Below are 200,834 nucleotides of genomic sequence, written 5' to 3'. Positions count from 1 at the left end.
ATTTTACTCCGCGCTCCCTTAATTGGGACTGCAAAGATACAAACTTTTCTCAATTTTCAAAATAAATTATTATTTATTTTTTTAAATCTTCGTTTATAATTACCCTCTTCTGCGCTACCTACTATCTTTCGTTTTCAGTGGGGCAAAAGTATAAACTTTAATGATACCGGCCAAGCTTTTGATAAACTTTTTTAACATAATATCCATAACTTATTGACTACCGGAGACAAAACTTTTAATTGGTATTGCGAAAATTAAAATAATAAGACAATCCAGATTTCAGAATGTTTATAAAGTACTGTAAAAACAGAGACTGACTTAAAAAGCCAGTCTCTGTTTACATTATATATATTAATAATGATGAATTATGTATTCATTCTCAAATGAGCCGTCATCATAAAATTTTAATATAGCATATCCCGGTGGTGTTTCCTGATAATAGAAAGGTTTCGCGGAACGCTTGTCTCCTTCCCCCCCACCAAAATCCTGACATAGCTCCGTTACAGAAATAATATACATCATTATACCATGCTCTGTCGAGGAGATGCTGATGACCACTAAGACAGCCTTTCACTTTATCTTTATGCTTATAAAACAAGTCTTTCAATGCATTATGGTCTTTATGCTGCCCTCCTTCCCAGGATCCTGTAACCGTAAGTATAGGATAATGCGACATAATTAATGCATATTCTCCCTGCGGAATATTTTCTAATTGTTGTTTCAGCCAGTTCATTTGTTCAGGATCCAGGGTAATACCAGAGTTATTGCCATCCAACATTATAAAATGCCATTTCTCTTTTTTAGCACTGTAATAACGCTTAGGCATTTTAAGCCTTTTGGCCGCATAGGGAACTCCATGCATTTCATCTGATTTTTCACCTGCCCACCAGATGTCATGATTTCCGACGCAACTATACATATCATAGTCTGCAATTTCCTTCATACAGTTATCCCAGGCATTCCACTGGTCATATACTTCCTGACGGGTAGAGTTTTCCCGGTCCACAGCCATAATGGAGTCTCCTGTGTTAAGGAAGAAATCTACTTTCCTGTTTTTGATTTCTTTAAGACATTTTACAAACCGCTCCATTATTTTAGGATCTGCCGGTAAGTGTACGTCTGTAATGTGAGCTACCGTAAACAGCAGTTTATTTTTTTTTGCTTATATCATCCTTCGGAGCTTCGGCCAGCAAGCTGGCTGCAGGTCCTCCCAGAAGTACCCCTGAAATGGCAAGCGGAATATTTGTCAAAAATTTTCTTCTTTTCATAGTCAATGTTTCTCTGATACCAGCGTTCTATATAATTTTATCTTCAAAGACAATACAGCAACAGTTCCATATACAGAATACCAATAATATTTCGGTGGACAAATTTGACTCAATATTTACAAATAAGAATTTCTTACATATTATAAAATTGTTAAGCTCCCATTAATTTTTTACTGCAGTGTTCAATAATGCAGAAAAGCATAGCTTATATTTTTAATCAAAGGTTATGAAATATTAAACCCCGAATTTCTTCGGGGTTTAATATGATTAGTATAATATATTAATATCTAATGTCCAAAAATATCTTTTAAACTGACTTCTTTAAAACTCCCCATTTTATTGACAGCGTCCATATCAAGATTTTCTTTTTTACCAAGAATAGCTGTATTAAAACGCAAGGGTTTTATTTCTGTCCGGTAAAATTCTTTTATCCCGTTAAAATCCAACTTTTGAATTTCCTCATACATATCTTTTCTGAAATCATGATTAATTCCGATTTTCTTTAATCTTAATGTATTAAAGAAAATGTTCGTTCTGGTAATTCTCGTAGAAGCGATCTGTTTCAGAGCTGTACTTTTTGCATTTTCAAATTGGATGGGCACTTCAGGGAGTTCATTCATCAGTTCAGACATCGTGTCTACAGCAATCTGTAGCTTATCAGGCTGTGTCCCAATATATGTCGTTACATAATCCGGGTGTCCGGATTCTGAATTTGCAGCATAAGAAACGTATGCTGAATAAGCTAAGCTCTTGCTCTCCCGGATCTCCTGAAATACAATGGAAGACAATCCCCGTCCAAAATATTCGTTGAAAACGTTAATCTTACCCAAGTTAGCATTATTGATATTGTGCCCTCTACCGATTTTGCTCATTTCAACCTGTACCATATCATAATTGATGAAATTCACTTTCCCATCGGTTTCAGGCTCGGGATATTTCTTAGGCTCCGGAATTTCAAGGCTTGAAACCTCAACATAATTGTCAATATACGTTTTGAAATTCTCCAGATTTTTTCCGTAGAAGAATATCTGGTATGGAAACGCGAACATTCTTTTCATTCTGTCCGTAAATATTTCAACTTCACTGTTTTGAAGTTCCTCTTTAGAAATCACATCTGTAAACCTGGAAAATTCGCCCAACTTGGTGTAATTCGTTAGAGCTGTCATGATCCGGTTTTTATCTTTTTTCATCGCTTCACGGTTTTCAAGAACTGTTTCTACAAACTGTTTGTAGATTTCCTGATCCGGCTTTACTTTATACATCCAATGTTGAAGAAGGCGAATTCCTTTTTCAATGTTTTCCTCCAAACCGCTCAATGAAATCGTTAACTGATCATTGGTCGTTTTAAAATCATTACTCACACCAATTTTGAAGAACTCTTTCTTCAGATCTTCAGGAGCGTAATCTTCAGTTCCCAAATATTGGAGCAGCTGCGTTGATATTGCCAGATCACGATCATGATCGCTTCCAAGCGGGAAAATGAAATAGACCTGTGCTATATCGTTATATTTGTTTTTGACAAAGCTAAGTTTCTTATCCTTAACCTGTCCGGTTATGATCTCTTTATCATAATCAATAAATTCAGGTTGAATATCTTCCGTTTTTTCCGCTAAAATCTGTTTTAAAAATTCCGATTGAGCATCTCTGTTAATCTTAATTGGTGTAATTCCGGGGTTTTCAACCCTGATCAGCTTGTCATTAACTCCTTTTTCCTTATTTATCAGAACATAATTGTCCTTAAAAAAATCATTGGCAAAATGAAGAACATCCTGTTTTGTGAATGAAGCATATACATCCATTTCATTAAGCTCCTCTTCCCAGGTTCTTCCTTTTATATAGGTATCATAGAGATTGGTAGCCAAACCATCAGCGGTTTCAAGAGCCTTCATTCTCTGAAGTTTGAAATCATTGATGATGGCCGGAAGCATCCAATCCGGAAACTCTCCTCTTTTAATCAGTTCTATCTGCTCCAAAACCATATCCTTTGCATCTTTCAAAGATTGGGTTTCTTTAGGAACGGCTACAATTGAAAAATATCCATATTGCTTTAATCCTACTGAAAATGCCTGTGCCCATAACATCCGTTGGGTCTGATTAATATTAAGGTCCAGTAATCCGGCTTCTCCCCTGTTACTCATAATATTTGCAGTAATATCTGCCAACATAGCTTCCCGGGTTCCATAGCTATCCGTTCTCCAGGCCATCTGAACCCTCGGTGTGGTCGGACTTTTTACAGTTCTTTCTACAATTCCCCGGAGAGGCTGTTCTACCACCGGAGTTTTCTTTGGTAATTCTTTATAAGGAATCGTTCCGAAATATTGATCTATAAGCTGAATCGTACGTTCATAGTCAAGATCACCAACCATGACCATGGCATAGTTATTAGGAACATAATATTCATCGAAATATTTGTGAATCGCCTTCATGGAAGGATTTTTCAAATGTTCGGCTTTTCCCAGGGTTGTTTGCTGGCCATTGGCATGGGTAGGAAAAAGAGCATCCATCAGCTCATAATTTACTAACCTCGAGTCATTATCCTGCGCCCGGTTAAATTCTTCGTATACTGATTCCAGCTCGGTATGAAAAAGACGTAACACAATTTCTGAAAATCGCTCTTTTTCAACTTTCAGCCATTTCTCAAGCTCGTTACTGGGAATGTTGTTTTTATAAACCGTCTCATCAAACCACGTATGCGCATTAGTTCCGCTTGCTCCCAATGATGAGATCACTTTATCATATTCATTCGCTATAGCATATTGACTGGCCTTCTGGGATACCTCATCTATTTTTTTATAGATTTCTTTCTTCTTTTCAGGATCGGCCTCCGCCTTATGATGTTCGTACAATTCTGAAATCTGATCTAACAAAACCTTTTCTTTTTCCCAGTTTTGGGTTCCGATTCCTGAGGTTCCTTTAAACATCATATGCTCCAGATAATGGGCAAGCCCTGTATTATCAGAAGGATCATTGTTACTTCCGGTTCTTACGGGAATATAGGTCTGAATCCTTGGCGAATCAAAATTCTGGGCAAGAAATACTTTTAATCCGTTTTTAAGGGTATAGATTCTGACTCCGTTTTCATCGTGAGTAATGGTTATATATTCGTAGTTGTTTTTATCAGTATGAATTGTTTCCTTGTATCTTTTGTCCGTCATATGTAAATTCATTTTCATTCATTAAAACAGAATGCTTTACAAATGTAAGGAATACTAAAAGAAAGCATATTACTTTTATAATTATTACATCTATGATGGCAATTCAAAAAGTGGAATTGCTGAGTTGCCAATTTGCCGAATTGAAAAGGCTATTTATTACCGACAGGATCATATAGTACTTTATCCAATAATACATTTTACAATAAATAAAATCTCTCACATTCGGTTTGTATCTGTAAGTTTGATTAAGTTTGCATCAGGTTTTACCTAAAATTTATACCATGTCCGGAAATATTCTGATCATCGATGATGAGCTTAAACTTCTCAAACTTTTGGGAATGATCCTTTCTCAGGAAGATTTTAATGTTAAAGAAGCTTCTACTGCCCGTTCTGCCATGACGATGCTTGAGCAATACGAATTTGATGTCGTTTTAAGCGATGTCCGGCTTCCGGATGCATTTGGAGTTGAGCTTGTAAAATCCATTAAAACAAAATATCCGCATCAGGAAGTTATTCTTATGACTGCCTTCGGAAATATTACGGATGCTGTTCAGGCAATGAAAAACGGTGCCTACGATTACCTGGTAAAAGGTGATGATAATGATAAAATTATTCCTTTGGTGTATAAAGCACTGGATAAAGTAAAGGATAATAAATCTAAAATTGTCCAGAAGAAGGATTCACAAAAAGGATTTAATCAGATCATCGGTCATTCACCTGCCATCCTGGAGGCTAAAAAAATTGGCGGAAAGGGTTGCTCTAACGGATGCTACAGTACTTTTAACAGGGGAAACCGGAACAGGAAAGGAAGTCTTTGCCAACGCTATCCATGAAGGAAGTGAGAGAAAGAAAAATAATTTTGTTGCCATCAACTGTTCTGCATTCAGCAAAGAAATTCTTGAAAGCGAACTTTTTGGCCATAAACAAGGTTCATTTACGGGAGCGGTAAAAGATAAAAAAGGTTTGGTAGAAGAAGCTAATGGCGGGACTTTATTTTTAGATGAAATCGGAGAAATGCCTATAGAACTTCAGGCTAAATTACTCCGTGTTCTTGAAACCCATGAATTCATTAAAATGGGTGAAACCAAGGTTTCGAAGTCAGATTTCAGGTTGATCGCTGCTACAAACAGAAACCTGGAAGAAGAAATAAAACAAGGAAACTTTAGAGAAGACCTCTTTTTCAGATTGAATATCTTTGAGATTAGCCTTCCTCCTCTTCGTGAAAGGAAGGAAGACTTAAAAATTCTTGCAAAGAATTTTATTGATATGTTCTCTCATAAATTGCACCTCAGCGCTGTACAGGTGTCTCCCGAGTACTATAAAACACTGGAAAAAAATGACTGGAAAGGGAACATCCGCGAATTGCGAAATACGGTAGAAAGAAGTTTGATATTAATGAACGAGAATATTCTGAATGCTGAGAGCCTTCCGCACTACTCAGAAAAAGTGACCGGTGATAAGGATTCTTTAAGCATCCGTTCCCTAGAAAAAGAACATATACAAAAAGTTTTACATTATACTAAAGGAAACAAAGCCGAGGCTGCAAGACTTCTGGAAATCGGTATTGCCACATTATACCGCAAGCTGGAAGAATACGGATTACGATAAAAACGAGCCTATCATTTTAATAAAGAGCCTATCATTTTGATAGGCTTTTTTGTTTTCAACACCTTTTCAAAACACCAATAAAACACTGTAATACAAAACATTAAAGTAAAAAACAAAAGAATGGATTCTTTTTTGGCATTAGGGATAACATAATAAATATTTTAAAATGACTATTTCAAAAAAAAACATTCAAAACACGGCGTCATTCGAAGTTCAGCTTCCTGATCGTGTCTTATGTACTGTTTACCCTTTTAACCTTAATTATGATAAGATGATGTTGATAATTTTATTAGTCCTGAGCGCCATTTTATTTTGGCTATTGTATAAGTCCGTTGAATTTTTTGATAAAATATAAAGCTATGTGGAGTTTGTTTTTTCTTTCAATACTGGCCTTCGTGTATATCTGCTATGTTCTTATAAAACCAGAAAAATTTTAATCTATCATGAACACAGAAATTTTAGGCATCATAGCGATGTTTGTTATCACATTGGTAATAGGAATATTTTTAGGAAAATATATTGCTAATGTTTATGGCCATAAAAAAACCTTTTTGGATCCTGTTTTCCAGCCCATTGAAAAATTAATTTATAAAATATCCGGAATTAACCCTAACCGTCAAATGACATGGAAGCAAAATATGTTTGCCATGTTGAGTATCAATCTGGTTTGGTTGATTATTGGATTTTTCATTTTACTCAATCAATCCTGGCTTCCTTTAAATCCCGACGGAAACCCTAATATGTCTCCCGATCTTGCTTTTAATACGGCAATATCATTTTTAGTCAACTGTAACCTTCAGCATTATTCAGGGGAAACGGGTGTCAGTTATTTAAGCCAGCTGTATTTAATGTTTCTTCAATTTGTAACTGCTGCAACCGGAATGGCTGCTATGGCCGTACTTTTCAAAGCATTTAAAGAAAAGACAACAATAGAATTGGGAAACTTCTTTGATTTTTTTACTAAATCCATGATCAGAATCCTGATCCCAATAAGTATTGTTGTTGCTCTGATTCTTTCTGCCAACGGAAGTCCGATGACTTTTGAAGGAAAAGATCACATCACTACTCTGGAAGGACAAAAAGTTGATATCTCCAGGGGTCCCGCTGCGGCTTTTATTGCCATCAAGCATTTGGGAACGAATGGTGGAGGCTTCTTTGGAACCAATTCGGCACATCCTCTTGAAAATCCTAATTACTTAACTAATATGACAGAAATGGTCACTCAGATGATCATTCCATTCGCTTTGGTATTCGCATTGGGATTTTATTTAAAAAAGAAAAGACTTTCATGGACGATATTTTCAGTAATGACCATAGGCTTTCTGGCATTGGCCACTCCTACCATTTTAAATGAAATCCATGGAAATCCACTAATCACACAGATGGGTGCTGATCATCAGTTAGGTGCAATGGAGGGCAAAGAAATACGTTTTGGAAGTGCTGCTTCGGGATATTGGAGTATTGCTACAACTGTTATTTCTACAGGCTCAGTCAATGCAATGCATGACAGTATGATGCCTCTTTCAGGAATGAATCAGCTTCTTGCTATGATGATCAACTGTTTTTACGGAGGTTGTGGTGTCGGAATTTTAAACTATTTCATTTTTATTATTCTGGCTGTATTCATTAGTGGATTAATGGTGGGAAGAACACCCGAGTTTTTGGGTAAAAAAATCGAAGCCAAAGAAATGAAAATTGCGATGATTGTGGCTTTGTTTCACCCGTTTTTAATTCTTGTGGGAACAGCATTAACGGCTTATTTCCCTGAGTTCGGAGCCAAAACGCTGAATAACCCGGGATTCCATGGCTTCAGTGAAATGCTATATGAATTCACTTCTTCATCTGCCAACAACGGATCAGGGTTTGAAGGATTAGGCGATAATACTCCGTGGTGGAATATCTCTACAGGAATCGTACTGCTGCTTTCAAGGTTTATACCTATTATCGGTCCTATCGCTATTGCAGGATACCTGGCTCAGAAGAAATATATTCCCGAAAGTGCCGGTACTTTAAAAACAGATACTGCAACTTTCGGATTTATGACTCTCGCAGTGATACTTTTGATAGCAGCATTATCTTTCTTTCCTGCATTGACACTCGGACCTATTGCAGAGCAAATCCAGTACTTTTCTAAATAAACGTGAACACTACCAAGTAAAAATCAACAGGACCATTAAGGATCTGAAATCAAGGAAATTCAAACTAGTCTGATATCATAGAAACATTCACTTGAATAATATTATCCATACCTCACCTTATATTTTAACAACCTTAATGGTTCCTCTTGATTAACAATTATATAATTCTTTTCAACAATGAAAAATCAATCACAAACATTATTTCAAAAAGATTTGGTCAATGAGGCTATCAAACAGTCTTTCGTAAAACTGAATCCGAAAATTATGTTTAAAAATCCAGTGATGTTTCTGGTAGAAGTCGGAACCGTCGTTATGCTCATCGTAAGCTTATTCAGCTTAACGGGTGATAAAACACAGGGTAGCTTCTTATATAATTTTTTAGTATTTATCATTTTATTCTTCACCGTATTGTTTGCCAACTTTGCTGAAGCCATTGCTGAGGCAAGAGGAAAAGCCCAGGCTGATACCCTTCGAAAAACGCGTGAAGAAACTCCTGCTAAATTAATTGTTGACAACAAGCCCGGATTCCAGGTAGACACTACATTAAAAATGTCTGCTGAAATGAAGTTAGGAGATATCTTCCTTTGTGAAGCGGGTGATCAGATTCCTATGGATGGTGAAATCATCGAAGGGCTCGCAACAATTGATGAGTCAGCCATTACTGGGGAAAGTGCCCCGGTCATTCGTGAAGCAGGTGGTGATAAAAGCTCTGTAACCGGAGGTACCAAAGTACTTTCAGACCGTATCAAAGTGAAAGTAACCACAAAACCCGGTGAATCTTTTCTTGATAAAATGATTGCCCTTGTTGAGGGTGCATCCAGACAAAAAACACCTAATGAAATCGCATTAACCATACTTTTAGCCGGGTTCACCCTTACTTTTATAATCGTCACCCTTACTTTAAAACCCTTTGCAGACTATGCGCAAACCCCAATTACTATTGCGGCATTTATATCCCTTTTCGTTTGTTTGATCCCGACAACAATTGGAGGTTTGCTTTCTGCAATCGGTATCGCCGGGATGGACCGAGCTTTAAGAGCGAATGTGATTACCAAAAGTGGTAAAGCTGTAGAAACAGCTGGAGATATTGACGTTCTGCTTCTGGATAAAACAGGTACCATCACCATTGGGAACCGTAAAGCAACCCAGTTTCATCCTGCCAATAACATACAACTTGATGAGTTTATTAAAGCGGCAGCTTTAAGTTCTGTAGCGGATGAAACACCGGAAGGGAAATCAATTATTGAGCTGAGTGAACTACAGCCTCAGGACCTGATTGTCTCCAGCCCTACTTATATCGATTTTACGGCAGAGACAAGGACGTCAGGGATTGATTTCGAAGATACACGTATCCGAAAAGGAGCTTACGATACGATTAAAAAATTAACCGAAAAAGCAGGAAATATCTTTCCTCAGGAAACTCAGGATGCAACCACTAAAATTTCTGAAAACGGAGGAACTCCTTTGGTGGTTTCGGTTAACGAGAAAGTATGGGGAGTAATTGAACTACAGGATATCATTAAAACAGGAATCCAGGAACGTTTTCAGCGTTTAAGAAAAATGGGTGTAAAAACCGTAATGGTAACCGGAGATAATCCTTTAACGGCCAAGTTTATTGCAGAAAAGGCAGGTGTTGATGATTTTATCGCTGAAGCTAAACCTGAGGATAAAATGAACTACATCAAAAAAGAACAGCAGTCCGGAAAACTGGTTGCGATGATGGGAGATGGAACAAATGATGCACCGGCTTTAGCTCAGGCAGATGTAGGTGTTGCCATGAACAGTGGGACACAAGCAGCGAAAGAAGCGGGAAACATGGTAGATCTTGATAATGACCCTACGAAGCTGATTGAAATTGTAGAGATCGGAAAACAATTATTAATGACCCGTGGAACCCTTACCACTTTCAGTATTGCGAATGACGTTGCTAAATATTTTGCCATCATCCCGGCTTTGTTTATCACTTTTATTCCAGCTCTTCAGAAGTTGAATATCATGAATCTTCATAGCCCTGAATCTGCGATATTATCAGCAATCATTTTCAATGCGGTTATCATTCCTGCACTAATTCCACTGGCACTGAAAGGAGTAGCTTATAAACCCATTGGTGCGAGTGCATTGCTCAGGAGAAATCTTTTGATCTACGGTTTAGGAGGTGTAATCGTTCCATTCATCGGAATAAAACTTATTGATCTGTTTATCAGTTTATTCTTTTAAAATTTAAAACAATGAAAATTTATTTTATTTCAGCATTAAAATTAACATTCGTCATGCTGGTTTGTACGGGCTTTTATTTACTTTTTGTATTGATAGGTTCAAAATTACTTCCTACACAGGGAAATGCAGAAACCATTACTTATCGGGACCAGAAGTTCTACGCTAATATCGGACAGGAGTTCAAGTCGCCAAAATATTTCCACAGCCGTCCATCCGCAGCTAATTATAATGCCGCGGGGAGTGCCGGAAGCAATAAAGGCCCAAGTAATAAGGAGTATCTGGAAACAGTTCAAAAGAGAATCGATACTATAAAAATGCAGAATCCTGAAATGAAAGATACAGAAGTACCTGTAGAGCTTGTTACCGCCAGTGGAAGCGGGTTGGATCCTGATATTTCAGAAGCAGGAGCTCTTTACCAGGTAAAAAGAGTGGCAAAAGAAAGAAATCTTTCTGAGGCCAGAATTGAAAGTCTTGTTAAAACAAATACTGAAAAACCCCTATTGGGACTTTTTGGACCTTCAAAAGTCAACGTACTGAAGCTCAACATTGCTTTAGATAAATTACAATAGAAGCAGATCTCCTTTACATTAAAATTAGTAATCAAAAAAGAACCTCAGCTTATAATGAATTCTGTAATCTAAAATTCTAACTAAACGGATATCAAAGTTTCCCATTACGAAAAGATCTCGTTTCTATATCATAAAAATATTCCTACCGTTTACAGAATTCATTTTTTTAACCCCTTTTATAGTGGAAAGCCTTTTCCACCATTACTGCAACACATTATTATCAATATTTATAATGAAATCAAAAACTTTTCATGCAGCATGTTTCTTAGGACTTACTGCTTTGAGCCAAATCAACGGCCAGGAAATAAAAAAAGATTCCCTTCTTGGCAAACCCAAAGATTCATTAATCACAAAAACGGAATCAAGAATTCCTTTTGATGGATATGACCTGACGTGGATCAACGGTCAGAATCGTCAAACCGATTTTCCTTTAACCCTAAAAGACAAAGATGGAGAAACTATACTTACAGGTGTAACCTATGTGGACGCTTATTACAATTATGATTTTAACCGCCCAAAAGATAACACACACACTATTTCCTCAGCTATAGGACGTTCTAATGAAGTGACCATTAATATGGCTAGTATTGGTTTAGAGACCAATTATAAGAATGTAATCGGCCGTTTATGGTTACAATACGGACAAATGGGCTCTATCGTTCAGGATCTTGATGGAACTGTAAATCACGGTAAAAATACGAGCGTAGGTAATTTAAAATATATCCGTGAAGCAGCAGCAGGTTATCACTTTAATGTAATGCACGGCTTGAATGTGGAAGCCGGAATTTTCATGAGCTATATCGGTTTGGAAAGTTATGTACTGGGCGAAAACTGGAACTACCAGAGAAGTTTGGTGTGCGATTTTACCCCTTTCTATTTTCAGGGAGCAAGAATTCAGGCTTATCCTTCAAAAAAATTCAAAACTGAGATCTGGGTTCTCAATGGATGGCAAACTTACAATTCCTGGAATACGGGGCTTGGTTTAGGGGTTTCCAATTATTATCGTCCTACAGAGAATCTACAGCTGGTAGCTAATTTTTATCTTAACGGAAAAGATACAAGAAACAACCCTGGAGTTCGCCGTTTTCACCACGACCACAGTATTGTAGCCAGATACTATAAAAATAAAGAAAGCAAAGGCTTATCACAGGCAGCATTCAGTATCAATAACCATTACGGGTTTCAAAGTGGAGGCGGTATAAAGGCCAGGGACAATTATATGATTGGTACTTCTGTTGCTAACAGACTCTGGTTTCACCATAATAAAATTGCTTTAACTTTAAGAGCGGATGCGGTTTCGAATCCGGGAGCTTATTTAGCATTTTCACCTTCTCCTGTTGCTCAGAATGATTTCAACGATGCAATTGCATCAGGAGAAAAACTTAAAATGTTTCAGGGAACAGCAACAATAGACATCATGCCTAATCAGTTTGTGACCTTCAGATTAGAATATGGCTTCAGAAAAAGCAACATCCCCTATTTTGCCGGAAGAGAAGGAACAACCAGTCCGGATGGATGGATAGATACTCCCATAGAATCATGGAGACCGGATCTGAGAAAGTCTGACAGCAGATTTACACTCGCTGTAATGTTCAGATTGTAATAATATCATTTAACTATTAAAACCACATGAAAAAATATATTGTTGTTGGGATACTATTAGGAATTTTTTTTCCGAAAGCACAATCTTCAGATTCAATGAAACTGAGTCCTAAAGTAAAATTTTCTGCTTATGCAGAACTGTTTTACACTTATGATTTCAATGAACCCAGTAATCATCTTCGCCAAAATTTCTTGTATTCCTACAACAGACATAACGAAGTAAACCTTAACTTAGGTTTGGTAAAAGCTTCTTACGAAAGTGATCATGTCCGTGCCAATTTTGCCTTGATGGCAGGAACTTATGCACAAGATAATATGGCAGCAGAACAGAACGCCTTACGTTATGTAAATGAAGCAAATATTGGAATTAAAATTTCAAAAAATAAAAATTTATGGATCGATGCGGGGATAATGCCCTCTCATATCGGATGGGAAAGCGCAATAGGAAAAGACAACATCAATCTGACCAGAAGTCTAGCCGCTGAAAACTCCCCTTATTTTGAAACCGGTGCCAAAATTTCTTACACTTCAGATAGTGGAAAATGGTTTTTAAGCGGATTGATATTGAACGGATGGCAGAGGATAGCGAAGCCGGAGGGAAATCAAACCATTTCTTTCGGACATCAGCTAACCTTCAAACCTAATGATAAAATAACACTAAACAGCAGTTCATTTATAGGAAATGATAAGCCAAAAGACGATAAAAGAATGCGTTACTTCCATGACCTACATGGGATTTTCCAGGTGACAGAACAGTTTTCTACCGTAATAGGTTTTGATATCGGTGCGGAACAGAAATCAAAAGGAAGTGATCAATATAATATCTGGTATACTCCTAATGTCCTCGTGAAATATCAGCTTGACAATAAGTGGACCTTAGGTGGAAGATTAGAATATTATAATGATAAAAACGGGGTCATTATCAATACAAAAACACCAAACGGATTTCAAACCTTTGGGTATTCTGTGAATGTTGATTATGCCATTTTAAAAAACGTCGTCTTCCGTACAGAAGCCAGAGGCTTTACCTCTAAGGATGCGATCTTTGTAAAGAATAATGAAATGCAACAAGGTAATTTTTTCATTACAGCAAGCCTTGCAGCCTGGTTTTAATAATATCATTTAATCACATAAAAAGTGTTTAAAATCAAATTAAAAAGAATAAAATCAATGTCTTCAGCAAAACAATTTTTAGAACTGATTCAAAAATCCAAAAAGGGAAAATTCAAGATCTATATTGGAATGAGTGCTGGTGTGGGAAAAACCTTCCGAATGCTTCAGGAAGCTCATGCCCTGTTACGAAATGGTATTGATGTAAAGATTGGTTATATTGAGACCCACGGTCGGGAAGAAACCGTGGCATTGGTTGATGGCATTCCTGAAATAGCAAGAAGATCTGTCTTCTACAAGGGTAAAAATCTTGAAGAAATGGATCTTCAGGCTATTATTAATGAGCATCCGGAAGTGGTTCTTGTCGATGAGCTGGCTCATACAAATGTTGAAGGTTCAAAAAATAAGAAAAGATGGCAGGACGTCCTTGAAATTCTTGATAATGGGATCAATGTCATCAGCGCAATGAACATCCAGCATATTGAGAGCCTGAACGAAGAGGTAAAAAAGATTACCGGTGTGGAGGTTACTGAGCGTGTTCCGGATAAAGTTCTAGCCCTTGCTGATGAAGTTGTGAATATAGACCTAACGGCTGATGAGCTTCTCACGCGGTTGAAAGAAGGAAAGATCTATAAAAAAGATAAAATTCAGACAGCACTGAACAATTTCTTTCAAAGCGGACATATTCTTCAGCTCCGGGAACTTTCCTTAAAAGAAGTTGCTACCCATGTTGAACGAAAGGTAGAAACAGAAATTAAAACTGAAAACTTTAAGCCTATAAAATTCCTCGCCTGCATAAGCAGTAATGAGAAAATTGCCAAAAATATTATCCGGAAAACAGCACGTCTGGCAAGTTATTACAACAGTCCTTGGACAGTGTTATATGTACAGAAACCTTCGGAAAATCCGGAAAAAATAGCCCTAAATAAGCAACGATATTTAATTAATAATTTTAATTTAGCACAGGAAATGGGGGCTAAAGTAATCAGGATAAAGGAAAACAGCGTTCATAAAGGGATTTTGGATTATGTGATCCAGCATAATATTACAACGGTTTGCATTGGAAAACCACATTCTCATTTCTGGCAAAGAATTTCGGGATATAGCTGGATTTATACCTTAATGAACCGATTGAACGAACGACAGATAGACATTATCATTTTATCTTAAGAGTAATGAAACTTAAAACTAAACTCACATTAGGCGTTGGTCTTTTATTTTTACTGATCGTTTTACTGTCAGTGATCGGTTCTGTGTACATCAATAAACTAAAATCAGACACCGAGAAAATCCTTACAGCCAATTACAACAGCCTTGAGTATTCTAAAAATATGCTGATTGCCCTGGACAGAATGAGCACAGACAGCGTTGTTTCCGTCAGAGATTTTGAAAAAAATAATGCACTACAGGAACATAACCTTTCAGAAATCGGCGAAAAAGAAATCACCCAGAATCTGAAGATCCACTTCAGCAGTTATCTGAAGCAACCTGATTATAAAAAAGAAAAGCTTATCCGTGAAGATTTAGTAAAAATCATGTCTCTGAACATGAAAGGAATTGAGCGTAAAAGTGACATTGCAATTGTTACTGCTGAACGCGCCACATTCTGGATCGTAAGTTTAGGAACCGTATGTTTTCTTATTGCTTTTATCCTCTTGTTTAATTTGCCACAGACTATTGCTGAGCCTATCAACCAACTGACCTTCAGCATCAAGCAGATCGCCAATAAAAATTATAATGAAAGGGTTCATTTTAAAGGAAGCGAAGAATTCAATGATCTGGCCAACTCTTTCAATATCATGGCAGAGAAATTACAGGAATACGAAAGCAGCACCCTTTCCACACAGCTGATGGATAAAAAGCGGATCGAAACATTGGTTAATAATATGCATGACGCTGTCATCGGCCTTGATGAAAATCATTACATCTACATGATCAATGATGAAGCTTTAAAAATCACCAACCTTCGTAAGGAAGAAATTATTGGCAAAACAGCTCATGAAGTTGCTGTAAACAATGATCTGATCAGGGAGCTGCTTAAAAATATGGACCATCCTGTAAAAGATCCGATCAAAATTGTCTCTGATAATAAGGAGAACTATTTCGAACAGGAAATTGTTCCCATTAATATTGCCAAAACAGGCGAAAAGGAAAAAAGATATATCGGAAAGGTAATCCTTCTCCGGAATATCACCCCTTTCAAAGAGCTGGATTTTGCAAAAACCAATTTTATAGCAACGATTTCCCATGAATTAAAAACCCCGATTGCGGCTATCAAAATGGGGGTTCAGCTTTTAGGGAATCAGAAATTCGGAGAACTTAATGATCAACAACAGGAATTATTGAAAAGCATCAACGATGACGGGCAAAGGCTCCTGGATATTACAGGTGAGCTTTTAAATCTGTCGCAGGTGGAAACCGGAAATATCCGTCTGAATATCAAAAGCTGCTCACCGAAAGAAATTGTTACTACCGCTATTAAAAATGTTGAAAAACTAGCGGAACAAAAGAATATTTCTATCAGCACCGACTTTCTCACAAGTGAAGAAGATCTTGTTTCCGCAGATTTTGATAAAACCGTTTGGGTGATGAATAACTTCCTGAGTAACGCCATTAAACATTCTTTTCAGGATGAAAACATCCGGATACTCGTGGAGAAGTCTGAAGCAATGATCTTATTTAGCATCACAGACACAGGAAGCGGAATTGATGAAAAATACCACCGCCAGATTTTCGACCGCTACTTTCAGGTACCGGGAGAACATCAGAACGGAACCGGCCTAGGGCTGGCCATTTCGAAAAACTTTATCGAAAAACAACATGGTGAAATTGGAGTAAAAAGTGCACCCAACCAAGGAAGTACATTCTATTTTGGATTGCCGGTGGCTTAAGATAAGATTTCATAATTTTGAACCTGAAAAATTTTCAAATGAGAAACCTCTATATCTTAATTGTATTCCTATTATTGTCTCAGATATCTTATGCTCAAAATACTGATACAGATTTCTACAACAGTGATTTTAAATGGAAGATTCAAATTCCAAAAAACTTTGAAAAAGTAAATAATGATGAATGGGCAAAGTTGCAAGGAAGAGGACAGGAAGTACTTGAAAAAACAACGGGTCAGCCAGTTATCAATCAATCTAAAACTATTTTTGTTTTTAAATCTGATAATTTTAATTATCTGGAAGCTAATTATCAGCCTTTTGATCCAAAAGTTGATGGTAATTATGATGAATCAAACAAAGCAGTCAATGAAGTTTTGTACAAAGCATTCAAAGAGAATATGCCAAAAGCAAAATTTGATACCATCAGTACAAAGGAAAAAATTAATAATTTAGTTTTCAACAAGTATACAATTAAAATGATCCTTCCCAACAATATGATACTGGAGTTTCAAATGTACAGCAGATTGTTTGATAAAAATGAATTTTCAGTTAATTTAATGTTTTTGGATCCAAAAAAGGGAGAGCAAATGATTAATGCATGGAAAGCATCACAGTTCGGAAAGTAATTTCTACTTTTAGATTATTATAGTCCAATGAATGCAATTCCAGAAAACCTAGATGAATTCATTTTTTATGTATAGGCTTATTAAAAAATAAATCAGAAAATTTAAATATTCCTGAAATTGAGAAAGTATTAATTTATGGAACTGACTAATAATCTTATCTATGCTTCTCACCTGCCTGAGCCTTCTCTTAAAGACTTTGTAGAAAGTTTCTGGATGTTGGATAATCCGTCAGAAACAAAAGAAATTATTCTTTTACCTGACGGAAGGATAGATATTATATTGTCACAGTCCTCCACAATGCCTTTTCATATTGTTCTTTTAGGCATTGGAACACATCCTGAAGAAATTGTAATTGCTGAAAAATCCAGAACCTTTGCAATTAGTTTTAATTTACTGGCGACCGAATATATACTTCACGAAACTGTTTCTGATATTTTAGATTATGCTAAAAACCTGCCTGAGAATTTCTGGGGTTTCACAGTCGATGATATGAACGATTTTAATCAGTTCTGTAAAAAAGCAACAGAGAAAATAGCATCTGAACTTTCTCTGCGGAAAATTGATGAACGGAAACGGAAGCTGTTTGACCTTATCTACTCTGCCAACGGAGATATTTCTGTGAAAGAACTTTCTGAAAAGGTGATATGGAGTGAACGGCAGATCAACCGTTATTTTAATCAGCAATACGGTATTTCCTTAAAGTCTTATTGTGGAATTCTCAGATTCAGAGCCTCTTTTACACATATTAAAGAAGGAAAACTTTTTCCCGAACAAAACTTTAGTGACCAGTCTCATTTTATAAAAGAGATTAAAAGGCTTTCCGGGTTTCTCCCCAAAGAACTCAGCCAAAATAAAAACGACCGATTTATACAATTTTCTGTTCTTCCCGTGAAGTAATTTTGCGTCATAATTTAATAGATTATGATAGTACAAAATAAAAAAATAGCCATTATTGGTGGTGGTCCCGGCGGGCTTACTTTGGCAAATCTCCTGCAGATCAACAAAGCTGAAGTTCAAGTTTATGAGCGTGATGAGCATAAAGATGTCCGTGTACAGGGAGCAACTTTGGATCTGCATGAAGAATCAGGACTGGAAGCTTTAAAAAGAGCCGGGTTAATGGATGCTTTTATCGCTCACTACCGTCCAGATGCGGGAAAATTAAAAATTTTAGACAAAGACCTTACAGTTTATCTCAATGAACATGACTCAGTGAATTCACATAGTGAAGACCGTCCTGAAATCGATAGGGCTCCATTAAGAAAAATTCTGTTGGAAGCACTTACTCCGGGAACCGTGGTTTGGGATAGTCAGTTTTTATCTATGGAAAAACAAGGTGATGGCTGGAGGCTTTATTTTAAAAACGGGAAATCGTATGATGCAGACATCGTTATTGCCGCTGACGGAGCCAACTCCAGAATACGACCTTATATTACAGATATTCAGCCTGTTTATTCAGGAATAACTATGGTTGAGGGAAATATTTACCACGCAGCTATTAATGCTCCAAAGCTCTGGAAGCTTGTAGAAGGGGGTAAAATTTTTGCGTTGGATGAAGAAAAAACATTATTGTTCAGCACCAAAGGAGATGGTACGCTCACTTTTTATACAGGATGTAAAGTCGATGAAAATTGGGTCAGAGAATCCGGAATCGATTTTAGTAACCGAGAGCAGATCTTCGAATGGTTCAGAAAAGAATTTGGAACATGGAATGAGACCTGGCAGGAATTGTTTATGAGTGAGGATTCATCATTTGTTGTACGTCCTCAGTACCACTACCCGCTTGATCAAAAATGGGAAACACTTCCTAACCTGACCATGTTGGGGGATGCTGCCCACAGAATGCCACCTTATGCCGGAGAGGGAGTAAATATGGCGATGCAGGATGCATATGAGCTTGCAGAATGCCTCACTAGCAACAAGTATGACACCGTCAAGGATGCTTTATCTCATTATGAAAACCAAATGCTAAAAAGAGCTTCAGAAATTACCCGGGTTACTTTGGATAATACGGTACTGATGCATGAACCTAAAGCTATAGAAAAACTAATGAAGATGTTTAATGGGGATTAAAACAGCTCTGAGAAGGCCATAACAGAGAAATCATAGATTGTGTTTTTATACTCATATTTATTTTTTGGAATTATATCCTAAACATTTATATTTGCGAAAAAGTGAAGTAATGAAATTTTGTTCTTCACCCTTATAACACACAACAAAAATGAGAAAAACGATTTCCAATTTTTTAAATCTCCATAACGGAGAAGAAAATCCTGCTATTGTTCTTGAAAATGTGACAAGTAATGTATCCTTCAGGGGGGCCAATTTATGGATTCTGGCTTGTGCTATACTTATTGCGTCAGTAGGATTAAATGTAAACTCAACGGCTGTAATTATAGGAGCCATGTTGATTTCCCCACTTATGGGACCTATTGTAGGAGCAGGTTTTGCTTTGGCTACGTTTAATTTCAGTCTTTTAAAGAAATCCATGAAAAATCTGCTGATCGCCACGGTGGTCAGCTTAACAGTTTCAAGCTTATATTTTTATTTAAGTCCGTTCAAAGATATTCAGTCTGAACTGCTGGCTAGGACTTCGCCTAATATTTATGATGTCCTGATTGCTTTTTTCGGTGGAATTGTGGGAGCGATATCCATCACAAGAATTGAAAAAGGGAACCCCATTCCGGGAGTGGCCATCGCAACAGCGTTAATGCCTCCATTGTGTACTGCAGGATTCGGTATTGCAACTGCAAACTGGTCTTTTGTGGCAGGGGCATTTTACCTGTATACCATCAACTGTTTCTTTATTTGTATTTCTACCTTCCTGATTATAAAATCTCTCAAATATCAAGCTGTAGAAACCACCAATAAAGCCTTTGAAAAAAGAATACGTTATGGCATTTCGATCCTGATCATTATTATGATTGTTCCGAGTTGTTATTTGGCTTATAACCTTTTAAACCAAAAAAAATACAACCAGAATGTTGAGAACTTCATCAATGAAGAATTTTCAAAAAAAGGATACACTGTAATCTATAAAAAAGTGGATTATAATGCCAATCCCAAATCAATTGAGCTTGCTTTTTTATCTACAAAATTCGACAGTACGGAAATAAAGAAATTTAATACTTCATTACAGGATTTTGGGATAAAAAACACCAATCTCGTTATTAAACAAAACACCAGCGATCTTAAAAAAGAGATCTTAAGCGAAATCAATCTTCAAAAAACCAATATTACAGAAAAGGATCTTCAGGTGAATGAATTAAAGAATGAACTGAACCTCTATAAAATGGATAATCCTGAACTGGTAAAAGAAGTAAAGATCCTCTTCCCGGAGGTTCAGGAGATGGCTATCGGAAAACTCCAAAATTATTTTACTACGGATTCAACAAGTCTGGAAACTGCTTTTATCTATCAGTCGGAAACCAAGATAGATGAAGAAAAATTAAAAACATGGTTAGTTAACCGGCTTAAGACCAGTAATATTATTGTATACAACACCCGGAAAGATCCTGTAAAGAAAAAGAATTGAGACACACCGGCCTTATCCGGTAGGAATAAAAGCAGATGAAATTTCATCTGCTTTTATTTTTCTCTGTAATTTGTGTAAATTCGGATTTGAATATTAACTGATATCTGATGAAAATCCAAAGAAATAAATATCTTCTTCTCAATTATATATTTGTAGTCTGTCTGCTCATTTTGTTCCTGAATGATCATTTTTTTAAATATGAATTCGCAAACTTCCTTACAGGCAAACTCTCGGATGTTGTTGGAATTATCATCCTGCCTTTACTCCTGTCTTATATTTTTCCGAGACTTACAATTCATTCCATATGGATTGGTGCTTTACTCTTTCTATTCTGGAAATCCGGTTATTCCGAAGGGGCGATCAATTGGTATAATCAATATGCATTGATTCCTGTAACAAGAGTTGTTGATTATTCTGATCTGCTGGCTTTGCTGTTCTTGCCCATCCCATATTTCATCATTCAAAGAGCTGACAACTTACACAGGATCAAAATACCATCTCTTCATCCAACCTTTATTTTAATTCCTTCATTGTTTGTTTTGATGGCTACTTCTCCCCCGCCAAGCTTCAGCTATACCGTAAGCCGTGGTAATCTGCAATGTTCAAAATGCCATATTACAGTTAATTATTCACAGGAAGAAATTGTAGACAAACTTAAAAATAACAATATTATTTTCGACACCATCTTCCCAATGAGTGAAAGAATGTTGGAAAGATATCCGGGTTTCCGTAAAAATGACATTCGCTTTTATAAAATCAAAAAGTTAGTTATTGACCGGGATACATTACGAGATCTTGATTTTGCCATGCGAAGTATTAACAGTCATAGAACCAAATTTTATTTTAACGGGATGCAGGTCAACGAAAATATTTCTACCCCTGAACTTATGAGGAAAGCTAGAAAATATTACCGGAAAATAGTATTCAGAGAATTGAAAACATCTTTAAAAAAGTAAAAGTAACGGATGGAAATACAATTTTTTTCAACACCACAGGATTTTCGGGAATGGCTCGAAAAGAACCACGAAACAAAAACAGAACTGTTGGTAGGATTTTATAAAATAGGGACAAAGAAACCCTCTATGACCTGGTCGGAATCTGTAGACCAGGCTTTATGCTATGGCTGGATTGATGGAGTAAGAAAAAGTGTAGACGACGAAAAATATACCATCCGCTTTACTCCCAGAAAACCGACAAGCATCTGGAGTGCGATCAATATAAAAAAGGTTGAAGATCTGACTCAAGCAGGATTAATGAAAACAGCGGGTCTCAAAGCATTTGCATTGAGAAAACAGGAAAAAACAGCAATATATTCCCATGAAAATGCTCTCGCCGAATTAAGTCCTGCCTTTAAAAAACAATTCAAATCGAATAAAAAAGCCTGGGATTTTTTTAGTAATCAAGCACCATCATATAAGAAAGTCATGCTGCACTGGATCATGTCTGCCAAACAGGAGAAAACCAGGATATCCAGATTGGAGAAAACAATCCGTGAAAGTGAACAACAAAAACGAGTTTTATAATTATGGAAAAAAACTTCACATTAACAGGTGGTGCAAGGATTGGTCTTGCCAATGCCAATTATCCATTTGCTGACCTGTATGTTGATGCAGATATACTAAAGATTAATGCTTCCCTGGTAGGCAATCTCGTTTTCCAACCTCAGGATATTATCTCTATAAAGCCGTACACTTTAATTCCTCTGATCGGACAGGGAATCAAAATCTATCATCGCGTTGAGAAGTACAATTCAAATGTTATTTTCTGGACCTTTAGAGATCCTGCAGGAATAATCAATGAAATAGAAAAAACCGGATTTTTAGCAGCTAAAGCAAATACTGCACCTCCAAAGAATTATACAATTATTGAACAGCAAATGCAGGGCGGATTTCCTTTAAAACCTTTAGTCCCTATATTGCTGATTATTGCGTGGAATGCACTTTTCCTGTATGATTTTCTTCCTCATTCCGGAAATAAAAATACCTTACAAACATTTCCCGGGACGGGAGTATGCTCTGCTCTGGGACTGGTTTTTATCACAGCATTACTCTCATTAATATCAAACGGCTTCAGAAGATTGATATTAAAAAAAGGAAGGAGTTTTGAAAATATTAAGAAATTTTCCATTTTTATTTTAGGTATTACAGGTTTTATGCTGATCGTTTTTCTGGCTATAGGAACCGTGAACTAATATACAGTATCTGAGAACCTATGAAACCAACCATTTTTGATAACGAACAATACCGGATTTACATTCCTTTCCGAAAATCCATAGACTTCGAAAGCAAGCTCTGCGAAGCTAATATTGAATACTGGACTGATTCTGAAATGCAAACTGCTTCCGGTGATATCAGATTTTACTTCAATAAAAAAGATGCTGCCAGAATTGAAAAAATATTAAAGGAAAATAAGATTCAGTCAGCTGATGATTTTAAAGTTCCTTCTGATTATCCTGCATATCAAAAGCTTTATTTTAGGGCTATTGTTCTTGCTATAGCACTTTTTGTGATTGGATTTATTATTTTAAAAGTTTATCAAATTTTATTTAAAGACCGCTGATCAAATATTTAACGATGAGAAATAAACTCATCTTTGCTAACATCTTTGTATTACTTCTTTTGTTTACCACATATATTTATGGTATTTGCGTTATTAATGATTCATTCGATTTTAATTTCATTGAACTGGTCAAAATAAGCCAAATACAATATCTGCTCTTTGCAGTGGCTTTTATTGCATTGGTGTCCTGGATGATCAGTACGTTACAAATTAAAAATTTAAATGCTGCCAATAAATTCTTATTGGTTTTTGTTATCATAAATAGTCTCCTGTTTTCATACGTGGCCTTTGAATCTGTAAGAGCTTTTATGATAAACCGGAAAGCAGTTGCCCAAGCTGAGAAAGAATGTATGATCCGTGCCGAAAAAGATATTAAAAATGATCATATCACATACAGATATGCGGGCGGACTCGCAGTTCCATTATACAATGAAAAAACCATACGCAGTATAGATAGTATCCGTGAAAAATATGGAATTTCATATCAGGAGACAGGTTGTACAGTGGATCCTATATCAGTTAAAGCCGAAAAAAAAATATAAAGAAACGGTGCAGCCCTACTTGGATAAAAGAAATGGAAAAGGCTGGGAAAACAGAATGGAGAAAGAAATTGAAAATATAAAGAAAACTCCATTAAAATAAATGAGAACTAAGAAAAATACAAAACTCCGGATTATTATCCGGAGTTTTGATTTTTATCCTATCCAATTACCCAAACTGACCACCTCGGCCTGAATAGGAAATACTTTAGCAGTAAGTACCTGATGAACTTCAGGATCCCGGTCTGCACAACAGTCTTCAATCACCGTCAATTCATAATCCTTATCTGCAGCTTCCCGTAAAGTAGATAATACTACTCCCGAAGTACTGATGCCGGTCAATATCAGATGTCGGATCTCCTTTCCTCTTAATACAACTTCCAGATCACTTCCTGTAAATGCACTGAACCGTTTTTTTGTTACGATCACTTCATCTTTTTCAGGTAGGACTTCCTGATGAATCTCCTGCCATTGTGCAGCAAATTCCGGAGTCCACATTTCTTTGTTTCCAAATCTGGAAAAAGTTTTGTTATGTTCACTGATCTCAGGAGCTCCGGGTCTGAAAGCAACCACGACGTAAATAACCGGGATCCCGTTTGACCTCGCATGAGAAATGGCTTTGGAAATATTGCTGACTAATGGCTTCGGATCGTCAATATTCTGTAAAATAGAATTTTGCATATCCATTACCAGCAAAGCGCTTTTGTTTGTTTCTTGCATTTTTTTTAATATTAAATTGTTTCACGAGTGAATTCCTCTTTTTCCGGAGAGGATACTTTATTTTTTTCAGGAATCGTAAATAACCTATAGAAACATATTGCTATCAGGATTGCGAGTATTCCTTGAATCAGGAGTGTATTACTACTTCCTATGTGCTCTGAAGCATATCCTGTGACTAAACTTCCCAACGGAAGCATTCCAAAAATAGCCGTTAATAAAATACTGATCGCCCTCCCTTTCATATGAGGTGCCGCTTCGGACTGCACGATAATATTACAGCTGGTCAGTTGCATCACACTTCCAAATCCTGTAAAGACCACAAACAGCATTGCCCAGTAAAAATTTGTTGACTGCGAAAACAGAATGAGCCCCAAACCAAGGGCTATTGTACTCAAAACAAGATAGAACCTGAGCTTATCATTTCTTTTGAGTGAGGCCAGTAAAATGGTTCCTGAAACAGCTCCTAAACCTATAAATCCTGAAATATATCCAAAAGTGGATGCACTTCCTTTAAAAGTAATTTTAGCAACCTCAGGAATTAAAGTATCGTAAGGTAAAACCAGTAAACCCATCAGGGAAAGCATAAGAATTACCAAGCCGATTCTGGACTCATTTTTAAGATAAACCCACCCCTCTTTGAATTCTGAGAGTACTTTTTTATGCGTTGTTTTCTTTTCATATGCCGGCAACTTCATCATCGAAAAACAGACAATTACAATCATAAAACCAATTGCATTAAGTACAAAACAAAAACCGACATTCCAATGCTCTAATACAAAACCCGCAACTGCAGGACCTAATACCTTGCTGATACTTGATGTTGCAGAGCTGAGAGAAAGTGCACTTGGAACATCACTTTCCTCCATCACTACCTGGCTGATCATTGTTTGCCTTGCCGGAACATCAAAAGCATTGATTATTCCCAACACCACACTTAAAGCCAGAATTTGCCAGACAACAATATGATGGGTTAAAAATAAGACCGCCAGTAATGAGGTTTGCAATACTGCCGCAATCTGTGTCCATCGTATGATCGTACTCCTGTTGAACCGGTCTGCCGCAACCCCTCCGGCAAAAGAAAAAAGGAATGAAGGAAATTGCTCAGCAAACACTGTAACCCCCAACATAAAAGAAGAATGGGTAAGCGAATAAATGAGCCATACAATAGCTGTTCGCTGCATCCATGTTCCAAACTGGGATATGGAACGTCCTGCAAAATAATATTTGAAATTGTCACTTTTAAAAGCCCTGAATGTGCTTATACTGCTGATATTCATTATGTATAATATCTTATTTAAATTACTAATACAACTCTAATCTAACTATTTGACAAAAATCATCAAAACGTCAAATTTTAAATAAAAAAAATCATGCTTTTATCTTCTCAACAATCATTTGGGCAAACATTTCTGCGCCATCTTCCCATTGATCCTTATAATTCTCACTAACTGATTCACGTCGGATCCCACGAATGCTGCTCAGTAAAACAAACAAGAGAACATCTAGAGCTTTGGAATCAGGTTCATTAATTTCACCTGCTGTTACAGCATCTCGAATTACTTTTTTTAACAAAGTGGTCTCAGAACGCATCATCCTCTGATGAATTTCCCATATAATATCAGAATATTTAGAGCGTTCCTCGCTATCCATACGTGCTTCAATAGCTGTTATAAAGTTTCTGGTCTTTTTAAAACCCTTTACTTTAGCAAAACAAAAAGCCCGGATGCGCGATTCTAAAGTTTCTTCTTTATAAATCATCTTTTCCAGCTCATCCTTCACTTCATCTACTAAGGAAATCATAACTGCCTCAAAAAGCTCATCCCTGTTTTTGAAATAATAATAAAGAGCACTTCTGGTCTTTCCCACAGCTTTAGCTACATCATCCATCGTCACCTTTTTAATGCCATACCTTTGATACAGATCCTGTGCGGTCTGTAAAATCTGGCTTTTTAAAATTTCTTCCTGGGAAAGTGGTTGACTCATCTGGTTAATTTTCTGTATAGAAATATTTGACAAATTTACAAATTTTGTCGAAATGAAAAATCTTTTTGTCTATTTTTTACTCTTTTTGATTAAAAAAACCTGTAAAAAAGTTTTATGAAGTGAAAAAGCAAGATCGGAATAGTATTTAGACTTTCCTTTTAATGCATTTTTATACCTTTGTGAAAAATTATGATTCCTATCCATGATCTTTTATTTTTCGCTCTGGCAGCGCTTATTCTGGTCATAAGTCCCGGACCTAACATGATCTATTTGATTTCAAGATCCATTACACAGGGAAAAAAAGCGGGACTGATTTCTCTTGCCGGTGTGGTCTGTGGCTTTTTATTTCATATTGTCATGGTTTCTTTTGGACTTACCGCTGTATTATTTGCGGTTCCATATGCCTATATTATTTTAAAAACATTGGGAACAGTATATCTTTTATACCTTGCTTATCAGGCTATCAAGCCCAACAGTAAGAACATCTTTGAAATGGATCAGGACATGACCATAGATAGTCCCCGAAAACTCTTTACCGTTGGTTTTTTAACGAATGTTCTTAATCCAAAGGTTGCTGTTTTTTACCTTTCCTTTTTCCCACAGTTTATAAAGCCTCAATATGGCTCTATTTTTACACAAAGCATTGAACTCGGGCTGATACAGGCCTTCACAAGTTTCACCATCAATTTCATCATTGTTCTGACCGCAGCAAAAGTAGCTTCCTTTTTTGCTAAAAATCCTCTCTGGGTGCGAATACAAAAATGGTTTATGGCCAGTGTACTGGTTTTTCTCGCCGTGAAAATGGCACTTTCAAAAGCTAAATAGATTCAGTAATTCTAATAAAAAATTAACCGTATTAATAGCAGCCTTAACAATAGTTTAAGGCTTTTTCTTATTTAAAAAAATAGCGAAAAAGGGTAATTGAAACTGAATGGGGATTATTCCAACTTTGTTTAGAGATAAAACTAACCAAAACAAAGAGCCATGAAAAATTATTTATCAAAAACTTTAAGCCTATTCAGCGTCTTGCTTTTTCTAGGCAGCTGTACTCCGCTAAAAACCGCATTGAATAAAAAATTTCCGCCTGTTTCTACCATCGACCAGCAATATACCTCGGTTGAAAAAAACCTTTCTGAGCTTACTGATTTCAGCCCCCATATAGGAGTAAATATAGATAGGGATATCATTCTGCAATATTTACCTCCTGAGATCAAAAAAGCAGCGGAAGCGATAAATGATGAGAACATCCTGGTACAAAATGTAACTCCAAAACTATCCTTTGATAAACAGGGAATATTTGTAGAAGCTGATTTTTCAGTCAGGTTTCCTAAATATAGTATAGAAGCCACCGGGAATTTCAAAGGGGTTACTGCTGTTTCTAGCAAATCAGATTCTTTATACCTGAGAAGTGCTTTAACTTCTTTAAAAATTGAAAGCATTCAATTTTTGAAACATCCCAAAATATCACAAAAGGTATTGGCAAAATTACTTTCCCCCATTCTTAAAAATTATATCGACAATGTGAACGGACAAATTTTTAAAAAGCCAACAATTATTAATATTGGCTGGGGACAATCTTATCAGCTTAGCCTAAAGGAAATGTTTAAAAATCCGGATACTGAAATTATCGCTGACTCCATAAGAATATCACGGTTTGTAAAAAAATCATCGGTAAGAATACAATCCACAGGTATTTCGATAATGGCTGAATTAACAAAAGAAAAGCCTTTAATTAATGACTTAATAAGTATTTCTCAAAGCAAACCTAGAAATGAAGCTGAATTATCTAAACTGTTCAAATCATTTAGTGAAAGGTATGACAATTTATGGCTAAGCGTTTTTGAACCTATTGATGCAAAATCTTCAGTAACGGCTAATGTAAGTAAAGCAGAGATTTCATCGATTTTCAACGAAGCCTTTTCCACTCCTATTATTTTAAAACAGAATTTCATTATTCCTCAGACTTCATTCAATGAGAAGCTGGAAGTAAAAAGAGGTGATATCAACTGCCAGAAAGTAAGGACCAATTTTAAATATCCAGATTTCAACGGCCCAAGTTGTAACTGGAGCTGCTCCAGATGGGACCCGATATGTCACAGTACAAGGGCTGCGTGCAGAGTACGAAGAGAGGCGCAAAGAGTCATTTGGCAGGCCGCCCGTGAAACGGCTCGTATTGCTCATCAGGTTGAAAATGAAGCCAAAGTAGCAGCCTGTAACGTCTGGCGGGAAACCCTGGATTTCTTAGCTTTGGGAAGATTTAAAGGAGAAATATCCGGTAACGGAAAAGCGTTTGTTCATTTTCAATCCCTCCGTTTTAATCCGGATCTTTCAGAAATGAGCATGCAATACTATGGTAATGTCGATGCTACTCTGCAGTCCAATCTTGAGTTAAAGCCTATTGACCTTGGACATATTTTCTTTTGCTTTTCCGATTATGATAAAAGAGTATCAAGTGATATTGAAATTAGTATACCAGAGTCCGTATCAAAAATATCTATCACCTCAGCACGTGAAGGAGAAAACCTTCTTTTACATATCAAGCCCGATGATATATTATACAATGCATCTATACAACCAAGTCCTCTTCATAGTCTTCTGCTGGACCCTAAATTTCAGGTACAATGTCCTATCAGTGTTTTATTAACCTTAGGGCAAATAGGAATTGCTGCCGGAGAGTTTCTTAACATGGTTAAATTAGCTCCCGAACAAAAATTATTACTTTTGGGACGGACAAATGGAAAATACAGCATCGATAGCTTTAGAATTCCGTTCAAACCCATTGAGTTTAAAATCAATGGTGTACAAAAAAAAATCGTCTGTATTCTGGAATAGTAAATCGATACAGTTCACCTATTTGGAACCAATCCTTTAAGATCAATAATTATCAACGAAAAAATGCTGAATTGAATTCAGCATTTTTTTATTGTTACATGAAACAATTGTATTTTAATGGGCTTCCAGCCAGTTGTTCCCTACTCCAACCTCAACCAATAAAGGAACCTGCGTTTCGATGGCACTTTCCATTTCGGTTTTGATAAGTTTTGTAGCTACTTCAATTTCTTCGATCGGCGATTCAAATACCAATTCGTCATGTACCTGCAGCAGCATTTTGGTTTGAAGATTTTGTTCATCCAGTTGCTTGTCAATTTTGATCATTGCCATTTTTACAACATCTGCCGCGCTTCCCTGAACAGGAGCATTGACGGCATTCCGCTCTGCATGGCCACGCACAACAAAGTTATTGGAGTTGATATCTTTTAAATGACGCTTTCTTCCTAAAATAGTTTCTACATATCCTAGCTCGCGGGCTTTTTTAACCTGCTCAGCCATATACTCTTTCAGCTTCGGATAGGTCTCAAAATAAGCTTCGATCATCTGTTTGGCTTCTGATCTGGATAGCCCTGTTTGTTCTGCTAGTGCGAAAGCGCCCTGACCGTAAATGATTCCGAAGTTAACTGTTTTAGCCTGCCCTCTTTGTGTTTTGGATACTTCTTCCAAAGGAATTTTAAAGAGTTTCGCAGCTGTAGAAGCGTGGATATCTTCACCGTCCTGGAACGCTTTGATCATATTATTTTCACCTGAAATCTCAGCAATCAGACGTAATTCGATCTGAGAATAATCGGCTGAGATGATTTTCTTTCCTTCTCCGGAAACAAATGCACCACGAATCTGTTGTCCTCTCAATGTTCTGATCGGAATATTCTGCAAATTCGGATTTACACTTGCCAGACGTCCGGTTGCAGCAGTTGTCTGCGAGAAATTGGTATGTACACGCTCATCTTTATCAATCTGGGATGGTAAGGCATCTACATATGTTGATTTCAGTTTCTGATAGGTTCTGTATTCCAGGATATGCTGAATGATCTCATGCTTTGAAGAAAGTTTTTGAAGAACATCTTCTGAAGTAGCATATTGCCCTGTTTTAGTTTTTTTAGCTTTCGGATCAAGCTGCATCTTTTCAAATAATATTTCTCCTAATTGCTTAGGAGAGTTCATATTGAATTCCTCCCCTGAAAACTCGAAAATTTTAGATTCAAGCTGTTTCAGATCGTTTTCAAGGTCAATACTTTCCTGAGCCAACCATTTTTCATCAAGAGAAATCCCCGCCAGTTCCATTTTTGCCAGAACGACCATTAATGGCATTTCTATTTTAAAAAACAGGTCTTCAAGGTTTTCTTTTTTCAATTGCGGAGCAAAAAGCTCATATAATTGGAACGTTACATCTGCGTCTTCCGCAGCATAGTCCGTTTGTGTCCTTAAATCTGCGTCTCTGAAAGTTCCCTGCTTCTTACCTTTTTTACCAATAATGGTTTCTATGGAAACAGGTTTATAATTTAAATATACTTCTGAAAGGTAATCCATTCCGTGTCTTCCGTCCGGATTCAGAAGATAATGAGCAATCATGGTATCGAACATTGCACCTTTTACAGTAATGCCGTATTGCTTTAATATCTTGTAATCGAATTTCAGGTTATGGGCTACCTTAAGAAGATCTTCCTTTTCAAAAAAAGGTCTGAAAATTTCTAATGTTTGCAGCACTTCTCCTTGATCTTCTGACAAAGGTATGTAATAAGCCAATCCTTTCTTATACGAGAAACTCATTCCTACCAATTCAGCTTCCAGCTCATTTAAAGAAGTTGTTTCGGTATCAAAACATACTACCCTTTGCTGTAATAAATTGTTAACAAGGATTTTCTGTGCCTTAGGATTATCTATAAACTGGTATAAGTGTTCGTTGTGTTCTATTGTTGATTTTGTAGAAGTCGCCTGATCCAATTCCTCATAAGTAGCAAACAGATCAAGTTGTGTAACCTGACCCTTTACCTGAGTTCCGGCAGAAGTCTGTGTAACCTCAACCTCACTTACCACAACAGTTTCTGTAGGAGCAAAAGCACGGTAAAGATTTTCATATAATCTTCTGAATTCTATCTCGTCAAAAACCTGTTTTACTTTTTCAAAATCGGGAGTTTCAAGATCGTATTGTTCCTGATGGAATTCGATAGGAGCATCACAGATAATGGTGGCTAATTTTTTGGATAAAATTCCTCTTTCTGCCGACGCTTCTACTTTTTCTTTCAATTTCCCTTTTAACTGATGGGTATTGGCTAAAAGATTTTCGATACTTCCGTATTCTTTCAGGAATTTCATCGCGGTTTTTTCTCCTACTCCTTCTAATCCCGGAATATTATCTACGGCATCCCCCATCATCGCCAGGAAGTCAATCACCTGTTTCGGATCATCGATTTCATATTTAGCTTTTACTTCTTCTACACCAAGAATTTCTATATCTCCTCCCTTTAAACCTGGTTTATAGATCTTGATTTTATCGGTAACCAATTGGGCAAAGTCTTTATCCGGTGTTACCATAAAAGTAGTATATCCTTCTTTTTCTGCTTTGCAGGCAATGGTACCGATTACGTCATCCGCTTCATATCCTTCAACCCCTAAGTAAGGGATATGCATGGCTTCCAAAATCCTGTGAATGTACGGAACGGCAATCTTGATCGCCTCAGGGGTTTCACTTCTGTTTGCCTTATAATCTGCAAAATCATCTGTTCTTACACTGGCTTGTCCTACATCAAACACCACTGCCAAATGCGTAGGTCTTTCTCTTCTGATCAATTCGATCAGAGAGTTTGTAAAACCAAAAATAGCCGAAGTATCAATTCCCGTACTCGTTAACCTTGGATTTCTGATCAATGCGTAATATCCTCTGAAAATCATCGCATAAGCATCGATGAGAAATAACCTTTTATCTTGAGTTGCGTCCATATTTTCTATAATGAACAAATATAAGAAAATAGGAATATTTATGTTCTACAATTAAAGATGAGATTTTTAATTTTAAAGTTCCATCAAATAAAAAAAGACCTTTTCAGGTCTTCTTTATTTTTTACTATAATTAAGATGCGGATTATCCGGTTTAAATTCATAATTAAACAATTCTTCTTTGGAAAGGCTTAACAATTCCCGTATATAATCCGGCAAAAATTCTCCGAATTTATCCTGGTAAGAAGTTGTTTCCTGAAATGTCCCATCAATAAGTTCAATAGATTTCAGATACTCATTATTAAAAACGATGCTTGCATTTACAATATTCCCATCTTCATCATATTCTTTTGAAACACCATACATTACATTGCCTTTGTTTTCATTAGCCTGCTCCAGATTTCCGTCAGAATCATAGATGTATTCGATCCCATTTTTGTAGCCATTCTTATATTGGGCTTCAGATTCTATAGCATCTTTGAATTTTACATATATTTCTCCCGTAAAGGGTTCTTTACATTCTTTATCTAAAAAATATACAGCAAATCCGTTACTATCATTTTTAGTATACAAACGATCATCAGTATCTTCTAATCTCAACTCTGCATTTTTGTCAATCATATAAGTTTATTATTTATGTCCATGAGTGTTTATTCCATCTGTCAGGAAACCGCAATGAGGGCATCTTACCTTAGGAGGAGGTGTTCCATTATTATTTTTAATTGCATTATTCTGTAAATCCCTATTGTGAAGATCCATTTCCCGGATTGAATTTTCATCTACCGGAAGACCGGCTTCCCTTCTTGCTTTTAAAGCCTGATCGTAAGCTCTTATTTCAGAGTGAGCTGCTAATCGGTTGTCTGCAGTTTCAGGAAGTTTTATTTCACCACTTTTAATTTTGGCTTCGTACTCTGCTACTTTTTGTTTGATAAGAGGATCTGCACCACCCAATTCAGGAGGATCACTCAACCATTTTTCATAAGCATTCTTGCCTGTTACGTTATTTTTAAAGTTTTGTCCAAAAAAGGTTTTACCTGTTGCAGGATCATATACGCCTGATAAACATGGTCCCCTTTCTTTAGCACTTTGAGTTTCTACAATTTCTTTAGCCTTCGCCTCTGTATCAGCAATTAATTTATCACTAGGCTTTTGAGGTGTACTTTCATAAGCATCACCTTTTTTATTTTCTCCGGAATTGTTTTGCCCTTCATCACCTTGTCCTTTATTTCCTTTAGGTCCATCTTCCTCTGCCGCTTGATGTTTCTCGTCTTTTGGTGGTTCTTCGTCCTTTGGCTGACCTTCATCTTTTGGTTTTCCTTCTTCTTTATTAGCGGTATTTCCGTCATTATCAGAAGGAGTATTTCCATCCTTATCACCACCGCTGTTTGATTCTTTTATTGGCGGAGCAGGTTCTTTCACTTTAATATTAAGCAAATATAGGAAAAGAAGATAATCGGACGGATGGGCCTGTCCGGTAAAAATACGTTTTCCCATGCCTATTTCAGGAATTCCTCCGTTGACTAAAGCAGCTCCGGCATCACCGGCATCCTGAACATTTCCATAAGCATGCTCATTAGCCAGCGCATTTAATCCGAACAATGCACGACTGCCTCCCCAAATTCCGGTAAAACTTCCGGCAACGTTTGAGAGAACACTGGAAAAGGTTGGCGCTGCTACGGCTAGTGATCCGCCTGCCAGTCCCGAGACCAGAAATCCTCCAGCCCCTACCGCCGCACCACCAAGAGCACAGCCTGCAAGCTGAGTAACATAATTAAAGCTACCCAAAGCTAAAGCATGGGTCCAGCTTTTGATTTCAGGAGCAAATTTCACCACTCCACCTATAGAACAGGTCATTGTACGGTCTCCTGTAATACCTGGAGTTCCTGTAAGTATTAGATTGCTCTTACTTCCATCCCATGTTCTTGCTGTTGCATTTTTTTGCCCACACTTCAACGCTCCGTCTACGGCTGCAATAACTCCACCTGCAACCCCAGCAGCTGCGCCTATAGCCATCATTCCGATAAGGCCAATAGCAGCAACTCCTCCGGTACCTACAATTAAGGCAACTACTACCACTACTGCCACAGCAGTTAAAAGTGCAGCCCAAAGCATATTTTTTGTACAGCCGAAATCGATCCAGCTGCTTGTAGCCGTATCCGCTACAGTGATATAGACTTCTCCTGAGCTTTTTTTTATTGCTTTTTCTGGTTCCCTGCAATTGTGCAGGCATTGCACCACTGGAGCACATCCAGAAGTCTTTTTCTGTAATAATCTTATTTCCCATATCTGGTTTTAGGATTTATATTTTATATGGGGTTGTATATTTTAAATTAAAAAATAAGGCAGTTCCTTACATTTCCCAGAAACACTCTTTTATTAAGAAATTTCATTTTATTATCTTCTATTTTATAAACCAGGCCAAAAGAATACCCTGAACCTTCATCAACATTATATACCTGAGAAACAATAGCATCAAAACTACCGTCTTTAAGAGTAATCTTATTACTGTAGATTAAAACCACCGTCTCTTCATCAATGCTTTCTATTTCTTCTTCTGCCATTTCAATAGCTTCATCCAAAGAGTCCGCAATCATCTTTTTAATATTTTTTTCGCCAAAATAAATAAATGGAGAAAACCGCACGCCATTCTGAATATTTTCAATCGCAATCTCTTCTCCTTTTTCTACTTCAGCTTGTAAGTCTTTTTCTAAATCTTCAAATTCCATGAATCTTCATTTCTCTTGGTAAGCTTTGTTTTTTAATATACTTGTAGTAAAGATTACATACTATGGATATTAATATCTTTATTAACACTTTTTGCAGCATCAAAGGCTTTATAGAAGACATTAAAAAGATCTTCACCATCATTGGTATAAAAATAATTGGACAGATCGGTTATTCTTTCGGCAATATTATCTCCCCAAGGTGGTTGTTTCGACAGATCCTCAATATCCCACACTACCATAGATGGTGAATATTCTTCCAATTCTTTTTGGATCGTTTTTAATTCATTAATTGCTTCATCTACCTTATCTGCGGGTAAAGTTTTATAATACAATTCATTCATTAGCAATGGAAATCTACTGCCCCATTTATTATTTTCCAGATTATAAGCAATTGTAGAAAAAAAAGAATGTAAAAAATCACCCGTGCCTATCTTATAAAATATAGGTCCTACCTTTAATCCTGTCATTATTTATTTTTTATAAATATATTAATTATTGAATAAAAATTACCTCCAGATTCGGACAACTCTTTTGAATACTAGATTCTAACTGAACTAATGCCTCAGGAGACATATTTTGACCTCTAACATCAATTACTGCTGTCTGTCTTGTTCCTGGTGGAAGATTTTGTAATCTGTCTGTATATTGTCTGTTAAGCTCATTCGTTAAATTTCTTCGACCCGTATTAGATGTGACATCATAATTTTTCACCTCAACGCTATGTCCTGTATTATATAAATCAGGCCTTGTACTTCCTTCCGTTCCATACGGCACTTCTTTGCCATCAATGAAACTTTTTTGAGTATCATAACCAGGATACATTTGTTCCGCATCAATTTCACTTTTTCTCCAGCTTGGTCGATTTGTATCATTTGGGTTATTAGGATTAGGTTCGGTTGGTTCTGCAACCTGGGCATTAGGATCCTTAACGAATTTATGAGTTTGAGAATCTTTCAATCTTCCATTGCTATCTCTATAGGTACCAGGCGGATCACCAGGCTGACTACTTTCATAAGAATTTGCTTCCCCGCCTTCATTGGGTTTTGTTGTTGTTTCTCCTTGTCCTTTGCTTCCATTAGCTCCTTCTTCTTCAGGCGTTTTGTTTCCTTCTTCTTTAGAAGTATTATTTCCATCTTTATCGCCTCCACTATTCTGCTCTTTAATGGGTGGTGCAGGTTCCTTCACTTTTATATTTAATAAATATAAAAACAGAAGATAGTCAGAAGGATGAGCCTGTCCGGTAAAAATACGCTGTCCCATGCCTATTTCAGGAATTCCTCCATTGACTAAAACAGCTCCGGCGTCCCCGGCATCCTGAACATTTCCATAAGCATGCTCATTAGCCAGCGCATTCAATCCGAACAATGCACGACTGCCTCCCCAAATTCCGGTAAAACTTCCGGCAACGTTTGAGAGAACACTGGAAAAGGTTGGCGCTGCTACGGCTAGTGATCCGCCTGCCAGTCCCGAGACTAGAAATCCTCCGGCTCCTACCGCCGCACCACCAAGGGCACAGCCTGCAAGCTGAGTAACATAATTAAAGCTACCCAAAGCTAAAGCATGGGTCCAGCTTTTGATTTCAGGGGCAAATTTTACCACCCCACCTATAGAACAGGTCATGGTACGGTCTCCTGTAATACCTGGAGTCCCTGTAAGAAGAAGATTATTTTTACTGGCATCCCATGTTCTTGCCGTCGCATTTTTTTGCCCACACTTCAATGCTCCGTCTACGGCTGCAATAACTCCTCCTGCAACTCCTGCCGCTGCGCCGATGGCCATCATTCCGATAAGACCTATGGCAGCAACACCTCCGGTACCTACAATTAAGGCGACCACTACCACTACAGCCACAGCAGTTAAAAGTGCGGCCCAAAGCATATTCTTTGTACAGCCAAAATCTATCCAGCTGCTTGTAGCGGTATCCGCAACAGTAATGTAGACTTCTCCTGAGCTTTTTTTTATTGCTTTTTCTGGTTCCCTGCAATTGTGCAGGCATCGCACCACTGGAGCACATCCAAAAATCTTTTTCTGTAATAATCTTATGTCCCATATTACAGTCTTTTTAGGGTTTGTTTTCGAGTATGGGCTTTTATCCTGTTTCTATCATCGATCCGCTGATGCTCAATTCCGTAAACGGTTTTTCTGATAAATTTCTCCTGATCTTTTTCATATTCTTTAGCCATAAAGATGAAAAAGCTTTTAATACAGTTTTTCCTGTCGAATTTTAAATTAAATCCGAAGCGGTAATTTCTTATAGAAATGCTCTTTATATAAGACTTTACATCAGGAAGTCGCTGTATTGTATTCATCTGACATTTTATATTTAAGAATTTCGTCGCTATAAAATGTATATTTCAATTTTGCATAAAGATTTTCAGGATCGGCAATTTCTTCTCTCGTAAGGGAAGCTTCTATGATTCTTCCTGTAGATTTTTCCGTTCTGTAAATCCCTTTTTCGTTGAGTGAGGTTTCCAGTTTGGAAACATCGATCTGATTGGAAAACTGAATATACGCCCGGTTATAAAATCCTATGTTCAATAAAATGGATGGTTCTCCGGAAAGTTCTACAATCATTTCATCGGAAGACAGTAATGGGTTACTGCTATTCTTCAGGTCAAAACTCCAGTGTACATTGGCTGAATTAAAAAGGTTTAATGCATTTTCCTTGTAATTTCCCGGGATTTTTCGTCCATAGATTTTATTAAAATACATCAGGAAAAATTCATTATTCTGAATGCCTTCTATCAGCTTCTTTTCATCCTGGAAGATGTTATCATTTAAGATAATCGCATTTTTAATTTCAGGATTATTTTCTGCTATCTTTTCCATTTCAGCCTTGGTCTGCTGCCACTTTGAACGAATGACATTCATATTGGAAACTTCCACGACTTTGCCTTCACTATTTATGGTCAGATATAATTCATTATACAACCTGGAAAACGCATTCGTAAGTGCTGCCACCTCTTTAATTAGAGGATTATTGGCTTCAAGAAGAATGTGGTCCAGAACAATTATTTTTACTTTAATATGATCCTCTGCTACCTGTAGAACGGTGAAATCCCATCTTAACTGAGAACGGGAAATCATGTGTACATTTACCGCTTTAATATCTGAATCTATTATAAGAGTATATTGTTCAGAAAATTTATCTTTTATGTTGAATGATTCACTCATAGATCTGTTTAATTAATAAATGCGTCCCCACCATCGATCTTGGTCTGTCCGCCACCGAGATGATTGGCAGGAGATGAAAGATCAATTCCTTTGGTACCTACAACTCCGATTCCCTCTCCACTGATTCCAATGATCTTTCCGCTGAGGATAATTGTTCCGTCAGCTTTTAATGTAATTGAACTGGCACCTGTCTTGATGGTTACATTCGTGTCGCATTCTAAAGATATATTTCCGGCATTATCCATTGAAAATACAGAATTGGCACCACCGCCATCTTTACTTCCGACATTGATGACATTTTTGCTACCTGTATTTACTGTATTGTTATTACCTACTTTTACTGTCTTATTGTTATTGGCATTGGTCGTTGCATTACCGGCACCATCAAACTTCATATTCGCACCTCCCTGATCTGTTAAAAAAACAGAACCTGCTCCGTCATCCAGTTCCAGTTTATTACCACTTCTGCTGCTTAAGCTTTTAATATTATTTCCTGCGCCACCGCCACCGCCAACACCTCCGTGAAACATACCTCCCATAACAAAAGGACGGTCCGGATGTTGATGAACGAAATTAACCACAACCTGATCGCCGACTTCAGGGATGGCCATAAATCCACGATTTTTGCTTACTTTTTCACTTCCTCCACCATCGGGAGTCATCACTCTGATAAATTCCGTGGTTGCAGATCCGTTTTGCCAGTCAAACTGTACCTGTACACGACCCTGGTTTAAGGGATCGGTATTGGAGATCACTTTGGCAAACTGAGGTTCTGCTTTAGGGGTTTCAAACTCCGGCCGTGGAATAAATCCTGTATCAGATGCAATCGCATCAAATGTTCCTGTATAATATCCTCTTGCATCTACCTCGTGAGTCATATCTATGATCATGAGTTTTGTGAAATAAGAGGTTTCATTACTGTCTGTTTTCCGCATCTCAATATCGGCAGTACATCCTGGATACAGGAAAGGAACAGTAGTGGTTCCTGAAGTAATGAAAACACTGGATGCTTTACTTCCCGCAGTACCTTTTTGGGATGCGTCAATGTCCATAAATGATGAAGCCTTAATCGGAGCTACTCTCAGAGATGGCGTTGTAAATGTTTTTTCTGAAATTTCGTATGCACGCTTGGCAATATCTGAAGTATGGGTAATTTTTGAATTACCGGTGGTTAGTTTTTCATTCTTACTGCTGTTATACCCATAAAAAGTAGGATTAACATGCTGAGCCTTCATTCTTATTTTTATATCCTGAACGCTGCTGCCATAAGTAAGCTTGATTGGTTTTTCCTGAGGCGGCAATTTTCCGAAATGAAGAACTTCACCGTCATAATAGAATTGCTCACCATAGGCTTCGGCAATTCTTGCAAGATAATTATAATGGGTTTCCTCATATTGGGAGCTGTAAGAGACATTTCCATGTTGTGAATCAACCCGGAAGTCAAACTTATTTTGTCCCAATCCTTCTTTTATAACCTGATCTGCGATGCTATTTAAGCTTATTTCTTTACCTCCTCCAAAGCTCTGGATATGAGGAGCCGCATCAAGCAGAACGGTAGGACTTGATCCCGTAAGTACTACATTTCCAAGGCTGCCCTTCTCCTGGCTAAAACCTACTTCGGTAATAACCCCTACAAAACTTCTTTCAGGTCCATCTTCAACGTCTTTGTATTTAAATACGACAGTGATTCTTTTTCCAAGGAAATTTTGGGCTTCTTCAAGGTTATGGTTTTCCGGATTTCCCAGTGTATCATGAGCAAGCATTAAATCGAATTCATGATGTTTTGTAGCACTTTGTTTAAGCTTAAAGTGTTTAAAGTGTTTTACAATTTTTCCTTCAATAATAATATCAAGTTTTACCACCCTATTGATACCCATGATCTGGCTTTGAGGGAGCGCATTCGCATTATGTATTTTGGAAGTAGGTTGCTTGGACCATACTTTATCTTCTATAACAGAAGGAGCTGTAGGCTGCACAACCTGGTTCATAAAAAGACCGGAGGCATTTTGTGCCATGCCTGAATAAGCCTGAGCCTGGGATAGCTTTTGGGTTATTTTCTGAACTTTCGGATTTGCTTTTTCCTGTATTTTTTCACTACCCTTTTGTATTGCCTGTGTTTTCACTGTATCTCCCAGTTGTTCTGCAGGACCTTTTATATTTTTGGGCGCCGACATTTTCGGCGATTGACCATCCTTAAACATAATCTTACTATTTGAATTGATTAGCTGATGTTGTGAAATAAAATCATCTTATGATCAGATAATTTTCTATATTCCCTCTAAACCAAAAATCATAAACACCTAATTAATAGATATATATGATATTTTTATAGAGTTATGGATCTCAAAACGAAAAAACAGAATAGTCAACTCTGGTGAGTAAACTATTCTGTACCAATTTTATTTTTACTAGGATGGTTTAATTAATTGCTGCTTCCACCTGGCCAGATACCTTCATAGATACCGTTACCATAATGGATTTTTTCTGCACTTACGATGAAGCTGATCAGCATACTGTTGTCATCCACAGCATCAAAGTCTACTTCGTGCTGAATAACATATCCGTTCTCCCATGTTAAAGTAATTAATGTTCCTTCTTCGTGAGATTTATTGAAAGTAACTTCACCTGTTGTAGGCTTGTATTTCCCGTTAAGTAAGCTTTCTAAGATGTCAGATTTTTCTGTAGCTTCGATCGTTAATTTGATGATTGCGTTGGAAGGGTCAGAAGCTACACGTCCTGAAACGTCTGTAGATCTTGATACGCTGTAATTAAGCTTTAATAATTTCTGACCTTCGCCTCCGTTGAATTTTAAGATTCCTCTTGAATTTGCTGCCATGATTTGTAAATTTTAATCGTTAATATTTTGTGATGTGGTGTTCAATTGTATAGCAAATATAGATTGCTTATTCTTAATCTGAAACTTTTTGATCACCTATCTGAGTTTTTGTAGTAATTCTACGATAACAGAAATAAATAACACATTAAAACACTTATAATCAAATAATTATAATTAAAATTCAGTCAATATATCTAATTATTTTTAACACCCATCCGAGAGATATTAACAAAAAATTAATAAAATTTAGAAGGTGTTAACATAAGATTAGATTCAAAAAAAGCTGTGAAAATCACAGCTTAAATTTAAAATTTATATGCAATACTCCCGAGGACCTGGGTCGGATTTTGTGGAGTTAATCTTACCGACCATGTTTTTTCATTGGTCAGGTTATTCACTTTTATTCCTGCTCTGAAATTTTTATGATCATAAAAGACTGTAGCATCTAAAGTAGTATATGCCGGGATAATAACTTTAGCTGTTGTCGTATTGGTATGGAAAGAATGATTTCCCTTATTTCCTCCAAAACCCACTCCGAGTCCTTTTAATTCTCCCGCCATGATTTGATAGCTCATCCATAAATTGTAAAGATTGGATGGTCCGGATAAAGCAGGACGCAACCCATTGATTTTTTCTTCTGCTTTGGTCATTTTACTGTCATTATAGGCATATCCAGCAATAATATTGAATCCACGAAAAGGGTTTGCAGTAAATTCTACCTCTACTCCTTTACTTCTCTGCCCTCCGTCTTGTAAAGAATACAGATTATTAACAGGATCAGGTCGCACCATATTTTTTACATCAATATCATAATAGCTCACTGTTCCTACCAGCTTATGTCCAAAAAGGTCTCCCTTTATTCCTATTTCTTTCTGGTTTGCCTGTTCCGGTTTGAAAGTGTTTCCGTTGATATCTGATCCTCCTTTATTGGTAAATCCATTCATATAGTTTCCGAAAATGGATACTTTGTCTTTTACCACCTGGTAAACCAAACCGAATTTTGGGGAAAAATTAGTCTGCCAGTAATCACCTGAGTTTACATTTTTAGCAATATCGGTAACTCCAAGATTTTGATATCGGTCTGCCCTCAGACTTACCATAGCCAGAAATCTGTCGGTAATATTGAAGACATCGGATGCATAAATAGCATAGCTGTTGTCTCCATTTTTTTCGATCCTTGGGGTTCCTGAACTAGCAAGATTATCTATCGTAGATTGATTGGCTGAATAGGGCGTATTGCTGGTAAAATCAAATGGAGCACCTGTCACCGTTACCCTGTCGAAACTATTCGCATTGTTGTAATAATCCAGCCCAATGATCAATCTGTTTCTATGTCCTGAAATCTGAAAGTCCCCAATAAAATTTTGTTGAATATTGGTCGCAATGAAATTGGTATTTCCCTTCATCACCTGTAAGCTTGCTTTTGTATCAGAAGTCCCATTGATGGCAGTAATGTATCCGTCTATGGTCGATCTTGCACGTGAGAAAACGGTTTGAGATGTCCAGTAATCAGAAATCTTATAGTTCATTTGTGCAAAAATATTCATCATTTCTGTTTCATAAGCAATATCATTGCTTCCAAACAACCGGTTATAAGGAAATCCCATATCAGCAATAGATTGTACTTTATTGCTTTTCAGGTAAGGATTAAACCTCACAACAGAGGTAGCCTTCTCGTGGCCATATTCGATGTCAAATAAAAGAGAAAGCCTGTCATTGATCTGATAGGAAATAGAGGGTGCCATTGAGATCGCATTACTAAATCCAAGATCCTGAAAGCTTTTCTGGTACGTGGCCGCACCATTTAACCGGAAAAGAATGGTCTTATCCTTATTCACTGGTGTATTAATATCTGCAGTAAACCTGTTGTAGTTCCAGCTTCCTGCCGTATAGGACACTTCTCCTCCGAAACCATTATACGGCTTTTTGGTTACCCTGTTAAATAAACCTCCATATGTCGACAGATTTGAGCCAAATAAGGTTGCCGAAGGTCCTTTAATAGCTTCAATTTTTTCAAGGTTTGCCGGATCAATGGTAGTGTAGGCAAAACCTGAGATCCCGTTTCTTACCATAGGCTCCGTGGTAAATCCACGGGAAAGGAATGTAACACGTCCCTGATTGGCAAGCATGGGAATTCCGGAACCCGGAATATTTTTTGAGATACTTCCCAGATTAACTGCAATCTGTTCCTGAATCAACTCTTTTGGAACACTGAGGTAAACCTGCGGGGTTTCGATATTTTTCAAGGGAAGCTTGGAAACATAAGGACTTTCCTTTTTAGAAAACTTATTGGTGACCGTAGATAAAGTAATTTCCTGAATAACGGAAATATTTTCTTTCTCCAGCTGGTAATTGACCACTGCTGGTTCATTCTGCTTTACATGTACTCCTACAATTTTCTCATTGGAGCCAATAACCTGTATTTTAAGGTGGTAATCTCCTTCCGGCAATTCATTAAAACTGAAGTTACCATTCTGATCAGTTAGGGTATGCTTATGAGTCTCTATCAGCTCTATGGTCGCTTCGGAGAGATTATCTCCATTATACTGTTTGAGAGTCCCGGAGATAGATCCTGAATTTTGGGCAAAAGCCCAACCCAAGCCCCCGAAAAAAAAAGGCAACAATAACGGCACGTTTCATTTAGTCAATTTTTCAGCCGCAAATGTAAGTTTTATTTATACTAAGTAAAAATAAGAATAGGTAACATTGATTAAAATCATGTCCCTGTTTCAAAAAGAAAAACCTTCTTTTATTTCTCTATTGATTATTTATAAGAATCGTGAAACTCTTTTTCGGTCTTGAAAATCCTTATGCTATCAGCCGGAAAAGGCTCCCCATTCAGAGAGATCTGAAATCCGCTGTTATCAGGAGCTATTGTTAGTTCAAGATTTCCCTTGCTTCCTGTTTTCCTGAAGGCTTCATTTGCTTTTTCCCAACTAAAAAAAGCACGCCCCAGGTATTGTTGTCCTTTTCCAGTTTCCCAGGTAAAGTTCAATTCTTTAGGTATTGCCCTTTCTTTGATCTGAATGTTATTAATCCATGGACGAAGCATCACTTCCGTTTCACCATTGTAAAAATCCAGGTTCATATCAAATAGGCGAAGTCCTTTATTCTGGGAAGTAATCAAAGGTTTCCAGGAATACTTTGTTCTATAATTATCCCATGTAACGGGTGATGCATCAGGATTAAAATCCCTTTTTTTAACCTCTTCTCTGGTCATACTCCATTTAGCAAACAGCTTTTTCTCAAGCTCTTTATCATTTTTTACTGCATCGGCCTGAAACCTGCCTAATTCTATTTGAACAGCACGAAAACGAAGCCATACAACTACCATTCCCTTGGGAGCAAAACCAAAAACCAAAGTTGAAAAGCTATTGTAAGGATTTTGTGCACTTCCAAAAGTTTCATTTCGTCCCAGGTTTTTATATTCCTGAAGTTCTTCGGTGTAAAGAGGAGCTTCACTTTGTGCATAAGCCCGTTCCATATAGTCTTTAATTTTATCTTCCGGAAAGTCCGCTTTCAGATGGTAAAAAGTATCTTCATACCCTGCATAGTAAGTAATATCAGCTCCAATCGGAGTTCCATGCTGCTCGGTCCATCCTTTTCCGGATGTCCCCCATTCACCTGATGTTCCGCCATAAGGCAAGCTGGCAGGAATGCCTTCGAGGGTTATGATCTTATCATCAACGAACTCTATTCTATATGGATTGGCTGGAGCACATATTTCTACCTGAAACTGGGGTATTTCTTTTTCTTTCATTTTCTGACAGCTTATATTTTGGGCAAAAATTGCCAATAAAAACAATATCTTAATCAATCTCATATCAATTTCATTATTTTTGAGAAGCGGGTTGTACAGGAAGCGGGGGATCAGAATCATTGCTTTCTTCCCTTATCAGTCCCGGATCCTTCAAACATTTTGCGACAAGGAAGTTTTGGGGATCATCTCTGTATTTCAGTTCTTTAGCCGGCTTCTGTTTTATTTTAACATATGGATAAATGATCCTGAGATGCTGATCGTTTGTACTATTCTTTTTTTCGTATTGATTTTTATTTTTGTTAAAAGAATAAGTTCCGAGATCTATTTTATCCTGAACAATATGATAATCTTCATTCAAATATATCTTATCCTGACCGAAAATTGAATATATTTTGTCGAATTTCGCCAGTATATTTTCCGGTTTTTCTTCTTCAATATCAGTGGTGTTTCCCAACTTAAGCGGTGAGCGGCGCACGAGGTTACTATCTTTAATGTGTCCCTCCTTAATCGTAATGATGCCATTAAGTTCAGAAATATCCTGTTCTTTTTCAAGAAAGAATAACAACAGATCGTTGCTCATATTGTCCAGCGGAAATACATTTACAACATCAGCGTTATTTTTTACGGTCAGATCCTGTACTTTATTTTGAAATGGAATGAAGTAACCAGTTTGTCCGCAATCTTCGGTAAGGCGGACAGGACGTAGAATATCTGATTCTGTACTCATGTATATCTTGTTCCGGATGATCTGCTGATCGGTAATAATCAACCGGTTTTCACCAGGAGTTTTCCTACTATATAAGAGGTATTCTGATTTTTGATGGATAGGATTAAAAATCAAAGCATTATTTTGTATTGACGCTCTTCCAATAGCAACCGTGGACGCTCCTATCGCAACAAACCGGTTATCAGGAAAAATATACAGATAAATCTGCTTTTCTCCAAAATAATATTGTCCGGTTATGTCTGGCGTTTTCTGACCATAATTATAATTAAAAATGAGTACTAAAAATAAATAGATCAATCTTTTCAGCTTATCCATCCTGTATATTCCTTTTTCTGTATTTCGCTTCCAATGCGCCTCTTTCCTTAGGAGCATTATCATTAGGTCTTGTATCTAACCCAATCTGATTGGTCTTAGCAGACCAATGAAGGTACTGATTTCTAAGTATTTTCAGATCTTCTTTATCGATATGCCCTAAATAGGAAATAGCTTTAATATCCTTTATATAACGGGAAGAGGAAGAGGTATCCCCTGAATTATATGCTTCTATATATTTATTCCGGAGATCATTGCATGCATTCATATATGTGGATAACTGCGAATAGATCTTCTTCATAAAGCTATCATTTATTTTATGATTTTTTTCGATGACATCTTCCAGATACTTGATATTATTATTTCTGGAATAATGAAACATTTGGTTTAAGGGAATTTTATCATACATATTGGAAAGCTTCCTTGTTCCTACCAAACCATAATATTGTGCTCCTTTATTCCACCACCGGTCATAATTGACGTCTTTTTGGTAAAAATATTTAATTTTCAATTGGTCTTCATGATACCAGCCTTCTTCTACAACAATTTTTTTAAATGCTTCACACTCTTTATGCGTTTCTACATTCTGATAAGGATCATAAGGATCACAATACAACACGGAAATTTCCTCTCCAATGCCGTAGGACCCTCCAATATCGGAGTGAACTCCCGGAAGGGTAAATTCCAGACCATACAATCCTGTACTATTGATGTTCGTAAGGTCAAAATTATCCCTGTATTCATCATCAGAAGCCAACTGCAGGGCAAACTGTACTTTCCCTCTTCCAATGGTATCCAGCCCCAGCTGTTTGGTATCATTATCAATACCAAAGCCCCCTCTGTGATTAAGTCCATAGGACGCTACCGTATCATATAGCCCGGCAAATCTAAATCTGATCTCTTTAACCTCCAGTCCCTGCGCCAGGAGACAAGCTCCAAAATAACCATGTTGATTTATAAATGCATCTTTGGATCCATCTTTATCACTGATGGTCAGATATCCGTCTTTGATGTCTTCAGGTGGAAAAACCTGCAGGACTTTTCCAAAGTTAGAGTAAGAGACATAAGCTTTTGAGTTGGCTACATGTACAAAATGTCTTGCCGCCGCTGCTCCGCGGCTAAACCCGAACACATTTACAGTTAGAATATTGATCGGCCTAATGTTATTTTTTAATTTATCTACAATCGCCTGGGCTCCTTTTAAACATCCTTTAGCTACCTTGGCGACTACTCCTGTGCTTCCGGTACCTTGTGCAACTCCTTTCAGGATACTATCACTTTCTTTATCTTCTGTTCCGATTCCCTCAATGTACCACGACACCTGGTTATCCGCATTGGGATCTATAGCGTCATATCCTTTCGCTACGTTCGTAAATTCATTGTTGTAGCTATCATCCTTATCGCTGCTGGCTTCCTTAAAACCTCCACCCAGCATGGTATTGGTTTTATTATTCTGGGTTCCGTCAAAAAAAAAGATTCAAGCTGATATCAATCGAATTTACGGGCTTATCATTGGGGTTTACTTTTTGTGCCTGTCCATAGCTTACCCCGGAATCCTTGCCTTTCTGCTCTACCGAAACCGAACTGTTATGTTCTATGCCTTCCTTGGCGTAGGTTAAATAATTCCCTCCGGTTCTCGTAGTCGTCTTACCTTCTACAAAATACTCGATGCTCATGACTAGTGATTTTTAGATTTCTCACCACTATTGTTTTGAACTTCTTTTTCAGCGTGATGTTCTACTTTTCCTTCACTATTGACCTCAACTCCTTTTAAGCTGGTCAGCTTGTGTTCTTTTTCTCCGTATACCTCCATGTCTCCTTTCACATAATGGCTCATTTTTCCAATGACATTGGTTGTAAAATCCGCCCCGGTAGTCACATATTTCATAGACCCTACGCTTTCCGTATTATTGAGCATTATTTTATCCATTTTGTTCATCCCGACATAGGTATTCATATTTTCTCCAACATTAATATTCATATTCCGGCAGTTCAATGTCATGGTTTCAGGAGCTGTGATTGTGATGTTACTTCCGGTGGTGTCCAAATGGATCTTATTTCCCGATTTATCCGTAATAATAATGCTTTCATCTTCCGTAAAAATAATACGGTGCCCACTTCTTGTCTGAATGGATTTTACACGGTTATCTACTCCTCCTCCTAAACCTACACCACCATGAAACATTCCCCCCCATTACAAACGGGCGGTCAGGATGGCTGTGAACAAAATTGACCATCACCTGGTCTCCTACTTCCGGTACTGCTACATAGCCTCTGTTTTGAGTAATCTGATCCGTTCCCCCTGCATCAGGAGTCATTACGCGGATAAAATGGGTAATATCATTAGTCTGCCAGTCAAATCTTACCTGTACCCGCCCCTGGTTTTCAGGATCGGCATTGGAAATTACAGTGGCAATCTGTGGTTCTGCTTTCGGAATTTTAAAATCCGGTTTTGGTAAAAATCCGGTGTCCGATGCAATGCCTTCAAAGCTTCCCTGATAATGACCGATTGTATCGATCTCGTGGGTGGTTTCGGTGATCATAATCCTGGTGAAATAATCACTTTCATTGGTATCAGGCTTACGCATCTGCACATCTACAATACATCCCGGATGTAAAAAAGGCACCGTAGTTTTTCCGGAAATGGAAAAAACACCTACCGCTTCACTCCCCGCAGCACTTTTCTGGGAATATTCCACATCAAGGTGTGTTGACGCTTTTACAGGTGCTACCTGCAGAGCCGGTGTTTTGAAGATTTTATCATTATGGGCATACGCTGTTTTGGCAAGATCACTTACATGCTGAATCGGTGTTTCACCGGAAGTAAGCTTTTCATTTCTACTGCTGTTGTATCCATAAAACTGAGGCTTTGTATGAACTGCTTTCAGTTCTACTTTTACATCATTGGCATTACTCCCGTAGGTAAGTTTGATCGGTTTATTTTGTGCAGGAAGCTTTCCAAAGTGCAAGACCTCTCCATCATAGAAAAATTGCTCACCGTAAGCTTCCGCCATTCTCGCCAGATAGTTATAGTGGGTTTCATCATACTGGCTGCTATAAACAATCTGGGAATAATCATTAGTATCTATCCTGATATCAAACCGGCTTTTATCGATACCCTGCTTAATCACTTCCTCTGCAATAATCCCCATATTAACGGCCTGGTCACCTCCAAAACTCTGAATATGCGGAGCACCGTCCAAAAGGATGGTAGGGCTATATCCTGTTAAAACAATGTTCCCAAGGCTCATTTGCTCCTGGCTGAATCCTACTCCTGTAATTACTCCCACAAACGTTCTTTCGGGACTGTTTTCTATGTCTTTGTAAGAAATCACAGCTGTAAGACGCTTACCCAAAAATTTATTGGCTTCTTCCAAAGTATGTGTTTGTCTTCCTCCAAGTGCATCGTGCGCTAAAGTAAGCGTAAACTCGTGGTGACGTTGTGCACTTTGCTTCAAAGTGAAATGCTTATAGTATCTGATCACATTTCCTTCGATCACAAGAGACAATTTTACGAGACGGTTGATCCCCGTATGATGGCTCTCCGAAACGCGATCAGCATTTTGTGAAGGACGAAAAGAAGGATTTTGGGATATGTTGGGTGATTTTGTTTTCATATAAACTGCATTTGGATCGTTAAACATTATTATTAAACCTTAATCATTACTTTATTTCTTCCTGACAGAGCGGCTCAGTATTTTATTCTTTTTTAAAAGAAAATCAGGCATGAGATCTACCGGCAGATAGAATATGCTTTCGCCGCTTTGCTTGAGCTCATCCATGATTCCCGGATTCCAGGTAAGTATTTTATCTACATCTACATCCAGTTCTTCGGCTATAATACTTAAGTCAAACCCGGCATTGATATCTGTTTCAGCTAAATTAGGTGCGGTATATTGGCCTGTCCTGTTTTCAAATATCATATTCATGCGTGAATTGTTATAATCATTCAGAACGCTTTGTAATTCACCTGTGGCATAGCAGGCATTTAAATATTTTTTAACATGGTTTATTGTTTCTCCGGGAAGATATTTACTAAAAATATGATATTGCGAAGATCCCGCAGCATCCATTGCTTTTGAAATATTACCCTCGCCACAGTTATAAGCAGCTACTACAGTTACCCAGTTGTTGTATTTTTTGTATAGCTTCCCCAGGGAAATCACTGCTGTTTTGGTACTTCTGTATAAATCCGAACGGCTTTGCTCACAAAGACCGTATTGATTGGCATGTGCCGTCATAAACTGCCATACACCTACCGCACCGGCACCGGAAATTTGTTTCCGGTCAAAACCGGATTCAATCAGGGCTAAATTTCTAAGATGCCTTGGTAACCCTTTTTGAGAAAGTGAATATTCTATAAATTCTACGATCTCTTTGTTCGAACTGATGATACTTTTATATCTTCTCACACTGTTTTCGGAAGTATCAGAAGCTGAAAGAAACTGCCCATTTACAAAATGAGAAGAAATCAGCAACAACATTCCGGTTACAATATGTTTGAAATTAAATTTCATTGTACTAATAACTATTTTAAATTAAAAATAAAAACATTTTAAAATGGATTTATCTTAACACTACGCCACACTCCATGTCAGTTTATCCTCTTCAGCATTCCAGCCTACATGGATTGTCTGCCCGGATTTTACTTCTTCACGAACGATCATTTTGGAAATAGGTCTGGCCAGCTGTGCACGGATAACACCTGAGATCTGCCTTGCTCCATATTTACTGCTAAAGCCTCCAAGAGCAAGGTTTTTTACAGCCTCGTCACTTATTGTAAGCGTCATACCCAGTCTGGTTAGTGAAGTATGGAGTGATTTCAGCTGAATATTAAAGATCCTTTCTGCAATAGATTCTGTAATTGGTGCAAAAGGAATGATCTCCGTAATCCTTGCCAAAAATTCCGGTCTGAATCTTCCGGAGTTCGACATGATCTGCATTAATGAAGATGATTCAGGAACCTTACCTTCTTCAAATTGCTTTACAATTTCTTCACTTCCGATGTTGGAAGTAAATAATATAAGGGCGTTACTGAAATCTCCTTCTTTTCCGAGTTTATCATGCACTTTACCCTCATCCATAATCTGAAGGAATACATCAAAAACTGAATGGTGGGCTTTTTCAATTTCATCAAATAAAACCACTGTATACGGTTGCTGCCTTATTTTATTAACCAGCATTCCTCCTTCTTCATATCCTACATATCCCGGAGGAGCCCCATAAAGCAGGGCTGCGGAATGTTCTTCTTTAAATTCAGACATATCGAAACGCACCATCGCTTTCTCATCATTAAAAAGAAGTTCAGCCATTGATTTGGCCAGCTCCGTTTTTCCTGTTCCTGTAGGTCCCAGTAAGAAGAATGATCCTATTGGCTGCCCCGGCTTGTTCAGTCCGCTTCTGTTTTCAACGATAGCATCAGAAAGGATCTTTAAGGCATGATCCTGTCCGACTACACGGTTCATAAGAAGAGATTCCATATTAAGGAGCTTCTCTTTTTCCTGTGCCTGAATCTTACCTATCGGAATATTTGTTTTTGCAGCCATCACTGCAGCCAGTTCCAGACGGTCAACTTTTTCTCTTTTTATGGAAGCATGCTGAAGAAGCTCAGTATAGGTATCATCAATGATCTTTTTAATCTGGTCTACCGGCATTGAGTTATCGATCGCAGGTTGCTCACTCAACGATCCCCACAAAATAGGGCTGATCTTATCCCTTAACAAATTATAAGTCCATATCAGCTCATCTGCCTGATCCTTAGCATCAGGATATTCTTCTTTTAGAATTTCTTCATAACTTTCTTTCCAGCTCTCCAGCTCTTTTTCGGAAAGTTCATCAAGCATTTTGATGGCAGCCATAGTCCTGTCCAGCAAATCAATCGCCGCATCAGGAAGTTTTTTACCTTTTGCATAGCGCTTCGCTAAACGTACACATTCCGGAAGGGCTGTTTTTTCAACCTCAATGTTATGGTGTTTTTTGTAACCTTCAAGAAGAACATCGATCATTTTCACACAGGTTTTCTCATCTGGTTCATTTACCGTCAATACCTCAAAGCGTCTGTTAAACGCCTGTTCAGGTTCGATGATCTTCCGGTATTCCTCCTGAGTGGTAGCTCCGATAACCGTGATCTCGCCTCTTGCTAATTCAGGCTTCAGTAAATTGGCAACATTTCCGATGCTCCCCTTTGGATCTAAAAGTGTATGAATTTCATCGATGAATAAAATAGCCTTTTCAATTTTTTTTACATTCATTAATTACTTTCTTAAGGCGGTCTTCAATTTCGCCTTTATAGGATGTTCCTGCCAGCAGTGCTCCTGTGTCCAACTCCAATAAAGTGGCATTTTTTAGCATTTCCGGAACATTTCCCCTGATGATTTCAGTAGCAAAGCCTTCTACTAAAGCTGTTTTACCAACTCCGGGCTCACCAATGATAATCACATTAGGTTTACTTCTTCGGCAAAGGATCTCTACGAGCATCCTCAATTCTTTGTCCCGTCCGATAATATTTTCCAATGTCCCTTGTCTCGCCTGTGCTGTTCTGTCTACACAATAGTTTTTGATCGAAGGAAATGAGGCGTCCGTAAAATCCGAAGTATTGGAAAAAAGAGACGAAAATTCACCATCTTCCGCTGTGCCGTAAGGCATATCCTTCCTGTATAGGGCGAATATTTCATGCTCTCTTAAGGGAAGGGATTTCAACTGCTGTAATGTAAATGCAACCTGAGGCTTTACAATAGCAGTAAGGATACAAATAGGAGTGATCTCATCAAGTCCAAGTTTCAGCCTGATGTCATCTGCCTCTTCGGTAATTTTATCTACATATTCATCTTGTCCCACATCATCAGGAAGGTGGGTTGTTTTAGGGTAATCTTCTATGCGAACATCAGCCCATTCATAAAAGTATCCAGGGTCTTTATCAATATTTTTCAGAAATTCATTAAGTCCTATATCTTTGTGCATCAAAGCCTGTAAAAGATGTGGAGCTCCATATGTGGCATTATAATTTTCTCTTGCAATGGATTGTGCAATATGAAAAAGCTGTTTTACGGTTTCGTTGGTTACTAGTACTCCCATTGATAATGTTCTTATTAATATGTTTTGTGTTGTTGTATGCAAATAGTTTCACGTCTGCCTGTACAGTTCATCAGCAGGGATGTTCTTACATTAAATATCATGAGCCTCATCAGCAGTAATATGATCAGAAAAAGGTCTTAATGGTAAGGTACACATCTGCAGATCCCTAATGAATCTGCCGGGTTTCTGCGATAAACGGAAAGAAATTCCGTAGGTATGTTCAGGTATCGGTAGCATAATTTTGCGATTGTGGTGAGGCTTAAAGGTAAAAAAAAAATATCCAATCAGGATTTCTTTTAGGCAAAGTATTCCCTGATAAAGATTTCAGATTGTCTTTTCTGTGGGTATCTAAATTATCTCAGGCAAAAAAGACTGTCTTTTTATGGACAGTCTTTTTCTATGAATGTGGATTAAATGTGCCTTTTTAATTAGCTTGATGGCCATAGACCTTCATAAATACCCTGACCATAATGAATGGTCTCAGCGCTTACGATAAAGCTGATCAGCATACTGTTTTCATCTACTGCATCGAAATCTACTTCATGCTGAATAACATATCCGTTTTCCCACTTTAAAGTAATTAAAGTACCTTCTTCATGAGATTTGTTAAATGTAACTTCTCCGGTGGTCGGCTTATATTTTCCATTAAGTAAGCTTTCCAGAATATCAGATTTTTCCGTTGCCTCTACTGTAAGTTTTATAAGTGCATTTGAAGGATCTGATGCTACCCTTCCCGATACATCTGTAGATCTGGAAACGCTATAGTTAAGTTTTAATAGTTTTTGACCCTCGCCTCCGTTGAATTTTAAAATCCCTCTAGAATTTGCTGCCATGATTGTAAATTTTTAATCGTTAATTGTATATTGTAACTCAATGAATGTACAACAAATATAGTACCCCTGCTGCTTTTATAAAAGTTTTCAAATGGATTTTTACAAATTTGTAGTAGTTCTACGATCATCGATGTAGCAACATTTTAGAACTCCCTGGCAATGATTCTTTTGCAATAATCCGGAATTGATAATCCGGAGATATTTCTTCAGGATTTCAATATGTGTAAATACAAAAAAGGCGGAAATAATTCCGCCCTATAATTGATTTTAATGTTTTGTATACTCTGGTTCCTCTACCGGAAGCATGGTCGGCATAAAATATTCATTTAGCCAATAGAAAGTCTGTCCGTTTTGCTGGATTTTCACCGCCGGATTATTTCTGTGAGTAAGCAATCTTTCTCCCAATTCTTTGTAGTTAAGAAAATATTTTCTTACTGTTTCATTTAGAACGATCTTAGATTTTCTCCAGCCCTTAAGCTTATATTTTGACATTAGTTCTTCTTCAGACAAATCGAAACCTGTCGTCAATCCCACCGCATAAGACATAGGCTGCTCATAAAGATCACCTTTATCTAAGAATTTTGCTGTCGGATTATATTTTTTAACAAGACGAACATATTCTTTAATTGCTTTTGACTGGTTGAAGTCTGCTCTTGCCGGACCAGTTTTCTCATATACTTCCCTATAGAAAGCTTTTAGGTTGTCATATTCTGTTTCAGAGATCAGAATTCCTTTTTCAAGACCTGGTTTATAATCTTTAAGATCTTTTGGAATATACCCTTTTACCAGGAACGGACTTCCGTAATTGATCAGCTGAGCGGCAATTCCCGCCGGAACGCGATTGGTAAGTCCCGGATACAGATATTTATATTTCAGATCCACATCTGTTCTTCCCGCTCCTACTGATGAATGGAAATAAGCATTCAGGGAATTATCTATCGACATATTATCCATGGTTACCTGTGAAATTAAACTATCAACTGATTTTTTCAGATAGCCCGGTGTCGTTACATCTCCTTTTTTAGGGAATATTACAAATCCCTGAGACATACTTTGCTTTGGATAGTCTAAAGAGAAGAAGCCTTCATCTCCTTCCACAAGGTTAAAGTTATTCTTAGTTAAAACATCATTCTGGTTAATGATTTTTTGCTTTTTCAGCTCGGCAATATTTTTTGCCGTATTGGAAACAACATTTTGCCCCAGCAAAACGAAGTCATTATACGTATCAGATGATCTAGAACTTGTCTGGAACATGATCAGCCTTGCCTGTGCTTGAGTAAGAGAATTGATTACGCCATACATATTCCCGCTCTGGTTGGCAGATGTCCCCACTGTAATTACAAGGTTCGTTTCATCAGGAACCGCTGAAAGAAGATTTCCTGCCGCCGTTAAACCTTCACTTACGGGTTGATAACCACTGTTGGTAGGACAATTCATCTCATTAATCTTATCTTCTATGAAAGAGATTATTTTACTGTAATCAGCATTTAAGCTGGAAACAGCTACATTATCTCCGCAAGAATTGTTTTTATAGAGAACCACTCCATATTTTACAGAATTGAAATAAGAAGGCTTTTCAAATCTTAACTGCAGGTCTTGTAACAGGGACTTTACAATCGGAGCATAGAGTGCATTAGGTGCACTGATATCTAAAGCAAAAACAATGTTGATGTTTTTATTTCTTTCCGTGATCTCACGATAACGGTCAAAATAAATAGGTTCTCCCAATACATTTAAGACATAGTTTTTACTGTAGTCCAGGATATTGGTAAAATATTTGGTTTTAGAATCCGGAGTTGGCGCTTCTTTTAATGCAAGCTTAACAGGGTAAATATTTTCAAGTGGCGTTCTCTTATTAACATCCGTAAGAAGAATTGCAGTCCTGCTTGCGGCATCACTACCTCCCGGCGCTCCTTCATGTAACCCTAAAGCAGTTTCCGTAACACCGGTTGTATTCTTCATTTTTACTGCAGAACGTTCCCCCCATGCTGAAATCACATTGGAACTTACCCAGCCATATAATCCTGTACTGATACTATCGATGTCAATATTCGGTTTTTTACCCACTAAAAATCTTTTGTTATTCTCAGCTTGTTTGTAAACATATACAATTTGACCGTTAGGTATCTTTACATTCGCATTTTCGATCAGACTTGGAGAGTTGAACACCATGATCGAATCATTTTTGTAATATCTTTCAGCACTTCTGATAACATCACTATTGCTTGGTACCACAGCAACCCTTACCGGATAACCTGTCTTTTCATCTTTTAAGGAGCTGTTCCAAAGCAATAGCTCGGATTCAGGAATCCATCCATAGGTCTTAATAGCCTTCGAAGAAACCTTTTTCATTAAAGCATCCGGAATATACTCGGCTACTTTTACCATGCCGTCTCTATGCTTTAAGACCATTAAAGGTTCTAAGAATTTTACTTCTTTATATGATTTTTCGTCATTTTTATCAAGATAAGCCGTATTTCTGGAACGATCCGAAATGGCAATCCATGGAACGGACTTCTTTGGATAACCATTCATCACTGAGGCATTATCAATTTGCCCGTATTGCGTCGGCTCCGGAGTTCTTTTCGATGGTAATTTTACCTGACAGCTGGTCAGTAAAAATGAAACTCCGATATAATATGCTGCTAGAGGAAATTTATTTTTCATCCTATTTTCTTTTATAATTTGGTGTGCCCGATACAGGGTTGTAATTATTTACTTTGGTTAATATCCACTTTGGTTACACAATTCTGCGTATCATCAAAATTTACCTTAACGGTCTGAATAACATTATTTTTATCAAACTGAAGTCCCGCGCAATACATGTAAAAGTTATTTACTTTACTGTCATTCACCTTCACAACCGTATTCTCATTATTACAAAGGTATTTCTGAAGAAGGTAATTATAGTGTGAATTGAAATTACTCCCGTTGGCAATCTGCTGCAAATGATATTTAAAATCATTATCGATTTTTGCATAAGCGTCTTCTACGCTTACATCCTGATCATTTAATGCATCATAAGAAGGATCAATTCTAATGTGGTGTATAATCGGTTCAATGCTTTCATCCGTGTATAAAGTAACAATATAATCTCCCGGTTCTTTATAGGAGTAGATTGCTAGCTTATCTTTAGAATCCGTAGTTCCGCTTTCCCCGAATTTCCAGCTGAACTGTTTAGCATCGGAGATCGCACGAAACTGTACATTCTCGAATTGCATAGCCCGTAATGGTGCATCTATGGTTGTTTTTACCATCGCTGTATCTTTTGCTTTCTGAATTGCTCTGGCAGAAACCAGTACAGGGAAGGATTTAGAGTATTTATTATCGATAATAAGCGTTACCGGATAATATCCCGGTTTGTTATAAAAGTGGATACCACTGCTTTTCTCAGAAGTTGTCCCGTCTCCGAAGTTCCATTTTTTGCTTTTGGCAAATTGTGTTTTATCTTCAAATACCAATGTATCCCCTACACTTAATGTAGATGGATATACAACCCCTACAATATCATCTGCAGAATGAATGACCTTTTTCTGCAACCAGAGTGCAACAAGAGCCGCAATCAGCAATGTCGCTATAACACCGATAATAATGTTCTTTTTGTTCTTTTGAAAATAATTCATAGTTATAATGTGATGTGTGATTGATTGAGTATTAGTTTTTGCCGTTTACTGGGTTCTTTCTTTTAATGCATTCTGTCGCTGAAAGACACGGTCTTTGGTTTCTTTAAGTCCGATCAGGCAATCCTGATACTGTTTTTGAAAGAGTTTGATATCTTCTGTAGTTCTTGAGATGATCTTTTTGTCCTCAAAATACATTTTATAGAATTGTGCAATCTGGGGATAAGCATCTTTTCTGATGTCTATATATTCCGGACCAAAGCTGTTATTAATATCATTAATCCCTGTCTGAATAGAATTTTCCACAAAAGGTTCTGTGGTTTCATCCGTAAGTCTGCTCACCTGGATGAAAGTACTATCCTGCAAACGCTGGGTTAATTTTTGTTGCTGATCAAATTTGGCTTTTTGTTCAAGTTTCTGAATGGCAATGATATCATCTTCAGAAAATGGCGATTTGAATCTTTTCAGGAAAATAATTCCTAAAAATATGAGTGCTGCCAAAAGCATTAAAATCAAATAAAAAAATTGATATTGCTTTTCTTTTTTGGATAATGTGATGTGTCCCTGCATAACTTATCTTTTTCTTCGACTTCCTGTAAACTTTCTGGTAGGATCTATCTTCAGTACCTTTTCCATACTCCCTACTTTCCCCATGCATCCGTTGACATCTCTTATTGCGATTTTTTTCTGGTTGGAAACCTCTACAATACGATTTTTCAAAGTCAGCATCGGACTTATTTGTTTCATTAAGACAGCATAATGCTTAAAATTATCCGCACTGTCTTTTCCCATAATGTTTTTAGCATTATTCACATTGTCTATAATATCATTTCTTAGGAAAATATCATTTTCCACTCTGTTGAGCCTGCTCATTCTGCTGAAAATAGTATCCACCTGAACTCTAAGAATATCGCTGCGGCCCAGTAGTTCTCTGTAGGCTTCCGCATCACGGCTTACCCCTTCCGTTTGGGCATCATAGCTTTTAAAAAAGAAAAATACGCTGGTGAAAGAAACAGCAGCCAGGACAACAAAAGACAGAACAAACTTCCAAATGCCTATTCTGACGTCTGATTTATTTAATTTTTTCTCTCTATTTGAAGACATATTTTGTGGTTTGTTTGGGTCTGTGAAAGTATAAAAAAAAAAATTTCCTGCACAATATCTATCTTTTCCGTGATATAACGGATCATTTTTCATTTAAATTAAGATTAATTTTAACTTTAATAAGTTTTTATTAATTTAGACCCCTAAATTTAATTATCATAAGCCAAATCGATATTAAATATTAACGTGAGTAAAATATTAACTAATACTGTGCGATTCTCAATAGCAGACAGCGATTTTTATTTTAAAAAAATACTTGTCAAAACGCTTTTGGAAAACCCGTTTTACATGCTTCTCAATGATTGTAATAACGGGCATGAACTAGTGAACAGAATTTACAGAAGACAGGAAGACGTCTTTATCATTGAACTATTTATGCCTGTATTAAGCGGAATTGAAGCGATAAAATACATCCGTAAAAGCAATTCCGAAACTCCCATTATTACCTATTCAGGAACCTATCAGGAAGATATGGCTGAAATACTTTCCAAAATTCCCAATATCTATTATTGCGAAAAGAAAAGTAATATCATACGAGATATCATAAAAGGACAGGTAGCGTCAGACACCTTCAACTATGAAGCATATTCCAAAGAATGGGAACAGCAACCCCTTGCTGTTATGGAGTATATGGAACGGCAAAAAAAGAGCCAGGAAGAGCTTTCTTCCACAGAGATCCAGCTGATGAAATTTTGCTATGAAGGCTTTAGTAATAAGGAAATCGGAGAGAAACTTAATCTTAGTACGAGAACGATTGATACCTACATCAACAGGTTAACGGAAAAACTGGGACTAAAGACAAAACTTCACCTGATCCGCTTTTGCGTAGAAAACGGATATTACAATTCCAGCATGTAAAAAACATCATTACGTAATATATATAGAGAGTAAATATAAAACCATCAACCGTTTACCGAAATTTTTTTTACCACTAATTTGCTAGTATTCAATTTTTTTAACTAAATTTGCACACCTAAAATTTAAAATTAAAAAAGGAAATGACAAAGGCAGAATTGGTAAACACCATCTCAAATAAGTTGGGAACAGAAAAGAATGAAACACAGAAAGTTGTAGAAGCTTTTATGCAGGAGATCAGAACTTCTATGTATAATGGAGATAACGTTTATCTAAGAGGTTTTGGTTCTTTTATAATTAAAACAAGGGCTGCTAAAACAGGAAGAAACATTTCTAAAAACACTGCAATTGAGATCCCTGCTCACAATATTCCTGCTTTCAAACCATCAAAATCTTTTGTTGAGAAAGTAAAAACTAAAGTTGCAGTAAAATAAAAATTAACTGAATATTAACTAGTTACTAAAAAATTTAAAATTATGCCAAGCGGAAAGAAAAGAAAAAGACACAAGGTTGCAACTCACAAAAGAAAGAAAAGAAGAAGAGCGAACAGACATAAGAAAAAATAATCTCCTTTTTCGAGATTTAAAAATATATTAATATAGTTGGTGTTTTTAATTTTTTAATCTACACCGACTATATTTTTATTTATAACTATAGGATTCCCAAAAGATCGGGACAGGTTTTATTTCATTGAAATAAATAACACAACTTTCATTATGAATTCGTAAATTTATACATGCATTTATTAAAGAAAACCATGCCTGTTTCCTATAATCTTAACAATTTTATCTTATAACAAAATGAAGAAAGAACTAATAGTTTCGCATGAGGATGAACTTACAAAGATTGCATTACTGGAAGACGGAAGACTATGTGAACTTCATGAGGAAGAGGACAAAAGTGATTTTATAGTTGGAGACTTATTTATAGGAAAGGTAAAAAAGCTGGCACCTAACCTTAATGCCGCATTCGTAAATATAGGTTACGACAAAGATGCGTTTCTGCATTATCAGGACCTGGGGCCACAATATCTTACTTATAGAAAATTTTTAAAGGACACCATTTCTAAAAAGCAAAGTTCTTCAAGCTTAAAAAATTTCGAGATACAACCCGAAATAGACAAAAACGGAACTGTGGATAAGGTCATTGCAAAGGATGACATTGTCCTGCTGCAGATTACCAAAGAGCCTATCTCCACAAAAGGGCCAAGGATCTCTACCCAGGTATCTTTAACAGGACGTTTTTTGGTTTTAATTCCTTTCGACAACAAAGTTTCTATTTCCAAAAAGATTAAAAGCTTTGAGGAAAAAGAAAGACTAAGAACTCTTATCGAGAGTATCAAACCTGAAGGTTTTGGTGTGATCATAAGAACCGTTGCCGAAGGAAAAAAAGTGGCTGATCTGCATAACGATATGAATCAGCTGATTCAGAAATGGGAAAGTACTTTTAAAAATATCCAGAAAAATAAAGTTCCATCTAAGGTCTTAAGCGAAGAAGATAAGGCTTCAGCTATTTTAAGGGACAATTTTAATCAGGATTTCGTAAGTATCATTTGTGATGATGAACAAATGGTGGAAGAAATGAAAAATTATGTAGAAGTAATTGCCCCTGAAAGAAAAAATATTGTTCAGTTTTATGATTCTCACATTCCTCTTCTGGAATATTACAATGTTGAAAAACAGCTTAAACAAAGCTTTGGAAAACACGTCAACATTCCAAGTTCTAAAGGAGCTTACCTTGTTATTGAACATACGGAAGCTTTACACGTAGTCGACGTGAACTCCGGGAATAACATTACAACCGGAAATGCAGCCAATAAAGAACACGCTCTCAACGTGAATAAAATGGCCGCAACAGAAATTGCAAGACAATTGCGCCTTCGTGATATGGGTGGTATTATTGTAATCGATTTTATCGATATGCCGAACGCCGATCACAGAAGAGATTTGTATGAACATCTGAAAGAAGAAATGAAGCGCGACAAAGCTCGCCACAAAATTTTACCTCCAAGTAAATTTGGATTGATACAGATTACCAGACAGAGAAACCGTCCGGAAAAACAAATCGAAACCAAAGAAGAAAACCCTAACAAGGACGGAGAAATCGTAGCTCCGATTGTTATTGTGGAAAGAATGGAAGAAACCATTAGAAACATCATGCAAAAGGAAAAAGGAAAACTTTACCTGCATGTACACCCATTCGTGGAAGCTTATCTTACAAAAGGAATTAAGAGCATCCAGATGAAATGGTTTGTAAAATATAAAAAATGGGTAACCATCATCCCAAGGGATTCTTTTAAATATTTGGAATACAAGATCTATAACTCTAAGAAAGAAGAAGTATCAGGATATTCCAATTAATACAAAATTACAACCTCCAGTTTTCTGGAGGTTTTTTTATTTAAATTAGTACCTGTTTTAATAAACACAAAAAAACATGAACAAGGAACACCACTACTCCACTTCCATTGAATGGACCGGAAATAAAGGAACAGGTACCAGCGGCTACCGGAATTACGATAGAGGCTATACCATCTCAATAGAAAATAAAGTTACTATTGATGGGTCTTCTGATCCGGCATTTAGGGGCGATAAGACCAAACATAATCCTGAAGAGCTTTTTTTAGCATCCTTATCTTCATGCCATATGTTATGGTATCTCCATTTTTGTTCGGAAGCGGGAGTTATCCTAACTGAATACACAGATAAAGCAACCGGAATCATGGCAGAAACCGCCAATGGAAGCGGCCATTTTACAGAAGTAACCTTACATCCTGAAATAATTGTGACGGATGAATCCATGATTGAAAAAGCGGTGGAACTTCATCAAAAAGCTAATGAATTTTGTTTCATTGCCAACTCGGTTAATTTCAAAGTAAAGCACAGCCCGACAGTACAGGTTAAACAATGATGAATTCAGCAGCATCAATAGCCTATTCGCGTCCGGTATCTTTAATTTTTTCATCTTTAATTTTTCAAAACCATATGGTTAATTAATGTTAATGGCTATTCCATTCTTCAGGATATATTGCTAAATTTGAGCTATGGAAAGTTTTGGAAAAGATTTATTAAGAAAAATTAAAAGTGTGGAATTACCAGGAGAGAATGCTCACGGCGTATTTTCTCCACCTTATCGTCCTGTTTTCAACCATGATGAAATCTTAAAGAAAAATCCAAAATTCGCGGCAGTAAATATTGTTTTGTATTTAAAAGATGATGAATGGTATTTCCCTCTGATTCAAAGGACCATTAATGAGCACGACAGACACAGCGGTCAAATATCACTTCCTGGCGGAAAGCGCGAAGAAATGGACCGGGATTTTGCCGACACTGCTATTCGTGAAACTTCAGAAGAAATAGGAATAGATAAACATTACGTAAGGATCATAAGAGAGATGTCCCCTATTTATATTCCTCCAAGTAATTTTTACGTATATACCTATATTTCATATACCAAAAAGAACCCCACTTTCGTTTTACAACAAAGTGAAGCAGTAGAAACCATAGAGTTTCCTATTACTTCGTTTTTAAATCTTCCCGACCAGCCTGAAATTATGGCTCTGCCAAGTGCCGGAGGACATGAAGTTCCGGTCATTAATTTCAATGGATATATCATATGGGGAGCTACAGCAATGATATTAAGTGAATTCAGTCAGTTGCTGAAAAAAATGTAACTTTGCACAACCGTGTTTAATTGAGAGATGGCGAAGAAAAATATTTTCACCGATGCATTCGGGACACCTTACTTTTTGAAAAGGTTAGTTATTTTTATTTTAGGATTTGTTTCTTACAGAAGATTCAATGGTTTTAATAAGCTAAAAATAACCGGTACTGAACACCTTGTTGATCTGCCCGATTCCAATGTGTTATTTGTATCCAACCATCAGACTTATTTTGCAGATGTTGCAGCAATGTACCACGCGTTCTGTGCTGTAAATAATGGCTATTTAAATACCATTAAAAATCCGATCTATCTCCTCAATCCAAAGATTGATTTCTACTATGTGGCAGCAGAAGAAACCATGAACAAAGGAATTCTTCCTAAAATTTTTAAAATTGCAGGTGCTGTTACGGTAAAGAGAACATGGCGTGCGGAAGGAAAAAATGTAAACAGAATGGTAGACCTCACAGAGGTTGATAATATAATGAAGGCTCTTGATAACGGCTGGGTAGCCACCTTCCCTCAGGGTACTACTTCCGCTTTTGCACAGGGCCGTAGAGGAACAGCAAAACTGGTGAAAAACCAGCGCCCGATTGTAATTCCTATCAAGATCAATGGTTTCAGAAGAGCCTTTGATAAAAAAGGATTACGGGTAAAGGTTACCGGTGTAAAACCTACCATGGAGTTTAAGGCACCTCTGGATATTGATTATGATAAAGAAAATGCACATGAAATTTTATTAAAAATCATGACTGCCATAGAGCAAACGGAGGACTTCAATCTGCTGCACCAGTATGATGAAGAATTAAAAGCTAAAAAACTAGAGAAGAAAGATTCAGATAATTAAAAAAGGTAAATTACATATGAAAAGAATAATAGAGATCTTATTCGCAATCATAGTATTAGTTTCATGCAACAGTCAAAAAGTATATTCAAATTTCGACATTAGCTATTCCAAAAGCGGAGGCTACGCTCCTGCTTATGAAAACCTGCTTATAAAAGATAATACTGCACACTATTCTTTTGAGGGCGAAGGAAAAAAGATCAAACAGGATTTTAAGGTTTCGGATGAAGACCTGAAGAAACTCAATAACATTTTGTCTCAGAATAACTTCAGAAGGATACAGGAAGATCACAAAAAGCTGTATGATAACGTAACGACTTCTATTAATGTAAAGAAAGGTCCTAATGAAGGAAGTAAAACGGATGCCAGCCTGATTATGCCGAATTTCAGGACCAATTGGACGAATATTACCAATGCATTTCAGGAGATCATTAATAATAATGTTAAAAAATAATAAATACAATTGAAGACCCATTTCATTGCTATCGGAGGAAGTGCCATGCATAATCTTGCCATAGCACTAAAAGATAAAGGATATCAGGTGACAGGTTCTGATGATGCCATTTTTGAACCGTCAAAATCAAGACTTGAAAACAAAGGAATACTTCCTCAAGAAATGGGTTGGTTTCCCGAAAAGATCACTTCAGATCTTGATGCAGTCATTTTGGGGATGCATGCTCATCAGGATAACCCTGAATTGGCAAAAGCAAAAGAATTAGGCCTGAAAATATACTCTTATCCTGAATTTCTTTACGAACAGTCTAAAGATAAAACAAGAGTAGTTATTGCAGGATCACATGGGAAGACCACCATTACTTCCATGATTCTGCATGTCCTTAATTTTCATCAGAAAGAGGTGGACTTTATGGTAGGAGCACAATTGGAAGGCTTCGACTGTATGGTGAAATTAACTCCTGATAACGATTTTATGGTATTGGAAGGTGACGAATATCTTTCGTCCCCTATCGACCTGCGTTCTAAATTTTTATTATATCAGCCCAACATCGCTCTTTTAAGCGGAATTGCCTGGGATCACATCAATGTGTTCAAAACATTCGATGATTATATAGAGCAATTTAGAAAATTTGTAGCCAGCATCACTCCTGGTGGTGTATTAGTATACAATGAAGAAGATCCGGAAGTGGTAAAAGTAGTGGACAATGCGGAAAATTATTTCAGAAAAATACCCTATAAAACTCCGGAGTATGAGATCAGTAATGGACAGGTCCTGTTAAAAACTGAAATGGGAGATATTCCGCTTTCTGTTTTTGGAGCCCATAACCTTTTGAATCTGGAAGGAGCCAGAAACATCTGCCGTCAGCTAGGTATTATGGATGAAGATTTCTACGAGGCAATTATGAGCTTTAAAGGAGCCTCAAAACGGCTTGAAAAAGTAGAAAGAGCAGATAAAGCCATTCTTTACAAGGATTTTGCCCACGCTCCAAGTAAAGTAAAAGCTGCGGTAAAAGCTTTTAATGAACAGTTTAAAGGAGAAAAAAAATACGGATTCCTTGAACTGCATACCTATTCAAGTTTAAATCCTGCTTTCTTAGAGCAATATGATCATGCCATGGATGGCCTGGATGAGGCTATTGTATTCTATTCTGAAGATGCCTTAAAGATTAAAAGAATGGACCCGATATCTCCTGATCTGATTAAAGAAAAATTTAAAAACGACCATTTAAAAGTATTTACCAATGCGGAGGAGCTTCATGCGTATTGGGATATTCTGGATAAAAAGCAAGGTGTTTTCCTAATGATGAGTTCGGGTAACTTTGGTGGTTTAGATCTCACAAAATAGAAAATTACATTATTCATGTACCTATAAAAAAGCTTCCCTCTTTAAAAGAGGGAAGCTTTTTTATACTTAGAAATAAAATAGTAAACTCCAACGAGAAATTTTCATCAGTTTAGATATTGAAAAATTTCTAAGGTTAGATTAAAAATTATTCTAAGTGGCAATATTTTCAATTACAATAATTAAGATGCAATGAAATTATAAAAAATAATTTCAAACAAATTATATAATCAGTAATAAAAAAAACACAAAACAAAAATCATATATCAATGATTTACAGTAAATTAAAACAATATTCCTCTTGATAACTTGAATATTTTTAATTACTTTTATATCAAATAATACACAGCAATGAAAAAGAAATTACTGTTTTTTATGCTATTGCCTATGGCAATATCAGCACAAGTAGGGATTAATACAACCCAGCCCACAAAAACTCTTGATGTAAATGGAGAGCTAAGGGTTCGAACTTTAAATCAGGGGACTGAAAATGATGTTATTCTCTCGGCAGATGCAGCCGGGAATGTAAGAAAAATTTCGAGAAATGAATTGAACGGTGGTGGATCATCAGGTTTCAATTCCACGATTCTGGGATATGATCCCCAGCCTGTCTCCAAAAGACAAATTCCGCCAGGACCAGTTCCGGGAGGGGGAACAGCTACAGAACTCGGATGTAAAAAATGGGCTGTTAATAACCATACCTATTGTGCGTACCAGATTTCTCAACCTATTACCTGGTTTAATGCGTTTAACTTTGGAAAGCAAATGGGAGGCTATCTCGTAACAATGCCCAGTGATACAGAAAGAGCATGGGTAAATACAAATATTGTAGCATCCGGAACTGGATATAATCTGGCCAACAATATTTGGATAGGATTCAATAAGATCAGAAGACCGGGAAACCCCGACCAGCTACAATGGATCACCGGGGAAGAGTTCAGAATCAATTGGTCCACGAATCCGGCAACAACTGAAAACTGGTTCGCATCCGGAGAGCCTAATAACGCCGGAGGTACAGAAGGAGCCACACACATTCTGGTTGGTGGAGAAAGAAAATGGAATGATATGGCTGGAACTGTAACCAATTCAAACAGCAGCCCGATGGATCAGCTTATTATTGAGTTCAACGAATAAATAAATAACGACCTTTATTTTCAAAAAAAGCTCCTTTCGGACGAAAGGAGCTTTTTTTAATTTATTCTGGTAAAAAACCTTCTGATCACATCATTTATTCCATCGCCATCCATATCTTGGGTACGGTCTTCCATGATCATTTCGGATTGGGTAAGTTTTGTAACGAAATATGGATAATCCTGTTCCCCCTCATACCAAAATTGACCGGTTGATTTATCAAAAGTATAGTTTCTGGTAACAACATCAGTCTGAATACACGCAGTACCTTGCTGGCCATAAGTTGTTGAAGTCATATTGGTTTGCCTGAACTCATGCGTGCTTTTTTTCTGACAATCTGTAGAAAAATTGGTTTTTGTCTGATGATCTTTTGAAGTATACAATTCAGATTTTTCAATATACCACTTCCCGATTATTGTCCCTACATTAGGATCAATAGTATCCAATGTTTCACTATCACTACCACATGCAAGCATTGACAATAAAGCTAAAGGTAAAAATATTCTTTTCATATATGCTGGGCTTAAAGCCTGCAAAAATAGACAATTTTTCAGGATATTTTTTCAACATCAAGAATCAGCCTTTTTAAAATATCCATGGTGGATGCTTCACTGTACGGATGAACCGATTGCCCTAGCCATATATTCACAAACTCCACATTACCATTAAGCTTTGCCGTTTTTCTTAAAATCCCTGTCAGCTTGTTTTGATAAGGGTAAGGCAGAATATAATCAGAATTCTCAAGAGCTTCAATAAATCTATTTCTTATCCCTCTTGCATAACGTCCCGAGAAGCTTCTGGTCAAAAGAATTTCGTCTTCTTTTACTTTCTTTAATCTTTCTTTCTCAAATGACTGCAATGCGCTTTCCTGAGAAGCCAATAATATACTGCCCACCTGAAACCCTTTTGCTCCAAGTTCATTTGCCGCCGATAGAGTTCTTCCATTATAAATTCCACCTGCATAAATCAAAGGAACCTTCACATGATCGAATACCTGTGATAAAAGAGACAGACCTCCGATCTGCGGGATCCGATCTCCGTCAAATGTTCCCCTATGCCCTCCAGCCTCAATTCCCTGAACACAGATTATGTCAATACCAGATTTCTCCAGGATCAAAGCTTCTTCCACTGAAGTACACGTTCCAATAAGGGTTATTCCATTTTCTTTTAATTTTTGAATGCTATTATCGTCAAGATTTCCAAATGTAAAGCTCAGGATCTTACATCCTTCTTCAATGATGGCATCAATTTGCTCGTGATAAGTGTTCACTTTAAGATCTTCGAGATCAGGAAGGCTGACCTCCAGATTATTTTCTGCCGCAAGCTCTTCAATAAAATTTTTGGTCTTTATGTATTTCTGTCGTATGGAGTCTGTGATCGGAGGGATATTATGGGTAAAAATGTTAACGGCAAATGGCTGGTCAGCAAGTTCTTTTGTGGCCTTAATCAACTCAACGGATTGTTCCGCAGATAAATCAGCTAATGCCAGAGTTCCCAAGCAACCAACCTTTGAAGCTGACGCCGTCATCTCAGGAGTACTTACTCCGAACATAGGAGCCTGAATAACGGGATATCTTATGTTTAATTTTTCAACGAGTGTATTTGACCAGAACATACAAATTATTTTATTTTAAAGTACAAAAAATAGATACTGCTCCATCTCAGTAGATATATCTACTTAAAAAAAACAATTCCCACAGATCTCACAAGCATACAGACTATTTCTGTAAAAACCTCAGGAGCTGTGGGAACTGATAGATCTTATATTAGATATCTGCTATAGAATTCAGCATTTTCTTCTCCCATTCAGGATCTTTCGGATCAAAGAACAGTCTTTTACCCGTATCCAGCGAACGAACGATATTCATTTCATCTTCTGTTAAGCTGAAATCAAACACATTAAAATTCTCCTCAATTCTGGATGGAGTAATGGATTTCGGAATAATAACAAAACCTTCCTGTAGATGCCATCTCAAAATAACCTGCGCTACTGTTTTGGAATATTTTTCTGCAATTGATTTTAGCTCAGGGTTTTGTAGAAGCTCAGCATTTCCGTTTCCAAGCGGACTCCATGGCTCCGTTACAATATTATTTTCACGGTCATAAGCTACCATTTCTTTTTGCTGGAAAATAGGATGCAATTCAATCTGATTGATCACTGGAAGAACAGTCGAATTCGCTTTTAACTCTTCTAGTTTTTCCACTGTAAAATTACATACTCCAATCGCTTTGATCTTTCCTTCATGATATAATTCTTCCAATGCTTTCCACGCACCTAAGAAATCCCCGAAAGGCCAGTGAATAAGGTACATATCAAGGTAATCAAGTTGCAATCTGTCCAGTGTTCTTTGAAATGCCGCTTTAGCTTTTTCATACCCATGATCCTGCACCCAAAGTTTTGAGGTGATGAACAGTTCATCCCTATTCACACCACTATTTCTCACTGCGCTTCCTACAGCCTTTTCATTAAGATATATAGATGCAGTATCGATCATTCTGTAGCCCGTTTGAATAGCTTTGATCACAGCATCTTCACAAACTTTCAGATCATCAATCTGCCATACTCCGAATCCTAGTGCCGGAATATCAATTCCGTTATTTAAAGTAACAACCGGCTGCCCTGTGTACATTTTTTTCTGCATAATTCTTTATTTTAATTTTTAACATAAAGTCTAACAAATTTGCAACAAAAAATTGAAATTTTACACCTTAAATCCCTGCTTTATGAAATTTAAAAATTATTTACTTTTGCACAAAAATTAAGATAATGAACTATCAGATTATAAAGGCAGAATCAAAGGATTATCCCAGAATCATGGAAATCTGGGCTTCATCAGTGAAAGCAACCCATCATTTTCTTGCAGAAGAGGATTTTAATTATTTTCAGGAAGTGATTCCTAGAGATTATCTGCCTCATTTAGATGTTTACCTGATAACGGAAGATAATAAAGCAAAGGGATTTGCATCAGTTGCCGGGGATACTCTTGAAATGTTGTTTATCCATGATGATTTCCGAGGAAAAGGATACGGAAAAAAATTATATCAGTTTATGAAAGATCAGATCGGTTTTACAAAGCTGGATGTCAATGAGCAAAATCCCCAGGCGATTGGCTTTTATGAGAAAATGGGGTTTAAAAGAGTAGGAAGATCAGAAAAAGATGGCTCCGGAAAAAATTATCCTATTATCCATATGGCAATATAATGGATCCGTTCACACTGATTAAGATTGACGCCTCTTCAGAGATGCCCTATGAATTGCTTCTGCTGGCTGATGAAACTGTGGAAGCAATCCATAAATACATATTTGATTGTGATGTATATGTTCTTAAAGAAAAGTCCCGATCGATAGCCGTAATGGCCCTTTACCGGATTAATAATACTGAATTGGAAATTAAAAACATAGCAGTTGACAGCCCGTATCAGGGAAAAAGTATTGGTGGTCTTTTAATCGATAAAGCGAAGGAAATAGCAAACAAGAATCACTTTCATTCCCTATTAGTAGGAACTTCAGATACAGGCTTCCGGCAAATCCGCTTTTATGAGAAAAACGGTTTTGTGAAAAAAGGAATACGCAAAGACTTTTTTATTCAAAACTATCCGGATCCTATTTTTGAAAATGGAACTCAGATGCGGGATATGGTCGTTTTAGAGTTTTTAACTCATCACTTCTCTGAATAATTTCTTGATATGCCCGATCTCTGCCTGATAACTTGTTTTTTTCCGGCATCCGAAATATAAAGTATTTTCCAGCTTTTTATCTCCTTCCCAGATCAATTTTACATCTCCGCTTTCAATTTCGTTTTTACATAAAAAATCAGGAACTACAGCCAATCCTGTCCCTCCTTTCAGACAACGGATAATAGAATTAAGATTAGGAACGATATAATTGGGACGGAAATTAGGTTTATGTCCAAAATTCAGGATCCAGAATTGGAATAAATGTTCCATATCACCTGTTGTCCCATACCATTTCTCCTGTTTAAGCCATTCTTCTATCTTATCAGGATCTTTGGTTTTAAGAACCTTTTTAAAAGCATCGGTATCTACATCTTTTCCCCCCCACCAGAATAATCTGTTCGGATGAAAATGCTTCATGCTCAATATTCAGTGATGATCCCTTTTTGGGTGTTATAATAAGATCGAGAATCCCTTTATCAAGCTGATCCAGCATCTCCGGATACTCCCCGAAGCTGATGATCAAATTAAAAGGTAAAGAGGAAACATATTGCTCCAAAGTAGTTTGAAAAGTCTCAAAACACATCCCTACACTAATTGTCGGTGTATGCTTTTCTGTTGATTTCTGAAAGTTTTTCTCTACATTCTCAAGCTTTAAAAGCGGTTCAAAAACAGCATTATAAAGCACCTTCCCTCTTTCTGTGGGAATCATTTTTCTTCCGGTCCGGTCAAAGAGTTTATATCCTACATAAGCCTCAAGTGAGCTTAGATGAAGACTTACACCAGGCTGTGAAATGAACAAACTTTCCGCAGCTCCGGTTAACGTTCCCGTCTTGTAGATCTCTTTAAACGTACGGTACCACTCTAAATTAACCATATCAAAGCATTTAAATTATAATACAAAACTACAAAATAATCAGAATACTAATAGATAGAAATTGACTATGCTTTGCATCAATAATTGTAATACCTTTGTGTAAAGGCTTGATTCAGGCATGAAAAAGGACATTCAGACATTTCATCAATTTCTAAATTCTATCAGGGAAATTTCAACACAAGATTTTGACCTGATATGTCAATATATGGAAATAAAGGAAATGGGAGTGGGAACTATTCTCCTGCAGGAAGGAAAAATCGCAAAAGATCTGTTCTTTGTACTGGATGGTATTTTAAAGATCGTCTCCACTAATGAAAAAGGGAACGAAGTCATTCATTTTTTTATTAAAGAAAATAAATTTTGTACAATCCTGTACAGTTTTACAGATGAAGTTATTTCAAGGGAAGAAATCATTGCTGCAACTTCTGCGCGGGTTTTGGTATTTTCCAGGAAAAATCTGAATGAATTATTTGAGAAACTACCCCACTTTAAGAATCTGATAGAAAATATTACCCAAAAAACCCTGATGGAAAAAATTAAAGCCAGAAACCATTTAATGGGAGAAGAAGCCACAATACGTTATCACAAGTTTATTTCCGACCACCCAGACCTAATGCTTAAAGTTCCTTTAAGTGATGTGGCTTCTTACTTGGGGATAACGCAACAATCTCTTAGCCGGATCAGAAAAAATATTAACTTTAAATTTTTGACTTAAGGTCATTGGATACTAAGAAGTATCTTCATTCAATTACAATCATAGCTGCTTTTTCATCATAAAAGTTATCTTCATTCATTAAAAAAATCCCCCCGATGGAAAAAAGTACAATAAATATATACTTTTAGCCATTTTTTCGAACCCGTACCGTCTCTATCTTTGCCCTGTTAAGTTATTCTAAAGTCAGATAGCTTAGCAGGGAATCAGACAATTGCTCTGGTCCGTACCAAAAAAATTTAACCTTAAAATATATACTTATGAAAAAGACTTCAATTTCAAAACAATCAAGGTTCTTACCTTTCTTAGCTGTTTTATTTATGTTATTCGGTGGAATATCTGCTTTATCAGCTCAATCATCTAAAGTAGTGAAAAACATTGTGCTGGTGCATGGGGCATTCGTAGATGGTTCCGGTTACAGGGGTGTTTACGATATCCTTACAAAAAAGGGATATAATGTTACCGTGGTACAAAACCCGCTAACTTCGTTGGCAGATGATGTTCAGGCAACAAAGGATGCACTTGACAAGCAGGACGGTCCAACTATTCTTGTGGGACATTCCTATGGCGGAACAGTGATTACTGAATCCGGAGATCATCCCAATGTAGCAGCATTGGTTTATGTAGCGGCATTTCAGCTTGATGAGGGTGAATCAGCTGTAGACTGGGCAAAAACAGAACCTGCATCTCCTAAGAGCGGAATTTTGCCTCCGGATGAAAAAGGCTTTCTTTACTATGACAAAGCGAAATTTCACGCAGGATTTTGTGCAGATCTGCCTAAAGAACAAGCTGATTTCATGTATGCTTCGCAAGGACGTTTTTCTGCAGCAGCTCTGGGCGCTAAAGTAACAAAAGCACCATGGAAAACAAAACCATCTTATGGTATCGTTGCCACTCAGGATGAGGCGATACTTCCTTCTATTCAACGTAAAATGTACCAAAAAGGACATGCAAAAATCACAGAAATAAAAGGAAGCCATGTTGTATTTATTTCTCATCCACAGGAAGTGGCGGATGTGATCATGAGAGCATCAAAAGAAGTAAAATAATAGCAATAAACATCCTCACATTCAAAGCTGTTTCAATTTTTTGAAACAGCTTTGAATTATTTAGATTAAAAATTAACCGCCTTTTCGTTTCTCAGAAAAGATGCATAATAATTGGGAATTCCACTGGCTTCAATACTTTTAGCCACCGTTTCGAGCGGATACTCCAGTTGAATGATCTCAGGGACTACCTCTTTTTCATTCAACGTCAGAATTACGTAAGATGCTAATCTGTTTTCTTCCTTTGATCGACCCACAGAACCAGTATTAATTGCCCATTTTTCACCGATCTTCTTCTTAAAAGAAATATGAGTGTGTCCCATCAGAATTACATCTGAATCAGAATCCTTCAGCATTTCGTTAAACACCTCATCAGCTTCATATTCGTACAGATAAGTTTCATTACTTTTCAGAGACGAATGTACCAGCTGGATATTCCAATGTCTACCTCCTGTCTTATAGTTTAATTTGATGTGGAAAGGAAGCTCGGCCAAAAAGGATTTATTCTCATCCGTAATAGATTTCCGGGAGTGTTCTATAGCTTCAAACCGAGCTATTGTTTCTTCTTCGGAATGTTTGCTTAGCGGAATTACGGGCAGGTCGAAAGCAATTCTTTCATCATGATTCCCCAGTATACAAGGAATATGGTTCTTCCTGATCTTGTCAATTACTTCATTTCCCCACGGTGCAAAGTCCACCAGGTCACCCAGACAGAATTTTTGAGTAATTCCTCTTTGATCTATATCCTGTAAAACCACTTCTAAAGCCGGAAGATTACCATGTATATCACTAAAAACGGCTATCTGTATCATATACCACTCAAATTTACCTAACAAAATTACATGAGAAAATAATAAATAGCGTGCAGAAGGAATATGATATTCAACCATAATGCCTTAAATTTAATGTATCATTATTCTGATATTAAACTATAATTTATATTATTTTTATCATAGTAAAACACAACCTAACTTTGCATCATAAATTTTAAACAATCATAAAACAATGAAAAAAGTATTAATAATTAATGGTGGACAAAACTTTGGACATTCCGGAGGAAAATATAATAAAACAGTTGCTGATAATACATTGGAAGTATTAAAAAATTTTGAAAATGTAGAAGTTAAAGTAACCAACATAGCAGACGGATATGACAAAAATGAAGAAGTTCAGAAATTTGTGTGGGCCGATTATATAATTTACCACACTCCGATCTGGTGGTTTCAGCTTCCGAACGGATTTAAGAAATACATTGATGAAGTTTTCACTGCCGGACATGCTAAAGGCATTTATCTGAGCGACGGGAGAACAGCCGAAAACCCAGAGATCAATTATGGAACCGGAGGAATGCTCGGTGGCAGAAAATATATGGTAACAACCAGCTGGAATGCTCCAGAAACTGCGTTTACTCTTCCCGGAGAGTTTTTTAATGAAACGAGTGTAGATAACGGACCATTATTTGGATTCCACAGGATGAATGCTTTCGTTTCTTTACAGAAAATGGATAGCTTTCACTTCCATGATGTGGAAAAGAATGCCAATATAGAGCGTGATATGAAACGGTACCAGGATCATATTAAAAATGTTTTCGAAAAAGAATTAAAAGTACAATTAGCCTCATGAAAAAAATACTAATAACTGGAATTACAGGCTATATCGGAGGAAGTATTGCTAAAAAATTACAGGATAAAAACTATACAGTAATAGGTCTGGTCCGTAATGAGACCCATGCTAAAGAACTGGCGTCTGCGGGAATTGAAACCATCATCGGAAGCATCCATAATGAAGCTCTTCTCCGCGCTGCCATTGAAAAATCAGATGCAATCATTCACAATGCCGATTCGGCAGATGATGCTTATGCTGTGGACAGCATTATCAATGCACTGGAAGGAACCGGAAAAACATTTATTTTTACTTCAGGTTCAGCTATTTTGGGAGGAAAGGAAAACGGAGAAAAAAGTGACTTTATTTTCACTGAAGATATTCCTTTAACCCCAAGGCTGGAAATGGCTTCCAGGGTTCTGATCAATGACTGCGTTTTAAGATCTGCACAAAAGAATATCAGAAGTATTGTTATTGTCCCTACAATGGTATACGGTACAGGTCTTGGGATCAAAAAAGACAGCATTCAGATTCCTGCCCTGACTCAATTCTCAAAAGAAAAGGGATTTGGCGTTTATTTCGGGAAAGGAGAAAATATCTGGTCAAATATCCACATTGAAGATCTGGCAGACCTCTATGTACTTGCTCTGGAAAATGCAAAAGCAGGCTCCCTGTATTACGCAGAAAACGGCTCATCCAATATCAGGAATATAGCTGAAACCATCAGTACAAAATATGGGTTGCAACCTGCACAATCTTTAAGCGTACAGGAGGCAGTAGATCGGTTTAGCCCTGCGGGTGGTTATTTTGGATTTGCCTCTAATAGCCTATGTAATGCGGACAAAGCAAAAAAAGAACTGGGCTGGGCTCCACAGTATCATTCAATCGAAGACTTTATTTAAATACAATTATTATGAAAATATATTTAACAGCGATTATAAAAGCAAAAGAAGAACACCGTGCAGAAGTACTTGAAGTTCTTCAGAACATGGTAAAAGAAACGAGAAAAGAGGAAGCATGCGAACTTTACAGCCTGCATCAGGGTATAGAGAACCAAAACGAATTTGTTTTCTATGAAATATGGAAAAATGCAGCGGGGCTTGAACAACACAATCAACAGCCATATATTAAAGCTTTCGGAGCTCTGGTTGATGAAAAACTTCAGGAAGTTCCACAGATTTATAAAACCCACATTTTATAGCCATGAAAAAACTTGCAATTGTAATATTCAGCATATTCATGATAGGATTTGTCCAGTCACAAACCAAAAAATCAATTCATATGAAAAAGAAAATTTTATTTGTCGTAACAAGTCATGACAAAAAAGGAGATACCGGCGAGAGTACCGGATATTATTTAGGAGAGGTTTCTCATCCATGGGAGGTACTTCATCGCGCAGGCTATGATATAGATTTTGTAAGCCCTAAAGGAGGAACACCGCCAGTAGATGGCTTTGATCTTAAAGACCCCGTGAACAAAGAGTTTTGGGAAAACAAAGAATACAAAAATAAAATTGATCATTCTCTAAAACCTTCTGAAGTAAAGCCTTCTGATTATTCAGCTATCTTTTATGCCGGAGGTCATGGAGCGATGTGGGATCTTGCAGATAATACAGAATTAGCTTCCATTGCCTCAAAAATTTATGAAAACGGAGGAATTGTTGCCGGAGTTTGTCATGGACCCGCAGGTTTGGTCAACATTAAACTGAAAGACGGTAAATATCTTGTTGATGGTAAAAAGATCAATGCTTTTACCAATGAAGAGGAATCTGAGGTAAAACTAACGAATGTTGTTCCTTTCCTTCTGGAAGACCAGCTCAAAGCAAGAGGAGCCAAATTTGAAAAATCAGGACTTTGGCAGACGCATGTTGTTACAGATCAAAGAGTGATTACAGGACAAAATCCTCAATCAGCAAAGGCGGTTGGTGAGGCTATTTTAAAAGAATTAAACAAATAATTTCAAACAATTTTTAAATCAAAATGGAATATAGAAAACTAGGTAATACTGACCTTGAATTATCAGTAATTACTCACGGGGCTTTTGCCATCGGTGGAAATATGTGGGGTGGAAATGAAAAACAAGATTCTATAAACTCTATTCATGCTTCTTTAGATAACGGAGTAACCTCTATTGATACGGCACCTTTTTACGGTTTCGGATTAAGTGAGGAAATGATCGGGGAAGCAATCAAAGGAAAAGACCGCTCAAAGATCCAGCTATTAACTAAGTTTGGCTTAGTATGGGACGGCAGCAATCAGGGAAAAGGTGAGTTCTTTTTTAATGCAGAAAAAGATGGTAAAACACTTCCTGTATATAAATTTGCATCTAAAGAAAACATCATTAAAGAAGTAGAAGAAAGCTTACAACGTTTAGGAACCGATTATATTGATCTTTTACAATTACACTGGCCGGATAACTCGACCCCTATCAGTGAAACCATGGAAGCTTTAGAAATGTTGATACAGCAGGGAAAAATAAGAACTGCCGGTGTAAGCAATTACCTTGTGGAACAAATGGAAGAAGCTTCTAAAACGATTCAGCTGGCAAGCAACCAGGTATCATACAGCATGCTGAACAGAGCTATAGAAAAAGATTTAGTACCTTACTCCTTAGAGAACAATACCGGAATTATAGTGTATAGTCCAATGGAGAGAGGATTATTAACCGGTAAATATTTTAAACAAGCTCAATTAAAGGCTGATGATCACCGTAACGGATATTTTGCACAGTTTGATCTAGAAAAAGTAAAAGCTTTTCTGGAAACTTTGGAAACAATTGCCCAAGAAAAAAATGCTACCGTTTCACAGTTAGTCCTACGCTGGACCAGTTTACAACCCGCTATCAGTGTTGTATTGGCAGGAGCACGAAATGCCCAGCAGGCCATCGAAAACGCACAGGCAATGTCCGTTGAACTTTCTCGGGAAGAATTAGATACGATTAATTCTGCCCTTACCGGAATCTAACATAAAACAAGTTGGAAGAGAGAAGCTGCATACTCATTACATCTGATTGAATATCATTTATTCATAAAGGGTTCAATAAACTTTCCTCTTCTAACTTCCCTTCTTTCTAATCCTAAATCATAGAAAATGAAAAATAATCTGATCACTTTGTTCGGGTTGGCTGCTTTATTGTCTTTTAACACCACAACAGTAAAAGCTCAAAAACAGTATATCAATCCTGACGATCAATCCTGGTACCCCTCAACATACGGGGTAAATGATGAAATAGGAGCCGCTAATCTCCTGACAGCGCAAGTTGTAAAAGCAGCCATTTCGCTTGTAAAACAAGGTAAAACATTACCTCTGGCTGTCGCTATAGATAAAAACCTTCCTGCTTTCCGCCACAGAAGCTTTAATTTATATAACATTCAACCTGGGGAACAGGCCGGCCAAAGTTTGGGCCCTAATAAGTTTACGTTCAATGACGAACTGGTTAATGGCTGGACGGGCGTTGGAACACAACTTAACGGAATCGGACACATTGGTATCAACAATATCTACTACAATGGCAATAAAGCCGCTGATTTTGTAACTGTAGAAGGTGTGAAAAAGCTGGGTATTGAAAAAGTTCCGCCATTTGTAACCCGCGGAGTGGTATTAGATATGACCGAACATTACGGAAAATCCATCGTTCCCGGAGGAACGGAATTTACAGTATCCGATATCAAAGCAGTATTGAAAAAACAGGGCATCACACTCAGAAAAGGAGATGTTGTTCTTTTCAACACAGGATGGCTTGAGCTCATTGGTAAAGACAACAAACAGTTTTTAGAAGTTGAACCCGGTATTGGTATGGAAGCAGCACAATGGCTTGCCGAGCAGGGAATTGTTGCTTTTGGCGGCGATACGTGGGCTTCCGAAGTCTACCCCAATCCCAAGAGTAAAGAAGAATTTCCTATTAATCAGTTTATGCTGGCAAAAAAAGGAATCTACAACCTGGAACTAATTGACAGCCGTCCTTTGGTAAAAGAAAAAATATGGGAATTCATGTTCGTTCTTGGGCAACCACTTTATAAAGGATCAACACAAGTAAATATCAACCCTGTCGCTATTTATTAATACTTCAGCGGAATTTGTAGTTTGAAATAATTAAAATCAGTAAACTGATTTTAAAAAGAGCTTCTCATGATTGAGAAGCTCTTAGTGTTAAATAAAACAATTTCAAAAAATTATTTCATAATCGGTAAATGTGTGCTTATGGCAATTCTGTTCCATCCATTAATCGTTACAATCGCCATAATGATCTGGGCAATCTGATTATCATCAAAGAATGTTTTTGCTTTTTGATATGTTTCTTCCGTCAATCCTTTATGGCTGATTAAGGTAATTTCTTCTGTCATTGCCAGTAAGATCTGTTCTTCTTCTGTGAACAGTTCTAAAGCCTCTCTCCACGCATTTAAAAGATATATCCTTTGTGGAGTTTCCCCATATTTCACAGCATCTTTCGTATGCATATCCAGACAAAAGGCACAACCGTTGATTTGTGAAGCTCTGATTTTAATGAGCTCCTTTTGAATAGGATTTAAAGAAATGGTCTGAAGATATCCTTCCAATCCCATCATAGCTTTATAAGCTGCTGCATCCGTTTTTGCAATATTTACTCTTGCACTCATAATATTTATATTTTTTTGGTTAATTGATCTGCACTTAATGAAAATTGTCGTTGACTTGCCAATAAAAATGCCCCCGCACTTCCTACCCAGACTGAATAATCGAGAGGAGCTTTAGCCCCCAAAGCAATCGTCATGGATAAAGCAAAAATGAGCAATAAAAATCCGGCTCCGTAAGCCGCTATTCTGGTTTTATACCCCACAAGTAATAACAACGGAATAGCAATTTCAAAGAATGTAGCCGTATAAGCAGAAAACTGACTCAGCCCTTCAGGAAGAAAAAAAAGTTAATTTCCGGGTGTATTTCTCAAAATTCTCCCAGTTCCCCCAGGCTGAATTTTTTCCCCAAAAACCAAAACGGTCCGCCACTGCTGAAAGCATTGTCACGGCAATCGCTACTCTTAAAAATAATTGCGGGAATTGCTCTTTTATATTTGTCATTGTATTAGCTTTTAATAACATGACAAAATTCCGATTTTAAAATCTTAAAAAACTTAAACTGGTTTAAGAACGCAACTTAGCTCTAATTTCACTAAGATATTCTGGGGTAAAACCTAAAAACGAAGCAATCAAATATTGTGGAATACGCTGGATAAACCAAGGATATTGTGTACTGAAATGAATATAAAGCTCTTCCCTTGTCATTTCATATAAATAACGGATTCTTCTCTCAGAGGACGCATAAGCCCGTTGATAGATCATTCTGAAATAACGTTCCATGACGGGATGCTTTTTCAACAAGAGTTCCTGGGTTTCAAGGTCAATTACCAGAATTGTTGATCGTTCTACAGATTGAATACTAAAATCCGATTTAATCTGTCTCTCAAAAGCAAAAGTATCTGTGATCCACCAATTCTCAATCGCAAATTCAGTTGTTTGCTCGACTCCCTTTTCATTCACAAAAAATTTTCTGAGGCAGCCATTTAAAACAAAATACATGGATTTACAAACTTCACCTTCAACAAGCAGATTCTGTTTCTTTTTAACTTCCATGATCTGGAAAAAAGATAATACAGAACTATAATCTTCATCATTAATGGTAATGAATTTGTCAAGATGTGTTTTAAAAGTATCCATTTTACAATTTAGTAGTCAAACTTAACTTTATTTTTTTAGTTTTACAATTACAAAATAATTAATCATGGAAATTGTTGCAAAAATTTTGATTGCTGTAGTAGCACTGGAACATATTTATATTCTCTGGATGGAAATGTTTGCATGGGAAACAAAAGGAAAAGAAGTTTTCAAAGCCGCACTTCCTGCAGAAATGTTCAAGCCTACCAAAGGATTGGCTGCCAATCAAGGATTATACAACGGTTTTCTTGCAGCGGGACTCATCTGGACTTTTTTTATTAAAGATGCTGAATGGCAAACCAATATCGCTCTGTTTTTCCTGGGCTGTGTTGCCATTGCAGGAATTTATGGTGCTATTTCGGCTACCAAAAAAATATTTTTTGTTCAGGCATTACCTGCTATTTTAGGAATTATTGCTGTGCTTCTGAAATAACTTTTCATAAAAAGTCTGATATTGTCCAATCTTTTAATTTTTCAATTCTTTAATTAATCATTTCTGATCCCCCATCGACTGTCTGATCTTCTCGCGGTGGATAATTCCCCAATTTACTAAAGTTTCTGTAACAGGAAGTACCGATTTTCCGTAATCAGTAACCGCATAGGTTACAGTAATAGGTTTGGTATCCTGGATTGTACGCGTAATGAGTAAGTTCATTTCCAGTTCTTTCAATTCCTTGCTCAGCATTTTTGCAGAAATACCATCGATTCCTCTCTGAAGCTTTTTAAAATGGATCAACTGAGCCGTACGGTTCGTTAAATAACGCAGGATCATCAATTTCCATTTTCCACCTAAAACATCCAGACTATCCCGCATTGCGAATAATTCTTCAGTGCAGGTTGCTTCCCGCTCCACTCCGTTTTCTATAATTTTTGACATAATAGTATCCTTAAAGTTACTAATTACCAATAGTTAACTAGTAGCAAATATAAACTATTCCTGTTTTACATTTGTCTTATAAATTGATTATGATGAAAGCAGTAATACTTAATAAAGATTTCAGATTAGAAGATGGGACGGTTGAAAAGCCCCAACCCAAAAATAATGAAGTTCTGATTCAGATCAAAGCAAGCGGATTTAATCCAATCGACTATCAGATGCTCGAAAACGAACTCGAGAAAAGATTGATAAGCTCCCCCGTTTTAGGACGTGAGCTTTCCGGAATCATTGTCGAAAAAGGATCCGATGTTTCCGAATTTGAAATTGGAGACGAAATATTCTGTGGCAGTGGTTCCATGGGAAGCAATGGTTCTTATGCCGAATACATCAGCGTCCCTGCAGCAATCGTAGTTTTAAAGCCTAAAAACATTTCATTTGAACAGGCTGCTGCTATTCCATCTGTGGGGATGACGGCTTTGCAGACTTTTAACCGCTTGCAGTTGAAACCTACTGACACAGTATTGGTTACAGGCGCTACTGGAGGTGTAGGATCTTTTTTTATCAAACTCTTAATTGCTAATCACTTTAAAAATGTGGTTGCAACGGTAGGATCGGAAGAAAACAGAATGCTATTGCTGGAGATGGGTCTTCACCATGATCAGATTATAAACTATAAAGAAACTCATCTTCCTGAAAAATTACTCAAAGCGAATGGAAATCAGCCTTTCGATATTGGAGTAGATCTTGTGGGTGAGGGTATGTCTGAAGTGACGGCCAAAGTACTGAAAGTTCATGGAATGTATGTGGATGTTACTGCGCTAATTAGCAAAGAAGCCAAGGAAATCCTTTTTAATAAAGGAAATATTATTATGAACATTTCTAACTACACCTACAGTATGACAAAGAACTACGATTACTATAAAGACAGTTTAACAAAAATTTTAAATCTCATTGAAGATCACTTGATTGTTCCGCCCAAATATAAGATCGTTGGAAACTTATCTCTGGAAACCGTTCTTAAAGCCCATCAGATGCTTAAAAACAACCTCACCCGAGGGAATAAATTAATTATGACCCATTAAGTTATGAATAGAATACCAAGACGCATTGTAACAGGAATTCAAAATGGGAAGTCAACTATTATTGAAGACTATGAAGTAGAAAATACGGTAGAGCATTTACCCGGATTGATTATTTCAGATCTCTGGAATACACAAAAGACTCCTGCAAGCATGGATTTTGAAGCCCCGATCCCAAACACAGGATTCCCTCAGACACCAAAAAACGGCACCTACTTTCGCTATGTGGTTATACCTCCTGATAAAAATCTGGGTGTTGAATTTAAACCAGGAGAACCTCATCCGATGATGCACCGAACGCAGACACTAGATTACATCATTATTCTTTCAGGTGAGCTTTATCTGATCATGGAGGAGGGTGAAACGCTTCTTAAAGCAGGAGATATTGTTATCCAAAGGGGGACAAATCACGCATGGAGCAATCGTTCCGATAAATCTTGTATTCAGTTGGCAGTTTTGATTGATGGAGGAGAGTAATTGAAAGACGTAAGAATTTAATCGTTAAAGGATCAACGTCCTTTTCATCATTAAAAACTTATTTAATCGATAAAAATTCCTCGCAGATTAAGATAAATTCGGCGGGGAAATTTAATTGTACAAAGCCGAAATTTCTTCAAGTTTCTTCTTCATCTTTTCCGGTTTAAATTCGCCTTCATGGTAATACACCAAATTCTGGTTGGCATCCAATATGATCCAGAGCGGATAAACCGGCTGGCTTTTATTTTTAGACAGTGCTAAAGCCAGTTCATGAATCCCGGAATTCCCATTAGGAAGATAATGAAACTCTTTTCCTTCAAAGTGGATTTTTTCTTTCGTCTTTTCCGCTTCAAAATTGATAAAATAGAAATGATCATTAATTATAGTGACAAGCTCCTTATCTTTATTCAGATTGAAAGATTCGATTTTACAAATAGCACACCACCCGGTATACAAATGAATGATAACAGGCTTTTTCTGATTATTCCGCAATGTTTCAAGTTCAGAAAAAGTGCCCTCTCTCATCTTTTGAGAAAGACCAAAGAAGGGCACTAACATTAAAAATAAAATCAATATTTTCATTTCAAAGTATATCTTATTCCCAAAAATCCACGTATCCTCTGCATTGGTGCGTAACCATATGCCGTATCAAACTTGTAGTTATTGGGATTATTAATAGGATCATTGACATGCTGGTCAAACGGATCAAAAGGTCTCATCAAAGGATCTTTTGGAGTAAAGTTGAACAGATTCTTGATTCCGCAGTACACTTCAAATCCTGACTTAAATGCTTTTGAAACCTGGATATTAGCTAACGAATAAAAAGGTGAATATTCCGGACGGAAATCATCCGGAAGAACCGGAAGACGCATAGGTCCGTAGAACTGTCCGGTAAAATCTAATGTCAAAGCATTCGGAAATTTATACGTCAGACTATACGTTCCACTCCATTTCGGTGCATGAAGCTGCTGAACTTTAGAATTGCCATCATCCAGTTTCTGAAATACTTCCAGATAGGTCACCCCAACATTGACACTTAAGGGAAAACTGAAATTGAAATCCACATTCATAGAAGCTCCCTTAGAAATCCCATATCCATGAAGGTTGTCATAAATAATTTTATCGGGATCCGTGTCGAAATCACCCACGATCTTATTACTGAAGTAGGTATAAAAAGCTGAAGCGTCAAGGTTAATCAGGCGATTACCCACAGGAATCTTCCAGATGTAATTTAAATTTCCATTGATCGATTTTTCAGGCTTTAAATCAGATTTAATAACAACCTCACGGGAACCCGTTAATGCTGCATGATCCTCGGTAAATAAATTCACTACCCTAAAGCCGGTTCCAAAATTAAACCGTAACGTGTGGTAAGGATTAGGAGAAAATTTCCATGCAAATCTGGGAGAATGAACAGAATGATGTATTTTATCGTAATCATACCTGTAGCCCAGCAATATTGTGTTTTTAGAATCCAAATCCCACTGATCCTGGATGAAGGCACCCAAAATAGGAGACTTCATTGGCTGATTGATGAGTCCGTCTGCAGACGAAGTTCCCGGAGTATTGTCATCATAAAATGTCCTCTTGTAGGTAACTCCTAAGATCAGATCATGATTTCCGAATTTTCTGTCCCAGTAAGTCTGTACAAAAGCAACTTTCTGTTGTGCATCGTAAGGATTGGTACCATAAAACGAATCCTGGTTATGATAATTGTATGAAAACTGGGTAATGATCTGCTCTTTCAATGGCCATTGGTATACCCCTAAGGCTTCTACCCTATTTGTATAAATACTTTCACCATATATTTTGTCACCACCCCTATCAGCCTTTGTCCACTGCATCTCACCGCCGAACCGGTCTTCATAGAGATACCTCAGTGCTAAGCTTGCCAGTCTGTTCTCTTTTCTCTGGAAGTTCCATTTGTTGAAAACAGAAATTCTGTTCTGTAGTGTGGCATCCGTAAAATTATCTTTGTTCTGGTCTATTCTTTTGGTAAAGTTAAAATAGTTCAAACTCAATAAAGAGGCGGCTTTCTTACCTACGTTAAATTTGGTAGATAAATCTATATTATCTTCACTCCAGGTACTTGTCATTACATCCAGACTTAATTTAGGAGCTGTTAAAGCATTCTTTGTGATGATATTAATCACTCCACCCATAGCCTCAGATCCATAAATTGATGAAGCCGGACCTTTTACCACTTCTATCCTGTCGACCAGGCTGTTGGGTATCCCACTAAGCCCGTAAACAGTAGATAACGAGCTCACAATAGGCATCCCGTCAATAAGGATCATTGTATAAGGACCTTCAAGGCCGTTGATATGGATATCTCCGGTATTACAAACTGAGCAATTGAGCTGAGGACGGACTCCATTAACCATAGAAATCGCTTCAAAAACATTCGGAGTAGGATTTTTCTGGAAAAATTTCTGGCTATAGATTTCTACAGCTACAGGGCTTTTGGATCTGCTGATAGGTTTTATGGTTCCTGTCACCACCACATCATCGATCAGCTTTGTTTTGATATCTTTTTTAGCAACAGAAATAGAATCAGGCCTTTGATTTTGATTTAAAGTTAAACTATCTGTTTCCTGAGAAAAACAATAAGACGATAAAAGTACACCAGAAAATAATATTCGCTTCATGAAATAATAATTGTTAGACAAATCTAACAATTATTTTCGAAACAAAAAACTCTATGATAAATATCCTCTAAAATAATTCGTCAAAAATTATTAAATTTGAGAAAATATAAAGGTAAAAATGAGATATAACCAGTCCGGGAAAATCCCACAGAAAAGACATACGATTTTTAAATCTCCTGAAGATAAATTCTACTATGAACAACTTTTCGGAACGGAAGGGTTTCATGGTATTTCCTCTTTGCTTTATCATATCCACCGTCCTACACAGATCAAATCTATAGGTACACCAAAAGATGTAACTCCGAAAATTGCGGTAGAAAAAAATGTGACTCCGCGAATGTTTAAGGGGATGCAGGTGACTCCTGAAGACGATTTTCTGGACAGCAGAAAATTCCTTTTGGTCAATAACGACTTGAAAATGGGATTATCAAAGCCAAGAAAATCTACGGATTATTTCTATAAAAATGCAGAGTGTGATGAGCTTTTGTTCGTTCACGAAGGAAAAGGTGTTTTAAAAACCTTTGTTGGAAATCTCGAGTTCTCAACCGGTGATTACCTCATTATACCAAGAGGAACCATCTATCAGGTGGAAATCCAGTCAGAGAACACTGTATTTTTTGTTCTTGAAAGTCATTCTCCGATCTATACTCCGAAACGTTACCGAAATGAATTCGGACAACTCCTGGAACACTCTCCTTTCTGCGAAAGAGATATCATTGCCCCTACCTTCGTTGAACCTATAGACGAAAAAGGAGAATTTCTCATCAAAGTAAAAAAAGAAAATCAGATTACCGATTTCATTTATGCAACTCATCCATTTGACGTGGTGGGCTGGGACGGTTACTTCTACCCTTATAAATTTAATATCAAGAATTTTGAGCCGATTACAGGGAGAATACATCAACCACCACCAATCCATCAGAACTTTGAAGGGCATAATTTCGTAGTCTGCTCATTCTGTGCCAGAATGTACGACTACCATCCATTAGCCATTCCTGCACCGTATAACCATTCCAATATCGATTCCGATGAGGTCTTATTCTATACTGAAGGGGACTTTATGAGCCGTAACCATGTTGATCTGATGGACTTCAGTCTTCATCCGGGAGGAATTGTTCATGGGCCACATCCGGGAGCTATGGAAAGAAGCATCGGAAAGAAATTCACAGAAGAATACGCTGTGATGGTAGATCCTTTCCGTCCTTTAAAAATCACGGAAGAAGCAATGAAGGTGGAAGACCCTACATACAAAACTTCCTGGCTGGAATAAATCCGGATAAACACAAATAACCGCAGGCATCACGCGGTATAAATATTATTTCAAAAAAATTCAATATGTACAATTATATTAGTGCAGAGGAAGCCGTATATACAGTAAAAAGTGGTAATCGCGTATTTTTTCACGGGAGTGCCTGTACACCAAATTATCTCATTGACGAGCTTGCAAGACAATCCCACAGGCTCGAAAACGTGGAAATGGTCTCCATTACCCAACAGGGAAATGTGGAAATTGCAAAACCTCAGTACAAGGATAACTTTTTTATTAATTCCCTGTTCGTTTCAACTCCGGTGAGGGAAGCTGTTAATTCAGAGCGGGGAGATTTTGTTCCTGTATTTTTAAGTGAAATTCCGATTTTATTCAGAAACAATATCCTGCCTCTTGACGTTGCATTAATTACCGTTTCTCCTCCTGATAAACATGGTTTTTGTACGCTGGGCACATCTGTAGATGTTGCGAGAGCAGCTGTAGATACTGCGAAAATAATTGTTGCTATTGTTAATCCCCTGATGCCCAGAACACACGGGGATGGAATGATCCATATCAGCCGCATTCATAAGCTTGTATGGCATGAAGAAGAATTGCCTACTGTAGATTACGGGTCCAAGGTGGGGCCCGAAGAAATGCTGGTCGGCAAAAATGTGGCAGAACTGATCGATGACAGATCTACCTTACAAATGGGTATCGGTACAATTCCGGATGCTGTTCTTAAATGCCTGGGTAATCATAAAGATCTGGGGATCCACACCGAAATGCTGAGTGACGGAGTGATAGACCTTATCCAAAATGATGTCATCAACAATAAGTACAAAGGATACAACGATAATAAAACCATTACTAGCTTTTGTTTCGGAACAAGAAAGCTTTACGACTATGTAGATGATAACACCGTCTTTGCTTTTAAAGACGTAAGTGATGTGAATTTTCCTATCAATATTATGCGTAACAAAAAAATGGTTGCAATTAATTCAGCTATTGAAATTGATCTTACAGGGCAGGTTTGTGCAGATTCGATAGGCACTTTGCAATACAGTGGTATCGGAGGACAAATGGATTTTATGAGAGGAGCTGCGTTAAGCGAAGGAGGAAAACCTATTATTGCTATCACTTCCAGAACCAAAAAAGGAGTGTCAAGAATTGTCCCTTACCTGAAACAGGGAGCAGGAGTTGTAACTACGAGAGGACATATCCATTATGTTGTCACAGAATATGGAACAGCTTATTTGTATGGAAAAAATCTTCGTCAGCGTGCCCAGGAATTAATCAGTATCGCACACCCTGACGACAGAGAGATGCTGGAAAGAGCAGCCTTTGAAAGATTCAAACATTAAGAGAATTGATATATTTCAAACGGATTTTTAACCGAACAAAAAGGGATTGATAAAAATATCCTATAATTCTTTGGCAGTATTTTTGATAAAAACCTTCTAAAGTCAGGAAATTGAAAACCATATATAACTCAATCCGGGAGGAAATAGTAAAACATTCCAAAATAAAAAATTCAGTTTTAGGAAATGTTAAAGATTGGAAAAGAAGCCATTACATTATTCTCTCTGAAATCATTAAAGAGGAACTTTCAGAATCTGAAGAACTGAAAGGAGGAAGAAAATTTGAAATAGGGAATACCATTTCGCACGTCACTTTACAACGCTTTTTTGAAAATGATTATCAGGACAAAACCCACAATGATCTTCGTTTTTTAAAGACGCTCGATAAGATCTGTATCTTTTTAGGATTCAAAGATCTGAACGATTATATTCAGTTTGCAAGAGAAAAAAAACAGGACAATGGTACAGATGATGAAGCATTTTTCAGCAATATGGTCTATCAATACTGCTCTACAGCTTTTAACTTTTATAAAAAGTTTCCTGAACACGACACCGCACTTTTCAAGGATCTTGTTTTCGATGACTCGCCTTTTCTCGAAAGAGCAACCCAGTTCAGCAAAGAATTATGTGAAAGAAAGTTTCAGCTTGTAACCAAGAACAACCGTTCCAACTTTGAGGTTTTTGATATCCACATGGTCACAGACGAACCGGATAAAAAAAATACTGGAGACTCAGGAATTCTGGAACCTATTGTTTAAAATAGGGGAAACCGGTGAAGAGAATTTTGTTAACCAACTGAACACCCAGATCTACTTTATCAGAAAGATAGATAACGTCTGGAAAATATGGGATAATTATAATCCCGACGCTGGTAGACTCAACAATAAAAAATGAAAGCCGTAGGAATCTACGGCTTTCAAATTTTCGAAAATATCTTTCTTTCACTTGTCTTTGTATTACAAATGTAATTAACCGAATTGTAATAAATTAAACTTAAAATTACTTAAATGAACTTTTCTTTAAGATTATGTTAACTCAATTTGAGGATTTCCCATTAATACTTTTGCCATATCTAAGATTTTTGTAATTTGCATACCAATAAAAATAAAAGTAAAAAGAAAATATGTCAACACTTACATTTGCCGAAAAAATTGCTCAAGCAGAGAATTTTTTGCCAATTAATGGTACAGATTACATTGAGTTTTATGTAGGAAATGCTAAACAGGCTGCTCATTTTTATAAAACCGCTTTTGGTTTTCAGTCTGTAGCATATGCTGGTCCTGAAACAGGAGTAAGGGATCGTGCTTCTTATGTTCTTCAACAGGGAAAGATAAGATTAATCTTAACGACAGGACTTACCTCTGAATCACCAATCAACGAACATGTAAAAAAACACGGAGATGGAGTAAAAGTTTTAGCACTTTGGGTGGATGACGCTTACAAGGCTTTTGAGGAAACGACAAAAAGAGGTGGTAAGCCTTATTTGGAGCCTGTAACTTTAACAGATGAGCATGGAGAAGTAAAAATGTCCGGAATCTATACATACGGAGAGACCGTTCACATGTTTATTGAAAGAAAAAATTATACAGGACCTTTCATGCCTGGCTACGAGAAGTGGGAAAGTGACTACCAGCCGGAAGAAACAGGTTTATTATATGTAGACCACTGTGTGGGAAATGTAGACTGGAACAGAATGATTCCTACTGTAGAATGGTATGAGAAAGTAATGGGATTTGTGAACATTCTTTCTTTTGATGACAAGCAGATCAATACAGAGTATTCTGCCCTGATGTCTAAAGTAATGTCAAATGGAAACGGATATGCCAAGTTCCCGATCAATGAACCTGCAGAAGGAAAGAAAAAATCTCAGGTAGAAGAATATCTTGATTTCTATGAAGGTGAAGGTGTTCAGCATATTGCTGTTGCTACCAAAGATATTATCCATACGGTAACAGAACTTAAGAAAAGAGGAGTAGAATTCCTTTCCGCACCACCAGAAGCTTATTATGACATGGTTCCTGAGAGAGTCGGTCACATCGATGAGGATCTTAAAAAACTACAGGATTTAGGAATTTTGATCGATCATGATGAGGAAGGTTATCTATTACAGATCTTTACCAAGCCGGTAGAAGACCGTCCTACCCTATTCTTTGAAATCATTGAAAGACATGGCGCACAAAGTTTCGGGGCAGGTAATTTTAAAGCATTATTCGAAGCTTTGGAAAGAGAACAGGAAAAAAGAGGAAATCTTTAATCCCAAATAACAATACTAAGTTTTGTCAGGATGAAAAGTCCTGACAAAACTTTTTTTTAAACACTTAATATGAAAAAAATTGTATTCGGAATTTTATTTTTCAGTGCATTAGGGCTAAAAGCTCAATATGGAACACTGAATGAAATTCTTACCAGACTTGAAGAAAGAAAAGGCATCAATCAACATCTTGAAAATGTAAATATTGATGATAAAAAATTTGTCTTTATCAAAGATTTTGACGACCATACGGAAAGGGATTTCATTATCATAAAAGGAAATAATGCAACCTATGTTGAAGTTTTCGATGATAAAGCCACAGGAGAAAGCAGTTCTAATGTTTTTACCGGCGATATCATCAGGAAAAAAAAATATTGTTTCTTTAAGAGCCAATATCCTGGAGGGGAAAAAAGTTCCTATGCCGGTAACCAAAACCTTATTATTAACAAGACAGGATAATATCTTATATCTGATTGACGTTAATACTAAAGACAGGTGGATTGACGAAGCCTCTTATTCAAAAAAATAATACAAAATATCTTGAGGGCGCTCGTATTTGCGAAGAGCGTAGTGAGAAGGTAATTTATTTCATATCTCAATATTGAACCGACAGGTGATCATTGGATAACCAGTCAAGGAGTTTTAAGAATATTTAGTTGGAAAACATCGCTTTTCTGCTACGGCCGCTTGAGATATTGGAACCTAAATTTTAACAGATTTATTAATCTTAATTAAATTACAATCTTATGAAATCATTTGTAGAGTATTCCTCAAATTCAGACTTTTCTATACATAATATTCCTTTTGGAGTAGCTGTTTTCAGTAAAGAATATATCGGATGCTGCACCAGAATCGGTGATCAGGTCATTGACCTTGCCAGCCTGTATGATCTGGGCTATTTTGAAGATATTGAAGGACTTGAAGATAACGTCTTCGAAGCTTATACCCTTAACGAATTCATTGAATTGGGGAAACCCATTACCAATGCCGTGCGTACCAAAATCCAGGAATTACTACAGGAAGGCTCCACTTTATCAAAAGACCAGAAAACCATAGAAGATGCTTTCTACGAACTGGATCAGGTAAAAATGATAATGCCTCTGCATATTCCAAATTACACCGATTTTTACAGCAGCATCGAACATGCCACCAATGTAGGAAAAATGTTCCGTGATCCTGCCAATGCGTTATTACCCAACTGGAAGCATTTGCCTGTAGGATATCACGGCAGAGCATCATCCATTGTGATTTCAGGAACTGATATCAACCGTCCCAAAGGCCAGACTAAACCTGCTGATGCAGAAAAGCCGGTATTCGGCCCTTCTAAACAACTGGACTTTGAACTAGAGATGGCTTTTGTTATCAACAAAAATACGGATATGGGCGAGAGCATTTCCACAAAAGATGCTGAAGATGCAATTTTTGGGATGGTTATTTTTAATGACTGGTCTGCAAGAGATATCCAGGCATGGGAGTATGTTCCGCTTGGACCGTTTTTAGCTAAAAACTTTGGCTCTTCTATTTCTCCATGGGTTGTTACTTTAGAAGCATTAGCTCCTTTCAGAACCGCTTCACCGGTACAGGATCCGGAAGTTTTGGACTACCTGAAGTTTGAAGGTGATAAAAATTATGATATCAACCTTGAAGTATACTTACAGCCTGAAAACGGAGAAGAAAACCTAATTTCTGAAAGCAATTATAAATTCATGTACTGGAATATGACCCAGCAACTGGCACACCACACGGTAAACGGTTGTAATCTTGAAGTTGGTGACCTTTATGCCAGTGGTACTATTTCAGGAAGCGATCCAAAATCATTCGGATCTATGCTTGAACTGACATGGAGAGGCCAAAATCCTATTCAACTAAGTAACGGCCAGGAAAGAAAATTCATTGAAGATAATGATACCATTACCATGAAAGCATGGGCTGAAAAAGATGGCGTAAGAGTAGGTTTCGGGGAAGTATCTGGTAAAATAATTCCAAGTTTATAAAAAGAGTTAAAAACGTTTGAGCTACTTAAGTTAAAATATTATGGTAAAATTAAGTTCACTTTAGTTTTTCAATTAATATTGATAAAACTGAAGTGACTTATTATAAAATATGAAAACAGTTATCCCATCTGAAATAACACCGGTTCAATTACAAACGATAATGCAGACCGCTGTTTCACCGAGGCCTATTGCCTTGGCTTCGACAGTTGATAAGAATGGTACTATTAATTTATCGCCTTTCAGCTTTTTCAATATGTTCAGTACCGTTCCACCAATCCTGATTTTTTCACCTTCAAGGAGAGTCCGTGATAACACCACTAAACACACGTTGAAAAATGTTTCAGAAGTTCCAGAGGTGGTAATCGGAACAGTCAATTTTCCTATTGTACAACAAATATCTTTAGCTTCAACAGAATACGGAGACGGGGTTAATGAGTTTATCAAATCCGGCCTTACAATGAAGGACGCTGATCTTGTACAGCCCAAACTGATTGAAGAATGCCCGGTTAATTTTGAATGTAAAGTACTCGAAATAAACCCCCTGGGAGATCAGGGCGGAGCAGGAAATCTGATCATCTGCGAAGTACAGAAGATTCACATAAGGGAAGAATATCTGAATGAGGAAGGCAATCTGGATCAGAAAAAACTGGATATGGTAGCCCGTCTGGGAGTAAACTGGTACTCAAGAAGTAATGAAAACAGTCTTTTTGAAGTTCCTAAACCATTGGTAACAAAGGGAATTGGATTTGATCTTCTTCCAATTGAAATACGATACAGTAAAATTTTTACAGGAAATGACCTGGGTATGCTTGCCAACATTGAAGTTTTACCGGACGGTAGTTTTCATTCTGAAGAAAACATTCATCAGGAAGCGCAGAAACTTCTGCTTGAAAGTAAAATTAACGAGGCCTGGAGTATTTTAACCAAGCCGACACAGAATGACTAAACATGAAATCTATAAGATCTAAAATAAAAAAGGAGTGGCAATGCCACTCCTTTTTTATTTTTATTCGTGTACAATCTTATTGTTAATAAAGTCAATACATTTTTCGATAGCTTTATTCAGATCTTCCGGTAAATCCGGACTTTCCCAGGGTTCTTTGGCTCCGAATGTATGATTCGCATTGTCAATTAAAAACAATTCAGAATTCGGGTTCAAAATATGAAGATGTTCCGCTTCTTTTGGAGCAACACTTTCATCATTTGTGCCATGGATAATTAAAATATGAGCTTTTGCCATTTCCATTGCTCTTTCTACATCGAAACGATGCACATTCTCTTCAAAATCTTTATAAAACTGAAAATAATGAGGCATTTCCTGCTTTGTTCTGCCATTCATAACATAATACACACCTTCTTTTTTCCAGTTTTCAAAAGCATTTCCTGTTGGAAAACGCTCAAGGGTATCTACACTTGCAAGGGTAATTAAGCCGTTTATTCTTTCATCTTCGGAGGTTTTTATAATCGAAATGCCTCCTCCTCTGCTGTGTCCTATTAAAATGACCTTTTGATCATCTACCCTTTCATCTGTAATAAAAAAATCAATAACAGCCCCGAGATCGGAAAGTTCCTTAGAATAATTATTTTGCCCGAAAGCTTCCAGATCCCCGAAGTTATGAGGATCATTTGTTGTTGTCCCGTTATGGGAGGAATTAAACTTAACAAAGAAAAAACCGGCTTTTGCTATTTTTTCAGCCATAAGCCCCCATGCTCCCCAATCTTTATACCCTTTATATCCATGTACAAAAATTACCAGTGGTAATTTTTGTTTACTTTCAGGATAATAAGCATCTGCAAGAAAATCCTTTGTTTCAGGATTTGAAATAACAATATTCTCTTTTTTTATAACTTCCATACTCACTTCTTAAAGAATCAGCCAGAAAAGAACATCTTATCACAAGAATATTTCTTCCACTTTGATGGCTGACATAATTTCAACTAAAAATATTAAAAATAGGAACAAACACAAAGTAAAATCTTATTTTTGCGGTATGTTGGATTTAAGAACAGTAACGGTAATGCGCTACATCCTTCCATTAAGAGAGGGTGGTTCGCTTCCGGCTTTGGCAGAAGCTGATGATGACTTTAAATATGTCCTGAAGTTCCGGGGTGCCGGCCACGGAGTAAAAATGCTGATATCTGAACTTTTAGGAGGAAAAATAACAGAAGTTCTGGGATTAAAAATTCCGGAGCTTGTTTTTGTAAACCTGGATGTAGATTTTGGACGAACGGAAGCTGATGAAGAAATTCAGGATTTGCTAAAATTTTCGGAAGGGCTGAATCTGGGACTTCACTATCTTTCCGGATCGATCACATATGATCCGGGTGTAGTCATCGATCCTCTACTGGCCTCAAAAATAGTATGGCTGGATGCATTCATCACCAACATCGACCGTACTTATAAAAACACCAATCTGCTGATGTGGCATAAGGAACTCTGGGTAATTGATAACGGAGCTTCTTTTTATTTTCATCACTCATGGCAAAACTTTGATGCAGCGGCAAAGACTCCTTTCAAATATGTAAAAGACCATGTTCTTCTTCCCAAAGCTAAAATGCTGGATGAAGCCGATCAATGGGCACATGAGGTTTTAAATGAAAAAGTATTCCGGGAAATTGTAAATCTGATTCCCGAAGATTGGCTACACTGGAACGATGCGGATGAAAGTCCTGAAGAAATCCGTGAGGTGTACTTCCAATTTATGAAAACAAGGCTAGAAAATTCACAAATCTTTGTAAACGAAGCTAAAAATGCAAGAGGATAAAATATACGAATATGCCGTAATACGTCTGGTACCTAAGGTTGAAAGAGAAGAATTTTTCAATATAGGCCTCGTGATGTTTTCAAAAAAAGAAAAATTCATTCGTGTAGATTTTTATCTATGCCCAGATAAATTCAGACTTATGCACAGCAAACTTGACTATGAAGACATTATTCAGAACCTGCAAAGTTTTCAAAAGATTGCCAATGGAGATAAGGATGGTGGACCAATAGCCCTGCTTGATATTCCCGAGCGTTTTCGCTGGTTAACAGCGGTAAGAAGTTCCGTTATACAAACATCAAGGCCTCATCCCGGAAAATCCAAAGATCTTGAAAAAACTTTTGGTAAACTTTTTGAGGAGTTAGTAAAATAACCAATTTCTCAAAAATTATATGGCATCATTCAAAAGCAATATTACAATATACAGGTTTTATGTAAACCTGTTTTTTATTTTACTTCTGAGCATTTCCCCTGTCGCTTTTTCCCAGAATCAGCTTCAGCCTAAAGCTCCAAAAAGCAGTCTTTTAAAAGAAAGGACCATTTCATTAGAAGATATTTTCTATAAAACCAATAAGGAAGGTTCAATAGCTTTGGATATGTACAGCCCAAAAACAACCTCTGCGGAAAAACATCCTGTGCTTATTTATGTCCATGGAGGGGGATGGGTCGGCGGTGATAAGATCATTCACGCAGATTCCTATATAGAAAATCTTATTCTCAAGCTGGTAGAAAAGGAATATACTGTAATCAGCATCAACTATACTTTAGTGAATAAAGATATCCATTTTCCAAATCCTATCCAGGATACTAAGGATGCTATACGATGGGTCAGAAAGAACTCAGATAAATATCACTTTGACACCAACAATATAGGACTTTTCGGGGCGTCTGCCGGGGCGCATCTTTCATTGCTGGCTGCCTATACGCAAGATAATGAATTCGTCGGAGCACCTGAGCTCTCATCTTATTCTGCAAAAGTAAATTATGTAGTCAATAATTTCGGGCCTACTGATCTTAATAAACTTTTACATACCCGTGTGGGAAATGTAGGTGCCTTTTTTATCAGCCTTTTTTCAAAGAAAATTGTTGATCTAAGGGGAAAACTGATCTTAGGAATTTCAGGATACGACATCAAAAAAGACAAGAAGAAAGTCATCAAATACTTTGAAACGCTTTCACCGGTAACCTATGCTGATCATGCAATCCCAACCCTAACTCTGCAAGGAAATAAGGATAAAATTGTACCTCTCAAACAATCGAAACTACTGGAACGAAAACTTGAAGAAAATGAAGTACAAAATAAACTGACTATCGTAGAAGATGGTATTCACGGCTTCGGAACCACCGATAAAAACTACCTTAATCAGCTTGTTGATGAAATGGTAGATTTTATTGTTTCTCAGAGAAAGACTAAGCCGAGCAATCATTAATGTTGAAATGAAATATACTTCTAAACTAACAATAAATTATAGTTAAATCAAACGGATAACAATATAAAATATTAATTATCAGACTATTAAATAAGTAATTATTTTCAATTTTTGTTAATTTGCTAGATTAGTATACATATTCTTATTTTTTATTTACAAAATAATTAACTTGGCCATTGTTTAAATTATTCAAAATAAATTAAACAAAAAATTTAATTATTTATTCATAAAAAATCAATACGATATGGATTTCCTAAATAATATCAACGCCTTAACTTTAGTTTTCACATCGCTCCTTATTTTCGCCATAGCATACCGCATCTATGGAATTTTTCTCGCCAATAAGGTATTACGTCTTAATAACAAAAATACGACTCCTGCATTGGAGTTTGCGGATGGTAAAGACTATGTTGCAACCAATAAGAATGTTCTTTTCGGACATCACTTTGCTGCAATTGCAGCTGCCGGACCATTGGTTGGGCCTGTTCTTGCCGCACAATTCGGATACCTTCCCGGAGCATTGTGGATTCTGATAGGCTGTGTATTGGGAGGTGGTGTTCATGATATGGTCGTTTTGTTCGCATCCGTAAGGCATAAAGGCCAAAGTCTGGCAACCATTGCTTCTAAAGAAATTGGAAAAACAACCGGAACAGTAGCCGGATTTGCCATTTTATTCATTCTTATTCTTACGCTGGCAGGACTATCGTTGGCGTGTATCAATGCTATGCACGAAGCTTCATGGTCATTATTTACCGTAGTGATTACAATGCCTATTGCCATCATTATGGGTCTGATTATGCGCTATCGCAAAAATAGTGTCACTTTTGCCAGTATACTAGGAGGAGTCCTTCTTATTGCGGGTATTATCGGAGGGCATAACCTGATGCAGAATGAAACCATGCATAATTTGTTCTCCTGGGATATCACCACCATTTCTATAGCTATTCCTTTGTATGGTTTTTTGGCATCCGTTCTACCGGTATGGCTGCTGCTCGTCCCAAGGGATTACCTGTCGACATACCTGAAAATCGGAACTATCATCATGCTTGCTATCGGAGTAATTGTGATCCATCCCACGATACAGATGCCTGCCCTTACACAGTTTGTAAACGGTGGCGGACCCGTGATCGGAGGACCTGTCCTTCCATTCATTTTCATTGTTATCGCATGTGGTGCTATTTCGGGTTTTCACGCTGTTATAGCAACCGGAACAACGCCTAAAATGCTAAATAAAGAAAGGGAAATTCTTTTTGTAGGATATGGAGCAATGCTTGTTGAAGGATTTGTTGCCCTAATGGCATTGATCGCAGCATGTACATTAATGCCCGGAGATTATTTTGCCATAAACACTCCGAAAGACTCTTATGATGCATTTCTGGCTGCTCATCCTTCTTTACACGGAGTTGATATTGATTATTTTTCACAGAAAATCGGGATCGATCTTCATGGCAGAACCGGAGGTGCTGTATCTCTGGCTGTGGGAATGGCTCATATATTCAATAAGATTCCCTATATGGATCAGTTAATGGCTTATTGGTATAATTTTGCAATCATGTTTGAAGCTGTTTTTATTCTTACGGCTATTGACGCAGGAACAAGAGTAGGACGTTTCTTTTTGCAGGAAATGCTGGGTTCTGTAATTCCGAAATTCAATGACAAAAACTGGACCCCGGGGATTATTATCAGCAGTCTGATCTTCACTTTTGCATGGGGATATCTCGTATTTACAGGAAACGTCAGCAGTATCTGGCCATTATTCGGGATCAGCAACCAGCTGCTTGCTGCCTGCGGACTGATCGTCTGTACAACAATGCTCATACGGTTAAACAGAGGCAAATATGCCTTGTGTGCAGCTATACCGGGTGTTTTCATGGCAGGGATCACATTCTGGGCAGGTTATATCCAGGTTACCTCCATCTATATTCCCAAAGGGCAATACTTACTGGCAACACTTGCTGTGGTTGCGATGGTCTTAATGCTTATTGTATTTGTAGGAGCCTTCAGAAAGTGGTATGAGCTTATCAAAATTAATAAATCGGAAATTGATTATTACGGAGAAAGCGTAAAGGAGCTGGTAGAGAGATAAAAGGTTTGGGTTACAAATTAATGATAAGGCCATATCTGATATTTTTCTTACATTTGTTATGCTTTAGGGGTATTCTGAGAAGAATTGAGAGAGTCCCTTTGAACCTGATACGGCTTACACCGACGTAGGGAAAAGCAAAAAGACATTCTTTACAATGTACTTTTGTTTTGGATTTTTTCCTGAAGCTATTTATTTAATCAATAATAATGGATAAAAATCTTTGGGAACAAGTACAGCTCGTAAAACAGCAATCCCCCCCTTGTACACAATATTACCAATTACGTGGTGATGAATAATACAGCCAATGCCCTTTTGGCTGTGGGAGCTTCTCCTATCATGGCGCATGCAAAATCTGAAATTCATGACATGGTCAGTATTGCACATTCAGTCGTTATTAACATAGGTACGCTGGATGAATATTGGGCAGAGTCAATGATAATAGCCGCAAAGGCTGCCCATTCATTAAAAAAACCGTGGATTTTGGACCCGGTAGGTGCCGGCGCAACGGGTTTCCGTGATGAGATTTTACATCAGCTCTTACCATACCGGCCGACTGTAATCAGAGGTAACGCATCAGAAATCATTGCTTTGGCTAAAGCAAACACAATCGTTACAAAAGGAGTTGACAGCACAGCAAAAAGTGACGAAGCGATCAATGCCGCCCAATATCTCGTCAATCAACACGATACGATTGTCTGTATCTCCGGAGCTACAGATATCATTCTTGACCGACAGCAGACCTCCTTTATCCGTAACGGGCATCATTTAATGACCAAAGTTACCGGATTAGGCTGCTCGGCAACTGCCCTTATTGGTGCTTTTGCAGGAGTTACCGAAAAGTATTTTGAAGCAACTGCGGCTGCAATGGCATTAATGGGTATCGCAGGTGAACTGGCTGTTTTGGAAAGTAAAGGTCCTGGAAGCCTTCAGGTTAACCTTCTTGATAAATTATATACTATTACCGAAGAGGAGTTTCTCAGTCATCTCAAGTATGAAAGATAATGAATCGACATCCTTTTCCTTACCAGCTTTACCTTGTTATTTCTGAGGCAGATTGTCCCGGAAGAGACTTTTTAAAGGTTGCAGAGCAAGCTATTCTAGGCGGCGTTGATATCATACAACTAAGAGAGAAAAACAGCTCCCCCGATGAATTCCTCCAAAAAGCCAGACAACTGATAGCAATTACAGAAAAACATCATATTCCACTGATTATTAATGACAACGTAGAAGTGGCCACAAAAGTAAACGCGGCAGGCATCCATGTGGGTAATACCGATGCAAGCCCCGTCTATTTGAGGGAGCAGCCACTCATTCACAATAAAATGATTGGTTACTCCATTGAATATCTCAGTCAGCTTGAAAATGATCAGACTGCAGCATCAGACTATCTGGGCATCAGCCCGGTCTTCCGCACGACTACCAAATCAGATACAGTTACTGAATGGGGATTGGAAGGAATAGTAAAAATAAGGCAACTCACCTCAAAGCCCCTTGTTGCTATTGGCAGTGTCAACTTAACCAACGCCAAGGCTATTATGGACGCGGGAGCAGACTGTATTGCCGTGGTTTCTGCAATATGCGGTGCTGATGATCCTCAAAAAGCAGCTTATGAACTCAAAAATGAAATTGTAAAATGAAAAAATTTAAATATCCATCCGTATTAACGATAGCAGGATTCGACGGAAGCGGAGGGGCCGGCATCCAGGCTGATATTAAAACCGCCTCTGCCCTGGGATGCTTTTCAACATCGGTATTAACTGCTTTACCGGTCCAGAATACCCAGGGAGTAAGAAAGATATATCCAATTCCTGTAGAAGCAGTAGCTGATCAGATCGAAGCTATTTTAGATGACATTTTTCCTGATGCAATCAAAATCGGAATGGTCCATACTTCCCAGCTTGTGGAAACCATCGTTTCAACACTCGGTAAATATAAAAAGATTCCTATTGTATTCGATCCGGTAATGGTCGCGACAAGTGGACATCGCTTAATCGAAGAAGAGACTATTACCGCTATTACAGAAAAACTTTTCCCTATTGCAGATGTGATTACCCCTAATATGGATGAAGCAGCAATTTTAGCCAGCATGGAGGTGAAAACGCTTGAAGACCTTTATGCAGCAGGAAAACTGATCAAAGGTCTGGGCTGCAAAAGCATTCTTTTAAAAGGCGGACATCAGGATACCTCAACGATTACCTCATTATTCTACGATGAAAATAATCAATACCATACCTTTGAAACCATCAAATTGGCAACCCACAATACCCATGGTTCAGGCTGTACCCTTTCTTCAGCTATAGCCGCATATCTGGCTCAGGGAAAAACCTTATTTGATTCTGTTTCTCTTGGACAACAATATGTTTATAAAGCCATAGAAAATGGAAAAGATGTAGAAACCGGTTTGGGAAACGGCCCGCTTAATCACTTTTTTAACCCTCAAAAACTGATCAAAAATGAAATGGTCTGAAAAAACCTGGCAAGCCATTGAAGACAAATACATGTCTATTTTGCAAATGGATTTTATCAAAGAGCTTTCAGCCGGCAATTTGCCGCTTGAAAATTTTAAATTTTACATGGCTCAGGACTCTCTATATCTTGAACATTTTGGACGAACGCTTTCGCTAATTGCTGCTAAGATCCCTGATCTCCAGGATGTTCTTTCTTTTATGAGGTTTGCCGAAAATGCGATCGTGGTCGAAAATGCTTTACATGAATTTTATTTTAAGGATTTTGGTGTTACCGATAAAGGTGTTTTACAGCCTGCATGTCATCACTATATCCATTTTCTGAGGAGTACTGCTGCTCTGGAATGTGTTGAAGTTGCAGTTGCTGCAGTGTTGCCGTGCTTCTGGATCTATAGGGAAGTAGGAAACTTTATCTTTAAATATCAGAACAATATTAATAATCCTTATCAAAAGTGGATCGATACTTATGGTGGAGAGGAATTTTCTGCTGCTGTAGATCATGCAATTGCTATTTGTGATAAGATCGCAGAAAAAGCTACAGATGATACAAGACATAAAATGACAGAAGCTTTTATCATGTCAACCCGGATGGAGTACCATTTTTGGGAAGCGGCCTATGAATTAAAAATATGGAAATAAAACCTGCAAAAGCTGTTATTTTTGATATGGACGGTGTTCTTATCGATAGTGAAAAATTCTGGAAACAAGCGGAGTCCGAAGTATTCAGCTCATTGGGTGTAAAGATTACTGATGAATTCACACAGTTCACTCAGACGATGACTACTGCTGAGGTTACCGAATTCTGGTATAAAAAATACCCTTGGGATAACATTGCATTGGACATTGTGGAACAACAAGTCATCTCAAGGGTCATTGAACTGATCGCAACAGAAGATTGTACTATTGCGGGTATAAAAAAGTTTATAGAAGATCTTAAATCAAAGCAATACAAAATAGGCCTAGCCACCAATTCTCCTTACAGGATCATTCAAACCGTTCTTGATAAAGCGGAGATTGCCCATTTATTCGATCATATTACCTCAGCTGAGTTTGAAGAACATGGTAAGCCTCATCCTGCCGTATATTTTACTTCAGCAAAAAACCTGAAAGTTGACCCTCAACATTGTTTTGTAATAGAGGACAGTCAGTCCGGTATTCTTGCTGCCAAAAATGCAGGAATGACTGTCATTGCTTTTACCAATCAAAATTCAGAAATTTATTTTGATCTCGCAGATCACAGAATAATCAGTTTTGAAGATCCTTTGCCTGCTTTGTTCAGCTAGTTTTTATTTTTTACTTAAAAATTAAAATTAAGCCTCGTAAAAACATACCTTCCGTTCTGTCCGAATTGAGACGTAGAACGGGAGTAGATAAACTGGTCGTTATTGGTTGATGCCGGAAGGTTTTTGGTTGGATAAATATCAAAAACGTTATTCACTCCCAGCGTTAAACCTACATTTTTTGTGAACTGATACGCTACGGAAACATCAGTAATTACCTTATCTGCAATTTTCTGATGTTCATCAAATGCAATAACCCCATCTCCATTAGCATCTAAAACATCAGCACCGGTTACCTTTCCGAAATACGTATTTCTTAAATAGAAACTGGCATTTTTCCACGAAATACTGTGGGATAAACTTGCCTTTACTCTTGGAACCGCTTCTTCAAGATAGACTCTTGATTTTTCAGAGAAATATGTATTTTCAAGATTTGCAGATTCCAGCAAACCCGATGAATGAACGTTTCCTACTTTTTTGGTCTGATTCAGGTTAACTGCAAAACTATTATCCAGCTTCACTTCTGAAAATCTTAAATTGTGAGCAATTACAATATCCAGCCCTTTCGTTTCCGTATCTATTGCATTGGCAAAAAATTGTCCCGCATTTACTCCGGCAGCATCAAATGCCTCCTTTGCCGGCTGAGGAACTGCTGATCTGGTAAACTGGTCGGTAAGGATAATCCTATTTTTAATTTTAGTAAAATAACCATCTGCCGTAAATGTTACATTAACTGATGGAATTTTATACGTAAATCCTATACTAGCTGATTGGGAAGTTTCCTGTTTCAATTTTGGAATTCCCAATAGTCCTGCTATTTTAGAGTCGTTGCTGAAAGTTCCTACTTCCAAAAGCTGATTATTGGTAAATAAGGTAGAAGTTACATTATAATAGATCTGATGGATAGATGGCGCTCTAAATCCTGTAGATCCGGCAAATCTTAAATTAAAGTTCTTATCAAGTTTAATTCTTGAAGCGATCTTATAATTAAAAGTAGATCCGAAATCCGAATAGTTTTCATATCTCGCAGCAGCATCTACCAGCAACCAATCTGTAAAATTGAATTCAAAATCTGCATATCCCGCAACAGATTGTCTGTTTTTATTTACAGCATTTTCAGGTCTGAAACCACTAAATACCTGTGATCCTCCTGGAAGTGAATTTCCAAAGAAATCGGTTGGCCTGGAAGTGGTCCCGTTCCATACATTTCCATTAATATCATAAGTTGCATAAGAAGCTTCTTCTCCTGCTGTTATTTTAAAATTTTCATATCGATGCTCAGCCCCAAATGCTATGTTGATTCCCTGCCACACATCATATTTCTTTGAAAAATCAAGATTGATCGTATTTTGAGAAAATCTTAGTCCTCCGGCACTAAATTCATTGGGGGACGCAAATCTTAAAGAAGTATTACCTGTATTCTGGATAGTATAATCAAAGGAGTTTTGTCCGTAAGTATTACTGAAGTCAATATTCCAGCCATCCCAGTTTCCTTTTATACCTGCTGAAAGAGACAAGTCCTGGATACCTGTTCCGATCTGCGGCAGATAACCATCCTGGTATATTCCTGTAAAGGTTCTGCTTTGATTAGGTCTTCTGAAAAATCCTCCCGAAGTACCATGCCTGAAGCTATAACCTCCAAAAGTATAGACTTTCCAGTTATCATCAATCGGAACCTCTATATTTGCAAAAAGCTGGTGGTTATTCAGTTTTGACTGGCCTACCTGCATATTGAAATCTTTTCTTTCAAGACCTCTGTAGCCCAACTCCTGATTGGTTACATCAGCTCCTAACAATCCCTGTAGCGCACCAATTGTATTCGCTCCCTGAATTTGATTCTGAAAATCCTGGGAGAAATAATTAACATTCTGTGCATATTGATGAATATAATTTACGATCTGCTGAGCATTGGGAGTAGTACCAATATTTGTAAATAATGAAGAAAGATTCACGCCATCATTTAATGCTCTTTTCTCAATAGCATTGTAAGCATTGTAAATTGTCCCGCTTTCGGTTCCTGCTCTATAGGTTGGATTTCTAAACTGTGAAGCCCAAGTAATATTGAAAAAACCTCCCTTTTTTCCTATTTTATCACCATAATTCAGATCTACCTGAAAGTTTTGTCCGTCAAAATTTCCTGTATGATCATTGGCAGCCGGCGTAAGATTTCCTCCGTAAGTAAACTGACCTGTCAGTCTTCCGGTATCTCTTTTAAGCCCTAAATTAATAACCCCTGCAATGGCATCTGATCCGTATTGTGCCGCAGCACCATCCCGCAACACTTCAATCCGGCTGATCGCGAAAGAAGGAATAGCATTCAAATCCGTACCTACAGTTCCTCTTCCCGGAGTTCCGTTCACATTAACCAATGCCGAAGTATGCCTTCTTTTACCATTGACCAAAACCAGGACCTGATCGGGACCAAGGCCTCTGAGCTGTGCAGGATCCAAATGATCCGTACCATCAGCGTTGGTCTGAATCGTAGAGGTAAATGAGGGTGCTATAGCGTTAAGGATCTGAGAAATATTGGTTTGAGGAAGAACCAGCGAAGATTCTTTTATATTAAATACATCCACAGGAACCGGGCTGTCAACTTTAGATCTTGCTCCGCTTCGGGATCCCAGAATAACAACCTCTTCCACATTAGCGGTTTTCACTGTATCCTTCTCCTGTCCATAAACATAAGTTGCCCCCAGAAAAAATAAAACAGAAGCTGAAAAAATTGTCTTTCTATTTTTCATACATTTTATGTTAAGTTTTTTTAACTTTTTTTGAGGAGCAAATGTATGTCATATTTATAAGTCTACAAAATAAGTAGACTTATAATTTATAAAAAGTTCTGATAGCTTACGTCTATGTTTTTTAAATTTTAGTTAGTTTAGCGTATTTCAGAATAAGATTTTTCTCTCCTTCATGCATGAAAACCACTTTAGCCTTGATATTCTGAGGGTCTGTTCCATCCAGAAAAGTAACTTCCCCGACACCAAAACGATCATGTCTCACCTTATCCCCAACTTCAATATCCTGAGAAGAGGCTCCGCTTGGGTTAATGATTTTGGCCGTACTTACGGGTTTCAGTTTACGAGGTTCAGCAATTGGTTTTGAATTCTCATTCTTTTCAATGGTTTTCTTCTCTACCTTTTTAAAACTACGTATTTCTGAAGGATGTTCATCAAAAATATTAGATTTAAGCCCGCTTTGATTAATAAAACGTTTTTCCATTGCAGGATTGATGAATTCCAGATACTCCTCGTCAATTTCACTTAAGAATCTTGATGGTTCTGCATCCGTAATTTTTCCCCATTGGAATCTGGAGATGGCATAAGAGAAAAATGCCTGCTTCTCGGCTCTTGTCAAGGCTACGTAAAACAAACGTCTTTCTTCTTCCAGATCTTCCCTTGTTGCTGAACTCATAAAACTAGGGAAAAGATTTTCTTCCATTCCTACAAGATGCACAACAGGAAACTCAAGTCCTTTGGAAAGGTGAATGGTCATCAGGGAAACCATATCATCTTCTTCATCTTTTGCCTGCGTATCTGCTGAAAGGGCAATATTTTCAAGGAAATTGGATAAACTAGGATCTCCGTCCTCCAGCTGCATCTGCTCTTCTATAAAACCCTGCATAGAGTTCATGAGCTCCTGTACGTTTTCTACCCTTGAAATCCCTTCGGGAGTTCCGTCATCTTTCAGAAATTTGATCAGACCACTTCGTTTTGCAACTTCCATGGCAACACTGTAAGCTGTTTCTGTTTTCAGCAATACCTGAAAAGCCTTGATCATTGACCAGAAATCATTCAGTTTGTTGAGAATACCATTATTGAATCCTAACTGTTGAGAATACATCGGAAGATTATCCAGGACCTTTGCTACAGACACGTTATGGGCATCTGCAAAAACGACCAGTTTATTCTGCGTTGTTTCTCCGATCCCTCTCGTAGGATAATTGATGATCCTTGTCAATGCTTCCGAATCATTTTCATTGATAAGAAGACGCAGGTAAGCAATAAGGTCCTTTACCTCTTTCCTTTGATAGAAAGATAAACCTCCATATACTTTATAAGGGATATTCTTACGTCTCAGAGCATCTTCAAAAGCCCTGGTCTGAGAGTTCGTCCTGTATAAAATGGCAAAATCACTAAATTTTCGCTGGTCTCTGTTATGAAGCTCCCATATATTTCCAGCCACAAAGTTGGCTTCATCCGCATCCGAAAGCGAACGGTAAATTTTTATTTTATCCCCTTCTTCATTCTCACTGAATACATTCTTCTTGAACTGCTGAAGGTTTTTTGCAATCACCACATTAGCGGCATTCACGATATTTTGTGTTGAACGGTAGTTTTGTTCCAAAGAAACCGTCACCGCATCAGGATAATCTTTCTTAAAATTTAAAATATTATAAATATTGGCTCCCCGGAATGAATAGATCGATTGAGCATCATCTCCCACTACACATATATTTTCAAACTTTGAAGCCAGTGCCTTTACAATCAGGTACTGAGAGTGATTCGTATCCTGGTACTCATCTACCAGAATATAACGGAATCTGTCCTGATATTTGGCTAAAACCTCAGGAAACCGGGTAAGCAGTTCATTGGTTTTTAACAACAAATCATCAAAGTCCATCGCCCCGTTTTTAAAACAGGCTTCTACATATTTCTGATAAATCTGACCGATAAACTTCATATTCGCTTTTTCATCAGCCTCCATCAATTCAGGGTTGTTGAAATAGGCTTTTACCGTGATCAGGTTATTCTTATAGTTTGAAATTCTTGCCTGGACTTTTTTAGGTTTATAAAGATCCGCATCTATATTCATGTCTTTCAGCACTTTCCGGATTACATTCAACGCATCCTGCTGATCATAAATTGTAAAATTCGATGGAAATCCCAGATAATGAGCTTCACTTCTCAAAATTCTTGCAAATACCGAGTGAAAAGTTCCCATCCACAAACTTCTTGCATTACCGGGGCCTACTACCTTTGCAATACGCTCCTTCATTTCACGTGCTGCTTTATTGGTAAAGGTAAGGGCTAAAATATTGAAAGGATCGACACCGTTTGTAATCAGATGGGCGATACGCATAGTAAGTACACGCGTTTTCCCCGAACCTGCTCCTGCAAGTACCATTAAAGGTCCCTGTAAAGTAGTAACGGCTTCGTATTGTGATTCATTGAGTCCTTTCAAATAGTCCATGCTGCAAAAAATTTTGGGAATACAAAAATAATGTATTAAAAGGAGAATTCAAATTTTTGAAATGCAGGTATGATATATTTAACAAAACCAATAATTCAGTTAAAAATTTCACATAATAATTGTAACAATTAAAGTATTTTTAGGACTTATTGACAAACAATTTCTACTTTATGAAAAAACGACTTCTTTCTGTTGCTGCTGTAGCTTTCTTTGGAGTGATGCTGAATGCACAACAAATCAAATTCGAAGAGTATGATTTACCAAACGGTTTACACGTGATTCTTCATCAGGACAATACAGCACCGGTAGTTACAACAGGAGTAATGTACCACGTAGGTGCCAAGGATGAAGTAAAAGGAAGAACCGGTTTCGCTCACTTCTTTGAACATCTTTTATTTGAAGGAACACCTAATATCAAAAGAGGTGACTGGTTTAAAATAGTTTCTTCCAACGGAGGGCAAAACAATGCCAATACAACCAATGACAGAACATATTACTATGAAACTTTCCCTTCCAACAACGAACAACTGGGACTTTGGATGGAAGCTGAAAGAATGCGTCACGCTGTTATCAACCAGGTTGGAGTAGATACTCAGAGAGAGGTTGTAAAGGAGGAAAAAAGATTGAGAATGGACAACCAGCCTTACGGGAATCTTTTTACCACCATCCAAAAAAATCTTTTCACCAATCACCCGTACAACTGGCCAACCATCGGATCAATGGAGGACCTGAATTCTGCTAAACTTGAAGAATTCCAGGCATTTTATAAAAAATATTATGTACCTAACAATGCCACTTTGGTCGTAGCAGGAGATATTAAGCCTGAACAGACTAAAAAATGGATTGAAGAATATTACGGAGGAATTCCAAAAGGAACAATCTATCCTAAAGATTTCCCGAAAGATGCTCCTATCACTCAGGAGAAGGAAGTTACTGCTACAGATCCTAACATCCAGCTTCCGGCCTATGTTTTTGCCTACAGAACACCTGCCAATAAAGAGAAAGATGCCTACGTTCTGGATATGCTTTCAACCTATTTAAGCAACGGAAAATCATCTGTTTTGTATAAAAAATTAGTAGATCAGGACAAAAAAGCACTTCAGGTAGCGGCTTTCAACCAGGGACTTGAAGACTACAGTATATTTGCATTTTTCGCAATCCCAATGGGACAGACTACAAAGCAAACTTTACAGTCTGACATTGATGCTGAGATCAAAAAATTACAAACAACTCTAATCTCTCAGGAAGATTATCAGAAAATTCAGAATCAGTTTGAAAACCAGTTTGTAAATCAGAATTCAAGTATTCAGGGAATTGCTGCTTCATTAGCAACAAACCACGTATTGATGGGGAACACCAATTTAATCAACAAAGAAATTGACATTTACAGATCCATCACAAGAGAAGATCTTCAAAATGCTGCTAAAAAGTACCTGAATCCTAATCAAAGAATAATCATTAATTACGTACCTGAAAAAAAAATAATCCAGATCAGTTGGGTTAAAAAGTGATTATAACAAACAATTATTTACAAATGAAAAAGCAATTAACATATATAGCCGTAGCATTTTTATTTACCGGAATGCTTTCAGCACAAAAAATAGATCTTAATGCAATGCCAAAGCCAGGTCCTACTCCAGCGATAAACATTGCCAAGCCAAAAACTTTCCAGCTAAGCAATGGCCTTACGGTGATGGTTGTAGAAAACAACAAGTTACCACGAGTAAGCGCCAATCTATCTATGGACAGACCTCCTTACCATGAAGGAAATGTGACCGGTGTAAGCGAAATCATGGCAGAACAGTTCGAAAACGGAACAACCAATATCGGTAAAGATGAATTTAATAAAAAGGTAGATTTTCTGGGAGCTAACCTTAACTTTTCATCTTCCGGAGCTTTCGCAAGTTCTCTTTCAAAATATTTCCCTGAGGTATTAGGATTAATGGCTGATGCTATTATTAATCCAAAATTTTCTGCTGAAGAAATCCAGAATTCTAAGGAAAGAGCTATTGAAAGTTTAAAATCTGATGATAAAAACGCTTCTTCTATAGCAGCAAGGGTTTCCAATGCTTTACAGTATGGAAAAAACACATCCAGAGGAGAGTTTGAGACCGTTGAGTCCATCAATAAAATCCAGCTGGCCGATGTTCAGAATATCTACAAAAAATATTACGCTCCGGACAATGCTTATTTAGTTATCGTTGGAGATGTTAAATATGATCAGGTAAAACCTTTGATCGAAAAAGCATTCAGCGGATGGAAAAAATCCAATACTGCTTTTACCGCATTAGAACCTGCTTCAAATGTTGCAAAAACAGAGATCAATGTTGTTGATGTTCCTTCAGCTGTACAATCGGTTGTTTCCGTAGGCAACCTGAATACACTGAAAATGAAAGATCCCAACTACTTCCCTGCAACAATTGCCAATTACATCCTTGGAGGAGGTGGTGAAGCTAGACTTTTCATGAATCTTCGTGAAAAAAACGGATTTACTTACGGAGCTTATTCAAGCATGTCTGCCAGCAAATACTCTCCTAATTTTTCAGCACAGGCAAGTGTAAGAAACGAAGTTACAGACAAAGCCGTTAAAGAATTCATGAATGAATTGAATGCTATTTCTACCGTAAAACCGGAAGAGCTTGAAAATGCTAAAGCAAAGCTGAAAGGAAACTTCATTATGTCTTTGGAGAAACCTGAAACCATTGCAAGATTTGCATTAAATCAAAAAGTACAGGATCTTCCTTCAGATTTCTATACCAATTATCTGAAGTCCATTGATAAAGTAACCGCTGCAGACGTTACAAGTGCCGTTAAAGCGACAATACTTCCTAATCAAAGCAGAATTTTCATCGCAGGTAAAGCTTCTGATATTTCTGAAGGTCTGGAAAAATTAGGCTACCCGGTAAAATATTTTGATAAGGAAGCTAATCCTGTAGCAAAACCGGCTGCACAAAAAGTGGATGCCGGTGTTACGATCGGATCTGTAGCGGATAAATACATTAATGCAATCGGAGGTCTTGCTGCTGTTCAGAAGATCAATTCTATTTCCAGTGAAGCCACTACAAAAGTACAGGGCATGGAAATGAACATGAAAATGATTCAGGCCAAAGAAGGCAAAATGGCTATGAACATCAGCATGATGGGAAATACCGTACAAAAAATTGTATTCGACGGAAAAGATGGCTATATGGAAGTTCAAGGGAAAAAGGTTCCTCTAAGCGACAAGCAGAAAGCAGAAATGTCTGATGAGAAAGAACTATTCCCGGAAATTAATTTCGCAAAATCTACTGAATATAAATTAGCAGGAATTGAAAAATATAACAACGAAGATTCCTACGTAGTGAAAGGCGCAAAAGACACATACTATTATAGCGTAAAAACCGGTCTGAAAACAGGAGAAGTAAAAAGTGGAGAGCAGGGTTCTACCCCTACAAGCTATGCTGATTATAAAGATGTATCCGGCGTAAAATTACCTCATACCATTATTCAGAATATGGGCGGAATGGATATAAACCTGGCTGTAAAATCTTATCAGATCAATCAGGCCAAGGATTCTGATTTTAAATAAGAATAATCTCTTTTAAAGAAAAAACAGCAACAATTGTTGCTGTTTTTTCTTTTTACTAAAATCTTATTTTGCTGTTCGGTAAAAAAAGATTAAATTTGCCCATTCAAAAAGATATCAAATTAATGGATTCTATATTTATACTATTGATGGTTCTTGTTATGATTGCTAGTGTTTTACTGGTAATTATCGTTATGGCTCAAAATCCTAAAGGAGGAGGCCTTTCCAGTACCTTCGGAGGTGCATCATCTGCGCAATTCGGAGTACAAAGAACCAACGACTTTATGGAAAAAGCAACATGGACCTTAGGAGCGACAATCATTGTTCTTATCCTTATCAGTGTTGTGATCACAGGAAAGCCATCACAAACGGCTACGGTTCAGCAACCTGTTAAAAAAGAAGCTCCTGCAAAACAATCTGCTCCGGCTTCTCAAACAACAGCACCAGCTCAGGCTCCTGTTACTCCTGCTAAATAAGCAAATACTATTTTACATATTAAAAAAGCAACTCAATTGAGTTGCTTTTTATTTTAATTTGATCTTTTCTATTTTGTGCCGGAGCCTTAAGCCTGCTTTTAAAAATGAATACTGCAAAGGCTTCGATTCCTTGTAATATTTACTGATAAAAATCTCCATAGCCCCATAAAAGCGCTCGAGATAGAGCTCATCTTTTACCGTACTTTCTCCTTTATAGTGCAATATTGAAGCTTTACCATAATAGTAATTCGTAAAGCCATTCCTAAGTAAGGTATAACATAAATCGATATCTTCACCATACATGAAATAAGCTTCATCCAGGCCGCCTACTCTTTCATAAACCTCTCTCTTAACAAGAAAAAATGCACCGGTGATCACTTCCACCTTATCAATTGCATTTTCATCAATGTCATTCCGATAATAGGATTTTGAATTGTTATTCTTAAAATTCACAAATAACTTTTCGAAGGAGTTGAACATATCCGGAACTGAACGTTTGCTTTCCGGTAAAAATGCGCCTTTTGCATCATGCATTCTCACTCCCAGACACCCAAAGTCAGGCTGAGTATCTGCAAAATCTAAAATCTCATCCATATAACAGCCTTCAAGTTCGGTGTCAGGATTGAGGATCAGAACATAATCTCCCACTGCCCTTTTTATAGCTGTATTATTGGCTTTTGAAAAACCATCATTACTTTCGGAAGCGATAAAATGAAAACCCGGAAATTCTTCTATCAGATTTCGCCATGAGGTGTCTGTAGAAGCATTGTCAATAATGATGACTTCATAGGGAACTTCTTTTACATATTTTTTAATGGATAAAAGGCAATTCCGAAGTAACTGGGTAACGTTATAATTAACAATTATTATTGAGAGCCTGGTATTCATTTTTAATCCTTTTCGTTATAAGGAAGCCTGTTGATAATGGACCTGCCCAAAGAAATCTCATCCGCATATTCAAGTTCATCCCCTACTGAAATTCCTCTGGCAATGCTTGAAAAACTTACATTGAAATTTTTAAATTTCTTATAAATATAATACGCTGTGGTGTCACCTTCCATGGTTGCGCTCAAAGCAAAAATAAATTCTTTGACCAGCCCTGTATTCAATTTCCTTTCAATGCTTGGAATATTAAGCTGATTCGGACCGATCCCTTCCATAGGAGAAATCTTACCTCCCAGGATCAGATATTTTCCTGTGTATTTTCCTGTATTTTCAATAGCAATAACATCGCGTACATCCTCTACTATACAAATCACCTCATCACTTCTTTTGGAACTGCTGCAGATTTCGCAAACATCAAAATCCGAAAAATTATGACATTCCTTGCAGTATTTTATATCATTAACTAAACTGATAAGAGAATTGCCGAGACCAACTGCCCTGGAATTGGGCTGTTTTAATAAATGAAGCGCCAGACGCAAAGCTGTTTTCCTGCCAATTCCGGGAAGTCCTGAAATCTCATCCACAGCTTTTGCCAAAACTTTACTTGGATAATCCATAATTACTTACAAAAATAATATAAAAAGATGAGTCTATAGGGCTTTCTCAAGCATAAATCATCTTCTTCTCCAATAAAAGATATATCTTTGGAAAATATATGAAAAAAATAAACTAAATGATTCTTAACAACCTTAATTATCCTCTGGATTTCAAATTCAAAATCACAACATTAGCCAGTGATTTTAACATTACAGACAGAAACGGGAACTATGTGGCGTATGTTCGCCAAAAAATGTTTAAGCTAAAGGAAGATGTTATTGTCTTTAATGATGAAAGCAAATCTAAGGAGCTTTTCAGGATACAGGCCAATAAGTGGATCGATTTTAATGCATCCTACTCTTTAAATGATCTTGTTGATAAAAAAAAACTTCGGAAGGCTGGCAAGAAAAGGAATGCGTTCACTCTGGAAGTCAACTTATAATATCCTGGACGCAAATGATCAGCCTAAATTTACAGTAACGGAAGATAATGCATGGACAAAATTCTTCGATGGGATGGTAAGTGAAATTCCGATCATCGGTATGTTTACCGGATATTTCTTAAATCCTGCTTACACGGTAAGAGGTGTGGATGGAAAAGAATATTTTAAATTAAAAAAGATGCCTTCATTTTTTGGCAGAAGATTCCAGCTAGACAGAATGATCGATATCGATGATGAGGACGAAAGTCTGGTTATACTTTCTTTATTAATGATGGTTCTGCTTGAAAGAGCCAGAGGATAAATGCATTAAAACCACAAACAATGAAATACCTTATCGTTATCTTTTCAGCACTCTTGGTAGTAGCTTGTAAAAAAGAACAACCAAACGTTTTAACAACCACTCCCAAAGATTCACTGAATATTGTTCAGGATTCTGCAAAAGTGGAGAGTTCAGGAAAAATCCTGGTTGAAACGATAGCCTTCCCGAAGGAGATTAAAGAATGCTCATGTTACTTTGCAAAAAGCAAAGCTGATTTCGAAGCGGAAAAGTACATCTATGCTGATGATGCAGGAAAAACAGCTTACATGAAACTGGACGGAAAAAGATTAGCCATGAACCTGATCTCATCCAGCGATATGGAAGCTGATGAACTTTTAACCAAAGAAATAGAAAATGACGATTATAAAATATCCGTAAAAGGTAAAAAAATCAAAGGGGAAGAAGCTCTATTATTTGAAGGGACCATAACCATTGAAAAACCTGACGGAACTGTCATCACATTGCCTATTTATGGAGAATGTGGATGCTAATCATTCTGTAATTCCGCTTTTCAAAAATTTTCCTCTCCAAAATAAAAAAGACTGCTCCCGAATTTACGGGAGCATTTTTTATTCGTAATTTTGATAAAAATAAATTTTATGGAATTATCCAATATAGAACCGCAGATTATCTGGAAGAATTTCTCCAAATTAAATGCTGTTCCAAGACCTTCAAAAAAAGAAGAAAAAGTAATCGCATTTATTAAAGGATTTGGTGAAAGTCTGGGATTACCCACAACAGTAGATGAAGTAGGAAATGTTATTATTAAAAAACCTGCAACAGCAGGAATGGAAAACCGTAAATCGATTGTATTACAATCACATTTGGATATGGTTTGTCAGAAAAACAGTGATGTTAATTTTGATTTTGATACAGAAGGCATCAAAATGGAAGTTGACGGAGACTGGGTAAGAGCAAAAGGAACTACATTAGGAGCAGATAATGGTTTAGGTGTAGCTACGATCATGTCTATTTTAGAAAGTTCAGACATTCCGCATCCGGATTTAGAAGCACTTTTTACCATTGATGAAGAAACAGGAATGACCGGAGCTCTTGGGTTAAAGCCAGGACAGCTTACCGGACAGATCCTATTGAATCTTGACACCGAGGAAGATGATGAGATTGATATCGGCTGTGCAGGAGGAATAGATGTTACTATCACTCAAAACTATGAGCTTGAAGCAGCGAAAGGACAGATTGTAAGAATTGAAATCAAAGGACTACAGGGAGGTCACTCGGGAATGGATATCCATAAAGGTTTCGGGAATTCCAATATTATTTTGGGAAGATTGCTTTACAGCGGTTTAGCAAAAGAAAATGTACAATTGATTTCAATCGATGGTGGTGGTTTAAGGAACGCGATCCCAAGAGAAGCAGTAGCTATTATCTCTGTAAGAAACGCCAATGAGTTTATTGACGAGCTAACCAATGGTCTTAAAAAAGAAATTTTAGAAGAATTTGCGACTGTTGAGCCAGGTCTTCAGATCAATATAGAAAATTCAACAAGCTCTGATAAAGCCTTGTCTGAAGAAGATTCTAAAAAGGTCATTTTAGTCCTAAAATCTCTTCACAATGGTGTTTACAGAATGAGTCCTGATGTAAAAGATCTTGTAGAAACGTCCAACAATGTGGCGAGAGTAGAACTTAAAGGTGGAAATTTAAAAATATTAAACCTGTCGAGATCTTCAGTTGACTCAACTAAATATGCTGTGGCAGAACAGTTAAAATCAGTTTCTGAACTGGCAGGAATGCAGGTAGAATTCAGTGGCTCTTATCCCGGATGGAAACCAAAACCCGGATCTGAAATCGTTCAGCTCATGGAAAAGATCTATACCGAAAAATTCACTGAAAAGCCTCATGTAGTAGCTTGCCATGCAGGTCTGGAATGTGGGATCATCGGTGCTAACTATCCGGAAATGGAAATGGTAAGCTTTGGACCTACCATCAGAGGAGCCCACTCTCCTGATGAAAAGGCCAATATCCCTTCAACACAAAAATTCTGGAGTTTCCTGAAAGAAATTTTAGCGAATATTCCTCAGAAATAATTATTCAAAGTAATAATCAGTCATGTGGAGTCCATAGGTTCCACATGATTTCATCAGCAGGAAAATACAATTCAAAGATACAGTATACGTATGCTATCCGGGAATTCTAAATTTTCCAATACATAAAAAAAGTCCTGAAAAAAAATTTCAGGACTTTTATATTTTTAAGTTAAAAATTTTCTAAGGATAAGGAGCAATCTCTACTTCCAGCCCTTCCATGTCTTCCACGATGTGCAGCTGACATCCTAATCTGCTGTTTTCCTTCACATGGAAAGCTTCAGCTAACATAGCATCTTCTTCATCTCCCATTTCAGTTAAACCCGGATCATTGATCACATACACCTGGCAGGAAGCACACATAGCCATTCCTCCACAAACACCGATTGTTCCTTCTTCTGCTAATTCATAAGAACGGATAACTTCCATTAAATTCATAGACATATCCGTTGGTGCAATAACATCGTGCGTTACACCTTCCCTATCGGTAATTTTTATATTGATATCTGACATAATTTTGCAAAATTAGTCAATTTTTTTCACAACTGCTTTTTCTGCTTCTTTACGGCTTCCGTCAAACCCGTCTACTCCACTCACAGTAGTATATTTAAGAACATATTTTTTCCCAGGGTTCAATCTGTTATAAACACTTTGACACATTAATGTTGCTTCATGGAAACCACATAAGATCAATTTTAATTTACCCGGATATGTATTAATATCACCAATAGCGTAAACTCCGTCAATATTTGTCTGATAATCCAGCGCATTGTTTACAACGATGGCATTCTTTTCAATATTCAGCCCCCAGTTAGCAATATCTCCTAACTTTGGAGTTAAACCGAATAAAGGAATAAAATAATCCGTTTCAATATCATGAGCTTCTTCACCATCTACCTGAACGGTGATCGCTGAAACTTTTCCTTCTCCTTTTATTGCAGTAACCTCGGCAGGGGTAATTAATTTTATTTTTCCCTGGTTCTTTAAATCCTGAACTTTTTCTACGGAATCCAACGCTCCCCTGAATTCATTTCTTCTATGGATCAAAGTCACTTCACTGGCAACATTAGATAAGAAAATGCTCCAATCCAATGCTGAATCTCCACCTCCTGCAATAACCACTTTTTTATTTCTGAAGTGTTCAGGCTCTTTAACAAAATATTCAACACCTTTTTCTTCGTAATCTGCAATATTTTCGATGGTAGGCTTCCTTGGCTCAAAAGTTCCTAATCCACCGGCAATAGCAACCGCTTTCGCTCTGTGAACCGTTCCTTTATTCGTAACAACCTCAAACCATTCCTCATCTACTTTTGTAAGCGTAACCGCCGTTTCGCCTAAAGTAAACCCAGGTTGAAACTGCTTGATCTGCTCCATTAAATTATCTACCAGATCACCGGCATTTACCGAAGGATACCCCGGAATATCGAAAATAGGCTTTTTAGGATAAAGCTCGGCAAGCTGACCTCCCGGTTGTGGAAGTGCATCTATAATATGGCATTTCATTTTAAGCAAACCTGCTTCAAACACTGCGAAAAGTCCAGTTGGTCCGGCTCCTATAATCAATATGTCGGTAGTAATCATAATAAAATTTAATTTTACATATAACTGCAAATTTACTAATTTTAACGCGAAGCTGATTTAATTGAGTCTAAATAAAAACCTGAGATTTATCAAATAACGGGTAAAATAGAAAAATTTTAATTTTGGCAGCGTTTTTGTAAAAACCATATTATGAAGAAAATTCTCAATATCATTGCATTATTCGTATTCTTTCTCGGTTTTGGCCAGATTGATAATATAGCAGATGGCGAATCTATTACTTTCAGGATTCATTACGGAATACTAACTGCCGGAAATGCAACGCTTACAACTCAAAAAACAACTTACAAAGGAGCTCCCCACCTCTATGTAAAAGGAACGGGACAAACCTCCGGTGCTGTAAAAGCTTTTTTTAAAGTGGATGATCTTTATGAGAGTTTCATTGATACACAGACGGGACTTCCCAGTTTCTACGTTCGAAATGTAAAAGAAGGAAGCTATCGCCAACATTTTGAAACTGTGTTCAACCATGACAACAATACACTGATCCTGACGGATAAAAAAAACACCGGCTAACGGCTCCAAAGTAATCAAGTCTGTAAAAGGAATACAGGATATGCTTTCCTGTTTTTATTATCTCAGAAGCCAAAGCCAGACGGAGCTTAAAGTGGGTACGGTAATTAATATGAATGTTTGGATTGATGATGAAATGTTTCCTTTTCGTTTAAGGGTTGTAGGTACCGAAAATTTAAAGACAAAGTTCGGAGTCATCAATTGTTTAAAAATCGTTCCGTCAGTAATGAGCGGAAGAGTATTTAAAGATAAAGAGGGAGTAACCATGTGGGTTTCTAATGATGCTAATCACGTTCCTATGTTACTTAAAGCTGAATTAGCTGTCGGTTCTTTAAAAGCAAGTATCGACGATTTTAAAAATGTAAAATACCCTTTAAGGTTTTCTAAATAAAAAGCCACTAACAAACATAAAAAAGCCTCCTAACGGAGGCTTTTTCTATAGTGTTTTAAATTGTTCTAAAGTTCTGATATCGTTTTCAAAGAACATTCTGATATCGCTCATTTGATAAAGAAGCATTACAATCCTCTCAATACCCATTCCGAAAGCATATCCAGAATATTTTTCCGGGTCAATATTTACATTTTTTAAAACAGCCGGATCCACCATACCGCAACCCATAATTTCCAGCCAGCCTGTTCCTTTAGTAATTCTATAATCCGTTTCAGAGTTTAATCCCCAGTACACATCGATTTCAGCACTAGGTTCAGTGAAAGGGAAATAAGAAGGTCTCATTCTGATTTTGGACTTTCCAAAAAGTTCAGTAGTAAAAAACTGGATGGTTTGCTTCAAATCCGCAAAGCTTACATTTTCATCGATGTATAACCCTTCAATCTGATGGAAAATACAATGAGAACGTGAAGATACCGCTTCATTTCTGAAAACCCTTCCCGGAGATAAAATTCTTATTGGGGGTTGGTTTTCCTCCATATAACGAATCTGCACTGAAGAAGTATGTGTCCTCAAAAGAATATCAGGATTTTGCTCAATAAAGAAAGTATCCTGCATATCTCTTGCCGGATGATATTCAGGAAGGTTAAGTGCCGTAAAGTTATGCCAGTCGTCTTCAATTTCAGGTCCATCAGCTACCGCAAAACCAATAGATTTAAAGATCTCAATAATTCTGTTCTTCACCAGGTTGATAGGATGTCTCGATCCCAGCTCCAAGGGAAAAGCAGGTTTTGTAAGATCATCTTTCTCTACTACGACGGAAGATTCAGAAGCGCTTTTCAGATCTTCTAATTTTATGGCAATAGCCTGTTTTAAAGAATTCACTTTCTGTCCGAATTCTTTCTTCTGATCGTTTGGAACTTCCTTTAATGTTTCGTAAAAATCGTTTAGAACTCCTTTCTTACCATTATACTTGATTCGGAAATTTTCGATCTCCTCTTTAGATGTAGTATTGAAGTTATTTACCTCAACGAGTAGTTCTTCTATCTTTTCTATCATTATTTTACCCTTTCAAAATGTTTTGCAAAAATACGATTTTTCAGTTTAAAAACTTTCTTATTTTATCATAAAAAATCTGCCCCTTATTCAGAGGCAGACTTCAATCACTTATTTCACTTAAATAAAAAAATTATTTCTTTTCTAAAGCTTTAACGTTGATCTGAAGAGTTACCTCATCTTTAATCACTCCGTTTTCAGCAGGAGCCTGGAATTTCACACCAAACTCTTCTCTTTTAATATCTTTAGGTTCAGTAGCTACGGTTACTTCACCTTCTTTTACAGACACATTAGCTTTAAGCTGAAGCGGCTTGGTAATTCCTTTAATCGTTAAATTACCATCCAATAGAGTATTATAATCACCTTCAGCTGCCGGTGTAACTTTAGTAATTTCATAAGAAGCAGTTGGAAATTTTTCAACTTCAAAGAAATCCCCGCTTTTCAAATGCCCGTTCAGTTTTCCTAATTGCTCTGCGTCATCTTTTAAATCCACAGATGTTAATGAATTCATATCAGCAACGAACTTTCCACTTTCTAATTTTCCGTCTTTCACTGTAAGATCACCACTTTCAAACTTAATTGTTCCGAAATGGCTTGTACTTTCAGATTTGAAGACTTTATACCCCTTCCACTCTATTTTACTATTTAAAGTATCCAATGCATATTGAGCACCTTCTTTTGTTGTCGTAACATCATTACTTTCACTTGTAAGCGGTTTGTCTTTTTTACAAGAAACAACAACAGCTGTAGCAAAAACGGCAGGGATAACGAAATAAAACAGTTTTTTTTCTCATTTTTGATATTTTTTTATTACGTTCGCTAAGATAATAAAAAAAATAATTCTTTTTTAAAAATACTACATTTGTAATATGCTATTAGAGATAAACAATCTTTATTTTTCACATCGTAAAGACCAGCCTCTTTTTCAAAACCTCAATATACGATTTGAGGAAGGGAAAATCATTGCCCTGGCCGGTGAAAGCGGCTGTGGAAAATCTACATTATTAAATTTAATTTATGGACTTTTAGACTGGGAAGGCGGTGAAATTATTTTTGACGGCACTCCACTTATGGGCCCGAAAGGCAATCTTGTTCCCGGAGAACCTCAAATGAAATTTGTTGCACAGAATTTTGACCTGATGCCTTATTCCACCGTTGCAGACAATGTGGGTAAGTTTATTTCAAATATCAATCTATCAAAAAAAAAGAGAAACCGTTCATGAACTTCTTGAAGTAGTAGGCCTGCAGGAATATGCTGATGTTTTCCCAAAAAATTTAAGTGGCGGACAGCAGCAAAGAGTTGCTATTGCGCGTGCTTTGTCTATATTGCCTAAGCTCCTGATCCTGGACGAACCTTTTAGTAATATTGATTTTCCAAGAAAAATAGAACTTCGGGAAAGGCTTTTCAGGTATGTAAAGCAACATAACATTTCCTTAATCATCTCAACTCATGAACTTCAGGATATTATACCTTGGGTAGACCAGATCGTTGTTCTTCAAAGTGGAAGACTGATCCAAAACACCCATCCGGAAGAAACTTACAAAGAACCTTACAATCCTTATGTTGCTAAACTTTTTGGGGAAGTAAATATTTTCACCGATCATGAAATGAAGAATTTTGGGATCTCCAAATTTTCCTATTACCCGCATGAAATTAAAGTTTCGGAAAACGGTATGGATGCAGAAGTTCTGGAAAGCAGGTTTGCCGGTAACCATTATTGGAATAAAGTAAGAGCAAAGGAAAAGGATCTCGTTTTATATACCAACAGCAAAATTGAAGGCCCCGTAAAAATTGTCTTTGCATAAAGCCGAACTGCTAAATGGCGGAAAAAACAAAATTATTATACATATAAAGTATAAAAGGTAAATTTGGGATTCGGTGATTTTTCAAAAAAAAATTAACATATCCTTAATATGCTCATTGTTAGTTTGTGGATAAAAGTCCGGATTCCGGAAATTCATTTTTAAAACTTTTTATTACATTTGTAATTCTATAGCATAAGGAAACTTTTGGTTAATTCTCTTTCTGCCTCCTGGACGAACATTAGCAGAATCCTGCAATCTAGTCTTTGAAAGATTACACTGTCCAATCTTTTCCTTTTTTTGTTTCTTATAACTTCTTATATATCAAAAATGCGTCCCTTAAGACGCATTAATGAATATATTATCAGGTTTTATGCTTTCTTCACGAACTCTGATTTCAAAGCCATCGAACCAAAGCCATCAATTTTACAATCGATATTATGGTCACTATCAGGTCTCAGGCGGATATTTTTCACCTTTGTTCCCGCTTTTACAGGTTTTGGAGCTCCTTTTACCGGCAGGTCCTTGATAACCACTACAGAATCACCATCATGTAACTCATTTCCATTGGAATCAAGTATTTTACCTTCATTGGCTGTTTCCGCAGCTGCCTCATCAGCATTCCATTCATAAAAACACTGGGAACAAACCGTCATGTTGTCACTAGGATAAGTAAATTCGGAACCACACTTCGGACAAAGAACAATATCACTCATATTTTAATTTTTTGCAAAGGTAGAGTTTTTTAAAGGATCAAGTCAACAGAAAGGTGTAGAGACAAAATCAGGTATCGGGAGAAAAGTCACCCACCCTATTTATCTATTTATGTATTAACTATCAGCATCTATCGTACCTCCTGTTTCCCATCTCCTACATCAATCTCAAATCTCAACTATAATTTGTACTTTTGCAGATTGAAAACAGCAGAAGCAATTATGGAACTTATTCACAGAAACCTGGCAATCGGAATTCACGATGCCCTACAGGAGACATTTTTTGAAAAAAACAAATACGCTGATAAAGTTATTGAAAGACTTTTAAAGGCTCACAGAAAATGGGGAAGTCAGGACAGAGCCGTTGTTTCTGAAATTTTTTACAATATCATCCGCTGGAAAAAGCGTTTGGAATATTATATGGGAGAAGGTGTAAAACCGAATAACATATACAAACTCATTCTTGCTTATTTGCTTTGGAGCAAAACAAACTATAAAAAGTTTGAGGAGTTCGACGGGATAAAAATCGCTGATATCATTACAAAGCTAAAAAAAAGATACTGTTCCTACAAAAGCTATTGAACACTCTATTCCTGAATGGCTGGCTGAAACCCTTGAAAAAGAATTAGGCGCTGGCTGGGAAAAGGAAATGAGAGCTTTAAATGAGCAGGCTCCTACTGTTTTGAGAGCAAATTCTCTTAAAACAACGCCCAGAGAACTGATCTCCGATCTATCTGATGAAGGTATCGCCTCTTTTACCGTGAGAAATTATCAGGACGCTGTACAGCTGGAAGAAAAAAAAGAATGTTTTTTTAACAACAGCCTTTAAAGAAGGATTATTTGAAGTTCAGGATGCTTCCTCACAAAAAATAGGATATTTCCTTGATGTAAAAGAAGGACAAAGAGTAGTTGATGCATGTGCAGGAGCAGGAGGAAAAACACTCCACCTCGCAGCACTAATGCAAAATAAAGGACAGATCATCGCTTTGGATATCTTTGAATGGAAACTAGCAGAACTAAAACGTCGTGCCAAAAGAGCAGGCGCTCATAATATTGAAACCCGTATGATCGCGGACAATAAAGTGATCAAACGTCTTCACGAAAAAGCAGACAGGCTTCTTATTGATGCTCCTTGTTCAGGCTTAGGAGTTTTAAAAAGAAATCCTGACAGTAAATGGAAAATCGACCAGGATTTCATTGATAGAATCAAACTGGAACAACAACAAATCCTTCAGGATTATTCTAAAATCCTTAAAAAAGGTGGAAAAATGGTGTATGCCACATGCTCTATTTTGCCTTCTGAAAACACCGGACAGGTTAAGGAATTTCTTAAAAACAACCCGGACTTCAAACTTATTAAAGACGAAAAAGTAATGCCTAGCGAAGGATATGACGGATTCTATATGGCTCTTATAGAAAGGTTAGCCTAACCAGCCTTACATTATAAATATACTAACTACTCCATTTTCTGGAGTAGTTTTTTTACAATACATCATTAATCAAAAAAAAAATTCTCAATATTCGTAACATTTCGGTATCCTTGGAATACCTATTCATGAAATGCCATAGAATTTACAGGTAGACATTTGTAAGACATTGTATATTTGTGATAAACCACCCGCACATGTGTAAACGATTTTTATTTACTTTCTTTGCTTTTCTGTATTATGTTTCATCGGCCCAAACCTATGAAATACAGTATACCAATTCTTACAACGGAAAAATACAGACAGAACAGTCACCGACTTTTATATGGGTTAACGGCAGTGAAAACTTTATCCTTAATAACTCTATCAGGGAACAAAAGAGCGAATATCCGTTTGAAATTACAAAAATTGAAAAACCTTCAAATACAATTATATCATACGGGTTTTTAAAGCCTGATGAGATTATTTCTACTGCCGATAAAGAATCAGTAGCCAAACAGACCTTTGAATTAACCAATGAAACAAAAAAAAATTCTCGGCTACACCTGCCGGAAGGCTGTCACTAAAATCAACTCCAACACCATAGAAATCTGGTACACAGGAGATTTAAAGATAAGTGGCGGACCTTCAGCGCTAGGACAAAACCTGGGATTGGTTCTGGAAATTGAAAGAAATAAAAATTCTCTAATTACTGCCACTTCTATTAAAAAAGTAAAAAAAAACCAATATTGCGGATATCATTAAAGGATCCATTACCTCTACAGATCTTTTAGGTTACAAAGATCAGCTTTGGAAAAGCCGCTTTACTACTTTGAAAGTTTTTGAAAACGAAACGATCAACTTCTCGGACGAATCCAAATCCGACGAAAAGATAAAAAGATTTGCAAATGGAACAATTATCTTAAAAAAGGTAAAGTTTCCAAAGATATCTGAAGGAGAAAATATTTTCATTGAATTAAAACAGCAATCCAATGGTGATGCTTATGACAGAACAGGAACCGTTTTCTTTATTCCTCAGAATAAATCGCAATCCTTTTTTGATGGCCTGGAAAAAGGTGCTAAAACACTTCCGGTATACGAAAACGGAAATGGAAAGCAATATTATGGCATTATCCCTACAGATAATTATGATCCGAGCATTGAAATGATGCGCTTCTTTACCGCATTTGGGATTCAAAAATTCAACCACATCCAGCTAAAAGGAAAAGACTGGCAAACAATCAGTCCATACCGTCAGGATATTACAGAACTAAAGCCTTCTTTATCTGATAAAGAATTATGGATTGGAACCTTTATAGGAAACTATGATAAAGGCGGACATACAATAAATCTGGAAATCACGATTCATAAAAGTGATCAGACTGTTTACAAAAACAATACTGTAATTCCGTTGTTCAATACCGTCAACATCATGGAAATGGCGGGACAGGATTATTCCACGATGTTTAATGCCGAGAAAGGACTTTTTGTAGAATTCACTCTAAAAAAAAGATCTGAAAAATGCGCAGTTACGTTATATAACGACAGGACATGGCGGATGGGAAAACGGAGATGAGTTCGTTCCGAAAGTCAATTCCATATTTGTGGATGGAAAAATGATTTTCTCTTTTACACCATGGAGAACAGACTGTGGTTCATACCGTCTATATAACCCTGCATCAGGAAATTTTCCGGATGGACTCTCTTCATCAGATTTAAGCAGATCAAACTGGTGTCCCGGGACTATTACGAATCCAGAATTTATTTCATTGGGAGATTTAAAGGCCGGAAAACACAGTATCCAGATCAAAATTCCTCAAGGCCCTACAGAGGGCACAAGTTTCAGTTCATGGAATGTTTCCGGGGTTTTATTAGGAATTCAATAAAAAACAAAACCTTCTCGTGATATTAATCACAAGAAGGTAAAAACACAAATGATGAAAAAAAATTATTTCGAGCCACAAAGTAAAAGTAAAAATTCATATAATTAATTACCATATATTAATAAATATCCCATTTTAATTTCGTATAGCTACGCATAGTATTCTTCTGTAAGAAAAATATTAACCAAAATCATATTTATCATTCAATTTAATTAATTAAATTCTTTAAAACAGACTATTTAATTAAAAATATTAACTTATATTTAATTAATGTTTTCTTTTTTAAATTACAAGTCTATTTTTGCTCCTAAATAAATGATAAAAAATGTGTGGAATCGTATGTTTGTTTGACGCAAAACAAAAAACAGAAATATTAAGACCTCAGGTTTTGGAAATGTCAAAAAAAATCCGTCATAGAGGTCCGGATTGGAGTGGAGTTTTTCAGAACGAAAAAGTGGTGTTTTCTCACGAAAGATTAGCCATTGTAGATCCTACATCCGGAAAGCAGCCTTTATTTTCTAAAGATGGGAATATTGTCTTAGCCGTAAATGGAGAAATATATAACCATAGAGAATTGAAGGAAGAATTTCCCAACTATGAATTTCAAACCCAATCCGATTGCGAAGTTATTTTAGCACTTTACGAAAAGTATGGTAAAGACTTTCTGGAAAAGCTTAATGGTATTTTCGCATTTTCGTTGTATGATATCAAAAATGATATTTATCTCATCGCGCGGGATCATATGGGGATCTGCCCGCTTTATCAAGGATGGGACAGAAACGGCAACTTCTATATAGCTTCAGAATTAAAAGCACTGGAAGGAATTTGTAAAACCATTGAAACCTTTTTACCGGGACACCTTATTTACAGTAAAGATGGTATGGAGCTACAACAATGGTATACAAGAGACTGGACCGATTTTGATCATGTAAAGAATAATGAGAGCGATATACAAAAACTGAGACAAGGATTAGAAGATGCAGTTCACAGACAGCTTATGAGTGACGTTCCTTATGGAGTATTATTATCGGGAGGATTGGATTCTTCTGTAATTTCAGCGATCACTGCAAAATTTGCCCGTCAAAGAATTGAAAGCGGAGATACCCAGGAAGCATGGTATCCGAGACTGCATAGCTTCGCAGTAGGATTAGTAGGATCTCCTGATCTTGCAGCCGCACAAAAAGCAGCAGAACATATCGGCTCTGTCCATCATGAAGTTAATTTTACCGTTCAGGAAGGACTAGATGCTATACGCGATGTAATTTATCATCTGGAAACCTATGACGTAACAACCGTAAGAGCTTCTACTCCCATGTATCTTTTAGCAAGAGTAATCAAATCCATGGGGATTAAAATGGTACTATCAGGTGAAGGTTCTGATGAACTTTTCGGTGGATATCTATATTTCCATAAAGCTCCGAATGCCAAAGAGTTTCACGATGAAACAGTAAGAAAATTAGGAAAACTTCACCTTTATGATTGTTTAAGAGCCAACAAAGCATTGATGAGCTGGGGAATTGAAGGACGTGTTCCCTTTCTTGACAAAGAATTCATGGACATTGCTATGAATATTAACCCTAAAGATAAAATGATTGATACCGCTGATGGCAAAATAGAAAAATGGATTTTAAGAAAAGCTTTTGAAGATATCCTACCGGAATCTATTGTCTGGAGACAAAAGGAGCAATTCTCCGATGGCGTAGGCTATTCATGGATTGATACCTTGCGTGAAGTGGCAGAGAAAGAGGTTACGGACGAAATGATGGCGAATGCAAAATTCAGATTTCCATTGAACACTCCTCAGAATAAAGAAGAATACAGATACAGAACGATCTTTGAAGAACATTTCCCAAGTGAAACGGCGGCAGCAACAGTTCCGTCTGTACCATCTGTGGCATGTTCCACTCCTATTGCACTGGAATGGGATGAAGCTTTTAAGAAAATGAACGATCCAAGCGGAAGGGCTGTAAAAGTACACGAAACTTCTTATGAGGGATAATATGTGGGAATAATCAAAGGAGTTTTTGAACACCCTGATAAAAAAATTTTCCAACTCACCTTTCAACCCCCCGGAAACTAAAATTTATTAATCCTGTAGCAATACAGGATTTTCTTTTGAATAAACATCAATAATATTAACAGATTTTAACTAACAATCAAAAATAGTATCTAATAAATAATTATATTTGGAAAACGAAAAAATCAATATTATAAAATGAGAAGAACCGTTACTATCTTTTTTGCTTTATTATCTATAAATTTTGCTTTTGGCCAGGGTAAATTTGGTAAATATCTTAACTCAAAGAAACTTGCACTTACTTATAAGACTGTAAAGGACAACGAAAAAGAAAATTATTATCAACAATATTACTGGCTTGCGAAAGCTGAACAATTAAAAACCTATCCGCACCTTAAGGATGTAAAGCCAGTTGTTCTCTATGAATTTGTGAAAAAAGTAAACCCACAGAATCCAACCAAAAAGCTGGATGCCAGAGGAAAAGAACTACGCGAAACAGCTGAATTATCTTTAAATCAATACTTTAAGAATAAGAATTTTGAAAACAATGCCGTTTTAATGTATAATCTTGAAACGTATGTTGATCCTTCTCAGGGTGAGTACTTCACAAAGGTAGATCCTGAAAAAATCAAGGAATTGGTGCCTAAAGAACTTTTTGCCTTCAATTCCCTGAATAGAAAAACTCAGGAGGAAAAGACTTATTACCTTTGGATAGACAAGAAAAAAGATGATTTTAAAATTGTAGATATTATTCCGAGTGAAGAAGATAAAAAGTTTTATGCTTCACTAAAACAATATCTTCCCAACTATAAGTTTTCAAAATATGTTCCTTCTGTAAAAAAAGGGAACAAAACCGATAAAACAGATGTGGATTACTATTACATCATGCCGTTTGAGCAAAATACAGATAACATCGAGTATAAAACAACAGATTTTAAAACTTTCATTTTAAGCCAGTACAGAAAAGCCGGCGATGAATGGAAAGGAGTAGAAAAAACTAAAAAATAAATCAAAAAGTCCTGTGAAATCTCACAGGACTTTTTTAATTTTATACATATTTCTTTATCTAAGAAACAAGTCTTTTAAGTTTCAAAATACATTACATTAGATAATGGCCGGAAGAGAGGGAAAAAACCTGTTCAATCCATTTATTTTTATTCCAGAATGATCTCTTCAATTTGCCTTGATCGAAATAGCAAACTTATCGAAAGACTACATTATATAAAGATCCTAGCTGATATAACATGTCTGAAACCAATTCATCTCTAACGTCGATTAAAAAAATCCTTCCACTGATTCTTGCTACCGCTATTTTCATGCAGATGCTTGATTCTACAATTCTGAACACTTCTTTACCTTCTATTGCCAAAGATCTAAAAGAGTCTCCGCTCAATATGCAAAACGCCATAATCAGCTACGTTCTGACTCTGGCAGTTTTCATGCCTGCGAGCGGCTTTTTGGCAGACAGATTCGGAACAAAAAGAGTTTTCATCTTCTCCCTGGTTCTCTTCAGCCTGGGTTCCTTATTCTGTGCATTATCGCAAAACCTCACTCACCTTGTTATTTCAAGAGTTATCCAGGGAGTGGGCGGCAGTTTAATGACACCCGTTGGAAAATTAGCCCTCATTAAAACCTTTGATAAAAGTGAATTATTAAAAGCTATGAATTTCGCTATCATTCCCGCTCTTATCGGTCCTGTATTGGGGCCGTTGGTTGGTGGTTATATGGTGGATTATTTATCCTGGCACTGGATATTCCTTATTAATATCCCAATTGGCTTTTTAGGGATTATTCTGGGAATTAAGTACATGCCTAATTACAAATCGAAAGACGTTGATTTCGATCTCAAAGGTTTTATGATTTTTGCTGCAGCCTCCCTCCTGCTATCCATTTCTCTTGAACTTTTTGGAGATCTTCAGAATATAACACCGGTTCTTCTGATCTTTATCTTAGGATTTCTATTTCTATATTATTACTATAAACATGCAAAAAAGGAAGGAAATCCTATATTTCCTTTAAATCTTTTCCAGGTGCGAACTTTCCGTGTGGGAATTGTAGGAAATCTGGCTACCCGTCTAGGAATCAGTGCTGTTCCTTTGCTACTTCCCCTGATGATACAAATCGCCTATAAACAAACAGCAGTTACGTCTGGCTGGATCGTTGCTCCCATGGCTCTGACAGCTATACTCGGAAAATCATCAGTCATTAAAATCCTGGATAGATTTGGTTACCGTCAGACGTTAATGGTTAATACATTCGTCATTGGAACATTAATATGTATGCTGGCCATTCCTGATATTCATACGAATCTTCTATGGTTCATCCCGATCATAGCGGTTTTAGGCTTTTTCAATTCTATCCAATTCACCTCCATGAATACCATTTCGATTGCTGATTTAAGAAATTTCCAGACCAGCAGCGGTAATTCATTAATATCTGTAAATCAACAGCTCGCCATTGGTTTTGGAATTGCTTTTGGTCTTATTGTTCTAAAAATATTTGAAAGTACCGATCTTATTAAAGGAGAAATCCATAATGCTTTCCGCTATACTTTTCTTACAGTTGGTTTTCTCACAATATTATCCGGATTGGTATTCCGAAGACTTCATATTTCAGATGGCAAGAATATGAAATCAAAGGAGTAACCCTATTATATCTACTATAATAAGTCATGAAAATCAATCTAATCCGAACTTAACACAGATCAATGCAATTGATTCTTATCTATTCTATTTTTGTTATTATAAAAAATCAACATTATGATGACAACTAAAAAAGTAGAAATCGTAGTATCTCCAAAGCCTGCCCATTTTGTAGGTGATGGGTTCAGAGTTCATAATTTTATACCCGGTGCATCAGGATTAGATATGAAAAGAATGGATCCTTTTATTATGCTCGATTATAATTCAAAATTCCATTTTAACGGATCTGAGAAACCAAGAGGAGTTGGAGTACATCCGCACCGAGGTTTTGAAACCGTAACCATAGCGTATCAGGGAAAAGTAGAACATCACGATAGTTCGGGAGGTGGTGGTATAATTGGTCAGGGAGACGTTCAGTGGATGACCGCTGCAAGAGGTGTCTTACATAAAGAATACCACGAAAGAGAATGGTCTAAAACCGGTGGAATCTTTCAGATGGTTCAGCTTTGGGTGAATCTTCCAGCGCAGGATAAAATGAGCAAACCAAAATATCAGGCCATCAAAAACTCCGATATGAAGATCGTTGATCTGAAAGAAAACGGGTTTATTGAGGTGATCGCCGGAGAATATGCAGGAAATAAAGGACCTGCAAATACCTTCACTCCGGTACACATGATGAACGCAAAATTAAAATCCGGCGGAAAAGCTGATTTTAATTTTCCTGCTCACTTTAATACTGCTGCCCTTATCATTGAAGGGAGTATTATTGTGAATGGAAATGAAAAAGCAAAAACCGATCAATTGGTATTATTTGAAAACAAAGGAGAGGAATTTAGCATTGAAGCCAGTGAAGACGCAGTGGTACTGATCATTAGTGGAGAGCCAATCAATGAACCCATTGTTCCGCATGGCCCTTTTGTAATGAATACAAGAGAGGAAATCATGCAGGCTTTTGAAGATTTCAATACCGGAAAATTCGGATATTTAGAAGATTAACCATACAGAATTTGGCAATAATTAAATAATCTTAATCTTAAGTCGGTTATTTAATTATTGCTTTTTTATTACCTTTAACATAATACTTTTACTTTTTAAGTATACAGCCAAAAATTTAAACAATGAAACCAGAATTTGAAAATATTCCACTTGTAAAAAATGAATCAAAAAAGAGATTCGAAATTGAAGTAAATGGCCATTTTGCTTTTATTGATTACCGTGAAACCGACAGTCAGATCATTTTAATTCATACGGAGGCTGACCCAGAATTGGCAGGTACCGGAGCCGCCGTAGCAGTTGTAGAGAAAACATTGGTTTACATTAAAGAAAGTCTTAAAAAATTACTCCCGTTTTGTCCTTATGTTTTTGCTTACATTAAAAAGCATCCGGAATGGAAACGCATTGTGGACGTAACGTTTGAAAGATATGACCAGCTTTAATATCTAAAAAAAGCTAAATAATTTAATTAAATAACCACCAGCAATCGTAAAGAATCATAATTATGTCAAATATTGGACTTATCATAGAAGAAAAAGCCGCAGATATAGGAAACTTTTTGGTCGGAAGACTTTTACCTTTCCGTGAAAAAAGAGCGGTAGGCCCATTTGTTTTTATAGATCACATGGGACCGTCAGAATTAAAAGATTATCAAAACCTGGATGTACCACCTCATCCCCATATCGGATTATCCACTTTAACTTATCTTCTGGAGGGATCTATTTTTCACCGTGACAGTATCGGAAGTGCCATGGAAATAAAACCGGGAGCCGTCAACTGGATGACAGCAGGAAAGGGAGTGGTACATTCCGAAAGAACTCCGGAATATTTAAGAGAAACTGATAAAAAATTACATGGTTTTCAAATCTGGGTAGGCCTTCCAAAACATCTGGAGCAAAGTGAACCGACGTTCCATCATACGGAGGCAGATGAACTTCCGGTTTGGGAAAATGGAGACATCCACTACAAACTAATTGCCGGAGAAGCCTTTGGAAAAAAATCTCCCGTTCCCGTTCATAGTAAGCTTTTTTTCATTGAGATAAAAACAAAATCGGCACAAAAAATCAGCATCGGACAGGACTTGTACGGTGAAGCGGCCATGTATGTTCTGGATGGCACTGTAAATATCGAAGGAAACACCTATGGCTCGAAACAATTGCTTATTGCAAAGGATACCAAGCTATGTGAGTTTGAAATGAGCGAAAATGCAACCGTCTATCTTTTCGGAGGCGAACCCTTTGAAGAAGAGCGCTTTATATTCTGGAATTTCGTAAATTCGGATAGAGAAGTAATTGATCAGGCTAAAGTAAACTGGAATGACCAGAACCACGATGCTTTTCCTTTAGTTCCAGGAGATGAGGACGAATTTGTTCCGCTTCCTAAAGCAATTCTGAACAGAAAATAATTCCAAACAGAAATTTTATAACGACAAGACACCATGAAAATATTAGCATTTGCGGGAAGTAGCTCTTCCACCTCTATCAACAGAGAACTGGTTAAATTTGTTTTGAAGGATTTTCAAAATGAAGATATTAATTTAATTGACCTTAACGATTATACAATGCCTGTTTTTTCTGTAGATCTTGAAAAAAAAGGATTCCCGGATCCCGCACATCAATTCTTAAAAAGAATCGAAGACTGTGATGTTATTATTTGTTCCCTGGCCGAACATAACAGATCATACAGCGCTGCTTTTAAAAATATATTTGACTGGGCTTCAAGGATTAATGTAAAGGTTTTTCAAAACAAGCCCATGCTTCTCATGAGCACCTCACCGGGTGGTTATGGTGGTGGAAATGTAATGAATACAGCCAAAACGTTCTTCCCCCAGTTCGCAGCGGATATTAAGGAAACATTCTCCTTACCGAAATTCTATGAAAACTTTGATCTGGAAAGTGGTGTCATAAATCCGGATATGCTCAAAGAGCTGAATGAAAAAATCAAAAATTTTAAAACAGAGATTACAAACTGATGACCAAAGGAAGACTGGAAGCGTTCAGTGATGGTGTTTTAGCCATTATCATTACCATTATGGTACTGGAACTTAAAGTACCGGAAGGTGACAGCTGGGCAAGTCTCAAACCGATTATCCCAAAAGTTCTGGCTTATGTCTTTAGTTTTATCTATGTGGGAATTTATTGGAACAATCATCATCACTTGTTCCAGGCAGCCAAAAAGATCAACGGAACTATTCTTTGGGCAAATTTGCATTTGCTGTTCTGGCTCTCTTTAATGCCGATTGCTACGGAATGGATAGGTACTACACATTTCGCTAAAAACCCGGTTGCTGCCTATGGAATCGGATTGTTCATGTGCGCCATAGCCTATACAATTATGGAAAACTTAATTGTCCGCTGTGAGGGAGAGAATTCAAAACTAAAAGAAGCTATCCATTCCAGGTTTAAGGAATATATTTCAATTGTATTTTATATATCCGGAATCGCGACTTCATTTTTTTATCCTTATATTGCTCTATGTTTTTATTACATTGTTGCTCTTATATGGCTGATTCCGGACAGAAGAATCGAAAAATTACTAAAAGAAGAATAATGGAAACACACGAATATACCAACGGAGATCTTACCGTAGTCTGGATGCCTAAGAAATGTATCCACTCTGCAGTTTGTGTAAAAATGTTACCCCAGGTTTATAATCCAAAGGACAGACCATGGATCAAGGTAGAAAACGCAACAACTCAGGAACTCATCAATCAAATAGAACAATGTCCTTCCGGGGCATTGAGTTACAAAATTAATACTGAAAAATAATGGGCGTAACAGTAAAAGCAAGTTTAGGAAAAACAAAATACTATACAGAAGTAGTAGCCGGTGAAAATAAAATCATCACGGATGAACCTTTAGATAAAGGAGGGCAAAACAAAGGATTCAACCCCTTTGAGATTCTTGCCACTTCTTTGGCAAGCTGTACTGCTGCAACCTTAAGAATGTATATTGAAAGGAAGGAATGGGATGTGGAAAAAATCAACGTAGAGGTTGATCTGGAAAATTTCCCCCTTACCAAAAGAGCTGTTTTTAAAAGAGATATCAGCTTTGAAGGAACCAACCTCGATGACGAACAATTGAAAAGGCTGCATACGATTGCTGATGCGTGTCCGATACATAAGATACTAACAAACGATATAGAAATATTAACCAAATTTTCATAATATGATAGAGGTAAAACAAAACAACGACGAAAAACACGGAAGTTTTGAGGCTTTCATAGACGGAAACCGCGCAGGGCTAATGACATACACCTGGGCAGGAGAAGAAAGATTCATTATTGATCATACGGAAGTAGAGGAAGCTTACAACGGAAAAGGCGTTGGAAAAGAAATGGTTTTAGCGGCGGTAGATTTCGCAAGAAAACAAGGCAAAAAAATAATTGCACTTTGTCCTTTTGCGAAAGCTACTTTCCAGAAAAACGAAGATCTTCAGGACGTCGTAGTCTAGTTAACAGGAAAAGGCAGATGAAAAACCTTTCAGGACAGATCCCTGAAAGGTTTTTCTTTTTTATCAGAACATAAAAAAACTATATTTGTAAAATTTTAATTACAAAAATATGTCTCCAATTATATTACTGTCCATTATCGTTGTATACTTTGCGCTGCTTCTCTGGGTAGCTTATAAAACCGGTAAAGGAAGTGACAACGAGAGTTTCTTCATTGGAAACCGTAAAAGTAATTGGATGCTTGTTGCCTTTGGAATGATAGGCACTTCACTTTCCGGAGTAACTTTTGTGAGTGTTCCGGGAGCTGTGGGCAAAGACAGTTTCTCCTATCTGCAGATAACCCTGGGCTATCTTATCGGGTATATTACCGTTGCATATGTATTGCTTCCTTTGTATTACCGCCTTAAACTCACTTCCATCTACGGCTATCTTCAGCAGAGAATGGGACAGCTTTCTTACAAATCTGGAGCCTGGATATTTATTGTTTCAAGGTTGGTAGGAGCTACAGCAAGATTGTACCTGGTTGTCAATATCCTACAGGTAACCATATTGGACAGCTTAGGAGTTCCGTTCATTGTGACCACTCTCATCATTCTGGCTATGATTATTTTATATACCTATGAAGGAGGAGTAAAGACCATTGTGTGGACCGATACCCTGCAGACTTCCTGTATGCTTCTGGGACTGATTATCTGCACCATCTACATGCTGAACCACCTGGATCTTAGCGTTGGACAAAGTTTGAGTGCCATGAGCAGTAAAGGTTATACGAAAATATTTGAAATGGATTTTAATTCTCCGGGATTCTTTATCAAACAGATTCTTGCGGGAGCATTTATTACCATCACCATGACCGGAATCGATCAGGAAATGATGCAGAAAAGCCTTTCCGTAACGAAACTGAAGGATTCTCAGAAAAATATGGTAACCTTAGGATTTATTTTGTTAGGAGTAATATCATTGTTCCTGTATATGGGAGGCCTTCTTTATCTTTTTGGAGAAAGCCAGGGAGGTCACCTTACAGAGGTCATTGTAGATGGTATCCCCAAAAAGGAGTTTATACTGAACGGGAAAGATATTTTTGGAGATAAGATTTTCCCTGAAGTGGCATTAAACCATATGCCCGGGTTTATTTCAATTATCTTCATCATTGCTTTAATTTCAGCTTTATTTCCAAGTGCAGACGGAGCCATGACAGCACTTACCTCCTCTTTGTGTATTGATATCTTTGGAATGAAGGAAAAGAAAGAATGGACAGATCATAAAAAGGAGAAATTCCGTAAAAATGTTCACCTTCTGGTAGCGCTTTCTTTCCTGGTTATGGTAATTATTTTCAAGATCATCAATGATAATTCCATGATCGGATTGATCCTGAAATTAGCAGGATTTACATACGGACCTCTTTTAGGACTTTTCGCTTTTGGTATTTTTACTACATACAAGGTTAAAGACAAACTTGTTCCTTATGTTTGTATTGCAGCACCTATTATATCCTATTTTATTGATAAGTATCAGACGTCTATTTTCGGAGACTTTAAAATAGGACTGGAATTACTGATCATCAACGGACTATTAACATTCCTGGGGCTTTTAATCATCAGAAAAAAATAAAATCAATAACCAAACTCAAAATAATTAATACATACCATGAAAAAAATCTTTCAGCTTTTATTGGGTCTTTTGGCTTTCAGCTTTGTGTCAGCACAGGAAAACTTTGAAGTTTCAACCCTTAGAATAGGCCCTTATAAAGTATTTATGAAAAGTGCGGAGATAGAAAAAATTTCAGGAACAAAACTGAAAATAACCGACGGAGAATATAAAAACTCTGTAAAATACAATGGTGAAATCCTTATGATCAGCACTAGCCAGGAATATGATAATGATGGAAAAGAAACTAATGGATATAGTATATATGGCATTTCCACAACCAGCAAAAAATTCAGAACCAAAAGTGGTATTGGTGTAGGCAGTACAAAAGATGAGATTATTAATGCTTACAAAAATTATCCAAGCTATAGTGCATATCCGGGATGGGATGATAAGGGCAAGCCCATTAAAAATCAAAGTTATTTCATTCTGAACGACAGTGATGCCTCAACCATATTGTCTTTTAAATTGGTTGATAATATTGTTACCGAGATTTCAGTATCGCTTAATGAAGGCTGCTAAAAGCTTCAAATCTTTAAATAATTCAAAATCCGGGCATTCCGTCCGGATTTTGAATTTCCATAAGCCAGTAAAAAATCGTAAATTCGCGTGCAAATAAATCAGATATAATGAGTAAAAGTATCGAAGAGTTGAAATCTCTTACTACACAAATCAGAAGAGACATTTTAAGAATGGTTCACGCTGTTAATTCAGGACACCCTGGTGGAAGCTTAGGATGTACGGAATTCTTTACAGCGCTTTATGGAAAAGTATTGAACTATCATCTTCCTTTCACTATGGAAGGTAAAAATGAGGATCATTTCTATCTTTCCAATGGCCACATTTCACCTGTTTTTTATTCTACTTTGGCTAGATTTGGCTTTTTTCCGGTTGAGGAATTAAAGACTTTCAGAAAGCTTGATTCAAGATTACAGGGACATCCGACTACTCATGAGGGATTACCTGGAATCCGTATTGCTTCAGGTTCTTTGGGACAAGGACTTTCTGTAGCTTTAGGGGCTGCCTTAGGTAAAAAATTAGACGGAGATAAATCATTGGTTTACTCACTTCATGGTGATGGTGAATTACAGGAAGGACAAATCTGGGAAGCTTTAATGTTTGCTGCGGCAAAGAAAGTGGATAATATTATTTCTACGATCGATTACAATGGTCGTCAGATCGATGGTGATACTGACGATGTATTGAGTTTAGGTGATCTGCATGCTAAACTGGAAGCATTTGGATGGACTGTATTAGAAGAGAAAAACGGGAACGACCTTGAAGCGGTGATTGCTATTCTTGAAAGAGCAAAAACAGAAACAGGTAAACAAAAACCGGTAGCGATCCTTCTTCATACTGAAATGGGTTATGGAGTGGATTATATGATGGGAAGTCATGCTTGGCATGGTAAAGCTCCGAATGACGAGCAATTAGACACAGCATTTAAGCAACTTTACCTGGAAGCTCCTGCAGATTACTAATATCTTTGATTGTCACAATTATCAAGTATTCCATGAAAAAATTCATCATAATCTGCTTGCTTACAAGCTTTATTTTAGGAGTCGCTCAAGAGAAGAAAATTTCTTTCTCCAAAGTGTTTAATTATCAAATGATTGATAAGAAAGCTTCTTTACCTACCCTAAAAATGTATGCAAGTAAGAATAATGAATTTCTCACCCGTCTGAACATTAAAGAGATTCCCATGTATTATTATACCGACGCATTGGGAACAAGCACGGTTTCATTAGAAATGAACAGCCGTCTTGCAGGTTCAGGTTTGAGTGCTTTGATGTATTTGGGGTACAGTGGCTATGATTATGGAGAAAAGGAAGAGTATACTTTGGAAGCCAGAAAACTGGATACAAAAGAAACTATTCTGGGAATGCCCTGCTCTCATTACCTGGTCAACTACCGTTCAAAAGATGGAACGAAAAAGGAAAATGAAGATTTAAAATTGTGTATTGATGATCAATCGTCTATCAATAACATGTCTGTATTTAACGGACTTTTGAATCAGTATCTTCCGGGCGTAAAAATGAAGAGCTCCGGCCTGAAAGGCCTTATTTTAAAAGTGGGTCCTGAAAAAACGTATGATAAAGAATACTTTGTACTGGAATCGGTAAAAGATTCTCAAGATCAGGTATTTTTTGATCATAGAAAAGCAATGATGGACAGACAAAGAAAACAGGACTCTCTGATGATTGCCTATAAAAAGCAGGAAGAAGAATATGCAAAGGCTGATTCCGTATATGCAACAACTGATTCTACCGCTATCGTAGCTGATTCTGCTGCTACAGCCGCAGTTCCATATGCTGATGAGACTTATTATTATATTCCCGACTATGTTTCTTCATATAAGGAGAACCAGGATGAAGACGGAAGCTTGGCTATTACAAACATTCCGGCTGAAACTCTTTGGAAAGGACTGCCTAAGCATTGTAAAAATTTCGAAAAAGATCTTCCAACCTTTAAGTTTAAAGAAGTAAAAGGACATTTGAGAAATTATGTGGGTCAGATGTGTGATATGTATCTTACACAATCGGCAGGACACAATGTAGGTGTCAAACTTACTTTGGATGAAATAAGAAGAGAAGTTCTTTACCTTAATACGATTCAGGAAAAACTTGATCAATCTGATAAAAAGAAATTAAATAATTATTTAAAAACTCTAGATTAAAAAAATAAAAATGAAATATACATATACAGAAAAAAAGGACACACGTTCAGGATTCGGAGCCGGATTAGCTGAGCTTGCAGATAAAAATCCAAATGTAGTAGCACTTTGTGCAGACCTTATCGGATCTTTAAAAATGGAGAAATTCATTGAAAAGGCACCGGAAAGATTTTTCCAGGTAGGAATTGCTGAAGCCAATATGATCGGTATCGCTGCAGGTCTTAGTATTACAGGAAAAATTCCTTTTACCGGAACGTTTGCCAATTTCTCTACTTCCAGAGTATATGACCAGATCCGTCAATCTGTTGCCTATTCAGGAAAAAATGTAAAAATCTGTGCTTCACATGCTGGGCTTACATTAGGAGAAGACGGGGCTACTCACCAGGTTCTTGAAGACATTGGTATGATGAAAATGCTTCCTGGAATGACGGTAATCAATCCGTGTGATTACAACCAGACAAAAGCAGCTACTATTGCTATCGCTGATTTTGAGGGTCCTGTATACTTAAGATTTGGAAGACCTACCGTTCCTGTATTCATTCCTGAAGATATGCCTTTCGAAATCGGAAAAGGAATTATGTTGCAGGAAGGAACAGATGTAACAATCGTGGCAACCGGACATCTTGTTTGGGAGTCTCTTGTAGCTGCAGATGAGCTTGAAAAAGAAGGTATCTCTTGTGAGGTGATCAATATCCACACTATTAAGCCGCTTGACGAGGAAATCATCTTAAAATCAGTTGAAAAAACCGGCAAAATAGTAACTGCTGAAGAGCACAATTATTTAGGAGGTTTAGGAGAGTCAGTTGCGGGAATGTTGGCGAGAAAAAGACCAACAAGACAAGAATTTGTGGCAGTAAATGACACTTTCGGAGAGTCTGCTACTCCTGCTGAATTGATGAAGAAATACAAGATTGATGCTGCTGCTGTAAAAGAAGCCGTAAAAAGAATTTTAGAGAAATAATTTCTCTGACAATTTTTATATACATACATAAAAGCATCCCATCTGGGATGCTTTTATTTTTTACAGAATCGCGTTCTGCTGTTATTTAAATTTCCGTTCTTCTTCCTTAATCGCTAAATCATTGATGCTGGCATATCTCTTTTTCATAAGTCCGTTTTCATCAAACTCCCAGTTCTCATTTCCATACGCTCTGAACCACTCTCCATTTTTTGTCTGATATTCATATTCAAAACGTACGGCTATACGATTATCGGTATGTGCCCAGTATTCTTTCTTAAGCCTATAATTGAGCTCCTTTTCCCATTTATGACGGAGAAATTCAATGATCTCTTCTCTCCCGTTCACAAACTGGTCTCTGTTTCTCCATTCACTGTCTTGAGTATACGCTTTAGAAACCCTTTCAGGATCCTGACTGTTCCAGGCATCTTCTGCTAACTGGATTTTTTCTTTTGCCGTTTCAAGGGTAAAAGGTGGAAGTGGGTGTTTCTGTTCCATTTTTATGGTATTAAATTGGTGATTATCTTTTTTGATTTTTCTATCAGTTCATTGGATCTAAACAACTGGCTTTCTATAATACTGCTCTCAAAAAGCATGTAAATATGATCACTGATCTCAGCATCATCCACTATTTTCATAAAGTAATTACGGAGATCTGTTTTATGATGTTGAATTACATTAAGAATCTTGGTATTATCAGTTGGAATTTCAGATAAGATATTGAGAAAGCTGCAGCCCCTGAAATTCTCTTTTCGATTCATGTCAATCAGGAAGTCAAAAGCAGCCATTACTTTCGATTTAGCACCTCTTTTCCCCGCCGTAAAGGTTTCAAGTTCATTGAACCAGTAAGTATGCCTGGTATTCAAAAACTCAACACACAAATCTTCTTTGGACTTAAAATACTGATAAAAACTCGCTTTGGCTACACTCGCTTCTGAAATGATCTGATTGATCCCTGTAGAGTTGTATCCCTGGGTGGAAAATAATTTCATTGTCGTTGCTACGATCCTTTCTTTTGGAGATATCATAAACCAATATATTATTTAAACAAAGGTAGAAAAAAATAGTAACATACAGACAGGTCTGTCTGTTAATTTTCAAATAAAAAAAAACCTTCATTACGAAGGCTTCTTATTTTTATTTGAAAAATTTCCATTTAGGAATTATTGCAAGCATCCCAAATCCTGTGAAGAGGAAAAGATTGGTAACATCCGTGTACAGGAATGTTGAAAGATAATAGTTGTGCATAAAAAAATGCAGAACCAGCAAAGCAGGAAAAGTAAATATGCCCATCTTCCTATAAAAAAAACATCAGTATGAGACTTATCACCATAAGAATGTCTAGAGAAAAGATGACATAAAAATACCATCTGGGAATATTAAGGTATTCGTGCTGCAGGTATTCATCTACATCTATCCCCAATCCCATGATTGTAAATAACATTAAAGATGCAAATGCTAAAATAAAACCCCATCCCTTCTTTGGGTCCTCATCAAAGTAACTGTATTCTTCCATAGGTACAAAAATAAAGAACTTATGAATCATATCATAAGTTCTTCTATAATTATTCGTTTAGAATTTGATTAAATAGAAATAGCGTTGATTAGTCTATTTTTATCACTTAAGTATTCTTCCATGGAAATCATACTTTCTGTTCTCATAACATCCTGAATATCGTCTATCTGATAGATAATTCTTTTCGCGTCTTCAGTATTCTTCGCTCTTACTTTACAGAAAATATTATATTTTCCAGAGATCACACTTGCCTCGATTACGTTTGGAAGAGTTGATAACTCTTTTAAAACTTCCTGAGTACGGTTTGATTTAGTTAAAAGAATTCCGATAAAAGCAGTAAAGTGATAATCCAACTTACCATAATCGATATTAAGGGATGATCCCAAAATAATACCTGCATCTTCCATTTTTTTCACTCTTACGTGAATTGTACCCGCAGACACATCCATCTGTTTAGCAATTTCAGTAAAAGGCATTCTTGTGTTTTCTACTAAGAAATCAAGAATCTTTTTGTCTATTTCGTCCAGTTGATAGTTCATATTAGTTAAATTACAATTTTTTTAAAAAATCTATGTATTTTTTGCAAATCTATAAAAAATAATTTAACTAAAAAAATTATAACAATAATTAACAATAATTAACACGGATGATAAAAATCATTAAAATATTCAAATTATTTACCCATTGCTTTTAGGGAATCTGTTTTTATTTCTTTTCCAGTCTCTACAGGTTTTTTGTCTTTTTTCTTTCTTTTAAACAAAGAATTGAAGCTTTTACTCCACACAACACCGCCTCCATAGGCTTGATTTGCAGATCCGTTAGTGCCTGCACCTACCACACCCATTCCGATATTCGTAGGTTTAGAGTAACCTCTTAAAACTAAACTTCCGTCATTTTTCTTAGAAATATCGTATTCAATAGATCCCTCTCCGGAGAGATAATTAGCTTCCGTACTCTCTGTTTTTGTTAAAGGAATACCCAAACCTGTCTTCACTTTAATCCTTGGAGAAAGTGCAAAGCTTACACCGGCGTTCGCCCGGTCTCCTGTATTGGAGTTCTGGTCTCCTTTCACATAATTCAGGTCAATCTGAAATTCGTTACTCATTGTATTAAGAACAGATCCCAATTGCTTTAAAAGCATATTATACCCGGATGATTCCGCTACACCGGCAACATCTACACCCACACCTCCGGTATTTGAAATATTAAAACTATTCAATAGTAATATAGATCCGAACTGCAGTACTTTTTCTCCCTCCTGGCTCATTTTTGCTGCTAAGGTTTCTTTTACCTGGCTGGAAACGTCCAAAGCAGAAACATCGAGGTCAATTTTAGGATCCGTCAATGACTGTGTAATATTTGCCTGTAATAAGATACTGATTGGCTGAAGGCTACCCATATTCAAATATTGCCCTGCATTTGAAACCATCCTTACATAATTCGCCGTAATATTAAGTGCAGGCCTCATTGCATCACCATCCCAACGGATACTGCTTCCTTTTTCTATCTGGAATGTTTTATTAAGAATAGCTTTTGAAACGAAAGTACCATTTTCTACCTTATAAGTTCCTCCCATTGCAATAGCCCCTTGTCTGTTCATGAGGAATTTTAAGTTTTGAGCCTCCCCTTTTACCGTAATATTACCTACATCATCTCCTACCAGTACATTTACAGTCGTTCCCTTATCTACATCAAGAGAAAAGTCTATATTCATATTGGCTCCCGTCTTTTTCTTTTCTTCAAGAGTTACCAATCCGTCTTTTCCTTCTTTTAGGAACCTCAGCATTTTGAACTCCTCAACATTGGAAGTTGAACCTGAGTTAAAAGTAAATGTACTTCCGCTAAGAGCCTTCATATTTGGCGTGGATATACTGAGACCAGACACAGGACCATCAATATAGAGATCCCCTTGTCCATATACTCTACCCCAGAAAAGATCTAGATCTTTTTGAGTGCTGTTCAGGACTAAAAGATTATCAGCCCTCATTACAAGGTTGACTCCCATTGAAGAAAGGGTTTCAAACTGGATTGCCCCGGAAATATTACCTTTAGAATTGGATCGCCCGTCATGAACTTCAATATTATTTAAAATTGCCAATCCTTTTGATAATGGAATGACTGTATCGTCAAACGAATAGTCTACTCCTGTAAACAAAAGTTTTAATCCAAAATCTTTTAAAGCTATATCACCACTGTAGTCAAGATTCTTTAAGGTACCGTTTATTTTAAGGTCCCCAGTTGCCTTACCTCTCAGGTTTCCGAAGATAGACTGCACAAACTGCTGAGCAAATGAAATATTAAAATCCCTCATTTCCGCTACCAGATCAATCGTTGGAGAAGCAGTGTTGTTATTTACAGTTCCGGTAAGATTCAAATTATTATTTCCCAGCACTCCTGCTGATGTTACTTTTACATCAATATCGTAAACATTAAGCGAGAAGCCATTGGTTGCAGAGATGGTAAGATCTCCCATATCCGTTCCGTTCATCTTGATATCATCAACCGTTAAATCCACCAAAGGTTGTAAGGTGCTCTTATCCATCCTTATTTTCACACTTCCGTTTGCCAGCCCTTTGATGTCCATGGAATTCCCACCAGACTGCATTTCCAGGAGCTTTTCAATAGCAAAATCATTGATATCTGCATCTACATAAAAATCTTTAGCAGATTTGAAGGTAGATTCTTTAATAAACAGAACACTTTTATCCGAATATATTTTCAAATTACTGATTTCAAAGTCACTGGTCTTCTTCCTGTAAGTAATTGAGTGATTCAATTCAGGACTTGTATCTATGGCCCAGGTTACATCATTGAATTTTACTTCAGTAGGATCAAATTTAAAAACAAAATCACCTCCGGCATTGGTAGATTGATTAACGTTAATCGCATATTCTTTAAGATTATCATCCAGTTCATCTGCCGGACTGCCATGTTTAAATTTGGTCGCTAAATGTAATATGGAATTGTTTTCATTTTTACCACTAAGCGTGATATCTTTAAGGATATTATTATTGTATTGTACCTTATTTATTTTAGCGTACAATTGTTCATCCAGGTTAGCCGTATTTATTCTTACCATTACACTATCCACTAAAGCACTGTCTCTGGTAATATTTCCCCTCTCGTTTATTTTATAAGCAGGATTAGCTTCTGCCAATGCCTTATCGGCTTCTGTAATCTCCGCTTCTTTGGTCATTATATACTTTAGGGAAGCAGCATCTACATTCAACCTAAGATTGTTGGCATTTCCATCATATTCCCCTTCTACTACAGCACCTTGAGGTAGCTTAAGATCCGGCAGGAAATAGCTTACCAATCCTTGCTGAACATCAAAATTCATGGCAAAATTTTGTCCGCGATACAACTTTCTGGGTGGCGGTCCCACAAGGATTTTCCCCAAGCCGTTTTCTACCATTCCGGTAAGATCAGCCAGGTTATACTTCCCTGATATTTTTCCATTTACAGCTCCCGGAGCATCAACGGAAATAATCCTGCTACCCGATTCTATAAATGTTTTGAGTTTAGCATTGGGAATGATATATTTTTGCGTTGCTGTAGCAAAATTAATGTTATTAGCTTCTACATCCATCGCCAGGTCATTAATGGTGGCCATGGACATTTTTCCGATTACCTGTCCGCTTACCACCTGACTTCCGGGCTTATCTGTAAAATAATTCATGTTCAGGTAATTCACATCAGCATTTACATCCATAGCGATTCGCGAAGTGCTGAAGTCAATAAGACCTTTTACAGTAGCCTTAGCCTGTTCATCATTGACAGTAATGGTTCCGTTATACTTCTTGTGATCCAGTAAGCCATCCAGATAGAGGTTATTAATTTCCTTATTCATGATTTCAACCTTCGAAATCTGAGATTTTGTGGTCAACCTCATGGTATTAACATCAAAGCTTTGTCCGGTAATATCAAATTTCCCGGAAATTAAACCTACAGCCTTATTTTTTGTAATTACGGAAACATTCAGATCTGTTGCTTCTACATATCCTGCATATTTTGGCATGGCTGTACTATAGCCGGACAAAGTAAGTTTTGTAATCCTGGCCTGTCCGATTCCGGTCATCAGATTTCCGTTCGGAATAAAGATTTGATCAGGGTTTACTCTTGCCGCTCCGTTATACTTCAGCCTTCCGAAATCATCTGCAAAATTCTTCATCTTTTTTGAAATGAATGAAGGCATCATGGCCTTTAGATCCACGTAGGTAAAATCAGTAGAAAGATTGTTGGTTTCGATCTGGAAGTTTCCTTTCAGAAGGTTATTGACCTTCATCGTCTGCGTAGCTATATTGACATCAGGGTTTCTGATAAGGAAATTTTCAAGATAAAATTTATTCAGCGGGCCATTCATTTTCCCGGAGACATTGAAAGCTTTAAAGTTATCCCAGTTGGTGACAAAATAACTGATATCGTATCCGCTCAACTGGCTTCCCTGTTTAAGATTCATGTCCCATCGTACCCGGTCTGCAAAATCCGCCCAGGATCCGTCATTGAGGTTAAATTTAATATCTCCCTGCAAAAGGGTATGATCTGTATTTATCGTTAAATCTTTAAGAGAAAGATGTTTATGGGTTAAAGACAATTCCGTCGAGAAGGTGTCCACAAAATGAGATTTTCCCCATCGTGTTGTAACGAATGACATATTATTGATCAACGCAGAAACATCAGGTCCACTCACTTTAAGATTGGGAGCCTTCAGGTTGAACTTAGTCGCAGTAAGCCACTTCCCTGCCTCTCCCGGAGAGTTTTGGTTAACGATAGAAACTTTAGAGTCAATGATTTGTATGCGAGAATTCAATTCAAAAGCCGGCTTTTTTGGATCCCTTTTCTTACCGTTATCAAATAATTGGGTAAATCTAATAAAATTTGAAATGCTATCTCCTTTATAAGTAATTACTTTAACATCGGCATTAATCATCGTAAGGGAATTAAAGCTCAAAGAATTGCTTTTCCCGGAAATAGCCCCCGCTGCCAGCGATAACCAGTCCGAATTTGCCCGAAACTCACGTGCCTTAATAAACTCTAATCCTTTATAATCTTTAACTTTTAATCCTTTGATGGTAACATTTCCAAAATAATTTACTTCCACACTTTCAGTGGACATATCTGCTTTAAAATCCTTATTGACAATCTGCAACGCCTGATCTGCAGCCCATTGTTTGGTAACAGGAAGATTAATAATAATGACAATAGCAACAACAACAGAAACGACCAACCAGAATAAAACAAGTAAAAGTCTCGCCCACCATGAATAGCTGGTAACATCTTTAGCGGCCTGTTTCCCAAATTCCTGAACAGTTTCTACCGGATGATGAACAGCATCGGAAGCAAGTTCAGAGGCTTCTTTTACCGTTTCTTTTACTTTTTCCTCAACATTTTCTACAGTCTTTTGTACCTGATCACTTAAGTTTTCAGTTACAGATTTTTTATTCTCATTTTCGTTATTATTCTCTAACTTTGCCATTATTATGAGCGAGTCTATAATTTTAGGTATCGAGTCGTCTTGTGACGACACATCAGCAGCTATCATCAAAGGGAACACTATTCTTTCTAATATTGCTGCCAATCAGGCTATTCACAAAGAATATGGAGGCGTTGTTCCTGAGCTGGCCTCAAGGGCCCATCAGCAAAACATCATTCCCGTTGTTGAAAAATCTCTCACCAAAGCAAATATACAACAAAATGCGATCTCTGCTATAGGATTTACACGCGGACCAGGACTTTTAGGTTCTCTTCTTGTGGGGACGTCTTTTGCTAAATCCCTGGCTATGAGTTTAGATGTCCCATTGATCGAGGTAAACCATCTCCAGGCTCACATTTTAGCGCATTTTATTGACGATGCAAATCCTATGCCGCCAAAATTCCCATTTTTATGCCTTACGGTGAGTGGAGGACACACCATGATCGTTTTGGTAAAAGACTATTTCGATATGGAGATTATTGGTAAAACCACAGACGATGCAGCGGGAGAAGCATTTGATAAAATCGGAAAAATATTTGATCTTGATTATCCTGCAGGTCCTATTATCGACAAATTAGCGAGAGAAGGAAATCCCGACGCATTCAAATTCAACAAACCCAAACTGGAAAATTACGATTACTCCTTCAGTGGGATAAAAACTTCAGTACTCTACTTTATCCAGAAAGAGGTAAAAAAGAATCCTGACTTCATAAAGGAAAACCTCAACGATCTATGTGCTTCCGTACAGAAAGCTATTATTGAGATATTAATGAACAAGCTTGAAAAAGCCGCGAAAGAACTTAACATCACTGAAGTAGCCATTGCCGGCGGTGTATCAGCCAACTCAGAATTAAGAAAAGTAATGCAGGACAACCATCAAAAACTTGGGTGGAACATCTACATTCCAAAATTTGAATACACAACGGACAATGCAGCCATGATCGCTATGGTAGCACAACTCAAGTTCGAAAGAGGAGAATTTACAGATTTGAGAACGAGTGCAACATCGAAATATGATTTGTAATTTTTTGCTAAATTGTAAAGTTGCAAATTTGAAAATCGCAAAAGATGGATCAGTTTTACTTTGAAAAATTAGAAGTCTGGCAAAATGCCCGGCAATTGGTCAAGGAAATTTATATTGCAACTCAATCTTTTCCAGAAAGTGAGAGGTTTGGAATCACAGATCAAATCCGAAAAGCAAGTGTAAACATTACTGCTCATATAGCAAAAGGGGTGTTAAGAAAATCAAAGAAAGATAAATCCCGTTTTTTGGATACCGCTTTTGGCTCAACAATAGAAGTAATTAATTTTTTAATTCTTTCGTACGATCTCCAACTTTTAAATTATGAAGATTACCTTCATTTAAGAGGTCAGTCGGAATTCATTTCTAATCAAATTAATTCATTAAAGAAGTCCATCCATAATGAATCTTAGCCCTAATTAACAATTCAGCGATCAAAAGCTACCCACTTATGAAATTATTTCACGGAAATATAGAAAACAATACCGTAACAATCCATGATGAGGAACAACAGCATATTGTAAAAGTTCTTCGCATGAAAAACGGAGAGGAAGTCCATGTAACAGATGGAAATGGAAATCTTGCCTTTGGAAAATTGATTTTGGAAGGTAAAAAAGCTCTTTTGGAGGTGTCCGACATCAAAACCGGACTTCCGGATTTCAATCCTAAACTCCATATCGCAATTGCTCCTACCAAAAATATTGACCGGATAGAGTTTTTTGTAGAAAAGGCTGTAGAAATGGGTATTTCCGAAATCAGTTTTTTAATAACTGAAAAGACAGAACGTAAAAATATCAACATTGATAAGATAAGAAAACAAGCTATTGCAGCTTCAAAACAAAGTCTGAGATTTCACTTTCCTGTCATTCATGATCCCGTAAAGTTTTCAGATTTTATAAAAGTTATATCCCCTGAAAGTACTTTTGTTGCTCATTGCCATGAAAACCTGGAGAGAATTGAGCTTAATCAAATTCCCAAACTGGACCATTTCACTTTTCTTATTGGTCCTGAGGGTGATTTTTCTGAAAAGGAAATTCAAACTCTTGCAGATCAAAAAGTAAGAGCCGTGTCCCTTGGAAATCAGAGACTCAGAACCGAAACAGCAGGCATATTTGTCGCATCATGGAATTACCTTCATCTAAAATAGCTGCATAACATTACAAGCTTATCCTTTTTAAGCAACCGAATATTTTTTTCTAAACAGAGGTCTCAAAAGATGATAAGGGAAAAAGATGACAATCAGGAAATAATTTGCATTTTCAAATTCAGCTAAAACAAATATAGCTGTGTAAACATGAAAAATGTAAAGGAATATTAAAAAGAAGGTAAGCAGTTTCCGATTACCCCCCCCCAAGAAAACAAAGGAATTGCGTCAAAATTCCTAATACAGTTATTACAATCCAAATATGATCATAGGCATAAATACTTTTAAATACAGGAGGTATTTGCATATCTGCCATCCAATAATTATCATAGGTATTAAGCTTTGCAGCATCTTTGCTAACCCAGGTGAGCTTATCCGTATTTTTAATCAAATTCTTTACCGTACCCAGGATTTTACTCATTCCCGCAAGGGTATAGGTCATTAGTATTCCCAAATAAAAGTATTGTACAAGTTTATAATCCTTGTCTTCTAATTCCTTTGGGAGTAAAAAAATACTAAGAAAAAATCCCAGAACGATGATGTGCCCATCGTGATGGACTCCAAAGTTGGCCGCAATAGGGAGATTAATAATAGCGACTAACAGAAAAATAAAAAAATTAAGAAGATAAGATGGTTTGAAAACCGTAATAATCAAAAGAGCAGCACAGACGATCAAAAGTCCGGCAAAAACAAATGTCCCCGGAAATTCAGGAAAGATCAGCTTTTCAAGCTGAAAAACAGGTTCATAGATTGCCGCAGGTCTTTCTTTCAATCTGATAAATTCCAGATACTGCGCTACCAGCCAGTACAATCCGAAAAACCTTACCATGTAGTAGGCAACCTTATAATTGAATACAGTAAGCTGAGGATAGTTCATCACAGTTTTACAATCAGTTTTTTGTTGATATTCATCTTTGCTTCTCCTATTTCCTTCGGACGATAAGTCTCTTTATAAAGAAGATAACCTTTATATTGAGGTTCAGTATCTTTTGCGAAAATCAGTAGCTTCCTCTTATTTTCTTCCTTGTTCACATTATCTTCTATTCTTTTACCATATGTTCCCACGATAACAGCTTTGTCATTGGCATCATAGCTGCGGACGGATTTATTTACAATTCTAATGGTATCACTATCGGTGATTCCATAGAGTTTATATTGGTCTTCCGTAGCCTCTCCTCCGCTAGGCACTGTAAAAAGTTTCCAACTGAAAAACGGATATAATTCTTTATACCCTTTTTCCATGATAACTAAACTGATAAGGGACATTACAAAAGAAAAGATAAATAAATGTAGGGTATATTTTTTCATCAGATTAACAATGGGAATTATGTTTTTAAATAATGTTCGAGGATTTCATGGCCGCTTCTTATAGAATTCACAGCCCATCGTATTTTCATTTTCAGGAGTTTCTCTTCATTGAGTTTGTATTCTATTCCTGATCTGAGAAGTTTTTGTTTTAATTCATACATACAGATTCCTGCAGCAACGGAAACATTAAAACTCTTTGTGAAGCCATACATAGGAATAGCCAGTGTTTCATCTGCAAAGTCAAGAACTTCTTCTGACACACCTTCCAGCTCAGTTCCGAATACCAGGGCAATAGGCTTCGTAATGTGGTAATCAGGAACCATCACAGCACTTTTTTTCCGGTGAAACGGCTAAAATTTTGTAACCTTCATTTTTAATTTCCTGAAGTGACGAAATATCTTTAGCCATTTTCTTTACTTCAACCCATGTTTCAGCACCTTTTGTAACGGTAAGATTGGGATTAAAAACATTTTCTTCTTCCATAGCTACCACTTTATGAAACCCACAGGCTTCCACAGATCTAACAATGGCTGCTGCATTTCTGAACTGATAAATATCTTCCATTACGGGAAGTACAAAGTCAGAACTCTCTTGAGAAAAATGTTCGATCTTCCTTAATCTCTCATCCGTTAAAAATTGTTTTAAATATTCAAAAGTTTGTGCTAAATCTTTCATCTGCATTCAATTTCTTTTTAATAACAAGATGGAACGCAACTCATTATAAAATGATTTTATAAAATTTATCATGAAGCGTTTCATTCATTTTCAAATCTTTGCAAATTAACGTAATTTTGAGTTTATAAACCTGCACAAGGTTCAACTTCTTAATAAAAAGTAATACATGAAACGAAAAGTCCTGTTGATATACACTGGTGGAACTATTGGAATGGAAAAAGATTATGAAACCGGAAGCCTTAGAGCATTTGATTTCGGAAATATCTTTGAAAAAATGCCGGAAATGAAACTTATGGAATGTGAAGTTTTCGTCCATCCTTTTGCAAAACCTCTGGACTCTTCAGATATGGGACCGGAAGAATGGAAAATCATTGCCCATTATATTCATAAAAATTATGATCATTATGATGGCTTTCTGGTTCTTCACGGAACCGATACCATGTCTTATACGGCTTCTGCACTAAGTTTTATGTTGAAAGGACTGAGAAAACCGGTTATTTTTACCGGTTCACAACTTCCTATTGGAGATCTCAGGACCGATGCTAAAGAAAATCTGCTTACAAGTTTATATTATGCCAGTTTATATGAAAACAACGAACCTGTTATTCAGGAAGTTGCCATCTATTTTGAGTATAAACTATTGAGAGGAAACAGGACATTAAAATACTCCGCAGAATATTTTGATGCATACGCAAGTCCGAACTACCCTATTCTGGGGCAATCCGGGGTTCACCTTAATATCATCAAAGATAACCTTCACCGCTGTGATCAGAATGTGGAGTTTCACGTTGATGATCATATTTCCGAGGATATTTTATTCTGGAGAATTTTTCCGGGAATGCACTTAAGCCATTTCAAGGAAATTCCCAAAATGAAAGTCCTTATCCTTCAAGTTTTTGGTTCCGGAACTATTTTCAGCAGCGAAAAAACACAACAGACACTTGAGGAAATCCGAAATAACGGAACTGAAATCGTAGTGGTAAGTCAGTGTATTTCAGGAGGAATCTCGTTTGGAAAATACGAAAACAGCAATATTTTCTCGAGGATTGGTGCCATAAGCGGAAAAGATATGACCGCAGAAACTGCAATAACAAAAGCGATGCATTTAGTCGGCAATCCTAAATATCAGGGAAGCTTTGCAGAAAACTTTTCAAAGAGTTTATGTGGAGAAATTACAGACTAATTGCTTTAATTATTTGTAAATTCAAGAAAATACATTACTTTTGCAATCTCAAACAGAAAGGTGTCCGAGTGGTTGAAGGAGCTACCCTGGAAAGGTAGTATACGGGTAACTGTATCGAGGGTTCGAATCCCTTCCTTTCTGCAAAATAACGTACTGAAAATCAGTACGTTATTTTTTTTCATACAACATCATTATTTTTCTATAGTTTTGTTTTCAGAGCTTTATATATACAAAACAGCACTTAATACTTCGTTTTTACATAATTTTTACACAACAGATATTACTATCAAAATACAACTATTATTATGATCACGATCATAAAAAAGCTTGTTCACACTTAGTATATTCGAATATTAGTTTTCCAACTGATAAATTTCATCAAGTTAAATTAGCTTCCCTGCCCCGGGAAGCTTTTACGCAAAAAACACTTTTTAAAATTTTTTTAAATACTGGATTGAAGCCTTTCAATTGAAAGGCTCCTTTTTTGTAATAATTTCTAGTCTAAAATAAAATATTAATCCGGGGATGAACCAACAACTACACGCCCCTAATAAAGAGAATTAATTCAAAAGATATAGATCATAAAAAAAACGACTATCATTACTGAAGTCGTTTTTTCTTATTTTTTCCTGAAAAAATTATTTCTTTAAATCTGCTTTCACATCTTTATAACCATCTGAAACCGCATCGGCTCCCTTCGTGGCTGTTTTACCAACCCATTTTGTACCTTTTTTAACTCCTTTTTTAGTAGCTTTTGCACCTTTGGTCGCTGTTTTACCTACCCAATTAGCACCATCTTTCACACCCTCTCCAGTTGCTTTTGCTCCTTTCTCAATGGCTTTACCTACATTTTTAACTTCTTTTTTTACAGTCTCTTGGGCATTAATAGCTGTAGTGAACAACACAAATGCTAATAAGCCAAATAGTTTCTTTTTCATTTTTTTTATTTTTTTTAAACTGTAGTATATATTACATAAAACAAGCCAAATTTATTTAGCCTAAAAAGATTAGTAAAAATAGTTTACTCAAAATAAAGAGCAAAAAGTTAAAAACTCTTGTGAATGCCGAACCGAAAACTTGGTTATCTTTTTAAAATAAAAAAAAACATTGAATTTCAATGTTTTTTTATTATTCTGTGCATGCTTTTATCTTATAAACGGCTAACCGTTAATTGGTATGTTTTGGATACATTCCCATTATTGGTTATAGTGTACGAATCAGTTGTTGCTTTCATAACAGTGAAATCGAACTGCGTTCCCGTGCCTCCATCAGCACAATTGGTTACATTGGGAAATACGACACTCCATGTTCCTGAAGTATTGGCAGATGGAGCAATCGGAGCAATAGTGGGATTTCCAATTTTATCTCTTGCTACTCCTGATACATATCCGAGAGACAAGCCATTATATACAAAAGTTGTAATCATAGCTCTTGCACATCCATTTGTAGATTTTACAATGAAAAGACCAGTAGCAATATTCACCGTAGAGGGTACTGTAACTGTTGCACTGGCTCCAGCCGCCACAGTTACAGCTTCGGTATAACTATAAGACGTAGCTACAACATCGCTTGTAGCCAAATCCCTTGTAAGTATATCGAAACTTGAAGGTACTTGTCTGATTAAATTCCGGATTCTAAGGCTTTGATTTTTGGCATCTACATCCAATGACCTTTGTGGGCTTGCGTTTCCTATTCCCACATTTCCCGCTGCGGTAACAACAAAGTCATTTGCTTCCTGAGCTGCAGTCGGGGCGCCTGTGACCGCATTGTCTTTTGCTCCGTCAACATGTAAAACTGCCTGAGGGTTAGTTGTACCGATACCAACCTGTGAAAAATAAAGCATTGGTAGGCATAAACAGTAAAATAAAATAGTTTTTCTCATAACTTGATTGGTTTTAAAAGATTAGATATAAATAATTCAATTTTAAGAACCTGATAAAAAACATGATACAATCTTAATCTGTCTGCCTAATGTACTCTTATAAGAATATTCCACTATCGCTAACTCAAAGTTAAAAAAATAAATCAAATGTTTTCAAAATAAATAAGTTATAAATTATTTCAAATAAAATAACCCATCATTTTCATCGCAATTAATCTTATAAAACATTTTTCAAACATCATCCATAATGCGGATTTTGAATATTTTCTATAAATTTTAATTAAATTGTACTTCGAATATGCATAATCTATGATTTTACAAAACATAACAACAGGCTTATTTCTGACCATCACAAGCTTAGCATTTGCACAGAATAGTAAGCAAATGTCTGAGCTAATTCAGAATGAATTTCAGCTCGCAGATAAGCAATACAAGAAGCTAATGAAAAGCATACCACAGGATAAAATGCCTCAATCTTATAATGCGTCTATTGATAAAGTAACCACAAAAGATATTACATGGTGGTGTTCAGGTTTCTATCCCGGATCATTATGGATGATTTATGAACAGACAGGAGATCCTGAGATCAGAAAAGAAGCAGAAAAGAGATTGCAGCTGATCGAACCTAATAAAACATTTACACGAGATCATGATCTAGGCTTTATGATGTTCACCAGCTTCGGCAATGCATACAGAATCACTAAAAATCCTATATATAAAGATATCATTCTTACTTCAGCGGAATCATTATCCACAAGATTCCGGCCAGGAATGCAGGCTATTTTGTCCTGGGATAAGATGGCAGACTTTAAAGGTCCCGTTATTATTGACAATATGATGAACCTGGAAATGCTCAATTGGGCAGCCCAAAATGGAGGTAATAAAAAGTTAGAAGAGATTGCAATCGCCCATGCTAATACAACCATGAAAAATCACTTTCGTTCCGATTACAGCTCATATCATGTAATTGATTACAATGTCAATACAGGTGAAGTTTTCGGTAAAAAAACCTTTCAGGGCTATTCAGATTCTTCTGCCTGGGCAAGAGGTCAAGGGTGGGCTTTATATGGCTATACCATGATGTACCGCTTTACTAAAAATAAAGCATATCTTGACCAGGCCAGGCATATCGCAAAATTTATTCTGAATAATCCAAATTTACCGGAGGACAAGATTCCTTTTTGGGATTTCAATGATCCAAAAATTCCTGAAGTTCCCCGTGATGCGTCCGCCGCTGCAATTATCGCATCTGCCTTACTGGAATTAGGACAGTATGTAAAAGCGGATGAAAGAAAAAACTATGTCGACAATGCACGGCAAATGATAGTAAGCTTATCAGGAGATCATTATCAGGCAAAAGCCGGAACGAATGGTGGCTTTCTCCTCATGCATAGTACAGGTGGACTACCACTCCATTCAGAAATCGATGTCCCGTTAATATATGCTGATTATTATTTTCTGGAAGCATTGAAACGATATAAAGATTGGTATTTACAATAAACCGGAAATTCATGAAATCAACATTATGGGGCTTAGTAATGATACATTGTGTATCTTTCATGCATGCCCAACAATCCATATTATTAAAATTAGAGCTAAAAAACAGTCTTACGATTCCCCGAAATATGGAGTCCGTCGAAATTCCTTTAAAGAAAGTCAGGATTCTCGCCGGTCAAAGTTTTACCATTAATGATGCATCTTCCAAAAAGGAGCTCCCCTATCAGTGGTTGGCCAACGGCGACCTTCTTATTCAAAGCGACTTTAGGGCTGGCGAAATAAAAAAAATAGAATTTTATAAATCTTCACCACAGCATTTTGAGCCTAAAGTGTACGGAAGATTTGTACCCGAACGTCTTGGAGATTTTGCATGGGAAAACGAGAAGATCGCTTTCCGTATGTATGGAAAAGAACTGGAAAAAGTTCCTGAACAAAACGGTTGGGGAATGGACGCCTGGACAAAAAGAACCAACAAAATGATTATCAACCAATGGTATCAACTCAATAATTACCATCAGAATAATGGAGATGGGTTGGACTTTTTTCAGGTAGGCCGTACTTTGGGAGCGGGTGATGTTCTTCCTTTTATAAATAATAATTTTGCCTATCTTGGAAATTATACTTCCTACAAAATCATTGAAGAAGGTCCTCTTCGATTTACATTTGAACTCACTTATCCCCAAGTAAAAATTGACGGCTATGAAATTTCCGCACTCAAAAGAATCAGTCTGGATGCAGGTTCACAACTTAACAAATCTGTCATTAGGTATGACTTTAAAGGAAAAAAGACCCTTCCTGTTTTTACCGGTATTGTTCATTGGGATGGTAAGGGGCAAAAAATCATCGACCAGGATAATCAGCTGGCTGCTTACTGGCCTGAGAACTCAAAAAACGGAACTGTAGGTAGCGCTATTCTATACCCTAACAGCAATAACCTTATTATTGATAAGAATAAACATCTGGGCTCGGAAACTAATGTAAAAAGCAATCAGGCCGTTACCTTTTATACGGGTGCTGTCTGGGATAAAGCAGGTGAAATTACTTCCGGTAAAAACTGGCTACATTACCTTCAGGAATTTTCTCTCAGATTAAAACATCCTATACAGATAACCCAATAATAAAAAAAAAATCCTGATCATGTAATCAGGATTTGTTTGTTTGATCAGTATCAAATACCAATCAAACCATAATTGAGTTATAATGAATGTTTTGGTGTCGGTTGTATAATTAGTTACACATGGTAAGAAACTGATGGCTCATTTGTACCTTGAATCTTGCATCTGATTTCAGCTTATTATAAATAGTCATTTCTGTAGCCTGTACAGCTCTTAATTTCCGATCGATAAATTGAGCGATCTGAACAACAGAAAAAATAAAATCACGATAAACTCCAATATTTACAGTTTGCCCATGGTAAGGAAGGTAAGCCTTTAAAAAAGAAATAGTTTTCTGATGTTGATTGTAATTCACACAATATCCCGCTCCCTCTTTAAAAGTAATGATTTCAGGACTGTTAATATAATCTAGAACATTTTTATCTTTAGGAGAGATCTCGTTTTTAGCAAAATACCGGTTTATTTTATCAAGAATATGTTGCGCATATTCCATCATTGTTATTGTTCTCCATTCAAATACATGGTTCATTTGCTTTTTATGCTTCTTCTCTGTATCATTTTCACAGTTGGTACAAAAAGATAAGCCGATTTTTTCATGGTATGGGAAAAAGCAATCTTTGATTTGAATAGATGCATCAGCCTGAATCCTGTCATGAGTGAAGTTGTAATACAGATATGGACAATACATATCCACAAGACTTTTCAAAAAATCAGTTTCACTGGTATTCAGATGCTCTTCAAACCACTTTTCAAGATTATTGTAATAATTATTTTCAAACTTTTTATAGCTTAAATAAAAAGGCAATTCCATAGCTTTATATTTTGATAAGACAAAGCTATTTCAGTAAAGCGTCAAAACTTGACGTTTAATATTTTTTTAGTAAAAATTTAAATTTGAAGCGGGATCAATTACAGGCTATCAGGCTATGATAGGTATGAATCACTTATCATAATTCTTCATGATATACTCAAAATAATGAATCATTTTCATGTAATTTTCAATACTGATATACTCATTAGTACTATGAATGCTTTGTTTTTCAGCATCAGTAATTTTAATAGGCATAAACCTGTAAATATTTTTACTTACGATCTGATATTTATAAGCATCTGTTCCGGCAATGGTAAGATAAGGAGTGACTAAAGAATTAGGGTAAACCTCCTTAATCCCCTGTTCAATCACTTTATATGCCCTAACATTCGTCGGTGATATCGCAGAAGCCTCTCTGGTATTGTCAATCTCTTCCACTTCTACATCAAAACCTTTGGTCGCCTTAGCGATATGATCTCTTATATCTTTTACAGAATTACCTGAAAGTAATCTGAAATTAACCACAAACTCAACTTCGGGGGAAAGTACATTAGTTCCGTCACTCCCTTTCATCATGGTAAGAGCAGTTGTAGAGCGTATCAAAGCATTGGTGGAATTGTTTTTAGCCAACTGTGAAAGCAACACGGATTTTAAAAGCCATTGATTAGAAATAGCCAATCTATTTGCAAATGGCATTGTTCCGCCAATATTATCAAAAAACTCTTTAATAAGAGGAGTGATGGTTGGCTTCATCTGATCTTTTTCCAATCTTTGCATGATAACAGCAGCTTTACCAATGGCACTTTCCATAGGTGGCATTGAGGAATGCCCTCCCAATCCTTTCACTTTTATTTTTGCAGAAAGAAATCCTTTTTCAGCACAACCGATTACGGCAACATCAGAATCTATTCCTTTAATCCCTCCTTTTTCCAGGATTAATCCACCTTCATCATAAACCGCATCAAACGTCAATCCTTTTTTCTTAAAATCCTCGGCGATCTGTTTTGCTCCTTTTCGTCCTCCTACTTCCTCATCAAACCCAAAAGCTAAATAAATATCGCGTTGAGGAACTGTTCCGCTTTTAATCATATTGGTAAGAGATTCCATCAGGGAAAACAGCATTCCTTTCATATCGATCGCTCCTCTTCCATAAATTCTTCCATTCGCAACCGCCCCGGAAAAAGGAGAAAAATCCCAATCTTCTGCTACTTTGGTTACAGCGGGTAAAGCTTTATCATCGGGTCTGAAAACATTTTGTTCATTATTTTTGATATCAGCATCGCCCGGAGGCACTACATCTATGTGTGATAAAAAAAGGATAGGCTCCAGATTAGGTTTGCTTCCTTTTAATTTAAAAACTAATCCACAGGTATTAACTTCATAGTTTTCTGTGTTTTGATAGACTAAAGGATATGATTTTTTCAAATATTCTTTGAATTGTCCAAATGGAGCATAATCAAAAACATCCAGATCACCCGCTGACACTGTAGGTATTTTAATTCCACCTGAGAACCTTTGGATGGCAGAATCATTTTTAACCCATTTTGTTTCCGGAACAGAACTTAGATTGTTTTTTTTTAAACGGATACGTAAATGTCTTGATCAGCAATACCGCAACGATCACCACGACAATGACTGCAATTGCTAAAAGGAATTTTTTCATGATCTTTTGTTTTGTGATAGCTTTTCAATAAATATAATAAAGATATTCATAAAAAAAAAACTCAAAACAGAATATGGATATGAAGTAAATGTTTTTTTACGCAGGATTAAATGCCGAGAAACTATTTTTACTATCTAGTTCCTGTTTTCTTTTGCGGATAAAATCCGTTGGTCGGATCCCGTTAATTTCATAAAATAAATCTGAAAAATTCTGTCTGGATGCGATACCACACTCCTTTGCTAAAGTTTCTATGCGGTACTTAAGATATTCTTTATTCTCAAATAGAAGTGCTGTTATGTAATTGATCCGGAGCTCACTTAGATATTTATTGAAATTAACTCCTTTACAATCATTGATCACCTGAGAAAGATAATTTGAATTGGTTCCCAACTGCCCGGCCAGTTTGTGAATGGTAAGACCTTTTTGAGTATATTCTTTTTTTTGCTTCAAATATTTTCAGCTTGGTGAGAAGCTCTTCTACCTTATTTTCATCTAATCCGGTTTTCTTTTCCTCAGCATCTATATTCAACAATGATTTTTCAGGTACTGAATTTTGATGTAAACTGAATTTTTCCTCCAAAAGGATATATTTCTGCTGAATGTCCTTTTCTCTTCTATATCTTATGACAAGAAGGATGGTAAGTATAATCGCCAGAACAATTAAACTTACTATAATAATATTGCCCCAGGAATTGGCTTTCTCCAGTTTACTTTTTTCTTCAAGCAAAGTCCTGGTATCAAATTCTTTATGAATTTTACTCGACAAATAAATAAAATCCTTCGAAATAATACTGTCTGCTTTTAAAAGCTGACCGGTAAAATATAATTGCTCGCCTTGATTCCCTTCTTCCTTATAATGCTTGATCAGGATTTCATAATTTTCTCTAAGATCAGGAAGAATAAATTGATGTTTTTGAAATATAGAATCAACTTTCCTAAAATACACAATAGACTCTGTATCCTTTTTTAATCCGGCTAAACTTTTCCCTATATAAAAATATCCTACGGATAGTCGTGCAAAATCACCGCTTTTCTTCATAGGAAAAACCGACTGTTTCAAATCATCGACAGCCGTTATATAATCTTTTCTGTCAAATTCCGATATTCCTTTTGCAAGCTGAAAATAGCCTTTCTCCTGCGAGTATTCACCATTGGCACCTACCTGCTGTAATCCAGTGTGGATAGCCTTATCTGCCTGATCCGGCTTATGTAAATTACGGTAGCAGATAATCAATTGATGTAAGCTGTTGAGATAACCCTTTTTATTGTTATACACTTCATTAGGATGCAATCCGGATTTTGATTTCGGTCCGTAATAGGCGATACATTGTTCAAATAATTTTGAGGCCTCCTCATAATATCCTAAATAACTTTTTACAACACCTATATGATACAGATTCTGATATTTCAGGAAATCATTTTTCGTATCCTTCGAATATTCGTAAGCGAGCAGATATTCATTCAATGCTGCCTGGAACCTTTTGTAATGATAGTAATAAACAACCCCTTTTTCTAGATAAGCAGTACTTATGAGATCTTTATCTCCGGATTGCTGAGCAGCCCATACCGTGCTGTCTGCATAAATAAGCTTCTGTTCGTTGGAAGAGGAATAGAATACTCCATCCTTATATCCCTGAACAAGCTTTTCAAAATTCTTTTCCTTTTTAGCTTTATTAATATAAGGTTGAATATATGGAAACGCCTGAGTGTTATTTTCTTCGAAGTTTTCGTATTTCAACCGGAGTTTATAATAGTCACTGTATCCTTCCTGAGAAAAGGATAATTTAAAAATTACTAAGACGAGTATAAAAAGCAGTTTTTTTATCACTTCGAATATTTAACAAACCATATTTATAAACCAAAAATACATAAAATCATTTAATTCCTATTAAACAATTATGATTTAATCCCCTTGGTTTTCGACACATTAAAACTTTAAATAAACAATTGAAAATCAAATATTTAACATTGTCCTTATTTATGAATTAGGACGTCTTAATTGCCGAATAGAGACAACAAGTACTTTTTTTTATCATTTTATGCCTATAATTTCGGACTCAGAATTCTGAATGATAAACCTGGCCGGGATAACCTTTTAACTCTGAAATTTTATGAAAAAGATTATCTCATTAAAAACCTTTCCATTAATAATTGCTATGGCAGTTTGTATGACTTTAGGAGCTTGCAGACAGGATGATGAAAACGACTTTCAAATGGCAAAGAATAATGCCACTGGGCTTAAAATTGCTAGTGACAAGCAATCAAAGACGGTAGAAGGAAAACTGGTTGCAAAAACAGATCCTCCTGTAAAAAACGGAACACACTGGAAAACACAACCATAACAGGAAGAAAGCACTCCTGAATGTTGATTATAACGAACTAACAACCATGTTTATATATAATTTAGTTGCAAATTGCAGGTAAATTCCAAAGGGCCCGGCATATTACAGGGCCCTTTTTTAATGGAAATTTAATTGATATTTTAAACAAAAAAGAGGCTGTCTGATGACAGCCCCCTTCTATTAAAAAAACATTAAAGATTTATAATCACTTCCAGCCTCCGCCTAAGCTCTTATAAATATCAACAACTGTACTCAGCTGTTTTTCTTTTGCTTCTACCAATTCCATTTTGGCATCTAAAGCATCTCTTTGATTTAATAATACTTCAAGATAGTCTGCTCTTGAATTTCTGAACAATTGATTGGCAATATCAATAGATTGATCTAATGCGTGGGTTTCCTCAGACTTCAGCTTATAATACTGATCAATATTCTTAACTTTCGACATCAGATTAGCAACATCCAGATATGCATTGAGAATTGTTTTATCATATTCATACAATGCTTGTATCTGTTTTGCATCAGCAGTCTGGAAATTAGCCTTAATCGCCGTTTTATTAATCAGAGGTCCTGCTACTTCTCCTACCAGATTATAAGCGATAGACTCGGGCATTTTTACCAGATAAGAAGGTTTGAAAGCTTCCAGTCCAAGCGCTGCAGAGATCTCAAGGGAAGGATAAAATTCTTTTCGCGCAGCTTCCACATCCAGTTTTGCAGATTTTAATTCCAATTCAGCCTGTTTGATATCTGGGCGATTGGCTAATAATTGCGATGGGATACCGGTGTAAACGGTCTGAGGAATTGTAGACATAAAGCTTTCCTTAGTTCTTACAATCGGCTGTGGAAATCTTCCTAAAAGAGCATTTATCTCATTTTCCTTTTCAGTGATCTGTTGTCGGATTGTATATTCCGTTGCCTTGGACTTAGCCAATTCTGCTTCAAATTTCTTTACAGCCAGTTCTGTTGCCGCAGCAGCCTCCTTCTGGATTTTAGAAATCTCCAACGCCTTATCCTGCAGCTTGATGTACTGCTGAATAATATCCAACTGGTTGTCAAGTGAAAGCAATTCATAATAATTGTCCGCCACTTCTTCAATAAGGCTGGAAAGAACAAAATTCTTTCCTTCTACTGTAGACAGATAATGGGCTACAGCAGATTCTTTTTCTGTTCGTAGTTTTTTCCAGATATCAATCTCCCAGTTTGCCATTAATCCTCCTTCAAAATTACCCAGTGGATCAGGCATTTCTCTTCCGGGTTCAATCTCCGTAGTTGCATCTCCTGCTCCTTCACTGGTATAACGTCCGGATTTTTTCAACCCCGCTCCCAGTTTTGCCTCTACTGTAGGACTCAATTTACCTTTCTTGTAAAGAACTCCGCTTTTTGCGATTTCAATTTCCTGTAAGGTAATCATCAGCTCCTGATTATTTTTCAGGGCGGTTTCAATCAGCACTACAAGATTTGGGTCAGTAAAAAACTGCCTCCATGGAGTTGTCCCACTGTTGGTATTAGCATCCTGCTGATCATTTTCTCCAAAGTTCTGAGGTACATTTTCTTTTACCTCGTCTTTTATAACAGTCGCCATAGGTGCTTTACAACTTGATAAAACAAGGGATAATGCTATGGCTGTAAGTATTGATTTAGTCTTCAAATTTTCCATCATGTTCGTAAGGTTCAGTTTGTTCTGTTAAAGGATTTTCTTCCTCATATCTTGCCAGCCTGGACTTTTCAGCAATCGTTCCGAAAATATAGTATAATCCAGGAATAATCATTAATCCAAAAATGGTCCCTATCAGCATTCCTCCTGCTGCTGCAGTTCCGATTGTTCTGTTTCCGACTGCTCCCGGTCCCGTTGCCATTACCAACGGAATCAATCCGGCAATAAACGCAAATGAGGTCATCAGGATAGGACGGAAACGGATTGTTGCTCCCTCGATAGCAGCTTTCACTACAGAGATTCCTTCTTCTGCCTTTTTCTGTACGGCAAATTCCACAATCAATACGGCATTTTTCCCTAAGAGACCAATAAGCATTACCATTGCCACCTGAGCATAGATGTTATTTTCCAACCCTAATAGTTTCAGGCATAAAAATGCTCCAAATATCCCTGTAGGAAGAGAAAGAATTACCGGCAAAGGAAGAATGAAACTTTCATATTGTGCAGAAAGAATAAGATATACAAATCCAAGACATACAAGAAAAATAAATATGGCTTCATTTCCACGGCTTACTTCATCTTTGGAGATACCTGCCCAGTCGATTCCAAATCCTCTCGGTAGAGTTTTATCTGCAACCTCCTGAATGGCTTTGATCGCCTGACCACTACTGTATCCCGGTGCTGGGGTTCCACTTACCTCTGAGGAATTATACATATTATGTCTTGTAATCTCAGATAATCCATATACTTTTTCAAGCCTCATGAAATCTGAATATGGAACCATTTGCTCCTTATCGTTTTTAACATATAGCTTCAATAAATCAGTTGGTAATGCACGATATTGCGGCCCTGCCTGAACGATTACCTTATAAGGTCTGTCAAAACGAATAAAACTGGTTTCATAGTTCGAACCAATCAATGTTGATAAATTATCCATTGCATTGGCAATAGTCACTCCTTTTTGCTCCGCCAGGTCATTATCAACTCTCAACATATATTGCGGGAAACTTGCTGAATAAAAGGTAAACGCTGATCCAAGTTCAGGACGTTTTTTTTAGCTCTTTAACGAAGTCATTACTTACTTGCTCCATTTTATGGTAATCCCCGCTACCCGCTTTATCTAAGAGACGAAGCTCAAAACCTCCGGCAGCACCATATCCCGGAATAGAAGGCGGTTGAAAAAACTCAATATTGGCACCCGGAATATTTTTGGCTTTTTCTTCTAGTTTCTCAATGATTTCTGCCGCAGATTCTTTACGATCTTCCCAGCTTTTGAGGTTGATAAGACAGGTTCCGGAGTTAGATCCCGTTCCTTCTGTTAGAATTTCATAACCAGCAAGGGAAGAAACAGACTGTACTCCATCAATATCTTCCGATTCTCTTAAAAGTTCTTTTGCTATCTGATTTGTTCTTTCCAAAGTAGATCCCGGAGGAGTCTGAATAATAGCATAGATCATCCCCTGGTCTTCACTAGGAATAAACCCTGATGGAAGTGAATTGCTTAAAAAGAATGTACATAAACAAAAAGCTAACAACAAAGGAAGCGTAAACATCTTTTTCGTTACGGTCTTATTCAGTAACTTTTCATATTTCCCGGCTCCTTTAGTAAATAACCCATTAAATTTATCCAGGAATATCGTAATCGGAGTTCTTCTTTTTGCCTTTCCGTGATTATTCTTTAAAATTAAAGCACATAAAGCCGGAGTCAGTGTCAATGCCACAACCCCTGAAAGTATAATTGCAGAAGCCATCGTAATAGAGAACTGACGATAGAAAACACCTACAGGTCCTGACATAAATGCAATAGGAATAAATACAGACGCCATTACCAAAGTGATTGCTATAATCGCTCCACTGATCTCATGCATCGCCTCTTCCGTTGCTTTTAATGGTGAAAGATTTTTTTCTTCCATTTTGGCGTGGACGGCTTCAATAACCACAATGGCATCATCCACAACTACACCGATCGCCATTACAAGTGCAAAAAGTGAAATCATATTCAATGTGATCCCAAATGCAGACATTACGGCAAATGTTCCTACCAATGACACCGGAACTGCTAAGGCCGGAATCAATGTTGAACGCCAATCACCAAGGAAAAGAAACACCACAATCGCCACAAGGATAAAAGCTTCAAATAAGGTATGAACCACTTTTTCAATCGAAGCATCCAGGAACCTGGATACGTCATAACTGATGTCATAATGCATTCCTTTAGGAAAAGAAGTTTTCTGAAGATCAGCCATCAGGTTTTTTACATTCTTAATAACATCACTTGCGTTGGATCCATAAGACTGCTTCACTGTGATTGCCGCGGAAGGTTTACCATTCAATGTTGAATAAATATCATACATTGAACTTCCGAATTCAATATCGGCTACATCTTTCAGTCTTACAAACTCCCCGGCTGACTTTGCCTTAAGGATAATGTTTCCATAGTCTTTTTCACTATTAAAACGACCAGGATATTTTAGAATATATTCAAATGATTGAGAACGTTTTCCCGAACTTTCTCCGGTTTTCCCCGGTGAAGCCTCTAAACTCTGCTCATTCAAAGCTTCCATTACTTCGTCTGCTGAAATATTATATGCCGTTAATCTGTCCGGTTTTAGCCAGACACGCATTGCATATTCACGGGTTCCAAGGATATCGGCAAAACCAACTCCACTTACCCTTCTCAATTCAGACATTACATTGATGTCCGCATAGTTAAACAGAAACTTCTGGTCAGCTTTGGGATCATCACTATACAGGTTGATATACATCAACATGTTAGGCTCTTCACGGGTGATCTTCACCCCCTCTCGGACAACCAATGGAGGAAGTTTGTTAACCACTGAAGATACCCGGTTCTGAACGTTTACTGCTGCAACGTTCGGATCAGTTCCCAAATCAAATACAACCTGGATGGAGGCTTCTCCGTCGTTTCCAGCGTCAGAAGTCATATACTTCATCCCCGGAACACCATTGAGTCCTCTTTCCAGTGGAATAACTACAGATTTAATTAACAGTTCATTGTTTGCTCCCGGATATTCCGCAGTAATATTTACTTTAGGCGGAGAAATGGACGGGAACTGTGTTATGGGCAGCTTAAGAAGTGATAAAACTCCCATAAACACAATAATCAATGAGATTACGATAGACAGAACAGGTCTGCGAATGAATTTCTTAAACATACAGCTTCATTTTACGAGTACACTACTCTGCTTTTAATTTCAATGATTGAATTACTTTCCGCGGATCCTGGAATTTCACTTTTACTTTTTGGTCGTCCTTCACTTTCTGAACGCCCTCTAAGAGAAATTGCTCTCCTGCTGCCAGGCCTGAAGCCACAACATATAGATCAGGTAATTCATAAGCCACTTTTATGTTCCGGGATTTTAATACGCCATTTTTGCCAACGACAAACACATATTTCTGATCCTGAATTTCATAAGTAGCCTTTTGTGGAATAATTAAAGCATTTCTGAGCGGTAGGGTCATTCTTACCTTTCCGGTTTCTCCATTTCTCAAAAGTTTATCAGGATTGGGAAACTTTGCCCGGAAGGCTATATTCCCCGTTTCATTATCAAATTCCCCTTCTATTGTCTGGATCTCTCCTTTTTGAGGAAGTGCATCTCCATTAGCCATAATAAGAGTTACTTCTTTGCTTCCTCTATCTGCGGCATGAGTCTGATAATTCAGATATTCGGGTTCTGATACATTAAAATAAGTGTAAACATTGGTATTATCAGACAAACTGGTCAATAAATCTCCTTCATCGACAAGACTTCCGAGTTTCAATGGAATCCTGTTAATAATACCTGAGAACGGAGCTTTTATATCGGTGAATGATAAATGAATCTGGGCAAGTCTCATCTCTGCATTAGCAGCATCAAGCTTAGCTTTTGCCATTGCTCGTTCGTTCTTTGAAACAATATTATTACTGGCTAATGTACTTGCATTTTTTAATTCAATATTGGCCTGTTCCACTTCAGCTTTGGATTTCATTAATTCAGCCTGATACAATTGAGGCATAATACGGAATAAAGTCTGTCCCGCGTGAACAAACTGACCTTCGTCCACGTAGATCTTTTCAAGAAATCCTTTCTCCTGTGCACGGACTTCGATATTTTTTACAGATTGGATCTGCGTAACATATTCTTTGTTGATTACAGTATCCATTTTTACCGGAGACGTAACCGGAAAGGTTGTTACTTCTTCTTTTTCTTCTTTTTTGTTGTGACAGCCAACAAATAACAAGAGGGTGCTTAGCACAATGCCCGAGGCAGCTCTTTTCATAATTTTGAAATTATATAAATCGTTAATGTTTTAATAGAATAGAAATGGTAATTGAGAGAGAACGCTATGCCCACTACCAACAAGCACAACGCATACTGCTCCACTCTGTAATCAGAGCAGAATAATACATTGAAAAATGAATTTTAAATTCTGATAGATCGGATCAGAATAAACTTTTTTACAGAGGAATAATTGGAAACATATCCTAGAATACGGGCTTTTAATTTCTTATAATTAAATAGTCCGAAGAAATACACCAAACCGAAAACGCCCACAAAAAGAATAGCATCCTGAACACTATCCGACCATTGAAAATCTTCTTCTGTAAGCTCTAAAGAAGAATTATCAACACCATCCGGCATTTGCTGGATTGATAATTTATCGTAGGTCTGATTTAAACGATTGGCTTTTTTAGGTAAATGATGAGAAACAGGTAGATGGTTATGTAATGTTTTGACATTGATTTTGCTTTCCACTATGAAAAGCAGAAATAGACTCGTCAAAAAATACACAATATAGTTTCTCATTTTGAAGTGGCAAAGGTAAGCTTAGATTTGAATATTTTTATACAGATTAACAAAATTTAACTCACTCACAAATATCAATCATCGGAATTGATTTATTTTCTTTCGATTCCCGGCATCAAGATACCTGAGATTACAACAGGTTTTTCATCATTTCTAATGGGAAATACAGTGTAGATTGCCAATACAAATAATTCCGTAAAACAGAAACAATCGTTAAAAAAAAATAAAAATAACCATTTCCGAAACAAAGATGCATTCCATACTATTGATATGAATATTTAATTAATTTATTAAAAATTAACAAATACACCGTAAATATTTTGTAATTTTACAGTTCACAAACAAGTAACCAATGAAACACCTAATCACAAATACTTATGAAAAAAATAGTTCACATTATTATCCTTGTTCTCGCTGTAGTTTCCGTAGCAGCATGTAAAAGCTCAGCCAAAGAAGAACCCGAAGTTATCGCCTCTCAACCCGTAGAAACAGATGATATTACCAAAGAAGTTTTTACAGATAATTATGGAGATAAAATAGAAGTCGCAATCAATAATACAGATAATACGGCTGTTATTCACCTTGATGGTAAATCTTACGAACTTAAAAAGAACAAAGATCTGCCAGATTATACTGCATCCAATCCAGAGTATCAGTATTCTAATATCAGAGGAAATATAACTTTTCTAAAAAGAAATGTTGACATGGTCTTGTTCCACCACAAACAGGAAAAGAAAGGGGCCACTGCCAGCAAAATGGCATCATATTAGTTTTGTCAAACTAAAAATTAGATGCTTTAATTAAAAACAACACCCATGAAAAAACTACACAACTATGTCTTAATACTTTCTGTACTTATCCTGGCGATATGCTGTACTGCAAAAACAGCCGATAAGAACAGTAATGATATTACCGGAAAAACTTGGAAACTGATTGAAATTAACGGTCAGCCTATACAGCTAAAAAACCCGAAAAATAATCCTTATTTCAAATTGAATATGACTGACATGCGGTACGAAGGAAACGCTGGATGTAATGGTCTGGGAGGTACTTTTGAAATCAAACAGGACATTATGCGTATCAAGTTCAATCAGGGGATTTCTACCATGATGGCTTGTGATGATCTGGAAATAGAGCAACGTTTTACCAAGGCTTTATTGGCAGCAGATAATTATTCTGTAAGTGGCAAAATCCTGAGTCTTAATAAAGCTAAAATGGCACCCTTGGCAAAATTTTCCCTACAAGAATAAATAAAAATGTATACAGATAAGAAGGCACTTTCTCACGAAAGTGCCTTTTATTTTTTTTTTATAAATCATATAACAGATTAAAAGTACCACATTCAGCACGACAGCAAATGCATTGGATAATATAATGGGAAGTTCATCCTTCAGTAATCCATACCACACCCATAAAGACAAACCGGAAATAAGAACCAGAAGCATGATCCATGAAATATCTTCAACATTCTTTTCTTTAAGAACTTTTATCAGCTGAGGAACCATCGATACAGAAGTGAGCACACCTGCCACAATACCAAGTATATTTTCATTCATTTTTATAGAATTCACATATCCTGAATATACTAATTTTTTAATTAGGTAACGAAAAACATACACGTATTATGTAAACCTTTTAAGGGCAACTTCATCAGGTAAAGGAATTCCTTTCTCTATAAGCTGATACAAACTTCCGGAAAAATAACATCCGTTTAATATTCCCCTCGCCCCCAATCCGTTGAAAACATACATATTGGAATATTCACTATGACTCCCAATAATAGGTCTCCTATCCTTCACAGTTGGCCTGAAACCAAAATTAACTTCCTGTATCTTAAAATCGTAAGGATATACTTCAGATAACCCTCTTAACAGCTGGTCTACCGCAGAATCATCAATTTCGTGATGCAATTGCTCACGATCGTATGTGCCACCATAAAAATAAAGTCCATTATCAATGGGAAATAAAAAATGTTTCTTCTTTATGGTATCGACGGTTGAAATTTTTTCTGATAATTTGATTCTGATATGATGTCCTTTGTTTGGAATTACAGCAATGTCTGAAAAGTACGGGTTTTTCATTACCCCCATTCCTTCACAAAAAACAATATTCTTAAAACGAATTCCTTTATATTCGGATCCAGACACATCTAAACTATCATAATTAAACTTCTCGTTGATAAGATTTCCTTTGTCCTCGAAATAATTGAAAAAATCGTTAAAAAAGTTACTGACATCCAATCTCGCAGATTGATTAACGATTCCCGTACTAAAAGGATTATTAATTCCTTCCAAACTTTGAAACTCCCTATTCAAAAAGTTTTGTAATTCTAAATGATCAGACTTCTTAGCCCAAAGCTTTTGTTCATTTTCATCATGGAAAACCCTATGAATAGGCTTATCAATCAAATAGTTTCTCCCTGTATATGATTCAATTTCTAAAAGGGTTCTTTTCAGAGTATTTATTTGTTCCTGTGCTAACCAGAACGTTGTAAATTTCTTTAATACCACAGGATTAATGATTCCTGCAGAGACCTGTGAAGCACTTTTCTTTTTCTCGGAAAAAATAATAAATGATTTATTATTCTGTATTAACTGATGGGCAAAAAAAAAGCCCGGCATATCCATCCCCTACAATAATATAGTCTACATTTTTCATAATAAAAAAACCTGAGTAAAAATACTCAGGTTTTGTATAAATATCAAGTGAAATATTAATAATTCCACATATCATTTTCCATATCAAGAATCTGTGCTTTAATTCTGTCGCTTTCTTCTATCTGCTCATCAGCATTTCTAGGAATATAATCTTTGATTACACCATCTCCTAAACCACTTGAAGATTTATAGATAATTGAAGAGAATCTTCTTGCATTGATGATATCATCGAAAGAAAGATCAGCAGAAGAGTTTTTTCTATTATACACGAAGTTATTCGCTAATATCTCTCTCGCACTTGGGTAATAAATCCAAAACAGGTCAATAAGCTCATTAGCTCCGGCCAAAGGCTGTCCGTCTGGCCCTGTTCTACCTTGTACAGCAGGATCTGGTCCCATTGCTGCAATACCTAGTGGTCTGTATTTCATCTGACCATCTCTTCTATCGATAAACCACATACCCATAATTTTTAATACTTTAACTTTATCAGTCGTCGTTTTAAAAATATCGGTATACTCTTTTTTCTCCTGTTCTGTAAGCTGTCTTCCAGAGTTTAGGATATCAATAGCAGCGTCAGAAACTCTTACACTTTCCAATCTTTTCTGAATTCCTTCAGGAGTTAATTTAGTTACAAAATTCTCATCATCATAAACTTCCTGGATTTTACCTGTTATTGCAGCATCCAGCAATAATTGATATAAAGATCTTGTTTGAGTAGCAAGAAGACCATCAGGATTATCATAGTATAATGGCTGATTAATCTTATCATTCATGTCAATAATCTCCCAAACAAACATACTTTTTAAGATATCTTTGTCCTCAACAAAACCATATTCCAAAGGTTTTACCGTTTTATCAACAATAGTATCTCCAACTTTCTGCTTGTTTTCAGCTCTCATTTGTCTGAACTCTTCAGGAGAAGAAGCATTCAGAATAGTCTGGGAAAAAGCAACTCCCGAAACTACTACTAAAAAAGCGCTTATATATTTTTTCATAATATTATTTTAACTTATTAAAATTACTGAACATTGATTACAACAGGAGAGATATTCTTCAATGTTTGATTTCCTAATCCTGTAGCAGTCGCTTTAATATCAAAAACATACACTACATCACCCGCTCTTACATTTTTAACCAATCCGGCAGCCTCTTCAAGACTATTACCTTTGATCAGCAATGCTGCTCTACCAGGTACTTTCACCATAAACTGATTAACAGTGAATGAAACAGGGAAATCGAAATCTGGTATTGCTGCCTGTACCATCTGATTTGGAATCGAAGTAGCAGGAATATTCAATACTGTCTGACCTCTCATCTGACCTTGAGGAGCCGGAACATTCTTAATTCTGTATTCAAATACCTGAGATACCGTTTTACCATAAGGATCAGTTCCAGATAATGTTAATTTCACAGTATTACCCGTAGAAGGAATAATATTCCATTTTCCAGGACCATTACCTTTTACTACAGCACCAGGAGCAGATAATGATAATTTAGAATTGTCAGCACCCAGGATAGAACCAGATACCGGGTTTTCTAATCCTCTGTACAATACATTCATCTTATCCGGAGAAAGTAATAATCCTTTTTCAAGTTTTACTTCTCTTGGCCCTGCAATTACATTATATGTATGCGTCCAAGGGAAACTTTGAGGTTTACCGGAAGCATCTGTTAAGGTAATAGTACCGTTTAGTTTATGCTCTCCAATACCATTTCCTGAAATAGAAATTGTTCCTTTTCCATTTTCTACTTTATTTACTCCCGTAATGCTAATCTTATTGCTATTAGAATAAGTACCTAACATTACTTTTACTTCAGCCTGTTTTCCAGCCTGAATATCAACAGGTCCTGCAACAATTGGCTCATAGCTGCTGAATTTAATACTAGCATCTACTTTCTCTTGAAGTAATAAGGCCAATGCATCAGACTGTACGTTTCTCGCATCATTCTGGATAATTTCCAGGTTAGAAATTGCTGCAATTAAAGGCTGATGATAAAACTTATTCTGAAACCATGTTTTCTCGTTTGGAGATTTTCCTTTAGGGTATTCAGCAATTAAAGATTTATTGGCTCTTTCAATCAAATCATTTAACTGATTGTTTTTTCCGAAAGTTGCTACAATATAATTTCTTACTTCATCAATTTTGGACTTCAATTCCAATGCTCCTTTAGAAGGGCTATTTTCATCTCCGTCAGCAAAAAAATAATGCGTAGTTGCTTCGTTATTATTAAGAGCTGCAAAATTCTCACTTACATCTACTTTATCAGAGAATTCTGATTCAGTTTTTAATTTAGTTTTAATTTTTTCAGCACTTTCTACTAAGGCATTAATTTTAGCTTTTAAAACCTTATACTGTTCCCATGGAGTAGCATAAGTATCCGGCACTTGTTGTGCCTTTAATTCTAGAGTTTTTTCAAAAATTTTCTCATTCTTTCTTTCTGTTAAAGTTCTTGTTTCATTAAGAGCTTTAGTCGAATCATAATAAGATCTGATGATTTCCGCATCAATATTTAGGGCCATCATAGCGATGAACACCAAATACATTAGGTTGATCATCTTCTGACGTGGAGTCTGTTTTCCTTGTGCCATTCTTTTTCTTTGTTTGGATTAAAAATTAAATTTAGAAATGGTTTGGAAATTAAGACTTCATAGCAGTTAACATACCACCATAAACTCTGTTTAAATTATTTAAGTTTGATGTTAAACCTTGTAACTCCTGGTTGAATTTTTCTGAATGCTCAGCAGACTTCTGCATATCTGCCACATATTTATTGGCAAATTCAGATTGTCTTTTACCATTCTCCAACTGCATCGCGTATAAAGCGTTCATGCTTTCCATGTGCTGAGCGGCAATGTTTAACTGATCATTATATTTGTGAGTAGAAGCAGAAACATCTACCGTCTGATTGATCTGATCCACTGAATTTGAAAATTTATCAATTCCTGTTCTTAATCTTTCAAACAATTGAACATCTAATTTAGCATCCTGTAACATTTTATCCAATTTTGTAGAAAGAGAGTTCTCTAATTCTGCAAATTGAGCAGCTGCATTATTTCTTGAAGAAACATTAGAATGTAAAGGGTTCGGGTTAGCATGTTTATCTAACAATTCAGGATAAACATTTTCCCAGGCATAAGACTCTTCTGATTTTGGAGGGTCGAAAGCGAAAATAATGAAGATGATTGCTTCAGTAATAAGTCCTACTGTAAGAGCAACGTTACCACTGATTGGTCCCAAGTTAATGTGAGTAATCTTAAGCCAAGCTCCAAGGATTACAATTGCAGCACCGAATGAATAAAAGAAATTCATCCAAGCATCTTTAGTCTTAAACATATAAGTTAGTTTTTTTTAATGATTAAAAATAAATTGTATTGAAAAATAATTATGTATCTGATTATCTGTTAACCCTTCTTGGCTTAACAGCAGCTTCAGGAATATCCTGTACAGTTCTGAATCCAATATAACTTCTTGCAGAATCTTTTCTTTCCCAATCTCTTGCACCAGTCATAAGCATTGCGCCTATATCTTTCCAAGAACCTCCTCTTACAGATTTCTTAGAATCTGATTTATCTTTAGTAGAAGGGTTTAGAGTTGAAGAAAATCCGTATGAAGAATTGTTGTAAGAAGATTCTGTCCATTCAGAAACGTTTCCAGCCATATCAAATAACCCAAATCCATTTTTCTTAAATTTCTTTACTGGAGCTGTATATGTATAAGTACCTTTTTTATCGTCTTCCATGTAATTACCACGCTTAGGCTTAAAGTTAGCCAGGTAGCATCCTCTGTCATCCATCAAATATGGACCTCCCCAAGGATAAGTAGCATTCTGCATACCTCCTCTTGCAGCATATTCCCATTCGATCTCTGTAGGTAAACGGAATTGTAATGGTCTCTGTTTTTTTCTTTTTAAGCTTTCATTGTAATCCGTTTTCAATTTAGATCTGAAATTACAATATGCTCTTGCCTGATCCCAGGTTACCCCAACAACAGGATAATCTTTATAAGCTTTATGCCAAAAATATTGTTCAAATAATGGCTCGTTATAGGCGAAGTGGAAATCTTTTACCCAAACAGTTGTGTCCGGATAGATTGCTATACTTTTGCTTTTAAGGTAGTTTACCCCTCTTTCATTGTCAGCAAGAGCAGCATCCATATCTCCCCACTGGTAATTATATTTTAATTTACTAACATCAAGGATTCTTTCATTACCAATTCTGGCAGAAGCTGGTAAATATAAAGACTCAAGAACTTCCGCATATTCTACATCAGGATATTTTGAAGTATTCCAATGCAATGGGATTTTCCAATCTAGTCTTTTACTTGCATCATATCCTCCATCTTCTCTTCCTCCTTGTCCTTCTAAATATTCCTGATACGGAGTAAGGTTTTCTTCTTTCTTAGCAAGGTATGCATAATCTCCGATGCTAGCACCTCTTCCTCCACCTTCACCACCTTCTCCGGCAGCTTCAGCAAGTAGAGTTCTGGCAATAGAGTCTCTTACGTAGTTAATGAATACTCTGTATTCTGCATTAGTAGTTTCTGCTTCATCCATAAAGAATGAGGACACAGTTACTGTTTTCAGTGCTGATTTCTCAGGAGTATGAGTGATATCCTGATCAGCTAAACCTGCGATAAAAGATCCTGCAGGAATTGCAACCATACCGTATGGTCTTTCAGCAACAAATGATTTAGTTTTTTCTCTTGGTATCAACTCTCCTTTTGTTCCTGGCTTCCCTACAGAAGAGCTACCACCACCTGAACAAGATACCGACGCTACCGACGCAGACAATAATAAAAGAAATATCCTTTTCATGTTAATTTTTATAATTAAGCCGTAAATATATAATTTTTTTTAAGAAACTTTTAAGATTTTTTTTGAAATAACGCGAGAAATCTAAATTTATTTTATTTCCTAGTATTTTTATTCTACAGTTACCGACTTAGCAAGGTTTCTGGGCTGATCTACATTGGCTCCTCTATATACTGCAATATAGTAAGCAAGCAGCTGTAAAGGCACAGATGCAACTATTGGAGAGAAGCATTCTGAAGTTTCAGGAATTTCGATAACGTAGTCTGCCATTTCGCTTACCTGCTGATCCCCTTTATTAACAACAGCAATCACCTTTCCTTTTCTTGCTTTAATTTCCTGAACATTACTTACGATCTTATCATAGTGTCCTTTTTTAGGCGCAATAATAACGATTGGCATATTCTCATCGATCAAAGCAATAGGTCCGTGCTTCATCTCCGCTGCAGGATACCCTTCTGCATGGATATAAGAGATTTCTTTCAATTTAAGAGCTCCCTCTAAAGCTGCTGGATAATTATAACCTCTACCTAAATACAAGAAGTTATGAACCCCTACGAAATCTTTAGCAATACTCTGAGTCAACTCATGTGTTGAACTCAAAACTTCTTCAATTTTCTTAGGAATTGCATCAAGCTCTGAAATGAGACTCATGAATTCAGCATTTCCAAGGTTACCATTATGCTTTCCTAGCTTGAATGCAATAAGTGTAAGGATCGTAAGCTGGGCAGTAAACGCCTTTGTAGAAGCTACTCCGATCTCTGGTCCGGCATGTGTATAAGAACCGGCATCCGTAATTCTTGCAATAGATGAATCCACTACATTACATATACCATATATAAATGCTCCTTTTTCTTTTGCCAGTTTTAAAGCCGCCATTGTATCGGCAGTTTCTCCCGATTGGGAAATCGCAATTACAACATCTTTATCTGTAATAATCGGGTTTCTATATCTGAATTCTGATGCATATTCCACTTCAACAGGGATTCTTGCATATTCTTCTATAAGATATTCACCAATCAAACCTGCATGCCATGAAGTACCACAAGCTATGATGATAATTCTGTTGGCATTTTTAAATTTCTCAACATGATCCCAGATTCCTGCCATCTTGATGATTCCTTCATCCACAAGTAATCTACCTCTCATTGTATCGTGGATCGATTTTGGTTGCTCAAAAATCTCTTTAAGCATGAAGTGCTCATATCCACCTTTTTCGATCTGCTCAAGGCTTAATTTTAATTGCTGGATTTCCGGCTCTATTCTTGAGTTTTCATTGATTGTTCTGATATCCACTCCTCCTTCCAAAGAAATTGTAGCCATATGTCCTTCTTCAAGATAGATTGCTTCTTTTGTAAACTCTACAAAAGGCGAGGCATCAGATGCAATAAAATATTCTTTATCTCCAATACCAATTGCTAAAGGAGAACCTAATCTTCCTACTACCAAAACACCCGGGTAATCCTCGTGCATTACAGTAATAGCATAAGCTCCGTAAACCTCGTTAAGTGCATATCTTACCGCAGTTGGAAAATCTGTTGCTACATTTATATCCATAAAATACTGGATAAGATTCACTAAAACTTCAGTATCTGTTTCAGACTTGAAAGTAAATCCTTTATCAGCAAGCATTTTTTTAATGGTATCATAGTTTTCAATGATTCCATTATGAATGATTGCAATTTTATTATTATTAGATAAATGCGGGTGAGAGTTTCTGTCACTTGGAACCCCATGAGTTGCCCAACGTGTGTGTCCCATCCCAATTTTCGCAGTACCTTTTAATTGAGCTGAAATATTAACAAGATCATCTACCTTTCCTTTTGTTTTTTCAACTTCAAATGAATTGTTTGCATTTTCCAAAACAATTCCCGCACTGTCGTATCCCCTGTATTCTAGTCTTCTAAGACCATTAATAACTACATCATAGGCATCCTGAAAGCCTGTATATCCAACTATTCCGCACATAATTTATTTTATTTGGTGTATGTTTTAATTTATTTTGTTCCGTAAGTAACGATTAACTGAACTCTTTTATCATTAGTAGAATCAGCAGAACCGACAAAAACAGCTCTATCTCTTGTGTATGATCTTGAAGTATATTTAGCCCCAGCAAGACCCGTGTTATCTGAATTAGATAAGAAACCTCCAATATCGATTCTATAATACTTATTAGTATTATTTGATGCATAATCGCCTGGTTTTCCTTCTACTAAATCTTTTACTGATTTTGTAACAATAAAGTCGTAATGAGCAGGAGTAGGATTTTTATCTAAATCAAAGACCTTATATATTGAGTAATTTGGAGATCCCGCAAGAGTCAATACATCACTAGTAAATGCAGTAGTAGTTATATAAGGTGGTGTTATAGAGCTTTCTTTTCTATCCTTTTGCAAGAAAGTGAACAGACTTGGTTTTACATAACTATTATTCCATGTAGAAGCATCTGTATATATTCTGATTTTAGCACTAATAATGGCAGCCTTATTATTCTGATATAGAGTTTTTAATTTCTGGATTTCTGAATCCGGAATTTTCACCCCGATAGAAGGTCCTCCCATTCCTTGCGCATACAGCTTTTTATCACCATCTACACGATTTCCTACCATATTTAAATTAATGGCAGTCGCCAATGCAGAATTCGATCTATCATATTGATATTTTCCAACATGTGTATTCCCTGCTCCTAAAGCAAATGAATAAGTTGCCTGAGGTCTGGTAACTGTTCCATTATCCGTTTTATCATATTTATAATACATGATCAATTCCATGTCGTTAGGAGAAAACTGGAATAAATATCCGTCATTTTCCTGAACGGAAATCCTAAGCCCTTTAAAATGTCTGATAAAGTTAGAAGCATCAGCGAGTTCCGGCTTACCTTTCTTATCAATAATTTTTTCCTGGAATAAAGTTTTACCGTTATCCAATGGAATCCTGATCGCCGGCGTAGTTGTTGAAAACAACGTACTGTTGTCAGAATCTTTAGTAATGGTCACAGTGTTAATTGTCCCTTTAAACTCTTTTGTTCCCAGTACAGTTGCATTATAGGCAAAATCAGCATTTGATTTTACACTATCCGTTGCTGCTCCTAAGAAATCCGTAACTTCATTGACATCAATATGGAATGTCTTTTTCGTTTTTCCGTATTTGTTAATAGGATATGTTTTAACTTCTTTTTTTGCAGCCACATTTCCATCCGGATACACATAATTTTCATCCGTTGTTGTTGTAAGTGAATCTGATGCATAGGTAGGTTTGATTACAAGAACCACTGAATCTACTTTTGCATTGGCCCCGAAATCAGGATTATAAGTAGATAATCTCAGCTGTGTAATGTAAGACGCCTTTTGCATTCCAAACTGGTCTTCATTAAAAGCACCTAAAACTGCTGATCCTAATTGAGTAGCGTCACTTTTAATGGAATCATTATTAAGGATGTTAAAAGCAATAACGTTGTAGGAAGTTTCATCTCCCTGAGCGGCTCCATCTAAAAATAATTGTTCTCCCAAAGAATCCGGATCCGGCTCACAATTATAAAGTAACACACTGCCGAAAATTGCCAGAGAAAGTATGGCAAAAGTTCTTTTAATAGTACGAGTCATTAAATGTCTTTTTAATAAAGTTTGTTTATGGAATCTACATCTAGATACTCTGATTTGGTTGTAGATGTTTCATTGAATGCCTTATCCAGGTCTCCATCCAGGAATTCATCTCCTTTTACAACCCCGTCTACATAATTCATGCTTTCAATGACAAAACTTTGAAAGCTTGGTTTATCTAACGCTTTTAGTCCCGAAATATTATCGAATTCTAGTTTTTCTCCGATTTTATCGTTAAGAGGGGCGTCTTTTTCATTATATAATGAAAGAACAATCTTAGCGTCTTTAAAATACGTATCGGATTTGTAGTAAGTTTTAAGATAAATAGGAACAAAAGAGGCCATCCAACCATTCAAATGAATGATATCCGGAACCCAGTTCAGCTTTTTAATAGTCTCAATTACTCCTCTTGCAAAAAATATCGCTCTTTCGTCGTTATCTTCAAAAGGGCTACCATCATCTTCATAGTAATATTGTTTTCTTTTGAAGTATTCTTCATTATCTATAAAATAGACCTGAAGTCTTTCCCCCGGAAGAGATGCCACTTTAATGATTAGAGGTTGGTCCAGGTCATTAATGATAATGTTCATTCCTGAGAGACGGATAACTTCATGGAGTTGGAATTTCCTTTCACTTATTTGTCCAAATCTTGGCATAAAAACTCTTACATCATTGCCTTCATTGTGCATTTTAAGCGCCATTTTGTTTACCACAGTAGCCATGTTTGTATCTTCCTGATATGGATACATTTCTGTAGTAATGTACAGTATTTTTTGATTCGGCATAAATTTCTATCTAATTTTTTGTAAAAATGCTTTAATGTGCAAAATTACAAAAAAACATCCAACATTATTTTAATTAACATTTTTTTACGAAAATTACCTTTTTCAAATTATCAAAAACGCAGTTTATTATCTGATATTTTAGTATTTTTGAATTGCTATTAAAATTAATTATGGAAGTTTTAAAAAATAAAAAAACACTTCAGGATTTCATTGAAAGACAGAAAGAAATGGGAAAAAGAATAGGATTTGCACCTACAATGGGAGCTCTTCACAATGGACATCTTTCTCTTTATGAAGTAGCAAGGAATGAAAATGATCTTGTGATTTCTTCAATTTTTGTTAATCCTACCCAATTCAATAACCCTGATGATCTTGCAAAATATCCACGGGATGTGAACCGGGATATACTTATTTTAGAAAATTCCGGATTAGTTGACGCCGTTTATATTCCTGAAATTACAGATATCTACCCTGAAAAAGCTGAAAGTCATCATTATGATTTTGACGGCCTGGAAAATGAAATGGAAGGAAAATCCAGACCTGGCCATTTTGATGGTGTAGGAACGGTAGTAGAAGAGCTTTTCAGGCAAATACAACCTGACAATGCTTATTTTGGAGAAAAAGATTTCCAGCAACTTGCTATTATTAAAAAATTGGTTGAGAAAAAGCATCTTCCTATAAAAATTACAGGAGTTCCTATTTACAGGGCAGATAACGGTCTCGCTTTAAGTTCAAGAAACCAAAGACTGCATGAAGATCGTAGGGAAGCTTCAAAAATTATTTATGAAACATTAAAAAAGGTCAATGATTGGTTCAGAGTAATCACCGTTCCTGAAATTAAAGAAAGAGTTGTTGATATTTTCGATCATCAGCATGGTATGAAGCTTGAGTACTTTATGATCGCAGATGAAAACTCATTAAAAGAAACAGACTTCTTTTATAGAGATAAATCCTACAGAGCTTTTATAGTTGTTGTGGTAGACGGTGTAAGACTAATTGATAATATGCATTTGGATTAACACAATCTCCTGATAATTTCGCAATACAAAAATGTAAACTTTGATTCCTTAATCGAAGTTTTTTTTGTTCACCTGCTCATATACAAAAAATCAAAGGCCTCCTGAAGGAAGCCTTTGAACACCAAATCACAAAATATTAATATGAAAAAAATTTACTTTTCAGTAAACTTGTGACCCGGCTGGGATTCGAACCCAGGACCCATACATTAAAAGTGTATTGCTCTACCAGCTGAGCTACCGAGTCGGTCGTAATTCTAATTTACAAATTTTAAATCAATATGCAACTTAAAATTTACTTTTCTTTGCAGTGCCTGCGACTGGACTCGAACCAGCACATCCTTAGGAAACCACCCCCTCAAGATGGCGTGTCTACCAATTTCACCACGCAGGCAAAAAAATTACAAAATTTAGTAATATTTTTGCTAGTGACCCGGCTGGGATTCGAACCCAGGACCCATACATTAAAAGTGTATTGCTCTACCAGCTGAGCTACCGAGTCGGCCACTTATTTTAAACAACTTTCATTTAAGTAATGTCCCTTGTTTTAAGTGGTGCAAAGATATAACTTTTTTTAATTTCTCAAAACTTTTTCGCAAATTTGTTTAAAAATATTTCATGATAATTTCACTAGTCGGATACATGGGTTGTGGCAAATCACACATTTCCAAAATTTTAAGCGAAAAAATAAATTTTAAATTAATTGACCTCGATAAAGAGATTTCCAGACGAAATAAATTAACTATTCCGGAAATTTTCGAAAAAAAGGGTGAAATCTACTTTAGAAAGCTGGAAAGAGAAACTTTGGAAGAAATACTCGCTACCGAAGAAAATCTCATTTTAAGCCTCGGCGGTGGAACTCCTGTTTATTACAATAATATGGAGATCATTAATAATAATTCTAAGAGCATTTTTCTGAGAGCTTCCGTTGGTACTTTAGCAGAAAGGCTTTCAAAACAGAAAGAAAAAAGACCATTAATCGCTAATATTTCTGATGAAAACCTTCCTGAGTTTATTGCTAAGCATTTATTTGAAAGAAATGAATTCTATAGCAAGGCTATGATTAGTGTGACTACAGACTCCAGAGAACCTGAAGCTATCGTTGATGAGATTATCGAGAAGCTCTATTTATGATTTCTCTTCAACCTCATTTTCCATTCCGTCGTCTTCACTTTCACCGAAAAAGTCGTCCCAATCCGTAAAATCTGATGCAATATCATTTTCTACATATCCATCCATGTCCCGTCTATCCTTTTTAGTTGGCCTTCCTTCTCCTCTGCTTCTGTAATAGTCCTGGGTCATTTTACGCATTTTAAGCAATTCGTATTGCTCTTTGTCTGTTACATCTTTGATATGAAGAGATACCAGTTTAGCTCCTATCCTGCTTTTCGGGATCTGGATTACTTTAATCTTATAATCAATCTGATTTTTACGGATTTTTATTACATCTCCTTCTTTTACCTCTTTTGAAGACTTTACAACAGTATCTCCAATGGAAACTCTGTTCTTCTTAATCTCCTCAGTTGCAACAGTTCTCGTTTTATAAAAACGAATGCTCCATAAAAATTTATCTATTCTCATAATTTTTTATACTTTTGCCGTTATATTATTTGTAAAGTAATTAAAGTTTTTGAAATGAAAAAAATATTTTTATATATCCTTGCAGGATCTCTTTGTTTTTCTGCTTGTAAAAAAGATGATGAGGCACAAACATTTGTTGAGCCCGATGATGTAGCAGTAAGAAATACCTATGATGATCAGGCTATCCAAAAGTTCCTGAACGACAACTATCTTGATACCCAAGGAAATATAAAAGCTTTCAGTGCTACTGATACCATTGATGACCATGAGAAGAAGCTAGCAGAATTAAATCCTGTAAAACTCCCTTCAGGAGTTGTGTACATCGTAAGAGCAGGTGCACAGCCTTCTCCGTCAAAAACAATAGGCGCTACCGATGTTCTTAGGATGATGGTAAGAGCAAATTATTATCTGGCGACCAATACAGACGGAACAGTAGCACTTGTAGCATCTTCAGTTTCCCCAAGCCTTGTCAATACAGTAAACGGAACCGGATCTCCCCTTTCGGATCCTATGTGGTATTATGTAAAGCAAGCAGTTATAAATGATAAAAACCTTCCTGCAGTAGCAAGAGAGAGAAAATACTACGAAATTGAAGGATTTCAGGAAGGGTTGAAGTTTTTCAAAGCAGCATCACCTGCTTTAACGGATGGGGCTCCTTATAATCTGCAGGGAGTAATTATTGTTCCTTCCAGAGCTGCTTTTGGAAGAGAGGCCCATTATAACTACACTGGATATTCTCTTCAAAACAGAACATTTGTATTTAATTTCCAGGTGTATGGAACATCAGATAGACCTGCAAATGAATAAGTAAAAGTTAAACATTAAATAAAAAAGCGCTTCAGTTATTCTGAAGCGCTTTTTATTTATCTACATTCTTGTTTTCTGTCTTACATTTCCTAAAATATCCGGAAAATAAAGATCCGCAAGATGATCGAATTCATCTCCCCTCATAAACATGGATGCATCTACTTCTTCATAAGAACTACGTCCTGCTGCAGCAATCAATTCATTACACGTATGAAGGGTATTTTTATGAAAATGATATACTCTTTCACTTTTATCTGTAACATCCAGTCCCTTGATCAGCATCTTATCCTGCGTAGCAACACCTGTAGGGCAATTGTTTGTATTACATCTGAGCGCCTGTATACATCCCAGTGAGAACATAAATCCTCTGGCATTATTGCACATGTCAGCTCCCATGGCTACCGCTCTTAAAATATCAAGGCTTGTCAGTACTTTACCACTGGCAATGACCCTTAGCTTTTTTCTAACATTATAATTGTTAAGTGTTTTATTTACAAAAATCAACGCCGGTTCCAAAGGCATTCCTACGCCATCTGAAAATTCCGGTGGTGCTGCACCCGTACCTCCTTCGGCTCCATCTATGGTAATAAAGTCCGGATATATTTTTAACACATTCATCTGAACACAGATGTCTTCAAATTCCTTTGTATCTCCTATACAAAGCTTAAACCCTACAGGCTTTCCTCCGGAAAGTTCTCTTAGTTGCTGTACAAATCTCAATAAACCTGCTGCATTGGAAAAAGCAGAGTGCGATGGTGGCGAAATCACGGTTACTCCTGGTGTTACGTGACGAATCTTTGCAATTTCAGGTGTATTTTTTACTCCCGGCAAAACTCCCCCATGTCCCGGCTTTGCCCCCTGAGATAATTTAATCTCAATCATTTTCACATTAGGCAATGTAGAATACTTTATAAAGAGATCCGGATTAAACTTTCCTTCTTCATCCCTGCATCCAAAATATCCTGTCCCTATTTGCCAGCATAAATCACCTCCTTCCAGGTGATGTGGGGAAATACCTCCTTCCCCTGTATTATGATAAAAATTACCTTTTTTCGCACCCCTGTTCAGTGAAATCTGTGCCCTGTCACTTAATGCTCCAAAACTCATCGCTGAAATATTAAATAACGACGCATGGTAAGGTTGCGTACACTGTTCCCCTCCTACCCATACTCTTGGTAATTCTTCGGATGGCGATTTAGCATATATAGAATGCTTAATCCCTTCATATTTTCTGTGATTAACCTCCAGTTGTGTTCCGAATGCCACGGTGTCGCTAAGGTTTTTTGCACGGCGGTAAACAGCTGAACGCTGATTTCTGGGAAAAGGCTTCCCATCTGTTTCCCTCTCAATAAAATATTGTTGCATCTCAGGAGAAATGCTTTCAAAAAAGTATCTGAAATATCCTAAAACAGGAAAGTTTCTTAAAATTGCATGCTTTGATTGTGTAACATTATAAACTCCAACAGCATAAATAATAGTAAGTAAAATAGGAATCCACCAATCCGCTTTTATCAAGAAAGCGATAGCCCAGGCTACAACTAAAATTATAGCACCCCAAAGCAAAAATTTATCTCTCATATCGTTTTTGAATTTTATCAAAGTTAAAAAAATACAGAATACTTTCCCGCATTCAGCTCCATTAAAAACGGTTCAAATTATTGTATTTTTTGTTTTTTTCAGTTTTCAATAGGAGCATGAAATTTATATCTTAAGACAAATCAGCAAAATCGTGCCGTCCAATGCACTTTCGAAATCTATAAGATACGAAATCCTCTTTGAATTTTGGTAATGACAATTTGCTTTCTATCCTCATCAATAATGATGAGAAGTCTGTAATAATATGAATAAGAAAGGAGATAAAAAGGCTATACCTTTTCTAAAAAGCTCTCAAAAGAATTAAGTACTGAAACCGTACCGTCAGCTTCTATTTTTTCAAGTTTTAAAAATTCAATCTGGTTAATCGATGCCTGGTCAAAATCTTTTTGGACTCTTACGTAGTTTTCAGTGAAACCATACATCTTGCCATCTTTATTTTCATGCTCCCAAAGGACCGGAAGTGTTTTTCCTAGCTGAGTTTGATAAAATGACATTTTTTTCTTTTCCGAAAGGATCCGCAACATTTTGTTGCGTTTTTTTTCTTTCAGGGATGGGAACAACCCCTTCCATATCTGCTGCTTCGGTATTTTCTCTTTCAGAATAAGTGAAAACATGAAGATAACTGATGGGAAGATCATTAAGGAAGTTATAGGTTTCCATGAACTTTTCTTCAGTTTCTCCAGGGAATCCAACAATCACATCAACACCAATAGCCGCATGAGGCATAACTTCACGAATTTTATTCACTCTATCCCGGTAAAGCTTTGTTAAATAACGTCGCTTCATTTTTTTCAACAGATCATCGCATCCGGATTGTAAAGGAATATGAAAATGAGGAACAAAGCTTCTGCTTCTGGAAACCAGTTCAATGCTCTCATCTTTCAGAAGATTAGGTTCAATAGACGAAATACGTATTCTCTCGATCCCATCTACCTGATCAAGCTCAGAAATCAGATCCAGAAAAGTATGCTCATGTCTTTTATTCCCGAATTCACCTTTTCCATAATCCCCAATATTCACTCCGGTAAGGACAATTTCTTTGATATCTCTTGCTGCAATTTCTTTAGCATTATTAAGAACACTTTCGATCGTATCTGATCTAGAAATCCCTCTTGCTAAAGGAATGGTACAATAGGTACATTTATAATCGCAACCGTCCTGAACTTTCAAAAAGGCTCTTGTTCTGTCACCGATTGAGTAGCTTCCTATAAAAAAGTCGGTTTCTTCAATCTCACAGGAATGAACAATTCCCTCACTTTCAGATTTTTCTAAATCGTCAAGATAACTCAGGATATTGAACTTTTCTTTGGCACCTAATACCAAATCAACTCCATTAATTTGTGAAATTTCTTCAGGCTTGAGCTGAGCATAGCAACCAACAATAACAACCAGTCCTTCTGGATTCGCTTTCATTGCTCTTTTTACATGAAGTTTACACTCACGGTCTGCATTTTCAGTAACGGAACAGGTATTGATCACATAAACATCAGCCTTATCATCAAAACCTACCTTATCATATCCGGCATCTGTTAATTGACGAGCAATAGTAGATGTTTCCGCAAAATTTAATTTGCAGCCAAGGGTATGAAATGCGGCGGTTTTATGAAAATTTGACATTTTTATCAGTCCTGAATTTTATGAGTGCAAAGATAGTAATTTAAATAAAGACTCTAAATTGATTCGGTCTATTGTTTGTAATCGTCTCTGACTTCCGGGTTATTTTCAAAACAAACAGATGAGGAATTACCTTTAAATTCAGTATCATTCCATTTATTTTTCATTTCCATGTTGAACTCCTGAGATTTATTTCTTGGAATCGAAAGCGTTTTCCAATCATCATTTTTTATCATTTTAGCAATATAAACGATCTGCCCGATATGATAGGGATAATGGGCCAGCTGACGAAAAACAGCATCTAAAACCGTATGCCCTTCTCCTCTAATATAAATCGTAGCATACAGGTTTTCATCAGTGATCTGATCTAATGCATTCAATAAACAACTCCAGCCTTTTTCCCAGAAATTGATAACCTCCTCCTTTGTTTTAAATGCATTGACAAATTCTTCATCGCGGTTTCTATATTCCTTTTCCCCATCTTCTGTTAAAAAATTCGTCCATCGTGAAATCATATTTCCTGCAACATGCTTTACAATTACTGCAATAGAATTGCTCTCGTTATTAAACTGCCAGAATAGCTGCTCTTCTGACAGTTGTTCAAAAGCCCTGTCTCCAAGAGATTTATAATAACTAAATCGTTTGATAAATAATTCTTTCATTCATTAAATTTAAAAATATTGAAAGAAAAACCATCTTTTTAGGATGGTTTTTTTATGATTATCAAATATTAATCCCTGTTTTTCACCAGTATCCAGCTTGAGAATTTAACCGGTGTATTTTTCTTATCATTTTCGTTCCAGGTTACAGAGTACCAATATGTCCCTGTAGGAACCTTTTTACTGCCATTGGTAGTACCATCCCATTTATATCCATTTGTTTTGTCGGCCTGGTGAACCTTATTACCATACCTGTCGAAGATACTCAATATTAAATTTTGTTTGTTAGCCAGCGCTGAATAATCAATTACATCATTAATTCCATCATTATTCGGTGTAATTACATTGATCAGGTTCGGTACCACCACAGTAATATCAATTGGATCACAGTCATAAGAATCCTTTACATAAACCTGGCTATCTCCTCTCGGTACATTGCTAAATACATTAGAAGTCTGCCAGTTGATATTATCTAATGAATATTGATAAGGAGGTGTTCCTCCGTTAACCGTAACTGTAATGGTGTTGGTCGAAATATCTATATTGGATATTACCGGCTGCTCACTTGCATACACTTTTACCTCCTGAGTTGTGATGCATTCTCCAGTTTTTAGTTTTACCCAATAAGTCCCTACGCTTACGTTTGTGATCGCCTGGGTTGTAGCTCCTGTACTCCAGAGGTATGAATCGAAGCCGGGACCGGCATCCAATGTGGTAGTATCCTCCATACAGATGGTTTTATCAGTAAGGACTGTCGATTTTACCGGTGGGAGCACAGCTAGAGTAACTTTTGCGACGGCAAAACAATTATTTGAATTGAATACTTTTATGTATACCACACCATTAGAAGCGATGTACGCAGACGGTGTTGCGATTTCATTTGTTCCATTCACCGCGTCAGTAAGTGAAGGATAATATTTCTTGGTTACGGGTGCCTGTATAGTAACCGATGCGGCGGTAAGATTAAAAGACGCTGTAGAGGAGGCGCCTTCAATAAAACATGATCTCAAAATAGCATCATTTACAACCACCACAGGATAAAACTTAAGATAAATCATCCCTGTTCCAATACATCCCAGCTGGGAAATTATTTTTACATATACTGTTGCTTCAGCAGATACATATGCAGAAGGATTCAGAATTTCATTAGTACCTGCATTAAGATCGTTTAAAGACGGATAATATTTTTTAACTGCTGTAGGATCACCAAAAACAGCAGCAGTTGTAAGATCAAATGCTGCCGTACCCGCATTATTATTGTTGCAGGCAAATAAAGAAACGTTATTCCCTGTTATATTTCCCAGCTTAAATTTAAAGGCACCCACCTGCCTGCATGAATTGATTGGATTGTTGGGATTCGCAGGATCCTGATAATGTATACTGAAATAATAAGTTGTTGTTGTATTAACGATAATAGGAGTTAAAATCGGGCTTGCACCAGAAAGGGCATCATTTTGTGAAGTATGGTACGTTATCTGGAAATTAGGGTTCGCATTAAGAATGCCTGCAGTCAAAGTACTGAAATCAAAAACAGCCGGACTATTACATATAATAACTTCACGTGGGTCAGCAGGATTAGCCGCAGGAACCCCCGGAGGGACAAATGGATGTGGCTGTATTGCAGGGTCCGTGAAAGGAGACGCCAAAGCAGCAGTACCTCCCCAGGTTAAAGAAAACGGAGCCATTGTAGTACTGGCAGCACCCACCCAGTTATCTATATACAAATAATAAGTCTGACCTGGCAAAACATCTAAATATTTACAATAAGGAGTCAGTGATCCACCAGGCGCATCTACAATGGTACTTGTCATATTTAATCCTGTAGACGGACCTACACCAATCACAGTTGCAGCATTACAGCGTATAGGAGATCCTAAACTTCCGCAAGCTACATTAGGACCATAAATAGCCCAATCATAATCCGCATCCGGATCATTGGGCACCAAATCAAAAGTAAGCGTTCCGCCAGTGGCAATAGTAAGTTTATACCAAATTGAATTGTGTTCGCCTGTTATTAAGCACCCTCCTAAATTTTCATTTACAGCTCCAATTCCTGTGGGAGAATATGTAATGCTTGAATTTCCACAAACCGATAATGCAGATGAACAATCTGCCTGGGAAAAGAGGATTTGTGAGATCAATAAAAAAATAATAAGTAAATTTTTCCTCATGAATACATGCTTTTGTTAGAAATTAATCAATAATTAAATCAATACACAACAGATATATCAAATATACTTATTATTTCATTAAAATTTATAAAACAACAAAAATCATTAACAATAAATATTAAAAATATGTAATTATTAAACAAAAACACATCTATTGAAGAATTATTTTATACTTGTCAAATTACCACATAAATTCTCAAGATGGAAAATTTTGTGAAAAGGACTTTTGACTTCATTCAGATGTTCTTTATCCTGAATAAAGGTATATCGCGATGCAATAGAATTCATATCTGAAACGATCACAAGCCAGCATTCGTCTACTGAAGTGTCGTAATAAGGAAATTTTTCATTCTTTTTCTCAATCAGTTCAAGTATTTTATCCGAGCATAATTCATCAAATAAATTCATACTGTATTCATGTGTAATAAATACATTTCTACGATGAAAAGACTTCCTGATTTTTTTTAACGAAGCCTACCGGTTTGTTTTTCTTTATGCTCTTACAGATGGCAAGAATACTTTCCTGCTGTTCCTCGGGATTATCAAACCTGAAATCCGAATGAAATTCTAAAAAATAAACACCACGATATTTCGTAGTGTCTTCTTGTTCTAATAATATTTCAGCCTGACGGAAAATCTTGTTAAGATTACTTTCTATCTTCTTCATTTCCAAATGATTGATAACCTCAGTGAGTTCTATTCCAATTTTTTTATCATTTAAATTAGCGATAAAGTCGGGACTTTCACAGGTAAGGTTTTCAAATTTAACATCAGGAAAATGATGCATAAAAGAATTTAACAGTAAAATTTCTGATTTTTTCTTATACTTTTCGCGGTCATGAAGCTGAGATTCGTCTATTTTACGATGATACTTTTCTATCGGCTTTTTTTTCAAATGTCGATTCAGGTAATATAAGCTTAGATTCTTGATTAAATCTTCATCGGAAAACACCTTTTTCATGACTGCCTTTTTATTAATGGTTAATAAAACATGGAACCTAAAGTTTCATCTGAGAAGTTTTTGATTATCAAAAAATTACACTTAAAGGTAAGCAAAAAAACTATTCAACAGATATTTTTAAAAATAAATTGTCAAATAATTAATGTATAGTTTACTTTCATATTCAATACCTTTGGCTTTTAAATACAAAATTGTGATACATGGATTTTAAAAACTTTAAAATACCTTTTAATACCAATCCCCAATATTCAAAAAAAGTTGCCTATTTTTCAATGGAATTTGCCATTGAACAGGTTTTAAAAATATATTCCGGAGGACTGGGCTTTTTAGCCGGTTCACACATGAGAAGTGCCTATAATTTAAAGCAGGATTTTATAGGAATAGGAATACTCTGGAAATTCGGCTACTATGATCAGGCAAGAAACCACGATCAGACACTACAGCCGGTATGGACAAAAAAAAATGTATAGTTTTTTGGAAGATACCGGAATAAAATTCCAAATTGAAATCCACAGCGCTCCTGTTTGGGTGAAAGTATGGTATCTTGATCCTGAAATTTTCCATACCGCCCCTATGTTTTTTCTATCAACAGATGTACCGGAAAATGACCACGTTTCAAAAACAATCTGTCATAAACTATATGATGCCAATGAATCGACAAAGCTGGCTCAATATATATTACTGGGAAAAGGAGGTGCCCAATTACTGGACGAAATGAATCTGGAAAGAGATATTTATCATCTGAATGAAGCACATGCCCTACCCGCTGCATTTTATTTATTAAGAAAATACAATGGAGATTTAAGCAAAGTAAAAGAGAAACTTGTTTTCACAACGCACACTCCTGAAGAAGCGGGAAATGAAAAACATAATCTGAAATTATGTTATGACATGTCTTATTTTTCAGGCTTTAGTATGGAAGAAGCCAAAAGCATAGAAGGAGTAGATGATGAACGTTTCAATCATTCTCTTTGTGCATTAAAAATGGCTAAAGTTGCCAATGGTGTTTCACAACTTCACGGTGTGGTTTCCAGAGCAATGTGGAGTAAATATCCCGGAATTTGCGAAATCAAATCAATCACCAACGCCCAGGAATTTAAATACTGGGCAGATAAGCGCCTCTACAACTCCAAAGATGAAAGAGACGATCAGGCATTTGATTACCGTAAAAAATATTTAAAAAAGAGACTCTTTAAAATCGTTGCCGATCAAACAGGAAATCTTTTCAATCCAAACATTTTTACTATAGTCTGGGCAAGGAGATTTGCCGGTTATAAACGTGCTGATCTGCTTTTGCACGATAAGGACAGATTTTACAAGTTATTGAATAATCCTGAACATCCTGTTCAGATAATTTGGGCAGGGAAACCCTATCCAATGGATTATTCTGCCATTTCTACGTTCAATACACTGGTAGAAGAAAGTAAAAATCATAAAAACATGGCTGTCCTTACAGGTTATGAGCTTTCTTTAAGCAAATCACTAAAACAGGGTTCAGACCTATGGCTGAATAATCCCAGGGTTCCAAGAGAAGCTTCAGGAACTTCAGGAATGACTGCAGCTATGAATGGTTCTGTAAATCTTTCGACAGATGACGGCTGGATTCCTGAGTTTGCAAGACACGGGCAAAACTCTTTTGTCGTTCAAAAAGCAGATTACCTGAATATGAGCATCTACGAACAGGACAACTATGATTTAAACCAGTTATATGAAATCCTGGAAAACCAGATCCTCCCAACCTACTACGATAATGCAGACAGCTGGAGGAAAATACAGTACAATGCCATGGACGATGTTAAGCATCAGTTTAACAGCGATAGAATGGCTGATGAATACTATAGCATGCTGTATAATTATTAGGATAAAATTGCTGAATTGAGAAATTTAAAAAATTGAGACCCTTATAATTTTTAGGTCAATATTATAAATAAAAGCTGCCGGAGAATTCTCCGGCAGCTTTTATTTTAAGTTAGTCTTTTTTCTTTTTAGGCACTTTCAAGCCTTTCTCTCTTGCCTCAGAAATTCCGATTGCAACAGCTTGTTTCTTACTTGTCACTTTTTTTTCCAGAAGAAGATTTTAATTTACCCTCTTTGAATTCGTGCATTACTTTTCCTACTTTTTCCTGAGCTTTATCTGAATATTTTGTCTTGCTCATGATGCTATTTTTTTTAAGATTTTGGCAGGGATACCCCTATTTCATAAACTTCAGCGTGTTTCAAATATTTTGAACGCTCTCTTGAAGTAACCGATTCTAAACGATCATTTTTGATCACAATAATCGGATCTTCTGCATTTTCAATTTCAAAATTAGCTAAATATCTTTCGTCAGGAGCATCCTGACGCATCTTAGCTTTTATTTTCTGCAGATCGTCTGCGTATTTTCTGAATCCCGGATCTGAGGAATGGATAAATTTATATTCATCACCTGCATATACATAATAATGTAATTTTTTTTTCAATAAGCCCTGCTTCATCTGAAATCTGCGGATTATCATTTCCATCTTTAAAGCTTACTTCCACTAAAGTTCCGCCCTTTTTCTGTGCACATGCTTCAGCATCTTTAAAGCTCGAAAAACCCGTATACACTATTTGATCATTCAAAACGTAACGATTTAATTTCTGATTGAATGCATTCGTTTCCATAATTATTATTTTAGCTTGATTTGTAATAATACATTCAATTTTTTTGCCAAAGCCTTATATTAAAAAGCTTTTTTGTGCGTTTGATAAAATTATTATCTTTGAATCTGTTTAAAATTAGAAATGAAAAAAATCCTATTAAGTCTTGGTGTTGCCATAGCTCTTCAAAATCTATCTGCACAAGAAATCACATTAGATAAAATATATTCAGGATATTACCGTGGGAAAGGCATTGCCGGAATTACTTCCATGAAAAACGGAGAAAACTACTTGGTTATTGAGCAAGGCGGTATCGCAAAATATTCTTATAAAAATTCTCAAAAAGAAGGTAATATAGTAGACGGGCAGTTTGAAAGCTATGAGTTTTCCGATGATGAATCCAAAATTCTTTTGCTTAAAGAAAGACAGCCTATTTATAGACATTCGTTTTTAGGGAAATTTGAAGTTAAAGACCTTAAATCAGGGAAAATCATTTCTGTTAATGAAGGGAAACCCGTTCAGGAGCCCAGGTTTTCACCGGATGCATCTAAACTGGCATTTATTGCAGACAATAACCTGTTTTTTCAGGATCTGAATTCCGGAAAGATCACTCAGATAACGACGGACGGAAAGAAAAACTCAATTATCAATGGACTTGCTGACTGGGTATATGAAGAAGAATTCGGACATGCAAGACAGTATGAATGGACCAAAAATTCGGATGCCATTGTTTTCATAAAATCAGATGAAAGCCAGGTTCCGGAAATTTATATTCCTATTTATGGTAAAACTCTTTATCCGACAGAAATGCGTTATAAATATCCAAAAGCCGGAGAAAAGAATTCTGTTGTATCAGCTCAATTATACCGTCTTGATTCAGGAAAAACAATGCCATTAAATCTTGGATCCTTCAAGAATTATTATATCCCCAATGTATTTCAGACAGCAAAACCTGACGAAATGGTTTTGATTACTTCAGAAAGAATACAAAACGCTTCTGATGTTTTAAAAGTTAATACAAAAACCGGTGCTGTTCAAAAATTATTTACAGAAACAGATGATAAGTGGATTGATACGGACAGTCCAACATTGGAATTCCTGGAGGATGATTCTTTCCTTTGGGGATCAGAAAGAGACGGGCACCGTCATCTATATTGGTATGACAAAGATGGTAAACTGAAGAAGCAGGTTACAAAAGGAAACTGGGAGGTAACTGATTATTATGGCTACAATCCAAAATCTAAAGAAATCTATGTTCAGACCACTGAAAAAGGAAGTATTAACAAGGTAGTATCCAAAATCAATATTGAGAATGGGAAATCACAGCTGATCTCCAATACAGAAGGAAATAACTCTGCTAATTTCAGCAAAAACTATAATTATTTCATTGAAACCTCCTCCTCTGTTTCAAAGCCTTATACTTTTGTACTTAAGGACGGCAATGGTAAAATAGTAAAAGAGCTTCAGAACAATAATGATCAGCTTCAAAAATTACAAGCAGATAATTTTGCCGTGAAGGAATTCATTACCATTCCAAATAATGCAGGTGATCAGATGAATGCATGGATCATAAAACCTAAAAACTTTGATCCGAATAAAAAATATCCTTTATTTATGTTCCAATACTCCGGGCCCGGTTCTCAGCAGGTTTCTAATTCTTGGGATCAAGGAAATACTTTGTGGTTCAATCATTTGGTTCAGAAAGGATATATTGTAGCGTGTGTAGACGGACGTGGTACTGGTTACAAGGGAGCTCAATATAAAAAGGTAACATATATGAATCTCGGAAAATATGAAATTGAAGACCAGATTACCGCTGCGAAATGGTTTGGAAATCAATCTTATATTGATAAAAGCAGAATCGGAATGTTCGGATGGAGCTTTGGTGGATATATGACAAGTTTGGCTATGACAAAAGGAGCCGACGTCTTCAAAGCAGGAATTGCTGTTGCTCCGGTTACCAACTGGAGGTATTATGATTCTGTTTATACGGAAAGATTCATGAGAACTCCACAGGAAAATGCTGACGGTTATGATAAAAATTCTCCAACAGAATACTCTAAACTGCTCAAAGGTAAACTTCTACTAATCCATGGTACTGCCGATGATAATGTACATTTTCAGAATTCTATGGAATTCTCGGAGGCCTTGATCCAAAACAAAAAGCAATTTGATTTCATGGCATATCCTGATAAAAACCACGGAATTAATGGCGGACAAACAAGACCTCAGCTCTATCAAAAAATGACGGATTTTATCCTTAATAATTTATAATCCATCGTTAAAAATATTTATTAAACCTTCTGATTTACGTTAGAAGGTTTTTTAATATTCATTTCATTTATCGTTTTTCTAAAGAGTAATTTATTTTATCAATTAAAATTAAAAACTTATTTTTGGGAAATTTGAAATTTGTATAGATGAAGACTAAACATCCTAAAGGCCTGCCTTTTCTATTTTTTACCGAAATGTGGGAAAGGTTCGGGTACTACTTGATTCTCGGAATTTTTGTTTTGTATGTTATTGAACCTACCGGTTTAAAAGGAGGTCTGGGATTACCGGACAAAACCGCTGACGATATTTTCGGGACCTATATTGCACTTACCTATCTAACCCCGTTTATTGGAGGTTTCTTGGCAGACAGGGTTTTGGGATATATCAAATCTATTTATCTGGGAGGAATTCTGATGGCTGCTGGATATATAGGAATGGGTGTTTTCAAGGATCTCCCTTTATTCTACACTTCTCTGGCACTTATTATCATCGGAAACGGTTTTTTTAAACCAACCATTTCTACCCTTCTCGGAAATCTGTATTCTGAAGAACCTTATAAAGCCAATAAGGACTCTGGTTACAATATTTTCTATATGGGGATCAACATAGGAGCATTTATCTGCAATATTATTGCTGCTTTCATGCGTAACAAATTTGGTTGGGGTGAAGCTTTCATTACGGCCGGAGTAGGAATGCTTATCGGTATGGTTATTTTTACCATTGGGAGGAAGCACTATATCCACGCAGCTCAGATGAAACCAGTTCAGGAAGGAGATACTAAGCTTTCGGAAATCTTAATAAAGGTTTTTTTACCGGCTATTATTGCCGGAGCCATCGGATGGTTTATTCCGGGTAATATATTTGGAAGCGATAGCACCGATGCATTTATTTTTGCATGTATTCCTGTCATCTATTTTTATGGATCACTTTATTTTAAAGCAAAACCGGAAGAAAAAACGGCTATCGGAGCATTATTATCTGTTTTTATGATCAGTATGTTTTTCTGGGCAGTTTTTAAACAGAACGGAACCGCTTTAACAAGATGGGCGAATTATTATACCGATCGAAGTGTTCCCGCAGCCATAGAAAAACCTTTAGAGAATATCTATATGGTAGATGGTAAAAGTTATGAGGACAAAGAAGTTCCTGTTTATGACAATCAATTCCAGTCACAGAAAGATAAAGACGGAAATACAATTAAAGTGCAGGGGAAAGATGTTTATTTTAAAAATATATCTTCTGAACAACGTGCTGAATTAGAGAAAAATCCAAAAAATAAGGTTTATTTATACAACACTGAATTATTTCAATCCATAAACCCTTTCTGGGTTATTGCTTTAACCCCTCTGGTCGTAGGATTTTGGGCAATATTACGAAGAAAAGGAAAAGAGCCGCTTACTCCTACAAAAATTGTTTTAGGCTTATTCATCTCCGCATTATCCTGCCTGGTAATGGTATTGGCAGTAATGGCCGGAGATAACGGAGCTGTAAAAGTTTCTCCATGGTGGCTTGTTGCCGGTTATGGAGTGATTACAGTAGGAGAACTCTGCCTTTCCCCAATGGGACTTTCTTTTGTTTCTAAGCTTTCTCCTGCAAGAATTACAGCATTGATGATGGGTGGTTTTTTCCTTGCCAATTCAGTCGGAAATAAGTTATCAGGAATATTGGCAAGTACGTGGTACAGCTATGATAACAAGATGAATTATTTCCTGGTTAACTTTGCTTTATTGATTTTTGCTACGCTTTTAGGGCTTTCAATGCTTAAAAGGTTAAACAGGATCATGAAAGAAAAAGGGCATTAATTAACCCTTTTTAATAGATAATAAAAGCTGTAGAATTGATCTACAGCTTTTTTATTTAAATATAAAATTAAAATCTTGCCAAAAACTCAAAAAAAACTATATTTGCTAGTCTTAACAAAAATTAACAATAAGAATGGATAATATTGAAGCATTAAGTCCGAAACCGGATGAACTTTTAGAGAATAAGAGCTCCAGACATCCCAAAGGATTATGGGTTCTTTTCGGAACAGAAATGTGGGAGCGTTTCAACTTTTATGGGATGAGAGCACTTTTAACGCTCTTTATGGTAAACTCCCTATTGATAAAAGAAGCTGATGCAGCGATCATTTACGGTGGATTTTTAGCTTTGTGTTATTTAACACCTCTTTTAGGAGGATTTATTGCTGATAAATATATTGGTAACAGATACGCCATTATTATTGGTGGATCCTTAATGGCCATTGGTCAGTTTTTACTGTTCATAAGTGCTTCCACTTTTTCTGCTGATATCGGAAGTGCCAAGCTTATCATGTGGCTTGCCTTGTTCATTATCATTTTTGGTAACGGTTTCTTTAAACCGAATATCTCCTCAATGGTTGGAAGCCTTTATCCCAAGCAGGAAAAATCAAAGCTGGACTCTGCCTTTACTATTTTCTACATGGGAATCAATATCGGAGCATTCCTTGGGCAATTTATCTGTCCATACGTTGGGGATGTTAAAGATGCAGCAACAGGGGTAAGAGATATTTTCGCCTTCAAATGGGGATTCCTTGCAGCTTCTATTGCCATGATTATCGGAACTGTAACATTCTTCATCCTTAAAAACAAATATGTGGTGACTCCGGAAGGAAGACCTATCGGAGGATTACCAAAACATAATACAAGTGCAGATTTTGAAGAAGGGGAAACCCAAACGGCTAAATTCTCAGGTCCGTCATTAGGAATAACGGGGCTTATATTTGTCGTTTTATTTTTTGCTTTCAGATATCTTCTTGTAGGAGAATTTGGATTCAATTCAGTAGAGATGGGACAACTTATCAAAGGAATTATCTATCCTTTCATCTATGCTGCAGGTATCGCTTTAGCATTCCTGATTATGACTTCTGCTGAAAATAAAGTGGAAAGACAGAGAATCTGGGTAATTTATATCGTATCATTTTTTATTATTTTCTTCTGGGCCGCTTTTGAGCAGGCAGGTTCTTCCCTGACGTTCATTGCGGATAACCAGACAGACAGGAATATTTTAGGCTGGAATATGCCTCCTTCCATGGTTCAGATCTTCAACGGGATCTTTGTTGTTATACTTGCCGTTCCGTTCAGTTTGATCTGGGACAAATTAAGAGCCAAAGGAAAAGAACCTGTATCTCCGTTCAAGCAAGCTATGGGATTGGCATTAATTGCGCTTTCTTATTTCATCATTGCCCACAATGTAAAAGATCTTGGAAGCTCAGGTTTGTTAGCAATCAAATGGTTGATGCTATTGTATTTCATCCAGACATGTGGTGAGCTTTGCCTTTCTCCTATTGGTTTATCACTAGTAGGTAAGTTAGCTCCAAAAAGATTCGCTTCATTATTATACGGGGTTTTCTTTATCTCCAATGCAGCAGGTTATGCTTTAGCAGGTTCGTTAGGAGCTCTTATTCCTGCAACAGGTGATAAATTTAAAAAAGCGGAGGAAATCGGAGTAAACCTTCAGGATGTTTTAGACAAAAAAGTAACTTTAACAGCTGATCAAATAGCTGCTTTTGATAAAGCCCAGCTCCCATTACACAATCCTACATTTGCCGGATTTGAAATTCACAACCTGTTTCAATTCTTCATGGTATTCGTAGTACTTTGCGGTATTGCTGCGGTAATTTTAGGTTTAATTTCACCTATTTTAAAGAAAATGATGCACGGTGTAAAGTAGTTGCATTAATAAAATACTATAAAACCTCTGCTTTGTCAGAGGTTTTTTTATAAATTAGCACGCCGTTTCAAAATGAAACAGCTTTTCGTTTATTTTCATTTACTATGTATACATTAGAAGAAATACAAGATTTTAAAGGCAAGTATCCTAAACAGCTTTGGACGCTATTCACAGTAGAAATGTGGGAGCGTTTTTGTTTTTACGGGATGCGCGGAGTTCTTACCATTTTTATGGTGGACCAATTGGGCTTATTGGAAGATAAAGCCAATTTACAATATGGAGCAATACAGGCCTTCATTTATGCATTCACCTTTATCGGGGGAATTTTTGCAGACAAGATCCTGGGATTTAAAAGATCATTGGTTTTTGGCGGACTTATCATGTCCATTGGTAATCTTATTATTGCCTTTTCGCCCCATGATTTCTTCTATTTCGGAATTACCTGTTCAATCATTGGTACCGGTTTTTTCAAACCTAATATTTCTTCGATGGTAGGAGAACTTTACAAGGAGGATGACCCAAGAAGGGATGCAGGATATGGATTATTTTATGCAGGTATTAATATTGGTGGGTTACTTGGGGGTGGCTTATGTGTTTATCTGGGGAAATATTATTCATGGTCATGGTGTTTCCTTGCAGCTGCCGTTGTAATGATTTTAGGTTTGATCACATTTTTTGCGACAAAGAAAACCTTAGGCCCTATCGGAGATTCTCCATTACAGGCTCTTCCACAATCCAAAAGAACGACTCGTGAAGTGTTGGTTTATATCGGAGCGTTGTTAAGTATGCCGCTTATTTTTATCATGGTAAAGAATACGGATTATACTGATTATTTTATGTACCTGATAGGAATTGTTGCGGTTGGATATTTTATCATAGAAACATTAAAACAAACCACACCTTATCAGAAAAAGCTTGTTGCCGCATTCATATTCATCTTCATGTACTTTGTGTTCAACTCTATTTATGAGCAAAGCGGAGGTTCATTATCTTTATTTGCAAAAGATAATCTTGTACATAAGCTTTTAGGCTTTGGTATGGATCCTAATGTTATTAATAATAGTGCCAATTCATTTTTCATTATCATTTTCAGTCCATTGATCGGGCTGGCATGGATTGGTTTAAATAAAAGAAAATTAGAGCCTAATACCATCAACAAATTCGGGATTGGATTTTTATTCCTTGCAGCCGGATTCTTTTTATTTTATAGTTTAAGATATTTTGCGGGTGCTGATGGAAAATCTTCACTTAATCTGTTTACCTTTACCTGGCTGGTCATTACTTTCGGAGAATTATGTTTGGGGCCGATCGGAATGTCTATTATCACAAAACTATCACCAAAGAAAATGTTCGGAATGATGATGGGATTGTGGTTTCTGGCAAGTGCATTCGGACAGTTTGCAGCCGGTAAAATCGGAGCAAGTTTTTCGGAGGCCAATACCGGCAATACCAACATGAGTAAACTTATTGCTTATACCGACGGATATAAAACTCTGGGAATCTATGCATTGATAGCTGGTGTGGTATTAATTTTGATGTCCAAGCTTGTGAGAAAATTAATGCAAGACGTAAAATAAAATATAAGCTTATTATGCTTAATTTTATTAATAATTTAAAATTGTATGAAAAAAATTCTAAGCATAATAAGTTTGTTTTTGTTTACCCTGAGCTTCGCACAAGTTAAATGGATGACTATTGAAGAAGCCCTGAAGGCTCAGAAACAAAATCCTAAAAAAATTCTTATTGATTTTTATGCCGACTGGTGTGGTCCATGCAAAATTATGGACAAAAAGACATTTGGTCATCCAGTAATTGAGCAGATCCTGAATGAAAACTATTATCCGGTGAAGTTCAATGCAGAAGAGAAAAAAGATATTGAAATTTTCGGGAGAACATTTTCCAATCACACCGTTGAACACAAAAAAGGAAAAAATTCACTCCATGAATTCACACAATATATGAACGTTGCGGCAGTTCCCAGCACTGTTTTTCTGGATGAGAAAGGAGGACCCATCACTATTCTTCAGGGTGAACTTTCAGCTATAGAGCTTGAGCCTTACCTGGAATTTATTTCAAAGGATATGTATAAAAAAATCAAAACTCGGGAACAGTGGGAAGATTACCAGAAAAAGTTTAAATCCAAAATAAAAAACTAGTTTGGGATTTCCAAATTAATAATTAAGGCTTCCAATTTTTTGGAAGTTTTTTTTTATTTTACCGAAATTCGGACTTTTATTTTTTCATTTACTATCGCGGATCAGAAACCTGTATCCAAGCTAAAATTGAATCTAGAAACCTCTATAGAATACGTTAAAGGAATCGGTCCTGAAAAAGCTAAACTCATTAAAAGTGTG

At 36.7% G+C, this 200,834-nt stretch carries 181 protein-coding genes, 4 tRNA genes, 14 pseudogenes and 1 riboswitch (1 of these 200 cut by a window edge); of the genes and pseudogenes, 107 read left to right on the top strand and 92 right to left on the bottom strand.

Annotated elements, in window-relative coordinates:
* Positions 1 to 394: 394 nt before the first annotated feature.
* Positions 395 to 1,090 carry a metallophosphoesterase family protein gene (locus tag ACJ5H0_RS19490; protein ID WP_411251595.1) on the bottom strand — a complete coding sequence of 232 codons (696 nt, stop codon included), beginning with the start codon at positions 1,088 to 1,090 and terminating at the stop codon, positions 395 to 397.
* Positions 1,091 to 1,555: 465 nt separating this feature from the next.
* Entirely contained in the window at positions 1,556 to 4,423 is a 2,868-nt protein-coding gene (locus ACJ5H0_RS19485) for a M16 family metallopeptidase (RefSeq protein WP_411251593.1), read from the bottom strand.
* 281 nt (positions 4,424 to 4,704) lie between these two features.
* Here ACJ5H0_RS19485 and ACJ5H0_RS19480 point away from each other — a divergent pair.
* The 18 genes and pseudogenes from ACJ5H0_RS19480 (at position 4,705) to ACJ5H0_RS23175 (ending at position 23,914) form a co-directional block, all read left to right on the top strand.
* Positions 4,705 to 6,031 (top strand): annotated as a pseudogene (locus tag ACJ5H0_RS19480) (sigma-54-dependent transcriptional regulator).
* Between the two features lie 443 nt (positions 6,032 to 6,474).
* The gene (gene kdpA / locus ACJ5H0_RS19475) at positions 6,475 to 8,169 is read left to right on the top strand and encodes a potassium-transporting ATPase subunit KdpA (protein WP_411251590.1); all 1,695 of its coding nucleotides are present in this window, start codon (positions 6,475 to 6,477) and stop codon (positions 8,167 to 8,169) included.
* 177 nt (positions 8,170 to 8,346) lie between these two features.
* Positions 8,347 to 10,386, top strand: coding sequence for a potassium-transporting ATPase subunit KdpB (gene kdpB, locus ACJ5H0_RS19470; protein ID WP_411251588.1), 2,040 nt, complete (start codon positions 8,347 to 8,349; stop codon positions 10,384 to 10,386).
* An 11-nt stretch (positions 10,387 to 10,397) separates the two neighbouring features.
* A complete protein-coding gene (gene kdpC, locus ACJ5H0_RS19465; RefSeq protein ID WP_273650878.1) occupies positions 10,398 to 10,955 on the top strand; it encodes a potassium-transporting ATPase subunit KdpC in 558 nt (185 codons plus the stop codon).
* Positions 10,956 to 11,187: 232 nt separating this feature from the next.
* Positions 11,188 to 12,558 carry an outer membrane beta-barrel protein gene (locus ACJ5H0_RS19460; protein WP_411251586.1) on the top strand — a complete coding sequence of 457 codons (1,371 nt, stop codon included), beginning with the start codon at positions 11,188 to 11,190 and terminating at the stop codon, positions 12,556 to 12,558.
* A gap of 26 nt (positions 12,559 to 12,584) precedes the next feature.
* Complete coding sequence (locus tag ACJ5H0_RS19455; RefSeq protein WP_411251584.1) at positions 12,585 to 13,670, top strand: porin; 1,086 nt, start codon at positions 12,585 to 12,587, stop codon at positions 13,668 to 13,670.
* Positions 13,671 to 13,727: 57 nt separating this feature from the next.
* Entirely contained in the window at positions 13,728 to 14,837 is a 1,110-nt protein-coding gene (locus tag ACJ5H0_RS19450) for a sensor protein KdpD (RefSeq protein WP_172284147.1), read from the top strand.
* A gap of 5 nt (positions 14,838 to 14,842) precedes the next feature.
* The gene (locus tag ACJ5H0_RS19445; RefSeq protein ID WP_411251582.1) at positions 14,843 to 16,558 is read left to right on the top strand and encodes an ATP-binding protein; all 1,716 of its coding nucleotides are present in this window, start codon (positions 14,843 to 14,845) and stop codon (positions 16,556 to 16,558) included.
* Positions 16,559 to 16,596: 38 nt separating this feature from the next.
* Positions 16,597 to 17,181, top strand: a complete 585-nt coding sequence (locus ACJ5H0_RS19440; protein ID WP_411251580.1) for a hypothetical protein — start codon at positions 16,597 to 16,599, stop codon at positions 17,179 to 17,181.
* A 135-nt stretch (positions 17,182 to 17,316) separates the two neighbouring features.
* Positions 17,317 to 18,078 (top strand): DUF6597 domain-containing transcriptional factor, encoded by a 762-nt coding sequence (locus tag ACJ5H0_RS19435; protein ID WP_411251578.1) that lies wholly within the window; start codon positions 17,317 to 17,319, stop codon positions 18,076 to 18,078.
* 24 nt (positions 18,079 to 18,102) lie between these two features.
* The gene (locus ACJ5H0_RS19430; RefSeq protein WP_411251576.1) at positions 18,103 to 19,251 is read left to right on the top strand and encodes an FAD-dependent oxidoreductase; all 1,149 of its coding nucleotides are present in this window, start codon (positions 18,103 to 18,105) and stop codon (positions 19,249 to 19,251) included.
* A gap of 148 nt (positions 19,252 to 19,399) precedes the next feature.
* Complete coding sequence (locus ACJ5H0_RS19425; RefSeq protein ID WP_411251574.1) at positions 19,400 to 20,713, top strand: DUF389 domain-containing protein; 1,314 nt, start codon at positions 19,400 to 19,402, stop codon at positions 20,711 to 20,713.
* Positions 20,714 to 20,820: 107 nt separating this feature from the next.
* On the top strand, positions 20,821 to 21,669 hold the full coding sequence (locus ACJ5H0_RS19420) for a hypothetical protein (protein ID WP_411251571.1): 849 nt from the start codon (positions 20,821 to 20,823) through the stop codon (positions 21,667 to 21,669).
* A gap of 9 nt (positions 21,670 to 21,678) precedes the next feature.
* Entirely contained in the window at positions 21,679 to 22,236 is a 558-nt protein-coding gene (locus ACJ5H0_RS19415) for a YdeI/OmpD-associated family protein (RefSeq protein ID WP_411251568.1), read from the top strand.
* A gap of 2 nt (positions 22,237 to 22,238) precedes the next feature.
* Positions 22,239 to 22,904, top strand: coding sequence for a hypothetical protein (locus ACJ5H0_RS19410; protein WP_411251564.1), 666 nt, complete (start codon positions 22,239 to 22,241; stop codon positions 22,902 to 22,904).
* Positions 22,905 to 22,924: 20 nt separating this feature from the next.
* Positions 22,925 to 23,272 carry a hypothetical protein gene (locus tag ACJ5H0_RS19405; RefSeq protein ID WP_172284130.1) on the top strand — a complete coding sequence of 116 codons (348 nt, stop codon included), beginning with the start codon at positions 22,925 to 22,927 and terminating at the stop codon, positions 23,270 to 23,272.
* Between the two features lie 14 nt (positions 23,273 to 23,286).
* Positions 23,287 to 23,814: an FEKKY domain-containing protein gene (locus ACJ5H0_RS19400; RefSeq protein WP_411251560.1), complete on the top strand. Its 528-nt coding sequence runs from the start codon at positions 23,287 to 23,289 to the stop codon at positions 23,812 to 23,814.
* Positions 23,744 to 23,914 carry an FEKKY domain-containing protein gene (locus tag ACJ5H0_RS23175; protein ID WP_458796246.1) on the top strand — a complete coding sequence of 57 codons (171 nt, stop codon included), beginning with the start codon at positions 23,744 to 23,746 and terminating at the stop codon, positions 23,912 to 23,914. Before ACJ5H0_RS19400 ends, ACJ5H0_RS23175 begins: the two co-directional genes overlap by 71 nt.
* 53 nt (positions 23,915 to 23,967) lie before the next feature.
* On the opposite strand, the gene ACJ5H0_RS19395 is transcribed toward ACJ5H0_RS23175, so the two are convergent.
* The 3 genes from ACJ5H0_RS19395 to ACJ5H0_RS19385 form a co-directional block, all read right to left on the bottom strand.
* Entirely contained in the window at positions 23,968 to 24,531 is a 564-nt protein-coding gene (locus ACJ5H0_RS19395) for a cysteine hydrolase family protein (protein ID WP_411251557.1), read from the bottom strand.
* 11 nt (positions 24,532 to 24,542) lie between these two features.
* Positions 24,543 to 25,808, bottom strand: coding sequence for an MFS transporter (locus ACJ5H0_RS19390; RefSeq protein ID WP_411251555.1), 1,266 nt, complete (start codon positions 25,806 to 25,808; stop codon positions 24,543 to 24,545).
* Positions 25,809 to 25,899: 91 nt separating this feature from the next.
* Positions 25,900 to 26,514, bottom strand: coding sequence for a TetR/AcrR family transcriptional regulator (locus ACJ5H0_RS19385; protein WP_411251552.1), 615 nt, complete (start codon positions 26,512 to 26,514; stop codon positions 25,900 to 25,902).
* 189 nt (positions 26,515 to 26,703) lie between these two features.
* Here ACJ5H0_RS19385 and ACJ5H0_RS19380 point away from each other — a divergent pair, with 189 nt between their 5' ends.
* Together ACJ5H0_RS19380 and ACJ5H0_RS19375 are read left to right on the top strand one after the other, a co-directional pair.
* On the top strand, positions 26,704 to 27,339 hold the full coding sequence (locus tag ACJ5H0_RS19380) for a LysE family translocator (protein WP_411251549.1): 636 nt from the start codon (positions 26,704 to 26,706) through the stop codon (positions 27,337 to 27,339).
* Between the two features lie 159 nt (positions 27,340 to 27,498).
* Positions 27,499 to 29,346, top strand: a complete 1,848-nt coding sequence (locus ACJ5H0_RS19375; RefSeq protein WP_411251548.1) for a hypothetical protein — start codon at positions 27,499 to 27,501, stop codon at positions 29,344 to 29,346.
* Between the two features lie 114 nt (positions 29,347 to 29,460).
* Here the strand turns inward: ACJ5H0_RS19375 and polA are convergent, their stop codons facing one another.
* The 24 genes and pseudogenes from polA to tssO (ACJ5H0_RS19255) all read right to left on the bottom strand — a co-directional run bounded on the left by polA (position 29,461) and on the right by tssO (ACJ5H0_RS19255) (position 58,449).
* Positions 29,461 to 32,286, bottom strand: coding sequence for a DNA polymerase I (polA, locus tag ACJ5H0_RS19370; RefSeq protein WP_411251546.1), 2,826 nt, complete (start codon positions 32,284 to 32,286; stop codon positions 29,461 to 29,463).
* Between the two features lie 114 nt (positions 32,287 to 32,400).
* A complete protein-coding gene (locus ACJ5H0_RS19365) occupies positions 32,401 to 32,904 on the bottom strand; it encodes a toxin-antitoxin system YwqK family antitoxin (RefSeq protein WP_172284117.1) in 504 nt (167 codons plus the stop codon).
* Positions 32,905 to 32,913: 9 nt separating this feature from the next.
* Positions 32,914 to 34,521 (bottom strand): hypothetical protein, encoded by a 1,608-nt coding sequence (locus tag ACJ5H0_RS19360; protein WP_411251544.1) that lies wholly within the window; start codon positions 34,519 to 34,521, stop codon positions 32,914 to 32,916.
* Positions 34,522 to 34,613: 92 nt separating this feature from the next.
* Positions 34,614 to 35,009 (bottom strand): hypothetical protein, encoded by a 396-nt coding sequence (locus tag ACJ5H0_RS19355; RefSeq protein WP_306614297.1) that lies wholly within the window; start codon positions 35,007 to 35,009, stop codon positions 34,614 to 34,616.
* A 53-nt stretch (positions 35,010 to 35,062) separates the two neighbouring features.
* Positions 35,063 to 35,476, bottom strand: a complete 414-nt coding sequence (locus ACJ5H0_RS19350; protein WP_306614299.1) for an immunity 70 family protein — start codon at positions 35,474 to 35,476, stop codon at positions 35,063 to 35,065.
* A gap of 25 nt (positions 35,477 to 35,501) precedes the next feature.
* Positions 35,502 to 37,013 (bottom strand): hypothetical protein, encoded by a 1,512-nt coding sequence (locus ACJ5H0_RS19345; RefSeq protein WP_411251542.1) that lies wholly within the window; start codon positions 37,011 to 37,013, stop codon positions 35,502 to 35,504.
* A 47-nt stretch (positions 37,014 to 37,060) separates the two neighbouring features.
* On the bottom strand, positions 37,061 to 37,318 hold the full coding sequence (locus ACJ5H0_RS19340; RefSeq protein ID WP_411251540.1) for a hypothetical protein: 258 nt from the start codon (positions 37,316 to 37,318) through the stop codon (positions 37,061 to 37,063).
* Positions 37,293 to 38,183 (bottom strand): hypothetical protein, encoded by an 891-nt coding sequence (locus ACJ5H0_RS19335; RefSeq protein ID WP_172284105.1) that lies wholly within the window; start codon positions 38,181 to 38,183, stop codon positions 37,293 to 37,295. Before ACJ5H0_RS19335 ends, ACJ5H0_RS19340 begins: the two co-directional genes overlap by 26 nt.
* A gap of 8 nt (positions 38,184 to 38,191) precedes the next feature.
* Complete coding sequence (locus ACJ5H0_RS19330) at positions 38,192 to 40,357, bottom strand: type VI secretion system Vgr family protein (RefSeq protein ID WP_273650854.1); 2,166 nt, start codon at positions 40,355 to 40,357, stop codon at positions 38,192 to 38,194.
* A 248-nt stretch (positions 40,358 to 40,605) separates the two neighbouring features.
* A complete protein-coding gene (tssD, locus tag ACJ5H0_RS19325) occupies positions 40,606 to 41,019 on the bottom strand; it encodes a type VI secretion system tube protein TssD (protein ID WP_172284101.1) in 414 nt (137 codons plus the stop codon).
* Positions 41,020 to 41,324: 305 nt separating this feature from the next.
* On the bottom strand, positions 41,325 to 43,643 hold the full coding sequence (locus tag ACJ5H0_RS19320; RefSeq protein WP_411251535.1) for a TonB-dependent siderophore receptor: 2,319 nt from the start codon (positions 43,641 to 43,643) through the stop codon (positions 41,325 to 41,327).
* A 140-nt stretch (positions 43,644 to 43,783) separates the two neighbouring features.
* The gene (locus tag ACJ5H0_RS19315; protein WP_306614306.1) at positions 43,784 to 44,779 is read right to left on the bottom strand and encodes a DUF2931 family protein; all 996 of its coding nucleotides are present in this window, start codon (positions 44,777 to 44,779) and stop codon (positions 43,784 to 43,786) included.
* Between the two features lie 73 nt (positions 44,780 to 44,852).
* Positions 44,853 to 45,821 carry a hypothetical protein gene (locus ACJ5H0_RS19310; protein ID WP_306614309.1) on the bottom strand — a complete coding sequence of 323 codons (969 nt, stop codon included), beginning with the start codon at positions 45,819 to 45,821 and terminating at the stop codon, positions 44,853 to 44,855.
* The gene (locus tag ACJ5H0_RS19305; protein ID WP_411251532.1) at positions 45,814 to 47,253 is read right to left on the bottom strand and encodes a T6SS phospholipase effector Tle1-like catalytic domain-containing protein; all 1,440 of its coding nucleotides are present in this window, start codon (positions 47,251 to 47,253) and stop codon (positions 45,814 to 45,816) included. The genes ACJ5H0_RS19310 and ACJ5H0_RS19305 overlap by 8 nt, the downstream gene beginning before the upstream one ends.
* Before the next feature lie 28 nt (positions 47,254 to 47,281).
* The gene (locus tag ACJ5H0_RS19300; RefSeq protein WP_411251530.1) at positions 47,282 to 47,494 is read right to left on the bottom strand and encodes a hypothetical protein; all 213 of its coding nucleotides are present in this window, start codon (positions 47,492 to 47,494) and stop codon (positions 47,282 to 47,284) included.
* A gap of 2 nt (positions 47,495 to 47,496) precedes the next feature.
* Positions 47,497 to 49,435: pseudogene (locus ACJ5H0_RS19295) on the bottom strand (type VI secretion system Vgr family protein).
* Between the two features lie 51 nt (positions 49,436 to 49,486).
* The gene (locus ACJ5H0_RS19290) at positions 49,487 to 50,335 is read right to left on the bottom strand and encodes a lytic transglycosylase domain-containing protein (RefSeq protein ID WP_411251528.1); all 849 of its coding nucleotides are present in this window, start codon (positions 50,333 to 50,335) and stop codon (positions 49,487 to 49,489) included.
* A gap of 60 nt (positions 50,336 to 50,395) precedes the next feature.
* Positions 50,396 to 52,892, bottom strand: a pseudogene (locus ACJ5H0_RS19285) (ATP-dependent Clp protease ATP-binding subunit).
* Positions 52,893 to 52,982: 90 nt separating this feature from the next.
* A complete protein-coding gene (locus ACJ5H0_RS19280) occupies positions 52,983 to 53,129 on the bottom strand; it encodes a hypothetical protein (protein ID WP_411251526.1) in 147 nt (48 codons plus the stop codon).
* Positions 53,130 to 53,320: 191 nt separating this feature from the next.
* Entirely contained in the window at positions 53,321 to 53,725 is a 405-nt protein-coding gene (gene tssD / locus ACJ5H0_RS19275; RefSeq protein WP_172284086.1) for a type VI secretion system tube protein TssD, read from the bottom strand.
* A gap of 267 nt (positions 53,726 to 53,992) precedes the next feature.
* A complete protein-coding gene (tssR, locus tag ACJ5H0_RS19270) occupies positions 53,993 to 56,392 on the bottom strand; it encodes a type VI secretion system protein TssR domain-containing protein (protein WP_411251524.1) in 2,400 nt (799 codons plus the stop codon).
* Between the two features lie 44 nt (positions 56,393 to 56,436).
* Positions 56,437 to 57,348 carry a PKD domain-containing protein gene (locus ACJ5H0_RS19265; protein ID WP_172284082.1) on the bottom strand — a complete coding sequence of 304 codons (912 nt, stop codon included), beginning with the start codon at positions 57,346 to 57,348 and terminating at the stop codon, positions 56,437 to 56,439.
* Between the two features lie 45 nt (positions 57,349 to 57,393).
* Complete coding sequence (gene tssO, locus ACJ5H0_RS19260; RefSeq protein ID WP_172284081.1) at positions 57,394 to 57,915, bottom strand: type VI secretion system TssO; 522 nt, start codon at positions 57,913 to 57,915, stop codon at positions 57,394 to 57,396.
* Between the two features lie 3 nt (positions 57,916 to 57,918).
* Positions 57,919 to 58,449: a type VI secretion system TssO gene (gene tssO, locus ACJ5H0_RS19255; RefSeq protein WP_172284079.1), complete on the bottom strand. Its 531-nt coding sequence runs from the start codon at positions 58,447 to 58,449 to the stop codon at positions 57,919 to 57,921.
* Positions 58,450 to 58,635: 186 nt separating this feature from the next.
* On the opposite strand from tssO (ACJ5H0_RS19255), the gene ACJ5H0_RS19250 reads away from it, so the two are divergent.
* The 9 genes from ACJ5H0_RS19250 (at position 58,636) to ACJ5H0_RS19210 (ending at position 66,740) form a co-directional block, all read left to right on the top strand.
* Positions 58,636 to 59,307: a response regulator transcription factor gene (locus ACJ5H0_RS19250; RefSeq protein ID WP_172284077.1), complete on the top strand. Its 672-nt coding sequence runs from the start codon at positions 58,636 to 58,638 to the stop codon at positions 59,305 to 59,307.
* Positions 59,308 to 59,447: 140 nt separating this feature from the next.
* Positions 59,448 to 59,738, top strand: coding sequence for an HU family DNA-binding protein (locus ACJ5H0_RS19245; protein WP_002984212.1), 291 nt, complete (start codon positions 59,448 to 59,450; stop codon positions 59,736 to 59,738).
* Between the two features lie 366 nt (positions 59,739 to 60,104).
* A complete protein-coding gene (locus tag ACJ5H0_RS19240) occupies positions 60,105 to 61,664 on the top strand; it encodes an Rne/Rng family ribonuclease (RefSeq protein ID WP_172284075.1) in 1,560 nt (519 codons plus the stop codon).
* A 76-nt stretch (positions 61,665 to 61,740) separates the two neighbouring features.
* A complete protein-coding gene (locus tag ACJ5H0_RS19235) occupies positions 61,741 to 62,214 on the top strand; it encodes an OsmC family protein (protein ID WP_411251519.1) in 474 nt (157 codons plus the stop codon).
* A 133-nt stretch (positions 62,215 to 62,347) separates the two neighbouring features.
* Positions 62,348 to 62,977 (top strand): NUDIX hydrolase, encoded by a 630-nt coding sequence (locus ACJ5H0_RS19230; RefSeq protein WP_172284072.1) that lies wholly within the window; start codon positions 62,348 to 62,350, stop codon positions 62,975 to 62,977.
* A 27-nt stretch (positions 62,978 to 63,004) separates the two neighbouring features.
* Complete coding sequence (locus tag ACJ5H0_RS19225) at positions 63,005 to 63,811, top strand: lysophospholipid acyltransferase family protein (RefSeq protein WP_172284070.1); 807 nt, start codon at positions 63,005 to 63,007, stop codon at positions 63,809 to 63,811.
* Between the two features lie 16 nt (positions 63,812 to 63,827).
* The gene (locus ACJ5H0_RS19220) at positions 63,828 to 64,262 is read left to right on the top strand and encodes a hypothetical protein (protein ID WP_172284069.1); all 435 of its coding nucleotides are present in this window, start codon (positions 63,828 to 63,830) and stop codon (positions 64,260 to 64,262) included.
* A 9-nt stretch (positions 64,263 to 64,271) separates the two neighbouring features.
* Complete coding sequence (locus ACJ5H0_RS19215; protein WP_411251517.1) at positions 64,272 to 65,609, top strand: UDP-N-acetylmuramate--L-alanine ligase; 1,338 nt, start codon at positions 64,272 to 64,274, stop codon at positions 65,607 to 65,609.
* 348 nt (positions 65,610 to 65,957) lie between these two features.
* Complete coding sequence (locus ACJ5H0_RS19210; RefSeq protein ID WP_411251515.1) at positions 65,958 to 66,740, top strand: C-type lectin domain-containing protein; 783 nt, start codon at positions 65,958 to 65,960, stop codon at positions 66,738 to 66,740.
* 56 nt (positions 66,741 to 66,796) lie between these two features.
* On the opposite strand, the gene ACJ5H0_RS19205 is transcribed toward ACJ5H0_RS19210, so the two are convergent.
* The 3 genes from ACJ5H0_RS19205 to ACJ5H0_RS19195 form a co-directional block, all read right to left on the bottom strand.
* Positions 66,797 to 67,249 carry a lipocalin-like domain-containing protein gene (locus ACJ5H0_RS19205; RefSeq protein ID WP_411251511.1) on the bottom strand — a complete coding sequence of 151 codons (453 nt, stop codon included), beginning with the start codon at positions 67,247 to 67,249 and terminating at the stop codon, positions 66,797 to 66,799.
* Positions 67,250 to 67,287: 38 nt separating this feature from the next.
* On the bottom strand, positions 67,288 to 68,352 hold the full coding sequence (locus tag ACJ5H0_RS19200) for an NAD(P)H-dependent flavin oxidoreductase (RefSeq protein WP_411251507.1): 1,065 nt from the start codon (positions 68,350 to 68,352) through the stop codon (positions 67,288 to 67,290).
* Positions 68,353 to 68,503: 151 nt separating this feature from the next.
* Positions 68,504 to 69,379: an aldo/keto reductase gene (locus tag ACJ5H0_RS19195; protein ID WP_273650842.1), complete on the bottom strand. Its 876-nt coding sequence runs from the start codon at positions 69,377 to 69,379 to the stop codon at positions 68,504 to 68,506.
* A gap of 125 nt (positions 69,380 to 69,504) precedes the next feature.
* Between ACJ5H0_RS19195 and ACJ5H0_RS19190 the strand changes: the two genes are divergently transcribed.
* Both ACJ5H0_RS19190 and ACJ5H0_RS19185 read left to right on the top strand, forming a co-directional pair.
* Complete coding sequence (locus ACJ5H0_RS19190; RefSeq protein WP_411251504.1) at positions 69,505 to 69,939, top strand: GNAT family N-acetyltransferase; 435 nt, start codon at positions 69,505 to 69,507, stop codon at positions 69,937 to 69,939.
* Complete coding sequence (locus tag ACJ5H0_RS19185) at positions 69,939 to 70,415, top strand: GNAT family N-acetyltransferase (RefSeq protein WP_411251502.1); 477 nt, start codon at positions 69,939 to 69,941, stop codon at positions 70,413 to 70,415. The genes ACJ5H0_RS19190 and ACJ5H0_RS19185 overlap by 1 nt, the downstream gene beginning before the upstream one ends.
* On the opposite strand, the pseudogene ACJ5H0_RS19180 reads toward ACJ5H0_RS19185, so the two are convergent.
* Positions 70,392 to 71,289, bottom strand: a pseudogene (locus ACJ5H0_RS19180) (LysR family transcriptional regulator). The gene ACJ5H0_RS19185 and the pseudogene ACJ5H0_RS19180 sit on opposite strands and share 24 nt — an antisense overlap.
* A 118-nt stretch (positions 71,290 to 71,407) precedes the next feature.
* Here ACJ5H0_RS19180 and ACJ5H0_RS19175 point away from each other — a divergent pair.
* Both ACJ5H0_RS19175 and ACJ5H0_RS19170 read left to right on the top strand, forming a co-directional pair.
* Positions 71,408 to 72,004 (top strand): Crp/Fnr family transcriptional regulator, encoded by a 597-nt coding sequence (locus tag ACJ5H0_RS19175; RefSeq protein WP_411251500.1) that lies wholly within the window; start codon positions 71,408 to 71,410, stop codon positions 72,002 to 72,004.
* Between the two features lie 257 nt (positions 72,005 to 72,261).
* Complete coding sequence (locus ACJ5H0_RS19170; RefSeq protein ID WP_411251499.1) at positions 72,262 to 73,050, top strand: alpha/beta hydrolase; 789 nt, start codon at positions 72,262 to 72,264, stop codon at positions 73,048 to 73,050.
* A 65-nt stretch (positions 73,051 to 73,115) separates the two neighbouring features.
* Here the strand turns inward: ACJ5H0_RS19170 and ACJ5H0_RS19165 are convergent, their stop codons facing one another.
* The gene (locus ACJ5H0_RS19165; protein ID WP_411251497.1) at positions 73,116 to 73,859 is read right to left on the bottom strand and encodes a metallophosphoesterase family protein; all 744 of its coding nucleotides are present in this window, start codon (positions 73,857 to 73,859) and stop codon (positions 73,116 to 73,118) included.
* 193 nt (positions 73,860 to 74,052) lie between these two features.
* Between ACJ5H0_RS19165 and ACJ5H0_RS19160 the strand changes: the two genes are divergently transcribed.
* The 6 genes from ACJ5H0_RS19160 (at position 74,053) to ACJ5H0_RS19135 (ending at position 78,710) form a co-directional block, all read left to right on the top strand.
* The gene (locus ACJ5H0_RS19160; protein WP_273650835.1) at positions 74,053 to 74,670 is read left to right on the top strand and encodes an NAD(P)H-dependent oxidoreductase; all 618 of its coding nucleotides are present in this window, start codon (positions 74,053 to 74,055) and stop codon (positions 74,668 to 74,670) included.
* Positions 74,667 to 75,551 (top strand): NAD-dependent epimerase/dehydratase family protein, encoded by an 885-nt coding sequence (locus ACJ5H0_RS19155; protein WP_411251495.1) that lies wholly within the window; start codon positions 74,667 to 74,669, stop codon positions 75,549 to 75,551. The genes ACJ5H0_RS19160 and ACJ5H0_RS19155 overlap by 4 nt, the downstream gene beginning before the upstream one ends.
* A gap of 11 nt (positions 75,552 to 75,562) precedes the next feature.
* On the top strand, positions 75,563 to 75,850 hold the full coding sequence (locus tag ACJ5H0_RS19150; RefSeq protein WP_411251493.1) for a putative quinol monooxygenase: 288 nt from the start codon (positions 75,563 to 75,565) through the stop codon (positions 75,848 to 75,850).
* 80 nt (positions 75,851 to 75,930) lie between these two features.
* Positions 75,931 to 76,605, top strand: a complete 675-nt coding sequence (locus ACJ5H0_RS19145; protein WP_411251491.1) for a type 1 glutamine amidotransferase domain-containing protein — start codon at positions 75,931 to 75,933, stop codon at positions 76,603 to 76,605.
* A gap of 23 nt (positions 76,606 to 76,628) precedes the next feature.
* On the top strand, positions 76,629 to 77,612 hold the full coding sequence (locus tag ACJ5H0_RS19140; RefSeq protein WP_345990409.1) for an aldo/keto reductase: 984 nt from the start codon (positions 76,629 to 76,631) through the stop codon (positions 77,610 to 77,612).
* A gap of 126 nt (positions 77,613 to 77,738) precedes the next feature.
* On the top strand, positions 77,739 to 78,710 hold the full coding sequence (locus ACJ5H0_RS19135; protein ID WP_411251489.1) for a cyclase family protein: 972 nt from the start codon (positions 77,739 to 77,741) through the stop codon (positions 78,708 to 78,710).
* Between the two features lie 110 nt (positions 78,711 to 78,820).
* On the opposite strand, the gene ACJ5H0_RS19130 is transcribed toward ACJ5H0_RS19135, so the two are convergent.
* The 4 genes from ACJ5H0_RS19130 to ACJ5H0_RS19115 all read right to left on the bottom strand — a co-directional run bounded on the left by ACJ5H0_RS19130 (position 78,821) and on the right by ACJ5H0_RS19115 (position 80,338).
* Positions 78,821 to 79,264, bottom strand: coding sequence for a carboxymuconolactone decarboxylase family protein (locus ACJ5H0_RS19130; protein WP_411251487.1), 444 nt, complete (start codon positions 79,262 to 79,264; stop codon positions 78,821 to 78,823).
* A 5-nt stretch (positions 79,265 to 79,269) separates the two neighbouring features.
* The gene (locus tag ACJ5H0_RS19125; protein WP_411251617.1) at positions 79,270 to 79,488 is read right to left on the bottom strand and encodes a hypothetical protein; all 219 of its coding nucleotides are present in this window, start codon (positions 79,486 to 79,488) and stop codon (positions 79,270 to 79,272) included.
* Between the two features lie 43 nt (positions 79,489 to 79,531).
* Positions 79,532 to 79,702 carry a hypothetical protein gene (locus ACJ5H0_RS19120; protein WP_411251485.1) on the bottom strand — a complete coding sequence of 57 codons (171 nt, stop codon included), beginning with the start codon at positions 79,700 to 79,702 and terminating at the stop codon, positions 79,532 to 79,534.
* Positions 79,703 to 79,765: 63 nt separating this feature from the next.
* On the bottom strand, positions 79,766 to 80,338 hold the full coding sequence (locus ACJ5H0_RS19115) for a Crp/Fnr family transcriptional regulator (RefSeq protein WP_273650827.1): 573 nt from the start codon (positions 80,336 to 80,338) through the stop codon (positions 79,766 to 79,768).
* Positions 80,339 to 80,402: 64 nt separating this feature from the next.
* Here ACJ5H0_RS19115 and ACJ5H0_RS19110 point away from each other — a divergent pair, with 64 nt between their 5' ends.
* The gene (locus tag ACJ5H0_RS19110) at positions 80,403 to 80,768 is read left to right on the top strand and encodes a DUF1304 domain-containing protein (RefSeq protein WP_172284031.1); all 366 of its coding nucleotides are present in this window, start codon (positions 80,403 to 80,405) and stop codon (positions 80,766 to 80,768) included.
* Between the two features lie 57 nt (positions 80,769 to 80,825).
* Here the strand turns inward: ACJ5H0_RS19110 and ACJ5H0_RS19105 are convergent, their stop codons facing one another.
* A complete protein-coding gene (locus ACJ5H0_RS19105; RefSeq protein WP_172284029.1) occupies positions 80,826 to 81,212 on the bottom strand; it encodes a winged helix-turn-helix transcriptional regulator in 387 nt (128 codons plus the stop codon).
* Positions 81,213 to 81,304: 92 nt separating this feature from the next.
* Here ACJ5H0_RS19105 and ACJ5H0_RS19100 point away from each other — a divergent pair, with 92 nt between their 5' ends.
* Both ACJ5H0_RS19100 and ACJ5H0_RS19095 read left to right on the top strand, forming a co-directional pair.
* Positions 81,305 to 82,294: a quinone oxidoreductase family protein gene (locus ACJ5H0_RS19100; RefSeq protein ID WP_411251482.1), complete on the top strand. Its 990-nt coding sequence runs from the start codon at positions 81,305 to 81,307 to the stop codon at positions 82,292 to 82,294.
* A gap of 3 nt (positions 82,295 to 82,297) precedes the next feature.
* Positions 82,298 to 82,768, top strand: coding sequence for a cupin domain-containing protein (locus tag ACJ5H0_RS19095; protein WP_411251480.1), 471 nt, complete (start codon positions 82,298 to 82,300; stop codon positions 82,766 to 82,768).
* A 111-nt stretch (positions 82,769 to 82,879) separates the two neighbouring features.
* On the opposite strand, the gene ACJ5H0_RS19090 is transcribed toward ACJ5H0_RS19095, so the two are convergent.
* Both ACJ5H0_RS19090 and ACJ5H0_RS19085 read right to left on the bottom strand, forming a co-directional pair.
* Positions 82,880 to 83,293: a thiol:disulfide interchange protein gene (locus ACJ5H0_RS19090; RefSeq protein WP_411251478.1), complete on the bottom strand. Its 414-nt coding sequence runs from the start codon at positions 83,291 to 83,293 to the stop codon at positions 82,880 to 82,882.
* A gap of 53 nt (positions 83,294 to 83,346) precedes the next feature.
* Complete coding sequence (locus ACJ5H0_RS19085; protein WP_411251476.1) at positions 83,347 to 85,416, bottom strand: TonB-dependent receptor plug domain-containing protein; 2,070 nt, start codon at positions 85,414 to 85,416, stop codon at positions 83,347 to 83,349.
* A 118-nt stretch (positions 85,417 to 85,534) separates the two neighbouring features.
* On the opposite strand from ACJ5H0_RS19085, the gene ACJ5H0_RS19080 reads away from it, so the two are divergent.
* From ACJ5H0_RS19080 to ACJ5H0_RS19050, 7 genes are all read left to right on the top strand, one after another.
* Positions 85,535 to 86,686: a homogentisate 1,2-dioxygenase gene (locus tag ACJ5H0_RS19080; RefSeq protein WP_273650822.1), complete on the top strand. Its 1,152-nt coding sequence runs from the start codon at positions 85,535 to 85,537 to the stop codon at positions 86,684 to 86,686.
* Between the two features lie 65 nt (positions 86,687 to 86,751).
* Positions 86,752 to 88,026: an acetyl-CoA hydrolase/transferase family protein gene (locus ACJ5H0_RS19075; protein ID WP_345990423.1), complete on the top strand. Its 1,275-nt coding sequence runs from the start codon at positions 86,752 to 86,754 to the stop codon at positions 88,024 to 88,026.
* Positions 88,027 to 88,136: 110 nt separating this feature from the next.
* The gene (locus tag ACJ5H0_RS19070; RefSeq protein ID WP_411251474.1) at positions 88,137 to 88,781 is read left to right on the top strand and encodes a hypothetical protein; all 645 of its coding nucleotides are present in this window, start codon (positions 88,137 to 88,139) and stop codon (positions 88,779 to 88,781) included.
* A 365-nt stretch (positions 88,782 to 89,146) separates the two neighbouring features.
* On the top strand, positions 89,147 to 90,277 hold the full coding sequence (gene hppD, locus ACJ5H0_RS19065; RefSeq protein WP_172284014.1) for a 4-hydroxyphenylpyruvate dioxygenase: 1,131 nt from the start codon (positions 89,147 to 89,149) through the stop codon (positions 90,275 to 90,277).
* A gap of 69 nt (positions 90,278 to 90,346) precedes the next feature.
* A complete protein-coding gene (locus ACJ5H0_RS19060; protein WP_411251471.1) occupies positions 90,347 to 90,733 on the top strand; it encodes a hypothetical protein in 387 nt (128 codons plus the stop codon).
* Between the two features lie 287 nt (positions 90,734 to 91,020).
* Positions 91,021 to 92,268, top strand: a complete 1,248-nt coding sequence (gene fahA, locus ACJ5H0_RS19055; RefSeq protein WP_411251469.1) for a fumarylacetoacetase — start codon at positions 91,021 to 91,023, stop codon at positions 92,266 to 92,268.
* Positions 92,269 to 92,377: 109 nt separating this feature from the next.
* Entirely contained in the window at positions 92,378 to 93,214 is an 837-nt protein-coding gene (locus tag ACJ5H0_RS19050; protein ID WP_411251467.1) for a flavin reductase family protein, read from the top strand.
* Between the two features lie 60 nt (positions 93,215 to 93,274).
* Here ACJ5H0_RS19050 and ACJ5H0_RS19045 read toward each other — a convergent pair whose 3' ends face one another.
* Positions 93,275 to 94,123, bottom strand: a complete 849-nt coding sequence (locus ACJ5H0_RS19045) for an alpha/beta hydrolase family protein (RefSeq protein WP_411251460.1) — start codon at positions 94,121 to 94,123, stop codon at positions 93,275 to 93,277.
* A gap of 136 nt (positions 94,124 to 94,259) precedes the next feature.
* Between ACJ5H0_RS19045 and ACJ5H0_RS19040 the strand changes: the two genes are divergently transcribed.
* The 9 genes from ACJ5H0_RS19040 (at position 94,260) to hxpB (ending at position 102,294) form a co-directional block, all read left to right on the top strand.
* Positions 94,260 to 95,033 carry a HipA family kinase gene (locus ACJ5H0_RS19040; RefSeq protein ID WP_172284005.1) on the top strand — a complete coding sequence of 258 codons (774 nt, stop codon included), beginning with the start codon at positions 94,260 to 94,262 and terminating at the stop codon, positions 95,031 to 95,033.
* Positions 95,020 to 95,403 (top strand): DUF3037 domain-containing protein, encoded by a 384-nt coding sequence (locus ACJ5H0_RS19035; protein ID WP_172284003.1) that lies wholly within the window; start codon positions 95,020 to 95,022, stop codon positions 95,401 to 95,403. Before ACJ5H0_RS19040 ends, ACJ5H0_RS19035 begins: the two co-directional genes overlap by 14 nt.
* 19 nt (positions 95,404 to 95,422) lie before the next feature.
* A complete protein-coding gene (locus tag ACJ5H0_RS19030) occupies positions 95,423 to 96,460 on the top strand; it encodes an alpha/beta hydrolase fold domain-containing protein (RefSeq protein ID WP_411251457.1) in 1,038 nt (345 codons plus the stop codon).
* Positions 96,461 to 96,704: 244 nt separating this feature from the next.
* Positions 96,705 to 98,546, top strand: a complete 1,842-nt coding sequence (locus tag ACJ5H0_RS19025; RefSeq protein WP_411251455.1) for a carbon starvation CstA family protein — start codon at positions 96,705 to 96,707, stop codon at positions 98,544 to 98,546.
* A gap of 55 nt (positions 98,547 to 98,601) precedes the next feature.
* A riboswitch (TPP riboswitch) is annotated at positions 98,602 to 98,694 on the top strand.
* Between the two features lie 140 nt (positions 98,695 to 98,834).
* On the top strand, positions 98,835 to 99,548 hold the full coding sequence (gene thiM / locus ACJ5H0_RS19020) for a hydroxyethylthiazole kinase (RefSeq protein WP_411251452.1): 714 nt from the start codon (positions 98,835 to 98,837) through the stop codon (positions 99,546 to 99,548).
* Positions 99,548 to 100,183 (top strand): thiamine phosphate synthase, encoded by a 636-nt coding sequence (gene thiE / locus ACJ5H0_RS19015; protein WP_411251450.1) that lies wholly within the window; start codon positions 99,548 to 99,550, stop codon positions 100,181 to 100,183. The genes thiM and thiE overlap by 1 nt, the downstream gene beginning before the upstream one ends.
* On the top strand, positions 100,180 to 101,013 hold the full coding sequence (thiD, locus tag ACJ5H0_RS19010) for a bifunctional hydroxymethylpyrimidine kinase/phosphomethylpyrimidine kinase (protein ID WP_411251447.1): 834 nt from the start codon (positions 100,180 to 100,182) through the stop codon (positions 101,011 to 101,013). Before thiE ends, thiD begins: the two co-directional genes overlap by 4 nt.
* Positions 101,000 to 101,650, top strand: coding sequence for a thiaminase II (tenA, locus tag ACJ5H0_RS19005; RefSeq protein WP_411251443.1), 651 nt, complete (start codon positions 101,000 to 101,002; stop codon positions 101,648 to 101,650). The genes thiD and tenA overlap by 14 nt, the downstream gene beginning before the upstream one ends.
* Complete coding sequence (gene hxpB, locus ACJ5H0_RS19000) at positions 101,641 to 102,294, top strand: hexitol phosphatase HxpB (RefSeq protein WP_411251437.1); 654 nt, start codon at positions 101,641 to 101,643, stop codon at positions 102,292 to 102,294. Before tenA ends, hxpB begins: the two co-directional genes overlap by 10 nt.
* 14 nt (positions 102,295 to 102,308) lie before the next feature.
* On the opposite strand, the gene ACJ5H0_RS18995 is transcribed toward hxpB, so the two are convergent.
* Together ACJ5H0_RS18995 and ACJ5H0_RS18990 are read right to left on the bottom strand one after the other, a co-directional pair.
* A complete protein-coding gene (locus tag ACJ5H0_RS18995) occupies positions 102,309 to 105,032 on the bottom strand; it encodes a TonB-dependent receptor plug domain-containing protein (protein WP_411251433.1) in 2,724 nt (907 codons plus the stop codon).
* 121 nt (positions 105,033 to 105,153) lie between these two features.
* Positions 105,154 to 107,484: an ATP-dependent helicase gene (locus ACJ5H0_RS18990; protein ID WP_411251429.1), complete on the bottom strand. Its 2,331-nt coding sequence runs from the start codon at positions 107,482 to 107,484 to the stop codon at positions 105,154 to 105,156.
* A 170-nt stretch (positions 107,485 to 107,654) separates the two neighbouring features.
* Here ACJ5H0_RS18990 and ACJ5H0_RS18985 point away from each other — a divergent pair, with 170 nt between their 5' ends.
* The 3 genes from ACJ5H0_RS18985 to secG all read left to right on the top strand — a co-directional run bounded on the left by ACJ5H0_RS18985 (position 107,655) and on the right by secG (position 111,525).
* Entirely contained in the window at positions 107,655 to 108,995 is a 1,341-nt protein-coding gene (locus ACJ5H0_RS18985) for a M16 family metallopeptidase (protein ID WP_411251427.1), read from the top strand.
* A gap of 23 nt (positions 108,996 to 109,018) precedes the next feature.
* On the top strand, positions 109,019 to 111,052 hold the full coding sequence (locus ACJ5H0_RS18980; RefSeq protein WP_345990451.1) for a M16 family metallopeptidase: 2,034 nt from the start codon (positions 109,019 to 109,021) through the stop codon (positions 111,050 to 111,052).
* A gap of 122 nt (positions 111,053 to 111,174) precedes the next feature.
* Positions 111,175 to 111,525 (top strand): preprotein translocase subunit SecG, encoded by a 351-nt coding sequence (gene secG, locus ACJ5H0_RS18975; RefSeq protein WP_411251424.1) that lies wholly within the window; start codon positions 111,175 to 111,177, stop codon positions 111,523 to 111,525.
* A 48-nt stretch (positions 111,526 to 111,573) separates the two neighbouring features.
* On the opposite strand, the gene ACJ5H0_RS18970 is transcribed toward secG, so the two are convergent.
* Positions 111,574 to 112,413 carry a glycosyltransferase family 2 protein gene (locus ACJ5H0_RS18970; RefSeq protein ID WP_411251421.1) on the bottom strand — a complete coding sequence of 280 codons (840 nt, stop codon included), beginning with the start codon at positions 112,411 to 112,413 and terminating at the stop codon, positions 111,574 to 111,576.
* A gap of 2 nt (positions 112,414 to 112,415) precedes the next feature.
* Complete coding sequence (gene recR, locus ACJ5H0_RS18965; protein ID WP_172283975.1) at positions 112,416 to 113,027, bottom strand: recombination mediator RecR; 612 nt, start codon at positions 113,025 to 113,027, stop codon at positions 112,416 to 112,418.
* 116 nt (positions 113,028 to 113,143) lie between these two features.
* Here recR and ACJ5H0_RS18960 point away from each other — a divergent pair.
* The 3 genes and pseudogenes from ACJ5H0_RS18960 (at position 113,144) to ACJ5H0_RS18950 (ending at position 115,813) form a co-directional block, all read left to right on the top strand.
* Positions 113,144 to 113,750: pseudogene (locus tag ACJ5H0_RS18960) on the top strand (LURP-one-related/scramblase family protein).
* A gap of 20 nt (positions 113,751 to 113,770) precedes the next feature.
* Complete coding sequence (locus ACJ5H0_RS18955) at positions 113,771 to 114,259, top strand: hypothetical protein (protein ID WP_411251418.1); 489 nt, start codon at positions 113,771 to 113,773, stop codon at positions 114,257 to 114,259.
* Positions 114,260 to 114,367: 108 nt separating this feature from the next.
* The gene (locus ACJ5H0_RS18950) at positions 114,368 to 115,813 is read left to right on the top strand and encodes an aminoacyl-histidine dipeptidase (RefSeq protein WP_411251415.1); all 1,446 of its coding nucleotides are present in this window, start codon (positions 114,368 to 114,370) and stop codon (positions 115,811 to 115,813) included.
* Positions 115,814 to 115,993: 180 nt separating this feature from the next.
* On the opposite strand, the gene ACJ5H0_RS18945 is transcribed toward ACJ5H0_RS18950, so the two are convergent.
* Together ACJ5H0_RS18945 and ACJ5H0_RS18940 are read right to left on the bottom strand one after the other, a co-directional pair.
* Entirely contained in the window at positions 115,994 to 116,323 is a 330-nt protein-coding gene (locus ACJ5H0_RS18945; RefSeq protein WP_172283967.1) for a 2Fe-2S iron-sulfur cluster-binding family protein, read from the bottom strand.
* Positions 116,324 to 116,335: 12 nt separating this feature from the next.
* Positions 116,336 to 117,391, bottom strand: a complete 1,056-nt coding sequence (locus ACJ5H0_RS18940) for an NAD(P)/FAD-dependent oxidoreductase (protein ID WP_172283966.1) — start codon at positions 117,389 to 117,391, stop codon at positions 116,336 to 116,338.
* Positions 117,392 to 117,541: 150 nt separating this feature from the next.
* Here ACJ5H0_RS18940 and ACJ5H0_RS18935 point away from each other — a divergent pair.
* A pseudogene (locus ACJ5H0_RS18935) lies at positions 117,542 to 118,313 on the top strand (DUF3108 domain-containing protein).
* Positions 118,314 to 118,358: 45 nt separating this feature from the next.
* Here the strand turns inward: ACJ5H0_RS18935 and pheS are convergent.
* Both pheS and ACJ5H0_RS18925 read right to left on the bottom strand, forming a co-directional pair.
* Positions 118,359 to 119,369, bottom strand: coding sequence for a phenylalanine--tRNA ligase subunit alpha (gene pheS / locus ACJ5H0_RS18930; RefSeq protein WP_172283962.1), 1,011 nt, complete (start codon positions 119,367 to 119,369; stop codon positions 118,359 to 118,361).
* 130 nt (positions 119,370 to 119,499) lie between these two features.
* Positions 119,500 to 120,147 carry a YceI family protein gene (locus ACJ5H0_RS18925; protein ID WP_411251615.1) on the bottom strand — a complete coding sequence of 216 codons (648 nt, stop codon included), beginning with the start codon at positions 120,145 to 120,147 and terminating at the stop codon, positions 119,500 to 119,502.
* An 88-nt stretch (positions 120,148 to 120,235) separates the two neighbouring features.
* On the opposite strand from ACJ5H0_RS18925, the pseudogene ACJ5H0_RS18920 reads away from it, so the two are divergent.
* Positions 120,236 to 121,172 (top strand): annotated as a pseudogene (locus ACJ5H0_RS18920) (sulfate/molybdate ABC transporter ATP-binding protein).
* Positions 121,173 to 121,540: 368 nt separating this feature from the next.
* Here the strand turns inward: ACJ5H0_RS18920 and ACJ5H0_RS18915 are convergent.
* Entirely contained in the window at positions 121,541 to 121,885 is a 345-nt protein-coding gene (locus ACJ5H0_RS18915; RefSeq protein ID WP_273650805.1) for a zinc ribbon domain-containing protein YjdM, read from the bottom strand.
* A gap of 219 nt (positions 121,886 to 122,104) precedes the next feature.
* On the opposite strand from ACJ5H0_RS18915, the pseudogene ACJ5H0_RS18910 reads away from it, so the two are divergent.
* From ACJ5H0_RS18910 to ACJ5H0_RS18810, 21 genes and pseudogenes are all read left to right on the top strand, one after another.
* Positions 122,105 to 123,312: pseudogene (locus ACJ5H0_RS18910) on the top strand (RsmB/NOP family class I SAM-dependent RNA methyltransferase).
* Between the two features lie 194 nt (positions 123,313 to 123,506).
* The gene (locus tag ACJ5H0_RS18905) at positions 123,507 to 123,875 is read left to right on the top strand and encodes a hypothetical protein (protein WP_411251410.1); all 369 of its coding nucleotides are present in this window, start codon (positions 123,507 to 123,509) and stop codon (positions 123,873 to 123,875) included.
* Positions 123,826 to 124,053, top strand: a complete 228-nt coding sequence (locus ACJ5H0_RS18900) for a GLPGLI family protein (RefSeq protein WP_411251407.1) — start codon at positions 123,826 to 123,828, stop codon at positions 124,051 to 124,053. The genes ACJ5H0_RS18905 and ACJ5H0_RS18900 overlap by 50 nt, the downstream gene beginning before the upstream one ends.
* Positions 124,054 to 124,120: 67 nt before the next feature.
* Positions 124,121 to 124,864 (top strand): PNGase F N-terminal domain-containing protein, encoded by a 744-nt coding sequence (locus tag ACJ5H0_RS18895; protein ID WP_411251404.1) that lies wholly within the window; start codon positions 124,121 to 124,123, stop codon positions 124,862 to 124,864.
* Positions 124,803 to 125,174 (top strand): peptide-N-glycosidase F-related protein, encoded by a 372-nt coding sequence (locus ACJ5H0_RS18890; RefSeq protein WP_411251613.1) that lies wholly within the window; start codon positions 124,803 to 124,805, stop codon positions 125,172 to 125,174. Before ACJ5H0_RS18895 ends, ACJ5H0_RS18890 begins: the two co-directional genes overlap by 62 nt.
* A 322-nt stretch (positions 125,175 to 125,496) precedes the next feature.
* Entirely contained in the window at positions 125,497 to 127,170 is a 1,674-nt protein-coding gene (gene asnB, locus ACJ5H0_RS18885; protein ID WP_411251401.1) for an asparagine synthase B, read from the top strand.
* 216 nt (positions 127,171 to 127,386) lie between these two features.
* A complete protein-coding gene (locus tag ACJ5H0_RS18880; protein WP_172283951.1) occupies positions 127,387 to 128,196 on the top strand; it encodes a hypothetical protein in 810 nt (269 codons plus the stop codon).
* 236 nt (positions 128,197 to 128,432) lie between these two features.
* Complete coding sequence (locus tag ACJ5H0_RS18875) at positions 128,433 to 129,833, top strand: MFS transporter (protein WP_172283949.1); 1,401 nt, start codon at positions 128,433 to 128,435, stop codon at positions 129,831 to 129,833.
* 117 nt (positions 129,834 to 129,950) lie between these two features.
* Entirely contained in the window at positions 129,951 to 130,826 is an 876-nt protein-coding gene (locus tag ACJ5H0_RS18870) for a pirin family protein (RefSeq protein WP_172284185.1), read from the top strand.
* A 122-nt stretch (positions 130,827 to 130,948) separates the two neighbouring features.
* Entirely contained in the window at positions 130,949 to 131,266 is a 318-nt protein-coding gene (locus ACJ5H0_RS18865) for a GNAT family N-acetyltransferase (RefSeq protein ID WP_411251393.1), read from the top strand.
* A gap of 62 nt (positions 131,267 to 131,328) precedes the next feature.
* Positions 131,329 to 132,228 (top strand): pirin family protein, encoded by a 900-nt coding sequence (locus tag ACJ5H0_RS18860; protein ID WP_273650802.1) that lies wholly within the window; start codon positions 131,329 to 131,331, stop codon positions 132,226 to 132,228.
* A 33-nt stretch (positions 132,229 to 132,261) separates the two neighbouring features.
* Positions 132,262 to 132,795, top strand: a complete 534-nt coding sequence (locus ACJ5H0_RS18855; protein WP_411251385.1) for an NADPH-dependent FMN reductase — start codon at positions 132,262 to 132,264, stop codon at positions 132,793 to 132,795.
* Positions 132,795 to 133,373 (top strand): TMEM175 family protein, encoded by a 579-nt coding sequence (locus ACJ5H0_RS18850; protein ID WP_172283941.1) that lies wholly within the window; start codon positions 132,795 to 132,797, stop codon positions 133,371 to 133,373. The genes ACJ5H0_RS18855 and ACJ5H0_RS18850 overlap by 1 nt, the downstream gene beginning before the upstream one ends.
* A complete protein-coding gene (locus tag ACJ5H0_RS18845) occupies positions 133,373 to 133,591 on the top strand; it encodes a (4Fe-4S)-binding protein (protein ID WP_273650800.1) in 219 nt (72 codons plus the stop codon). Before ACJ5H0_RS18850 ends, ACJ5H0_RS18845 begins: the two co-directional genes overlap by 1 nt.
* The gene (locus ACJ5H0_RS18840; protein WP_172283938.1) at positions 133,591 to 133,989 is read left to right on the top strand and encodes an OsmC family protein; all 399 of its coding nucleotides are present in this window, start codon (positions 133,591 to 133,593) and stop codon (positions 133,987 to 133,989) included. Before ACJ5H0_RS18845 ends, ACJ5H0_RS18840 begins: the two co-directional genes overlap by 1 nt.
* Position 133,990: 1 nt before the next feature.
* Entirely contained in the window at positions 133,991 to 134,275 is a 285-nt protein-coding gene (locus ACJ5H0_RS18835) for a GNAT family N-acetyltransferase (RefSeq protein WP_306614409.1), read from the top strand.
* A 109-nt stretch (positions 134,276 to 134,384) separates the two neighbouring features.
* Positions 134,385 to 135,884, top strand: a complete 1,500-nt coding sequence (locus ACJ5H0_RS18830) for a sodium:solute symporter (RefSeq protein ID WP_306614411.1) — start codon at positions 134,385 to 134,387, stop codon at positions 135,882 to 135,884.
* A gap of 36 nt (positions 135,885 to 135,920) precedes the next feature.
* A complete protein-coding gene (locus ACJ5H0_RS18825; protein ID WP_172283933.1) occupies positions 135,921 to 136,442 on the top strand; it encodes a hypothetical protein in 522 nt (173 codons plus the stop codon).
* A 104-nt stretch (positions 136,443 to 136,546) separates the two neighbouring features.
* Positions 136,547 to 137,401 (top strand): transketolase, encoded by an 855-nt coding sequence (locus tag ACJ5H0_RS18820; RefSeq protein WP_411251608.1) that lies wholly within the window; start codon positions 136,547 to 136,549, stop codon positions 137,399 to 137,401.
* Positions 137,402 to 137,433: 32 nt separating this feature from the next.
* Positions 137,434 to 138,597, top strand: a complete 1,164-nt coding sequence (locus tag ACJ5H0_RS18815) for a hypothetical protein (RefSeq protein ID WP_411251378.1) — start codon at positions 137,434 to 137,436, stop codon at positions 138,595 to 138,597.
* A gap of 10 nt (positions 138,598 to 138,607) precedes the next feature.
* On the top strand, positions 138,608 to 139,555 hold the full coding sequence (locus tag ACJ5H0_RS18810; protein WP_172283927.1) for a transketolase family protein: 948 nt from the start codon (positions 138,608 to 138,610) through the stop codon (positions 139,553 to 139,555).
* Positions 139,556 to 139,636: 81 nt separating this feature from the next.
* Here ACJ5H0_RS18810 and ACJ5H0_RS18805 read toward each other — a convergent pair whose 3' ends face one another.
* The 5 genes from ACJ5H0_RS18805 to ACJ5H0_RS18785 all read right to left on the bottom strand — a co-directional run bounded on the left by ACJ5H0_RS18805 (position 139,637) and on the right by ACJ5H0_RS18785 (position 146,544).
* On the bottom strand, positions 139,637 to 140,050 hold the full coding sequence (locus tag ACJ5H0_RS18805) for a nuclear transport factor 2 family protein (RefSeq protein WP_172283926.1): 414 nt from the start codon (positions 140,048 to 140,050) through the stop codon (positions 139,637 to 139,639).
* A gap of 2 nt (positions 140,051 to 140,052) precedes the next feature.
* A complete protein-coding gene (locus ACJ5H0_RS18800) occupies positions 140,053 to 140,580 on the bottom strand; it encodes a TetR/AcrR family transcriptional regulator (RefSeq protein WP_306614419.1) in 528 nt (175 codons plus the stop codon).
* Between the two features lie 269 nt (positions 140,581 to 140,849).
* Positions 140,850 to 141,098 (bottom strand): hypothetical protein, encoded by a 249-nt coding sequence (locus ACJ5H0_RS18795; protein WP_411251372.1) that lies wholly within the window; start codon positions 141,096 to 141,098, stop codon positions 140,850 to 140,852.
* A gap of 38 nt (positions 141,099 to 141,136) precedes the next feature.
* Complete coding sequence (locus ACJ5H0_RS18790) at positions 141,137 to 141,607, bottom strand: Lrp/AsnC family transcriptional regulator (protein ID WP_089029148.1); 471 nt, start codon at positions 141,605 to 141,607, stop codon at positions 141,137 to 141,139.
* A gap of 134 nt (positions 141,608 to 141,741) precedes the next feature.
* A complete protein-coding gene (locus ACJ5H0_RS18785) occupies positions 141,742 to 146,544 on the bottom strand; it encodes a translocation/assembly module TamB domain-containing protein (protein WP_411251369.1) in 4,803 nt (1,600 codons plus the stop codon).
* 4 nt (positions 146,545 to 146,548) lie between these two features.
* On the opposite strand from ACJ5H0_RS18785, the gene tsaD reads away from it, so the two are divergent.
* Genes tsaD through ACJ5H0_RS18770 form a run of 3 tightly spaced genes read left to right on the top strand, consistent with a single transcriptional unit; the run spans position 146,549 to position 148,709 of the window.
* Positions 146,549 to 147,565 carry a tRNA (adenosine(37)-N6)-threonylcarbamoyltransferase complex transferase subunit TsaD gene (gene tsaD / locus ACJ5H0_RS18780; RefSeq protein ID WP_172283920.1) on the top strand — a complete coding sequence of 339 codons (1,017 nt, stop codon included), beginning with the start codon at positions 146,549 to 146,551 and terminating at the stop codon, positions 147,563 to 147,565.
* Between the two features lie 44 nt (positions 147,566 to 147,609).
* On the top strand, positions 147,610 to 147,975 hold the full coding sequence (locus tag ACJ5H0_RS18775; RefSeq protein WP_411251366.1) for a four helix bundle protein: 366 nt from the start codon (positions 147,610 to 147,612) through the stop codon (positions 147,973 to 147,975).
* Positions 147,976 to 148,013: 38 nt separating this feature from the next.
* Positions 148,014 to 148,709, top strand: a complete 696-nt coding sequence (locus ACJ5H0_RS18770; RefSeq protein WP_411251363.1) for an RsmE family RNA methyltransferase — start codon at positions 148,014 to 148,016, stop codon at positions 148,707 to 148,709.
* Between the two features lie 193 nt (positions 148,710 to 148,902).
* Here ACJ5H0_RS18770 and ACJ5H0_RS18765 read toward each other — a convergent pair whose 3' ends face one another.
* The 3 genes and pseudogenes from ACJ5H0_RS18765 to ACJ5H0_RS18755 all read right to left on the bottom strand — a co-directional run bounded on the left by ACJ5H0_RS18765 (position 148,903) and on the right by ACJ5H0_RS18755 (position 150,689).
* Complete coding sequence (locus tag ACJ5H0_RS18765) at positions 148,903 to 149,586, bottom strand: hypothetical protein (RefSeq protein WP_411251360.1); 684 nt, start codon at positions 149,584 to 149,586, stop codon at positions 148,903 to 148,905.
* On the bottom strand, positions 149,583 to 150,014 hold the full coding sequence (locus ACJ5H0_RS18760) for a hypothetical protein (RefSeq protein ID WP_411251358.1): 432 nt from the start codon (positions 150,012 to 150,014) through the stop codon (positions 149,583 to 149,585). Before ACJ5H0_RS18760 ends, ACJ5H0_RS18765 begins: the two co-directional genes overlap by 4 nt.
* Positions 150,015 to 150,031: 17 nt before the next feature.
* Positions 150,032 to 150,689, bottom strand: a pseudogene (locus ACJ5H0_RS18755) (TrmH family RNA methyltransferase).
* Positions 150,690 to 150,855: 166 nt separating this feature from the next.
* Here ACJ5H0_RS18755 and ACJ5H0_RS18750 point away from each other — a divergent pair.
* Both ACJ5H0_RS18750 and ACJ5H0_RS18745 read left to right on the top strand, forming a co-directional pair.
* Positions 150,856 to 151,872 carry an asparaginase gene (locus tag ACJ5H0_RS18750; protein ID WP_172283910.1) on the top strand — a complete coding sequence of 339 codons (1,017 nt, stop codon included), beginning with the start codon at positions 150,856 to 150,858 and terminating at the stop codon, positions 151,870 to 151,872.
* A gap of 54 nt (positions 151,873 to 151,926) precedes the next feature.
* A tRNA-Ser gene (locus ACJ5H0_RS18745) sits at positions 151,927 to 152,013 on the top strand.
* 497 nt (positions 152,014 to 152,510) lie between these two features.
* Here ACJ5H0_RS18745 and ACJ5H0_RS18740 read toward each other — a convergent pair.
* Together ACJ5H0_RS18740 and ACJ5H0_RS18735 are read right to left on the bottom strand one after the other, a co-directional pair.
* Positions 152,511 to 152,810: a hypothetical protein gene (locus ACJ5H0_RS18740; protein ID WP_345990499.1), complete on the bottom strand. Its 300-nt coding sequence runs from the start codon at positions 152,808 to 152,810 to the stop codon at positions 152,511 to 152,513.
* 212 nt (positions 152,811 to 153,022) lie between these two features.
* A complete protein-coding gene (locus ACJ5H0_RS18735) occupies positions 153,023 to 153,754 on the bottom strand; it encodes a hypothetical protein (protein WP_411251355.1) in 732 nt (243 codons plus the stop codon).
* A 309-nt stretch (positions 153,755 to 154,063) separates the two neighbouring features.
* Between ACJ5H0_RS18735 and ACJ5H0_RS18730 the strand changes: the two genes are divergently transcribed.
* The gene (locus tag ACJ5H0_RS18730; RefSeq protein ID WP_411251352.1) at positions 154,064 to 155,254 is read left to right on the top strand and encodes a glycoside hydrolase family 88 protein; all 1,191 of its coding nucleotides are present in this window, start codon (positions 154,064 to 154,066) and stop codon (positions 155,252 to 155,254) included.
* Positions 155,255 to 155,265: 11 nt separating this feature from the next.
* On the top strand, positions 155,266 to 156,369 hold the full coding sequence (locus ACJ5H0_RS18725) for a DUF4861 family protein (protein WP_411251349.1): 1,104 nt from the start codon (positions 155,266 to 155,268) through the stop codon (positions 156,367 to 156,369).
* 109 nt (positions 156,370 to 156,478) lie between these two features.
* Here ACJ5H0_RS18725 and ACJ5H0_RS18720 read toward each other — a convergent pair whose 3' ends face one another.
* The 5 genes from ACJ5H0_RS18720 to ACJ5H0_RS18700 form a co-directional block, all read right to left on the bottom strand.
* The gene (locus ACJ5H0_RS18720) at positions 156,479 to 157,177 is read right to left on the bottom strand and encodes a hypothetical protein (protein WP_411251346.1); all 699 of its coding nucleotides are present in this window, start codon (positions 157,175 to 157,177) and stop codon (positions 156,479 to 156,481) included.
* Positions 157,178 to 157,306: 129 nt separating this feature from the next.
* Entirely contained in the window at positions 157,307 to 158,662 is a 1,356-nt protein-coding gene (locus ACJ5H0_RS18715) for a M20/M25/M40 family metallo-hydrolase (protein ID WP_411251343.1), read from the bottom strand.
* Positions 158,663 to 158,711: 49 nt separating this feature from the next.
* Positions 158,712 to 158,840: a hypothetical protein gene (locus ACJ5H0_RS18710; protein ID WP_411251341.1), complete on the bottom strand. Its 129-nt coding sequence runs from the start codon at positions 158,838 to 158,840 to the stop codon at positions 158,712 to 158,714.
* Positions 158,841 to 158,936: 96 nt separating this feature from the next.
* Entirely contained in the window at positions 158,937 to 159,230 is a 294-nt protein-coding gene (locus ACJ5H0_RS18705) for a helix-turn-helix domain-containing protein (protein WP_411251338.1), read from the bottom strand.
* Complete coding sequence (locus tag ACJ5H0_RS18700) at positions 159,190 to 160,668, bottom strand: AraC family transcriptional regulator (protein ID WP_411251335.1); 1,479 nt, start codon at positions 160,666 to 160,668, stop codon at positions 159,190 to 159,192. The genes ACJ5H0_RS18705 and ACJ5H0_RS18700 overlap by 41 nt, the downstream gene beginning before the upstream one ends.
* 283 nt (positions 160,669 to 160,951) lie before the next feature.
* Between ACJ5H0_RS18700 and ACJ5H0_RS18695 the strand changes: the two genes are divergently transcribed.
* Positions 160,952 to 161,182, top strand: a complete 231-nt coding sequence (locus tag ACJ5H0_RS18695; protein ID WP_172283897.1) for a hypothetical protein — start codon at positions 160,952 to 160,954, stop codon at positions 161,180 to 161,182.
* A 205-nt stretch (positions 161,183 to 161,387) separates the two neighbouring features.
* On the opposite strand, the gene ACJ5H0_RS18690 is transcribed toward ACJ5H0_RS18695, so the two are convergent.
* The 4 genes and pseudogenes from ACJ5H0_RS18690 to ACJ5H0_RS18675 all read right to left on the bottom strand — a co-directional run bounded on the left by ACJ5H0_RS18690 (position 161,388) and on the right by ACJ5H0_RS18675 (position 167,641).
* Complete coding sequence (locus ACJ5H0_RS18690; protein WP_273651082.1) at positions 161,388 to 162,836, bottom strand: TolC family protein; 1,449 nt, start codon at positions 162,834 to 162,836, stop codon at positions 161,388 to 161,390.
* Positions 162,817 to 166,009, bottom strand: a pseudogene (locus ACJ5H0_RS18685) (efflux RND transporter permease subunit). The gene ACJ5H0_RS18690 and the pseudogene ACJ5H0_RS18685 overlap by 20 nt, the downstream one beginning before the upstream one ends.
* A 22-nt stretch (positions 166,010 to 166,031) precedes the next feature.
* Positions 166,032 to 167,114, bottom strand: a complete 1,083-nt coding sequence (locus tag ACJ5H0_RS18680) for an efflux RND transporter periplasmic adaptor subunit (RefSeq protein WP_411251332.1) — start codon at positions 167,112 to 167,114, stop codon at positions 166,032 to 166,034.
* A 143-nt stretch (positions 167,115 to 167,257) separates the two neighbouring features.
* The gene (locus ACJ5H0_RS18675; RefSeq protein ID WP_411251329.1) at positions 167,258 to 167,641 is read right to left on the bottom strand and encodes a hypothetical protein; all 384 of its coding nucleotides are present in this window, start codon (positions 167,639 to 167,641) and stop codon (positions 167,258 to 167,260) included.
* Between the two features lie 377 nt (positions 167,642 to 168,018).
* Here ACJ5H0_RS18675 and ACJ5H0_RS18670 point away from each other — a divergent pair, with 377 nt between their 5' ends.
* Together ACJ5H0_RS18670 and ACJ5H0_RS18665 are read left to right on the top strand one after the other, a co-directional pair.
* Positions 168,019 to 168,411 carry a hypothetical protein gene (locus ACJ5H0_RS18670; protein ID WP_172283888.1) on the top strand — a complete coding sequence of 131 codons (393 nt, stop codon included), beginning with the start codon at positions 168,019 to 168,021 and terminating at the stop codon, positions 168,409 to 168,411.
* 45 nt (positions 168,412 to 168,456) lie between these two features.
* On the top strand, positions 168,457 to 168,891 hold the full coding sequence (locus ACJ5H0_RS18665) for an META domain-containing protein (RefSeq protein ID WP_172283887.1): 435 nt from the start codon (positions 168,457 to 168,459) through the stop codon (positions 168,889 to 168,891).
* On the opposite strand, the gene ACJ5H0_RS18660 is transcribed toward ACJ5H0_RS18665, so the two are convergent.
* The 9 genes and pseudogenes from ACJ5H0_RS18660 to ACJ5H0_RS18620 all read right to left on the bottom strand — a co-directional run bounded on the left by ACJ5H0_RS18660 (position 168,880) and on the right by ACJ5H0_RS18620 (position 179,491).
* Positions 168,880 to 169,197, bottom strand: coding sequence for a SemiSWEET transporter (locus tag ACJ5H0_RS18660; RefSeq protein ID WP_411251326.1), 318 nt, complete (start codon positions 169,195 to 169,197; stop codon positions 168,880 to 168,882). The genes ACJ5H0_RS18665 and ACJ5H0_RS18660 overlap by 12 nt on opposite strands.
* 66 nt (positions 169,198 to 169,263) lie before the next feature.
* Positions 169,264 to 170,299, bottom strand: a pseudogene (locus ACJ5H0_RS18655) (NAD(P)/FAD-dependent oxidoreductase).
* Positions 170,300 to 170,354: 55 nt separating this feature from the next.
* Positions 170,355 to 171,293, bottom strand: a complete 939-nt coding sequence (gene porN, locus ACJ5H0_RS18650) for a type IX secretion system ring subunit PorN/GldN (RefSeq protein WP_172283881.1) — start codon at positions 171,291 to 171,293, stop codon at positions 170,355 to 170,357.
* A gap of 23 nt (positions 171,294 to 171,316) precedes the next feature.
* A complete protein-coding gene (porM, locus tag ACJ5H0_RS18645; RefSeq protein ID WP_411251323.1) occupies positions 171,317 to 172,888 on the bottom strand; it encodes a type IX secretion system motor protein PorM/GldM in 1,572 nt (523 codons plus the stop codon).
* Positions 172,889 to 172,937: 49 nt separating this feature from the next.
* Complete coding sequence (gene porL / locus ACJ5H0_RS18640; RefSeq protein ID WP_172283877.1) at positions 172,938 to 173,633, bottom strand: type IX secretion system motor protein PorL/GldL; 696 nt, start codon at positions 173,631 to 173,633, stop codon at positions 172,938 to 172,940.
* Positions 173,634 to 173,694: 61 nt separating this feature from the next.
* Positions 173,695 to 175,113 (bottom strand): T9SS ring complex lipoprotein PorK/GldK, encoded by a 1,419-nt coding sequence (gene porK, locus ACJ5H0_RS18635; protein ID WP_172283875.1) that lies wholly within the window; start codon positions 175,111 to 175,113, stop codon positions 173,695 to 173,697.
* Between the two features lie 108 nt (positions 175,114 to 175,221).
* A complete protein-coding gene (glmS, locus tag ACJ5H0_RS18630; RefSeq protein WP_172283874.1) occupies positions 175,222 to 177,075 on the bottom strand; it encodes a glutamine--fructose-6-phosphate transaminase (isomerizing) in 1,854 nt (617 codons plus the stop codon).
* 29 nt (positions 177,076 to 177,104) lie between these two features.
* A complete protein-coding gene (locus ACJ5H0_RS18625; RefSeq protein WP_411251320.1) occupies positions 177,105 to 178,709 on the bottom strand; it encodes a DUF4270 family protein in 1,605 nt (534 codons plus the stop codon).
* A gap of 11 nt (positions 178,710 to 178,720) precedes the next feature.
* The gene (locus ACJ5H0_RS18620; protein ID WP_172283870.1) at positions 178,721 to 179,491 is read right to left on the bottom strand and encodes a glycogen/starch synthase; all 771 of its coding nucleotides are present in this window, start codon (positions 179,489 to 179,491) and stop codon (positions 178,721 to 178,723) included.
* Positions 179,492 to 179,661: 170 nt separating this feature from the next.
* Between ACJ5H0_RS18620 and panC the strand changes: the two genes are divergently transcribed.
* Positions 179,662 to 180,510, top strand: a complete 849-nt coding sequence (gene panC, locus ACJ5H0_RS18615; RefSeq protein WP_411251316.1) for a pantoate--beta-alanine ligase — start codon at positions 179,662 to 179,664, stop codon at positions 180,508 to 180,510.
* A gap of 171 nt (positions 180,511 to 180,681) precedes the next feature.
* Here panC and ACJ5H0_RS18610 read toward each other — a convergent pair.
* The 3 genes from ACJ5H0_RS18610 to ACJ5H0_RS18600 form a co-directional block, all read right to left on the bottom strand.
* A tRNA-Lys gene (locus ACJ5H0_RS18610) sits at positions 180,682 to 180,754 on the bottom strand.
* Positions 180,755 to 180,818: 64 nt separating this feature from the next.
* A tRNA-Leu gene (locus ACJ5H0_RS18605) sits at positions 180,819 to 180,901 on the bottom strand.
* Positions 180,902 to 180,936: 35 nt separating this feature from the next.
* A tRNA-Lys gene (locus ACJ5H0_RS18600) sits at positions 180,937 to 181,009 on the bottom strand.
* Between the two features lie 116 nt (positions 181,010 to 181,125).
* On the opposite strand from ACJ5H0_RS18600, the gene ACJ5H0_RS18595 reads away from it, so the two are divergent.
* Entirely contained in the window at positions 181,126 to 181,641 is a 516-nt protein-coding gene (locus tag ACJ5H0_RS18595) for a shikimate kinase (RefSeq protein WP_345990527.1), read from the top strand.
* Here ACJ5H0_RS18595 and ACJ5H0_RS18590 read toward each other — a convergent pair.
* Positions 181,636 to 182,088, bottom strand: coding sequence for an RNA-binding S4 domain-containing protein (locus ACJ5H0_RS18590; RefSeq protein ID WP_172283865.1), 453 nt, complete (start codon positions 182,086 to 182,088; stop codon positions 181,636 to 181,638). The genes ACJ5H0_RS18595 and ACJ5H0_RS18590 overlap by 6 nt on opposite strands.
* Before the next feature lie 54 nt (positions 182,089 to 182,142).
* On the opposite strand from ACJ5H0_RS18590, the gene ACJ5H0_RS18585 reads away from it, so the two are divergent.
* Positions 182,143 to 182,895, top strand: a complete 753-nt coding sequence (locus tag ACJ5H0_RS18585) for a type 2 periplasmic-binding domain-containing protein (RefSeq protein WP_411251313.1) — start codon at positions 182,143 to 182,145, stop codon at positions 182,893 to 182,895.
* A gap of 60 nt (positions 182,896 to 182,955) precedes the next feature.
* Here the strand turns inward: ACJ5H0_RS18585 and ACJ5H0_RS18580 are convergent, their stop codons facing one another.
* The 6 genes and pseudogenes from ACJ5H0_RS18580 to ACJ5H0_RS18555 form a co-directional block, all read right to left on the bottom strand.
* Positions 182,956 to 184,473 (bottom strand): FMN-binding glutamate synthase family protein, encoded by a 1,518-nt coding sequence (locus tag ACJ5H0_RS18580; protein WP_172283861.1) that lies wholly within the window; start codon positions 184,471 to 184,473, stop codon positions 182,956 to 182,958.
* Positions 184,474 to 184,760: 287 nt separating this feature from the next.
* Positions 184,761 to 186,108: pseudogene (gene mtaB / locus ACJ5H0_RS18575) on the bottom strand (tRNA (N(6)-L-threonylcarbamoyladenosine(37)-C(2))-methylthiotransferase MtaB).
* Between the two features lie 68 nt (positions 186,109 to 186,176).
* Positions 186,177 to 186,767, bottom strand: a complete 591-nt coding sequence (locus ACJ5H0_RS18570) for a DUF1572 domain-containing protein (protein ID WP_411251310.1) — start codon at positions 186,765 to 186,767, stop codon at positions 186,177 to 186,179.
* 68 nt (positions 186,768 to 186,835) lie between these two features.
* Positions 186,836 to 188,935, bottom strand: coding sequence for a T9SS type B sorting domain-containing protein (locus tag ACJ5H0_RS18565; RefSeq protein WP_411251307.1), 2,100 nt, complete (start codon positions 188,933 to 188,935; stop codon positions 186,836 to 186,838).
* 162 nt (positions 188,936 to 189,097) lie between these two features.
* Positions 189,098 to 189,343, bottom strand: coding sequence for a hypothetical protein (locus ACJ5H0_RS18560; RefSeq protein WP_411251305.1), 246 nt, complete (start codon positions 189,341 to 189,343; stop codon positions 189,098 to 189,100).
* Between the two features lie 28 nt (positions 189,344 to 189,371).
* Positions 189,372 to 189,896 (bottom strand): hypothetical protein, encoded by a 525-nt coding sequence (locus ACJ5H0_RS18555; protein ID WP_411251303.1) that lies wholly within the window; start codon positions 189,894 to 189,896, stop codon positions 189,372 to 189,374.
* 200 nt (positions 189,897 to 190,096) lie between these two features.
* Between ACJ5H0_RS18555 and glgP the strand changes: the two are divergent.
* A pseudogene (gene glgP / locus ACJ5H0_RS18550) lies at positions 190,097 to 191,756 on the top strand (alpha-glucan family phosphorylase).
* A 109-nt stretch (positions 191,757 to 191,865) separates the two neighbouring features.
* Here glgP and ACJ5H0_RS18545 read toward each other — a convergent pair.
* The 3 genes and pseudogenes from ACJ5H0_RS18545 to ACJ5H0_RS18535 form a co-directional block, all read right to left on the bottom strand.
* A pseudogene (locus tag ACJ5H0_RS18545) lies at positions 191,866 to 192,001 on the bottom strand (DUF6496 domain-containing protein).
* A 64-nt stretch (positions 192,002 to 192,065) separates the two neighbouring features.
* The gene (locus ACJ5H0_RS18540; protein ID WP_411251300.1) at positions 192,066 to 192,356 is read right to left on the bottom strand and encodes a hypothetical protein; all 291 of its coding nucleotides are present in this window, start codon (positions 192,354 to 192,356) and stop codon (positions 192,066 to 192,068) included.
* Positions 192,319 to 192,540: a hypothetical protein gene (locus ACJ5H0_RS18535; protein ID WP_411251297.1), complete on the bottom strand. Its 222-nt coding sequence runs from the start codon at positions 192,538 to 192,540 to the stop codon at positions 192,319 to 192,321. Before ACJ5H0_RS18535 ends, ACJ5H0_RS18540 begins: the two co-directional genes overlap by 38 nt.
* A 120-nt stretch (positions 192,541 to 192,660) precedes the next feature.
* Between ACJ5H0_RS18535 and ACJ5H0_RS18530 the strand changes: the two genes are divergently transcribed.
* From ACJ5H0_RS18530 to recG, 6 genes are all read left to right on the top strand, one after another.
* Complete coding sequence (locus ACJ5H0_RS18530; protein ID WP_411251295.1) at positions 192,661 to 194,790, top strand: S9 family peptidase; 2,130 nt, start codon at positions 192,661 to 192,663, stop codon at positions 194,788 to 194,790.
* Positions 194,791 to 194,936: 146 nt separating this feature from the next.
* The gene (locus ACJ5H0_RS18525) at positions 194,937 to 196,592 is read left to right on the top strand and encodes a peptide MFS transporter (RefSeq protein WP_411251292.1); all 1,656 of its coding nucleotides are present in this window, start codon (positions 194,937 to 194,939) and stop codon (positions 196,590 to 196,592) included.
* Positions 196,593 to 196,725: 133 nt separating this feature from the next.
* Positions 196,726 to 198,480 (top strand): peptide MFS transporter, encoded by a 1,755-nt coding sequence (locus tag ACJ5H0_RS18520; protein WP_411251289.1) that lies wholly within the window; start codon positions 196,726 to 196,728, stop codon positions 198,478 to 198,480.
* A gap of 104 nt (positions 198,481 to 198,584) precedes the next feature.
* Positions 198,585 to 200,057 carry a peptide MFS transporter gene (locus tag ACJ5H0_RS18515; protein WP_273650767.1) on the top strand — a complete coding sequence of 491 codons (1,473 nt, stop codon included), beginning with the start codon at positions 198,585 to 198,587 and terminating at the stop codon, positions 200,055 to 200,057.
* A 45-nt stretch (positions 200,058 to 200,102) separates the two neighbouring features.
* Entirely contained in the window at positions 200,103 to 200,636 is a 534-nt protein-coding gene (locus ACJ5H0_RS18510) for a thioredoxin family protein (RefSeq protein ID WP_306614470.1), read from the top strand.
* Between the two features lie 93 nt (positions 200,637 to 200,729).
* Positions 200,730 to 200,834, top strand: partial view of an ATP-dependent DNA helicase RecG gene (recG, locus tag ACJ5H0_RS18505; RefSeq protein ID WP_411251604.1) — the 5' end (the start) only. It continues 2,013 nt past the right edge of the window; the window shows 105 of its 2,118 coding nt (coding positions 1-105); the start codon lies at positions 200,730 to 200,732; its stop codon lies beyond the right edge, outside the window.

It is taken from the genome of Chryseobacterium proteolyticum, assembly GCF_046591535.1.
In the GTDB taxonomy this organism is placed as follows: domain Bacteria; phylum Bacteroidota; class Bacteroidia; order Flavobacteriales; family Weeksellaceae; genus Chryseobacterium; species Chryseobacterium proteolyticum.
This window is presented reverse-complemented; position numbering and strand designations above follow the sequence as displayed.

Bases quoted from the DNA above. Each gene is read 5' to 3' on its own strand.
- ACJ5H0_RS19490 (WP_411251595.1), bottom strand. From the start codon at position 1,090: ATGGAGCGGTTTGTAAAATGTCTTAAAGAAATCAAAAACAGGAAAGTA.
- ACJ5H0_RS19485 (WP_411251593.1), bottom strand. From the start codon at position 4,423: ATGACGGACAAAAGATACAAGGAAACAATTCATACTGATAAAAACAAC.
- kdpA (WP_411251590.1), top strand. From the start codon at position 6,475: ATGAACACAGAAATTTTAGGCATCATAGCGATGTTTGTTATCACATTG.
- kdpB (WP_411251588.1), top strand. From the start codon at position 8,347: ATGAAAAATCAATCACAAACATTATTTCAAAAAGATTTGGTCAATGAG.
- kdpC (WP_273650878.1), top strand. From the start codon at position 10,398: ATGAAAATTTATTTTATTTCAGCATTAAAATTAACATTCGTCATGCTG.
- ACJ5H0_RS19460 (WP_411251586.1), top strand. From the start codon at position 11,188: ATGAAATCAAAAACTTTTCATGCAGCATGTTTCTTAGGACTTACTGCT.
- ACJ5H0_RS19455 (WP_411251584.1), top strand. From the start codon at position 12,585: ATGAAAAAATATATTGTTGTTGGGATACTATTAGGAATTTTTTTTCCG.
- ACJ5H0_RS19450 (WP_172284147.1), top strand. From the start codon at position 13,728: ATGTCTTCAGCAAAACAATTTTTAGAACTGATTCAAAAATCCAAAAAG.
- ACJ5H0_RS19445 (WP_411251582.1), top strand. From the start codon at position 14,843: ATGAAACTTAAAACTAAACTCACATTAGGCGTTGGTCTTTTATTTTTA.
- ACJ5H0_RS19440 (WP_411251580.1), top strand. From the start codon at position 16,597: ATGAGAAACCTCTATATCTTAATTGTATTCCTATTATTGTCTCAGATA.
- ACJ5H0_RS19435 (WP_411251578.1), top strand. From the start codon at position 17,317: ATGGAACTGACTAATAATCTTATCTATGCTTCTCACCTGCCTGAGCCT.
- ACJ5H0_RS19430 (WP_411251576.1), top strand. From the start codon at position 18,103: ATGATAGTACAAAATAAAAAAATAGCCATTATTGGTGGTGGTCCCGGC.
- ACJ5H0_RS19425 (WP_411251574.1), top strand. From the start codon at position 19,400: ATGAGAAAAACGATTTCCAATTTTTTAAATCTCCATAACGGAGAAGAA.
- ACJ5H0_RS19420 (WP_411251571.1), top strand. From the start codon at position 20,821: ATGAAAATCCAAAGAAATAAATATCTTCTTCTCAATTATATATTTGTA.
- ACJ5H0_RS19415 (WP_411251568.1), top strand. From the start codon at position 21,679: ATGGAAATACAATTTTTTTCAACACCACAGGATTTTCGGGAATGGCTC.
- ACJ5H0_RS19410 (WP_411251564.1), top strand. From the start codon at position 22,239: ATGGAAAAAAACTTCACATTAACAGGTGGTGCAAGGATTGGTCTTGCC.
- ACJ5H0_RS19405 (WP_172284130.1), top strand. From the start codon at position 22,925: ATGAAACCAACCATTTTTGATAACGAACAATACCGGATTTACATTCCT.
- ACJ5H0_RS19400 (WP_411251560.1), top strand. From the start codon at position 23,287: ATGAGAAATAAACTCATCTTTGCTAACATCTTTGTATTACTTCTTTTG.
- ACJ5H0_RS23175 (WP_458796246.1), top strand. From the start codon at position 23,744: ATGGAATTTCATATCAGGAGACAGGTTGTACAGTGGATCCTATATCAG.
- ACJ5H0_RS19395 (WP_411251557.1), bottom strand. From the start codon at position 24,531: ATGCAAGAAACAAACAAAAGCGCTTTGCTGGTAATGGATATGCAAAAT.
- ACJ5H0_RS19390 (WP_411251555.1), bottom strand. From the start codon at position 25,808: ATGAATATCAGCAGTATAAGCACATTCAGGGCTTTTAAAAGTGACAAT.
- ACJ5H0_RS19385 (WP_411251552.1), bottom strand. From the start codon at position 26,514: ATGAGTCAACCACTTTCCCAGGAAGAAATTTTAAAAAGCCAGATTTTA.
- ACJ5H0_RS19380 (WP_411251549.1), top strand. From the start codon at position 26,704: ATGATTCCTATCCATGATCTTTTATTTTTCGCTCTGGCAGCGCTTATT.
- ACJ5H0_RS19375 (WP_411251548.1), top strand. From the start codon at position 27,499: ATGAAAAATTATTTATCAAAAACTTTAAGCCTATTCAGCGTCTTGCTT.
- polA (WP_411251546.1), bottom strand. From the start codon at position 32,286: ATGGACGCAACTCAAGATAAAAGGTTATTTCTCATCGATGCTTATGCG.
- ACJ5H0_RS19365 (WP_172284117.1), bottom strand. From the start codon at position 32,904: ATGATTGACAAAAATGCAGAGTTGAGATTAGAAGATACTGATGATCGT.
- ACJ5H0_RS19355 (WP_306614297.1), bottom strand. From the start codon at position 35,009: ATGGAATTTGAAGATTTAGAAAAAGACTTACAAGCTGAAGTAGAAAAA.
- ACJ5H0_RS19350 (WP_306614299.1), bottom strand. From the start codon at position 35,476: ATGACAGGATTAAAGGTAGGACCTATATTTTATAAGATAGGCACGGGT.
- ACJ5H0_RS19340 (WP_411251540.1), bottom strand. From the start codon at position 37,318: ATGAATACAATACAGCGACTTCCTGATGTAAAGTCTTATATAAAGAGC.
- ACJ5H0_RS19335 (WP_172284105.1), bottom strand. From the start codon at position 38,183: ATGAGTGAATCATTCAACATAAAAGATAAATTTTCTGAACAATATACT.
- ACJ5H0_RS19330 (WP_273650854.1), bottom strand. From the start codon at position 40,357: ATGTCGGCGCCCAAAAATATAAAAGGTCCTGCAGAACAACTGGGAGAT.
- tssD (WP_172284101.1), bottom strand. From the start codon at position 41,019: ATGGCAGCAAATTCAAGAGGAATCTTAAAATTCAACGGAGGCGAAGGT.
- ACJ5H0_RS19315 (WP_306614306.1), bottom strand. From the start codon at position 44,779: ATGAAAGAAAAAGAAATACCCCAGTTTCAGGTAGAAATATGTGCTCCA.
- ACJ5H0_RS19310 (WP_306614309.1), bottom strand. From the start codon at position 45,821: ATGGATAAGCTGAAAAGATTGATCTATTTATTTTTAGTACTCATTTTT.
- ACJ5H0_RS19305 (WP_411251532.1), bottom strand. From the start codon at position 47,253: ATGCTGGGTGGAGGTTTTAAGGAAGCCAGCAGCGATAAGGATGATAGC.
- ACJ5H0_RS19300 (WP_411251530.1), bottom strand. From the start codon at position 47,494: ATGAGCATCGAGTATTTTGTAGAAGGTAAGACGACTACGAGAACCGGA.
- ACJ5H0_RS19290 (WP_411251528.1), bottom strand. From the start codon at position 50,335: ATGAAATTTAATTTCAAACATATTGTAACCGGAATGTTGTTGCTGATT.
- ACJ5H0_RS19280 (WP_411251526.1), bottom strand. From the start codon at position 53,129: ATGCTACCGATACCTGAACATACCTACGGAATTTCTTTCCGTTTATCG.
- tssD (WP_172284086.1), bottom strand. From the start codon at position 53,725: ATGGCAGCAAATTCTAGAGGGATTTTAAAATTCAACGGAGGCGAGGGT.
- tssR (WP_411251524.1), bottom strand. From the start codon at position 56,392: ATGAAAAATAAATTTCCTCTAGCAGCATATTATATCGGAGTTTCATTT.
- ACJ5H0_RS19265 (WP_172284082.1), bottom strand. From the start codon at position 57,348: ATGAATTATTTTCAAAAGAACAAAAAGAACATTATTATCGGTGTTATA.
- tssO (WP_172284081.1), bottom strand. From the start codon at position 57,915: ATGCAGGGACACATCACATTATCCAAAAAAGAAAAGCAATATCAATTT.
- tssO (WP_172284079.1), bottom strand. From the start codon at position 58,449: ATGTCTTCAAATAGAGAGAAAAAATTAAATAAATCAGACGTCAGAATA.
- ACJ5H0_RS19245 (WP_002984212.1), top strand. From the start codon at position 59,448: ATGACAAAGGCAGAATTGGTAAACACCATCTCAAATAAGTTGGGAACA.
- ACJ5H0_RS19240 (WP_172284075.1), top strand. From the start codon at position 60,105: ATGAAGAAAGAACTAATAGTTTCGCATGAGGATGAACTTACAAAGATT.
- ACJ5H0_RS19235 (WP_411251519.1), top strand. From the start codon at position 61,741: ATGAACAAGGAACACCACTACTCCACTTCCATTGAATGGACCGGAAAT.
- ACJ5H0_RS19230 (WP_172284072.1), top strand. From the start codon at position 62,348: ATGGAAAGTTTTGGAAAAGATTTATTAAGAAAAATTAAAAGTGTGGAA.
- ACJ5H0_RS19225 (WP_172284070.1), top strand. From the start codon at position 63,005: ATGGCGAAGAAAAATATTTTCACCGATGCATTCGGGACACCTTACTTT.
- ACJ5H0_RS19220 (WP_172284069.1), top strand. From the start codon at position 63,828: ATGAAAAGAATAATAGAGATCTTATTCGCAATCATAGTATTAGTTTCA.
- ACJ5H0_RS19210 (WP_411251515.1), top strand. From the start codon at position 65,958: ATGAAAAAGAAATTACTGTTTTTTATGCTATTGCCTATGGCAATATCA.
- ACJ5H0_RS19205 (WP_411251511.1), bottom strand. From the start codon at position 67,249: ATGAAAAGAATATTTTTACCTTTAGCTTTATTGTCAATGCTTGCATGT.
- ACJ5H0_RS19200 (WP_411251507.1), bottom strand. From the start codon at position 68,352: ATGTTCTGGTCAAATACACTCGTTGAAAAATTAAACATAAGATATCCC.
- ACJ5H0_RS19195 (WP_273650842.1), bottom strand. From the start codon at position 69,379: ATGCAGAAAAAAATGTACACAGGGCAGCCGGTTGTTACTTTAAATAAC.
- ACJ5H0_RS19190 (WP_411251504.1), top strand. From the start codon at position 69,505: ATGAACTATCAGATTATAAAGGCAGAATCAAAGGATTATCCCAGAATC.
- ACJ5H0_RS19185 (WP_411251502.1), top strand. From the start codon at position 69,939: ATGGATCCGTTCACACTGATTAAGATTGACGCCTCTTCAGAGATGCCC.
- ACJ5H0_RS19175 (WP_411251500.1), top strand. From the start codon at position 71,408: ATGAAAAAGGACATTCAGACATTTCATCAATTTCTAAATTCTATCAGG.
- ACJ5H0_RS19170 (WP_411251499.1), top strand. From the start codon at position 72,262: ATGAAAAAGACTTCAATTTCAAAACAATCAAGGTTCTTACCTTTCTTA.
- ACJ5H0_RS19165 (WP_411251497.1), bottom strand. From the start codon at position 73,859: ATGATACAGATAGCCGTTTTTAGTGATATACATGGTAATCTTCCGGCT.
- ACJ5H0_RS19160 (WP_273650835.1), top strand. From the start codon at position 74,053: ATGAAAAAAGTATTAATAATTAATGGTGGACAAAACTTTGGACATTCC.
- ACJ5H0_RS19155 (WP_411251495.1), top strand. From the start codon at position 74,667: ATGAAAAAAATACTAATAACTGGAATTACAGGCTATATCGGAGGAAGT.
- ACJ5H0_RS19150 (WP_411251493.1), top strand. From the start codon at position 75,563: ATGAAAATATATTTAACAGCGATTATAAAAGCAAAAGAAGAACACCGT.
- ACJ5H0_RS19145 (WP_411251491.1), top strand. From the start codon at position 75,931: ATGAAAAAGAAAATTTTATTTGTCGTAACAAGTCATGACAAAAAAGGA.
- ACJ5H0_RS19140 (WP_345990409.1), top strand. From the start codon at position 76,629: ATGGAATATAGAAAACTAGGTAATACTGACCTTGAATTATCAGTAATT.
- ACJ5H0_RS19135 (WP_411251489.1), top strand. From the start codon at position 77,739: ATGAAAAATAATCTGATCACTTTGTTCGGGTTGGCTGCTTTATTGTCT.
- ACJ5H0_RS19130 (WP_411251487.1), bottom strand. From the start codon at position 79,264: ATGAGTGCAAGAGTAAATATTGCAAAAACGGATGCAGCAGCTTATAAA.
- ACJ5H0_RS19120 (WP_411251485.1), bottom strand. From the start codon at position 79,702: ATGACAAATATAAAAGAGCAATTCCCGCAATTATTTTTAAGAGTAGCG.
- ACJ5H0_RS19115 (WP_273650827.1), bottom strand. From the start codon at position 80,338: ATGGATACTTTTAAAACACATCTTGACAAATTCATTACCATTAATGAT.
- ACJ5H0_RS19110 (WP_172284031.1), top strand. From the start codon at position 80,403: ATGGAAATTGTTGCAAAAATTTTGATTGCTGTAGTAGCACTGGAACAT.
- ACJ5H0_RS19105 (WP_172284029.1), bottom strand. From the start codon at position 81,212: ATGTCAAAAATTATAGAAAACGGAGTGGAGCGGGAAGCAACCTGCACT.
- ACJ5H0_RS19100 (WP_411251482.1), top strand. From the start codon at position 81,305: ATGAAAGCAGTAATACTTAATAAAGATTTCAGATTAGAAGATGGGACG.
- ACJ5H0_RS19095 (WP_411251480.1), top strand. From the start codon at position 82,298: ATGAATAGAATACCAAGACGCATTGTAACAGGAATTCAAAATGGGAAG.
- ACJ5H0_RS19090 (WP_411251478.1), bottom strand. From the start codon at position 83,293: ATGAGAGAGGGCACTTTTTCTGAACTTGAAACATTGCGGAATAATCAG.
- ACJ5H0_RS19085 (WP_411251476.1), bottom strand. From the start codon at position 85,416: ATGAAGCGAATATTATTTTCTGGTGTACTTTTATCGTCTTATTGTTTT.
- ACJ5H0_RS19080 (WP_273650822.1), top strand. From the start codon at position 85,535: ATGAGATATAACCAGTCCGGGAAAATCCCACAGAAAAGACATACGATT.
- ACJ5H0_RS19075 (WP_345990423.1), top strand. From the start codon at position 86,752: ATGTACAATTATATTAGTGCAGAGGAAGCCGTATATACAGTAAAAAGT.
- hppD (WP_172284014.1), top strand. From the start codon at position 89,147: ATGTCAACACTTACATTTGCCGAAAAAATTGCTCAAGCAGAGAATTTT.
- ACJ5H0_RS19060 (WP_411251471.1), top strand. From the start codon at position 90,347: ATGAAAAAAATTGTATTCGGAATTTTATTTTTCAGTGCATTAGGGCTA.
- fahA (WP_411251469.1), top strand. From the start codon at position 91,021: ATGAAATCATTTGTAGAGTATTCCTCAAATTCAGACTTTTCTATACAT.
- ACJ5H0_RS19050 (WP_411251467.1), top strand. From the start codon at position 92,378: ATGAAAACAGTTATCCCATCTGAAATAACACCGGTTCAATTACAAACG.
- ACJ5H0_RS19045 (WP_411251460.1), bottom strand. From the start codon at position 94,123: ATGGAAGTTATAAAAAAAGAGAATATTGTTATTTCAAATCCTGAAACA.
- ACJ5H0_RS19040 (WP_172284005.1), top strand. From the start codon at position 94,260: ATGTTGGATTTAAGAACAGTAACGGTAATGCGCTACATCCTTCCATTA.
- ACJ5H0_RS19035 (WP_172284003.1), top strand. From the start codon at position 95,020: ATGCAAGAGGATAAAATATACGAATATGCCGTAATACGTCTGGTACCT.
- ACJ5H0_RS19030 (WP_411251457.1), top strand. From the start codon at position 95,423: ATGGCATCATTCAAAAGCAATATTACAATATACAGGTTTTATGTAAAC.
- ACJ5H0_RS19025 (WP_411251455.1), top strand. From the start codon at position 96,705: ATGGATTTCCTAAATAATATCAACGCCTTAACTTTAGTTTTCACATCG.
- thiM (WP_411251452.1), top strand. From the start codon at position 98,835: ATGAATAATACAGCCAATGCCCTTTTGGCTGTGGGAGCTTCTCCTATC.
- thiE (WP_411251450.1), top strand. From the start codon at position 99,548: ATGAATCGACATCCTTTTCCTTACCAGCTTTACCTTGTTATTTCTGAG.
- thiD (WP_411251447.1), top strand. From the start codon at position 100,180: ATGAAAAAATTTAAATATCCATCCGTATTAACGATAGCAGGATTCGAC.
- tenA (WP_411251443.1), top strand. From the start codon at position 101,000: ATGAAATGGTCTGAAAAAACCTGGCAAGCCATTGAAGACAAATACATG.
- hxpB (WP_411251437.1), top strand. From the start codon at position 101,641: ATGGAAATAAAACCTGCAAAAGCTGTTATTTTTGATATGGACGGTGTT.
- ACJ5H0_RS18995 (WP_411251433.1), bottom strand. From the start codon at position 105,032: ATGAAAAATAGAAAGACAATTTTTTCAGCTTCTGTTTTATTTTTTCTG.
- ACJ5H0_RS18990 (WP_411251429.1), bottom strand. From the start codon at position 107,484: ATGGACTATTTGAAAGGACTCAATGAATCACAATACGAAGCCGTTACT.
- ACJ5H0_RS18985 (WP_411251427.1), top strand. From the start codon at position 107,655: ATGAAAAAACGACTTCTTTCTGTTGCTGCTGTAGCTTTCTTTGGAGTG.
- ACJ5H0_RS18980 (WP_345990451.1), top strand. From the start codon at position 109,019: ATGAAAAAGCAATTAACATATATAGCCGTAGCATTTTTATTTACCGGA.
- secG (WP_411251424.1), top strand. From the start codon at position 111,175: ATGGATTCTATATTTATACTATTGATGGTTCTTGTTATGATTGCTAGT.
- ACJ5H0_RS18970 (WP_411251421.1), bottom strand. From the start codon at position 112,413: ATGAATACCAGGCTCTCAATAATAATTGTTAATTATAACGTTACCCAG.
- recR (WP_172283975.1), bottom strand. From the start codon at position 113,027: ATGGATTATCCAAGTAAAGTTTTGGCAAAAGCTGTGGATGAGATTTCA.
- ACJ5H0_RS18955 (WP_411251418.1), top strand. From the start codon at position 113,771: ATGAAATACCTTATCGTTATCTTTTCAGCACTCTTGGTAGTAGCTTGT.
- ACJ5H0_RS18950 (WP_411251415.1), top strand. From the start codon at position 114,368: ATGGAATTATCCAATATAGAACCGCAGATTATCTGGAAGAATTTCTCC.
- ACJ5H0_RS18945 (WP_172283967.1), bottom strand. From the start codon at position 116,323: ATGTCAGATATCAATATAAAAATTACCGATAGGGAAGGTGTAACGCAC.
- ACJ5H0_RS18940 (WP_172283966.1), bottom strand. From the start codon at position 117,391: ATGATTACTACCGACATATTGATTATAGGAGCCGGACCAACTGGACTT.
- pheS (WP_172283962.1), bottom strand. From the start codon at position 119,369: ATGATAGAAAAGATAGAAGAACTACTCGTTGAGGTAAATAACTTCAAT.
- ACJ5H0_RS18915 (WP_273650805.1), bottom strand. From the start codon at position 121,885: ATGAGTGATATTGTTCTTTGTCCGAAGTGTGGTTCCGAATTTACTTAT.
- ACJ5H0_RS18905 (WP_411251410.1), top strand. From the start codon at position 123,507: ATGTGTAAACGATTTTTATTTACTTTCTTTGCTTTTCTGTATTATGTT.
- ACJ5H0_RS18900 (WP_411251407.1), top strand. From the start codon at position 123,826: ATGAAACAAAAAAAAATTCTCGGCTACACCTGCCGGAAGGCTGTCACT.
- asnB (WP_411251401.1), top strand. From the start codon at position 125,497: ATGTGTGGAATCGTATGTTTGTTTGACGCAAAACAAAAAACAGAAATA.
- ACJ5H0_RS18880 (WP_172283951.1), top strand. From the start codon at position 127,387: ATGAGAAGAACCGTTACTATCTTTTTTGCTTTATTATCTATAAATTTT.
- ACJ5H0_RS18875 (WP_172283949.1), top strand. From the start codon at position 128,433: ATGTCTGAAACCAATTCATCTCTAACGTCGATTAAAAAAATCCTTCCA.
- ACJ5H0_RS18870 (WP_172284185.1), top strand. From the start codon at position 129,951: ATGACAACTAAAAAAGTAGAAATCGTAGTATCTCCAAAGCCTGCCCAT.
- ACJ5H0_RS18865 (WP_411251393.1), top strand. From the start codon at position 130,949: ATGAAACCAGAATTTGAAAATATTCCACTTGTAAAAAATGAATCAAAA.
- ACJ5H0_RS18860 (WP_273650802.1), top strand. From the start codon at position 131,329: ATGTCAAATATTGGACTTATCATAGAAGAAAAAGCCGCAGATATAGGA.
- ACJ5H0_RS18855 (WP_411251385.1), top strand. From the start codon at position 132,262: ATGAAAATATTAGCATTTGCGGGAAGTAGCTCTTCCACCTCTATCAAC.
- ACJ5H0_RS18850 (WP_172283941.1), top strand. From the start codon at position 132,795: ATGACCAAAGGAAGACTGGAAGCGTTCAGTGATGGTGTTTTAGCCATT.
- ACJ5H0_RS18845 (WP_273650800.1), top strand. From the start codon at position 133,373: ATGGAAACACACGAATATACCAACGGAGATCTTACCGTAGTCTGGATG.
- ACJ5H0_RS18840 (WP_172283938.1), top strand. From the start codon at position 133,591: ATGGGCGTAACAGTAAAAGCAAGTTTAGGAAAAACAAAATACTATACA.
- ACJ5H0_RS18835 (WP_306614409.1), top strand. From the start codon at position 133,991: ATGATAGAGGTAAAACAAAACAACGACGAAAAACACGGAAGTTTTGAG.
- ACJ5H0_RS18830 (WP_306614411.1), top strand. From the start codon at position 134,385: ATGTCTCCAATTATATTACTGTCCATTATCGTTGTATACTTTGCGCTG.
- ACJ5H0_RS18825 (WP_172283933.1), top strand. From the start codon at position 135,921: ATGAAAAAAATCTTTCAGCTTTTATTGGGTCTTTTGGCTTTCAGCTTT.
- ACJ5H0_RS18815 (WP_411251378.1), top strand. From the start codon at position 137,434: ATGAAAAAATTCATCATAATCTGCTTGCTTACAAGCTTTATTTTAGGA.
- ACJ5H0_RS18810 (WP_172283927.1), top strand. From the start codon at position 138,608: ATGAAATATACATATACAGAAAAAAAGGACACACGTTCAGGATTCGGA.
- ACJ5H0_RS18805 (WP_172283926.1), bottom strand. From the start codon at position 140,050: ATGGAACAGAAACACCCACTTCCACCTTTTACCCTTGAAACGGCAAAA.
- ACJ5H0_RS18800 (WP_306614419.1), bottom strand. From the start codon at position 140,580: ATGATATCTCCAAAAGAAAGGATCGTAGCAACGACAATGAAATTATTT.
- ACJ5H0_RS18795 (WP_411251372.1), bottom strand. From the start codon at position 141,098: ATGATTCATAAGTTCTTTATTTTTGTACCTATGGAAGAATACAGTTAC.
- ACJ5H0_RS18790 (WP_089029148.1), bottom strand. From the start codon at position 141,607: ATGAACTATCAACTGGACGAAATAGACAAAAAGATTCTTGATTTCTTA.
- ACJ5H0_RS18785 (WP_411251369.1), bottom strand. From the start codon at position 146,544: ATGGCAAAGTTAGAGAATAATAACGAAAATGAGAATAAAAAATCTGTA.
- tsaD (WP_172283920.1), top strand. From the start codon at position 146,549: ATGAGCGAGTCTATAATTTTAGGTATCGAGTCGTCTTGTGACGACACA.
- ACJ5H0_RS18775 (WP_411251366.1), top strand. From the start codon at position 147,610: ATGGATCAGTTTTACTTTGAAAAATTAGAAGTCTGGCAAAATGCCCGG.
- ACJ5H0_RS18770 (WP_411251363.1), top strand. From the start codon at position 148,014: ATGAAATTATTTCACGGAAATATAGAAAACAATACCGTAACAATCCAT.
- ACJ5H0_RS18760 (WP_411251358.1), bottom strand. From the start codon at position 150,014: ATGAAAAAATATACCCTACATTTATTTATCTTTTCTTTTGTAATGTCC.
- ACJ5H0_RS18750 (WP_172283910.1), top strand. From the start codon at position 150,856: ATGAAACGAAAAGTCCTGTTGATATACACTGGTGGAACTATTGGAATG.
- ACJ5H0_RS18740 (WP_345990499.1), bottom strand. From the start codon at position 152,810: ATGAAAAAGAAACTATTTGGCTTATTAGCATTTGTGTTGTTCACTACA.
- ACJ5H0_RS18735 (WP_411251355.1), bottom strand. From the start codon at position 153,754: ATGAGAAAAACTATTTTATTTTACTGTTTATGCCTACCAATGCTTTAT.
- ACJ5H0_RS18730 (WP_411251352.1), top strand. From the start codon at position 154,064: ATGATTTTACAAAACATAACAACAGGCTTATTTCTGACCATCACAAGC.
- ACJ5H0_RS18725 (WP_411251349.1), top strand. From the start codon at position 155,266: ATGAAATCAACATTATGGGGCTTAGTAATGATACATTGTGTATCTTTC.
- ACJ5H0_RS18720 (WP_411251346.1), bottom strand. From the start codon at position 157,177: ATGGAATTGCCTTTTTATTTAAGCTATAAAAAGTTTGAAAATAATTAT.
- ACJ5H0_RS18710 (WP_411251341.1), bottom strand. From the start codon at position 158,840: ATGAAAAAATTCCTTTTAGCAATTGCAGTCATTGTCGTGGTGATCGTT.
- ACJ5H0_RS18695 (WP_172283897.1), top strand. From the start codon at position 160,952: ATGAAAAAGATTATCTCATTAAAAACCTTTCCATTAATAATTGCTATG.
- ACJ5H0_RS18690 (WP_273651082.1), bottom strand. From the start codon at position 162,836: ATGGAAAATTTGAAGACTAAATCAATACTTACAGCCATAGCATTATCC.
- ACJ5H0_RS18680 (WP_411251332.1), bottom strand. From the start codon at position 167,114: ATGAAAAGAGCTGCCTCGGGCATTGTGCTAAGCACCCTCTTGTTATTT.
- ACJ5H0_RS18675 (WP_411251329.1), bottom strand. From the start codon at position 167,641: ATGAGAAACTATATTGTGTATTTTTTGACGAGTCTATTTCTGCTTTTC.
- ACJ5H0_RS18670 (WP_172283888.1), top strand. From the start codon at position 168,019: ATGAAAAAAATAGTTCACATTATTATCCTTGTTCTCGCTGTAGTTTCC.
- ACJ5H0_RS18665 (WP_172283887.1), top strand. From the start codon at position 168,457: ATGAAAAAACTACACAACTATGTCTTAATACTTTCTGTACTTATCCTG.
- ACJ5H0_RS18660 (WP_411251326.1), bottom strand. From the start codon at position 169,197: ATGAATGAAAATATACTTGGTATTGTGGCAGGTGTGCTCACTTCTGTA.
- porN (WP_172283881.1), bottom strand. From the start codon at position 171,293: ATGAAAAAATATATAAGCGCTTTTTTAGTAGTAGTTTCGGGAGTTGCT.
- porM (WP_411251323.1), bottom strand. From the start codon at position 172,888: ATGGCACAAGGAAAACAGACTCCACGTCAGAAGATGATCAACCTAATG.
- porL (WP_172283877.1), bottom strand. From the start codon at position 173,633: ATGTTTAAGACTAAAGATGCTTGGATGAATTTCTTTTATTCATTCGGT.
- porK (WP_172283875.1), bottom strand. From the start codon at position 175,113: ATGAAAAGGATATTTCTTTTATTATTGTCTGCGTCGGTAGCGTCGGTA.
- glmS (WP_172283874.1), bottom strand. From the start codon at position 177,075: ATGTGCGGAATAGTTGGATATACAGGCTTTCAGGATGCCTATGATGTA.
- ACJ5H0_RS18625 (WP_411251320.1), bottom strand. From the start codon at position 178,709: ATGACTCGTACTATTAAAAGAACTTTTGCCATACTTTCTCTGGCAATT.
- ACJ5H0_RS18620 (WP_172283870.1), bottom strand. From the start codon at position 179,491: ATGCCGAATCAAAAAATACTGTACATTACTACAGAAATGTATCCATAT.
- panC (WP_411251316.1), top strand. From the start codon at position 179,662: ATGGAAGTTTTAAAAAATAAAAAAACACTTCAGGATTTCATTGAAAGA.
- ACJ5H0_RS18595 (WP_345990527.1), top strand. From the start codon at position 181,126: ATGATAATTTCACTAGTCGGATACATGGGTTGTGGCAAATCACACATT.
- ACJ5H0_RS18590 (WP_172283865.1), bottom strand. From the start codon at position 182,088: ATGAGAATAGATAAATTTTTATGGAGCATTCGTTTTTATAAAACGAGA.
- ACJ5H0_RS18585 (WP_411251313.1), top strand. From the start codon at position 182,143: ATGAAAAAAATATTTTTATATATCCTTGCAGGATCTCTTTGTTTTTCT.
- ACJ5H0_RS18580 (WP_172283861.1), bottom strand. From the start codon at position 184,473: ATGAGAGATAAATTTTTGCTTTGGGGTGCTATAATTTTAGTTGTAGCC.
- ACJ5H0_RS18570 (WP_411251310.1), bottom strand. From the start codon at position 186,767: ATGAAAGAATTATTTATCAAACGATTTAGTTATTATAAATCTCTTGGA.
- ACJ5H0_RS18565 (WP_411251307.1), bottom strand. From the start codon at position 188,935: ATGAGGAAAAATTTACTTATTATTTTTTTATTGATCTCACAAATCCTC.
- ACJ5H0_RS18560 (WP_411251305.1), bottom strand. From the start codon at position 189,343: ATGAATTTATTTGATGAATTATGCTCGGATAAAATACTTGAACTGATT.
- ACJ5H0_RS18555 (WP_411251303.1), bottom strand. From the start codon at position 189,896: ATGAAAAAGGTGTTTTCCGATGAAGATTTAATCAAGAATCTAAGCTTA.
- ACJ5H0_RS18535 (WP_411251297.1), bottom strand. From the start codon at position 192,540: ATGGAAACGAATGCATTCAATCAGAAATTAAATCGTTACGTTTTGAAT.
- ACJ5H0_RS18530 (WP_411251295.1), top strand. From the start codon at position 192,661: ATGAAAAAAATCCTATTAAGTCTTGGTGTTGCCATAGCTCTTCAAAAT.
- ACJ5H0_RS18525 (WP_411251292.1), top strand. From the start codon at position 194,937: ATGAAGACTAAACATCCTAAAGGCCTGCCTTTTCTATTTTTTACCGAA.
- ACJ5H0_RS18520 (WP_411251289.1), top strand. From the start codon at position 196,726: ATGGATAATATTGAAGCATTAAGTCCGAAACCGGATGAACTTTTAGAG.
- ACJ5H0_RS18515 (WP_273650767.1), top strand. From the start codon at position 198,585: ATGTATACATTAGAAGAAATACAAGATTTTAAAGGCAAGTATCCTAAA.
- ACJ5H0_RS18510 (WP_306614470.1), top strand. From the start codon at position 200,103: ATGAAAAAAATTCTAAGCATAATAAGTTTGTTTTTGTTTACCCTGAGC.